We start from the raw sequence: 206763 nt of genomic DNA, 5'->3' as shown, positions 1-206763 counted from the left end.
GGAACTGCCAGGCATCAAATTTAGCGTGCTGATATGGCTCAGTTGGTAGAGCGCACCCTTGGTAAGGGTGAGGTCCCCAGTTCGACTCTGGGTATCAGCACCACTTTTTAGGTTAAAGTTCGGCAGATTAGAAACAGAATTTGCCTGGCGGCCGTAGCGCGGTGGTCCCACCTGACCCCATGCCGAACTCAGAAGTGAAACGCCGTAGCGCCGATGGTAGTGTGGGGTCTCCCCATGCGAGAGTAGGGAACTGCCAGGCATCAAATAAAACAAAAGGCTCAGTCGAAAGACTGGGCCTTTTGTTTTATCTGTTGCTTGTCGGTGAACGCTCTCCTGAGTAGGACAAATCCGCCGGGAGCGGATTTGAACGTTGCGAAGCAACGGCCCGGAGGGGGGCGGGCAGGAAGCCCGCCATAAACTGCCAGACATCAAATCAAGCGAAAGGCCATCCGAAAGGATGGCCTTTTTGCGTTTCGAATCCATGTACAACTTAATGGATAACCTGCGATAAAAATGCCCTCGTACGCTCCGATTTAGGATGCGCAAAAAATTCATCCGGTGCAGCTTGCTCCACGATTTCTCCGCGATCCATAAAAATCACTCGATCAGCGACAGTTCGCGCAAATCCCATTTCATGTGTTACGCACAGCATCGTCATGCCTGACTGCGCTAGCCCAATCATCGTATCCAGCACTTCTTTTACCATCTCCGGATCGAGCGCCGACGTAGGTTCATCAAACAGCATGATCTTTGGTTTCATACAAAGTGAACGTGCTATGGCAACGCGTTGCTGCTGACCACCAGAAATCTGCCCGGGAAACTTCTGTGCATGTTCGGCAATTCTCACCCGCTCAAGGTAATGCATCGCCAGAGCTTCAGCTTCTTTCTTCGGCATCTTACGCACCCAAATCGGCGCCAGGGTACAGTTCTGTAAAACGGTCAAATGTGGGAATAGATTGAAATGCTGAAAGACCATTCCCACTTCCTGCCTGACGCGCTCAATATTGCGAATATCTTCGTTAAGCTCGATGCCATCCACCACGATCCGTCCCTGTTGGTGTTCTTCCAGATGATTAATACAGCGAATGGTTGTCGATTTCCCGGAACCGGAAGGACCACACAAAACAATGCGTTCACCGGTTTGCACAGTCAGATTTATATCTTTTAAGACATGGAATTGCCCATACCATTTATTGACGTTTTCCAGTGTAATCATCGCGTTAGCAGGTTGCAGTAAAATTTGGCTCATAGTGTCCTCAATGCGGTGTACGCCCGGTGTTAAAACGTTTTTCCAGATGTTGGCTATAACGTGACATGCTGAAGCAGAAGATCCAGTAGATCAGTGCGGCGAAAACATACCCTTCCGTCGACATACCCAGCCAGGCGGGGTCAACGGTTGCCTGCTGAACGCTACTGAAAAGATCGAACAACCCGATGATGATCACCAGACTTGTGTCTTTGAATAGCGCGATGATGGTATTTACCAGCCCTGGAATCACCAGCTTCAGTGCCTGGGGCAGAATAACCAGCCCTTGAGTTTTCCAGTAACCCAACGCCAGCGACTCTGCCGCTTCGTATTGCCCTTTGGGCAGCGCCTGTAATCCGCCTCGCACGACTTCCGCAACGTATGCTGACTGAAACAGGATCACGCCGACCAACGCACGAATCAGTTTGTCGATACTGGTGCCTTCCGCCATAAAGAGCGGCAGCATGACCGAAGACATAAACAGTACGGTAATCAGCGGTACGCCACGCCTGAACTCGATAAAAATGACCGATAAGATACGCACAATCGGCATATGGGAGCGGCGGCCTAATGCCAGTAATATCCCCCACGGCAGCGCCCCAGCAATCCCAACAGATGCGATAATCAACGTCAGTGTCAGCCCGCCCCATTGCCGGGTTTCAACCCGCTCTAGACCAAGAAAACCGCCATACATCAGCCACCAGACAATCAGTGGGTAGATAACCGCCCATACCGCAATATAGCGACCGCGATGCGGGAGTATTTTCCAGAACATTGGTGCGATAGAAACAAGGCCAATCAGTAATGCCAGGTTAATTCGCCAGCGCTGGTCGTGCGGGTAAAGCCCATACATAAACTGGCCGAATCGTTCGTGGATGAAGACCCAACAGGCACCGGCTTTTGTGCAGTCGGTACGCGTTGAACCAACCCAGTTTGCCTGTAAAAAAGCCCAGTTCAGCAGCGGTGGAATCAGTTCCCACATCAACCATAAGCAGCCAATAGTCAGCAGGCTATTGCTCCAGCTAGAGAACAGGTTTTTGCGCACCCACACCATAGCGCGGCTTGAGTTATGGCTCGCCGGGCGCGGGGGATGAGACAGCAATACTTTTGTCATCATGACTCCTTAGCGTTCAACGATCTCGATGCGGCGGTTATAGATATTCATCAGCAGCGAGATAGTCAGGCTGATAATCAGATAGACCGACATCGTCATGGCAATCGTCTCGATGGCTTGCCCCGTCTGGTTCAGCACGGTGCCAGCAAACAGCGAAACCATATCGGGATAGCCGATAGCGGCGGCAAGAGAGGAGTTTTTGACGATGTTGAGATACTGGCTGGTTAACGGCGGAATAATCACTCGCAGCGCCTGGGGAATAATGACCTGGCGTAGCGTAACTGGGTTGGGCAATCCCAGCGAGCGGGCAGCTTCATGTTGACCATAAGGCACTGCCTGGATCCCGGCGCGAATAATCTCGGCGATAAATGCAGATGTATAAACTGAAAGCGCCAATGTTAAGGCTGCCAGCTCAGGGATAAGCACCATCCCGCCGCGGAAGTTAAACCCTCGTAGCGCCGGAACATCCCAGTGCAGTGCCGCACCAAAAAGCCATTGCGCCAGTAAAGGTAAACCAGTGAGCAACACAACGGCGCAAGGCCAGGTTCGTCGCAGTTGTCCGGTCTTTATCTGGTGCGTTTTATTAAAACGGAATAGTCCAACAGAAATGGCTATAGCAATAACAACAGTCAGGATAAACGCAATAAATCCATCTCCCAGCTGCGGCGACGGAATATAGAGCCCACGATTGCTCAAAAAGGCGAGATCAAACGCACTCACAGCCTGTCGCGGTCCGGGCAAATTGCGCAACACGGCAAAGTACCAGAAGAAGATTTGCAGTAGCGGGGGAATATTACGGAAGATCTCAATATAAATTGTGGAAAGCTTTCGTAGCAGCCAGTTATCCGAAAGTCGCGCCAGACCGATAAAGAAGCCCAGGACAGATGCGAATACGATACACAATGCTGAAACCAGTAGCGTATTGAGTAAGCCGACAATAAAAACGCGTCCGTAGGTATCGCCCTGCTGGTAATCGATCAAATGCTGGACGATCCCGAAGCCTGCGCCGCGATCCAGAAAGGCAAATCCTGATGTAATGCCGCGATTGTTTAGATTCGTCACGGTGTTGTGAAATAACCAACCAACAATGCCGACGACGGCAACAACGGCGAGGATCTGGAATAACCAGGCGCGAACCGTAGGGTTGGTAAAGGAGAGTGAGCCTTTAACGGTTGAGCGGCGATGGGGCATATAAACCTCGGAAACCATAACGCTGAAGAGAGCGCCGCCGTAGCGACGCCCGTTACCTCACACCGACTTAACGCACGGGCGGCGCGTACTGAATACCGCCGTTATTCCAGAGATTATTTTGCCCACGTTTAATTTTCAGCGGGCTTTCTGAACCTACATTACGCTCAAAAATTTCCGAGTAGTTACCCACCTGTTTGATGATGTTGTAAGCCCATTTATTATCCAGCTTCAGATCCTTGCCGTAATCGCCCTCTTTACCCAGCAGATGCGCCATATCAGGCGTAGCTGGATTAGCCGCTTTTTCATCAACGTTTTGCGAGTTAACGCCCATCTCTTCAGCATTCAGCATGGCGAAAAGCGTCCAGCGCACAATAGAGAACCATTCATCATCGCCACGACGGACTACCGGACCAAGCGGTTCTTTAGAGATAACTTCTGGCAGGACAATCCATTCGGCAGGATTACTTAATTTGATCCGCAGGGCATACAGTTGCGACTGATCCGAGGCCAGCGTATCGCAGCGGCCAGATTCCAGAGCCTTCGCTGATTCGTCTGAGCGATCGAAGGTTACTGGCGTGTACTTCATATTGTTTGCCTTGAAGTAATCGGCGACGTTGAGTTCGGTATCAGTCCCCGCCTGAATACAGACGGTTGCGCCATCCAGTTCTTTCGCGCTTTTTAATCCCGCTTTATCGTGCGTCAGGAAGCCAATGCCGTCGTAATAAGTGACGCCAGTAAATACCATTCCCATTCCTGCGTCGCGGGATGAAGTCCAGGTCGTATTACGGGAGAGCAAATCCACTTCTCCTGACTGTAAAGCGGTGAAGCGTTCTTTTGCTGTGAGTGGGGTATATTTCACTTTCGTGTCGTCGCCAAATACAGCAGCGGCAACACCACGACAAACATCTACATCAATACCTGAAAACTTACCGTCTGCATCGGCATAAGAGAACCCAGGTAATCCGTCACTGATCCCACATTGAACAAACCCTTTATTCTTTACGGCATCAAGTGTCGCGCCAGCATGCGCCTGATTTGCAACGGCAAGCAGCACGCTGGCGGCAGCCAGTGTGGCTATCATCATCTTTTTCATAATGCTTCCTGTGAGGCGAAAATTATCGTTATAGGACGTTTGGGAAACGTCTTTTACCTGTCTGTGGCCATCCTTTTATAAGCAAAAGTAGTGCCAGTTTTTGCGCACGATTCCGTGTCGCAATAAGCTGAGTGTAGACAGGAAATAATAAAAACATCGCCCCGCAATGGTGCGAAAATGAAACATACGCCACATTTTAGCGCAAAATATTTATTCGCATTTTACTAAGCAGGATAATGATTGTTAGCGTGAGCATGTGTTTTAAATGAGGGTAAAAACTAATGGATGTGTTATTTCGACGGTTCGAAATAAAATGCTAAATTAAAAGGGAATAAGCTAGCCGAATATAGTTGTATTTTATCTTACGGTGAGATTCTGTACCGTTAAAGAGAGCGCGGAACTCCGCGCCCTGTTCAGTTATTTCGACAGAGCGATGATCCCCATCGTCAGGCCAGCAACAGCCGCTGCCCCGCCAGCAATAGCCCCGGCAGTTTCCCAGTTATCCTGAGTCGTACCTTTCATACAGGTATTGGTGTGAACCAGACGGCCCTGATCGTCATAAACCGGAACGCAGGGTGAATCGTGAGCGCAGCCCGCCAGCAATGCGGTGAGCAATGCGACAGGAATTAATCTTTTCATGGTGTTACCTCAGTAATAACGCTACCGCTTAATAAGCTAACTTTCTTATTTAACGTGCTGAATTCCATTTTATCACCGGGAGTTATAATTCTTGCAAGATGAATAATGACAAATTATGTTAATTGTAAAAATAATGAAGGGAGAAAGAATGAATGCACTCAATTCAAAAGTTAGTGAATCATTAACTCATTAATTTTTATAGTTTTAACTGCAAATTAAAAAGGCGTCCGAAGACGCCTTTGTGTTTTAAATTTACCCTTTAAAGCAACGGCGGATCACCACAAAGAACACAGGGACGAAGAAGATTGCCAGTAATGTTGCGGAAATCATGCCGCCCATGACTCCAATCCCTACCGCGTTCTGCGCGCCGCTTCCCGCACCATTACTGATAGCCAGCGGCAATACGCCGAGAATAAAGGCGAGTGATGTCATCAGAATAGGACGAAGACGCATACGTACGGCCATCAGCGTTGCTTCAATAACACCTTTCCCCTCTTTCTCCATCAGGTCTTTGGCGAACTCAACAATCAAAATAGCGTTTTTAGCTGATAAGCCAATTGTCGTTAACAAGCCCACCATAAAATAAACGTCATTTTTTTGATTAAAGAGTGTCGCCGCCAGCAGCACGCCGACAATCCCTAACGGCACGACCAGCATAACCGAGACAGGAATTGACCAGCTTTCATAGAGCGCTGCAAGGCACAGGAAAACGACCACGAATGAAATGGCTACCAGAGCAGGGGCCTGGTTGCCTGACAAGCGTTCCTGATACGACATACCCGTCCAGTCATAACCGATTCCGTTAGGTAGTTGTGAGGCGAGGCTTTCCATTAGCGACATCGCATCGCCGGAACTGGTGCCTGGCGCGGCCTCCCCCTGAATCTCCATAGAAGGTAGACCGTTGTAGCGTTCCAGACGCGGAGAACCATATACCCAATGTGAAGTGGTAAAGGTGGAGAATGGCACCATTTCGCCGTTGGCACTGCGGACATAAAGTTTATCGACATCTTCTGGCAGCATACGGAATTTGGCATCCGCCTGAACATATACTTTTTTCACGCGGCCACGGTCGATGAAGTCGTTGACATACGTCCCGCCTAACGCCGTAGAAATGGTCTGATTAATGTCAGAAAGCGAAACGCCTAATGCCTGTGCTTTTTCCTGGTCAACTTCAAGTTTGAACTGCGCAGTATCTTCCAGGCCATTGGGGCGCACACTGACTAAGCTTTCAGGATGTTGCGCCGCCATGCCAAGCAATTGGTTGCGGGCATGGGTTAAGGCATCGTGACCAAGACCCGCCTGATCGATTAACTCAAAGTCGAAACCTGTTGCCGTACCCAGTTCAACAATGGCTGGCATATTGAATGGAATGACAAAACCGTCGCGGATTTTACTCAGTTCCATTTTGGCACGTTGGATTACCGCTTCCGCGCTATTTTCTTCGCCACTGCGCTCTTCCCACGGTTTAAGGCTGACAAAGGCCATCCCGGCGTTTTGCGCCTGACCGCTGAAGCTAAATCCATTGACTGTAAAGACACTTTCAACGTTCGCCTTCTCGTTCTTCAGATAGTAATCCGTCACTTCATCCAGTACTTTTTGTGTCCGCTCTTGCGTCGCGCCAGCGGGCAGTTGGATCATGGTCAGGAAGACACCCTGATCTTCTTCCGGCAAGAAAGAAGAAGGGAGGCGTAAAAACAGCACTACCATTCCGGCGACAATCAGCGCATAGATCAGTAAATATCGCCCTGTGGAACCGAGGATTTTGCCAACGCTATTGGTGTAGTGATTAACGCTATGATCGAAAGTGGTGTTAAACCAGCCGAAGAAACCACCCTTATTTTCGTGATGCTCGGCAGAGACTGGTTTCAGCAATGTTGCACATAACGCGGGGGTGAGAATCAGCGCAACCAGTACTGAAAGCGCCATTGCTGAAACAATAGTGATAGAGAACTGTCGATAAATTGCCCCTGTTGAGCCACCGAAGAATGCCATCGGAATAAATACCGCCGACAGTACCATCGCGATACCTACCAGCGCACCCTGGATTTGCGACATCGATTTTTCCGTCGCTTCTCTGGGGGGGAGTTTATCCTCCATCATTACGCGCTCGACGTTCTCCACAACGACTATCGCATCATCAACTAGAAGCCCGATGGCAAGTACCATCCCGAACATCGTTAGCGTATTGATGGAGTAACCAAAAGCGGCGAGTATGGCAAATGTCCCTAACAACACGACAGGTACAGCAATGGTGGGTATCAATGTCGCCCGCATGTTCTGCAAGAACAGATACATCACCAGGAATACCAGGATAATGGCTTCGAACAGCGTTTTCACCACTTCCTGGATAGAAAGCTGGACGAAAGGCGTGGTGTCATAAGGGTAAAGAACCTTCATTCCCTGTGGGAAGAACGGCTGCAATTCTGCCAGTTTGGCCTTGATGGCTTTTGCGGTATCAAGTGCGTTAGCTCCCGTTGCCAGTTTAATACCGAGGCCAGCCGCGGGTTTGCCGTTGATACGGGCGATAACGTTATAGTTTTCACCACCGAGTTCAATCCGTGCGACATCTTTCAGCCGCACTACCGAACCGTCGCTGTTCACGCGCAGGGTGACTTTGCCGAACTCTTCCGGATCTTTTAACCGTGTCTGGGCAATAATCGACGCGTTTAGCTGCTGTCCTGGTAATGCCGGCGTGCCGCCTAACTGACCGGCCGCAATCTGGTCGTTCTGTACTTTCAACTGGTTAATAACATCAACCGATGTGAGTTTATATTTGTTCAGCAGATCGGCATCGAGCCAGATACGCATAGCGTACTGAGCACCGAACAGTTGTACGTCGCCAACGCCGTTCAGACGGCTAATGGTATCTTTGACGTTAGAGGCGATGTAGTCGGAAATATCGTCTTGCGTGGTACTTGGGTTATCAGAAACAAAACCAGCCACCATCAAAAAGCTGCTACTTGATTTCTCGACACTTATCCCCTGTTGCTGGACTTCCTGCGGCAGTAGCGGTGTGGCGAGTTGAAGTTTGTTTTGTACCTGCACTTGCGCGATGTCTGGATCGGTCCCGGACTGGAAGGTGAGAGTAATTGTCACGCTACCGGCTGAATCGCTGGTGGAGGACATATACATCAGATTATCGATGCCGTTCATATTCTGTTCGATAACCTGTGTCACCGTATCCTGCACGGTTTGCGCATCAGCGCCCGGATAGTTTGCCGACACAGAAACAGCGGGCGGGGCAATGGTTGGATACTGGGCGACGGGCAATTGTAGGATCGCCAGTACGCCCGCCATCATCAGAATAATGGCCAGCACCCATGCAAATATTGGTCGTCGAATAAAAAAGTTTGCCATATCAGATTGCCTTACTTCGACGCAGTATCTGCGGGGGTATCGGTAGTGGCTTTAACCTGCTCTCCCGGGCGTGCTTTTTGCAGGCCGCTGACAATGACCTGATCACCCGCTTTTAGTCCTTCGCTAATCAGCCATTTATCGCCAATGGCCTGGCTGGCGACAACAGGACGCGCCTCAACCTGGCTTTTATCATTAACAATCATGACGGTAGCGTCACCACGCGGCGTGCGGCTAACTCCCTGTTGCGGGATAAGAATGGCGTCAGGTTGTACACCTTCATCAATCCGTGCGCGCACAAACATACCTGGCAGAAGCGTGTGTTGCGGGTTAGGGAAAACCGCGCGCAGGGTAATGGAGCCGGTGCTTTCATCAACGGTTACATCAGAGAATTGCAGCGTGCCTTTCAGGGGATAGGTTTGACCGTTTTCCATGACCAGCTCTACGTTGCTGGTGGCGTTTTCCTTATGCAAACTACCTTGCTCTACGGACTGCTTGAGTCTCATGAAGTCGTTGCTGGATTGGGTCACATCGACATAGATAGGATCGAGTTGCTGGACAGTCGCCAGTTCGGTCGTTTGCCCGTTAGTGACGAGAGCACCTTCGGTCACCGAAGATTTGCCGATACGCCCGCTAATTGGCGCAGTCACTTTGGTATAAGCGAGATTGATGCGGGCGCTTTCGACCGTGGCTTTTGCGGCTATGACGGTAGCATCGGCCTGACGAGCATCAGCAATCGCCTGATCGTACTCCTGCTGGCTGATGTATTTCGTACCCACAAGCGGAACATAACGTTTTACCGTCAAATGCGCGATGGATGCGGCAGCTTCGCTTTTCGCCAGGTCGCCTTTCGCGCTGTCATAACTTGCCTGATAAGTGGCTGGATCGATCTGGTACAGGGACTGGCCAGCTTGCACATCGCTGCCTTCAGTGAAATTACGATTCAGCACTATCCCGCTAACCTGTGGGCGAACCTCGGCAATACGGAAAGCATTAGTACGGCCTGGTAATTCAGTTTTAACTTCTAACGGGGCAGTATTCACAACATGAACGGTAACCTGCGGTTCACCGACGTGAGCTTTCTCTTCTCCCTTATCGTTACAACCCGCAATTAACGCTGCGGAGATCATGATAAAGGAGGGCAGGAGGAAAAACTTGGCATGTTTCGTCATTACTATTCCTCAAAAAACCAAAAGCGCGTTATTAGCCAGAAAAAGGCAACGCGTTAACTCGCAGAAATAAAAATACAGTTCGCTATCCTACAAATTATCGTCCGGCGATGTAAGGAATAGTTATGAATAGTCGCTATTCAAGGCACGTAAACACAAAAATAGATTAATATTCTAATGTTCTCATTTGATGTGAGTTGAAAAGAATGGAAGCATTTTAACGCAAAGTGAAATATACATTTATTAAGTAAATATATTATCGTCAAACAATAGACTTTGATTATTTGACGATTGATAGCAGACGGGAATTGGTTTCTCGTATAAATAAAAATTAGGTGATACATTACTTCTCGTTGTTTCCCTTATGTCGAATATATTTATTCCCTGAATGATTAATCATGGCAAAAAGAACCAAAGCTGAAGCCCTGAAGACCCGGCAAGAACTGATTGAAATCGCCATCGCCCAGTTTGCGCAGTATGGCGTAAGCAAGACGACGCTCAATGACATCGCCGACGCCGCCAACGTCACGCGTGGCGCAATCTACTGGCACTTCGAAAACAAGGCTCAACTGTTTAACGAGATGTGGCTGCAACAGCCTTCATTGCGTGAGTTAATCCAGGAACGTTTAACGGAAGGGTTAGAACATGATCCTTTCCTGCAATTGCGTGAAAAACTGATTGTTGGCTTGCAATATATTGCCGAAATTCCCCGCCAGCAGGCGTTACTGCAAATCTTATATCACAAGTGTGAATTTAGTGATGAAATGCTGGCCGAGGCAGTAATACGGGAAAAGATGGGCTTTAATCCACAGATTTTGCGTGAAGTATTACAAGCATGTCAGCAACAGGGGGATATAGCTAAAAGCCTCGACTTAGACGTCGTAATGATTATTATTGATGGCGCCTTCAGCGGTATTGTTCAAAACTGGTTAATGAATATAGCGGGTTACGATCTTTATAAACAAGCACCCGCATTAGTCGATAATGTATTAAGAATGTTTATGCCAGATGAAAACATAACGAAATTAATTCATAAAACAAATGAATTAGGTATCGTATAAAGTTACATTCTATTGTGAAAATCCAGTTCGTCACAGTTAACCAGTTTTAGCGGATTAACCGAGTTCATATTGCGACATTTGTCTGTGTCTGTTGCCAGTAGTTCAATCTACTGCATCAGTAAGGTATCAAACAGAAAAACGGAGACAGCGAAAACGACGAGCCACCAATACTTGCGAATCATTACCTGAGCCTGTGCATGTTTAACCAAGTCTGGCAGGAAATATACACGAAATGAATAATCTGAAAACCAGGCTTACACTTCCTTTACTTTGCAATGAGATCGGGGTCAACTTCGCTGATCCGGCTTCGTTTTGACAGGTTGCCGGTCTTTCTTTTTTTCACTTTCGCCAGCTCTTCCATGGAGTAATGTGACGCGACTTCCAGTCGGCGTAGCCCCATCTTGATGTACTCGCTGTTAATCTCAATACCAATGAATTTTCGCCCGGTCGCGATGGCGACGGCACCGGTGGTGAAGCTACCAGCAAACGGATCGAGAACGACATCGCCAGGGTTAGAAGAGGCGAGAATAATGCGCTTCAGTAAAGCTTCAGGCTTTTGCGTCGGATGGTTTTCATATTCATCCATCAAATAACGTACGCGTGGAAAATCCCAGACGTTACCTGGCACTTTTTGATGATTGTAAGGTTGCGGGGGATTTTTGCGATAGTCGATTAATGCACGCTGTGCTCCGGTTTTGGCTTCTACCAGAATAGCATCGCTGTTAAATGTGTAGTTCTTTGCGTCTTTCACCATCATCAGGATGGGTTCATACATGGAGCCGTAATATTTTTTTGCCTGAACGCCGGAGCTGTCATACGACCAGACGATGCGACTTTTGATGGTAAAAAGCTGGCGGCACTGGAGGTCAATAAAGGGCATGTTTTCCGTGCTGTTCATGATGTACATGCTGCCCTGTTTTTTCAGAACGCGGTGGCACTCTGTAATCACTTCAAATAGCCAGTTAATAAACAGATCTTCTTTCCACGCTTCGATCAGGCCATCGAAATTTTTACCGATGTTATAAGGCGGGTCAGCAAAGATTAGATCGACACTTTCTGCGGGTATCTTTTTAAGTTCAGCTAATGCATCACCGTGGATAATGGTCTTTGTATTGTCGCCAAACCTGGTGGGTTCACATCCTGTTCTCATGGTCACTCCCTTTGCGACACCTATAAAAAAGGCGCTTCCCCATGCCGAGTAGCGCCTTTTAATCAAGCAATTAGCTAACCTGAATTAGTTCATGCCGTACTTTTTCAATTTTTTACGCAGCGTACCACGGTTGATGCCCATCATCAGCGCAGCACGGGTCTGGTTACCACGGGTGTATTGCATCACCATGTCCAACAGGGGCTGTTCTACTTCAGCCAGTACCAGCTCATAGAGGTCATTAACATCCTGACCGTTCAGTTGAGCAAAATAGTTCTTCAGTGCCTGTTTAACCGAGTCACGCAGGGGTTTTTGGGTTACCTGATCCTGAGAGTTAACGGTAGAAACGGTCAGTACGTCAGAATTTACGCGTTGTTCGAACATAGTTCTGTCAGCTCTTTATTTCTGTTTACGCAAAATTTTCGAAGTATGCCTCCAACGCCTCCAGCTGTTCGCTGGCATCCTCAATGGCGTTGAATGTGCGCCGAAACTGGTCATTTGGAGCGTGTTCCTGGAGATACCAGGAAACGTGTTTACGTGCAATTCGGTACCCTTTTGCCGGACCATAAAAGTCATGCAGTTCCCGAACGTGCGCGCAAAGCAAGCGCTTAACCTCTGCCAAAGGCAGCGGGGGCAGCAACTCCCCAGTGTCCAGATAATGCTGGATTTCCCGAAAGATCCAGGGTCTTCCCTGAGCTGCGCGGCCTATCATCAGAGCATCCGCCCCTGTATAGTCGAGCACAGCTCTGGCTTTAAGCGGGTCAGTAATGTCGCCATTCGCGATAACCGGAATGGAAACTTTCTGCTTAACTGCCCGAATACTGTCGTATTCAGCTTCTCCATTGAACAAACAGGCGCGTGTACGGCCATGAATGGTCAGAGCCTGAATGCCACAGTCTTCAGCCAGTTGGGCAATCTCTTCGCAGTTACGGTGTTCCGGCGCCCAGCCTGTGCGAATCTTCAGGGTAACAGGAACGTCCACTGCATTAACGACCTCGGTAAGGATCGATTTAACGACATCCGGGTACTGCAAGAGGGCTGAACCTGCAAGCTTGCGATTCACTTTTTTAGCCGGGCAACCCATATTGATATCAATAATCTGGGCACCGCTTTCCACGTTAATACGTGCTGCATCTGCCATTTCTTTCGGATCGCTACCGGCAATTTGCACGGTGCGAATACCGGGTTCATCAATGTGCACCATCCGTAAACGAGATTTGTCGCTTTCCCAAACCTGAGGGTTAGAAGACATCATCTCGGATACTGTCAATCCGGCTCCCATCTCGTAGCACAACGTCCGAAAAGGTCTGTCTGTAATGCCAGCCATGGGCGCTGCGATCAGGCGATTTCTGAGCTGATATTGTCCGATGCGCATGAGTTAAGAAATGACCATACTGTGACTGCAAGGCGGCGTATATTACGCATTTTTTGCACGAGATGAAAGGCCAAACTTTGACCAATCCTCTGAGATGGATCAAAGAATTGCATTTAAAATGAACTCGGCGGAATAATTAATCATAAAAATCATCACATTAGAAATAAGTGATTAAAATTCGCACTCAAAGAAATTTGAGTAAGTTCTCAATTTTTCTTTATGAATGAAAATTTTGGCACGCAAATTTGCCTAAATAATCAGCAAAATTACGTGCCTTTTGTGACGTTGCTCGCACTTCTCTCTACATCACTATGCCACATTCTGGCGGTTAATTCTTACGACCAGTAATGCGACACCACTCTTCTTTTTCCACGACCGGGTCCAGAACGAAGCTGTCGGCATAAGCTTCACAAACGCTCTCCGCCTGGCTTGCCAGAATACCGGAAAGGCCCAGCAAGCCGCCTGAAACCGGCAGGACGCTGATTAACGGTGCCAGTTCACGTAACGGGCCTGCGAGGATGTTAGCGACCACCACGTCGGCTTTCATCGCTTCAGGCTGATCTTTGGGTAAGTAGAGTTCCAGACGCTCAGAAACGCCATTACGTTCGGCGTTGTCGCGGCTGGCCTGAATGGCCTGCGGATCGATATCAATACCAATGGCTTTTGCTGCGCCCAGTTTCAGCGCCGCGATTGCCAGAATGCCGGATCCACAGCCAAAATCGATGACCGTTTTACCGGTTAAATCGAGGCTGTCGAGCCATTGCAGGCACAGAGAGGTGGTTGGATGAGTCCCCGTACCAAACGCCAGGCCCGGGTCTAACATCACGTTGACGGCGTTTTCGTCTGGCACATCACGCCAGCTTGGGCAGATCCACAGACGTTCGCCAAAGCGCATTGGGTGGAAATTATCCATCCATTCGCGCTCCCAGTCTTTATCTTCCAGTTGTTCGATTTTGTGCGCGAAGCCTGCGCCGAGCAGCGGATGATCCTCCAGAATCGCCACGACTTCATTCATGTCGGTTTCAGCATCGAACAGACCAATCACATCGGTGTCGCCCCACAGGCGCGTTTCGCCCGGCAGCGGCTCAAACACCGGCGTATCGTGGGTATCCTGAAAAGTAATGGACACGGCACCCGCTTCCATCAGCGCATCGCTAAGATCTTCAGCGTTCGCGCCGGTGGTGTTCAGTTTCAGTTGGATCCAAGGCATGGCAAAACTCTTTATTTATCAGTAGTCAAAACGGTAGCTTGCGAGACGGAAGTACCGAAACGGTTTCCGACCAGGAAAGCCAGCAAACTTAGCAGTAACGAGGGCACGATAGGGTGGAAGCCCAGGTACTGAATATTCAGGGTCGCGAGCACGGCATACAGCACACCGCCAACGATCATCGCACTTAGCGCACCTTTGGCGTTGGCGCGTTCCCAGTAAAGACCCAGCACCAGCGGCCACAGGAAAACGGCTTCCAGCCCACCGAAGGCCAGCAAATTCAGCCAGATGATCATTTCTGGCGGCTTCCAGGCGGCAAGCAGCAGCAACGCGCCGAGAATCAACGTAATCACCGCCGACATCCGCTTCAGACGCGTCTCGTTTTGCATTTGATCCGGACGGATATTCAGATAGAGATCTTTAATGATCGTAGCGGAACTTTGCAGCAACTGGGCGTTGATCGTCGACATGATCGCGGCCATCGGTGCAGCCAGGAAGATCCCGGCAGCAAACGGTGGCAGCACTTTTACCATTAACGTCGGGATCACCAGATCCGGTACGGTGAGATCGGGGAGCACCGCCCGACCTAACGCTCCGGCCAGGTGCATACCGAACATCAGGATTGCGACTACAATCGTCCCGATGATGATCCCCCGATGCACTGCTTTGCTGTCTTTATAAGAGATACAGCGCACCGCAGTATGCGGCAGGCCAATAACGCCAAAGCACACCAGTACCCAGAACGATGTCATAAAGGCAGGTGACAGAATATCGTCAGCACCTTGTGGCGTAACCAGCTGTGGATCGATGGTTTGTAGCGTCTCTACCGCGTTGCTTAAGCCGCCAGCGGCATGTACCACGCCGACCAGCAGCACAATGGTGCCAACCAGCATCACCAGACCTTGCATGGTGTCGTTCAGCACACTGGCGCGAAAGCCGCCAAAGGCGGTATATAACGCAATACTGATACCGAAAATCAGCAGCCCGGTTTCATAAGGAATACCCGCCGCGGTTTCCAGCAGACGCGCACCGCCGATAAACTGCACGGTCATCGCACCAACGAACGCAACCAGCAAACTCAAACTCGCCAGCCACACCAGAAGACGACTCTGGTAGCGGGCAAACAGCATATCGTTCAGCGTCACCGCATTGTAGCGGCGCGCAAGAATCGCGAACTTCTTGCCGAGTATACCGAGCGAAAGCCAGACTGCAGGAAGCTGAATCATCGCCAGCAATACCCAACCCAGGCCGTATTTATAAGCAGCGCCTGGCCCGCCGATAAACGAACTGGCACTGATATAGGTCGCGGTGAGCGTCATCGCCAGCACAATACCGCCCATGGAACGGCTGCCGAGGAAATACTCATTAAGGAAGGTGCCGGTGCTCCGTTTACGCATCGCATAAACAGAGATACCGAACACCACCACCAGATAGGCGACCAGCGGTAGAATCACTTCAAGCTGCATCGTCATCCTCCAACGGGATATCGCGATAGATAAATTTCACCATCGCCCAGCACAGTCCAATAAACAGCAGCGGCGTCAGGATGCAGGCCATCTCAAACCAGCGCGGAAAGCCGGTAAAACCGGGGGCAACGCCAGGTAAGTAAGCGGCTACTAACCATACCGCCAGATACAAAAGGGTCAGCCCCAGCGCCCAGCGCGCCTCTTTATGGGCCTGAACAAAACGAGTGTCCATTTTTTGTCCCTGATGGGTGAAGAAAGCGGGGATTGTACCTTATGGGGGTTGTCGATCCCCAGTAATAAAAAAGGCCGGAAAATCCGGCCTTTTGACGCTTTTGCAGTCTTATTTTTCCTGAAGACCGAGTTTTTTCTCCAGATAGTGGATGTTAGTGCCACCATGCTGGAAGTTCTCGTCGTTCATGATGCGGATCTGCAGATCAACGTTGGTTTTGATACCGTCGATGATCAGCTCCTGCAGCGCATTCTTCATGCGAGCAATCGCCACGTCACGGTTTTCACCGTAGCAAATCAGCTTACCGATCATTGAGTCATAGTACGGCGGCACGGTGTAGCCCGCGTAGATATGAGACTCCCAACGCACGCCAAAACCGCCTGGCGCGTGGAAACGGGTAATTTTGCCCGGGCTTGGCAGGAAGGTGTTCGGATCTTCGGCGTTGATACGGCACTCTACCGCATGGCCGCGAACGTGAACTTCTTCTTGCTTGATAGACAGCGGCTGACCGGCAGCGATACGCAGCTGTTCTTTGATCAGGTCAACGCCAGTGATCATTTCAGTAACCGGGTGTTCTACCTGAATACGGGTGTTCATTTCGATGAAATAGAACTCGCCGTTTTCGAACAGGAACTCGAATGTACCTGCACCGCGATAGCCGATATCAACACACGCTTTAGCACAACGTTCGCCGATGTAGCGACGCAGTTCCGGGGTAATGCCCGGTGCTGGCGCTTCTTCGACCACTTTCTGGTGGCGGCGCTGCATGGAGCAGTCACGTTCCGCCAGATAGATAGCGTTGCCCTGACCGTCAGCCAGCACCTGAATCTCGACGTGGCGAGGATTTTCCAGGTATTTCTCCATGTAAACCATATCGTTGCTGAAAGCAGCTTTCGCTTCCGCACGAGTCATGGAGATAGATTGCGCTAGTTCAGCATCGCCGCGCACTACGCGCATACCACGACCGCCGCCGCCGCCGGAGGCTTTGATAATTACCGGATAACCAATGCGTTTAGCAATGGCGCGGTTTTTATCCATATCGTCGCCCAGCGGGCCGTCAGAACCTGGTACGCAAGGGACGCCTGCTTTTTTCATCGCGGCGATTGCGGATACTTTGTCGCCCATCAGGCGAATGGTTTCTGCTTTCGGGCCGATGAAGATAAAGCCGGAGCGTTCAACCTGCTCGGCAAAGTTGGCGTTCTCGGAAAGGAAGCCGTAACCCGGATGGATTGCTACTGCGCCGGTGATTTCAGCGGCGCTGATGATTGCCGGGATGTTCAGATAACTTTTTACTGACGGAGCAGGGCCGATACAGACCGTTTCATCTGCCAGTAATACGTGTTTTAGATCGCGATCCGCGCTGGAGTGCACAGCGACAGTCTTGATGCCCAGTTCTTTACAGGCACGAAGAATACGCAATGCAATCTCGCCGCGGTTGGCAATAACAATTTTATCCAGCATGTTCGCCTCGTTACTCGATGACGACCAGCGGCTCGTCAAATTCTACCGGTTGTCCACTTTCGACCAGAATTGCTTTCACAGTACCGGATTTGTCTGCTTCGATCTGGTTCATCATTTTCATGGCTTCAACGATGCACAGGGTATCGCCCACGTTCACTTTCTGACCCACTTCGATGAACGCTTTCGCGTCCGGGCTTGGGGTGCGGTAGAAAGTACCAACCATTGGGGAACGTACGATGTGACCACTGATTTCCGCTGCTGCTGGCGCTTCCATGGAAGGAACGGTCGCCGGAGCGGCTGCGTTAGATTGAGCTGGCTGCTGCATCATTGGTGCAGCGTAAGCTTGTTGCATCATCGGGAAACTTGCGGCAGGTGCTGCACGGCTGATGCGTACTGACTCTTCGCCTTCAGAAATTTCCAGTTCAGAGATGCCTGATTCTTCAACCAGCTCGATCAGTTTTTTAATCTTACGAATATCCATGAGTGGGTTCCGTACTCTTTGTTTAGTGTGATTGTGACAGGCGTTTCACCGCCGTCTGTAAAGCGTATGCCCCGACAGCTGTATGCATAGCGGTAAATTCCAGCAGGCCGGGACGCCGGTCTATTTTGCCCCAGAGTGTCAATGTGAGACTTGACGGACATTGTGCAGCGATTTGCTGCTATCCTCCGGCAAAAAACAAAATATACCTTCGTTGCGCCATTGTCACCTTTTCAGCAGTTTAAAAGCTGCCTCAGGGAGAACGAGGTCGCACATTATAACGATTTCGTAGCAAATGGCAGCTAAATACTGGTCTTATCAGGGAAGATAATCAACAGCTAACATGTAAATAACTTTCAACGTCGCGTAATTTGCAATAAGCCGCACAGTTCACGAAATTAACGCCACCATTGACGGAACTTCTTATAACGTAAGGCTAAAAGCAATAATGCCAGCCCGGCGTAGATGAGCGGCTGCGGTGAGATAACCTTCACTGACCACAGATAATGTATGGGGGCCAGGATCGCGACAAGATAGACGAAGTTATGCAACTGTTGCCAGTGTTTGCCTAGTTTTCGCTGCATCGCTTGTGTAGACGTGAATGCTAAAGCAAGCAAAATCAACCAACTGATAATACCCAGGGTTAAATAAGGTCGGGTGATTAATTCCTGACCGAATAACGCCAGGTTGTTCACGCCAAGTTCCAGCAATGCATAACTGGTTAAGTGCAGCGTCGCCCAAGCGAAACACCATAAACCTAACAGGCGGCGGGTGCGTATCAATAATGGCTGCTTAGCGTAGCGCGCCAGCGGGGTAATTAACAACGTCGCCAATAAAAATTTCAGCGCAGTCCGACCGGTAAAATGCTGAATATCTTTCACCGGGTCGGCACTTAGCCCGCCATGATTGATTGCCCAAACCAGCCAGACAAACGGCAAAAATCCGGCAAGATGCAGGCAAAATTTCAGCCAGGTAACCTGTTTTGCAGTCAAACGCACTTAGAAGTTCTCCCGTAGATCCAGTCCGCGATAAAGTGACGCGACTTCATCGGCGTAGCCGTTAAATAGCAGTGTCGGCTGGCGTTGCACATCCAGGATGCCACCTGAACCGATAAATCGCTCAGTGGCCTGCGACCAGCGAGGGTGATCAACATGCGGATTAACGTTGGCGTAAAAGCCGTATTCGTTGGGGGCCGAAAGATTCCAGGTGGTTGGTGGGCGTTCTCGGGTCAGCTTAATGCTCACTATCGACTTGATGCCTTTAAAGCCATATTTCCATGGCACAATCAGGCGTATCGGCGCGCCATTTTGCGGCGGTAGCGCCTTGCCGTAGACGCCGACGGTCATCAGTGTGAGCGGATGCATTGCTTCGTCGAGACGTAATCCTTCTACATAGGGATATTTCAGACCGCCGCCGATAAACCTGTCCTGCTGGCCGGGCATTTGTTCCGGTGCATAAATTGTTTCGAAAGCGACGTACTTCGCGTTGCTGGTCGGCTCTGCCAGCGCCAGCAGTTTATGCAGCGGAAAACCAATCCACGGCACCACCATCGACCACGCTTCCACGCAGCGCATCCGGTAAATCCGCTCTTCTAACGGGAATCGACGGGTTAGCGCATCGTGGTCGAGGGTTAACGGTTTACTGACTTCACCACTGATTTTCAACGTCCACGGATCGGTTTTCAGGCTGCCAGCATTCGCGGCGGGATCTGCTTTATCCAACCCAAATTCATAGAAATTGTTGTAGCCGGAAACTTTATCTTCCGGTGTCAGTGGCAAGTTATTTTGCCAGGCAGCAGGCTTGCTGAACTCCAGGGGTTTTCCGGCAGGCGCGGGCGGGCGATCGTTCCCTTTGAACCAGCCAAGTAAATCCGCGTGGGCGGCATTTGGTATAGAGAGGGCGGCGGCGCTGATGCCTAATGCTTTCAAAACTTGCCGACGTTGCATAAAAAAAGCCGATTCAGCAGTGACATCGGCTTCTGTAAGTTGACGAATTTTTTTCATAACAGACTCCCGGTATGCTCATGATTACTATGGCAGGGAGAATGTCAAAGTGCTGCTAAAATTCGTTAACGATATGTAAATTATTTTATGCTAACGCTTAGTTAATTTTTACCAGCGTACGGCCCTGGATCTGATTGTTAATAATGGCCTCGGCAAATTTTGGTGCATCAGCCAGTGAAATCTCTTTTGCCGCCTGGGTATAGAATGATTCCGGTAAATCGGCAACCAGACGCTGCCAGGCTTGTGCGCGGCGTGCTGGTGGCGTCATCACCGAATCCACGCCCTGCAGGCGAACGTTACGCAGAATAAATGGCATGACGGTGGTTGGCAGAGTAAAACCACCCGCCAGACCACAGGCCGCCACGCAGCCGCCGTAGTTCATTTGCGCCAGCACTTTAGCCAGCACTTTGTCGCCCACAGTGTCAATCGCCCCGGCCCAAAGCTGTTTTTCCAGTGGACGGGATTCAGCAAATTCATCACGCGGCAGAATTCGGCTGGCACCTAAACTTTTCAGATATCCATGGGTACTTTCGCGACCGGAAACAGCAACCACCTGATAACCTAACTTATGCAACAGCGCCACGGCAGTGCTACCAACGCCGCCGCTGGCGCCCGTTACCACAATCTCGCCATCTTGTGGACGAATACCGGCATCTTCCAGGGCCAGCACGCACAGCATGGCGGTAAACCCAGCAGTACCAATAATCATCGCTTTACGCGCGTCCAGACCTTGCGGCATGGCAACCAACCAGTCGCCTTTTACGCGCGCTTGTTCTGCCAGCCCGCCCCAATGATTTTCACCAACACCCCAGCCCGTGAGTAACACTTCTTGACCAGCATGAAAACGAGGATCTTCACTGTCGCGTACGGTTCCGGCGAAGTCGATGCCAGGAATCATCGGAAAATTGCGGATTATTTTTCCTTTACCGGTTATTGCCAGCGCATCTTTATAATTCAGGCTCGACCAGTGGACATCGACCGTCACATCGCCTTCCGGCAGGCGACTTGCGTCCAGAGTCTGTACAGATGCGAGGGTTTTGCCGTCCTGCTGTTCTAAAAGTAACGCCTGCATAAGAAGTCCTCATGTGCATGATGGATTGGAAAATAATTTCTGAAGACTATACTCGCTAATTGAAAAGCAAAGTCGATGAAGCGCAATAAATTGCGAGATAAATCTGATTTGCTAGTATGCCCGCTTCCTCACTATCGGAGTTAACACAAGGATGAGATTAACGACGAAATTTTCGGCCTTTGTCACGCTGCTCACCGGGTTAACGATCTTTGTGACTTTGATGGGCTGCTCGTTAAGTTTCTATAACGCGATTCAGTATAAGTTTAGCCATCGCGTTCAGGCGGTGGCGACGGCGATCGATACGCATCTGGTGTCGTCTGATTTCAGCTCGCTGAGGCCACAAATCAGTGAACTGATGATGTCAGCAGATATCGTTCGCGTGGACCTGTTACACAATAACAAACAGGTTTATACCCTTTCCCGCCAGGGGAGTTACCGCCCTGTTGGCACCAGCGATCTGTTTCGCGAACTGACCGTTCCGTTAGTTAAACATCCAGGAATGTCGCTACATCTGGTTTATCAGGACCCGATGGGAAACTATTTTCACTCGCTGATGACCACCGCGCCGCTCACTGGGGCAATTGGTTTTATTATTATTATGCTCTTCCTTGCAGTACGCTGGTTGCAGCGGCAACTTGCCGGGCAAGAACTACTGGAAACTCGCTCGGCGCGTATCTTAAACGGGGAGCGTGGGCCGAATGTGCTTGGCTCCATCTATGAATGGCCGCCAGGAACCAGCAGTGCGCTGGATATGCTGCTTTCAGAAATTCAGAATGCGCGTGAACAGCACAGCCGTCTTGATACGCTGATTCGCTCTTACGCCGCGCAGGACATCAAAACCGGCCTCAATAACCGTCTCTTTTTCGACAACCAGTTGGCTACATTGCTGGAAGATCAAGAGAAGGTAGGGACTCACGGGATCGTGATGATGATCCGTCTACCTGATTTCAATATGTTGAGCGACACGTGGGGACACAGCCAGGCCGAAGAACAGTTCTTCACTCTGACGAATTTGCTGTCGACATTTATGATGCGCTATCCAGGTGCACTGCTGGCGCGCTATCACCGTAGCGATTTTGCCGCGCTGTTGCCGCATCGGACTTTAAAAGAGGCGGAGAGCATTGCCGGGCAGTTGATCAAAGCGGTTGATACATTACCGAGCAATAAAATGCTCGATCGTGAAGATATGATTCATATCGGCATCTGTGCCTGGCGTAGCGGCCAGGAAACAGAACAAGTGATGGACCATGCCGAATCCGCCACGCGTAATGCGGGATTACAGGGTGGTAATAGCTGGGCGATTTACGATGACTCATTACCAGAAAAAGGGCGCGGCAACGTTCGCTGGCGTACGCTAATCGAACAAATGTTGAGTCGTGGCGGTCCCAGGCTTTATCAAAAACCTGCGGTCACCCGGGAAGGGCAGGTTCATCATCGCGAAATTATGTGTCGCATCTTTGATGGTAATGAAGAGGTAAGCTCGGCGGAATATATGCCGATGGTGTTGCAGTTTGGTTTATCGGAAGAGTATGACCGCCTGCAAATCAGTCGTCTCATCCCGCTGTTACGCTATTGGCCGCAAGAAAATCTGGCGATTCAGGTGACCGTTGAGTCGTTGATCCGCCCGCGTTTCCAGCGTTGGCTGCGCGATACGTTGATGCAGTGTGAAAAATCACAACGAAAACGCATAATTATTGAACTTGCAGAGGCTGATGTTGGTCAACATATCGGTCGCTTGCAATCTGTCATTCGTTTGGTGAATGCTTTAGGGGTTCGAGTTGCCGTTAACCAGGCTGGATTGACGCTGGTAAGTACCAGTTGGATTAAAGAACTGAATGTCGAATTACTCAAGCTTCATCCGGGGCTGGTAAGAAATATTGAGAAGCGAACGGAAAACCAATTGTTGGTTCAGAGCATGGTAGAAGCCTGTTCCGGGACCAACACCCAGGTTTACGCGACTGGCGTACGTTCGCGAAGCGAGTGGCAGACCCTGATTCAGCGCGGGGTTTTGGGTGGCCAGGGGGATTTTTTCGCGTCCTCACAGCCACTTGATACTAACGTGAAAAAATATTCACAAAGATACTCGGTTTAACCTGCCGTTTGATCCGTTTTCACGTAGAATAACGCGCGCTGCGTTTCGTGGGAGTGTGCTTATCTGCTCGCCAGATTGTTGCAGCACATATGCAGATGAATGACCTTACGCAGTTGCAAACAGGCGAGGAATGCTGTTGACGCATTTAGCCTTATCTGGACTCAGGCAGAGATTTGTAACAAAGGAAACGAACTGCACTAATTTTCACCGTAGCAGATGATTTTTGCGCCTTGTCGCTGCTGCGTGTGGTTGGTAAAGTAAGCGGATTTTCTTTTCCGCCCCAGCTTTCAGGATTATCCCTTAGTATGTTGAAAAAATTTCGTGGCATGTTTTCCAATGACTTGTCCATTGACTTGGGTACTGCGAATACCCTCATTTATGTAAAAGGACAAGGCATCGTATTGAATGAGCCTTCCGTTGTGGCCATTCGTCAGGATCGTGCCGGTTCACCAAAAAGCGTGGCTGCAGTAGGTCATGACGCGAAGCAGATGCTGGGCCGTACGCCGGGCAATATTGCTGCTATTCGCCCAATGAAAGATGGCGTAATCGCTGACTTCTTCGTGACTGAAAAAATGCTCCAGCACTTCATTAAGCAAGTGCACAGCAACAGCTTTATGCGTCCAAGCCCGCGCGTTCTGGTCTGTGTGCCGGTTGGCGCAACCCAGGTTGAACGCCGCGCAATTCGTGAATCCGCGCAGGGCGCTGGCGCCCGTGAAGTGTTCCTGATTGAAGAGCCGATGGCCGCGGCAATTGGCGCCGGTCTGCCGGTTTCTGAAGCGACCGGTTCCATGGTGGTTGATATCGGCGGTGGTACTACTGAAGTTGCCGTAATCTCGCTGAATGGCGTGGTTTACTCCTCTTCTGTACGCATCGGCGGTGACCGCTTCGACGAAGCCATTATCAACTATGTTCGTCGTAACTACGGTTCCTTGATCGGTGAAGCGACAGCAGAGCGTATTAAACACGAAATCGGTTCGGCTTATCCGGGCGATGAAGTGCGTGAAATTGAAGTTCGTGGTCGTAACCTGGCTGAAGGTGTTCCACGCGGCTTTACGCTGAACTCCAACGAAATCCTCGAAGCGCTACAAGAGCCGCTGACCGGCATCGTTAGCGCAGTGATGGTTGCGCTGGAACAGTGTCCGCCGGAACTGGCTTCCGACATCTCTGAGCGCGGAATGGTGCTCACTGGCGGTGGCGCATTGCTGCGTAACCTTGACCGTTTATTAATGGAAGAAACCGGCATTCCAGTCGTTGTTGCTGAAGATCCGCTGACCTGTGTGGCGCGCGGTGGCGGCAAGGCGCTGGAAATGATCGACATGCACGGCGGCGACCTGTTCAGCGAAGAGTAATCGGATGCAGGCAGGGGAAGCGTTTGTTTATCCTGCCTGGTCTGATACGAGAATACGCATAACTTATGAAGCCAATTTTTAGCCGTGGCCCGTCGCTACAGATTCGCCTTATTCTGGCGGTGCTGGTGGCGCTCGGCATTATTATTGCCGACAGCCGCCTGGGGACTTTCAGTCAAATCCGTACCTATATGGATACCGCTGTCAGTCCTTTCTACTTTATTTCCAATGCTCCTCGTGAATTGCTGGATGGCGTATCGCAGACGCTGGCCTCGCGTGATCAACTAGAACTTGAAAACCGGGCGTTACGTCAGGAGTTGCTGCTGAAAAACAGCGATCTGCTGATGTTGGGACAATATAAACAGGAGAACGCGCGCTTGCGTGAGCTTCTGGGTTCTCCGCTGCGTCAGGACGAGCAGAAGATGGTGACCCAGGTTATCTCTACTGTTAACGATCCGTACAGCGATCAGGTTGTTATTGACAAAGGCAGTGTCAACGGTGTTTACGAAGGCCAGCCAGTCATTAGCGATAAAGGTGTGGTCGGCCAGGTGGTGGCGGTCGCAAAACTGACCAGCCGCGTACTGCTGATCTGCGACGCGACCCATGCGCTGCCGATTCAGGTGCTGCGTAATGATATCCGCGTTATCGCGGCGGGTAATGGCTGTACTGATGATTTACAGCTTGAGCACCTGCCAGCGAATACTGATATTCGTGTTGGTGATGTATTGGTGACTTCAGGTCTGGGCGGTCGTTTCCCGGAAGGTTATCCGGTGGCGGTTGTCTCTTCCGTGAAACTCGATACCCAGCGCGCATATACCGTGATTCAGGCGCGACCGACTGCGGGACTGCAACGTTTACGTTATCTGCTTCTGTTGTGGGGGGCGGATCGTAACGGGGCCAACCCGATGACGCCGGAAGAGGTGCATCGCGTTGCTAATGAACGCCTGATGCAAATGATGCCGCAGGTGTTGCCTTCGCCAGATGCAATGGGGCCAAAACTGCCTGAACCGGCAACGGGAATTACCCAGCCAAGCCCGCAGCAACCTGCAACAGGTACTGCCGCTGACCGCTCTCCACAAAGGGCTACGCCGCCGCAGAGTGGTACTCAACCACCTGCGCGTACGCCAGGAGGGCAATAGTGGCGAGCTATCGTAGCCAGGGGCGCTGGGTTATCTGGCTCTCTTTCCTCATTGCGTTATTACTGCAAATTATGCCCTGGCCGGATAATCTTATCGTTTTCCGGCCTAACTGGGTTTTGCTCATCTTATTGTATTGGAGCCTCGCCTTGCCCCATCGCGTAAATGTGGGCTCAGGTTTTGTGATGGGTGCCATACTGGATCTGATCAGTGGCTCCACGCTCGGTGTACGGGCGTTATCGATGAGTATCATTGCTTATCTGGTCGCGCTGAAATTCCAGCTTTTCCGTAATCTGGCATTGTGGCAGCAGGCGCTGGTCGTCATGTTGCTTTCGTTGGTTGTGGATATTATTGTTTTCTGGGCAGAGTTTTTAGTGATCAACGTCTCTTTCAGACCGGAAGTGTTCTGGAGTAGTGTAGTCAATGGTGTGCTCTGGCCGTGGATTTTCATGCTGATGCGCAAAATTCGTCAGCAGTTTGCAGTGCAATAAAGGTTTCTATGACTTCTCTGTATTTAGCTTCCGGTTCTCCGCGTCGGCAGGAGTTACTTGCGCAACTTGGCGTTTCCTTCGAACGTATCGTTACGGGCATTGAGGAGCAACGCTTTCCGCAGGAGAGCGCTCAGCAATACGTTGTGCGTCTGGCGCGCGAGAAAGCTCAGGCGGGCGTCGCGCAAACGGCGCAGGATCTCCCGGTGTTGGGTGCGGATACCATTGTGATTCTGAACGGCGAAGTACTGGAGAAACCGCGCGATGCCGATCATGCGGTGCAGATGTTGCGCAAATTATCGGGGCAGACCCATCAGGTAATGACGGCAGTGGCGATGGCCGACAGCCAGTACATTCTCGATTGCCTGGTGGTGACCGATGTGACTTTCAGAACGTTAACAGATGAAGATATCGCGGGCTATGTCGCCAGCGGTGAACCGTTAGATAAAGCAGGTGCATACGGTATTCAGGGGCTTGGTGGTTGTTTTGTCAGGAAGATAAATGGCAGCTATCACGCCGTAGTCGGCTTACCGCTGGTTGAAACGTGTGAATTATTGAGTAATTTTAACGCACTGCGTGAGAAAAGGGATAAACATGACGGCTGAATTGTTGGTAAACGTAACGCCTTCGGAAACACGAGTGGCGTATATTGATGGCGGTATTCTGCAGGAAATTCATATTGAACGTGAGGCGCGACGCGGAATAGTAGGCAATATCTACAAGGGTCGTGTAAGTCGCGTACTTCCGGGTATGCAGGCGGCTTTTGTAGATATTGGGCTGGATAAAGCTGCGTTTCTACACGCTTCTGACATCATGCCGCACACCGAATGTGTGGCAGGTGAGGAACAAAAACAATTTACGGTGCGTGACATCTCGGAACTGGTCCGTCAGGGGCAAGATCTGATGGTACAGGTGGTGAAAGATCCGCTTGGTACCAAAGGCGCGCGCCTGACCACGGATATCACGCTGCCATCTCGCTATCTGGTGTTTATGCCAGGAGCGTCTCATGTTGGGGTTTCCCAACGTATCGAAAGTGAATCCGAACGTGAACGCCTGAAAAAAGTGGTCGCCGAGTATTGCGACGAGCAGGGCGGATTTATCATCCGTACCGCGGCAGAAGGTGTAGGCGAAGCTGAACTAGCTTCCGATGCCGCTTATCTGAAGCGTGTCTGGACCAAAGTCATGGAGCGTAAAAAGCGCCCACAGACGCGTTATCAACTGTACGGTGAACTGGCGCTGGCGCAGCGTGTGCTGCGTGATTTTGCCGATGCCGAGTTGGACCGCATTCGCGTTGATTCACGGCTGACTTACGAAGCATTACTTGAGTTCACCTCGGAATACATCCCCGAGATGACCAGCAAGCTGGAGCATTACACGGGGCGCCAGCCGATTTTCGATCTCTTTGACGTCGAAAACGAGATTCAGCGAGCGTTGGAACGCAAAGTTGAGTTGAAGTCTGGCGGTTATCTGATTATCGACCAGACCGAAGCGATGACCACCGTGGACATCAATACCGGGGCGTTTGTCGGTCATCGCAATCTGGACGACACCATCTTCAATACTAATATTGAAGCGACGCAGGCCATTGCTCGCCAGTTACGGTTGCGTAACCTGGGCGGAATTATCATCATTGATTTCATCGACATGAATAATGAGGATCACCGTCGCCGCGTACTGCATTCGCTGGAACAGGCGCTGAGCAAAGACCGGGTGAAAACCAGCGTTAACGGCTTCTCGGCGCTGGGGCTGGTGGAAATGACGCGTAAACGCACCCGCGAAAGCATTGAGCACGTACTGTGTAACGAATGCCCAACTTGCCACGGTCGCGGAACGGTGAAAACCGTGGAAACGGTATGCTATGAAATCATGCGCGAGATTGTTCGCGTGCACCATGCTTATGACTCTGACCGTTTTCTGGTCTATGCTTCTCCGGCAGTTGCCGAGGCCTTGAAAGGCGAAGAGTCGCACTCGCTGGCGGAAGTGGAAATTTTTGTGGGTAAGCAGGTTAAAGTACAAATCGAACCGCTCTACAACCAGGAGCAGTTTGACGTCGTCATGATGTAAACAAATGCTGGGCCGCCATCCGGCAAAGTTTTTTGAGTCACATTTTTAGCAGACAAGGAGTGACGGGTGAGGCGATTGCCGGGGATTTTACTGCTTACTGGAGCCGCGCTCGTTGTGATCGCTGCGCTGCTGGTCAGCGGCCTGCGTATTGCTTTGCCGCATCTTGATGCCTGGCGTCCAGAAATCCTCAATAAAATTGAATCCGCTACCGGCATGCCGGTAGAAGCCAGCCAGCTTTCCGCCAGCTGGCAGAATTTTGGCCCCACGCTTGAAGCGCGCGACATTCGCGCGGAACTGAAAGATGGCGGTGAGTTTTCTGTCAAACGCGTCACTCTGGCGCTGGATGTCTGGCAGAGCCTGCTGCATATGCGCTGGCAGTTTCGCGATCTGACTTTCTGGCAACTGCGTTTCCGCACCAATACGCCCATCACCAGCGGTGGTGGTAATGATGGTCTGGAAGCCAGCCACATCAGCGACCTGTTTCTTCGTCAGTTTGATCACTTCGATCTCCGCGACAGCGAAGTCAGTTTCCTCACGCCATCCGGTCAGCGCGCCGAACTGGCGATCCCGCAACTCACCTGGCTTAACAATCCGCGTCGACACCGTGCGGAAGGCCAGGTAAGCCTCTCCAGCCTCACCGGGCAGCACGGCGTGATGCAAGTTCGCATGGATTTGCGTGATGACGAAGGGCTGTTAAGCAACGGTCGCGTCTGGCTACAGGCTGATGATATTGACCTGAAGCCGTGGCTGGGTAAATGGATGCAGGACAACATTGCGCTGGAAACGGCGCAGTTCTCCCTCGAAGGCTGGATGACGATCGACAAAGGCGATGTAACCGGCGGTGACGTCTGGCTGAAACAGGGCGGTGCCAGCTGGTTGGGCGAGAAGCAAACGCATTCACTGGCGGTAGATAATCTCACCGCACACATTACGCGTGAACATCCCGGCTGGCAGTTTTCTATTCCTGATACCCGCATCACGATGGATGGCAAACGCTGGCCGAGTGGGGCATTGACGCTGGCCTGGATACCGGAACAGGATGTTGGTGGAAAGAATAATAAACGCAGTGACGAACTGCGGATTCGCGCCAGCAATCTGGAACTGGCGGGGCTGGAAGGTATTCGTCCGCTGGCAGCAAAACTTTCACCTGCGCTGGGCGACATCTGGCGGTCTACGCAACCGAGCGGCAAGATCAACACCCTGGCGCTGGATATCCCGCTTCAGGCAGCAGACAAGACTCGCTTTCAGGCATCGTGGAGCGATCTGGCCTGGAAGCAATGGAAATTACTGCCGGGCGCGGAACATTTCTCCGGGACGCTTTCCGGTAGTGTAGAAAATGGTTTACTGACCGCGTCCATGAAACAGGCGAAAATGCCTTACGAAACAGTTTTCCGCGCACCGCTGGAAATTGCTGACGGTAAGGCGACCCTAAGCTGGCTGAATAACGACAAAGGTTTCCAGCTTGATGGCCGCAACATTGATGTTAAAGCCAAAGCCGTCCATGCACGCGGCGGTTTCCGCTACCTGCAACCGACTAATGATGAACCCTGGCTGGGCATTCTGGCGGGTATCAGTACCGATGATGGTTCACAAGCGTGGCGCTATTTCCCAGAAAATCTGATGGGGAAAGAGTTAGTCGATTACTTAAGTGGCGCAATTCAGGGCGGTGAAGCGGATAACGCGACGCTGGTTTATGGCGGCAATCCGCAACTCTTCCCCTATAAACACAACGAAGGTCAGTTTGAGGTGCTGGTGCCGCTGCGTAATGCGAAGTTTGCCTTCCAGCCGGACTGGCCTGCGTTAACTAATCTCGATATTGAACTGGACTTCATAAACGACGGTTTATGGATGAAAACCGATGGCGTCAATCTGGGCGGCGTGCGCGCGAGTAATCTCACCGCAGTGATCCCTGACTACTCGAAAGAAAAATTGCTGATTGATGCTGACATTAAAGGTTCGGGCAAAGCGGTTGGTCCTTACTTTGATGAGACGCCGCTGAAAGACTCTCTGGGAGCAACCCTGCAAGAACTCCAGCTCGACGGCGATGTGAATGCTCGCTTACATCTCGATATCCCATTGAACGGCGAACTGGTTACAGCGAAAGGCGAAGTGACGCTGCGTAATAACAGTCTGTTTATCAAACCACTTGATAGCACACTGAAAAATTTGAGCGGTAAATTCAGCTTTATCAATGGCGATCTGCAAAGCGAACCACTGACAGCAAGTTGGTTTAATCAGCCACTGAACGTGGATTTTTCCACCAAAGAAGGGGCGAAAGCCTACCAGGTCGCGGTGAATCTCAACGGTAACTGGCAGCCAGCGAAAACTGACGTTCTGCCTGAAGCGGTGAATGAAGCGTTAAGCGGCAGCGTGGCCTGGGATGGTAAAGTGGGCATTGAGCTGCCTTATCATGCTGGCGCAACGTATAACGTAGAACTGAACGGTGATCTGAAGAATGTGAGTAGTCACTTACCTTCGCCGTTAGCCAAACCCGCTGGCGAATCGCTGCCGGTTAACATTAAGGTCGATGGCAACCTCAATAGCTTTGAATTAACCGGACAGGCTGGCGCGGATAACCATTTCAACAGCCGCTGGTTGCTCGGTCAAAAGCTGACGCTCGATCGCGCTATCTGGGCGGCAGACAGTAAAACGCTTCCGCCGTTACCGGAACAAAGCGGTGTTGAGTTAAATATGCCATCGATGAATGGTGCCGAGTGGCTGGCGCTTTTCCAGAAAGGCGCGACGGATAAAGTCGGTAGTGCGGTGAGTTTTCCCCAGCACATTACGTTGCGTACGCCAGCGTTGTCGTTGGGAAATCAGCAATGGAATAACCTGAGTATTGTTTCGCAACCGATGGCAAATGGCACTCAGGTCGAGGCGCAAGGACGTGAAATCAACGCTACGCTGGCAATGCGCAATAACGCGCCGTGGCTGGCGACGATTAAATATCTCTATTACAACCCCAGCGTGGCGAAAACCAGTGGTGACACCACGCCGTCGTCACCTTTCCCAACTACGGAGCGCATTAGCTTCCGTGGTTGGCCGGATGCGCAAATACGTTGCGCAGAGTGCTGGTTCTGGGGGCAAAAATTCGGTCGCATCGACAGCGATATCACCATTTCTGGCGATACGTTAACGCTGGCTAATGGACTGATTGATACCGGTTTCTCGCGGCTTACTGCCGAGGGTGAATGGGTTAACAATCCGGGGAATGAACGTACCTCGCTGAAAGGAAAATTACGCGGGCAGAAAATTGATGCCGCTGCTGAATTTTTTGGTGTCACGACGCCAATACGCCAGTCGTCATTTAATGTGGATTACGATTTACACTGGCGGAAAACGCCGTGGCAGCCGGATGAGGCAACGTTGAATGGCATCATCCATACTCAACTGGGCAAAGGTGAAATTACCGACATCAGCACCGGACATGCCGGGCAATTGCTGCGCTTATTGAGCGTCGATGCTCTGATGCGAAAGCTGCGCTTTGATTTCAGGGATACCTTTGGCGAAGGTTTCTATTTTGACTCCATTCGCAGCACGGCGTGGATTAAAGACGGTGTTATGCACACTGATGACACGCTGGTGGATGGACTGGAAGCGGATATCGCCATGAAAGGGTCGGTAAATCTGGTACGCCGCGATCTGAATATGGAGGCGGTTGTCGCACCAGAAATTTCCGCGACGGTGGGTGTGGCTGCGGCCTTTGCGGTTAACCCCATTGTCGGTGCGGCGGTGTTTGCTGCCAGTAAAGTGCTGGGGCCGCTGTGGAGCAAAGTCTCCATTTTGCGCTACCACATTTCTGGTCCGCTGGACGCTCCGCAAATCAACGAAGTATTGCGCCAACCGCGTAAAGAAAAAGCGCAATGATTTGACGATGGCGCGTAATTGCCCCAATCTCATTAGATAATCGTTGCCAAAGGCCAACGAGTCGGAACATAACCGTAGGCCGGATAAGGCGTTTACGCCGCATCCGGCAGCCGTTGCCTGATGCGACGCTGTGCGTCTTATCAGGCCTACAAACCGGAACATAACCGCAGGTCGGATAAAGCGTTTACGCCGCATCCGGCAGCCGTTGCCTGATGCGACGCTGTGCGTCTTATCAGGTCTACAAACCGGAACATAACCGTAGGTCGGATAAGGCGTTCACGCCGCATCCGGCAGCCGTTGCCTGATGCGACGCTGTGCGTCTTATCAGGTCTACAAACCGGAACATAACCGTAGGTCGGATAAGGCGTTCACGCCGCATCCGACAGCCGTAAAAAATCCTCTACCGAAGTAACTAACGAGTAACAAAAACGATGAGTCTGAACCTGGTAAGTGAACAATTGCTAGCGGCGAACGGCCTGAAACATCAGGATTTGTTCGCGATTCTCGGTCAACTGGCCGAACGTCGCCTCGATTACGGCGATCTCTATTTTCAGTCGAGCTATCACGAATCCTGGGTTTTAGAAGACCGCATTATCAAAGATGGTTCTTACAACATCGATCAGGGCGTTGGCGTGCGTGCAGTCAGCGGTGAAAAAACCGGTTTTGCTTACGCCGACCAAATCAGCCTGCTGGCCCTGGAACAGAGCGCACAAGCGGCGCGTACCATTGTCCGTGACAGTGGTGATGGCAAAGTACAGACGTTGGGCGCGGTAGAGCATAGCCCGCTGTATACCTCGCTTGATCCGCTGCAAAGCATGAGCCGCGAGGAGAAACTGGATATTTTACGTCGCGTCGATAAAGTTGCCCGTGAAGCCGACAAACGCGTACAGGAAGTGACTGCCAGCCTCAGTGGCGTCTATGAATTAATTCTGGTTGCGGCCACCGACGGCACCCTGGCGGCAGATGTCCGTCCACTGGTGCGCCTCTCAGTAAGCGTTCTGGTCGAAGAAGACGGTAAACGCGAACGCGGCGCCAGCGGCGGCGGCGGTCGTTTTGGTTATGAATTTTTCCTTGCCGATCTCGACGGTGAAGTCCGTGCAGATGCATGGGCGAAAGAAGCAGTGCGTATGGCGCTGGTCAATCTTTCTGCCGTTGCCGCGCCTGCGGGCACCATGCCGGTAGTACTTGGCGCAGGCTGGCCGGGCGTGCTGTTACATGAAGCGGTAGGTCACGGTCTGGAAGGCGACTTTAACCGCCGTGGCACTTCGGTCTTTAGTGGCCAGGTCGGCGAACTGGTAGCATCTGAACTGTGTACGGTAGTGGATGATGGCACGATGGTTGATCGCCGTGGTTCGGTGGCGATTGATGACGAAGGTACGCCGGGTCAGTACAACGTGCTGATTGAAAATGGGATCCTGAAAGGTTACATGCAGGATAAACTCAACGCTCGCTTAATGGGTATGGCGCCGACCGGTAATGGTCGTCGTGAATCCTATGCACACCTGCCCATGCCGCGTATGACCAACACCTACATGCTGCCGGGTAAATCGACGCCGCAGGAAATCATTGAATCCGTCGAGTATGGCATCTATGCGCCGAACTTCGGCGGCGGTCAGGTGGATATCACCTCCGGCAAATTTGTCTTCTCCACCTCAGAAGCGTATCTGATTGAAAACGGTAAAGTGACGAAACCGGTGAAAGGCGCAACGCTGATTGGTTCCGGTATCGAAACCATGCAGCAAATTTCGATGGTGGGCAACGACCTGAAACTGGATAACGGCGTGGGTGTCTGTGGTAAAGAAGGGCAGAGTTTGCCAGTTGGCGTGGGCCAGCCGACGCTCAAAGTCGACAACCTGACCGTTGGCGGTACCGCGTAATCTATCCTGGCCGGTAAGCGTCGCATCAGGCATTGGTTGCCGGATGCGGCGTAAACGCCTTATCCGGCACGCAGATGAATTACTTCTCTTTCCCGCGCCCGTGCATCTCCTGAAACAACTTACCGACCTCGACAAAATAATCCGTCAGTGAGTTGATCACGACCTGCACCTTCAGTGGCAGCTTATCTTTTTCGGTATACAGTGCATAAACCGGGCGTGGATCCGACTGATAACGCGGCAGCAGGATCTCCAGCTCCCCACGATTGATCTCATTGATCACCCACATCAGCGGTACATACGCGATCCCAGCGCCTGCCGTTAACCAGCGCACCAGCGTCATTGGATCATTAGTGACAAACCGTCCTTGTGGGATGAGGCGAGTCGAAATCCCTTCTGGCGCGATCAGTTCAAATTCATTGTCCGGACGCACGCTGTATTCAAGCCATGAATGGCTACTTAAATCGGCGGGTTTTTCCGGTACGCCATACTGTGTGAGATAACTTTTAGCGGCGCACACCACCATCGGCATCGCCCCCAGACGGCGGGAAAATAGGCTGGAATCCTGCAACGCGCCGACGCGGATCACGACATCCAGACCGTCGGCAATCAGGTCGGGTGCAGGAATTCCGGTAACCAGATTGACGCTTAAACCAGGGTACTCTTTCAACATTTTTGCCGTCAGCCCAGCGAGAACATTTTGAGCCATAGTTGAAGAACAGCCAATGCGCAGCGTCCCGATAGGCGTGTTATTGAAGGCATACAGTTGCTCATGGACATCCTGCACTTCATGGAGCATCCGACGGCAGCCCTGGTAGTAAATTCTACCTGCTTCGGTCAGGCCAATGCTGCGTGTGCTGCGGTTTAACAACTTTACCTGCAACTCATCTTCCAGTTTAGACACCGTCTGACTGATAGATGAAACGCTCATTTGAAGCTGTCTGGCGGCGGCGGTAAACGAACCAAATTCAACCACTTTGGCGAAAACCGACATGCGTTTTAGTCGTTCCATTATTCACTCTGACTTAAAAGTGATTTAGATCACATAATATAGATAACAGCATAACAGTTACGCTAATATATTAAATATCAATCTACAGCAATGTTGCTCTCGCCCGGCTTTCTATGCCCTTCTCTGCGGCGACAGATGCTGAAAATAATAACACCTGCTCTCTCTATACAACCAAGGTCAACATGAGTCTGTTTCCCGTTATCGTGGTGTTTGGGCTGTCCTTCCCACCGATATTTTTCGAATTGCTTTTATCACTGGCGATTTTCTGGCTGGTGCGCCGGGTCCTTGTGCCAACAGGTATCTACGACTTCGTCTGGCATCCGGCGCTGTTCAACACCGCGCTCTATTGCTGTTTGTTTTATTTGATATCGCGACTGTTCGTTTGAGGTTGAAGTGAAAACGCTAATAAGAAAATTCTCCCGTACGGCCATCACGGTCGTATTAGTCATTCTGGCCTTCATCGCAATTTTTAATGCCTGGGTCTATTACACCGAATCTCCGTGGACGCGTGACGCACGCTTTAGCGCCGATGTGGTCGCGATTGCGCCGGATGTCTCCGGACTCATCACCCAAGTGAATGTTCATGATAACCAGCTGGTGAAAAAAGGACAGGTACTGTTCACCATCGACCAACCACGCTACCAAAAGGCCCTCGAAGAAGCAGAAGCTGATGTTGCCTATTATCAGGTACTGGCGCAGGAAAAACGCCAGGAAGCTGGACGTCGCAACCGTCTCGGCATACAGGCGATGTCTCGCGAAGAGATAGACCAGGCCAATAACGTGCTGCAAACGGTCCTGCATCAGTTAGCGAAAGCTCAGGCAACCCGCGATCTGGCAAAACTGGATCTTGAACGTACCGTGATCCGCGCACCAGCAGATGGCTGGGTGACCAACCTCAACGTCTATACCGGTGAATTTATTACGCGTGGTTCAACGGCTGTAGCGCTGGTGAAACAGAACTCCTTCTATGTGCTGGCCTATATGGAAGAAACCAAGCTGGAAGGGGTACGTTCTGGGTATCGCGCAGAAATTACGCCGCTTGGTAGCAATAAAGTGCTGAAAGGGACTGTCGATAGTGTTGCCGCTGGGGTCACTAACGCCAGCAGTACGCGTGACGACAAAGGGATGGCGACCATCGATTCCAACCTTGAATGGGTGCGTCTGGCGCAACGTGTCCCGGTACGTATTCGTCTCGACAACCAGCAAGATAACATCTGGCCTGCGGGGACTACCGCTACTGTGGTGGTTACGGGTAAACAAGATCGCGATGAAAGCCAGGATTCGTTCTTCCGTAAAATGGCCCATCGCCTGCGTGAGTTTGGTTAATCACGATGGGTATTTTCTCCATTGCTAACCAACATATTCGCTTCGCGGTAAAACTGGCGACCGCCATTGTGCTGGCGCTGTTTGTTGGCTTTCATTTTCAGCTTGAAACACCACGCTGGGCTGTTCTGACTGCGGCGATTGTTGCCGCCGGTCCTGCCTTTGCCGCCGGTGGCGAACCGTACTCTGGCGCCATCCGCTATCGCGGCTTTTTGCGCATCATCGGTACATTTATCGGTTGTATTGCCGGGCTGGTGATCATCATTGCGATGATCCGTGCGCCATTGTTGATGATTCTGGTGTGCTGTATCTGGGCCGGTTTTTGTACCTGGCTCTCCTCGCTGGTACGAGTAGAGAACTCCTATGCGTGGGGGCTTGCCGGTTATACAGCGCTGATCATTGTGATCACCATTCAGCCAGAACCGCTGCTGACGCCGCAGTTTGCCGTTGAACGTTGTAGTGAAATCGTCATTGGTATTGTGTGTGCTATTGTGGCGGATCTGCTCTTTTCTCCACGATCGATCAAACAAGAAGTGGATCGAGAGCTGGAAAGTTTGCTGGTGGCGCAATATCAACTAATGCAATTATGCATCAAACATGGTGATGGCGAGATTGTTGATAAGGCCTGGGGCGACCTGGTTCGCCGCACCACGGCGCTGCAAGGGATGCGTAGCAATCTGAACATGGAATCTTCCCGCTGGGCGCGTGCCAATCGGCGTTTAAAAGCGATCAACACGTTGTCGCTGACGCTGGTAACCCAGTCCTGCGAAACTTATCTCATTCAGAACTCGCGCCCGGAGTTGATCACTGATACCTTCCGCGAATTTTTTGACACGCCGGTAGAAACTGCGCAGGACGTCCATAAGCAGCTAAAACGCCTGCGGCGAGTGATTGCCTGGACCGGGGAACGTGAAACACCCATCACTATTTATAGCTGGGTTGCGGCGGCAACGCGTTATCAATTGCTCAAGCGAGGCGTTATCAGTAACACCAAAATTAACGCCACTGAAGAAGAGATCCTGCAAGGTGAGCCGGAAGTAAAAGTAGAATCCGCCGAGCGCCATCATGCAATGGTCAACTTCTGGCGTACCACGCTGTCCTGCATGCTGGGGACTTTGTTCTGGCTGTGGACCGGATGGACCTCCGGCAGTGGCGCAATGGTGATGATTGCCGTCGTAACGTCGCTGGCAATGCGTTTACCTAATCCACGCATGGTGGCGATCGACTTTATCTACGGCACGGTAGCTGCGCTACCGTTAGGACTGCTCTATTTTTTGGTGATTATCCCCAATACCCAACAGAGTATGTTGCTGCTGTGCCTTAGCCTGGCGGTGCTGGGATTTTTCCTTGGTATTGAAGTGCAGAAACGGCGGTTGGGATCGATGGGCGCGCTGGCCAGTACGATTAATATTATCGTGTTGGATAACCCGATGACCTTTCAGTTCAGTCAGTTTCTCGATAGCGCGCTGGGGCAAATCGTGGGCTGTGTGCTGGCGTTCATCGTCATTCTACTGGTGCGGGATAAATCGCGCGACAGGACAGGACGCGTGCTGCTTAATCAGTTTGTTTCTGCCGCTGTTTCCGCGATGACCACCAATGTCGCCCGGCGTAAAGAGAACCATCTGCCAGCGCTTTATCAGCAGTTGTTTTTGCTGATGAATAAATTTCCCGGCGATTTGCCGAAGTTTCGCCTGGCGTTAACGATGATTATCGCTCACCAGCGATTGCGTGATGCGCCGATACCCGTGAATGATGATTTATCGGCATTTCACCGACAAATGCGCCGCACAGCGGACCACGTGATTTCTGCCCGCAGCGATGACAAACGCCGTCGTTACTTCGGTCAGTTGCTGGAAGAACTGGATATCTACCAGGAAAAACTACGCATCTGGCAAGCGCCGCCGCAGGTCACGGAACCGGTGCATCGGCTTACCGGTATGCTGCATAAATACCAGCACGCGCTAACCGATAATTAAGTCAAAGCCGACGCCAAAAGGTGTCGGTTGAGATTGCTGACATACTCCAAATTGTCTGATGCGCTACGCTTATCAGGCCTATATTGAATTTGCACCCCCTGGTAGGCCGAATAAGGCGTTCACGCCGCATCCGGCATGAACAAAGTGCACTTTGTCAGTAATCAGAAACCGATGCCAAAAGCGTCGGTTTTTTCATGTCTATACTTAGCGATGAACGGCAGAACTCGCCGCGAAACGTGACGGTGGCAACAGATGAATATCTATAGCTTTGATTTTGATGAGATTGAGAGTCAGGAGGACTTTTATCGCGACTTTCGCCAAACCTTTGGTCTGGCGAAAGATAAGGTGCGCGATCTCGACTCACTGTGGGATGTATTAATGAACGATGTTCTGCCGCTACCGCTGGAGATCGAATTTGTTCATCTGGGAGAAAAAACGCGTCGGCGTTTTGGCGCGTTAATATTGCTGTTTGATGAGGCGGAGGAAGAGCTGGAAGGGCATTTGCGTTTTAATGTTCGTCACTAGCGCAAAAAAGCCCCCAAACCGGGGGCAATGTCGTCGGACAAGACGATGAGGGTTTATTTGTACAGTTCAGCTGTGGCGTGCCAGGTATCGCCGCTACGCGCTTCGGTAATCTGGTAAGCAGTCGCGCCTTTCTCTTCCGCTTTTTTGTTCAGCATTTCACGCATATCCATTGGAGAAGATGCTACACCGCTGACGGACACGGTGCCGATGGCTTCACGATTTTGAGCTTGTGCAGCATCAATGGAATCGGCAGCGAAAGCACCGAAAGAGAGGACAGAGAGCACACTTAATGCAGCAACAGTGGTTTTGATTTTCATGATTTTTACCTCGACATAATCTTTTAGCTGGGCCTTTGTTTCGTGACCCATATCACAAAATTAAGTGTACACTAATTATTGAGCTAATTAATACCACGCTAACTGTTTCTATTGAGGGAGAATTGTTAAAAAGATTAATTTTTATAACAAAAGTGAATTAAAAATACGGGTGTTTAGTGGAAATAACATTCATTTCAATAAGATATGTGTTTTTGCAAAATGTGCGTTTTTTGCTCTGTGTATTTGTTGTGTGAATGTTTTGTCGCTATAAAACGCACTATTCGTTAAATGAATGGCAGGGGAAAGCAGGGCGATGAATGGAGAATGCAATATTTTCCCCGCCGCCAGAAGCGACGGGGCAGAGATTAAAGCTCCTGGTCGAACAGCTCTAAAATCGCTTCGTACAGGTCTTTGACGGTGAAACCTTTAGCAGGGGTGGTAAAGATGGTGTCATCACCTGCGATGGTGCCAAGAATACCTTCTGCTTTGCCCAGAGAGTCCAGCAGACGCGCAATCAACTGCGCCGCGCCAGGACTGGTATGTATTACAACAACAGCGTCGTTGTAGTCGATATCCAGCACCAGATTCTTCAACGGACTGGAGGTGGTTGGTACGCCCAGTTCAGCTGGCAGGCAGTAAACCATTTCCATCTTTGCATTGCGGGTACGTACAGCACCAAATTTGGTCAACATCCGCGAGACTTTAGACTGATTAATATTGTCAAAGCCTTGCTCCTGCAATGCGGCGACGATTTCGCCCTGGGAGCTAAATTTCTCTTCTTTAAGTAACGCTTTAAACGCTTTAACTAATTCTTCTTGCTTAGACGAGCTTCGCATAAGTCACCCGATATGGTGGTTGATACAACATTATTGTGCATACAGATGAATTTTTATGCAAACAGTCTGCCCTGGAGAAGGCTGAAATAATGTTATGAAAGAGCGGGATTTTATCAAATTTCGTGATTGAGAAACATGCCTGCGTCACGGCGCGCAAATTCCGCTTAAAAGTAAATTAATTGTTATCAAATTGATGTTGTTTTGGCTGAACGGTAGGGTATATTGTCACCACCTGTTGGAATGTTGCTCTGATGCATAAGCGGCTGTTAATTACGTAAGTTAGGTTCCTGATTACGTCAATTAAATGCATAAACGCCAAATTTGCGTGACTACACATTCTTGAGAAGTGGTCATTGTAAACTGTTAATTTGTGGATTAAGGTCGCGGCAGCGGAGCAACATATCTTAGTTTATCAATATAATAAGGAGTTTAGGATGAAAGTCGCAGTCCTCGGCGCTGCTGGCGGTATTGGCCAGGCGCTTGCATTACTGTTAAAAACCCAACTGCCTTCAGGTTCAGAACTCTCCCTGTATGATATCGCTCCAGTCACTCCCGGTGTGGCCGTCGACCTGAGCCATATCCCTACTGCTGTGAAAATCAAAGGTTTTTCTGGTGAAGATGCGACCCCTGCGTTGGAAGGCGCTGATGTGGTTCTAATCTCCGCAGGTGTAGCGCGTAAACCAGGGATGGATCGTTCCGACCTGTTTAACGTTAACGCCGGTATCGTGAAGAATCTGGTACAGCAAATTGCGACAACCTGCCCGAAAGCGTGCATCGGTATCATTACAAACCCGGTAAACACCACGGTAGCAATCGCTGCGGAAGTGCTGAAGAAAGCGGGTGTGTATGACAAGAACAAACTGTTTGGCGTCACCACGCTGGATATCATCCGTTCTAATACGTTTGTCGCTGAACTGAAAGGCAAACAGCCGGGTGAAGTTGAAGTTCCGGTTATTGGCGGTCACTCTGGCGTTACCATTCTGCCGCTGCTGTCTCAAGTTCCTGGCGTAAGCTTTACCGAGCAGGAAGTTGCTGATCTGACCAAACGTATCCAGAACGCGGGTACGGAAGTGGTTGAAGCGAAAGCCGGTGGCGGGTCTGCAACCCTGTCCATGGGCCAGGCAGCTGCACGCTTCGGCCTGTCTCTGGTTCGTGCGTTGCAAGGCGAAAAAGGTGTCGTTGAATGTGCCTACGTTGAAGGTGACGGCCAGTATGCTCGTTTCTTCTCTCAACCGCTTCTGCTGGGTAAAAATGGCGTAGAAGAGCGTAAATCCATCGGTACTCTGAGCGCATTTGAACAGAACGCGCTGGAAGGAATGCTGGATACGCTGAAGAAAGATATCGCCCTGGGCGAAGAGTTCGTTAATAAGTAATTGATTAACGAATAATAAAAAACCGGAGCAACGTCTCCGGTTTTTTGTTTTGAGCGCACGACTTAATTGGTCGCTGGATATTCCTGAATAGTGACCTGCAATGTCAGTTTTTTATCGTCACGCATCACCACCACCGGAATCACCGAACCTGGTCGAATTTCTGCCACTTGATCCATTGTCTCCAGAGCGGAGATTGCAGGTTTGTTGTCCACCGAGATAATCAGATCGTTGACCTGGATACCGGCATTAGCCGCCGGGCCATCAGGTGACACTTCATTAACCACAATCCCTTGCAGTTGATCGATACCACCACCTTGCGCGTGTAATGGTGCGATTTCGCGGCCGCCAATACCGATATAGCCACGAATAACACGTCCATCGCGGATTAGCTTATCCATAATTTTGGTTGCCAACTGGAAGGGAATGGCAAAACCGATGCCTTCTGGAGTTTCGCCATCGTTACTCTTATCAAACGACAGTGTGTTGATGCCCATCAGTTCGCCCAGCGAGTTCACCAGTGCACCGCCGGAGTTGCCGTGGTTAATGGATGCATCGGTTTGCAGAAAGTTTTGCCGCCCGGTCGGGTTCAGGCCGATGCGACCCGTGGCGCTGATAATCCCCTGGGTAATGGTTTGCCCGAGGTTGTACGGGTTACCGATCGCCAGCACTACATCGCCAATGTGCGGTATGCGACGAGAATTGATTGGAATGGTGGGTAAACCGCCAGTGGCATTAATTTTGAGCACCGCCAGATCGGTCAGTGAATCAGAGCCAACCAGCAGCGCTTCAAATACACGACCATCCTGTAAGGCGACGATGATCTGATCGGCGTCGTTGATTACATGTTTATTGGTAATGATATAACCACGTTGATCCATGATCACACCTGACCCTAGCGTACGGATCTCAAGCTGGTTGTGTGAGGATGTGTTCAAACCACGGTTATAGACATTTACCACCGCTGGCGCGGCGCGGCGGACCGCCAGATTATAACTGGCAGGCGTCTCGTCGGCACTGTCGAATTGCGGTGTGGAAAGCGGGTTAATGCTGCGCAGCGAAGGCATGGCAACCAGCAAAATAGCGCCGACAATTAATCCAATCGCAACGGATCGTAAGAGCTTCACAAACATGATGGAGGCGTCATTAAAAAAGGGAACGGCAGCAGCATATCACGAGTTAACCGGACATCACACGTCAGCCTGATGCCCGGTTTATGACATTAACGCATTAGCAGGTAAATGCTCTCATTACCGCGCATGATTTGCAGGGCAATAATTGCCGGTTTGGTTGCCAGTACTTTGCGCATCTCAGCAATCGAGTTCACCCGATTGCGGTTCACGCCAATAATTACATCATCTTTCTGTAAACCTGCCTGAGCGGCGGGGCTGTCTTTGACAACTTCGTCGATCTTAATGCCTTTTCCGCCATCTTTTAGCTGACTGTCACTCAACGTTGCGCCTTCCAGCGCCGGTGTAATCATCTCTGCACTGGCTGAAGACGATGTGCTGGTATCAAGCGTCACTTCCACTTCCAGCGGCTTGCCGTTACGTAACAGGCCAAGCTTCACTTTAGTACCAGGTTCAGTGGTGGCGATGCGGGAACGCAATTCGGCGAAGCTATTGAGCGGTTTACCGTTGAGGCTGGTAATAATATCGCCTGCTTTTACGCCCGCTTTCGCCGAGCCAGAACCAGGCAGTACTTCACTGACAAACGCGCCACGTTGCACATCTAAATTAAACGCTTTGGCGATATCGGCACTCATTTCGGTACCTTTAATGCCTAACAGACCGCGTTTAATTTCACCAAAGTCGATAAGTTGCTGCGCCAGGGTACGCGCCATATTGCTGGGGATAGCAAAGCCAATCCCGACGCTACCGCCGCCAGGGGCAAGAATTGCGGTGTTAATACCAATCAACTCGCCGTTAAGGTTTAACAGCGCACCGCCGGAGTTACCCCGGTTAATGGAAGCATCGGTCTGGATAAAGTTTTCCAGACCTTCGAGATTTAACCCGCTGCGACCTAATGCGGAAACAATGCCTGAAGTCGCGGTTTGCCCAAGGCCAAACGGGTTACCGACCGCGACGGCAAAATCACCGACGCGTAGTTTGTCGGAGTCGGCAATGGCGATTTGCGTTAATTTGCTCGGATTCTGAATTTGTAGCAGGGCGATATCGCTCTGGTCGTCGCTGCCAATCAACTTCGCATCAAACTCGCGTCCGTCATTGAGCTGAATACTGATTTTCTGTGCCTGATTGATGACGTGATTGTTGGTCAGCACATAACCTTTATTGGCATTGATGATGACACCGGAGCCTAAACCTTCAAAGGGTTGCGCAGGTTGATCCGGTAAATCATCGCCAAAAAATTTTTTGAATTCTTCCGGGATTTTCTGTTCCTGGCTGGCAGTCCCTTCAACTCGCACGCTTACCACCGCGGGAAGCACTTTTTCCAGCATCGGGGCCAGGCTGGGCAATGGCGCCTGACCGGCAACCTGGCCGGGAATCGACGCGACAGCCTGAAACGGCGCCGAGAGAGTTAACCCGACACTTAACGCTAATGCACTCAACAGCTGGGTTTGTTTTTTCATTATTCCTGCTCTCGTACCTGAATGATAAGAAAAAGAGATTCAAAACAGTTTGATGTTATTGAATTTTCAGACGGCTAACAATGAGACACCAGATTAAATGATAGTCGGGGAGGGAGAGAAGAGGAGGGCGCAATGGCTGCGCCCGCAAAATAAATTAGTCGCGCTTTGCGCCAGTGCGCAGCAGGCCAGATGCGCCTTCAGAATAGTCGCGTGGCATCTGCACCGGTGCCTGATCGTTGCTGGCTTCAGACTCAGCCAGACGATTACGGAACGGGTTTGCTTCTGCGGACAGTTCCGGCAGCAGGCTGCTGGAGCTTTTCGCCATGTGTTGATACAACTGGCGATAGTCATGCGCCATGGTATCCAGTAATTCCGCGCTGCGGGCAAAGTGGTTAACCAACTCTTCGCGATACTCGTCCAGTTCAGCTTTATTTTTTTCCAGTTCGTACTGCAACGCCTGTTGCTGGCGTAGTTTACGATTACCAAAACGCATGGCCACAGCACCAATAATGATGCCGACGACTAACCCAATTAGCGCATATTCCCAGGTCATGAACATCTCCCGTTGTCTTTTGTTTCCGTAGGGTGTTGGCTTCAGGCTCCATGCCTGCGGCTGATTATGCCACTATAACCGTTAATTCCACAGAAGTGGAATCCCGACTGCATATCGCGTAGTGTAGAACGGCCTTTTTTTCGTCAACCGTGAACAACGGCACACCGATTATTCAAGGAATAACAAGAACATCATGCAAAGCGTTACCCCGACATCGCAATACCTGAAGGCGCTCAATGAGGGCAGCCATCAACCTGACGACGTACAAAAAGAGGCCGTCAGTCGGCTGGAAATTATCTACCAGGAATTAATCAACAGCACGCCGCCCACAGCGAGGGCGAGTGGGTTAATGGCGCGAGTCGGTAAACTGTGGGGTAAGCGCGAAGAGGCAAGCAGTGCGTCGGTGCGTGGCTTATATATGTGGGGCGGTGTAGGACGCGGGAAAACCTGGCTGATGGACCTTTTCTATCAAAGTTTGCCGGGTGAGCGGAAACAGCGCCTGCACTTTCACCGTTTTATGCTGCGCGTGCATGAAGAACTGACTGTATTACAGGGGCAGCCTGACCCGCTGGAAATTATTGCCGATCGCTTCAAAGCAGAAACCGATGTCCTCTGTTTTGATGAATTTTTTGTTTCGGATATTACCGATGCCATGTTGCTCGGCGGTTTAATGAAAGCCCTGTTCGCTCGCGGAATAACGCTGGTCGCAACGTCAAATATTCCGCCTGATGAGCTTTATCGTAATGGCCTGCAACGAGCGCGTTTTCTACCGGCTATCGACGCCATTAAACAGTATTGCGATGTAATGAATGTCGATGCAGGCGTCGATTATCGACTACGAACGCTTACCCAGGCGCATTTATGGCTGTCGCCGCTCAATGATGAAACCCGTGCGCAAATGGATAAACTTTGGTTGGTGCTGGCGGGGGCGAAACGAGAAAATTCACCGACGTTAGAAATCAACCATCGACCGCTGGCGACAATGGGCGTTGAGAATCAGACGCTTGCCGTCTCTTTTGCCACCTTGTGTGTCGATGCCCGCAGCCAGCATGACTATATAGCGCTCTCACGCCTCTTTCACACAGTGATGTTGTTTGATGTGCCAGTCATGACGCGGTTGATGGAGAGCGAAGCGCGACGTTTTATTGCGCTGGTGGATGAGTTTTACGAGCGCCATGTCAAATTAGTGGTGAGCGCAGAAGTGCCTTTGTATGAAATTTATCAGGGCGAGCGACTGAAGTTTGAGTTCCAGCGTTGCCTGTCACGTCTACAAGAGATGCAGAGCGAAGAGTATTTGAAGCGCGAGCATTTGGCGGGGTAAAACCTGCCATAAATCACAAAAAGGGGTCGATCTTTGACCCCGACTTCTCTATAATCCTGCGACCCCACGTTACAAGAAAGTTTTTTTTCCCGAAACTTTTTGTGTGCTGGCATAGGCTATTCGAAGGGGTAGGTTTGCCGGACTTTGTCGTGTGAACCTCAACAATTGAAGACGTTTGGGTGTTCACCAACGTGTAACTATTTATTGGGTAAGCTTTTAATGAAAACTTTTACAGCTAAACCAGAAACCGTAAAACGCGACTGGTATGTTGTTGACGCGACCGGTAAAACTCTGGGCCGTCTGGCTACTGAACTGGCTCGTCGCCTGCGCGGTAAGCACAAAGCGGAATACACTCCGCACGTAGATACCGGTGATTACATCATCGTTCTGAACGCTGACAAAGTTGCTGTAACCGGCAACAAGCGTACTGACAAAGTGTACTATCACCACACCGGTCACATCGGTGGTATCAAACAAGCGACCTTTGAAGAGATGATTGCTCGCCGTCCTGAGCGTGTGATTGAAATCGCGGTTAAAGGCATGTTGCCAAAAGGCCCGCTGGGTCGTGCTATGTTCCGTAAACTGAAAGTTTACGCGGGTAACGAGCACAACCACGCGGCACAGCAACCGCAAGTTCTTGACATCTAATCGGGATTATAGGCAATGGCTGAAAATCAATACTACGGCACTGGTCGCCGCAAAAGTTCCGCAGCTCGCGTTTTCATCAAACCGGGCAACGGTAAAATCGTTATCAACCAACGTTCTCTGGAACAGTACTTCGGTCGTGAAACTGCCCGCATGGTAGTTCGTCAGCCGCTGGAACTGGTCGACATGGTTGAGAAACTGGATCTGTACATCACTGTTAAAGGTGGTGGTATCTCTGGTCAGGCTGGTGCGATCCGTCACGGTATCACCCGCGCTCTGATGGAGTACGACGAATCCCTGCGTTCTGAACTGCGTAAAGCTGGCTTCGTTACTCGTGATGCTCGTCAGGTTGAACGTAAGAAAGTCGGTCTGCGTAAAGCACGTCGTCGTCCGCAGTTCTCCAAACGTTAATTGCTTTCTGCTTCGGCAGAATACAATTTGCGAAAAAAACCCGCTTCGGCGGGTTTTTTTATGGCTAAAGTCCGATTCCAGCCTCTTTTCCCTCTCTCTTCAGCATTATTCTCTTTTTAATAGTATTTTCCACGTACTGTAGAAAAGGATATCGCGATGGGATTATTTAATGCATTGTTTAACAAGAAAGAATCTTTAACGTTGTCGAATAAATGGGAGTTCTTTATTACAACAGTGGATGACCATGTCACGGGCATACGTGTTGATATCGGCGCCGTTCAGGATGAAAGATTTGATCGACTTAACCACACATGGTTCTTTCGTGTGCGTTATACCCATTGTTATGAAAACGGTTTACCGCAGCCTGATGAAACACAACGTTTAAATCGTATAGAGGACTGGCTTGAGGAGAGGGGCAAGGCATTACCGATTTGGTTGGTGGGGGTGGTAACACAAGAGGGCTGGCGCGATTTTGTTTTCCAGTCGGAAAAAGATCTGGACTGGGAAAGAACGCTGGATAAATTGCTCGCGGGTGGCCCGGAAGTCTCTTGCAGCTATAGTATGAGTAAAAACGATAACGGAAATTACTATCGCCAGTTCCTGTACCCGTCGAAATATGACTGGAACTGGATACACGATGCCCGCGTATGCCGTGGGCTGCTGGAACATGGTGACGATTTGACTCTTCCACGCACCATTGATTACTACGCGACATTGCCGACAGAAGCTGCTGCACGCGCTTTTGCGGAGGACGTGACGGAATTGCCATATGGCATTACGCTGGTGAGCATTCGGATGAACGACCAACAACCAGGGTATATGGCGTCATTTACGAACACTGATGCTCCTGAACAATGGCATATGACCGATATTACATGCCAGCTTACCGATTTGGCTGAAAAACATGGCGGTAGTTTTGATGGCTGGGGCGCACCGATAGCAACGGCGTAAAAGAGATAGACAACATTTCTGGTGGGGATTAAGTCAAGCATTTCAGACTAAGGAACATCTCTTTTTCCCCATTTCCGGCATCGACTCACCACAAAGGTCGCAAAATCTGGTAAACTATCATCCAATTTTCTGCCCAAATGTCGGGTATTGCTCGTTTTTTGTTTGTTTTTCGAACAAAGAGAGTCGTTCCTTACTGGGTAACACAACTTCTGACTGGCCACCTGGTGGCTGGTAGCAGTAAAAATTCTGACTATACCTGGAGGTTTTCATGGCTGTCGCTGCCAACAAACGTTCGGTAATGACGCTGTTTTCCGGTCCTACTGACATCTATAGCCATCAGGTCCGCATCGTGCTGGCTGAAAAAGGTGTAAGTTTCGAGATCGAACACGTGGAAAAGGACAATCCGCCTCAGGATCTGATTGACCTCAACCCGAATCAGAGCGTTCCGACCCTGGTGGATCGTGAGCTGACCCTGTGGGAATCTCGCATCATTATGGAATACCTGGATGAGCGTTTCCCGCATCCGCCACTGATGCCTGTTTACCCGGTAGCTCGCGGTGAAAGCCGCCTGTACATGCACCGCATCGAAAAAGACTGGTACACGCTGATGAACACCATCATCAACGGTTCAGCCTCTGAAGCGGATGCCGCTCGTAAGCAACTGCGCGAAGAACTGCTGGCTATTGCGCCGGTCTTCGGTCAGAAGCCGTACTTCCTGAGCGATGAGTTCAGCCTGGTCGATTGCTACCTTGCTCCGCTGCTGTGGCGTCTGCCGCAACTGGGCATCGAGTTCAGCGGCCCGGGGGCGAAAGAGCTGAAAGGCTATATGACCCGCGTCTTTGAGCGTGACTCTTTCCTTGCTTCCTTAACCGAGGCTGAACGTGAAATGCGTCTGGGCCGGAGTTAATCTGTATGGATTTGTCACAGCTAACACCACGTCGTCCCTATCTGCTGCGTGCATTCTATGAGTGGTTGCTGGATAACCAGCTCACGCCGCACCTGGTGGTGGATGTGACGCTCCCTGGCGTGCAGGTTCCTATGGAATATGCACGTGACGGGCAAATCGTACTCAACATTGCTCCGCGTGCGGTCGGCAACCTGGAACTGGCGAATGATGAAGTGCGCTTTAACGCGCGCTTTGGCGGTATCCCGCGGCAAGTTTCAGTACCGCTGGCTGCTGTGCTGGCTATCTACGCCCGTGAAAATGGCGCAGGCACGATGTTCGAGCCTGAAGCTGCCTACGACGAAGATGCCAGCATCATGAATGATGAAGATGTATCGGCAGATAATGAAACCGTTATGTCGGTCATTGATGGCGATAAGCCAGATCGCGATGATGATAATCATCCTGATGATGAACCGCCGCAACCGCCACGTGGTGGTCGCCCGGCATTACGCGTTGTGAAGTAAAACAAAAACAGGCCCAGGTGGCCTGTTTTGTCGTTTTAAGGGCTTAATAAAATAGCGTAATTGTGGCAATCATATTCACCACGAATCCGACTGCCATTGGGATCGCAGTCCGCTTCACCACTTCAAAGGGCGAAACGCCTGCTATTCCTGAAGTTACTACCACTACCGCAGTAATCGGCGAAACCGCACGCGCCAGCGTTGTGGCAAAGTGCATCGGCATAATCATCACTACCGCAGGTACGTGCAGTCCAGCAGCGATATTCGGAATAAGGCTGGCAAATGACATAAATGGCGCATTGCCGGAGCCCATCACAATGGCACAAATGGCAATTACCAGCGCCATAATAATCATCACGCCAATGCCACCAAGGCCAGAATGCTCTGCGCCTTTGATAACCGCATCAACGGTGCCAATCGTCGTTAAGCCTTTCGCAAATATTTCACCAGCGACCACCAGCGTTACCACGTTGGCAAACTGCGTACCCATGCCGTCAAAAAACGCCTGCACATCGTCCATTGTTTCGCGCAAGTTATGCTTGCGGAAGAACTCAACAAACATCGTCACCGTCAAACTCAGTAACATCACCACCACCAGATGCAGTTCTGACTGCATCAGCCCAACGTGGGCGAGGAACAGCGAGCCGAGCATCAGGATTAACGGCATCACCGGTAAAATGGCGTAATAGAGCGGTGGAACATTGTTGAGATCCTTTTGCTCCGCCTGTTCGTGATTGATATTTTTATCTTTTTTGTCAAAAGCGCGTTGCACGAAAAAGTGGGAGATTGCCACTGAGAGAATGACACAAGAGGCGACCGGTAGCTGATAGTGGAAGAAGTAAGTGGCGATTTTCATTCCCGCTACCTGGGCGGCAAAAATGGAGTTCGTTTCCAGAATTCCCCATTCAATAGACATGGTGGTCGCGATAACCGCCACCGCAGAGAGGCGACTTACTCCCAGACTCACCAGCGTCGGAAATAACGTGACCATCAGCAACATACCCAGACCGGAGGCGCTGGTAATAAACTGCGCCATGATTTGACCGATGACGTAAGTTGCCGACAGTATGAGATACGGTGAGCGAATGAGCTTTAACGGGCGGCTTAACAAGCTCACCATCGCCCGACTGGCTCCTATGCGCTCCATGTAACGGGCATAACCGCCCACCGCCATAATCGACAGCCCCAACCCGGCAATGCGGTTGGACAGCATGCGCAGGATTTCATTATAAATATCAACAATCAAATAGCCGCTGCTTTTGGCGGGGTCGAGTACACCCCCAAACCCTAACCAGGCACCACACATCATCAGGAAGATACCCGCTGTGGCCAGCACCACCTGTGGTTTGTAATTTTTAAGGATCAAATAGCCCATCGTTATTAACACGATGACAGAAATAATTATGCCGAACATTGTTCAACTCCGTGTCAAAAGAATATGGTCAATCCCAGTAACGGCAGATTGAAAACAATGATGTTATATTTTTTACAAGGCTATTTATGGTGTCGGTGTCGAATTTTTTAATCGTAATAAAGAGGATTTTTCATTATAAAATATACATTTATGATTATTTCGCAAGAACACGTTCATAATATTCATAATGTCTATGAATATTCTTGTAAATAATTTGGCTGGGATGTTTTTATCTGCGTTATATTTATTTTTCGCAAAAATTAATTATTAAATTAATTACGATAATGATGGTGTACGAAGAGTAAAACCCTTCGTTTCACCCTGCTTTCATTCCTGTGATAGGATGTCATTGATGATGTTAATCACACTGACCTTAAAGAATGGGCCTTATGAACGCATTTGATTCGCAAAACGAAGATTCTTCACCTGCAATTGGTCGCAACTTGCGTAGCCGTCCGCTGGCGCGTAAAAAACTCTCCGAAATGGTGGAAGAAGAGCTGGAGCAGATGATCCGCCGCCGCGAGTTTGGCGAAGGGGAGCAGTTGCCGTCTGAGCGCGAACTCATGGCGTTCTTTAACGTCGGGCGTCCTTCGGTGCGTGAAGCGCTGGCGGCGTTAAAGCGTAAAGGTCTGGTGCAAATAAATAACGGTGAGCGCGCTCGCGTCTCGCGTCCTTCTGCGGACACCATCATCGGCGAGTTGTCCGGTATGGCGAAAGATTTCCTTTCTCATCCAGGAGGGATAGCCCATTTCGAACAGTTACGTCTGTTCTTTGAGTCCAGCCTGGTGCGCTATGCGGCTGAACATGCCACCGATGAACAAATTGATTTGCTGGCAAAAGCCCTGGAAATCAACAGTCAGTCGCTGGATAACAATGCCGCGTTCATTCGTTCAGACGTTGATTTCCACCGCGTACTGGCGGAGATCCCGGGTAATCCGATCTTTAAGGCAATCCACGTTGCCTTGCTCGACTGGTTGATCGCCGCGCGCCCAACGGTCGCCGATCAGGCATTGCATGAGCATAATAACGTCAGCTATCAACAACATATTGCGATCGTTGACGCGATCCGTCGCCACGATCCCGACGAAGCCGATCGCGCGTTGCAATCGCATCTCAACAGCGTTTCTGCCACCTGGCACGCCTTCGGCCAAACCATCCACAAAAAGAAATAATGCCACTTTAGTGAAGCAGATCGCATTATAAGCGTTCTGTATGATGTGTTGCTTATTTGATCTGGTATAACAGGTATAAAGGTATATCGTTTCAACAGACAAGCATCACTTCAGAGGTATTTATGGCAACGAATTTACGTGGCGTGATGGCCGCACTCCTGACTCCTTTTGATCAACAACAAGCACTGGATAAAGCGAGTCTGCGCCGCCTGGTTCAGTTCAATATTCAGCAGGGCATCGACGGTTTGTACGTGGGGGGGTCGACAGGCGAAGCCTTTGTGCAGAGCATTTCCGAGCGTGAACAGGTACTGGAAATCGTCGCCGAAGAGGCGAAAGGCAAGATTAAATTAATCGCTCACGTAGGTTGCGTCAGTACTGCTGAAAGCCAACAGCTTGCGGCTTCAGCCAAACGTTATGGCTTCGATGCCGTCTCCGCCGTTACGCCGTTCTACTATCCTTTCAGCTTTGAAGAACACTGCGATCACTATCGGGCAATCATTGACTCGGCGGATGGTTTGCCGATGGTGGTGTACAACATTCCGGCATTGAGCGGGGTAAAACTGACTCTGGATCAGATCAATACACTGGTTACGTTACCTGGCGTAGGTGCACTGAAACAGACCTCTGGCGATCTCTATCAGATGGAGCAGATCCGTCGCGAACATCCGGATCTGGTGCTCTATAACGGTTACGACGAAATCTTCGCTTCCGGCCTGCTGGCGGGCGCAGACGGCGGTATCGGCAGCACTTACAACATTATGGGCTGGCGCTATCAGGGTATCGTGAAGGCGCTGAAAGAAGGTGATATCCAGACCGCGCAGAAACTGCAAACTGAGTGCAACAAAGTCATTGATTTGCTGATTAAAACTGGCGTATTCCGTGGCCTGAAAACCGTCCTGCACTATATGGATGTGGTGTCTGTTCCGCTGTGCCGTAAACCGTTTGGTCCGGTTGATGAAAAATATCTGCCAGAACTGAAGGCGCTTGCCCAGCAGTTGATGCAAGAGCGCGGGTGAGTTCTTTCCCCTCGCTCGCCCCTACCGGGTGAGGGGAAATAAGCGCATCTGTACCCTACAATTTTCAAACCAAAGCGTGTGGGCATCGCCCACCGCGGGAGACTCACAATGAGTACTACAACCCAGAATATCCCGTGGTATCGCCATCTCAATCGTGCACAATGGCGGGCATTTTCCGCTGCCTGGTTGGGATATCTACTTGATGGTTTTGATTTCGTTTTAATTGCCCTGGTACTCACTGAAGTACAAGGTGAATTCGGGCTGACAACGGTACAGGCGGCAAGTCTGATTTCCGCAGCCTTCATCTCTCGTTGGTTCGGCGGCCTGATGCTTGGCGCTATGGGCGACCGCTACGGGCGTCGTCTGGCAATGGTCACCAGTATCGTTCTCTTCTCGGTCGGGACGCTGGCCTGCGGCTTCGCGCCTGGTTACATCACTATGTTTATCGCTCGTCTGGTGATAGGCATGGGAATGGCGGGTGAGTACGGTTCCAGCGCCACCTATGTGATTGAAAGCTGGCCAAAACACCTGCGTAATAAAGCCAGTGGTTTTCTGATTTCCGGCTTCTCTGTGGGGGCTGTCGTTGCCGCCCAGGTCTATAGTCTGGTAGTCCCGGTCTGGGGCTGGCGTGCACTGTTCTTTATCGGCATCTTACCGATCATCTTTGCTCTCTGGTTGCGGAAAAACATCCCGGAAGCGGAAGACTGGAAAGAGAAACACGGGGGCAAAGCACCGGTGCGCACGATGGTGGATATTCTCTACCGTGGTGAACATCGCATCGCCAATATCGTGATGACGCTGGCGGCGGCTACTGCGCTGTGGTTCTGCTTCGCCGGTAACCTGCAAAATGCCGCAATCGTCGCTGTTCTCGGGCTGTTATGCGCCGCAATCTTTATCAGCTTTATGGTACAGAGTACGGGCAAACGCTGGCCAACAGGCGTAATGCTGATGGTGGTTGTGTTATTTGCTTTCCTCTACTCGTGGCCGATTCAGGCACTGCTGCCAACATATCTGAAAACCGATCTTGCTTATGACCCGCATACTGTCGCCAATGTGCTGTTCTTTAGCGGTTTTGGGGCGGCGGTGGGTTGCTGTGTCGGCGGCTTCCTCGGTGACTGGCTGGGAACGCGCAAAGCCTACGTTTGTAGCCTGTTAGCCTCGCAATTGCTGATTATTCCGGTATTTGCGATTGGCGGTGCAAACGTCTGGGTACTTGGTCTGTTGCTGTTCTTCCAGCAAATGCTCGGTCAGGGGATCTCCGGGATCTTACCGAAACTGATTGGTGGTTATTTCGATACCGACCAGCGTGCAGCGGGCCTGGGCTTTACCTATAACGTTGGCGCACTTGGCGGCGCACTGGCGCCGATCATTGGTGCGCTGATTGCTCAACGTCTGGATCTGGGGACGGCACTGGGATCGCTTTCGTTCAGTCTGACGTTCGTGGTGATCCTGCTGATTGGGCTGGATATGCCTTCTCGCGTTCAGCGTTGGTTGCGCCCGGAAGCGTTACGTACTCATGACGCTATCGACGGCAAACCATTCAGCGGTGCCGTGCCGTTTGGCGGTGCCAAAAACGATTTAGTCAAAACCAAAAGTTAATCCTGTTGCCCGGCCATGTGCCGGGCCTTTTGCTAAGGGAAGAAGTATGTCGTTACTTGCACAACTGGATCAAAAAATCGCTGCCAACGGTGGCCTGATTGTCTCCTGCCAGCCGGTGCCTGACAGCCCACTCGATAAACCGGAAATCGTCGCTGCCATGGCATTAGCGGCAGAGCAGGCGGGTGCGGTTGCCATTCGCATCGAAGGTGTGGCAAATCTGCAAGCCACGCGTGCGGTGGTGAGTGTGCCGATTATCGGGATTGTGAAACGCGATCTGGAGGATTTTCCGGTACGCATCACGGCCTATATTGAAGATGTTGATGCGCTGGCGCAGGCGGGCGCAGACATTATCGCGATTGACGGCACCGACCGACCGCGTCCGGTGCCTGTTGAAACGCTGCTGGCACGTATTCACCATCACGGTTTACTGGCGATGACCGACTGCTCAACGCCGGAAGACGCCCTGGCATGCCAAAAGCTGGGCGCCGAAATTATTGGCACCACGCTTTCGGGTTACACCACGCCAGAAACGCCGGAAGAGCCAGACCTGGCACTGGTGAAGACATTAAGCGACGCCGGATGTCGGGTGATTGCCGAAGGGCGTTACAACACGCCATCCCAGGCGGCAGACGCAATGCGCCACGGCGCGTGGGCGGTGACGGTCGGTTCTGCTATCACACGTCTTGAACACATTTGTCAGTGGTACAACACAGCGATGAAAAAGGCGGTGCTATGACCACTCTGGCGATTGATATCGGCGGTACTAAACTTGCCGCTGCGCTGATTGGCGCTGATGGGCAGATCCGCGATCGCCGAGAACTTCTTACGCCTGCCAGCCAGACGCCGCAGGCGCTGCGTGATGCCTTATCCGCATTAGTCTCCCCGTTACACGCTCATGCGCAGCGGGTTGCTATCGCTTCAACCGGAATTATTCGCGACGGCAGCTTATTGGCGCTGAATCCGCATAATCTCGGTGGATTGCTACACTTTCCGTTAGTCAAAACGCTGGAGCAACTTACTGATTTGCCGACCATTGCCATTAATGATGCGCAGGCCGCAGCATGGGCGGAGTATCAGGCGCTGGAAGGCGATGTAACCGAGATGGTGTTTATCACCGTTTCCACTGGCGTCGGCGGCGGTGTAGTGAGCGGCGGTAAACTGCTTACCGGCCCTGGCGGTCTGGCGGGGCATATCGGGCATACGCTTGCCGATCCACATGGTCCAGTCTGCGGCTGTGGACGCACAGGTTGCGTGGAAGCGATTGCTTCTGGTCGCGGCATTGCAGCGGCAGCGCAGGGGGAATTGGCTGGCGCGGATGCGAAAACCATTTTCACGCGCGCCGGGCAGGGCGACGAACAGGCGCAGCAACTGATTCACCGCTCCGCACGTACGCTTGCAAGGCTGATCGCTGATATTAAAGCCACAACTGATTGCCAGTGCGTAGTGGTCGGTGGCAGCGTTGGTCTGGCAGAAGGGTATCTGGCGTTAGTGGAAACGTATCTGGCGCAGGAGCCAGCGGCATTTCATGTTGATTTACTGGCGGCGCACTACCGCCATGATGCAGGTTTACTTGGGGCCGCGCTGTTGGCCCAGGGAGAAATATTATGATGATGGGTGAAGTACAGTCATTACCGTCTGCCGGATTACATCCTGCATTACAGGACGCGTTAACGCTGGCATTAGCTGCCAGACCGCAAGAAAAAACACCGGGTCGTTACGAATTACAGGGCGATAATATCTTTATGAATGTCATGACGTTTAACACTCAATCGCCCGTTGAGAAAAAAGCGGAATTGCACCAACAGTACATTGATATCCAGCTGTTATTAAACGGTGAGGAACGGATTCTGTTTGGCATGGCAGGCACTGCGCGCCAGTGTGAAGAGTTCCACCATGATGATGATTACCAGCTTTGCAGCGCCATTGAGAACGAGCAAGCCATCATCCTGAAACCGGGAATGTTCGCCGTGTTTATGCCAGGAGAACCGCATAAACCGGGATGCGTTGTTGGCGAACCTGGTGAGATTAAAAAGGTTGTGGTGAAGGTTAAGGCTGATTTAATGGCTTAAAACTTAGTTCGTTTTAAAGATTCTGCAGACACCGTCTGCAGAATTCGAAACCGCTGAAATTAACGGCGTCTATAGCCTTCCTCTAGCACCGCCTGTGTTCGAACGAGTTCATCCGCGAGTTGTTTCTCATCAGGTAGCTGCATCTTATATTCACTTGCCAGAACGGTGTTAGGCAAACCTGCCAGAGCATAATGTGCTTCTCCGGCTCCTTTCTCTGCACAGAGAACCAGACCGATGGGCGGATTTTCATCCGGTAGCGTCCAGTGCTCTTTGGCATAGTTGAGATACATATTCATTTGTCCGGCATCGCTATAGCTAAATTTGCCCACTTTTAGATCGACGATTAGCAGGCAGCGTAAACGGCGGTGGAAAAACAACAGATCGACCCGAAACCAGTTGTCATCAATGCGTAACCTTCGTTGTCGACCGACAAAGGCAAAATCATCCCCAAGTTCCAGCATGAAATCCATCAGGTGGTTGATCAGCGCCTCCTCAAAATCGGATTCTGAGTATTCATCTTTTAATTCCAGAAATTCGAGCACAAAGGGATCGCGTATCGCCTGCTGCGGAAGAATATGCGTCTCGGCAGGAGCGTGTTGTTGCAGCATGGCTGATTTGTCATATGACAGTAATGTCCGCTCATAAAACTGGGTCGCAATTTGCCGCTCTAGCTGGCGAACAGACCAGCCACAGCGGAGCGTCTCTTTTTCATAAAAGCTGCGGGCGTCAGCGTTTTTAACGGAAAGCAAGCGGACATAAGTGGACCAGGGCAGAGGCAAAGATTTGGCAGACAGTGTCTGCCGAATTTCAATATGTTGATAAAAAAGGTAAAAAAGCCTCATTTGGCGTAAGTTTTTTGCAGAGAACCCACGCTTATACCTTAGACTTAAATCCTTTGATAGCCGCTTGATTAGCTGCGTACCATACGCGGCCCGAGCCTCACCACCTTGTTCAAATTCGACAATCCGTCGGCCAATTTCCCAATACGTCGCGGTCATTAACGCGTTAACACTACGTACCGTTTCCGTCCGGGCACTATCGACCAGGTGAATAATGCCGTCGTGGATTTGCTGGTAGCCTGCGGTGGTTTGAAATGAGAGCGATTCCATTATCTTTCCCTTTATATGGAGCTGTGTTGAATAATGGAATCAGCTATACGCCGGGCATCTGCCGGTAACAATCCAGGTGTGCGTATTACATTGGTTTTCTTCAGATTATGCGAGGCGCTTTCCAGAACGAAAGGAGAATTTCAGCGCCGACTCTTTTCTGAGGAGGCGGCGCTGGAGCAGGGATTAAACTTCCAGCCAGTTCATAATGCCGTCTGCCGCTTTGCGACCTTCGGCAATGGCGGTAACGACCAGATCGGAACCACGGACGATATCGCCGCCAGCAAAGATTTTCGGGTTGCTGGTCTGGAAAGCGTTGTCGTTGCCTTCCGGGGCGATAATGCGCCCCTGCGAATCCAGCTCGACGCTGTGTTTTGCCAGCCATTCCATGTTGTGTGGACGGAAACCAAACGCCATGATCACCGCATCTGCCGGAACGATATGTTCGGAACCTGCCACAATCTCCGCGCGGCGACGGCCTTTGGCATCCGGTTCGCCCATTTCTGTGCGCACCATTTTTACGCCGCTGACTTTGCCGTTGCCGTTCACTTCAATACCCAGCGGCTGGACGTTGAATTTGAACTCTACGCCTTCTTCCCGCGCGTTTTTCACTTCGCGGCGGGAACCCGGCATGTTCTCTTCATCACGACGATAGGCACAGGTAACGTGCTTTGCCCCCTGGCGTACAGACGTGCGCACGCAGTCCATCGCAGTGTCGCCACCGCCAAGGACCACCACGCGTTTGCCTTCCATGCTGACGAACGGTTCGTCGCGGGTTTCACCAAAACCCATTAACTGTTTGGTGTTGGCGATAAGGAACGGCAGCGCTGCGTACACGCCATCGGCGTCTTCGTTTTCCAGCCCGCCGCGCATTGACTGATAAGTCCCGACGCCAAGGAACACGGCATCGTAATCACTCAGCAGATCGTCCAGCTGCACGTCGCGGCCCACTTCGGTATTGAGTTTGAATTCAATACCCATGCCGGTGAAGATTTCACGGCGGCGCGTCATTACCTCTTTTTCCAGCTTGAAAGCCGGAATACCGAAGGTCAGCAGGCCGCCGATTTCCGGGTGACGGTCGAAGACGACCGCTTTTACGCCGTTACGCGTCAGGACATCCGCACACGCCAGACCCGCCGGACCTGCGCCGATAATCGCCACTTTTTTACCGGTCTGTTTCACGCCGGACATATCCGGACGCCAGCCCATCTCGAACGCTTTATCATTGATATAACGCTCAATGTTGCCGATGGTCACCGCGCCAAACTCATCGTTCAGGGTGCAGGAACCTTCGCACAGACGGTCTTGCGGGCAGACACGTCCGCATACTTCCGGCAGCGTGTTGGTCTGATGCGACAGTTCCGCCGCTTCAAAAATACGCCCCTCGTTGGCGAGCTTCAGCCAGTTCGGGATGTAGTTGTGTACCGGGCATTTCCACTCGCAGTATGGGTTGCCGCACGACAGGCAGCGATCAGCCTGCGCTTTGGCCTGGCCTTCGGAAAACGGCTCGTAAATTTCAACAAACTCAATTTTGCGGATCTTCAGCGGTTTCTTTGGCGGATCAACACGCTGCAGGTCGATAAATTGATAAACATTCTGACTCATTGTTGCTACCCCTTACTGCGCCTGCACGCGCAACTCTGCTGCGCTACGACTACGGTGACCCAGCAGTGCTTTTACATCACTGGACTTCGGTTTAACCAGCGCGAATTTAGTGGCGAAGGTTGACCAGTTTGCCAGAATCTCTTCACCACGCTGAGAACCGGTATGCTGCACATGCTCGGTGATAAGACCACGCAGATGCTCTTCATGGATAGCTAAATCGTCAACGCTTAAGACCTCGACCAGTTCCGGGTTAACGCGTTTGCGGAAATCGCCACTTTCATCGAGAACGTAAGCGAAGCCGCCGGTCATGCCTGCGCCGAAGTTAACGCCGGTTTTACCCAGAATACAGACAATACCACCCGTCATATATTCACAGCCGTTGTCGCCAATGCCTTCAACCACGGTAATCGCACCCGAGTTACGCACACCGAAACGTTCACCCGCGCGGCCTGCGGCATACAGACGACCACCAGTGGCGCCGTACAGGCAGGTGTTGCCGATAATGCTTGCTTCATGGCTGCGGAAGGCTGAGCCAACCGGAGGACGAATGGCGATTAAGCCGCCCGCCATGCCTTTACCAACATAGTCGTTGGCATCACCGGTCAGGTACAGTTCCACGCCGCCCGCGTTCCACACACCGAAGCTCTGGCCTGCGGTGCCGTTGAAGTACGCTTTGATAGGATCGGCTGCCAGCCCCTGATCGCCGTGCGTTTGGGCGATATAGCCTGAAAGCGACGCGCCGACAGAACGGTCGGTGTTGCGAATATCGAACCAGAAGGTTTTGCTCTGGCGTTCATCGACAAACGGTTTCGCCTGTTGCAGCAACTGCGCATTCAGCAGGCCGTTATCAAACGGCGGGTTGTTTTCGGTGCAGTAGAGCGCCTTACCAGCCTTAGGCTCGGCAGTCTCCAGCAGCTTCGACAGCGCCAGTTTCTGCTGTTTGGCGGTGAAACCGTCCAGCTCTTTCAGCAGGTCGGTGCGACCAATCAGATCCACCAGACGCGTTACGCCCAACTGTGCCATCAGCTCGCGGGTTTCACGGGCGATAAACTCAAAGTAATTCGTCACCTTGAACGGCAGGCCGTGATAGTGATTCTTACGCAGTTTGTCGTCCTGAGTTGCCACACCCGTTGCGCAGTTGTTCAGGTGGCAGATTCGCAGATATTTACAGCCGAGCGCCACCATCGGACCAGTGCCGAAGCCAAAGCTTTCTGCGCCGAGAATCGCCGCTTTGATGATATCAACGCCCGTTTTCAGGCCGCCATCAACCTGCAACCGAATTTTATGACGTAGACCGTTAGCAACCAGCGCCTGCTGGGTTTCCACCAGACCGAGTTCCCACGGGCAGCCTGCATATTTCACCGACGACAGCGGGCTTGCCCCCGTACCGCCGTCATAGCCTGCGATGGTGATTAAATCGGCATAAGCTTTCGCCACGCCAGTCGCGATGGTACCGACGCCCGGTTCGGACACCAGTTTTACGGAGATCATCGCTTTCGGGTTGACCTGCTTGAGGTCGAAAATCAGCTGCGCCAGGTCCTCGATAGAGTAGATATCGTGGTGCGGCGGCGGGGAGATCAGTGTCACGCCCGGCACCGAATAGCGCAGTTTGGCGATGTAAGGCGTGACTTTATCGCCCGGTAACTGACCGCCTTCACCCGGCTTCGCGCCCTGGGCGACTTTAATCTGAATGACGTCGGCATTGACCAGGTACGCCGGAGTAACACCGAATCGACCGGAAGCCACCTGCTTGATGCGCGACACTTTGTTGGTGCCGTAGCGGGCAGGGTCTTCACCACCTTCACCGGAGTTCGAGTTACCGCCGATGCTGTTCATCGCTTCTGCCAGCGCTTCGTGCGCTTCCGGGCTTAATGCGCCAATAGACATTGCAGCGGTATCGAAGCGTTTAAACAGTTCGCTTGCCGGTTCAACATCAGCAATGTTGACCGCTTCATCACCCGGCGTAATTGCCAGCAGATCGCGCAGCGTTGTTGCCGGACGCTCATTAACCAGCTTCGCGTATTCCTGATAGTCGCTGTACTCGCCACTCTGGACCGCCTGTTGCAGCGTGCGCACCACGTCCGGATTGTAGGCGTGGTATTCGCCGCCGTGCACATATTTCAGTAGGCCGCCCTGGCTGATGGGCTTGCGCGCCAGCCAGGCTCGTTTCGACAGATTCAGCAGATCCTGCTGGAAGTCTTCAAAGCTCGCCCCGCCAATGCGGCTAACCGCACCCTGGAAGCACAGGCACACTACATCATCGTGCAGGCCGACCGCTTCAAACAGTTTCGAGCAGCGATAAGAGGCGATGGTGGAGATGCCCATTTTGGACATGATTTTGTACAAGCCTTTGTTGATGCCGTTGCGGTAGTTCAGCATCACGGTACGATAATTTTTGGCAATCGCCTGAGTGTCTACCAGGCGGCCCAGCGTTTCATAGGCAAGGTATGGATAAATAGCCGTCGCGCCGAAGCCCAGCAACACGGCGAAATGGTGCGGATCGCGGGCGCTGGCGGTTTCGACGATGATGTTGGCATCGCAACGCAGACTTTGATCGACCAGACGGGTCTGGATCGCGCCAACCGCCATCGGGGCCGGAACCGGCAGGCGATCTTTGCCGATATTCCGGTCGGAAAGCACCAGCAATACGGTGCCGCTACGTACCATTTTTTCGGCTTTGTCGCACAGCTCTTTGACCGTCGTTTCGAGCGTGGTTTTGGTGACGTCAAAGGTGATATCCAGCGTATCTGCGCGGTAGTGCTCCTCTTTCATCGTCGTGAGCTGTTTGAAATCGGAGTAGAGCAGAATCGGCGATTTAAAGCTTAAACGGTGCGCCTGGCCTTCTGCTTCACAGAAGACGTTCATTTCACGACCGATGCTGGTAGCGAGCGACATAACGTGCGCTTCACGCAGCGGGTCGATTGGCGGGTTGGTTACCTGCGCAAACTGCTGACGGAAATAGTCGTAAATAATGCGCGGCTGACTGGAGAGCACGGCGAATGGAGTGTCGTCGCCCATCGAACCGACCGCCTCCTGGCCGTTTTCGCCCAGCACACGGATTACAGAGTCCAGCTCTTCCGCGCTGTAGTTAAACTGTTTCTGGTAGCTGGCAAGCGTGTCGTCGTCCAGTTCGCGGCTACCCACTTCTTCATCGGGCAGATCTTCAAACGGTACCAGACGGCGGACGTTTTTCTCCATCCACTCTTTATATGGATGGCGGCTTTTCAGATCGTCATCGGTTTCTGCCGAGTGCAGAATGCGCCCACTGCGAGTGTCGATTACCATCAGTTCGCCTGGCCCGACGCGGCCTTTTTCGACCACTTCGTCAGGCTGATAATCCCAGATACCGACTTCAGAGGCGCAGGTGATGAGCTTATCTTTGGTGATGACATAGCGCGCCGGACGTAGACCGTTACGGTCAAGGTTACAGGCGGCAAAACGACCGTCAGACATCACGATGCCCGCCGGGCCATCCCACGGCTCCATATGCATGGAGTTAAAGTCAAAGAAGGCACGCAGTTCAGGGTCCATATCCGGGTTGTTCTGCCAGGCGGGTGGTACTAACAGACGCATAGCGCGGATGATATCCATCCCGCCAGCCAGCAACAGTTCCAGCATGTTATCCATCGAGCTGGAGTCGGAACCGGTTTCGTTGACGAACGGCGCGGCGTCGTGCAGGTCAGGGATCAGTGGCGTCTGGAATTTATAGGTACGGGCGCGCGCCCATTGGCGGTTACCGGTAATGGTGTTGATCTCGCCGTTATGCGCCAGATAGCGGAACGGCTGCGCCAGCGGCCAGCGCGGTACGGTGTTAGTGGAGAAGCGCTGGTGGAACAGGCAAATGGCCGATTCCAGACGCAGGTCCGCAAGATCCAGGTAGAAGCGCGGCAGATCCGCCGGCATACACAGACCTTTATAGATGTTCACCAGATTCGACAGGCTACAGACGTAGAAGTCTTTGTCGGCTTCGAGACGCTTTTCAATGCGGCGGCGGGCGATAAACAGACGGCGCTCCATATCACGCGGACGCCAGCCAGCCGGAGCGTTAACGAAAATTTGCTCAATGCGTGGCAGAGAAGAGAGGGCGATTTCACCCAGCACGCCTTCGTTAGTGGGGACATCACGCCAGCCCACAATCGACAAGGTTTCACGTTGCAGCTCTTCTTCAACGATGCGGCGTGCGGCAGCGGTGAGTTCAGGATCTTTATTCAGGAAGAGCATCCCGACGGCGTAGTTTTTTGCTAAACGCCAGCCGCGCTCCTGCGCAACGATGCGAAAAAAGCGATCCGGTTTTTGTAATAGCAGGCCGCAACCGTCACCGGTTTTACCATCGGCGAGAATCGCACCACGGTGCTGCATTCGGGCCAGTGCGTGTATTGCAGTACGCACTACCTTGTGGCTAGGTTCGCCTTCTATGTGGGCGATCAGGCCGAAACCACAGTTATCCTTCTCAAGGGATTTATCGTACAACATATCAGTGAACCTCCCCAGGCTCTGCGGGAACCCCACTTCCGAACCGCTACGCACGGGCACAGAAAGAGCGTGGCGACGGGGTTTGCGTGTCATACGCGCGCCTCGCATTCGCCCCCTTGTTGTCCTTTTCGCATCGGTTAATACGGTGAAGAGGGGATCTCAATTACTGCATAAATATGATGAGCAGGCTGCTCATCCAGAAAGCTTCCAGCGGATTTCCAACTTATCGGGAAAGCTGATACAGGTCAAATGGCAAGCTTATTGGTACAAAAATGTGCTTTAGCGCAAAATTCTTTATTAATTAGCTGAAATTAAAATAGATTTTCTATTTAAGGCTAAAAGGGACGTCGTTAGAGAAACAGCCAATTCCTGACTGTCATTAAGGCGTGTTAACCCTTATCCTGCCTTGAACTGACGAGAAAACCAGCATTTTATACTGCCTTAATTGGTAATGACGTTTCATGCTACTGTTTTTGCCTAAAATCCATAAGGAGATAAAAAAATCTGACACAAGATAAGCAAAAGTGATTTATGTGATTATGCATGAAATTTCGGTAATTTTGATTTATTATGCAGTTGATAAAAGCAGGCCGGGACGATTGATCCAGGTCATCGCCGAATTGAGCTAAAAATGGCAGGCTTTTGCCTCTTTTCAAGGCGCGGTCTATCAGATTATGCAGTTACAGAAATTAGTCAATATGTTTGGTGGTGATCTCACCCGTCGCTATGGGCAAAAGGTGCATAAGCTGACGCTGCACGGCGGTTTTAGCTGCCCTAACCGTGACGGTACCATCGGGCGTGGCGGCTGCACATTCTGTAATGTTGCCTCGTTTGCCGATGAAGCGCAGCAGCATCGTTCCATTGCCGAGCAACTGGCGCACCAGGCGAATTTAGTTAACCGCGCGAAACGCTATCTGGCTTACTTTCAGGCGTATACCAGCACCTTTGCGGAAGTTCAGGTGCTGCGTTCTATGTATCAACAGGCGGTAAGCCAGGCCAATATCGTTGGTTTGTGTGTTGGTACGCGCCCGGACTGCGTGCCAGATGCGGTGCTTGATCTGCTTTGTGAATATAAAGACCAGGGCTATGAAGTGTGGCTGGAACTGGGGCTGCAAACCGCACACGACAAAACGCTGCATCGCATCAATCGCGGCCATGATTTTGCCTGTTATCAGCGTACAACCCAGCAGGCACGTCAGCGCGGTCTGAAGGTGTGTTCTCACTTAATTGTCGGACTGCCTGGCGAAGGGCAGGCTGAATGTTTGCAAACGCTGGAGCGAGTGGTTGAAACCGGCGTGGACGGTATAAAGCTGCATCCGCTGCATATTGTAAAAGGCAGCATTATGGCGAAAGCCTGGGAAGCGGGGCGTTTGAACGGTATCGAACTGGAAGATTACACGCTCACTGCCGGAGAAATGATTCGCCATACGCCGCCGGAAGTGATCTACCACCGCATTTCCGCCAGCGCCCGTCGCCCGACGCTACTTGCACCGCTATGGTGTGAAAATCGCTGGACGGGTATGGTTGAGTTGGATCGCTATCTTACTGAACATGGCGTACAGGGATCGGCGCTGGGACGTCCGTGGCTACCTCCAACGGCGTAGGCCATTGAGGGGAATTCCGCATTTCTCACACAATTTATAACGTAACTGTCAGAATTGGGTATTATTGGGGCAGGTTGTCGTGAAGGAATCCCCTAATGAAGCAAATTCGTCTGCTGGCGCAGTACTATGTTGACCTGATGATGAAGTTAGGTCTGGTGCGCTTCTCAATGTTGCTGGCGCTGGCCCTCGTCGTTCTTGCCATTGTGGTACAAATGGCGGTAACCATGGTGCTGCATGGTCAGGTCGAAAGCATTGATGTTATCCGCTCTATTTTCTTTGGTTTGTTGATTACGCCATGGGCGGTCTACTTTCTTTCGGTAGTCGTTGAGCAACTCGAGGAGTCACGGCAACGCCTGTCACGTCTGGTACAAAAGCTGGAGGAGATGCGCGAGCGCGATCTAAGCCTCAACGTTCAGTTAAAAGATAATATTGCCCAGCTAAATCAGGAAATCGCCGTTCGTGAAAAAGCAGAAGCAGAACTGCAGGAAACCTTCGGTCAGCTGAAAATTGAAATCAAAGAGCGCGAAGAGACGCAAATTCAACTCGAGCAACAATCTTCGTTCTTACGTTCCTTCCTTGATGCTTCACCCGATCTGGTTTTTTACCGTAACGAAGATAAAGAGTTTTCCGGCTGTAACCGTGCGATGGAACTGCTGACCGGGAAAAGCGAAAAACAGTTGGTGCATTTGAAACCTGCGGACGTTTACTCGCCGGAAGCCGCAGCGAAAGTCATTGAAACCGACGAGAAGGTGTTCCGTCATAATGTGTCACTGACCTATGAACAGTGGCTGGATTATCCGGATGGACGCAAAGCCTGCTTTGAAATCCGTAAAGTGCCGTACTACGACCGCGTGGGTAAACGCCACGGCTTGATGGGGTTCGGCCGCGACATTACCGAGCGTAAGCGTTATCAGGATGCGCTCGAACGCGCCAGCCGCGACAAAACAACCTTTATCTCCACCATCAGTCATGAGTTGCGTACGCCGCTGAACGGTATCGTCGGCTTAAGCCGAATTCTGCTGGATACAGAGCTCACCGCCGAGCAGGAAAAATATCTCAAAACTATCCATGTTTCCGCCATCACTTTGGGGAATATCTTCAACGATATTATTGATATGGATAAGATGGAGCGACGTAAAGTTCAGCTCGATAACCAGCCGGTTGATTTCACCAGCTTCCTGGCCGATCTGGAAAACCTCTCCGCACTGCAGGCGCAACAAAAAGGCTTGCGCTTTGTTCTTGAACCAACACTGCCGCTGCCGCATCAGGTGATTACCGACGGGACTCGCTTACGCCAGATCCTGTGGAACTTAATCAGTAACGCTGTGAAATTTACCCAGAAGGGCCAGGTGACTGTTCGCGTACGTTATGACGAAGGCGACATGCTGCATTTTGAAGTGGAAGACTCCGGCATCGGTATTCCACAGAATGAACTGGATAAAATTTTCGCCATGTATTATCAGGTGAAAGACAGCCACGGTGGCAAACCTGCAACCGGTACGGGTATTGGCCTGGCGGTTTCTCGTCGACTGGCGAAAAATATGGGCGGTGATATCACTGTCACCAGCGAACAAGGTAAAGGCTCTACCTTTACCCTGACGATCCACGCGCCGTCGGTGGCGGAAGAAGTGGATGATGCGTTTGACGAAGATGATATGCCTTTACCGGCGCTGAATGTGCTGTTGGTAGAGGACATTGAGCTGAACGTCATCGTTGCCCGTTCGGTGCTGGAAAAACTGGGCAACAGCGTTGATGTGGCGATGTCTGGTAAGGCAGCACTGGAGATGTTTAAGCCGGGCGAATACGACCTTGTATTGCTGGATATTCAGTTACCAGATATGACCGGGCTGGATATATCACGCGAACTGACGAAGCGTTATCCGCGTGAAGATTTACCACCGCTGGTGGCCTTAACCGCCAACGTGCTGAAAGATAAACAAGAGTACCTCAATGCTGGAATGGATGATGTGCTGAGTAAGCCGCTTTCTGTTCCGGCGCTAACCGCGATGATCAAGAAATTCTGGGATACCCAGGATGATGAGGAGAGCACGGTGACGACAGAAGAGAGTGGTAAATCAGAAGCATTGCTCGATATTCCCATGCTGGAGCAGTATCTCGAACTTGTAGGACCGAAGTTGATTACCGACGGGTTGGCCGTGTTTGAGAAGATGATGCCGGGCTATGTCAGCGTACTGGAGTCGAACCTGACGGCACAGGACAAAAAAGGCATCGTTGAGGAAGGACATAAAATTAAAGGCGCAGCGGGTTCTGTGGGGTTACGCCATTTACAACAGCTGGGGCAGCAAATTCAGTCTCCCGATCTTCCTGCGTGGGAAGATAATGTTGGTGAATGGATTGAAGAGATGAAAGAAGAGTGGCGTCACGACGTAGAAGTGTTGAAAGCGTGGGTGGCAAAAGCTGCTAAAAAATGACCCCGGCTAAACCGGGGTGCGCGAATACTGCGCCAACACCAGGGAAATCTTGGCTGCGCCGTAATTTTTTATGATAAGTAACAAAGGCACAGCACTGTTTTTCAGGCCGCATGCAGTTAAGATAGCAAATCTTAAATGATTTGTTACATGAATCAGTTAAATGTGTGATGCGTAGCGTTTTTATTAAAAAAATTAATGTGTTTCAGTCAATTGGGAAAGGATGATCACAATGAAGAAAATTGGCGTAGTTCTGAGCGGATGCGGCGTCTATGACGGTTCTGAAATTCATGAAGCGGTATTGACGTTATTAGCGATATCTCGCAGCGGCGCGCAGGCAGTTTGTTTTGCTCCAGATAAGCAGCAGGTTGATGTCATTAACCATTTAACCGGTGAAGCAATGGCGGAAACGCGCAATGTGTTGATTGAAGCGGCGCGTATTACGCGTGGTGAGATCCGCCCTCTGGCACAGGCTGATGCCGCCGAACTGGATGCGTTAATTGTGCCGGGTGGATTTGGCGCGGCAAAGAATTTGAGTGATTTTGCCAGTCTTGGCAGTGAATGCAGCGTGGACCGTGAGTTAAAGGCGCTGGCGCTGGCAATGCATCAGGCCGGAAAACCGCTTGGCTTTATGTGCATTGCCCCGGCAATGTTGCCGAAAATCTTCAATTTCCCGCTGCGTTTGACTATCGGTACTGATATCGATACCGCAGAAGTGCTGGAAGATATGGGCGCGGAGCATGTGCCATGTCCGGTAGATGATATTGTCGTTGATGAAGACAATAAGATTGTTACCACACCTGCGTATATGTTGGCACAGAACATTGCGGAAGCAGCAAGTGGTATTGATAAGCTGGTTTCCCGCGTACTGGTTCTGGCGGAATGAGCAAACGCCGCGTAACGGCGTTCGGTTTCGTTCGCCGTTTCATTCTGCGGTTATCGATTGTCCTCTTTGTGCTCTGGGGCGGGGGTATAGCGCTGTTTAGTATAGCGCCAGTCCCGTTCTCTGCGGTGATGGCCGAGCGTCAGCTAAGTGCCTGGCTGCACGGTAACTTTCGTTACGTGGCGCATTCTGACTGGGTCAGTATGGATCAAATCTCGCCGTGGATGGGGCTGGCGGTGATTGCCGCAGAAGATCAGAAATTTCCCGAGCACTGGGGTTTTGATGTCGCTTCCATTGAGAAAGCCCTGGCGCACAACGAGCGCAATGAAAACCGCATTCGCGGCGCATCAACAATTTCGCAGCAGACAGCCAAAAATCTCTTTTTGTGGGATGGGCGAAGCTGGGTACGAAAAGGGCTGGAAGCCGGATTAACACTGGGGATAGAAACGGTCTGGAGCAAAAAACGCATCCTGACGGTTTACCTGAATGTCGTCGAATTTGGCGACGGTGTGTTTGGCGTCGAGGCAGCGGCACAGCGTTATTTCCATAAATCCGCCAGCAAACTTACCCGTTCGGAAGCAGCGTTATTGGCGGCTGTATTACCCAATCCACTTCGTTTCAAAGTTACTGCACCTTCGGGCTACGTGCGTAGCCGTCAGGCGTGGATTTTGCAGCAAATACATCAGTTAGGCGGTGAGTCGTTTATGCAACAACACCAGCTGTATTAGGCTTCGCGCGAGGTGAGGGAGAGCTTTTTGCTTTCACTCGGTTGCGCCTCTTTTTGCAGAGCAACAGCTAACGCTGGTTGAGTGATAAAACGTCGCCACAACCGCTCTTGCTTACGCAGACAACACCACTTCGACCAGGTCGCCAATGGAATCAACGTGCTTTCACCAATGTTGTCACAGACGACGGGGATAATTTCTGACTCACTGATGCGGTGGCAGAGAATATTCTGCGGCTTCAGCGACATCGTCACGATGTGGTTATTCTGCAAATAACGCTTTAACTGTTTCAATAACTGACGCAGTTGCGCGATATCTTCTTCGTAATGGCATTGTTTAGCAAATTCGCTCAGTGTAATAGACGGTTTGCCATCAAAATCGGCAATCACATCGTAGACATAACCGGTTCCGCAATCAGTCTCAACCGTACCGTGATAGCGCGGAATACCGCTCCAGTCTTTCAAACGACGACCAAGATGCGCATAGTACTTTAACTCACGGCGGATCTCTTTATCACCACCGTCGCCACGGTGGTAGACAATTTTAATACAGCGTTGGGCATCTTCCGGATGCGCATAACATTTTCGATGTCTTCCGGTGCCCAGGGGACTTTGTTCAGATAAGCGAATCATGCCATCTCCTGGAGGTATTTTCTGACCGTCTCCAGTATGAGGGCTTAACTTAAACAAAACCTAAACAAGCTTTTTTAAGGTTTTCTTAAGGTTTTATACTTACAGAAAAGCGCACGAAATGTACAATTTGCGAGAAATTGGGATATTTGGGGGTTGTACTTTTTTCGTACGTTAGGGCGGAAGGGGCGTGTCTGGGGGAATTAAGTGTCGGAATGACGAAGATTAATCTTCGTCAAAACCTGAGTTAAAGAGGGCAATGACGGCGGCCAGCGCCTCAACTTCCTGCGGACCGGTCGCTTCGACTTCAATCTGTCGTCCTTTGGCAGAATCCAGCATCAACAGCGCAATAACGCTGTTGGCTTCAGCCTCGGTGCCTTCGTCATTACGTAAAAGCACTTCGGCGTCAAAACCCTGCATTAATTCAAACAGTTTCATAGCAGGCCGGGCATGCATGCCCAGCTTGTTAGTGATTTCGACAGTTTGTTTGACGGTCATGGTTTACGTTTTTCCAGCGTGCGATGGCGTGACTGGACGTTTTTACCGCGTGAGCGGAAGTAGTCAGCCAACTGTTCTGCAATATACACCGAACGGTGTTTCCCGCCAGTACAACCAATGGCGACCGTCAGGTAGCTACGGTTGTTGGTTTCCAGCATAGGTAACCATAGCTCAAGATAGCTACGCGTCTGGTAGATAAAATTGTGTACTTCTGTGTGCCTATCGAGGAATGCGGCGACAGGTTTATCAAGGCCCGTCATCGGACGCAGTTTCGGATCCCAGTGTGGGTTCGGCAGGAAACGTACGTCAAAGACGTAATCCGCGTCGATAGGAATACCGTGTTTGAAGCCGAAAGATTCAAAGACCATTGTCAGTTCACGCTCGCGTTTACCCAGCAGGCGGGTACGCAGCATTTCTGCCAGTTCATGAACGGACATTTCAGACGTATCGACAATCAGATCCGCCCGTGAACGCAGCGGTTCCAGCAGATCGCTTTCTTTGTCGATAGCACTTTCCAGCGACAGGTTTTTGCTGGAAAGCGGATGCAGGCGGCGCGTATCGCTGTAACGACGAATCAGCGTGTTACGATCGGCATCGAGAAACAGGAGTTGCGGTGAGAAAGCATCAGGCAGATTGCTCATCGCCTGTTCGAATATTTCTGGCGACTCTGGCATATTGCGGACATCAATGCTGACGGCGGCAGAAATCTCGCGATCGGCCAGAGTCCGAGCCAGATCGGGTAACAGCACTACGGGAAGGTTATCCACGCAGTAAAAACCCATATCTTCCAGCGCCCGCAGGGCGACAGATTTGCCTGACCCTGAACGTCCGCTGACGATCATCAGTACCATGTACTGTTTCTCCTCACAACGTCTAAAAGAGACATTACAGAATAACTACGTTTCATCCGGAGTACCTTCGGTATCCGTAATGATTTGATACAGCTCTTCATCGCTCTGGGCTGCACGTAAACGGCGGCAGATAGTTTTGTCCGCCAGACGTTTCGCGACCAGCGAAAGAGTGTGCAGGTGCGTTTTGGTTTGGTCTGCGGGTACCAACAGGGCAAAAAGTAAGTCTACCGGCTGGTTATCGATGGCATCAAAAGCAATGGGTGTTTCTAGCTGAACGAAAACGCCAACCGCGCGTAGGGTATCTTCTTCCAGTTTGCCGTGCGGAATGGCAATGCCATTACCAATACCGGTACTGCCCATTTTTTCCCGCGTCAGAATAGCTTCAAAAACCACCTGCGGTGGCAGGCTAAGTTGTTTTGCCGCCAGTTCGCTGATGATTTCCAGGGCGCGTTTTTTGCTCTGACAGTGGACGCGGCTTCGCGTACATTCCCTGTTAAGAACACTGCTAAGCTGTAGAGTTGTATCATTATTTGTCATAATTTCACCTAAGAATCTGCCCACTCAAACAGTGGGGCAGATTCGGAGCATTAACCGTACAAATGGCCTGTTGTGCCATACAACAGGCCGCCATGCACTTGCTAATTGCCCGGACAATTAGTGTTGTTTCAATTTATCTTTATGCTTGGTTAGCTGACGTGCCAACTTATCAATTAAGCCATCAATGGCGGCGTACATGTCCTGACCTTCCGCGCTGGCATGAATTTCGCCACCGTTAACATGCAGTGTTGCATCTGAGGTGTGGGTGACTTTCTCCACTTTCAGAACAACATAAACCTGGTTGATTCGGTCAAAATATTGCTCAAGTTTGGCAAACTTTGAGGTGACAAATTCGCGCAGGGCCTCGGTGATCTCGACGTTATTTCCGGTAATGTTGAGCTGCATAGTGTCTTCCTTATCGGTTGGGTCAAACGAGCTGTTTACGCTGGTTTGACGGCGGAATGGATAAAGACTCTCGGTACTTCGCAACAGTACGGCGTGCCACCATGATACCTTGTTCTGACAACAAAGAAGTTAACTTGCTGTCGCTCAACGGTTTCGCTGGGTTTTCCGCCGCGATTAATTTCTTCACCAGTGCACGAATCGCCGTGGAAGAGGCTTCGCCACCCCCTTCGGTATTGACGTGACTGGAAAAGAAATACTTCAGTTCAAAAATGCCTCGTGGACTATGCAGGTACTTTTGCGTGGTCACGCGAGATATCGTCGATTCATGCATCTCGACGGCCTGGGCGATATCAGCCAGCACCATCGGTTTCATATATTCTTCGCCTTGCTCAAAGAAGGCTTGCTGTTGTTCAACAATACAGCGACTGACGCGCAGCAGCGTATCGTTACGGCTTTCCAGGCTCTTAATCAACCATTTAGCATCCTGCAGATTGCTGCGGATAAACTGACTGTCGCCATCGTTACGTGCGTTATTGCACATTGAGGCGTAATGCTGGTTGATTTGCAGACGTGGAATACTGTCGCTGTTCAGTTCAACCGTCCACTGGCCGTTATGCTTACGCACCAGCACATCAGGGATGACATATTCCGGTTCACCGGTCTGGATCGACTGGCCGGGGCGTGGATCGAGTGACTGGATCAGATTGACGGCTTCTTTCAGCACATCTTCTTTCAGACGCGTGACGCGCATTAATGAGCGAAAGTCGTGATTGGCCAGCAGATCGAGATGATCGCTAATGATCAGTCGAGCTTCTTCCAGCCACGGCGTGGTTTTATCGAATTGGGAAAGTTGGATCAGCAGACAGTCACGCAGATCTTTCGCCGCCACACCGACCGGATCAAAACGCTGGATGCGTTTCAGGACTGCTTCAACTTCATCGATGTCGATCTCTTCATCGCCCATACTTTCGAGAATATCTTCCAGCGGGACGGTCAGATAACCGGTGTCATCAACGGCATCGACTATGGAGGTGGCGATAGCGCGGTCAGTGTCGGAAAACGGTGTCAGCTCGACCTGCCACATCAGATAATCCTGCAAGGTCTGCGTCGTTTCGCCCTGATAGACCGGCAGCTCATCGTCGATGTAGTCACCGCTGGTGCCTGATGGCGTACCGGCGGTGTAGATGGTATCCCAACTGGCATCGAGCGGCAGCTCTTCCGGCATCTCTTTTTGTTCGAGTGCGTCAGCGGTATCCAGCGTTTCGCTGTCTGGCGTTTCGTGAGTGTCGATTTCATCATGAGTGTCGATTTGCTCAAGCAATGGATTACTTTCCAGCGCCTGCTGTAGCTCCTGCTGAAGCTCCAGCGTGGACAACTGCAACAGACGAATCGCCTGTTGTAGCTGAGGCGTCATCGCCAGTTGTTGGCTAAGCCTGAGTTGCAAACCTTGCTTCATGTTCAGAATCGTACTCTCCTGCTAAAACGTCGCAAACTTCTACCCTATCAGAGTCTGAAGTCTTCCCCAAGGTATACACGCTTAACATGTTCATCTTGTAAGATTTCTGTCGGCGTGCCATGAGCGATTAAATGCCCCTGGCTGACGATATAAGCGCGTTCACAAACAGCCAGCGTTTCACGCACGTTATGGTCGGTGATAAGCACGCCCAGGCCGCTGTCGCGCAGGTGTTCAATGATACGTTTGATGTCGATAACCGAGATCGGGTCAACCCCGGCAAATGGTTCATCGAGGAGGATAAATTTCGGATTCGCAGCCAGTGCGCGCGCAATTTCTACACGACGGCGTTCACCACCGGAGAGCGATTGCCCCATGCTGTCGCGTAAATGCTCAATGTGGAACTCTTCCATCAGCTCGTTCGCGCGATCTTCACGCTGTTCAGCGGATAAGTCGTCACGAATTTGCAGTACCGCCATCAGGTTATCGTAAACGCTGAGGCGACGGAAAATAGAGGCTTCCTGCGGCAAATAGCCGATACCGCGACGCGCACGCGCATGCAGCGGCAGAAGGCTGATATCGTCGTCATCAATAATAATGTTGCCCGCATCGCGCGGCACAATGCCAACGACCATGTAGAAAGTGGTCGTCTTACCGGCACCGTTTGGCCCCAGCAGACCGACAATCTCCCCGGAGTTGACGGTCAGGCTGACGTCTTCCACCACGCGGCGGCCTTTATAGGCTTTTGCAAGGTTCTTTGCAGTTAAAGTTGCCATAACGAATTAATTACCCTTCTTCTGCGCCGGGGTCTGGCCTTTGTTGTTTTTGTCCTGCAACTGTGACGGCACCAGAACGGTGGTCACACGCTTACCTTTGTCACTGAAAGCCTGCATTTTCTGCTCTTTCACCAGGTAAGTGATCTTATCGCCCTTAATATTGCTATCGACCTGCTGCAGATAAGCATTACCCGTCAGAACGACAAAATCTTTTGCCAGTTCGTAATGCATCTGGGAAGCATGGCCTTCGACTGGCTTACCGTTATCCTGCATTTGATAGAAGGTGGCCGGGTTACCGTAACCGTCGATCACTTCCTTGCCTTGTTCACCACCCGGACGGGTGACGACTACTTTATCGGCATTAATTTTAATGGTGCCTTGAGTCACAACGACATTACCGGTAAAGGTAACCACGTTGCCTTGCATATCAAGAGATTGCTGGTCCGACTCAATGTGGATCGGTTGGTCAGTATCTCCGGTAACGGCAAATGCCGGAATGCTGGCGGCCAGAAGTGAGCTGGCAAGCACAAGATTAAGGCTGAGTTTGTTTGTTTTGAATTTCATAGGATGTTCTAACCTTTTCAATCAGCTCGGCATTCTTGCTGCGTAAGTTGCCGCGCATTTTCAGACCGCTGGAGTTAAATGTTGTTCCGTATAACGTGACGAGGTCTTCAGAGGTAACATCCTGCGTCACCAGATTGATCTGCGCGTTATCCGTCGTGATTCTGCGAAGTTGAGAGTCCGGCACGAGTGCGTTGACTTCAACGTGTCCATATAAATAGAGCATCCGGTCATTGGTTAGCTTGGCTTTATCTGCTTTAACCGACCATGTCGGGATTTTATCCTTATCAAACGTGGTAAGTACGGGTTGCGTAAACCACGAAACGGCCTGATCGGAATAATATTCAACGTGTTGAGCAATCAATCGATAGCTTAGGGCTCCTTCTGGGTTATAGACGAGCGTGTCCGTATGCTCGCTTTTATAGGTGGGATCATTGTTGTTGACGACCACCTGGGCGGTATCGTCTTTCTCGGTCATGTTAACGCCGATCATCACCAGAACCGCCAGTGATAGCACAATGATAACCCAACGTCTGGCTTTACTCATATCGATTGCCCTTTGGCTTCATCCAGTTTGCCCTGCGCCAGAAGTAATAAGTCGCAAACTTCACGAACCGCGCCACGACCGCCAGCAATGCGCGTCACGTAATCAGCGCGCGGAATCAATAGCGGATGCGCATCGGCTACGGCCACGCTTAAGCCCACTTTTTCCATCACTGGCCAGTCGATAAGATCATCACCAACGTAAGCCACGTTTTCTGGCGCAATCGCCAGTTTTTCAAGCAGATCGCCAAAGGCGATAAGCTTGTTTGATTGCCCCTGATACAGATGGGTGATCCCTAACGTTGCACACCGATCTTCTACCAGTTTAGCCTTTCGTCCAGTAATGATGGCGACTTCAATATCAGAGGTGAGCGCACAGCGGATACCGTAACCGTCACGAACATTGAACGCTTTCAGCTCTTCGCCATTGTTACCCATATAAATCAGACCATCTGACAATACGCCATCAACGTCGAGGATCAGCAGACGAATGTTCTCTGCTTTTGCCATCACATTGGCGCTAACAGGGCCGTAACAGGTCGCAAGCGACGCACCTGCTTTACTCATTGTTGTTTATCCTTGAATCTTTACACTACGCCAGCACGCAATAAATCGTGCATATGTAACACACCGAGTAAGTGGTCGCCATCGGCAACCATTACGGAAGTGATATGGCGGGACTGCATTAAGTTCAGCGCCTCAACGGCCAGAATGCCAGGACGTACACGAATTCCCCCTGGCGTCATCACATCGGCAATACCTAACTGACGGACATCCACGCCCATATCGAAGACACGGCGTAAATCACCGTCGGTAAAGATGCCTTCAATCATCATATTGTCATCGCAAATGACGGTCATACCAAGATTTTTGCGGGTGACTTCCAGCAGCGCATCGCGCAGGCTGGCCGTTTTCTTGACATGCGGGATCTCGTCGCCCGTATGCATAATATCGCTGACGCGAAGCAGAAGTTTACGACCAAGTGCGCCGCCTGGATGCGAAAGTGCAAAATCTTCGGCGGTAAAGCCGCGCGCTTTCAACAAGGCGACGGCGAGCGCATCTCCCATGACCAGCGTCGCGGTAGTACTGCTGGTTGGTGCCAGCCCTAACGGACAGGCTTCTTTCGCTACTTTAACACACAGATGCACGTCTGCTGCGCGTGCCATGCTGCTCTCCGGACGACCGGTGATGCAAATTAACGGTACATGCAGGCGTTTGAGTACCGGGATTAAGGCCGTGATTTCGCTGGATTCACCTGAGTTAGAAATCGCAATGACCACGTCCTGCGGGGTGACCATGCCTAAATCGCCATGTGCGGCCTCACCGGGATGGACGAAAAATGACGGAGTACCGGTGCTTGCAAAGGTTGCTGCCATTTTGCGCCCAATGTGTCCCGATTTACCCATTCCCATGACCACGACTTTACCTTTACACCAGAACATTTTTTCACAGGCGAGCGTGAAATTCTGATTGATGTATTGATCAAGCTCTGCCAGGCATTCACGTTCAATCGCCAGGACTTCTTTACCTGCTTGCTGAAAGTCAAAACCCGGTTGCAACTCTACGTGCGACATAATGCGTTTCCAGTTATTCAACGAGTATTGGCGATAACCAGTACAACATCGCCAGCCATACGACAAATCCGCCTGTTAATAATACCCCAACACCACGGCCAGATTGCCGGGAGCGTCGCCAACATAGCAACGCAAAAATAATACTGACCAACAGCATCACGCTGCAGTCACGGCTGTACGCCAGTGGGTTAACCTCCCCGGGCGTTATCAGCGCGGGTAAACCCAGCACGATGACAATATTAAAAATGTTTGCGCCAATGATATTACCGACAGCAATGTCGTTTTCACCTTTGCGAAAACCTGCTATCGCGGTTGCCAGTTCCGGCAGACTAGTGCCGATAGCGATTGCCGTCAGACCAATAGTCAACTCGCTGATGGCAAAGTAATTCGCCAGTACGGTGGCGTTGTCAATCACCATCCGCGTTGCTACCGGCATGATAATCAATGCAATGCCGAGCCATAAAAACGCGACAGGTAAACCGCCTTCGCGCGGTAGCTCTGCAAGCTGTTCTCTGGCCAGGCTGTCAGTCCCCTGACGTTCTGCCTGACGTGCAAGTTTAACAATGAACAGCAGCCATAGCACAGCCAGAAAGAGGAGAAAGATACCATCGCTGCGACCAAGTTGTCCGTCATAGAGTACGGAACCGGCCACCACACTGACTAATAACATTAATGGTAATTCACGGCGCAGAACATCGGAATGGACGGTAAAAGGGCGCACCAGCGCAGCCAGACCGAGGATCAGTAAAATATTGATTATGTTTGAGCCGAGTGCTGTGCCGACGGCTAAATCTCGTTGTTCATGCAGCGACGCGGCAAGCGAAACGATTATTTCTGGAAGTGACGTACCAATACTGACCACCGTCATGCCGATGATCAGCGGTGGGATGCCAAAAGTGCGGCAAAGAATAGAGGCGGCAAATACCAGACGGTCGGCACTGTAAACGACCAAAAGTAAACCAACAATTAACAGTGCCGTAGCTAAAAGCATCTAACGTCCTTTCTTCAGGTATACTCGCCGGTCCGCTGAAGATTTTCAGAAAGCCGTAATGAATTCTTAATTTTGACTTTATGCGGCTAAAAAGTAAAACAAATGCCAGCTTTCGCTAACCGCGGCGGGTAATATTCTGTAAATATGTTGGGTTCAAGGTTAAATTGAGCGCCATGCTTAGAAAATCAACGCAAGACAAAGGGTGAATTATGGAGCAGTCTGTGGCGAATTTAGTCGATATGCGCGATGTCAGTTTTACGCGTGGCAATCGCTGCATCTTCGATAATATTTCCCTGACCGTGCCGCGAGGGAAGATCACGGCGATTATGGGGCCATCAGGCATCGGTAAAACGACGCTACTCCGTCTGATTGGTGGGCAAATCGCGCCAGATCACGGTGAGATCCTTTTTGATGGTGAGAATATTCCGGCGATGTCTCGTTCGCGCCTGTATACCGTGCGTAAACGGATGAGCATGTTGTTTCAGTCTGGAGCGCTGTTCACCGATATGAACGTTTTTGACAACGTCGCCTATCCACTGCGCGAGCATACCCACCTTCCCGTACCGTTGCTGCATAGCACGGTGATGATGAAGCTGGAAGCCGTGGGGCTGCGCGGAGCGGCCAAACTTATGCCATCGGAGCTTTCAGGCGGGATGGCGCGTCGTGCGGCGCTGGCGCGTGCAATTGCGCTGGAGCCGGATCTCATCATGTTTGATGAGCCGTTTGTTGGGCAAGATCCCATCACTATGGGCGTCCTGGTGAAGCTGATTTCCGAGCTGAACAGCGCGCTGGGCGTAACCTGTGTGGTGGTTTCTCACGATGTGCCGGAAGTTTTAAGTATCGCTGATCACGCCTGGATCCTGGCAGACAAAAAGATTGTCGCTCACGGTAGCGCCCAGGCGTTGCAGGCGAATCCTGATCCTCGCGTACGTCAGTTTCTGGACGGGATTGCTGACGGACCAGTTCCGTTCCGCTATCCTGCCGGCGATTATCACGCTGATCTTTTACCAGGGAGTTAAGCCACTCATGCTGTTAAATGCGCTGGCGTCGCTCGGACATAAAGGGATTAAAACCCTGAGAACGTTCGGGCGGGCCGGGTTAATGTTATTCAATGCGCTGGTCGGCAAACCGGAATTTCGCAAACATGCGCCGCTGTTGGTGCGTCAGCTCTATAATGTCGGCGTCCTGTCGATGCTGATTATTGTGGTTTCTGGCGTGTTCATCGGAATGGTGCTGGGTCTGCAAGGTTATCTGGTGCTGACCACTTATAGTGCGGAAACCAGTCTGGGGATGCTGGTGGCCTTGTCGCTGCTGCGCGAACTGGGGCCGGTGGTCGCAGCACTGCTGTTTGCCGGACGTGCCGGTTCGGCGTTAACTGCGGAAATCGGTTTGATGCGCGCCACAGAGCAGCTCTCCAGCATGGAGATGATGGCCGTGGATCCACTGCGCCGCGTCATTTCCCCACGTTTCTGGGCTGGGGTAATTTCACTACCGCTGCTGACGATAATTTTCGTCGCCGTGGGGATCTGGGGCGGATCGCTGGTTGGCGTCAGTTGGAAAGGCATTGATAGTGGGTTCTTCTGGTCGGCAATGCAAAACGCCGTCGACTGGCGTATGGATCTGGTCAACTGTCTGATTAAGAGCGTGGTGTTCGCTATTACGGTGACGTGGATTTCGCTGTTTAACGGTTATGACGCCATCCCGACCTCTGCCGGGATTAGCCGGGCAACCACTCGTACCGTTGTCCACTCGTCTCTGGCCGTACTGGGGCTGGATTTTGTGCTGACCGCATTGATGTTTGGGAATTGAGTTCATGCAAACGAAAAAAAATGAAATTTGGGTGGGTATCTTTTTATTAGCAGCACTGCTGGCGGCGCTGTTTGTTTGCCTGAAAGCGGCAAACGTGACGTCAATGCGAACTGAACCGACCTACACGCTTTATGCGACGTTCGATAATATCGGCGGGCTGAAAGCGCGCTCTCCGGTCAGTATTGGTGGTGTTGTCGTCGGCCGGGTTGCAGATATTACGCTGGACCCGAAAACCTATCTACCGCGCGTGACGCTGGAAATTGAACAACGTTATAACCACATTCCTGATACCAGTTCGTTGAGCATTCGTACTTCCGGTTTGCTTGGGGAACAATATCTGGCATTAAACGTCGGTTTTGAAGACCCGGAACTGGGGACTGCTATTCTGAAAGAGGGGGATACGATTCAGGACACCAAATCTGCGATGGTTCTGGAAGATCTCATTGGTCAGTTCCTTTACGGCAGTAAAGGTGATGACAATAAGAATAGTGGCGATGCGCCAGCCGCTGTGCCAGGTAATAATGAAACCACTGAACCTGTGGGTACAACGAAATAATTTCAGGAGAACCGACGCATGTTTAAACGTTTAATGATGGTCGCTTTGCTAATGATTGCACCGCTGAGTGCGGCAACCGCGGCAGATCAGACCAATCCGTATAAGCTGATGGACGAGGCGGCACAGAAAACGTTCGATCGCCTGAAGAATGAACAATCGCAAATTCGGGCTAATCCTGATTACCTGCGTACCATCGTCGATCAGGAACTGCTACCGTACGTACAGATAAAATACGCCGGTGCGCTGGTACTGGGTCAGTACTACAAAAGCGCGACCCCAGCCCAGCGTGAAGCCTACTTTGCCGCTTTCCATGAGTATCTGAAGCAGGCTTACGGTCAGGCGCTGGCGATGTATCACGGTCAGACCTATCAGATTGCGCCAGAACAGCCGTTGGGTGATAAAACCATTGTGCCTATCCGAGTCACCATTATTGACCCGAATGGCCGTCCACCGGTACGTCTCGATTTCCAGTGGCGTAAAAACTCTCAGACTGGCAAGTGGCAGGCTTATGACATGATTGCCGAAGGCGTCAGCATGATCACCACGAAACAAAATGAGTGGGGGACTTTACTGCGCACGAAAGGCATCGATGGTCTGACCGCACAACTGAAGTCTATTTCTCAACAGAAAATCACCCTGGAAGAGAAAAAATAATGAGCGAGTCACTGAGCTGGATGCAGACGGGTGACACCCTGGTATTGACCGGAGAGCTGGATCAGGACGTTCTGCTGCCGCTGTGGGAAATGCGTGACGAAGCGGTGAGGGGGATTACCCGCATCGATCTTAGTCGAGTGTCCCGCGTTGATACGGGTGGACTGGCGTTGCTGCTCCATCTGATCGATCTGGCGAAAAAGCAAGGCAACAGCGTGACGCTTCAGGGGGTAAACGACAAGGTGTATACCCTGGCAAAATTGTATAATTTGCCGTCTGATGTTCTGCCTCGTTAATTTTTTTCAGGCTGGATAAGGCGTTACCAGCCAGTCCGGCAAACCTACCAGTAAGTCGAGCCTTGTCTGATTAATCAGCAAGGCTTTTTGCTTATTTATGACAGCGCAACTTTGCTCTAAGATGTTTCGCTGGTTTATTAACTGATGAATGAAGATCCCATGGAAAATAATGAAATTCAGAGCGTGCTGATGAACGCTCTTTCCCTCCAGGAAGTCCACGTTTCCGGCGATGGCAGCCACTTTCAGGTTATTGCCGTGGGTGAGATGTTTGATGGCATGAGCCGGGTTAAAAAACAGCAGACGGTTTACGGTCCGCTGATGGAATATATTGCGGATAACCGCATTCATGCTGTGTCGATCAAAGCGTATACCCCTGCGGAGTGGGCGCGTGATCGCAAACTGAACGGCTTTTGAGCTATGGGCGATACGCCGGTAGCGGATATGAATTGTTAACTGAGAACATACTAAATGGATAAATTTCGTGTTCAGGGGCCAACGAAGCTCCAGGGCGAAGTCACAATTTCCGGCGCTAAAAATGCTGCTCTGCCTATCCTTTTCGCTGCACTGCTGGCGGAAGAACCGGTGGAGATCCAGAACGTCCCGAAACTGAAAGACGTCGATACATCAATGAAGCTGCTTAGCCAGCTTGGCGCCAAAGTAGAACGTAATGGTTCTGTGCGTATCGATGCCCGTGACGTTAATGTCTTCTGCGCGCCTTACGATCTGGTTAAAACCATGCGTGCCTCTATCTGGGCGCTTGGGCCGCTGGTGGCTCGTTTTGGTCAGGGGCAGGTTTCTTTGCCTGGTGGTTGTACGATTGGCGCTCGTCCGGTTGATTTACATATTTCCGGCCTTGAGCAATTAGGCGCGACCATCAAACTGGAAGAAGGTTACGTTAAAGCTTCCGTCGATGGCCGTCTGAAAGGCGCGCACATCGTGATGGATAAAGTCAGTGTTGGTGCAACCGTGACCATTATGTGTGCTGCAACCTTGGCGGAAGGCACCACGATTATTGAAAACGCGGCACGTGAACCGGAAATCGTCGATACCGCGAACTTCCTGGTTACGCTGGGCGCGAAAATTAGCGGCCAGGGTACCGATCGTATTGTCATCGAAGGTGTGGAGCGCTTGGGGGGCGGTGTCTATCGTGTGCTTCCTGACCGCATCGAAACCGGCACCTTCCTGGTGGCGGCGGCGATCTCTCGCGGCAAAATCATCTGCCGTAACGCCCAGCCAGATACCCTTGACGCTGTGCTGGCGAAACTGCGTGACGCTGGGGCGGACATCGAAGTAGGCGAAGACTGGATTAGCCTGGATATGCACGGCAAACGTCCGAAGGCCGTTAACGTACGTACTGCGCCGCATCCGGCGTTCCCGACCGATATGCAGGCCCAGTTCACGCTGCTGAACCTGGTGGCAGAAGGAACGGGATTCATCACCGAAACGGTCTTTGAAAACCGCTTTATGCACGTACCTGAGCTGAGCCGTATGGGCGCGCATGCCGAAATTGAAAGCAATACCGTTATTTGTCACGGTGTTGAAAAACTTTCCGGCGCACAGGTAATGGCAACCGATCTGCGTGCTTCAGCAAGTCTGGTGCTGGCTGGCTGCATTGCAGAAGGTACTACGGTTGTTGATCGTATTTATCACATCGATCGTGGCTACGAACGCATTGAAGACAAACTTCGCGCGCTTGGTGCTAACATTGAGCGTGTGAAAGGCGAGTAATCGTCTGATAGCTGGCAGCCCCGTTCGCGGGGCTACCGCCAGGCTACTCATTTTTGCGGTTTGGTGTAGCTGCGCATCAACTGCGATCTGTCGATAAACTCATGGGTCAGCGGGTCATGATAGCGTGATGGCCAGATAACCCAGGGATCAGTTCCTAATGCTTTTGCAATAATCATCTCTCCTTTCGGCCAGGGACGCGATAATGCATTCGCCAGTGTCGAGGAACTCAAACCATTTCTGCGAGATTCCGCCGCCATTGACGTTCCTCTTTTCCGCAAACCCGCAATGATATCGGCGGGATGCCAGTCAATAAAATTATTTTCCATCTTTCCTCACTCCTTAAGTTAGTCGCTTACTTTCAGAACATGCACTCCGGGTAACGCCACTATACTCCTGATGGCGCATTGTTCTAAAAAGTTCCTGTAAGGAGTGTGAATATTCAGAATATATTAAGATAAGTTATCTGTATTTTAGACAATTTTGCGATTGATTGAGGGTTTTTTGGAGTTTATTAGAACTATCCCGCGCAGTACGCGGGATAACAGGAAGGGATTAACGATCGCGTTGAACAGCGATGTGTGCGAGGCCGATTAACGCCTCTCGCCATGGGGTATCCGGCAACACTTGCAATGCAGCAATGGCTTTGTCTGCTTCTTCTTCCGCACGCTGACGTGTCCATTCCAGAGAGCCGCAAGCGTTCATTGCTTCCAGAACCGGTTCCAGAAGATGTCGACCGTTCCCTTGTTCGATGGCGGAACGGATCATCTGTGCCTGTTCTGGTGTGCCATGATGCATCGCATGCAGCAGCGGCAGCGTCGGTTTACCTTCGTTCAGATCATCACCGACATTTTTGCCCAACTGTTCGCCATCGGCATTGTAATCGAGCAAATCGTCGATCAGCTGGAAAGCCGTGCCGAGGTAACGACCATAATCTTGCAGGCCTTTTTCCTCTTCCGGCGTACAGCCTGCCAGAATACCGGAACACTGAGCTGCAGCCTCGAACAGACGTGCGGTTTTGCTGTAAATAACACGCATGTAGTTCTCTTCGGTGATGTCCGGGTCGTTAACGTTCATCAGTTGCAGAACTTCACCTTCCGCGATGACGTTTACAGCCTCTGACATCACTTCCAGCACTTTGAGCGAGCCGAGGCTGGTCATCATCTGGAACGCACGGGTATAAATAAAATCGCCTACCAGCACGCTGGCAGCGTTACCAAAAGCGGCGTTGGCGGTAGCTTTACCTCGGCGCATATCTGATTCATCCACAACGTCGTCGTGTAGCAGGGTCGCCGTGTGGATAAACTCAATTAGGGCAGCAATGGTGACATGTGCATTCCCCTCATAGCCAACAGCTCGTGCAGCCAGTACAGCAATCATCGGACGAATACGTTTACCGCCGCCGCTGACGATGTAATAGCCTAACTGATTGATCAGTTGGACGTCGGAATTAAGCTGCTCGAGAATTGCTGCATTAACACCCGCCATATCTTGCGCGGTTAACTCATTGATTTTTTCTAAATTCATCGCAAAAGCCGGGCTTTTCGCCCCGATTACCTTACTGTGAACAGAGGCAACTTAGGGTTTATGGTTAGGAATATAGAGTGATTGTACTGAAAAAATGGCACAGATAAACGTTACCGTACAAGTTGTGTTTTTTTTCTTCGTGTATTGACTGTAGCACTTGTCAAAGGCGTGCGTTTTGCGTAATATTCGCGCCCTATTGTGAATATTTATAGCGCACTCTGAATCATTGAAAAGGTGTGCGCGGAAGCGGAGTTTTATATGTACGCGGTTTTCCAAAGTGGTGGTAAACAACACCGAGTAAGCGAAGGTCAGACCGTTCGCCTGGAAAAGCTGGACATCGCAACTGGCGAAACTGTTGAGTTCGCTGAAGTGCTGATGATCGCAAACGGTGAAGAAGTCAAAATCGGCGTTCCTTTCGTTGATGGCGGCGTAATCAAAGCTGAAGTTGTTGCTCACGGTCGTGGCGAGAAAGTTAAAATCGTTAAGTTTCGCCGTCGTAAACACTATCGTAAGCAGCAGGGCCATCGTCAGTGGTTCACTGATGTGAAAATTACTGGCATCAGCGCCTAAGACCTGAGGAGAGATTTCAAATGGCACATAAAAAGGCTGGCGGCTCCACACGTAACGGTCGCGATTCAGAAGCTAAACGCCTGGGCGTTAAGCGTTTCGGTGGCGAATCCGTTCTGGCGGGTAGCATCATCGTTCGTCAACGTGGTACCAAATTCCACGCTGGCGCTAACGTAGGTTGCGGTCGTGACCACACTCTGTTTGCTAAAGCAGACGGTAAAGTGAAATTCGAAGTTAAAGGCCCGAAAAACCGTAAATTTATCAGCATCGAAGCTGAATAAGTTTTTCGCGTCCCGGTAACGGATGAAAGCCCCGCAACACGTTGCGGGGCTTTTTACATTCGATAACCGGTAAAATGCGCATGGTGCGGCGTTAATCCGCAAATGCGCTTTGCAGGGAATACGGTATGAAGCAGCAGGCAGGCATTGGTATTCTTTTGGCGCTCACTACCGCAATTTGCTGGGGTGCGTTGCCAATCGCAATGAAGCAGGTGCTGGAGGTGATGGAACCTCCGACAATCGTGTTTTACCGTTTCTTGATGGCGAGTATTGGCCTTGGTGCCATTCTTGCTGTGAAGAAGAGGTTGCCGCCATTACGCGTGTTTCGTAAGCCACGCTGGTTGATTTTGTTGGCAGTGGCGACCGCCGGGCTGTTTGGGAACTTCATCCTGTTCAGCTCATCTTTGCAATACCTGAGCCCGACCGCTTCGCAGGTGATTGGGCAACTCTCGCCGGTTGGCATGATGGTTGCCAGCGTATTTATCCTGAAAGAGAAAATGCGCAGCACTCAGGTTGTAGGGGCATTGATGCTCCTGAGCGGCCTGGTGATGTTTTTTAATACCAGTCTGGTCGAGATATTTACAAAGCTCACCGATTATACCTGGGGAGTTATCTTTGGGGTCGGTGCGGCGACGGTCTGGGTGAGTTATGGCGTGGCGCAAAAGGTTTTATTGCGTCGGCTGGCCTCACCGCAGATTCTGTTTTTGCTGTACACTTTATGTACAATTGCGCTCTTCCCTCTGGCAAAGCCAGGGGTGATAGCGCAGCTTAGCCACTGGCAGCTCGCATGTTTAATTTTTTGCGGACTGAATACCTTGGTAGGATATGGCGCCCTGGCGGAAGCGATGGCTCGCTGGCAGGCAGCGCAGGTGAGTGCGATCATCACGCTCACCCCACTGTTTACGCTGTTTTTTTCAGATCTTTTATCACTGGCCTGGCCCGATTTCTTCGCCAGACCGATGTTAAACCTTTTAGGTTATCTCGGTGCGTTTGTCGTGGTTGCGGGCGCGATGTATTCCGCCATTGGTCATCGTATTTGGGGCGGATTACGTAAGCATACAACGGTGGTATCGCAACCCCGCGCAGGCGAATGATTTACGGAGAATAAAATGAAGTTTGTTGATGAAGCATCGATTCTGGTCGTTGCAGGTGATGGCGGTAATGGTTGCGTGAGCTTCCGCCGCGAAAAATATATTCCGAAAGGCGGCCCGGATGGCGGCGACGGCGGTGACGGTGGTGACGTATGGATGGAAGCCGACGAGAACCTGAACACGCTTATCGATTATCGTTTTGAAAAATCTTTCCGTGCAGAGCGCGGTCAGAACGGCGCAAGCCGCGATTGTACCGGTAAGCGCGGTAAAGACGTGACGATTAAAGTGCCGGTAGGTACGCGTGTAATCGACCAGGGTACCGGTGAAACCATGGGCGATATGACCAAACACGGTCAGCGTCTACTGGTTGCCAAGGGCGGCTGGCACGGTCTGGGCAATACCCGTTTCAAATCGTCCGTTAACCGTACACCACGGCAGAAAACCAACGGTACGCCGGGCGATAAGCGCGAGCTGCTGCTGGAGCTGATGCTGCTGGCTGATGTCGGTATGCTGGGGATGCCAAATGCCGGTAAATCGACATTTATCCGCGCTGTCTCGGCGGCTAAACCGAAAGTAGCGGACTATCCGTTTACTACGCTCGTACCAAGCCTGGGCGTGGTACGTATGGACAACGAGAAGAGCTTCGTTGTTGCTGATATCCCGGGGTTGATTGAAGGCGCTGCGGAAGGCGCAGGTCTGGGTATTCGCTTCCTGAAGCACCTGGAACGTTGCCGCGTCCTGTTGCACCTCATCGATATCGATCCGATTGACGGCACCGATCCAGTTGAAAACGCGCGTATTATTATCAGCGAGCTGGAAAAATACAGCCAGGATCTGGCGGCGAAACCACGCTGGTTAGTCTTCAACAAGATCGACCTGCTGGATAAAGCAGAAGCTGAAGAGAAAGCGAAAGCGATCGCTGAGGCGCTGGGCTGGGAAGATAAATATTATCTGATCTCTGCGGCGAGCGGACTGGGCGTGAAAGATCTCTGCTGGGATGTGATGACCTTTATCATTGAAAACCCGGTCGTGCAGGCAGAAGAAGCGAAACAGCCTGAGAAAGTCGAATTCATGTGGGATGATTATCACCGTCAGCAGCTTGAAGAGATTGCTGAAGAGGATGATGAAGACTGGGATGACGACTGGGACGAAGACGACGAAGAAGGCGTTGAGTTCATTTACAAGCGTTAATCACTGATGACCAATGCCAAATAAGCCTGATGCGCTACGCTTATCAGGCCTACAAGATGATTGCAATATATTGAATTTGCACGATTTTGTAGGGCGAGCAAGGCGTTTACGGCGCATCCGGCATAAACAAAACGCACTTTGTCAATAATCTGAAACCCCGGCCATGTGCCGGGGTTTCTTTTTGACTAATTGTTCTGGTAAATATCTTTATACAAGCGGCTTTCAAAACGTACCAACGGAATACGGCGATTACGCTGATCCGCGGGTTCTACTGCATAACCAGAAAGATATTGTACGAACGCCATTCGTTGCCCACTTGCTGTGGTGATGAATCCTGCCAGGTTATACACGCCCTGCAACGAACCTGTTTTCGCTGAAACTTTACCATCTACGCCCGCTTGATGCAGACCTGCACGGTACTGCAACGAACCATCGTAGCCTGCTAAAGGTAGCATTGAGATAAAGTTAAGCTCATTGTCGTGTTGGGCAATGTATTGCAGCACCTGCATCATGGTGGCTGGTGCAATCAGGTTATGCCGTGAAAGCCCCGAACCATCTGCAATAATCGTGTTGCCAATATCCACACCCGCCTGCTTACGCAGGATCTGACGCACGGCATCCGACCCGGCACGCCATGTCCCCGGGACATTAAAGCGCGCATGACCAATCATGCGAAAGACGGTATCGGCGATCATGTTGTCGGACTTTTTCAGCATAATCTTAAGCAGATCGTGCAAAGGGGCCGACTGTTTACTGGCAACCACCGTTCCTGGGTCGTTAACCTGCGTTTGTCGCAGTAGCGTGCCGGAATAGGTAATGCCTGCCTGTTTTAACTCATCTTTCAGAATCGCTCCGGCGTAGCTGGCGCCATCCTGTACGGCAAAAGCCAACGGTAGCGGCTCTGAACGTTGTGGTAGGCATCCGGTTAACGTAAAGCGGTTAAGGTCGCCTGGCACCACATCCAGCTCGCAATATTGCGCTTCGGCTGAACCTCGGGGGAGAGTGCGTACCTGGCTGAACATAGTTACAGGGTAATAAGAGGCCACGCGAACAAAGGCCATATCACCGGGTTTTTGGGCACTGTAGAGCGAGACGGAAAAGCAATTGCGGTCAACAATGGCGGCGGCAGGCGGGGCGCTAAAGCATTGTGTCATATCGTTCCAGGGCCAGCCGGGGGCTTTATCGTGACTGGCAAAAATGGACGTGTCTATGAACACATTGCCATCGATTTGGGAGACGCCTGATTTTTTCAGGGTCGCCACCATATTACGAATATCCTGACGTTTTAGCGTCGGATCGGCACCAAATCGCGCCACTAAGTCACCCTTGAGTACGCCGTTCTCCACATTGCCTTTGGTTTCAAGTGTAGTGGTGAAACGAAAATCGGGGCCAAGTTGAATCAACGCCGCCAGCGCAGTGATCACCTTCTGCGTACTGGCGGGCAGCGCCATTTGCTGACTATGGTAATCAATAGCGGGGGCAGACGCGCCGACTTTTTGCACCATCAGGGCAAGGTTGGCGCCAGCGGGGAGTTGAGTAATGTACTCATCAACATTCGCGGCCTGAACACTGAACGCTATACAGCTGGTCAATCCGATGATAAATCTGGAAAATCGCATAATCTCGCGCTAACAACCTGGAATCGAGCCGTCATACTACGGCGCAACGCCCTATAAAGTAAACGATGACCCTTCGGGAACTTCAGGGTAAAATGACTATCAAAATGTGAATTATTGCTGGCCTGGGACCTGTTCCCGGGTCGGTATTTTTTTGCTTCTGGCCCCGACGAGGAGTTGTGCCGGGCATGCCGAACAGCCGGGGCGAGTGGAGACTCTCCCCATCAGGAATATTCAAGAGGTATAACAAATGCAAGCTATTCCGATGACCTTACGCGGCGCTGAAAAATTACGCGAAGAGCTGGATTTTCTGAAATCTGTGCGCCGTCCTGAAATCATTGCTGCTATCGCGGAAGCGCGTGAGCATGGCGACCTGAAAGAGAACGCCGAATACCACGCTGCGCGTGAGCAGCAGGGTTTTTGCGAAGGCCGTATCAAAGATATCGAAGCCAAGCTGTCGAACGCGCAGGTAATTGATGTCACCAAAATGCCAAACAATGGTCGCGTGATTTTTGGCGCTACCGTGACGGTTTTGAATCTGGATTCTGATGAAGAACAGACCTATCGCATCGTAGGCGATGACGAAGCTGACTTTAAACAGAACCTGATTTCTGTAAACTCGCCTATCGCTCGTGGACTGATTGGCAAAGAAGAAGATGATGTAGTGGTCATCAAAACGCCGGGCGGCGATGTAGAATTTGAAGTAATTAAGGTGGAATACCTGTAAGAATTACCCAATACTCAAAATGTTGATGTATTGTAAAGAAAGGAAAAAGGCCGCTATGCGGCCTTTTATCAACGAACAGAGCGTGGCATTTTGCTCTCCTGCTTGCGGAAAATCCCTCGTTTTACACAGCAAATGTGTGTAACTTTAGGATAATCTTAGCGTGGCAGCGAGATTTTACGTTCTTTAGTTGGACGATAAAGCACCAGCGTTTTACCGATGACCTGTACATTACAGGCGCCGGTTTCGCGCACGATAGCTTCCACGATCAAGGTTTTAGTTTCGCGATCTTCAGTGGCGATTTTCACCTTGATGAGTTCATGGTGCTCTAACGCTTGTTCAATCTCGGCCAGCACCCCTTCGGTCAAACCATTACTGCCAAGCAGAACAACTGGCTTGAGCGGATGTGCCAGACCTTTCAGGTGCTGTTTTTGTTTAGTACTCAGATTCATCGTATTTTTTTGCTTACGTTGGGATTGAAAACGGGTCATTCTACCGCCATCTCCCATATATCGCCAAATAGGCGCGTAAAAATTTACGCAATTGGTTACGATGAGTTATCCCAATGGGAAAGTTAAATGACAGGTAAGAAGCGTTCTGCCAGCTCCAGTCGCTGGCTTCAGGAACACTTTAGCGATAAATATGTTCAACAGGCACAGAAAAAGGGGTTACGTTCCCGTGCCTGGTTTAAACTTGATGAAATACAGCAAAGTGACAAACTCTTTAAACCGGGAATGACGGTTGTCGACCTTGGTGCTGCGCCAGGTGGTTGGTCACAATATGTGGTCACCCAAATTGGCGGCAAAGGCCGTATCATCGCTTGCGATCTTTTACCTATGGATCCTATCGTTGGTGTGGACTTTCTTCAGGGCGATTTTCGTGATGAACTGGTGATGCAAGCACTGCTGGAGCGCGTAGGCGACAGCAAAGTCCAGGTTGTCATGTCCGATATGGCACCAAACATGAGCGGAACACCGGCGGTGGATATCCCCCGTGCCATGTATCTGGTGGAACTGGCGCTAGAAATGTGTCGTGATGTATTAGCGCCAGGTGGCAGTTTTGTAGTGAAGGTGTTCCAGGGCGAAGGTTTCGATGAGTATCTAAGGGAAATTCGCTCCCTGTTTACGAAGGTCAAAGTTCGTAAGCCGGACTCTTCTCGTGCACGTTCGCGGGAAGTGTATATTGTAGCGACCGGGCGTAAACCCTAACCGGGAGATTTCAGACGAAAGTTTGAAAGCTGCTGGATATAGAGTATCCTGACGCTGTTTTTAACACAGTTGTAATAAGAGGTTAATCCCTTGAGTGACATGGCGAAAAACCTAATACTCTGGCTGGTCATTGCCGTTGTGCTGATGTCAGTATTCCAGAGCTTTGGGCCCAGCGAGTCTAATGGACGTAAGGTGGATTACTCTACCTTCCTACAAGAGGTCAATAACGACCAGGTTCGTGAAGCGCGTATCAACGGACGTGAAATCAACGTTACCAAGAAAGATAGTAACCGTTATACCACTTACATTCCGGTTCAGGATCCGAAGTTACTGGATAACCTGCTGACCAAGAACGTCAAGGTTGTCGGTGAACCGCCTGAAGAGCCAAGCCTGCTGGCTTCTATCTTCATCTCCTGGTTCCCGATGCTGTTGCTGATTGGTGTCTGGATCTTCTTCATGCGTCAAATGCAGGGCGGCGGTGGTAAAGGTGCCATGTCGTTCGGTAAGAGCAAAGCGCGCATGCTGACGGAAGATCAGATCAAAACGACCTTTGCTGACGTTGCGGGCTGCGACGAAGCAAAAGAAGAAGTTGCTGAACTGGTTGAGTATCTGCGCGAGCCAAGCCGCTTCCAGAAACTCGGCGGTAAGATCCCGAAAGGCGTCCTGATGGTCGGTCCTCCGGGTACCGGTAAAACGCTGCTGGCGAAAGCGATTGCAGGCGAAGCGAAAGTTCCGTTCTTTACTATCTCCGGTTCTGACTTCGTAGAAATGTTCGTCGGTGTGGGTGCATCCCGTGTTCGTGACATGTTCGAACAGGCGAAGAAAGCGGCACCGTGTATCATCTTTATCGATGAAATCGACGCCGTCGGCCGCCAGCGTGGCGCAGGTCTGGGCGGTGGTCACGATGAACGTGAACAGACTCTGAACCAGATGCTGGTTGAGATGGATGGCTTCGAAGGTAACGAAGGTATCATCGTTATCGCCGCGACTAACCGTCCGGACGTTCTGGACCCGGCGCTGCTGCGTCCTGGTCGTTTCGACCGTCAGGTTGTGGTTGGCTTGCCAGATGTTCGCGGTCGTGAGCAGATCCTGAAAGTTCACATGCGTCGCGTACCATTGGCACCAGATATTGACGCGGCAATCATTGCCCGTGGTACTCCTGGTTTCTCCGGTGCTGACCTGGCGAACCTGGTGAACGAAGCAGCACTGTTCGCCGCTCGTGGCAACAAACGCGTTGTATCGATGGTTGAGTTCGAAAAAGCGAAAGACAAAATCATGATGGGTGCAGAACGTCGCTCCATGGTGATGACGGAAGCGCAGAAAGAATCTACCGCGTATCACGAAGCAGGCCACGCGATTATCGGTCGCCTGGTGCCGGAACACGATCCGGTGCACAAAGTGACGATTATCCCGCGCGGACGTGCGTTGGGTGTGACCTTCTTCCTGCCTGAAGGCGACGCAATCAGCGCCAGCCGTCAGAAATTGGAAAGCCAGATTTCTACGCTGTACGGTGGTCGTCTGGCAGAAGAGATCATCTACGGGCCGGAACATGTTTCTACCGGTGCGTCCAACGATATTAAAGTTGCGACCAACCTGGCACGTAACATGGTGACTCAGTGGGGCTTCTCCGAAAAACTTGGTCCGCTGCTGTACGCGGAAGAAGAGGGTGAAGTGTTCCTCGGTCGTAGCGTGGCGAAAGCGAAACATATGTCCGATGAAACTGCGCGTATCATCGACCAGGAAGTGAAGTTACTGATTGAGCGTAACTACAATCGTGCGCGTCAGTTGTTGAACGACAACCTGGATATTCTGCATGCAATGAAAGATGCGCTCATGAAATATGAAACCATCGATGCACCGCAGATTGACGACCTGATGGCACGTCGCGATGTTCGTCCGCCAGCGGGCTGGGAAGAACCAGGCGCTTCTAACAATTCTGGCAACAATGGTAGCCCAAAGGCTCCGCGTCCGGTTGATGAACCGCGTACGCCGAACCCGGGTAACACCATGTCAGAGCAGTTAGGCGACAAGTAAGTTCCTGCATCAGATGACTGTATTTGTACCGAAAACCCCGGGGCGTGCTCCGGGGTTTTTTCTTATCAATTCATACCAGGGATAACACCATGAAACTCTTTGCCCAGGGCACTTCACTGGACCTTAGCCATCCTCACGTAATGGGGATCCTCAACGTCACGCCTGATTCTTTCTCCGATGGCGGCACGCATAATTCGCTGATTGATGCGGTGAAACATGCGAATCTGATGATCAATGCTGGCGCAACGATCATTGACGTTGGCGGCGAGTCCACACGTCCAGGGGCTGCGGAAGTGAGCGTTGAAGAAGAGTTGCAGCGTGTTATTCCAGTCGTTGAGGCAATTGCGCAACGATTTGAAGTTTGGATCTCGGTAGATACATCCAAACCGGAAGTGATCCGTGAGTCAGCGAAAGCAGGCGCTCACATCATTAATGATATCCGCTCCCTTTCCGAACCTGGCGCCCTCGAAGCTGCTGCTGCAACTGGTTTGCCAGTATGCCTGATGCATATGCAGGGAAATCCAAAGACTATGCAGGAAGCGCCAAAGTATGACGATGTCTTTGCCGAGGTAAATCGCTACTTTGTTGAGCAAATAGCACGCTGCGAACAGGCTGGTATCGCAAAAGAGAAATTGTTGCTCGACCCCGGATTCGGTTTCGGTAAAAATCTCCATCACAACTATGCATTACTGGCGCGTCTGGCTGAATTTCATCATTTCAACCTGCCGCTGTTGGTGGGTATGTCACGAAAATCGATGATTGGACAGCTGTTGAACGTGGGGCCGTCCGAGCGCCTGAGCGGTAGTCTGGCCTGTGCGGTCATTGCCGCAATGCAAGGCGCGCACATTATTCGTGTTCATGACGTCAAAGAAACCGTAGAAGCGATGCGAGTGGTGGAAGCCACTCTGTCTGCAAAGGAAAACAAACGCTATGAGTAATCGTAAATATTTCGGTACCGATGGGATTCGTGGTCGTGTTGGGGATGCGCCGATCACGCCTGATTTTGTGCTAAAGCTGGGATGGGCTGCGGGTAAAGTGCTGGCACGTCATGGTTCCCGCAAGATTATTATCGGTAAAGACACCCGTATTTCTGGCTATATGCTGGAGTCGGCGCTGGAGGCGGGTCTGGCGGCTGCCGGTCTTTCCGCACTCTTCACTGGCCCGATGCCAACACCGGCCGTGGCTTATCTGACGCGTACCTTCCGCGCCGAAGCTGGGATTGTAATTTCTGCATCACATAACCCATTCTATGATAACGGGATCAAATTCTTTTCTATTGACGGCACCAAGCTGCCGGATGCAGTTGAAGAAGCCATTGAAGCTGAAATGGAAAAAGAGATCAGCTGCGTTGATTCGGCAGAACTGGGTAAAGCCAGCCGTATCGTTGATGCTGCGGGCCGCTATATCGAGTTTTGCAAAGCCACGTTCCCGAACGAACTTAGCCTCAGTGAACTGAAGATTGTGGTGGATTGCGCAAACGGTGCGACTTATCACATCGCGCCGAACGTGCTGCGTGAACTGGGGGCGAACGTTATCGCTATCGGTTGTGAGCCGAACGGCGTAAACATCAATGCCGAAGTGGGCGCAACTGATGTTCGTGCGTTACAGGCGCGCGTACTGGCTGAAAAAGCAGATCTCGGTATCGCCTTTGACGGTGACGGCGACCGCGTGATTATGGTTGACCATCAAGGCAATAAAGTCGATGGCGATCAGATCATGTATATCATCGCGCGCGAAGGTCTGCGTCAGGGCCAGCTGCGTGGTGGTGCTGTGGGTACATTGATGAGCAACATGGGGCTTGAACTGGCGCTGAAACAGTTAGGTATTCCATTTGCTCGTGCGAAAGTGGGCGACCGCTACGTACTGGAAAAAATGCAGGAGAAAGGCTGGCGCATCGGTGCCGAGAACTCCGGTCATGTGATCCTGCTGGATAAAACCACCACCGGTGATGGCATTGTTGCAGGTTTGCAGGTGCTGGCGGCGATGGCGCGTAACCATATGAGTCTGCACGACCTTTGCAGTGGTATGAAAATGTTCCCGCAGATTCTGGTTAACGTGCGTTACACCGCAGGTAGCGGCGATCCGCTGGAGCATGAATCAGTCAAAGCTGTGACCGCAGAAGTTGAAGCGGCGCTGGGTAGCCGTGGACGTGTGCTGTTGCGTAAATCTGGCACCGAGCCGTTAATTCGCGTGATGGTAGAAGGTGAAGACGAAGCGCAGGTAACCGAATTTGCGCACCGCATTGCTGACGCGGTAAAAGCGGTTTGATTCGATAGCAAACTGGCTAAAAAGGCGGCGATTGTCGCCTTTTTTCTTCTTAAGTACATCGGTTTTGCTGTTTTTTTCTGCAGTTGATACAATGCGATAAAATTGCCCTTGCGAAGGTCATTCGCTTTGGTTAGTATTCACACCCGCTTCAGTGGGAAAGATTAAAAACTCCCGCTTTATTGGTTGAAGCATTGGTACGCGGCAACTCCGCAAGGAACAGGTTGATTATGTACGAAGCTCTTTTGGTAGTTTTCCTTATTGTAGCAATTGGCCTTGTAGGTCTGATCATGCTGCAGCAAGGTAAAGGCGCTGATATGGGAGCCTCCTTCGGAGCAGGCGCTTCCGCTACGCTGTTTGGTTCAAGTGGTTCTGGTAACTTCATGACCCGCATGACGGCGCTGCTGGCAACGTTATTCTTCATCATCAGTCTGGTGCTGGGTAACATCAATAGCAACAAAACCAATAAAGGTAGCGAATGGGAAAACCTGAGTGCACCGGCGAAAACCGAACAAACTCAGCCAGCTGCTCCGGCTAAGCCGACCAGCGATATCCCGAACTAAAAAGTAGTATCCGTGCCGAGGTGGTGGAATTGGTAGACACGCTACCTTGAGGTGGTAGTGCCCAATAGGGCTTACGGGTTCAAGTCCCGTCCTCGGTACCAAATTCCAGAAAAGAGACGCTGAAAAGCGTCTTTTTTCGTTTTAATGACCCGTCCTGAATGTCATCAACTTGATCAATTTCCGTAGTCTTTCGAACGTCAAACGAATCGGCGCAATAGTTCGTTCAGCTTCAGTTTTGCATGCGACAAGCGATATTAATCAACTCATGACATTGGCCAGCTTTGCTGGAACAGACATCTAAATCGTTATGCGCGATCACATTATATTGGTCGTAAAAAAGGCCGCATCGGCGGCCTTTAGCATGAAAGCTCTGAGATTACTTAACTTTATTTTCCAGATTCTCCACCTGCGGCAGGCCCGAAGAGGCGGAGGAGGAGAGCAGTCCAGTTTTGGCATAACCGAACAGCTTCTCGCGGGTATCGGTAATATCCAGGTTACGCATGGTCAGTTGACCAATACGATCTTCAGCCGTAAACATAGAGTCGCCTTTCTCCATGGTCAAACGCTCTGCTTTATAGGTCAGGTTGTCAGAGACGGTATTGAGGATCGAGTAGTCGTTCCCGCGACGCAGTTCCAGCGTCACTTCACCTGTTATCTGGCTGGCAACCCAGCGTTGCAGAGAGTCACGCAGCATCAGCGCCTGGGAGTCAAACCAACGCCCCTGGTACAGCAGACGGCCCAATTGACGACCATGTGTATGATACTGCTCAATGGTGTCTTCGTTGTGAATACCGGTCAACAGACGTTCATAAGCGATATGTAGCAGTGCCATCCCCGGAGCCTCGTAAATACCACGGCTTTTCGCTTCGATGATACGGTTTTCAATCTGGTCGCTCATGCCCAGGCCGTGACGACCGCCGATACGGTTAGCTTCCAGCATCATTTCTACGTCGTCGCTAAAGGTTTTACCGTTCAGCGCCACTGGATGACCTTGCTCAAAGCGTACTGTGACTTCTTCTGCCGGGATCTTCACGCTCTCATCCCAGAACTTCACGCCCATAATCGGGTTGACGATTTTGACGCTGGAGTTGAGGTATTCCAGATCCTTCGCTTCATGCGTTGCACCAAGCATGTTGGAGTCCGTGGAGTAGGCTTTTTCGACAGACATTTTGTAGTCGAAACCGCAGGCAATCATAAATTCAGACATTTCATGACGGCCGCCCAGTTCATCAATAAAGTCAGTATCAAGCCACGGTTTGTAAATCTGCAGTTCAGCATTGGTCAGCAGACCGTAACGATAGAAACGTTCGATATCGTTTCCTTTATAGGTGCTGCCGTCACCCCAGATATTCACGCCATCTTCTTTCATGGCAGCAACCAGCATGGTACCGGTCACGGCGCGGCCCAGCGGCGTCGTGTTGAAATAGGTCAGGCCGCCAGTAGTGTTATGAAATGCGCCACATTGAATAGCGGCAATACCTTCGGCCACCAGTTGTTTGCGGCAGTCGATCAGACGTGCGTTCTCCGCGCCGTATTCCATGGCACGACGAGGGATCGCATCGTAATCCTCTTCGTCTGGCTGGCCCAGGTTTGCAGTATATGCATAAGGAACCGCTCCCTTTTTTCGCATCCACAGCAGTGCGGCACTGGTGTCCAGACCGCCAGAAAAAGCGATACCAATACGTTGACCTACCGGGAGATGCTTGAGAATCGTCGTCATAAAATAACACCCTGCTTAATTAACTGATGATGAGCCTGTATTTCCGCTCTAACTGAATTTTTATGCAAAATAAATGAGTTTTCATTTAATCATCTTTTATCGGAGACAGGAAGAGTTTAGTGTGTTTTTTGTAAAATAATGCGCTTAAGGGAGAGCAGGAGAAGACAAAAGTATTCAACAAATGAAAGTGAACTGGATATCCATTCACGTGAATAGCAATAAATGTTGACAAAATGTGGCGCGGATCACTATAATGCCCGCAGATTTTACGTCCCGTCTCGGTACACCAAATCCCAGCAGTATTTGCATTTTTTACTCAAAACGAGTAGAATTTGCCACGTTTCAGGCGCGGGGTGGAGCAGCTTGGTAGCTCGTCGGGCTCATAACCCGAAGGTCGTCGGTTCAAATCCGGCCCCCGCAACCACTTTCCCTTAGAGTTCTTTTTCAAATATACTGTGAAGACTTCGGCCTTCGTAGTGGGATTTGAAAAAATCCTTCTGGAAAGTGCTCCAGACCGCAGTTGCGGTTATAGGGTTCAGTTATATAAAGCCCCGATTTATCGGGGTTTTTTGTTATCTGACTACAGAATAACTGGGCTTTAGGCCCTTTTTTTATGTCTTGGGGGTGGGCTTGTCCACATTAGAGCAAAAATTAACAGAGATGATTACTGCGCCAGTTGAGGCCCTGGGTTTTGAGCTGGTTGGCATCGAGTTTATTCGCGGTCGCACATCCACACTGCGCATCTATATTGATAGTGAAGATGGCATCAATGTTGATGATTGTGCTGATGTGAGCCACCAGGTAAGTGCTGTGCTGGATGTTGAAGATCCCATCACCGTTGCTTATAACCTGGAAGTCTCCTCACCGGGTCTCGATCGCCCACTGTTCACGGCTGAACACTACGCCCGTTTTGTCGGAGAAGAGGTGACTCTGGTTCTCCGTATGGCGGTACAAAACCGTCGTAAATGGCAGGGCGTTATCAAAGCGGTAGACGGTGAAATGATCACAGTTACCGTCGAAGGTAAAGATGAAGTGTTCGCGCTGAGTAATATCCAGAAGGCGAACCTGGTTCCCCACTTTTAATAGTCTGGATGAGGTGAAAAGCCCGCGATGAACAAAGAAATTTTGGCTGTAGTTGAAGCCGTATCCAATGAAAAGGCGCTACCTCGCGAGAAGATTTTCGAAGCATTGGAAAGCGCGCTGGCGACAGCAACAAAGAAAAAATATGAACAAGAGATCGACGTCCGTGTACAGATCGATCGCAAAAGCGGTGATTTTGACACCTTCCGTCGCTGGTTAGTTGTTGATGAAGTCACCCAGCCGACCAAGGAAATCACCCTTGAAGCCGCACGTTATGAAGATGAAAGCCTGAACCTGGGCGATTACGTTGAAGATCAGATTGAGTCTGTTACCTTTGACCGTATCACCACCCAGACGGCAAAACAGGTTATCGTGCAGAAAGTGCGTGAAGCCGAACGTGCGATGGTGGTTGATCAGTTCCGTGAACACGAAGGTGAAATCATCACCGGCGTGGTGAAAAAAGTAAACCGCGACAACATCTCTCTGGATCTGGGCAACAACGCGGAAGCCGTGATCCTGCGCGAAGATATGCTGCCGCGTGAAAACTTCCGCCCTGGCGACCGCGTTCGTGGCGTGCTTTATTCCGTTCGCCCGGAAGCGCGTGGCGCGCAACTGTTCGTTACCCGTTCCAAGCCGGAAATGCTGATCGAACTGTTCCGCATTGAAGTGCCAGAAATCGGCGAAGAAGTGATTGAAATTAAAGCAGCGGCTCGCGACCCGGGTTCTCGTGCGAAAATCGCGGTGAAAACCAACGATAAACGTATCGATCCGGTAGGTGCTTGCGTAGGTATGCGTGGCGCGCGTGTTCAGGCGGTTTCTACTGAACTGGGCGGCGAGCGTATCGATATCGTCCTGTGGGATGATAACCCGGCGCAGTTCGTGATTAATGCGATGGCACCGGCAGACGTTGCTTCTATCGTGGTGGATGAAGATAAACACACCATGGATATCGCCGTTGAAGCCGGTAACCTGGCGCAGGCGATTGGCCGTAACGGTCAGAACGTGCGTCTGGCTTCGCAGCTCAGCGGTTGGGAACTCAACGTGATGACCGTTGACGACCTGCAGGCTAAGCATCAGGCGGAAGCGCATGCAGCGATTGACACCTTCACCCGTTATCTCGACATTGACGAAGACTTCGCGACTGTCCTGGTAGAAGAAGGTTTCTCAACGTTGGAAGAACTGGCCTATGTGCCGATGAAAGAGCTGTTGGAAATCGAAGGCCTTGATGAGCCGACCGTTGAAGCACTGCGTGAGCGTGCTAAAAATGCACTGGCCACCATTGCACAGGCCCAGGAAGAAAGCCTCGGTGATAACAAGCCGGCTGACGATCTGCTGAACCTTGAAGGGATAGATCGTGATTTGGCATTCAAACTGGCCGCCCGTGGCGTTTGTACGCTGGAAGATCTCGCCGAACAGGGCATTGATGATCTGGCTGATATCGAAGGGTTGACCGACGAAAAAGCCGGAGCACTGATTATGGCTGCCCGTAATATTTGCTGGTTCGGTGACGAAGCGTAATAAACTGTAGCAGGAAGGAACAGCATGACAGATGTAACGATTAAAACGCTGGCCGCAGAGCGACAGACCTCCGTGGAACGCCTGGTACAGCAATTTGCTGATGCAGGTATCCGGAAGTCTGCTGACGACTCTGTGTCCGCACAAGAGAAACAGGCTTTAATTGACCACCTGAACCAGAAAAATTCAGGTCCGGACAAATTAACGCTGCAGCGTAAAACACGCAGCACCCTTAACATTCCTGGTACCGGTGGAAAAAGCAAATCGGTACAAATCGAAGTCCGCAAGAAACGCACCTTTGTGAAACGTGACCCGCAAGAGGCCGAGCGCCTTGCGGCGGAAGAGCAAGCGCAGCGTGAAGCGGAAGAGCAAGCCCGTCGTGAGGCAGAAGAATCGGCCAAACGCGAGGCGCAACAAAAAGCTGAACGTGAGGCCGCAGAACAAGCTAAACGTGAAGCCGCTGAACAAGCGAAACGTGAAGCTGCGGAAAAAGACAAAGTGAGCAATCAACAAGACGATATGACTAAAACCGCCCAGGCTGAAAAAGCCCGCCGTGAGCAGGAAGCTGCAGAGCTCAAGCGTAAAGCTGAAGAAGAAGCGCGTCGTAAACTCGAAGAAGAAGCACGTCGCGTTGCTGAAGAAGCACGTCGTATGGCGGAAGAAAATAAATGGACTGATAACGCGGAACCAACTGAAGATTCCAGCGATTATCACGTTACTACCTCTCAACATGCCCGTCAGGCAGAAGACGAAAGCGATCGTGAAGTCGAAGGCGGCCGTGGCCGTGGTCGTAACGCGAAAGCAGCGCGTCCGAAGAAAGGCAACAAACACGCTGAATCAAAAGCTGATCGCGAAGAAGCGCGTGCAGCGGTACGTGGCGGTAAAGGCGGAAAACGTAAAGGTTCTTCGCTGCAGCAGGGCTTCCAGAAGCCTGCTCAGGCCGTTAACCGTGACGTTGTGATCGGCGAAACCATCACCGTTGGCGAACTGGCTAACAAGATGGCGGTTAAAGGCTCTCAGGTCATCAAAGCGATGATGAAACTGGGCGCAATGGCAACCATCAACCAGGTTATCGATCAGGAAACCGCACAGCTGGTTGCTGAAGAGATGGGCCACAAAGTTATCCTGCGTCGTGAAAACGAGCTGGAAGAGGCGGTAATGAGCGACCGTGACACGGGTGCTGCGGCTGAACCGCGCGCGCCGGTTGTGACCATCATGGGTCACGTTGACCACGGTAAAACCTCTCTGCTGGACTACATTCGTTCAACGAAAGTGGCCTCTGGCGAAGCGGGCGGCATTACCCAGCACATTGGTGCATACCACGTTGAAACTGAAAACGGCATGATCACCTTCCTGGACACCCCGGGGCACGCCGCGTTTACTTCAATGCGTGCACGTGGTGCGCAGGCAACGGACATCGTAGTCCTGGTTGTTGCTGCAGACGACGGTGTAATGCCGCAGACCATCGAAGCTATCCAGCACGCGAAAGCGGCGGGTGTTCCGGTAGTGGTTGCTGTGAACAAAATCGATAAACCAGAAGCCGATCCGGATCGCGTTAAGAACGAACTCTCTCAGTACGGCATCCTGCCAGAAGAGTGGGGCGGCGAAAGCCAGTTCGTACACGTATCTGCAAAAGCGGGTACCGGTATTGATGAACTGCTGGATGCTATCCTGCTGCAGGCTGAAGTCCTGGAACTGAAAGCCGTACGTAACGGGATGGCGAGCGGTGCGGTTATCGAATCCTTCCTCGATAAAGGTCGTGGTCCGGTTGCTACTGTACTGGTACGCGAAGGTACTCTGCACAAGGGCGATATCGTTCTGTGTGGCTTCGAATACGGTCGTGTTCGTGCGATGCGTAACGAACTGGGACAGGAAGTGCTGGAAGCGGGTCCGTCTATCCCGGTGGAAATCCTCGGCTTGTCCGGTGTTCCGGCTGCGGGTGATGAAGTTACCGTTGTACGTGACGAGAAGAAAGCACGTGAAGTTGCACTGTACCGTCAGGGCAAATTCCGCGAAGTTAAACTGGCTCGTCAGCAGAAATCTAAACTCGAGAACATGTTCGCCAACATGACCGAAGGCGAAGTTCACGAAGTGAATATCGTCCTGAAGGCAGACGTACAGGGTTCTGTGGAAGCGATCTCCGACTCCTTGCTGAAACTGTCTACTGACGAAGTTAAAGTGAAGATCATCGGTTCTGGTGTAGGTGGTATCACCGAAACCGACGCCACCCTGGCTGCGGCGTCCAACGCCATCCTGGTTGGCTTTAACGTTCGTGCTGATGCCTCTGCACGTAAAGTGATTGAAGCGGAAAGCCTGGATCTGCGTTACTACTCCGTCATCTATAACCTGATCGACGAAGTGAAAGCGGCGATGAGCGGTATGCTGTCTCCTGAACTGAAACAGCAGATTATCGGTCTGGCGGAAGTTCGTGACGTGTTCAAATCGCCGAAATTTGGTGCCATCGCAGGCTGTATGGTTACCGAAGGTGTGGTTAAACGTCACAACCCGATCCGCGTTCTGCGCGACAACGTGGTTATCTACGAAGGCGAGCTGGAGTCCCTGCGCCGCTTCAAAGATGATGTTAACGAAGTCCGTAACGGTATGGAATGTGGTATCGGCGTTAAGAACTACAACGACGTCCGCACTGGCGATGTGATCGAAGTATTCGAAATCATCGAGATCCAACGTACCATCGCTTAAGGTTTTTAGGGTTCCATGCGGGATAAGGCGTTTACGCCGCATCCGGCATGGATTGCCTGATGCGACGCTGGCGCGTCTTATCAGGCCTACGTGAACAGCCCTTCCACCTGAAATTAATTTTAAAAAGGGGCTAACAGCCCCTTTTTTGTCAGGAGAATTTATTATGGCGAAAGAATTTGGTCGCCCGCAGCGCGTAGCGCAGGAAATGCAAAAAGAGATCGCTCTCATCCTGCAGCGTGAAATTAAAGATCCTCGTCTGGGCATGATGACCACCGTTTCCGGTGTCGAAATGTCTCGTGACCTGGCGTATGCCAAAGTATATGTGACGTTCCTCAACGACAAAGATGAAGACGCGGTTAAAGCGGGCATCAAAGCGTTGCAGGAAGCTTCTGGTTTCATCCGCAGTCTGCTGGGTAAAGCGATGCGTCTGCGTATCGTGCCGGAACTGACCTTCTTCTACGACAACTCACTGGTTGAAGGGATGCGTATGTCAAACCTGGTGACCAGCGTGGTCAAACATGACGAAGAGCGTCGTGTTAACCCGGACGACAGCAAGGAGGACTAATGAGTCGTCCTCGTCGTCGCGGTCGCGACATTAACGGCGTTTTGTTGCTGGATAAACCGCAGGGTATGTCCAGCAACGATGCGCTGCAAAAAGTGAAACGTATATATAACGCCAACCGTGCCGGACACACCGGCGCGCTGGACCCGCTGGCAACTGGCATGTTGCCGATTTGCCTCGGGGAAGCGACGAAGTTTTCCCAGTATCTGCTGGACTCCGACAAACGCTATCGGGTGATTGCGCGTCTTGGACAGCGTACCGATACTTCCGACGCCGATGGACAAATCGTTGAAGAACGTCCGGTAACCTTTAGTGCAGAGCAACTGGCGGCGGCGCTGGATACTTTCCGCGGCGATATCGAACAGATCCCTTCGATGTATTCAGCACTGAAATATCAGGGCAAAAAACTGTACGAATACGCGCGTCAGAGCATTGAAGTTCCACGTGAAGCGCGCCCGATTACCGTTTATGAATTGCTGTTTATTCGCCATGAAGACAATGAGCTGGAGCTGGAAATTCACTGCTCAAAAGGCACTTATATCCGCACTATCGTTGACGACCTGGGTGAAAAACTCGGCTGTGGCGCGCATGTTATTTACCTGCGCCGTCTGGCGGTAAGTAAATATCCGGTTGAACGGATGGTGACCCTGGAGCACCTGCGTGAACTTGTTGAGCAAGCTGAACAGCAGGATATTCCGGCTGCGGAGTTACTTGATCCATTACTGATGCCAATGGACAGTCCAGCTTCGGACTATCCGGTGGTGAATCTTCCGTTAACGTCTTCTGTTTACTTCAAAAATGGTAACCCGGTTCGTACATCTGGTGCGCCGCTGGAAGGACTGGTTCGTGTTACAGAAGGTGAGAATGGCAAGTTTATCGGTATGGGGGAAATTGACGATGAAGGCCGCGTAGCGCCTCGTCGCCTGGTGGTTGAATATCCGGCGTAATGTTAACCGTCTTGCGATAACAGGTCGCTACGAGTAGAATACTGCCGCTTAACGTCGCGTAAAATGTTTAACACTTTGCGTAACGTACACTGGGATCGCTGAATTAGAGATCGGCGTCCTTTCATTCTATATACTTTGGAGTTTTAAAATGTCTCTAAGTACTGAAGCAACAGCTAAAATCGTTTCTGAGTTTGGTCGTGGTGAAAACGACACCGGTTCTACTGAAGTTCAGGTAGCACTGCTGACTGCACAGATCAACCACCTGCAGGGCCACTTTGCAGAGCACAAAAAAGATCACCACAGCCGTCGTGGTCTGCTGCGCATGGTTTCTCAGCGTCGTAAACTGCTCGACTACCTGAAACGTAAAGACGTAGCACGTTACACCCAGCTCATCGAGCGCCTGGGTCTGCGTCGCTAATTCTTGCGAGTTTCAGAAAAGGGGCCTGAGTGGCCCCTTTTTTCAAACTGACGGCAGCAATTCACTGGAAACTAATGTATTGTTGCTATGAATGATCTTCCGTTGCAGAGGTTCGCGCGGCTAATGAGAGGCTTTACCCACATTTGGCTGGGTTAGGGTTGTCATTAGTCGCGAGGATGCGCAGAAGATCGGGTATTAACACCAGTACCGTAAGGTGCTGTCTAAGAAAGAAAAGGGTATTACATTGCTTAATCCGATCGTTCGTAAATTCCAGTACGGCCAACACACCGTGACTCTGGAAACCGGCATGATGGCGCGTCAAGCCACTGCCGCTGTTATGGTTAGCATGGATGACACCGCGGTATTTGTTACCGTTGTCGGCCAGAAAAAAGCCAAACCAGGTCAGGACTTCTTCCCACTGACCGTTAACTATCAGGAGCGTACCTACGCTGCTGGTCGTATCCCGGGTAGCTTCTTCCGTCGTGAAGGCCGCCCAAGCGAAGGCGAAACCCTGATCGCGCGTCTGATTGACCGCCCGATTCGCCCGCTGTTCCCGGAAGGCTTCGTCAACGAAGTTCAGGTTATCGCCACCGTGGTTTCTGTTAACCCGCAGGTTAACCCGGATATCGTCGCGATGATTGGTGCTTCCGCAGCACTGTCTCTGTCTGGTATTCCGTTCAATGGTCCGATTGGTGCTGCCCGCGTAGGTTACATCAATGACCAGTACGTACTGAACCCGACTCAGGACGAGCTGAAAGAGAGCAAACTGGACCTGGTTGTTGCCGGTACGGAAGCTGCTGTGCTGATGGTTGAATCTGAAGCTGAACTGCTGAGCGAAGACCAGATGCTGGGCGCAGTAGTGTTCGGTCATGAACAACAGCAGGTTGTTATTCAGAACATCAATGAACTGGTGAAAGAAGCCGGTAAACCGCGTTGGGACTGGCAGCCGGAGCCGGTAAACGAAGCGCTGAACGCGCGCGTTGCTGCACTGGCTGAAGCTCGTCTGAGCGATGCTTACCGCATCACCGACAAACAAGAGCGTTATGCGCAGGTTGATGTCATCAAATCTGAAACCATCGCTACGCTGCTTGCTGAAGATGAAACCCTGGACGAAAACGAACTGGGTGAAATTCTGCACGCTATCGAGAAAAATGTTGTTCGTAGCCGCGTACTGGCAGGCGAACCGCGTATCGACGGTCGTGAAAAAGATATGATCCGTGGTCTGGATGTGCGTACTGGCGTGCTGCCGCGTACTCACGGTTCTGCGCTGTTCACCCGTGGTGAAACGCAGGCGCTGGTTACCGCAACGCTGGGTACTGCACGTGACGCGCAAGTTCTTGATGAACTGATGGGCGAACGTACTGACACCTTCCTGTTCCACTACAACTTCCCTCCGTACTCCGTAGGTGAAACCGGCATGGTCGGTTCTCCGAAGCGTCGTGAAATTGGCCACGGTCGTCTGGCGAAGCGCGGCGTGCTGGCAGTAATGCCGGATATGGACAAATTCCCGTACACCGTACGTGTTGTGTCTGAAATCACCGAATCCAACGGTTCCTCTTCTATGGCTTCCGTGTGCGGCGCGTCTCTGGCGCTGATGGACGCAGGTGTGCCGATCAAAGCCGCTGTTGCGGGTATCGCAATGGGGCTGGTGAAAGAAGGCGACAACTACGTTGTACTGTCTGACATTTTGGGTGACGAAGATCACCTGGGCGATATGGACTTCAAAGTTGCGGGTTCCCGCGACGGTATCTCTGCACTGCAGATGGATATCAAAATTGAAGGTATCACCAAAGAGATCATGCAGGTTGCGCTGAACCAGGCTAAAGGTGCGCGTCTGCACATCCTGGGTGTAATGGAACAGGCGATCAACGCGCCGCGTGGCGATATCTCTGAGTTCGCACCGCGTATCCATACCATCAAGATCAACCCGGACAAGATCAAAGATGTTATCGGTAAAGGCGGTTCTGTAATCCGTGCTCTGACCGAAGAAACAGGCACCACCATCGAAATCGAAGATGACGGTACTGTGAAGATCGCAGCGACCGATGGCGAGAAAGCGAAACACGCAATTCGTCGTATCGAAGAGATCACTGCAGAAATCGAAGTGGGCCGCGTCTACAATGGTAAAGTGACCCGTATCGTTGACTTTGGCGCATTTGTTGCCATTGGTGGCGGTAAAGAAGGTCTGGTCCACATCTCTCAAATCGCTGACAAACGCGTTGAGAAAGTGACCGATTACCTGCAGATGGGTCAGGAAGTACCGGTGAAAGTTCTGGAAGTTGATCGCCAGGGCCGTATCCGTCTGAGCATTAAAGAAGCGACTGAGCAGTCTCAACCTGCTGCAGCACCGGAAGCTCCGGCTGCTGAACAGGGCGAGTAAGGTTGCCATTTGCCCTCCGCTGCGGCGGGGGGCTTTTAACCGGGCAGGACGCCTTGTTAGCAACCGGGAACAGGACGTTCATTCAACCGTGGTCTTCGGGAGTGGGAAATGAAGCCTTTTTTGCGCTGGTGTTTCGTTGCGACAGCACTTACGCTTGCAGGATGCAGTAATACTTCCTGGCGTAAAAGTGAAGTCCTCGCGGTACCATTGCAACCGACTTTACAGCAGGAAGTGATTCTGGCACGTATGGAACAAATCCTTGCCAGTCGGGCTTTAACCGATGACGAACGCGCACAGCTTTTATATGAGCGCGGAGTGTTGTATGATAGTCTCGGTCTGAGGGCATTAGCGCGTAACGATTTTTCGCAAGCGCTGGCAATCCGACCGGATATGCCTGAAGTATTCAATTACTTAGGCATATATTTAACGCAGGCAGGCAATTTTGATGCTGCCTATGAAGCGTTTGATTCTGTACTTGAGCTTGATCCAACTTACAACTACGCGCACTTGAATCGCGGGATCGCATTATATTACGGCGGTCGTGACAAGTTAGCGCAAGATGATCTGCTGGCGTTTTATCAAGACGATCCCAATGATCCTTTCCGTAGTCTGTGGCTTTATCTCGCCGAGCAGAAGCTCGATGAGAAGCAGGCTAAAGAAGTGTTGAAACAGCACTTCGAAAAATCGGACAAGGAACAGTGGGGATGGAACATTGTCGAGTTCTACCTGGGCAACATTAGCGAACAAACGTTAATGGAAAGGCTCAAGGCGGACGCAACGGATAACACCTCGCTCGCTGAGCATCTCAGTGAAACCAACTTCTATTTAGGTAAGTACTACCTAAGTCTGGGGGATTTGGACAGCGCCACGGCACTGTTCAAACTGGCGGTTGCCAACAACGTTCATAACTTTGTTGAGCACCGATACGCATTGTTGGAATTATCGCTCCTGGGCCAGGACCAAGATGACCTGGCAGAATCGGACCAGCAATAGCTGACGTACACATCAGCCCGTAATCTTATTTGATTGCCATCACCTTAACGGGTGAGGGCGTTGTTGTTCGTTAATACACCTACTTTGAGCCGGTTCACACTTTTCAATGAAAATTGCTGATCAATTTCATGATGAGTTATGTAGACTGGCCGCCATTAATTTTGAGGCACACGTACTACATGGCTGAATTCGAAACCACTTTTGCAGATCTGGGCCTGAAGGCTCCTATCCTTGAAGCCCTTAACGATCTGGGTTACGAAAAACCATCTCCAATTCAGGCAGAGTGTATTCCACATCTGCTGAATGGCCGCGACGTTCTGGGTATGGCCCAGACGGGGAGCGGAAAAACTGCAGCATTCTCTTTACCTCTGCTGCAGAATCTTGATCCTGAGCTGAAAGCACCACAGATTCTGGTGCTGGCACCGACCCGCGAACTGGCGGTACAGGTTGCTGAAGCAATGACGGATTTCTCTAAACACATGCGCGGCGTAAACGTGGTTGCCCTGTACGGCGGCCAGCGTTATGACGTGCAATTACGCGCCCTGCGTCAGGGGCCGCAGATCGTTGTCGGTACTCCGGGCCGTCTGCTGGACCACCTGAAACGTGGCACTCTGGACCTCTCTAAACTGAGCGGTCTGGTTCTGGATGAAGCTGACGAAATGCTGCGCATGGGCTTCATCGAAGACGTTGAAACCATTATGGCGCAGATCCCGGAAGGTCATCAGACCGCTCTGTTCTCTGCAACCATGCCGGAAGCGATTCGTCGCATTACCCGCCGCTTTATGAAAGAGCCGCAGGAAGTGCGCATTCAGTCCAGCGTAACGACCCGTCCTGACATCAGCCAGAGCTACTGGACTGTCTGGGGCATGCGTAAAAACGAAGCACTGGTACGTTTCCTGGAAGCGGAAGATTTTGATGCGGCGATTATCTTCGTTCGTACCAAAAACGCGACTCTGGAAGTGGCTGAAGCTCTTGAGCGTAACGGCTACAACAGCGCCGCGCTGAACGGTGACATGAACCAGGCGCTGCGTGAGCAGACACTGGAACGCCTGAAAGATGGTCGTCTGGACATCCTGATTGCGACCGACGTTGCGGCCCGTGGCCTGGACGTTGAGCGTATCAGCCTGGTGGTTAACTACGATATCCCGATGGATTCTGAGTCTTACGTTCACCGTATCGGTCGTACCGGTCGTGCGGGTCGTGCTGGCCGCGCGCTGCTGTTCGTTGAGAACCGTGAGCGTCGTCTGCTGCGCAACATTGAACGTACTATGAAGCTGACTATTCCGGAAGTAGAACTGCCGAACGCAGAACTGCTGGGCAAACGCCGTCTGGAAAAATTCGCCGCTAAAGTACAGCAGCAGCTGGAAAGCAGCGATCTGGATCAATACCGCGCACTGCTGAGCAAAATTCAGCCGACTGCAGAAGGTGAAGAGCTGGATCTCGAAACTCTGGCAGCCGCACTGCTGAAAATGGCACAGGGTGAACGTACTCTGATTGTTCCGCCAGATGCGCCGATGCGTCCGAAACGTGAATTCCGTGACCGTGATGATCGTGGTCCGCGCGATCGTAACGACCGTGGCCCGCGCGGCGACCGTGAAGATCGTCCGCGTCGTGAACGTCGTGACGTTGGCGATATGCAGCTGTACCGCATTGAAGTGGGCCGTGATGATGGTGTTGAAGTTCGTCATATCGTTGGCGCGATTGCTAACGAAGGCGACATCAGCAGCCGTTACATCGGTAACATCAAGCTGTTTGCTTCTCACTCCACCATCGAACTGCCGAAAGGTATGCCGGGTGAAGTGCTGCAACACTTTACGCGCACTCGCATTCTCAACAAGCCGATGAACATGCAGTTACTGGGCGATGCACAGCCGCATACTGGCGGTGAGCGTCGTGGCGGTGGTCGTGGTTTCAGTGGTGAGCGTCGTGAAGGTGGTCGTGAAGGCGGTCGTAACTTCAGCGGTGAACGCCGTGAAGGTGGTCGTGGTGATGGTCGCCGTTTTAGCGGTGAACGTCGTGAAGGCCGCGCACCGCGTCGTGATGACTCTACCGGTCGTCGTCGTTTCGGTGGCGATGCGTAATCATCGCTGAACAGCGAACACAGTCTGTAAAATAATATATACAGCCCCGATTTTAACAATCGGGGCTTTTTTTCTGTCTTTTGTACTCATGTACTGGTACAGTGCAATACATAACAACGCAGTCGCACTATTTTTCACTGGAGAGAAGCCCTCATGGCAACACTAACCACCACCCAAACGTCACCGTCGCTGCTTGGCGGCGTGGTGATTATCGGCGGCACCATTATTGGCGCAGGGATGTTTTCTCTGCCAGTGGTCATGTCCGGTGCGTGGTTCTTCTGGTCAATGGCGGCGCTGATCTTCACCTGGTTCTGTATGCTGCATTCCGGCTTGATGATTCTGGAAGCTAACCTGAATTACCGAATCGGTTCGAGTTTTGACACCATCACCAAAGATTTGCTGGGCAAAGGCTGGAACGTGGTCAACGGCATTTCCATTGCCTTTGTGCTCTATATCCTGACCTATGCCTATATTTCTGCCAGTGGTTCGATTCTGCATCACACCTTCGCGGAGATGTCGCTGAACGTCCCGGCACGCGCGGCGGGTTTTGGTTTTGCACTGTTGGTGGCGTTTGTGGTGTGGTTGAGCACCAAAGCGGTCAGCCGGATGACGGCGATTGTGCTGGGGGCGAAAGTCATTACCTTCTTCCTCACCTTCGGTAGCCTGCTGGGGCATGTACAGCCTGCGACATTGTTCAACGTCGCCGAAAGCAATGCGTCTTATGCGCCGTATTTGCTGATGACCCTGCCGTTCTGCCTGGCGTCGTTTGGTTATCACGGTAACGTGCCGAGCCTGATGAAGTATTACGGCAAAGATCCGAAAACCATCGTGAAATGCCTGGTGTACGGTACGCTGATGGCGCTGGCGCTGTATACCATCTGGTTGCTGGCGACGATGGGTAACATCCCTCGTCCGGAGTTTATCGGCATCGCCGAGAAGGGCGGTAATATTGATGTGCTGGTACAGGCATTAAGCGGCGTGCTGAACAGCCGTAGCCTGGACCTTCTGCTGGTCGTGTTCTCAAACTTTGCGGTAGCGAGTTCGTTCCTTGGCGTAACGCTGGGTTTGTTTGACTATCTGGCAGATCTGTTTGGTTTCGACGACTCGGCTATGGGCCGTTTGAAAACAGCATTGCTGACCTTTGCCCCGCCTGTCGTGGGTGGTCTGCTGTTCCCGAACGGATTCCTGTACGCCATTGGTTATGCCGGTTTAGCGGCTACCATCTGGGCGGCAATAGTTCCGGCGTTGCTGGCCCGCGCATCACGTAAACGCTTTGGTAGCCCGAAATTCCGCGTCTGGGGCGGCAAACCGATGATTGTGCTGATTCTGGTGTTTGGCGTTGGTAACGCATTGATCCATATTTTATCGAGCTTTAATTTGCTGCCGGTGTATCAGTAATCAGCGGTGCCTTATCCGACATGTCTGCTGCCTACACAATGCCTGATGTGCTTCGCTTATCAGGCCTACGTAGGACTGCGTTGCCAGCTCGGATAAGGCTTCCCGCGTTAAAACACACTATCCCAACAACTCTTCATTCACATCCATCGCCAGCTCAAACGAATGCAGCCGCGCCTGGTGGTCGAAAATCTGCCCGTTAACCATAATCTCATCAGCGTCGGTTTCGCGCAGGATCGACTGCAAGCCATGACGCACTTTCGCTTTATCGCCCACCAGCGACATACTCAGTGCCTGCTGCACGCCATACTGCTCGGACGGCGACCAGAACTGATCCATATTTTGAATCGGCGGCGGCAGTTGCCCGGTTTCGCCGCGGCGCAGCTTCACAAAGGCTTGCTGCATCGAGGTAAACAGGAATTCGGCATCGCGGTTGCTGTCGGCGGCGATAATATTGATGCACACCATCGCGTACGGTTTTTCCAGCCGTGCTGACGGTTTGAAGTTGCTGCGATAAAGATGCAGCGCCTGGAACAGCATATCCGGCGCGAAGTGTGAGGCAAACGCGAACGGCAGACCAAGCTGCGCTGCCAGTTGCGCACTGTAAAGGCTGGAGCCTAGCAACCACACCGGGATTTTCTCACCATAGCCCGGTACCGGGCGCACATGCGGATTGGGATCGCGGGCGTCAAACCAGTCCACCAGCTCCGCGACATCGCGGGGGAAATTATCAATATCGCCGCTCATATGACGACGTAGCGCCATCATTGTCCGCTGATCGCTACCTGGAGCACGTCCCAGCCCTAAATCGATTCGCCCCGGATAGAGTGTATTAAGCGTGCCGAACTGTTCGGCAATGACCAACGGTGAGTGGTTAGGCAACATCACGCCGCCGGAACCCAGATGCAGCGTGGTGGTATTCGCCGCCAGATAGCCAATCAATACCGACGTTGCAGCACTGGCAATGCCGGTCATATTGTGGTGTTCAGCCAGCCAGTAGCGATGATAGCCGCGCTTTTCAGCCAGACGGGCGAGGTCGAGAGAGTGGGAGAACGCTTCTCGCGCTGAAGAACCTTCGGGAATGGGGGCCAGATCGAGTAGCGAAAACGCAATGGTTTTATCAGTCATAACAGCTCACTTTGTTACCGATTAATCTTTAATACTGCATTAAAGAGTAGTTAAAGTTGTTAACAAAGTGAGCTATATACTTACGCTTGCAGCTCCAGCCCGGCCAGCCGCCGCCAGTAGCCGTTACAGTCGCTGTTTGCCGTCAGCGGTAGTGGCGCAGCGCCATTTTCATTAGCGCGGAAGGCGTCGAGCATCGCGAAAGTGTCAGTACCCTGCGGTGACAGGCGGACCACATCAACCAATCCCTGCATGGATGCCAGCTCGTTACCGAGGTTGTAAACGTAGCCGCTCATGGTCTGAATGCCGTTGAGTACAAACACTTGTTGGTTTTCCTGCGACAGCACGTTGCGCCCGTTCGGATACTTAATGCAGCAGGTTTCACACTCATCTTTCGGGCGGTCTTCCGAACGCGCGGTAAAGCAGCGGGCGGAGTAGGCCAGTGGCAGATGACCGTAGCTCAGGACTTCCACTTCAAACTGGTTGCGAATGCCCAGTTCATCGCACTGATTAAGCAGATTCACTAGCCAGTCGCGGGAAAGCTCCACCGGCATACACCAGCGCATCATGCCCTGTTTAAGCAATATGTTCAGTGTCACCGCGTTGTAGCAGTTCAGTGCATGCCCGGCGACGAACGGCAGTTTGCGCTCAGCGCACATATTCACCACGCCGAGATCGCTGGCTTCAATCAGAAACTCACCGTTCTCAACATAGCGTTTCAGTTCGCCCAGTTCGGAGGATGCCTGCACAAGCGCCAGCGTGGAGAGCACAATCTGCTTGCCACTTCCGGCGAGCGATTTTGCCATCTCCAGCCAGTCGCCAACTTTGGTTGCCCGGCGCTTGCTGCATACCGCTTCACCAAGATAAATCACGTCGGCGCTGCTGGCTGCGGCCTGCTGATAAAATTCTTCCAGCGTCTCTTTTGGCCAGTACCACAGCACCGGCCCTAAGGAATATTTCATTGCTTTTCTCACTGCCATTTACGGTGATACGCGCCAAGGGTGGTCTGCGTGCCTTCGGACATCGACCCGAGCGTCTCCATCCACGCGCTTTGCGGTATGAAGTTTTGCGGATCGGCCTTACAACGGTCGATAGCCTGACGCCAGACTTTCGCCACCTGGCTGACATACGCCGGGCTACGCTGGCGGCCTTCAATTTTCACCGAAGCAATATTTGCCGCCATTAACTCCGGCAGCAGTTCCAAGGTATTGAGACTGGTTGGTTCTTCAAGCGCGTGATAACGCTCGCCGTCCACCAGATAACGCCCTTTACACAGCGTCGGATAACCTGCGTTTTCGCCGTCCTGATAACGGTCGATCAGCACTTCGTTCAGGCGGGATTCCAGCCCCTGCGGCGTTTGTTGCCAGCGCACGAAGCGGGCCGGAGAACACGCGCCCACGGTGTTGGGCGATTCCCCCGTCAGATACGACGACAGGTAGCAACGCCCTTCCGACATAATGCACAGGCTGCCGAAAGCGAACACTTCCAGCGGTACAGGGGTAACCCGCGCCAGTTGTTTCACCTGATGAATCGACAACACGCGCGGTAGCACCACGCGGGCAACGTCAAAATGGCGATGATAGAAGTTAATCGCCTCTTCATTGGTTGCCGAAGCCTGCACTGACACATGACGCTCAATATGCGGGTATCGCTCGGCGGCGTACTCCAGCATGGCGAGGTCGGCGAGGATCAGCGCGTCGGCACCCAGCTGCGCCGCCATATCCACGGCGCGCTGCCAACGGGCGTAACCGTCCGGATGCGCAAAAGTGTTAATTGCGATGTGAAGTTTGCGGTGATGTTGATGAACAAAACTCACCGCTTCCTGCAATTTTTTCTCGGTAAAGTTAAGGCCGGCGAAGTGACGGGCATTAGTATCATCTTTTAGCCCGATATAAACAGCATCTGCGCCGTTTTCGATGGCCGCCTTAAGCGCCGGGAGATTTCCGGCAGGGCAGAGCAGCTCCATAATTTTTCCTGAAGGTTGCGCAGTCAAAGCGCAAAAATGTTAACGAACTGGGATTTTAGTTAACCCTGCTGCGACAATTTTTGATTTAAGGCAGTTAAAGTTGTATTGGTGGTAGCAGCAATTTCATATGGAATTGTTGATTTATACCGCCATGTTATTTTTCCAATATGGCAAAATAGGATGATTGTTGAAGCAGGGAGTAAAACTCGTGTTGGATAAACTGCGTTCCCGCATTGTGCATTTGGGGCCATCTCTGTTGAGTGTACCGGTAAAACTGACGCCATTTGCGCTTAAACGCCAGGTTCTTGAGCAGGTCTTAAGCTGGCAATTCCGTCAGGCGCTGGACGACGGCGAGCTGGAGTTTCTTGAAGGCCGCTGGTTAAGTATTCATGTGCGTGATATTGACCTGCAATGGTTTACCTCGGTGGTGAATGGCAAACTGGTTGTCAGCCAGAACGCGCAAGCTGATGTGAGTTTTAGTGCCGACGCCAGCGATCTGCTGATGATTGCGGCGCGTAAACAAGATCCAGACACGCTCTTCTTCCAGCGTCGGCTGATGATTGAAGGCGATACGGAGCTGGGGCTGTATGTGAAAAACCTGATGGACGCCATTGAACTGGAGCAGATGCCGAAAGCCTTACGTATGATGCTGCTGCAACTGGCGGATTTTGTTGAGGCGGGAATGAAAACCGCGCCTGAAACCAAACAGACATCGGTAGGTGAACCATGCTAATTCGAGTAGAAATTCCCATTGATGCGCCGGGTATTGATGCCCTGCTGCGTCGTTCATTCGAAAGCGATGCGGAAGCGAAGCTGGTTCACGATCTGCGTGAAGATGGCTTTCTGACGCTGGGCCTGGTGGCGACAGATGACGAAGGTCAGGTCATTGGCTATGTGGCATTCAGTCCGGTTGATGTGCAGGGCGAAGACCTGCAATGGGTCGGCATGGCTCCGTTGGCGGTTGATGAAAAATACCGTGGACAGGGGCTGGCACGCCAACTGGTCTATGAAGGACTCGATTCGCTTAATGAGTTCGGCTATGCCGCAGTGGTGACGCTGGGCGATCCTGCGCTGTACAGTCGTTTCGGCTTTGAGCTGGCTGCGCATCACGATTTGCGTTGTCGCTGGCCGGGCACTGAAAGCGCCTTCCAGGTACATCGTTTAGCGGATGACGCGCTGAACGGCGTAACCGGACTGGTTGAGTATCACGATCACTTCAATCGCTTTTAATCTCCGGGGTTTGCAGACTCCTTAATAACTCTGCAAACCCTGCGCCTTCCGCTACCAGACGCTCTTTTTGCCGTTTGGTCAGTTGCTTAACGCGATATTCCGCCCGTAGTGCCAGCGAACGGTCACCCACTGGCGCGGAAAACGCCAGCGTTAGTTCACCTTTCCCACGCAGTGCTTTTGCCCCTTTGCCGCTCTGATGTTGCTGATAGCGGCGTTCGACATCCGTGGTGATCCCGGTATAAAGCTTATTGTCGGCGGTACGGATCAAGTAAAGAAACCAGGGTGTCATCGTCTGCGTCACATGTTAAGGTCTGGCCCACAGTATAAAAGAGAACAGCAATGGAAACACTCACCGCCATCAGCCGTTGGCTGGCAAAACAACATGTTGTCACCTGGTGTGTGCAGCAGGAAGGGGAACTCTGGTGCGCTAATGCCTTTTATCTTTTTGATGCGCAGAAAGTTGCCTTCTACATTTTGACGGAAGAAAAAACGCGCCACGCGCAGATGAGCGGGCCGCAGGCGGCGGTTGCCGGAACGGTAAACGGGCAGCCAAAAACGGTAGCGTTAATCCGTGGCGTGCAGTTTAAAGGCGAGATCCGCAGGCTGGAAGGTGAGGAAAGCGACCACGCGCGCAAGGCGTACAATCGTCGCTTTCCGGTTGCCCGAATGCTGTCGGCGCCGGTGTGGGAAATCCGGCTCGATGAAATCAAATTCACCGACAATACGCTGGGCTTTGGTAAAAAAATGATTTGGCTACGTAATTCAGGCACCGAGCAGGCGTAACGCCTCGCGGTTAAACGCTGGCAAATCGTCCGGTGTTCGGCTGGTAACCAGCTGATCTTTATCGACCACCACTTCCTGATCGTAAAATTCCGCGCCCGCGTTTTTAACATCAATAATGATCGGTTTAACGGCGGTCAGTTTGCGCCCCCGAATCACATCGGCGCTGATCAGCAGCTGCGGGCCGTGACAGATGGCGAAAACAGGTTTGCCGCTATTCACAAAATCTCGGGTAAAGGTGACAAAACGGTTGTCGCCACGCAGATAATCCGGTGAATGACCGCCTGGTAGCAGCAGGGCATCAAACTCTGCTGGCGTCACTTCATCGATGGATTTATCGATGGTCACGCTGGCTTCTCCTTTTTTGCCTTTCACCGTTTTACCCGCTTGTTTTTCAATGGTAATCACTTCGTGTCCGGCTTTACGGAACTCGTCTGCGGGTGAAGTGAATTCTGAATCCTCAAATTCATCAGTGATTAAAACGGCAATCTTCTTACTCATGTTTCCTCCGCGTTGTTGCATTGGATGAGGCGAATTTCTCACGATCGGGGATAATTACCTCGTAGACTATTAAGCCTGGTGCATGTACCAGGGAGCGCAAGGCGGACAATTCTGTAAAGGAGCGAAGATGAGTCAGGTACTGATTACAGGCGCAACGGGGCTGGTGGGCGGTCACCTGCTGCGGATGTTGATTAATGAACCGAAAGTTAACGCCATAGCCGCGCCGACGCGACGCCCGTTGGGCGATATGCCTGGCGTGTTTAATCCCCATGATCCGCAACTGACCGACGCGCTGGCGCAGGTCACCGATCCCATCGACATTGTGTTTTGTTGTCTCGGCACCACGCGGCGAGAAGCGGGGAGCAAAGAGGCGTTTATTCATGCCGATTACACGCTGGTTGTGGACACCGCATTAACCGGGCGGCGACTGGGCGCTCAGCATATGCTGGTGGTTAGTGCTATGGGTGCCAATGCCCACTCGCCGTTTTTCTATAACCGCGTCAAAGGGGAGATGGAAGAAGCATTAATCGCCCAGAACTGGCCGAAACTAACCATCGCTCGCCCGTCGATGTTGCTGGGCGATCGTAGCAAACAGCGGATGAACGAAACGCTTTTTGCGCCGCTGTTCCGTTTGTTACCCGGTAACTGGAAATCCATTGATGCGAGAGACGTGGCGCGGGTCATGCTGGCAGAGGCGATGCGGCCAGAGCATGAAGGCGTGACCATTTTAAGCTCTTCAGAATTACGCAAAAGAGCTGAATAATTATTCCCAAGAATTGATAGTGAGCGTAATATTCACGCGCTCAATTATCATAACTTATTCCTGGGGAATGCTATGACTGGTCAGTCTTCATCTCAGGCGGCAACGCCCATTCAGTGGTGGAAACCCGCGCTTTTCTTTCTCGTTGTCATTGCCGGTCTCTGGTATGTGAAATGGCAACCTTACTACGGCAAAGCGTTTACTGCCGCTGAAACCCACAGTATCGGTAAATCTATCCTTGCGCAGGCGGATGCTAATCCGTGGCAAGCGGCGTTGGATTACGCGATGATCTATTTCCTCGCGGTATGGAAAGCGGCGGTGCTGGGTGTGCTTCTCGGCTCGTTGATTCAGGTGCTGATCCCGCGTGACTGGCTGCTGCGCACGCTTGGGCAATCGCGCTTTCGCGGCACGCTGCTGGGAACGCTGTTTTCGCTGCCGGGTATGATGTGTACCTGCTGTGCGGCTCCGGTCGCGGCGGGGATGCGTCGCCAACAAGTGTCGATGGGCGGTGCGCTGGCATTCTGGATGGGGAATCCGTTGTTAAACCCGGCGACGCTGGTGTTTATGGGATTTGTCCTCGGCTGGGGCTTTGCCGCGATTCGTCTGGTGGCGGGGCTGGTGATGGTGTTGCTGATTGCGACGCTGGTGCAAAAATGGGTGCGTGAGACACCGCAAACGCAGGCACCGGTCGAAATTGACATGCCGGAAGTGCAGGGCGGATTTTTTAGCCGCTGGGGCAGGGCGCTATGGACGCTTTTCTGGAGCACGATCCCGGTTTATATCCTTGCCGTACTGGTGTTGGGGACCGCTCGTGTCTGGTTATTCCCCCATGCCGATGGTGCGGTCGATAACAGCCTGATGTGGGTGGTGGCGATGGCGGTAGCAGGATGCTTGTTTGTCATTCCGACGGCGGCAGAAATTCCAATTGTGCAAACGATGATGCTGGCAGGTATGGGAACTGCTCCGGCGCTGGCATTGTTGATGACGCTCCCGGCAGTGAGTTTGCCGTCGCTGATTATGCTGCGTAAAGCGTTCCCGGCAAAAGCCTTATGGCTGACGGGGGCGATGGTGGCAGTGTCTGGTGTGATTGTCGGCGGGCTGGCGCTGTTGTTGTAAATATGCCGGATGCGGCGCGAGCGCCTTATCCGGACTACGTTTTGTATCGTTGTAGGCCTGATAAGACGCGGCAAGCGTCGCATCAGGCATTACAAGGGGCTGCTATTTAATAAACGTAAACGCTGTGGTTACACGCTTCACGCCGCTCACCCGGCTGGCAATATCTGCCGCTGCTTTCGCTTCACGTTCAGTCACCAGCCCCATCAGGAACACTTCACCATTTTCGGTGGTCACTTTCACGTTGGACGATTTCACCAGATCGCTGGTTAAGAGCTGCGAACGCACTTTGGTGGTGATCCACGTATCGTTAGATGCTTCGCCCAGACCAATCGGCTGGCCCTGACGAATCTCGTTATACACTTCATTCGCGCCATCTACGCCCATAGCAATCTGTTTGGCGCGAGCCGAAAGTTCAGAGTTTGGTGACTGCCCAACCAGCAGCACTTTGCCCTGATAGGCCGTTACATTAATGCGCGCTTCTTTCTTAATCTGCTCGTCTTTCGACAATGCGCTGTTCACGCGCACTTCCAGAGTACCATCGTCCACCTGGGTACCGACACTGCGTGGGTCAGTTGCGGCTTTGGTACCCACAGCAGCGGTACCCACTACGGCAGCGGCAACACAACCTTGCAACAGCAGCGCGGAAATAAGGACCGCGATTGGCGATAATGCCTTCATGTATTCTCCTTAATCATCCTGGTGAGGGAAAAGCGTGTTATCGATCAGATCGCACAGGCAATTTACCGTCAGCATATGCATTTCCTGAATGCGAGCACTACGATGCGAAGGAATGCGGATCTCCACATCCTGTGGCCCTAACAAACCTGCAAGTTCACCGCCGTCATAGCCGGTCAATGCCACAATGGTCATATCACGCGTAACGGCGGCTTCAACAGCTTTAACGATATCGCGACTGTTACCGCGAGTAGAAATGGCTAACAATACATCTCCCGCATGACCCAGCGCTCGTACCTGTTTTGCATACACTTCATCATGTAAGCGATCGTTGGCAATCGCCGTTAAGACAACATTATCAGTATTTAGTGCAATGGCAGGTAGGCTGGGCCGCTCCGTTTCGAAACGGTTGATCATGCTGGCAGCAAAATGCTGTGCGTTGGCAGCGGAGGTTCCATTACCACAACAGAGGATTTTGTTGCCATTGAGCAGAGACTGAACCAGCGTCATGGCTGCACGGGAGATGGCATCCGGAAGCGCCTCTGCCGCCGCAATTTGAGTTTGAATGCTTTCAGTGAAGCAAGCTTTAATTCTTTCTTGCACGCTAATCCTTAAACCTTAATTATGAGTGGTCATTAAAGGCATCCTTAATCCACTCAACCTCATTCCCGGTGAAGGCTACCACATCGAACCGGCAATCCACAGTATCAAAACTCCCATTATGACGCGCGAGCCACAAGCGGGCAGTCTGTAATAATTTGTGTTGTTTGCTGCGGGTCACACTGGCTACCGCGCCGCCGTATAGGGCAGAGCGGCGGTAGCGCACTTCGACAAAAACGGTGGTCTGGCCTTCACGCATTATCAGATCGATCTCGCCGCCACGCTCGTTCACGTTAGCGGCGATAAACCGCAGTCCTTTGCCTTCCAGCCAGCGACGCGCTTGTACTTCCCACGCATCGCCGGTCTGTTTAGTGGTTAACTGGCGGGGACTACCTGACCTTGTTGGTACTGTAGCCATGATAACTTCCTGTTAATCACGCAATCCGGGTTAGCCGTCAGACCTCCGGTATTACCGTTGATTTCAAAACCCTGAACCTGGCGCATTTGTGAGAAATGATTTGCCAGCGACCATGCATCAACACCCATTGCATACATGCGAGCCAGCGAATAATCGTTATTCACCGCGCTGAGCGCCTGCTGCATTAACGGCAGATTACCGCCTGCCAGCATCGGGATCTCGCTGTACTGTAATCCTTCCATCTCAAGTCGGAAATCAGGGCCAGCGGAGCCTTGTGCGCTGCGGGAACTGGCGTACAGCGTTGCGCCGCTATGGCTGCCGTTACGCATGGCGATCATCGGTTTGACGAAAGCGATTTCGCCCGGCGTTGCCACAATATAGACCGCGTCGACACGACCACCGTTATTAGTGAACTGGTCATCGGTTGGTGTGGTTTGCAGCGTCGGATTGTTTGTGGTCATGCCGGAATCAGTTGTCGCTCTGGGGGTAATCGGGCTACCCGTTAAAGCGATGCCGGAGCCGCCATTCACGCCCGCGCGTAATTCGCTGATGGAACCAAATTTTTGTTGCAGAACGGTACCGCCACCCAATTTCTGCCACTCTTGCGCGAAGGCGTTTGCTACGCGGTCGCCAAGCGAACTGCGCGGGATCAGCACCAGCGGCGCCTGTTTCCCCTGGTCACGAATATGACGTGCCGCATCGCGTGCTTCATCTTCCGGCGATAGCGCGAAGTAACAGATATTAGCGCGGTTTTCGATATTTTCCGGCTGATTCAGCGCCAGAACGTTCAGTGGAGTGTTGCTCTTCAGCAACTCCTCAACATTATTTTTCAGCAGCGGACCGACCACAATGCTCGCGCCGTCTTGCTGAACCTGGCTTAAGATCTGGCTAAGCGGTTGTGAAGAGGTATCGTAGATTTTCAGTTCTGCGGCTGGATTCGCTGGCGTGCTTACCGCCGCAGTACTTGCCGCAGGGGCGCTTACAGGCACCGGCTGCGCTGCGGTTTCTTCACCCGTTAGATCGCTAACCGAGGCTTGTGCCGGGCTGGCAACGCCATCCACGGTTTGTGGCTGGGGTTGTTCTGCCACGTCAGCGGCAGGCGCGGTAGCTACCTGGGCGGCCACTGGCTGAGTGCCAATGTTTTTCGCCGCTTCAAAGCCTTGCTGAATTGTGCGACCAAATACCGCAGCCTGACCATTCAACGGCAGCAGCAGGGCGATTTTATTGGTTGACGCTGGTTTGAAAGCTTTTACGTTTACCAACTGTGTTGGCAGCATTTTCGCGCCCGGGTTGTTCGGATAACGTTTTTGCCAGTCAGCGATCCCGGCTTTCATCATGTTGGGATCGTTACGGTTATCAAACCAGACGCGTTGCAGATCCAGCCAGCCTTGCAGGATATTTTCGTCGGCGTTAATCACCAGCGTATTCGCCTGCTGTTGGGTCATGGACGATAGCGCTTGCCAGGTAGCGTCAATATTCTGTTGCTTTTCCTTCGCGCCGAGCAGAGGTTCCTGGGCGACTAACGCACGCAGTAATTCAATGGAAGGACGTCCCTGGCTGGCATCGATTTTCGCCTGCCAGTAGCGCGCTTGCTGGTTTTGTTCTAAATCGGTCGGCGTGATTTTTGCTAACAAGGTCTGTGCGCCAGTAAAATCTTTTTGCGCCAGCTTGATTTCTACCGCCAGCAGCGTTTTCTCGCGACGCTGGGTATCGTTTAGTTCTTGCGGTAGTTGGTTAAACAACTCCACCGCTTGCCCGGTTTTGCCTTCTTTCACCAGTGCACGAATGGCGAGTAATTGCCAGTTGATCCTGGTATCATCAGAGCTTTGCTGCATCTGCTGTAGATAAAAGGCAGAATCGGCCTGCGCCGTCCCCTGCATGTAGGCAGTGGACTGATCGGGGGTATGGGTGCCACAACCGGCGAAAATTAGGGCTGCCAGAACAACAGGCAGACAACGCGCGGCTTTCAAACGAGAAAATGTTGAGGGTACCATAATGTATCCAGTGATATTTTTTTTACGCAATGCTCAATATTAAATCGGCAATACGGACGACACAATGAAACAACACCAATCGGCGGATAATTCTCAAGGCCAGCTCTATATTGTACCTACGCCAATCGGTAATCTGGCGGACATTACCCAGCGTGCGCTTGAGGTATTGCAGGCCGTTGATCTGATTGCTGCCGAGGATACCCGTCATACCGGTTTACTGCTGCAACATTTTGGGATAAACGCCCGGTTGTTCGCGCTTCATGACCATAATGAACAACAAAAAGCCGAAACGCTGCTGGCGAAGCTGCAAGAGGGGCAAAACATTGCGCTGGTTTCCGATGCTGGAACGCCGCTAATTAACGATCCTGGCTACCATCTGGTGCGTACCTGCCGTGAAGCGGGGATTCGCATAGTGCCACTACCGGGGCCATGTGCTGCCATCACTGCGTTAAGCGCTGCGGGTTTACCATCCGATCGTTTTTGTTATGAAGGCTTCCTGCCTGCCAAATCAAAAGGTCGTCGCGATGCGTTGAAAGCCATTGAAGCGGAACCACGTACGCTGATTTTTTATGAATCGACCCACCGTCTGTTAGATAGCCTGGAAGATATCGTTGCGGTATTGGGCGAATCGCGCTACGTGGTGCTGGCTCGTGAGCTCACCAAAACCTGGGAAACCATTCACGGCGCGCCCGTTGGCGAGCTGCTGGCGTGGGTAAAGGAAGATGAAAACCGCCGCAAAGGCGAAATGGTGCTGATTGTCGAAGGCCATAAGGCGCAGGAAGACGACTTACCCGCCGATGCACTGCGCACGCTGGCGCTGTTACAGGCCGAGCTTCCGCTGAAAAAAGCGACGGCGCTGGCAGCAGAAATTCACGGCGTGAAGAAAAACGCGCTGTATAAGTACGCGCTGGAGCAGCAAGGGGAGTGATTTGATTACAGGCGTCGCAGCAGGAATAGAGCTACAACGCCTGTACCAGGCGAGTTAACGACGACACATCTCATCAATCACGCATGTGAAATGGTTATGCAGCCATAAAAACGAAGCCGGGATAGCGGTGGAGACTTTAGCCGTGAGAAAACGCGCTGTTGCATCCTGCTTTCCTTCGCCAGTCACCAGTAGCAAAACTTCGCGGGCATTGAGAATATCCTTCAGTCCTAAGGTGATCCCCCGGGTTACGGGGCGACCCGCGGTTATTAACATTTCATGTTGCTGCGTTCTGGCATCAAGTTGGCTGATATGGCAGGCCGGTTGCAGGCTTTCTCCCGGCTCGTTCAGCCCCAGATGACCGTTTTTCCCCAGTCCAAGTACGCACAAATCGATACCACCTTTGAGCGCAATCAGGTTCGTTACCCGCTCACACTCCGTCTCGTTAATATCTTCAGAGCGAAAGCTGATGAACTGGTCTTCACGTAGCCCCAGCGGCTGTACGATATGTTGCTGAAGGAAGGTTTCGCAGGTGCCGGGCAGGGTTAATGGCAGATCCACCCATTCGTCGAGCTTGACGAAGGTCAGCTGGCTGACATCAACATGCTGCTGGTGGATTTTCTCCACCAGATAATAATACGTCAGTAATGGCGTGGCTCCGGTCGCCAGGCAGATCACGGCGTTCGGTTTACTACGAATCACACCCAATAAATATTCGCTGGCGCGTTCACTTAACGCCGTATAGTTTTCAACTTGCTGAAGGATTTGCACAGGATGAAATTCCTTAAGTAAAGAGGCTCCGTCAGGTGCGATGCTCAGACCGATGGCAAACGCAAAATTGCCTGATGCGCTACGCTTATCAGGCCTACATCGTTTCTGCAATATATTGAATTTGCATGATTTTGTAGGCCGGATAAGGCGGTAACGCCGCATCCGGCATGAACAAAGCGATCTTTGTTAACAATCTGAGGCAGCGCCAGACGCAGTGCCTCGTTTTATTTATAAAATGCCGAAGGCGGAACAAACGATGGAAAGCACAAAAGTCACGCCGATTAACAGCACCGGATGCGCTTTTTTCACCCGCAGGAAGTAATACATCAGCAGGGTATAAGCCATCGGCAAAATATTCGGGAAGACTTTATCGAAGAAATCCTGTTGCAGGGCGACGCTGTGGGTACTGTCGATAGCAAACGACGTCACCACGTTAATATGCACATATGAAGCGATCAGCCCGCCGATTACCGTGATCCCGAGGATGGTTGCCGAACGGGCGATCATCTGCGAGTTTTCTCTAACTTTATCGATAGCCTTTACGCCGACCGAATAACCAACGTGGGTCCAGCCGACGCGGAGGAAAAAGATAATTAGGTACACGGCGAAGAACAGAATCGGCCCCAGCAGGTTTCCCTGGCTGGCAAATGATGAGCAAATTCCCGCCATAATCGGCAACAAAGTGAACCAGAAAATCGCATCGCCAATCCCGGCGATTGGGCCAAACAGCGCCACTTTCAGACCTTTAATGGTGTCGCGGTTTTCCCCTTTCTCTTCCATCGAAATTAACAATCCCATCAGGAATCCGACCAGATTCGGATGGGTATTAATAAATTCGAGGTTATCTTTCATCGCCGCGCTTAAGCCCGGTTTGTCGTCCTTATAAATCTTTTTCAGGATCGGCAACATCGCCCAGGTAAAACCGCCCGCCTGCATCCTTTCGTAGTTAAAGCTCGCTTGCAGCAGCGACGAACGAAAGCCCAGACGGGTGATATCTTTTTTACTGATTTCAGATCCCATTGCTGTAGTCCTCTTCTTCATTTTTACTGGCAACGGGCTGCGGTTGCGCTTGCTGCCGGGATTTCGCATTGAAAAACTCATACACCGCAAAGCCTGCGCCCAGCACGGCAACCGGCAACAGGTTGCTGACCTGGATGTAGCAAACAAACAGGAAACCAGCGATCAGGTAAGGGATATATTGCGCTTTGAACATCACGCGCAGCAGCAGACCAAAACCAACGGCAGGTAGAATGCCGCCAGCCACTTCAAAGCCGTGGGTCAGCCAGGCGGGCATCGCCTTCACCAGCGCCTGCATCGCGCCCTGCGCCAGGTAAGTACAGAGGAAAGCAATCACCGCATACGCTAAAGCGACAATCAGCATTGTTGTCCAGTTAAGTCGGGAAAACGCTGCTGTATCCGCCTCTTTCGCGCATTTATCGGCTTTGGTCATAAATAATGAGAATGCCGAATAGAAGAACAGAATGACGTACTGCATTAACAAACTAAACGGCAGGCCAAGACCAATTGCCGTTTTGGCATCGACGCCCGTAGACCACGCAATGACGGTGGTCATCAGACCCGCCATAATCGGGTTGGGCGGCTGAACACCCCCGGCAGGGGTTAATCCGGCGAAAGCCAGCTCTGTCAGACCACCGGTAATTAAGCCAGTCTGAATATCACCGAGAATAGCGCCAGTGAGGGTACAAACGATTATCGGGCGGAATAAAAATAAGGCTTCCAGCCAAAAATCAATCCCCAGAACGAAAACTAACGCCGCCAGGGATAGCCCCTGAATTAGGGTTATTTCATGCATTTTTATTACCTCAAACCAATATTAAGGCGATTTTAAATTTAGTCAGGAATTTGTTCTTTTTGATCGCCGGGGACGTCCTGGATAAAAACATTTACGCCGCGTTGTTTAATAAAATGTAAGTCCGTGAGATCTTGAGAATCGACATACACTTTACTGCTGATTTGCTTTTTCCCTTCCGAGAAATGCATATTACCGACGTTGACATCTTTCAGGTCAATACCACCTTCTACCAATTTACGTACCGTTTGTGGCGTACGGCAAATCAGGAAGATTTTCTGATGCGGCGCAGCTTTTCCGATAACATTAATGGTTTTTTCGATAGTAAAGAAACGAATGCCAAAGCCGTAGGTTTCTGCGGTAATACCCATTAATTTCTGTTGAATATCATCGTTAGCGACGACATCATCCACGACTACCAGCAGATTCGCACCGATAGTGGATGTCCAGGTCACGCCAACCTGGCCATGAACCAGACGGTTATCAATACGGGTTAAGAGAATATTTGGACTGCTCATTGTGTAATCCTCACCATAAAGTTGAATAATATAATCTTTTTAAATATATTATTGTTGCGATATTGTACTGATGTATTTATTAAGGTTTAGTTATCTCCTTTGCCATTAAGGCACTCCCCGATATTAATCGGGCAGTGCATTCTGAAAAATCGTATAAAATTAATGATTACGCGGAAATTCGATTCGCTGAACCACAGACATTAATTTTATTTCTGACGACTTCTTTCATCGCATCCATACCGACGCGCATATAATAACGAGGATCATTACCCTGCGGATTTTCCGCAAACCAGGCTTTTACCGCACCTGCGAAGGCAATTTTCAATTCCGTGGCAACGTTCACTTTTGTTACACCAAGCTCAATAGTGCGGCGGACAAATTCATCCGGGACATCGCTGGCACCATGCAGCACCAGAGGAACATCCACCACTTCACGAATTTCCGCCAGCCGCTGGAAATCAATCTTCGGCGTTTTGCTGTATAAGCCGTGCGCCGTACCAATCGCTACCGCCAGGCTGTCGACGCCAGTCAGTTCGACAAAGCGTTTAGCTTCTTGTGGATCGGTCAGGAATGCACTTTCGGCGTCGACGCTCATGTCATCTTCAACACCGCCCAGACGGCCCAGTTCTGCTTCCACGCTGCAATCCTGCGAGTGGCAGAAGTCGACAACCGATTTCACCAGCTTCACGTTCTCGGCAAATGGGAAGTGACTGCCGTCGATCATCGCACTGCGTACGCCTGCGTGGACTTTTCGGCGAATATCATCGAGTGATTCGTGGTGGTCGAGATGTAGCGCCAGCGGCATGTTGTAGGTTGTGGAATAGGCGCTACACAGAGCGTAAATCTCTTCTAGCGCAATATGTTTAAAGGTCCCCGGCGTCCCGGCGAGGATGACTGGCGATCGCATTTCGCTACATACTTCGAGGATCGCCTGGATCGTCTCGGCGTTATGAATGTTAAAGGCTGGCACCGCGTAGCCATTGGCCTGGGCGTCCTGTAACAGATATTTGGTGGAGATAATGCTCATAATGCGATCCTCTTATGCCTGCCACGGATGAATGATTACGCCTTGCACCACGCGGTTTACGGTGCCACTGGCGGACGGGGTATCCGGCGTATTGCCCATGTGCAACGACTGCATCAGTGCAAACGTCTGGGCGTACATCAGGAAGCAAAATGCCTGTTCAACGTCGATAAAGTGACGGGATGGCGGCAGGATGATATGCGGGCCAGCGGCGATAACATCGTTACTTTCCGCGGCGATGGCGATTACGCGCATTGCCTGGTTGTCATGGCGGAGTTCTGCCAGCAGATCAAGATCATACTGACGGGTGTAAGGGTGGCTGGAGATAAATACCACCACCAACGTTTCGTTATCGACCAGCGATTTCGGGCCATGACGGAATCCGGTCGGGGAATCATAAAAGGCCGCCAGTTTACCCGCCGTTAGTTCCAGCACTTTCAGCGCCGACTCGCGTGCTGCGCCCTGTAAGCCACCGCTACCGAGATAAACGATCCGTTTCCACGGTGCGTAACCAAACACACCTTCGCTGAAATCGCCCAGTGAGGTCAGGATCGCCTGGCAACGATCCGCCACATCGCGGAAGCTCTGGCTGTTGATCGTCTCAGGTGCGAAAACCGCGAGGCAGCTGGCCATCATGGTGGTAATGCTGCTGGTCATCGCAAAGCCGCGATCGTGTGTTTCTGCGGGCATCAGCAGGGCAAACGCGTTGTCGCTGTTGATCGCGTTTTGGTAAAGATCGCCCGCTTCGTTGCAGGTGATCGGCAGGTGATAGCACTCGGGTACAAACTGATTCGCCAGTTCCACGGCGGCAACGCTTTCCGGGCTGTTGCCGGAACGCCCGAAGGAGATCAACAGCAGCGGATGAGCTGGGTTCAGGTAGTCCATCGGATTAGTGACCAGATCGGTGGTCGGTACAGCGCTGAAGTTTCTGCCGGTATGGTTGGCAAGCCACGGCGCGATGATGTCACCGATAAATGCCGAGGTTCCGGCTCCGGTCAGGATGATCCGCAGATTCTCTTTGCGCAGTAACGGTTCAAGGAAGTTATTGAGCGCGGAACGTAACGCGTCGATGTTGGTGAGGGAACGGATCCATGCGCGAGGCTGATGACGGATCTCTTCTTCGGTCCATGTACCGGTGGTCGCGGCAGCAGGGGTGTAATTTTCTGACATAACTCAATCCTTAGTCTGATGAACTTGACTTCCGGCGTGGTAGCTTTCGCTTGCCTTTCGTTTCATTTCACTTGGTGATTTCTTTCGTTGATTAAAATCTATAGAAAAGAAACTGAAAGTTCAATGGAGAAAAAGGAAATAAAACGAAATCTGTGATCGTTGAAAGAAAAGATAAGGGAAGCAAAAGGGATTTCCGCATGCGGCGTTAACGCCTTATTCGGCCTGGCAATCACTGCCGTAGGTCGGATAAGACGCGTTAGCGTCGCATCCGACACTGCTACACAGATTAAAACGAAAGAAAAAGAAAGGCCTTACGGGGGAAGTGAAGGCTCAATAACGGAGCAAACAATTAAAACGAAGCTAATTGATCCTGAATCCAGATTTGTTGCACATGCAGCCCGCTATCCAGCGCAACGACGCTGGCGCGTTTGCCCGGTTTAAGCGATCCCAGAACACCATCAACACCCAGCATTCGCGCCGGATGCAGCGACGCCATATGGATGGCTTCCGCAGGCGTTACGCCCGTCAACTCGACCATATTGCGCACTGCCGCATCGACAGACAGCGTACTGCCCGCCAGCCCACCGGACGCGGTACGGACAACGCCACCGTGCATCTGCACTTCTTCACCACATAACGTATAGCGACCATCCGGCATCCCGGCTGCCTGCATCGCGTCGGTGATCAGCACGATTCTCTCTTTCGCACAGCAACAACACAGCGACATCGCCGCCGGATGTACATGATGCCCATCGGCTATCAGTTCCAGCCAGGCGCGCTTGTCTGTTAATCCCGCGCCAACCATTCCCGGTTCGCGGTGATGTAAACCCGTCATCCCGTTATAGCAATGTACCAGGCCGTCTGCGCCAGCATCAAACGCAGCGCAGGTTTGTTGCCAGGTTGCTGCGCTATGCCCCAGCATTACCCGTACGTTTTGCTGTTTAAGATGACGAATGGCTTGTAACGCGCCCGCTTTTTCCGGTGCCAGCGCCACCACGCGCAAAGTGTGCTGAGAAACGGCAATCAATTGATCCAGCTCGGTAATTTCCAGCTCGCGGAACAGCTCCGGCGGATGTGCGCCTTTATTCTGCGGCGTGAAGTACGGTCCTTCGAGATAACTTCCCAGCACTTGCGCACCAGGTCCGCCGCGTTGGCAACGTTGAGCAATACGCGCCAGCGTCGCATGAATGGCATTAAGCGGCGCGGTTACGGTAGTCGGCAACCAACTGCCGACACCTTCGCGCGCTTTGTGCATTGCCAGCTTGTCGAGCGCATCCGGTGCGTCATCCATCACATCAACGCCCGCGCCGCCGTGCACATGGGTGTCGATGTAAGCGGGGCAGAGCAGTTCCGCATTGCGTTCAGTCACGCCTGGTGGAATCGGTTCGATTGCCGCGATCACACCGTCAGCAATACGCAGCTGATGATCATCAAGCCAGCCCTCTTCTGTCAGCAGCCTTCTGGCGCGCAGAACTTGTGTCATATTCCTTCCTCGACCGGACATTCTTCATGGCAGCGACCAAGTTCGTCCACCAGACTGGTCAGCCCACGGTGTCCGCACTCCAGCGCCTGCACACGGAACTCTTCACTACTTAACCCTTCGCGCTCCAGCACCATCTCCAGTAGCAGTTGTAAATTGGTGCCGGTGATCACTTCACAGCCCGGTTTTTGCATCGCCAGCGTTGAAGCTACGCGAAACGGCGTGCCGCCCAGCAAATCCGTCAGGAAAACAATACCGTCTTCACAATCCAGTTGGGCGATGGCTTCTTCAAGCTGCGATGTAAGCAGCGCGGTGTTTGAGGTTTCGGGAAAATCGATGGCGATAAACTGCGATTGCTCACCGAGGATTTGCTTCATTGCTTTTTCCATGCCGCTGGCAAACCCGCCATGCCCTGTCAAAATAATACTTAACATCTAATACCTCATTGTATTTAAAGGAAATGGCAGAATTTACCGACGATGCCGAGAACCACGGTAACTGCAATCAGGCGCAGCGGACTCCAGCCGCGGCGTACCAGCCAGAACATGGTCAGGGTGTAGACCAGCGGTAAGAAGGCAGGCATCAGTTTGTCGATAACATCAGCCTGTAACTTAACCACTGCGTCGCCCGCCGTGATTTCCAGCGTGGTGCTTAAGCGAACATAGGTTGCCACCAGCGCGCCGATTACCGTCATCCCAACGATAGACGCAGCATGGCCGACTTTTTTGGTATTCGCTTTAATGAGTGGAATCGCCGCCACGCCCATACGGTAAGCATAATGCGCCAGACCAAAACGCAGTCCCAGATGTACCACGTTGAACAGCACAATAAATACCACAGCGCCGAGGATGGAACCTTGCAACGCCAGACTGGCACCAATCCCGCCACAAATTGGCAGTAGCGTTAGCCAGAACATCGCATCGCCAATCCCGCCAAGTGGCGCACCGACGGCAATTTTGGTGCTCTGAATACTGTTAACGTCCTGCTTAGAACGCTCCATCGCAAGGATAATGCCGATAACAAACGTCACCAGAAACGGATGGGTATTGAAGAAACCCATATGCCCCTTCATGGCGCGCGCCAGGTCGCGTTTATTAGTGTGGATCTTTTTCAGTGCTGGCAGCAGACCGTACAGCCAACCGGAAGCCTGCATACGTTCGTAGTTAAAAGAAGCCTGTAACAGCATGGAACGCCAGGCGACGCGGTTGATATCTTTTTTCGTCAGCTCCGCGCCAATGCTCTGGTCTTCATACACGTTTTCATTGACGCCAGTCAGCAATGTTTCTTCATTTTCGCTGACGTTCGGCAGGGTAGTTTGATTAGATGCCATCTTCAAATTCCTCTTTCTGTGCCGCAGGTTGAGTCGGTTCAGGAGATTTACGCAGCAGGTCGATCAGCGCCATCGCCAGCGCAGCGGCAGCAATAGCCAGCACCGGTAACTTGAGCCAGGCAGCGGCAACAAAGCCCAGGATGAAGTAGGGGATGTAGACGTTTTTCATCATGATTTTCAGCAGCACGGCAAAACCGATTGCTGGCATGATGCCGCCCGCGACGCCGAGGCCGTCGATTAATCGTTGCGGCAGGACATCAATGATGGTTTTTGCATGTTCCGCGCCGAAGTAGATAGGCAGGAAAGCGCAGAGAAAATAGAAAGTGCCGAGTGCCAGCAGCGCCAGATAGTTCACACGCTCAATGCCGCGTGTATCGGCGTTCTCCGCCATTCGGTCGCAGCGGGACATCACGCCAGACATCACCGAGAACAGGAAGGTAATCCCCATCTGTACCGCAACCGCGAAAGGTACGGCTACGCCGACCGCGACATCGGGTTTCACGCCGGTGGTTATGGCAAACGCCGTGCCGACGATAGTACCGATAATCACGTTAGGCGGCTGTGCGCCCGCCAGAGGGGCCAGCCCCATCCACACCAGTTCCAGCGTACCGCCGGTTAAAATACCGGTATGCAGATCGCCAAGTACCAGCCCGACCAACGGGCCGAGGACCACCGGGCGGTGCATATGGGTTAAGCCGTTAAACATATCCAGGCCAGCGATAAAGGCGATAATGCCCAACGCGAATGCCTGCAACAGACTGATTTCCATGATGAATCCCTCAAAGTAATTTAAAGAGGTCCACAGCAGGCTCTGTCGGGACGCCCTGAACGAAGCATTCCACCCCAGCGGCTTTCAGGTCGTTAAATGCTGCGATATCGCCCGCATCCACAGAAACCGTTTTGGCGATTTGTTGCTTGCCATTGGCGTAGTGCATATTGCCAACGTTAATGCGATTCACCGGAACGCCTCCTTTCACCAGCGTCAGGAAATCGGCGGGTGTTTTACAAACCAGCAGGATTTTCTGTCGATCGGCGGCGCGATGAATGTTGTCGATAACTTTTTGCAGCGTCCAGAAACGTACGGCTATCCCTTCTGCCAGTACCATTTCCATCAGGTTTTGTTGTACCGGATCTTCGGCAACCTCATCGTTGGCTACCAGCACCAGATTTGCCCCCGCAAATCCGACCCACTGAACGCCGACCTGACCGTGAATCAAGCGTTCATCAATCCGGCTTAAAACAATATTTGGCATAGCGTGTTCCTCTTTGTTTTGCTTATTGGCCTTCACAGGCTGTGTGGTACTGCGCCAGGATGTCCTGAATATGGTTGATAATGAGTTCCCGTGGCGTTGGCTGCAGCTCGCCGGAGCGAACTTTCACGTACTGCAGCGGCAGATACTGGCTGATCAGCGGCAGCGGAATTGGTGAATCCGCCAGATTACGAACCAGATGAGCGAAAGCGTCATCAATCTGGCTGTCCGGCCAGTAATAGCGCACGCGATCCGAGTAGCTATAACCACGCGCCAGACGACGCGCGTTGCCGTCACCGTGGTAGTGGCTTTGCCAGTATTCCGGGCGGTCGAGCATCACGTTTTCCAGTACCTGACGCAGACCGGAACAGGCTTTCGCTGGCACCAGTTCTTCTTCAAGCGCCGCCAGAGAGAACAGAGCTTCACGCAGGGCGAAGGTCAGCGCCGGGCCAACTTTCAGAATGGCAAAATGGTCAATAACCAACTGACGTAACGATTGCGGCGTTTGATAATCCGTAGAGTGAGCTTCGAAAATCAGCGTTTCGTAGTTTTCGATCATCTGGCTTAAGGCAGCCGCTTTGGCGGGCTGATAATCAATAACGTTGGTGTGATCGAATTCGACGCCAGGCTGAACTACCAGCGCGATGATGCGCGGCCAGATGGCATTCAGACCTTGCTTTTCAAAAGCGTGACGATGGGCTTCCAGCGTGGCGCGGGCGGCATCCGGTGTGGTGACAGCCAGTTCGCTTAAGGTTTCATGTGCGCCGCCAGGCACCGGAACTTCGGTGCCAATGACATACACCAGATCGGCCTCGCCAAAATGTTCACGGCAGGTTTCTTCCGCCACTTTCGCCAGACGAGCGGCGCGTTCGGCAACGATGCCATCGGTTAAGGGAACCGGATCGTCCTGACAGGACATGCTGCAATCAAGGTGAATTTTTTTGAATCCTGCCGCGACGTAGCTTTTAATCAAATCATCGGCATTGGCCATCGCCTTAGCGGCAGGCAGGTTTTGCCAGCGGTTTGGCCCCAGATGGTCGCCACCCAGAATCAACGCGTCCTGTGGGAAATTCAGCGAGTCAGCAAGCTGGCAAACAAAGCCGCGAAAATCGGCGGGCGTCATTCCGGTATAACCGCCGAACTGGTCCACCTGATTGGACGTCGCTTCAATCAGTAGCGGCGTTTGGTTTGCACAGGCGTAGCGGATTGCAGCTTCCAGCACCAGCGGATGTGCGGAACAAACGGCATAAATCCCATTTGTTTTGCCCTCTTTATGCTGTCTCACCATTTCTGTCAGATGTTTCACTTTCCTCTCCAGTTCAGATTACTGCAACTTTAATCTTTCGTTTTGTTTCAATTGATACTGCGACATGGTGAGATAAAAATAAAACGAAAGATAATAGTTTTCTGATCTGATTCACAAAAGAAACATAATGAAAGCCACTGAAACAAGCGTAGCTTGCGTCAATGGGCAAGGTGGGCTTGCAATTGCTTAATAGAAAGGCGTTAATAGGCAAAACGAAATGAAACGAAAGTTTTACGAAAGGACTTACTATGAGTAATACCGACGCTTCAGGCGAGAAGCGAGTGACTGGCACCAGTGAGCGACGAGAGCAGATCATTCAACGCCTGCGCCAGCAAGGAAGTGTGCAAGTTAATGATCTATCGGCATTGTATGGTGTATCTACTGTGACGATCCGTAACGATCTGGCGTTTCTGGAAAAGCAGGGGATCGCTGTGCGGGCCTATGGGGGCGCGTTGATCTGCGATAGCACGACGCCGTCAGTCGAGCCATCAGTGGAAGATAAAAGTGCGCTCAACACGGCGATGAAACGCAGCGTTGCGAAAGCTGCCGTTGAGTTGATTCAGCCAGGTCATCGGGTGATCCTCGATTCCGGGACCACCACTTTTGAGATTGCTCGTCTGATGCGCAAGCACACTGACGTAATTGCGATGACCAACGGTATGAACGTGGCTAATGCTTTGCTGGAAGCGGAAGGCGTTGAGCTGCTGATGACCGGCGGGCATTTGCGCCGTCAGTCGCAATCTTTTTACGGCGATCAGGCTGAACAATCGCTGCAAAATTACCACTTCGATATGCTGTTTCTTGGCGTAGATGCTATTGATCTGGAGCGTGGCGTCAGCACGCATAATGAAGATGAAGCTCGTTTAAACCGTCGGATGTGCGAAGTTGCGGAACGGATCATCGTAGTCACCGATTCCAGTAAGTTCAACCGCTCCAGCCTACATAAGATCATCGATACCCAGCGGATCGACATGATCATTGTCGATAAAGGCATTCCTGCAGATAGCCTGGAAGGGCTGCGAAAGGCAGGGGTTGAAGTGATTCTGGTCGGGGAGTACGCGTCTTCGCTGTGACTCACTATGCCCGATAAACAAGCGATATCGGGCATAATACAACTTGAAGTATGATGAGTATATCAGGTCACCGGTGCCGGGTTAAACACCGCCAGCTGGTTATGCAGTCCCCATTGATCCGAGAAGGTTTTCTTCTTCCCGCTGGCGACGTCGAGAATAAAGTGGAACAGCTTCCAGCCCACTTCTTCTATGGTTTCTTCGCCGGTAGCGATGGTGCCTGCGTTGATATCCATTAAGTCAAACCAACGGTTTGCCAGCTCGGTGCGGGTCGCCATTTTAATGACGGGTACCGCCATCAGGCCATACGGCGTGCCGCGACCGGTCGTAAACACTTGCACGGTAATACCCGAAGCCACCTGTTGCGTGCCACAAACAAAATCGCTGGCTGGCGTCGCGGCGTAAATTAATCCGCGTTTAGTCGGGCGTTGACCGGGCGACAGCACTTCAACAATTGCGCTTTTACCCGATTTAGCAATGGAGCCGAGTGCCTTCTCTACCACGTTTGCCAGACCGCCTTTCTTGTTGCCCGGCGAAGGGTTGGCGCTGCGGTCGGTTTTTCCCATATTGAGATAGTTATCGTACCACTCCATCTCTTCCAGCAGCCGTTTGCCGACCTCTTCGTTAATGGCGCGCGGTGTCAGTAGATGAATCGCGTCACGCACTTCCGTTACTTCTGAAAACATCACCGTTGCACCGCAGCGCACCAGTAAATCAGACGCATATCCAACCGCCGGGTTTGCCGTTACGCCAGAAAATGCATCGCTGCCGCCGCATTGCATGCCGACAACCAGTTCCGAAGCAGGACAGGTTTCTCGCTGACGTTGATTCAGTTTTTGTAGATGGCGTTCAGCGACCTGCAAAATATCCTCGACCATTGATTGAAAGCCGACATGCTTTTCATCCTGCAAGCTGACAATGCTGGCGCTTTCTACTGGAATAGCCTGCACATCATCCGTGCCGACCAGCAGGCGCTCTGGTTGCAATTTCTCGCATCCCAAGCCAATCACCATCACCTCGCCGCCAAAATTTGGATTGAGCGAAATATTGTGAATGGTACGTATTGGCACTACAGCCGCCGGAGCATTAATCGCCACGCCACAACCGTACAGGTGATTCAGTCCCACTACGCCATCGACGTTCGGATATTTTGGCAGCAGATCGCGCTCAATGATTTTTACTACGTAATCCACCACGCCTGCCACACAGTGGACGCTGGTGGTAATGCCGAGCAGGTTTTTGGTTCCCACGCTACCATCAGCATTGCGATAGCCTTCAAAGGTATAACCTTCCAGCGGCGGTAAGGGTTCCGGGACTTTGGTTGCCAGTGGTAGCGTATGTAACGGTGGCGCTTCCGGTAGTACTACCATTGATTCGTCGATCCAGCTTCCGCGTGGGATTGCGCGCACGGCGTAACCAATCACTTCGCCATAACGAATAATTTCTCCATTAGCTGGAATGTCCAGCAATGCGACTTTATGCCCCTGAGGAATATGTTCAATTAATTCCAGTCCGTCCGGAAAACGCGTTCCTGCTTTCAGGCCATTATCATTAACAATAATTGCCACATTATCTGTGTCGTGAACTTTTATATAAAACGCAGTTGGCGTTTCTTGTCTGATTTCGATGTTGGCCATTGTGCAATATTCTCCAGCCAGGGACTATTAAAATGAGGACCTGGTCTCATTTAAAAATAAATGACTTCATTGGGTGAAATAAGAATGTCAGGAGTTTAAACGCAGAAATGTGATCAATGTCAATCATTTCAGGGATTGCAGTACCGCCCGGTAAGGCAATGCATAAATCTGTGCTTTAGCGCGCAACCTTATGTGCATATGCTCAAAATAATATTTAAATCGTATTAATTAAATTAGCATTTGCACAATGATTATTATTCTCGCGCTGCTTATACTGATTCCCGAGTTCATTGTCATTACGGCATAAATGAAACTCATAAATAACATCTTCCCCATAATAATAAAAATCAGCATAAGTACCCGAGGTAAATAAAATGATTCTGGACACCGTTGACGAAAAAAAGAAAGGCGTGCATACCCGCTATTTAATATTACTGATTATTTTTATTGTTACCGCCGTTAACTACGCCGATCGTGCAACGCTGTCTATTGCTGGTACCGAAGTAGCAAAAGAGTTGCAGTTAAGTGCGGTTTCGATGGGTTACATCTTCTCCGCTTTTGGCTGGGCCTACTTGCTGATGCAAATCCCCGGCGGCTGGCTGCTTGATAAGTTTGGCTCGAAGAAAGTTTACACTTACAGCCTCTTTTTCTGGTCGCTGTTCACCTTCCTGCAAGGCTTTGTCGATATGTTTCCGCTGGCCTGGGCTGGGATCTCCATGTTCTTTATGCGCTTTATGCTGGGGTTTTCGGAAGCGCCGTCATTCCCGGCGAACGCCCGTATTGTCGCGGCCTGGTTCCCGACGAAAGAACGTGGTACTGCTTCCGCCATCTTTAACTCGGCGCAATATTTCTCGCTGGCGCTCTTCTCACCGCTGCTTGGCTGGCTGACTTTTGCCTGGGGCTGGGAGCACGTCTTTACCGTTATGGGAGTGATTGGTTTTGTGCTGACGGCGCTGTGGATCAAGTTGATTCATAACCCGACAGATCACCCACGCATGTCCGCGGAAGAGTTGAAGTTTATCTCTGAAAATGGCGCGGTGGTTGATATGGACCACAAAAAGCCGGGCAGTGCGGTGGCAAGCGGTCCCAAACTGCATTACATCAAGCAATTGCTCTCCAGCCGCATGATGCTGGGTGTATTTTTCGGACAATATTTTATCAACACCATCACCTGGTTCTTCCTTACCTGGTTCCCGATTTATCTGGTGCAGGAAAAAGGCATGTCGATTCTGAAGGTAGGCCTGGTCGCCTCGATTCCGGCACTGTGTGGTTTTGCTGGCGGTGTGCTCGGTGGTGTCTTCTCGGATTATCTGATCAAACGCGGTTTGTCACTGACCCTGGCTCGTAAGCTACCGATTGTACTGGGAATGTTGCTGGCTTCCACCATCATCTTATGTAACTACACCAACAACACCACGCTGGTGGTCATGCTGATGGCGCTGGCCTTCTTTGGCAAAGGATTTGGTGCGCTGGGCTGGCCGGTGATTTCTGACACCGCGCCGAAAGAGATTGTTGGCCTCTGTGGCGGCGTATTTAACGTCTTTGGCAATGTTGCCTCCATTGTCACTCCACTGGTGATTGGTTACCTGGTAAGTGAACTGCACTCCTTCAATGCGGCACTGGTCTTCGTGGGATGTTCGGCGCTGATGGCGATGGTCTGCTACCTCTTCGTGGTTGGCGACATTAAACGTATGGAATTGCAGAAATAAGCAAAGGTATAAGCGATGAATAACGATATTTTTCCCAATAAATTCAAAGCCGCATTGGCCGCGAAACAGATACAAATTGGTTGCTGGTCAGCTCTCTCTAACCCGATAAGCACTGAAGTTCTTGGTTTGGCTGGCTTTGACTGGCTGGTGCTGGATGGCGAACATGCGCCAAACGATATCTCCACATTTATTCCCCAGCTGATGGCCCTGAAAGGTAGCCCCAGCGCGCCAGTGGTGCGGGTGCCGACCAACGAACCGGTAATTATTAAGCGTCTTCTGGATATCGGTTTCTATAACTTCCTGATTCCATTTGTCGAAACAGTAGAGGAAGCGGTACAAGCAGTGGCATCTACTCGTTATCCACCAGAAGGTATTCGCGGCGTCTCCGTTTCTCACCGTGCCAATATGTTTGGCACCGTGGCGGATTATTTCGCTCAGTCGAACAAGAACATCACCATTCTGGTCCAGATTGAAAGTCAGCAAGGCGTAGATAACGTCGATGCCATCGCCGCTACCGAAGGTGTAGACGGCATCTTCGTCGGTCCCAGCGATCTGGCTGCGGCATTAGGCCATCTCGGCAATGCATCACACCCGGATGTACAAAAAGCGATTCAACATATTTTTAACCGTGCCAGAGCGCACGGCAAACCCAGCGGTATCCTCGCACCGGTCGAAGCCGATGCGCGTCGTTATCTGGAATGGGGCGCGACGTTTGTGGCTGTTGGTAGCGATCTCGGCGTGTTCCGCTCTGCCACCCAGAAACTGGCTGATACCTTTAAAAAATAACCACCACTGCAACAAGAGAGATGATTGATATGACTATGAAAGTTGGTTTTATTGGCCTGGGTATTATGGGTAAACCAATGAGTAAAAACCTTCTGAAAGCAGGTTACTCGCTGGTGGTTTCTGACCGTAACCCTGAAGTTATCGCAGAAGTGATAGCTGCAGGTGCAGAAACAGCTTCTACGGCTAAAGCGATCGCTGAACAGTGCGACGTCATCATTACCATGCTGCCAAACTCTCCTCATGTGAAAGAAGTGGCGCTGGGTGAAAATGGCATTATTGAAGGCGCGAAACCCGGCACGGTATTGATCGACATGAGTTCTATCGCACCGTTGGCAAGCCGTGAAATCAGCGAAGCGCTGAAAGCGAAAGGCATTGATATGCTGGATGCTCCGGTTAGCGGTGGTGAGCCGAAAGCGATTGATGGCACTCTGTCAGTGATGGTGGGTGGCGATAAGGCTATTTTCGACAAATACTATGACTTAATGAAAGCGATGGCGGGGTCTGTGGTACATACCGGGGAAATCGGTGCAGGCAACGTCACCAAACTGGCCAACCAGGTCATTGTGGCGCTGAATATTGCCGCGATGTCAGAAGCGTTGACGCTGGCAACCAAAGCAGGCGTTAACCCGGATCTGGTTTATCAGGCAATTCGTGGTGGACTGGCGGGCAGTACCGTGCTGGATGCGAAAGCGCCAATGGTGATGGACCGTAACTTCAAGCCAGGTTTCCGTATTGATCTGCATATTAAGGATCTGGCGAATGCGCTGGATACCTCCCACGGCGTTGGCGCGCAACTGCCGCTGACGGCTGCGGTTATGGAGATGATGCAAGCGCTGCGTGCCGATGGTCTGGGAACAGCAGACCATAGCGCCCTTGCGTGCTACTACGAAAAACTGGCGAAAGTCGAAGTTACTCGCTAATGACGTCGTGCCCGGATGGCTTATTGCTATCCGGGCCTGGAATCCAGGCCGAATAAGAGAAACGCCCCCCGGCGTCATGTGGTAACAGGCAAAGGTATGAAAATCGTAATCGCCCCAGACTCTTATAAAGAAAGTTTATCAGCCAGCGAGGTTGCGCAGGCGATAGAAAAAGGATTTCGGGAAATTTTTCCTGATGCACAGTACGTTTCTGTTCCTGTTGCCGACGGTGGCGAAGGAACGGTGGAAGCGATGATTGCTGCCACCCAGGGGGCTGAACGTCACGCCTGGGTTACAGGGCCGCTGGGCGAGAAAGTGAATGCCAGTTGGGGGATCTCCGGCGACGGCAAAACCGCGTTTATCGAAATGGCTGCGGCCAGTGGGCTGGCGCTGGTGCCATCGGAAAAGCGTGATCCGCTGGTAACCACTTCACGCGGCACAGGGGAGTTAATCCTGCAGGCGCTGGAGAGCGGTGCAACAAGCATCATTATCGGTATTGGCGGTAGCGCCACCAACGATGGCGGTGCAGGGATGATGCAGGCGCTGGGAGCGAAGTTAAGCGATGCCAATGGCAATGAAATCGGCTTTGGCGGCGGCAGTCTTAATACTCTGAATACCATTGATATCAGTGGCCTCGATCCACGTTTAAAGAATTGTACGATTCGCGTCGCCTGTGATGTCACCAATCCGCTGGTGGGCGACAGTGGCGCTTCGCGGATCTTTGGCCCGCAAAAAGGGGCGAATGAAGCCACGATTGTCGAGCTGGACAAGAATCTCTCTCACTATGCTGATGTCATCAAAAAATCGCTGCATGTTGATGTGAAAGACGTCCCCGGTGCAGGTGCGGCGGGCGGAATGGGCGCGGCGTTGATGGCTTTTCTTGGCGCAGAGCTAAAGAGCGGCATTGAGATTGTGACGACGGCGCTCAATCTGGAAGAACATATTCATGATTGCACGCTGGTTATCACCGGAGAAGGGCGCATTGATAGCCAGAGCATCCATGGCAAAGTACCGATTGGGGTGGCTAATGTGGCGAAGAAATACAATAAACCGGTAATTGGTATTGCGGGTAGTCTTACGAAGGATGTTGGCGTTGTGCACCAGCATGGTATCGATGCTGTATTCAGCGTGTTAAACAGTATTGTTACGCTGGATGAAGCTTTCAGCGGGGCTTATGACAATATTTACCGAGCTTCGCGCAATATTGCTGCAACACTGGCGATTGGAATGCGCAACGCGGGGTGACAAGGGCGTGTAAACCCTCTATACTGCGCGCCGAAGCTGACCAGACAGTCGCCGCTTCGTCGTCGTCCTCTTCGGGGGAGACGGGCGGAGGGGAGGAAAGTCCGGGCTCCATAGGGCAGGGTGCCAGGTAACGCCTGGGGGGGAAACCCACGACCAGTGCAACAGAGAGCAAACCGCCGATGGCCCACGCGAGTGGGATCAGGTAAGGGTGAAAGGGTGCGGTAAGAGCGCACCGCGCGGCTGGTAACAGTCCGTGGCACGGTAAACTCCACCCGGAGCAAGGCCAAATAGGGGTTCATAAGGTACGGCCCGTACTGAACCCGGGTAGGCTGCTTGAGCCAGTGAGCGATTGCTGGCCTAGATGAATGACTGTCCACGACAGAACCCGGCTTATCGGTCAGTTTCACCTATTTTAACGAAAACCCGCCAGTGCAAACTGGCGGGTTTTTGCTTTTGCGCGGCAGTAAGATGAATGACTGTCCACGACGCTATACCCAAAAGAAAGCGGCTTATCGGTCAGTTTCTTTTTTTCAGTATAAATACTCTTTTTTCGTCACCCTTTTTGTCTCCCGAGATTACTTACCTGCAAATATGAATTATTAGTTTTGTGATCATCAACACAAAATGCTATCCGTGCATTATGATTACAGCAGAAACCATGGAAAACGATTGCATTCACAAAATGACATCCTGCTATGATGGTAAAAATTGACGTTAATCAATTGTTCGAGATGATCAATATCTGTATTCGACTTTTTAAAATATTGATAAAATAAATGTTTTGTGACCAACAAATTCCGCGAAAAAATGTGACGCGGCGCATTATTTACCTGTAAATATGATTTGTTTATAATAAAATTTGATAACTTGCTCATTAAATTTAACTTAAAATTCGACTGAGAAATACACGATATTTGCTTGAAATATCGTCGCAGGGCATTTTTAATAAGTTATATAAAGCGTGTTGTTATCGCCATAAAATATGGTTATCCCCCCCTTTGTTTTTTGATAAAAGTCAGGCTTTACGCGGGTTTTATTATGTTAACTTATTGATATTAAAGATTTATATTGATTTAAGTAGATGCCTGGAAAGCAATTGAAAGTTAATTTGTGAGTGGTCGCACATATCCTATTCATTCCATTTTGATACACTTCATGTCGTCAATGAGGTAATTAATGCAGGCCGATATGAGCACTATTCTTCTTCCTAAAACGCAGCACCTGGTAGTCTTTCAGGAAGTCATCAGAAGTGGCTCTATTGGCTCGGCTGCAAAAGAATTAGGTTTAACTCAACCTGCTGTAAGTAAAATCATTAACGATATTGAAGATTATTTTGGCGTGGAATTAGTGGTACGGAAAAATACCGGTGTAACGCTGACGCCAGCCGGTCAATTGTTGCTCTCACGTTCCGAATCCATTACCCGCGAAATGAAAAATATGGTTAATGAGATAAGCGGTATGTCCTCTGAAGCCGTGGTGGAAGTCTCATTTGGTTTTCCTTCGCTAATTGGCTTTACCTTTATGTCCGGGATGATCAACAAATTCAAAGAGGTGTTCCCGAGAGCGCAAGTCTCAATGTATGAAGCACAGTTGTCCTCGTTCTTACCTGCTATCCGCGACGGACGCCTCGATTTTGCGATTGGTACGTTAAGTGCAGAGATGAAGCTTCAGGATTTGCATGTTGAGCCGCTGTTCGAGTCCGAGTTTGTGCTGGTGGCCAGCAAGTCCCGAACATGCACCGGCACTACCACGCTGGAGTCGTTGAAAAACGAACAGTGGGTGTTGCCGCAAACTAATATGGGATACTACAGCGAACTTCTCACCACGTTACAAAGAAATGGCATCAGTATTGAAAACATCGTTAAAACCGACTCAGTCGTGACAATTTATAATCTTGTTCTCAATGCTGATTTCTTAACCGTTATTCCTTGTGATATGACTTCACCTTTTGGTTCTAATCAATTTATTACTATTCCGGTTGAAGAAACGTTGCCCGTGGCGCGATATGCCGCGGTATGGTCAAAAAATTATCGTATTAAAAAAGCAGCATCGGTTTTGGTTGAACTAGCCAAAGAGTATTCATCTTATAATGGGTGTAGACGAAGACAATTAATAGAAGCTGATTAGTTATTTGTTTTTCTCAAACATAAATAATCCACCTGTCTTTTCTCGGGTGTCGGTTACGGTTACCTACATATTTAATTCAGGTTAAGAGGTTTATCATGCATATTACATACGATCTCCCGGTTGCTATTAATGACATTATCGAAGCAAAACAACGATTGGCTGGGCGAATTTATAAAACAGGCATGCCTCGATCCAATTATTTTAGTGAACGTTGCAAAGGTGAAATATTCCTTAAGTTTGAAAATATGCAGCGTACTGGTTCATTTAAAATTCGTGGCGCATTTAATAAATTAAGCTCTTTAACTGATGCTGAAAAACGCAAAGGTGTGGTGGCCTGTTCTGCGGGTAACCATGCGCAAGGGGTTTCGCTCTCCTGCGCAATGCTGGGCATCGACGGGAAAGTGGTAATGCCGAAAGGCGCGCCAAAATCCAAGGTCGCGGCGACATGTGACTACTCCGCTGAAGTTGTTCTGCACGGCGACAACTTTAACGACACCATCGCCAAAGTTAGCGAAATTGTCGAAACGGAAGGCCGTATTTTTATCCCACCTTATGATGATCCGAAAGTGATTGCCGGTCAGGGAACGATTGGCCTGGAAATTATGGAAGATCTCTATGATGTCGATAATGTGATTGTGCCAATTGGCGGTGGCGGTTTAATTGCTGGTATTGCGGTAGCGATTAAATCTATTAACCCGACAATTCGTGTTATCGGTGTGCAATCAGAAAACGTTCACGGCATGGCGGCTTCTTTCCACTCGGGAGAAATAACCACGCACCGAACTACCGGCACCCTGGCGGATGGTTGTGATGTCGCCCGCCCGGGTAATTTAACTTACCAAATCGTTCGTGAATTAGTCGATGACATCGTGCTGGTCAGCGAAGACGAAATCAGAAACAGTATGATTGCCTTAATTCAGCGCAATAAAGTCGTCACCGAAGGCGCAGGCGCTCTGGCATGTGCTGCTTTGTTAAGCGGTAAATTAGACCAATATATTCAAAACAGAAAAACCGTCAGCATTATTTCCGGCGGCAATATCGATCTTTCTCGCGTCTCTCAAATTACCGGTTTCGTTGACGCTTAATCATCTCGTTGAGGATAGGATATGAGTACTTCAGATAGCATTGTATCCAGCCAGACAAAACAATCGTCCTGGCGTAAATCAGATACCACATGGACGTTGGGTTTGTTCGGCACAGCTATTGGTGCCGGCGTGCTGTTCTTCCCTATCCGCGCAGGTTTTGGCGGACTGATCCCGATTCTTCTGATGTTGGTATTGGCACACCCCATCGCGTTTTATTGCCACCGGGCGCTGGCGCGTCTGTGTCTTTCAGGCTCTAACCCTTCCGGCAACATTACGGAAACGGTGGAAGAGCACTTTGGTAAAACGGGTGGCGTGGTCATCACGTTCCTGTACTTCTTCGCGATTTGCCCACTGTTGTGGATTTATGGCGTAACCATTACCAACACCTTTATGACGTTCTGGGAAAACCAGCTTGGCTTTGCGGCGTTGAACCGCGGCTTCGTGGCGCTGTTCCTGCTGCTGCTGATGGCGTTCGTCATTTGGTTTGGTAAGGATCTGATGGTTAAAGTGATGAGTTACCTGGTATGGCCATTTATCGCCAGCCTGGTACTGATTTCTCTGTCACTGATCCCTTACTGGAACTCTGCTGTTATTGATCAAGTTGACCTCAGTGCGCTGACGTTAACCGGTCATGACGGTATCTTGATTACCGTCTGGCTGGGGATTTCCATCATGGTCTTCTCCTTTAACTTCTCGCCAATCGTCTCTTCCTTCGTGGTTTCTAAGCGTGAAGAGTATGAGAAAGACTTCGGTCGCGACTTCACCGAGCAGAAATGCTCACAGATCATCTCCCGTGCCAGCATGCTGATGGTTGCCGTGGTCATGTTCTTTGCCTTCAGCTGCCTGTTTACGCTGTCTCCGGCAAACATGGCGGAAGCAAAAGCACAGAACATTCCGGTGCTTTCTTATCTGGCTAACCACTTTGCTTCCATGTCCGGTGAGAAATCGACGTTCGCCACCGTACTGGAATATGCCGCTTCTATTATCGCACTGGTTGCTATCTTCAAATCTTTCTTCGGTCACTATCTGGGAACGCTGGAAGGTCTGAACGGTCTGGTACTGAAGTTCGGCTACAAAGGCGATAAGACGAAAGTGTCTTCCGGCAAACTGAACACCATCAGCATGATCTTCATCATGGGTTCCACCTGGGTAGTTGCTTACGCCAACCCGAACATTCTGGACCTGATTGAAGCCATGGGCGCGCCGATTATCGCTTCACTGCTGTGCCTGTTGCCGATGTATGCCATCCGTAAAGCGCCGTCGCTGGCGAAATACCGTGGTCGTCTGGATAACGTGTTTGTTACCGTGATTGGTCTGCTGACCATCCTGAACATCGTATACAAACTGTTTTAATCCGTAACTCAGGATGAGAAAAGAGATGAATGAATTTCCGGTTGTTTTGGTTATTAACTGTGGTTCGTCTTCAATTAAGTTTTCCGTGTTGGATGCCTCGAACTGTGATGTATTAATGTCAGGTATTGCCGACGGTATTAATTCGGAAAATGCATTCTTATCCGTAAATGGAGGAGAGCCAGCACCGCTGGCTCACCACAGCTACGAAGGTGCATTGAAGGCAATTGCGTTTGAACTGAAAAAACGGAATTTAAATGACAGCGTGGCCTTAATTGGCCACCGCATCGCCCACGGCGGCAGTATTTTTACCGAGTCCGCCATTATTACCGATGAAGTCATTGATAATATCCGTCGCGTTTCTCCACTGGCGCCGCTGCATAATTACGCCAATTTAAGTGGCATTGAATCGGCCCAGCAATTATTTCCTGGCGTAACTCAGGTAGCGGTATTTGATACCAGCTTCCACCAGACAATGGCCCCGGAAGCGTTTTTATACGGCCTGCCGTGGAAATATTACGAAGAGCTGGGTGTGCGCCGCTATGGCTTCCACGGCACGTCTCACCGCTATGTGTCCCAGCGTGCGCATTCTCTGCTGGATCTGGCGGAAGAAGACTCCGGCCTGGTGGTGGCGCATCTTGGCAATGGCGCGTCTATTTGCGCGGTTCGTAACGGGCAGAGTGTGGATACCTCAATGGGTATGACGCCGCTGGAAGGGCTGATGATGGGGACGCGCAGTGGCGATGTCGACTTCGGCGCGATGTCCTGGGTGGCCAGTCAAACCAACCAGAGTCTTAGCGATCTGGAACGCGTGGTGAATAAAGAATCGGGATTATTGGGGATTTCCGGTCTTTCTTCCGACCTGCGTGTACTGGAAAAAGCCTGGCATGAAGGTCATGAACGTGCACAACTGGCAATTAAAACGTTTGTTCACCGAATTGCCCGTCATATTGCCGGACACGCTGCCTCATTACATCGCCTGGATGGAATTATATTCACCGGCGGAATAGGTGAGAATTCAAGTTTAATTCGTCGTCTGGTCATGGAACATTTAACTGTATTAGGCGTAGAGATTGATGCAGAAATGAATAATCGCTCTAACGCTTACGGTGAAAGAATTGTGTCCAGTGAAAATGCGCGCGTAATTTGCGCCGTTATTCCGACTAATGAAGAAAAAATGATTGCGCTAGATGCAATTCATTTAGGCAAAGTTAAAGCACCCGCAGAATTTGCATAATTTAGTTGAAGTATTGTAGAGAGATTATTTTTCATGAAGGTAGATATTGATACCAGCGATAAGCTGTACGCCGACGCATGGCTTGGCTTTAAAGGTACGGACTGGAAAAACGAAATTAATGTCCGCGATTTTATTCAACATAACTATACACCGTATGAAGGGGATGAATCCTTCCTCGCTGAAGCGACGCCAGCCACCACGGCATTGTGGGAAAAGGTGATGGAAGGTATTCGTATCGAAAACGCGACCCATGCGCCGGTTGATTTCGATACCAATATTGCCACCACCATTACTGCCCATGATGCCGGTTATATCAACCAGCCGCTGGAAAAAATTGTTGGCCTGCAAACAGATGCGCCACTGAAACGTGCGCTGCATCCGTTTGGCGGCATCAACATGATTAAAAGTTCATTCCATGCCTATGGCCGTGAAATGGACAGCGAATTTGAATACGTGTTTACCGATCTGCGTAAAACCCATAACCAGGGCGTATTTGATGCTTACTCACCGGATATGCTGCGCTGCCGTAAATCTGGCGTATTGACTGGTCTGCCGGACGGTTATGGCCGTGGACGTATTATCGGTGACTATCGCCGCGTGGCGTTGTACGGGATCAGTTATCTGGTCCGTGAACGCGAACTGCAATTTGCCGATCTCCAGTCTCGTCTGGAAAAAGGGCAAGATCTGGAAGCCACCATCCGTCTGCGTGAAGAGCTGGCAGAACATCGTCATGCGCTGCTGCAGATTCAGGAAATGGCGGCGAAATATGGCTTCGACATCTCTCGTCCAGCGCAAAATGCGCAGGAAGCGGTGCAGTGGCTCTACTTCGCTTACCTGGCGGCGGTGAAATCGCAAAACGGCGGCGCGATGTCGCTGGGCCGTACTGCATCGTTCCTCGATATCTACATTGAACGTGACTTCAAAGCCGGTGTGCTCAACGAGCAGCAGGCGCAGGAATTGATCGACCACTTCATCATGAAGATCCGCATGGTGCGCTTCCTGCGTACGCCGGAATTTGATTCGCTGTTCTCCGGCGACCCTATCTGGGCAACGGAAGTCATCGGTGGGATGGGGCTGGACGGTCGCACACTGGTGACCAAAAACTCCTTCCGTTACCTGCATACACTGCACACTATGGGGCCAGCACCGGAACCTAACCTGACCATTCTGTGGTCGGAAGCATTGCCGATTGCCTTCAAAAAATATGCGGCACAAGTCTCCATCGTCACTTCTTCTTTGCAGTATGAAAACGACGATCTGATGCGTACTGACTTCAACAGCGACGATTACGCGATTGCCTGCTGCGTCAGCCCGATGGTGATTGGTAAGCAGATGCAGTTCTTCGGCGCACGCGCTAACCTGGCGAAAACGCTGCTGTACGCAATTAACGGCGGGGTGGATGAGAAGCTGAAGATTCAGGTCGGCCCGAAAACAGCACCACTGATGGACGACGTTCTGGACTACGACAAAGTCATGAACAGCCTTGACCATTTCATGGACTGGCTGGCAGTGCAGTACATCAGCGCGCTGAACATCATCCACTACATGCATGACAAGTACAGCTACGAAGCCTCACTGATGGCGCTGCACGATCGTGATGTTTATCGCACGATGGCATGTGGTATTGCGGGCCTGTCGGTGGCGACGGATTCACTTTCCGCAATTAAATATGCTCGCGTGAAACCGATTCGTGACGAAAACGGCCTGGCGGTGGACTTTGAAATCGACGGCGAATATCCGCAGTACGGCAACAACGACGAGCGCGTAGACAGCATTGCTTGCGACCTGGTTGAACGCTTTATGAAGAAAATTAAAGCCCTGCCAACCTATCGTAACGCCGTACCAACTCAGTCGATTCTGACCATCACCTCTAACGTGGTGTACGGCCAGAAAACCGGTAACACACCGGATGGTCGTCGCGCCGGTACACCGTTCGCACCAGGTGCTAACCCGATGCACGGTCGTGACCGCAAAGGGGCCGTGGCTTCGCTGACCTCCGTTGCCAAGCTGCCGTTCACCTACGCCAAAGACGGTATTTCGTACACCTTCTCAATTGTCCCTGCGGCGCTGGGTAAAGAAGATCCGGTACGCAAAACCAACCTTGTCGGCCTGCTGGATGGTTATTTCCACCACGAAGCGGATGTGGAAGGTGGTCAGCACCTCAACGTCAACGTTATGAATCGGGAAATGTTGCTGGATGCCATTGAGCACCCGGAAAAATACCCGAACCTGACAATCCGTGTCTCTGGCTACGCCGTGCGCTTCAACGCACTGACCCGTGAACAGCAGCAGGATGTGATTTCACGTACCTTTACCCAGGCGCTTTGATGCCGGAGGATGTATGAAAAAGATTATCGAAACGCAACGTGCGCCAGGCGCAATCGGCCCGTATGTTCAGGGCGTTGATTTAGGCAGTATGGTATTCACCTCCGGGCAAATTCCGGTTTGCCCACAGACCGGGGAGATCCCTGCGGACGTGAAAGATCAGGCGCGTTTAAGTCTGGAAAACGTCAAAGCGATCGTGGTTGCTGCCGGGCTGACCGTTGGCGATATCGTGAAGATGACGGTGTTCATTACCGACCTTAATGACTTTGGCACCATCAATGAAGTCTACAAGCAGTTTTTTGACGAGCATCAGGCGACCTACCCGACACGCAGCTGCGTGCAGGTAGCGCGTTTGCCGAAAGATGTGAAGCTGGAAATTGAAGCTATCGCGGTACGCAACGCATAAAGCTCCTGAGCGGGGCGATCGCAGGGTCGCTCCGCTCCTCTTCACGAACGGCAATCCGAGGGTGTGGATATGATTAGTGCATTCGATATTTTCAAAATTGGGATTGGTCCCTCCAGTTCTCATACCGTGGGGCCAATGAATGCCGGAAAAAGTTTTATTGATCGACTGGAGAAGAGCGGCTTATTAACCGCGACGAGCCACATTGTGGTCGATCTTTATGGATCGTTGTCACTGACGGGCAAAGGTCACGCCACGGATATCGCTATCATCATGGGACTGGCAGGAAATAGTCCGCAGGACGTTGTTATTGATGAGATACCTGCATTTATGGAATTAGTGACGCGCAACGGAAGGTTGCCGGTGGCAGCGGGCGCACATGTCGTTGATTTCCCAGTGGCAAAGAACATTATTTTCCATGCGGAAACGCTGCCCCGTCATGAGAATGGGATGCGTATTACCGCGTGGAAAAAGCAGGAAGAACTGTTAAGCAAAACCTATTATTCAGTCGGTGGCGGATTTATTGTCGAAGAAGAACAATTCGGCTTGTCACTGGATGTTGAAACGCTCGTCCCTTACGATTTCCATTCAGCAGGTGAGCTGCTGAAAATGTGTGATTACAACGGGTTATCTATTTCTGGTTTGATGCTGCAAAACGAGTTGGCGCTACGTAGCAAAGCCGAAATTGATGCTGGTTTTTCGCGTATCTGGCAGGTGATGCATGACGGTATTGAACGCGGTATGAATACCGAAGGTGTGCTGCCAGGCCCGCTCAATGTGCCACGTCGGGCGGTGGCGCTGCGGCGTTTGCTGGTTTCCAGCGACAATATCTCTAACGATCCGATGAACGTGATCGACTGGATCAATATGTTTGCTCTGGCAGTCAGCGAAGAAAATGCCGCTGGCGGGCGTGTTGTGACAGCGCCAACTAACGGCGCTTGCGGCATTATTCCTGCGGTGCTGGCCTATTACGATAAATTCCGCCGCCCGCTCAATGAGCGCTCTATTGCCCGTTTTCTGCTGGCGGCAGGCGCTATCGGTGCGCTGTATAAAATGAATGCCTCCATTTCCGGGGCGGAAGTGGGCTGTCAGGGCGAAATTGGCGTGGCCTGTTCAATGGCGGCGGCAGGGTTAACCGAACTGCTGGGCGGCAGCCCGGCGCAGGTGTGCAATGCGGCGGAAATCGCTATGGAACACAACCTGGGACTGACCTGCGATCCGGTTGCCGGGCAGGTGCAAATTCCGTGTATTGAACGCAATGCTATTAATGCTGTTAAAGCCGTGAACGCCGCGCGGATGGCGATGGGACGCACTTCCGCACCGCGTGTTTCTCTCGATAAAGTTATCGAGACGATGTACGAAACCGGCAAAGATATGAACGATAAATACCGCGAAACTTCACGCGGAGGACTGGCCATTAAAGTGGTCTGCGGCTGATATCTCATCTGCGTTTATACTGGGGGTGCACAAAATGTGCACCCTTTTTTATTGTGATCTGCCGCAAATAGAGAATAACTATTTCTCTAAGATTGATTTGATAGAAAATTATTATCCATAATTGCTATTTCAAAGTCTTGATTGTGAAGATTTTCTCTGACCTCACGCGTATCATTTCTTCATTCTAATAACTCGCCTGCAAAAAAAACGTAGACCGCGTATCGCCTTGATGCGGCTCGAAAAAAATAATAAGCCCTACAAAATATTGAGCGAGAATTTATGGAAATTGCAACGAATAAAGGCGTCATTGCAGACGCTTCGACCCCGGCGGGTCGTGCTGGAATGAGTGAAAGTGAATGGCGTGAAGCTATCAAATTCGACAGTACCGACACCGGTTGGGTGATTATGAGTATTGGGATGGCGATTGGCGCGGGGATAGTTTTTCTCCCGGTGCAGGTCGGATTGATGGGATTGTGGGTATTTTTGCTCTCATCAGTGATTGGCTACCCGGCAATGTATCTGTTTCAGCGATTGTTTATTAATACGCTGGCGGAATCTCCAGAGTGTAAAGATTACCCGAGTGTCATTAGTGGTTATTTGGGTAAAAACTGGGGCATTTTGTTAGGTGCACTTTACTTTGTGATGCTGGTTATTTGGATGTTTGTTTACTCCACCGCCATCACTAACGATAGCGCCTCCTATCTGCATACTTTCGGCGTGACGGAAGGATTGCTGTCTGACAGTCCGTTTTATGGCCTGGTACTGATTTGTATTCTGGTAGCGATCTCTTCACGCGGCGAGAAACTGTTATTCAAAATTTCGACCGGCATGGTGCTGACCAAACTGCTGGTGGTGGCGGCGCTGGGTGTATCGATGGTCGGGATGTGGCATCTGTATAACGTAGGTTCGCTGCCGCCGCTGGGGCTGCTGGTGAAAAACGCCATTATCACACTGCCGTTTACCTTAACCTCGATTCTGTTTATTCAGACGTTAAGCCCGATGGTGATTTCCTATCGCTCGCGAGAAAAATCGATCGAAGTAGCACGACACAAAGCGTTGCGGGCGATGAACATTGCGTTTGGGATCCTGTTTGTCACCGTCTTTTTCTACGCAGTGTCGTTCACTCTGGCGATGGGACATGACGAAGCAGTAAAAGCCTATGAGCAGAATATTTCCGCGCTGGCGATTGCCGCACAGTTTATTAGCGGCGACGGTGCAGCATGGGTGAAAGTGGTCAGCGTCATCCTCAATATCTTTGCCGTAATGACAGCGTTCTTTGGCGTCTATTTAGGCTTTCGCGAAGCAACGCAAGGGATCGTAATGAACATCCTGCGCCGCAAGATGCCAGCTGAGAAGATTAACGAAAATCTCGTTCAGCGCGGCATCATGATTTTCGCCATTTTACTGGCCTGGAGCGCCATCGTACTGAATGCGCCAGTGTTGAGCTTTACCTCTATCTGTAGCCCGATTTTCGGCATGGTAGGGTGCCTGATCCCGGCGTGGTTGGTTTACAAAGTACCGGCATTGCACAAATACAAAGGTGCCTCTCTGTACCTGATTATCGTCACCGGTTTGTTGCTTTGCGTTTCTCCGTTCCTGGCATTTTCATGATTTACCTGAAATTTTAAGGTTTTTATTATGTTTGATTCGACTTTAAATCCGTTATGGCAGCGTTACATCCTTGCAGTTCAGGAGGAAGTAAAACCGGCGCTGGGATGTACTGAACCGATCTCACTGGCGCTGGCGGCGGCGGTTGCTGCGGCAGAACTGGAAGGTCCGGTTGAACGTGTAGAAGCCTGGGTTTCGCCAAATCTGATGAAGAACGGTCTGGGCGTCACCGTTCCCGGTACGGGAATGGTGGGGCTGCCGATTGCCGCGGCGCTGGGGGCGTTAGGTGGAAATGCCAACGCCGGGCTGGAAGTGCTGAAAGACGCAACGGCGCAGGCAATTGCTGATGCCAAAGCGTTGCTGGCGGCGGGGAAAGTCTCGGTCAAGATCCAGGAACCTTGCGATGAAATCCTCTTCTCACGCGCCAAAGTCTGGAACGGCGAGCAGTGGGCTTGTGTCACCATCGTCGGCGGACATACCAACATTGTGCATATCGAGACGCACAATGGCGTGGTTTTTACCCAGCAGGCGTGTGTGGCAGAGGGCGAGCAAGAGTCGCCGCTGGCGGTGCTCTCCAGAACGACGCTGGCCGAGATCCTGAAGTTCGTCAATGAAGTGCCGTTTGAGGCTATCCGCTTTATTCTCGATTCTGCGAAATTAAACTGCGCGTTATCGCAGGAAGGTTTGAGTGGGAACTGGGGGCTGCATATTGGCGCGACGCTGGAAAAACAGTGTGCACGCGGTTTGCTGGCGAAAGATCTCTCCTCGTCAATTGTGATTCGTACCAGCGCGGCATCCGATGCGCGTATGGGTGGCGCAACGCTTCCGGCAATGAGTAACTCCGGTTCTGGCAACCAGGGGATCACCGCGACAATGCCCGTGGTGGTGGTCGCGGAACACTTCGGGGCAGATGATGAACGGCTGGCGCGCGCGCTGATGCTTTCGCATTTGAGCGCGATTTATATCCATAACCAGTTACCGCGTTTGTCTGCGCTGTGTGCCGCAACGACCGCCGCAATGGGCGCCGCCGCTGGGATGGCATGGCTGGTGGATGGGCGTTATGAAACCATCTCGATGGCAATCAGCAGCATGATCGGTGATGTTAGCGGTATGATTTGCGATGGCGCGTCGAACAGTTGCGCGATGAAGGTTTCGACCAGTGCGTCGGCGGCGTGGAAAGCGGTGTTAATGGCGCTGGATGATACCGCCGTGACTGGCAATGAAGGGATTGTGGCGCATGATGTTGAGCAGTCAATCGCCAACCTGTGTGCGCTGGCAAGCCATTCAATGCAGCAAACGGATCGGCAGATTATCGAGATTATGGCCAGTAAGGCCAGGTAAGCACCGGATTTCGGAGGTCATACCTGATGCCGGATGCGATGCTGACGCATCTTATCCGGCCTACGGATTGTGCGATTTGTTGATGTTGTTGGGTTTTGTACCTGGTGCCGGATGCGATGCTGGCGCATCTTATCCGGCTTACGGGGTGTGCAATTTGTTGGTTTTGTAGGCCGGATAAGGCGTTTACGCCGCATCCGGCAACCTGTTTTTACGCGGTAGCTTCATCCTCGGCTAACCGTATTTCGGCGTCGGCTACTATCGCCTCCAACTCACTCAACATCTCTTCATAGCCAAAACTTTTGGTAGCGCGGGTGGTTTCTTTCGCTGCAACGGACTTTACTGGCTGACGTTTCTTCGCCGATTTTTTACTCATCATCTTCTCCCTGTAAAAAAACTAGACAGGTAAATCTATCAGCAAAGCGCGCAGCGGGGAATCAGCAACGAGTGTAATGTTAGCCTCGTCACGAATAAATGCGCCATCACCGCAGGTCAGCGCAGCTTTCTCTTCGTGATGCGTAATCGCATGAAATTGACCGTGGATCGATTGCAAATAAGCACGCGGACCGTGCAGTTGAAAGTTCGCGCTTTCTCCCTCGGCGAGCACAATATGATGCAGCCACACCTGCTGGCGCAGTTGCAGGCTACCTTTCGCGCCATCTGGCGAGGCGATTAATTGCTGCTTGTCCATATTCAGCGCCAGTTTTTGAATCAGCGGATTCTCCCGTTGCGGGCAGGCATCCAGCCAGAGCTGCATTCGCGTTAACGGTTTGTCCTTGCTGATATTATGTTCGCTATAACTCACGCCCGGCTGAGTAGAAAGCAATAAGGCTTCACCGGCGTGGGCCTGAACATGATTACCTTCGCTGTCCCGATACTCTGCTTCTCCGTCGAGAATCACATTCAAAATATCAACTTTTGGGTAGGTACGTGGCTGGAAGGCGGCTCCTGGGGCCAACACTTCCTGGTTAAGCACGCGCAGGGAGGCATAGCCTAACAATTTAGGGTCGAAGTAGTGTCCAAAGGAAAAAGTATACCGGGCCTGCAACCATCCGTAGTCTGCTTGTCCACACTGCCTGGCAGTTCGGGTAGTAATCATAATTCTTGACCTCTCTTTACTTCCTTTTATGGTAAGGGGCTGGACGCTACATTGTTAGCCAGATATTCTGCCCGGTATGTTCAAATTTCCTGAATGAGAACGAAATGGCCAAAGAAAGGGCATTAACGCTGGAAGCACTAAGGGTTATGGATGCGATCGATCGCCGTGGTAGTTTTGCGGCGGCGGCCGATGAGCTGGGACGCGTGCCTTCCGCGCTTAGCTACACCATGCAAAAACTGGAAGAAGAGCTCGATGTGGTGCTGTTTGACCGCTCGGGCCATCGCACCAAATTCACCAATGTCGGGCGGATGTTGTTGGAGCGAGGACGTGTTCTGCTGGAAGCCGCAGATAAACTGACCACCGATGCCGAAGCCCTCGCGCGTGGTTGGGAAACGCATCTCACCATTGTGACCGAGGCGCTGGTGCCCACGCCTGCCTTTTTCCCGTTGATCGACAAACTGGCGGCTAAAGCCAATACCCAACTGGCAATCATCACCGAAGTGCTGGCGGGGGCGTGGGAGCGGCTGGAACAGGGGCGAGCAGATATTGTTATCGCGCCGGATATGCATTTTCGTTCCTCGTCGGAGATCAACTCTCGTAAGCTTTACACCTTGATGAACGTCTACGTGGCAGCGCCTGATCACCCGATTCATCAGGAGCCGGAACCGCTTTCTGAAGTTACGCGCGTGAAATATCGCGGAATTGCAGTGGCAGATACTGCTCGTGAACGCCCGGTATTGACCGTACAGTTACTGGATAAACAACCGCGCCTGACGGTCAGCACCATTGAAGATAAACGTCAGGCATTGCTGGCAGGGCTTGGCGTCGCAACGATGCCGTACCCGATGGTAGAAAAAGATATCGCTGAAGGACGGTTGCGTGTAGTTAGTCCGGAATCGACCAGCGAAATCGATATTATTATGGCCTGGCGTCGCGACAGTATGGGAGAAGCAAAATCCTGGTGTCTGCGGGAAATTCCAAAGTTGTTCGCTGGAAAATAATCTATAAAGCACCTTTCACAAGGTGCTTAATTATTATTCCTGTTCCAGTTTTGGATCAGGTCCAAACCGGTTTTCGCCTGGTGTTCCCGGCTGGCAGTTAAAGATGATGATAATCAGCCAACCGATAAACGGAATTAAGAACAGTAGCACCCACCATGCTGAACGGTCGGTGTCATGCAGGCGACGGAACTGTACAGCCCACCACGGCAAAAATACCAGAATGCCGTAGATAGTCGTCAGGATGCCTTCGCCACCGGCACGTTGCCAGCCCAGCATTTTATCCAGCAGCCCCAGCACGAGCGTAAAGATGATGTTGACCAGAATAAACATCCAGTACTCTTTGCGCCGTGCACGTCCCCGGAAACCGACATAATTTTTTAGTACTTTCAGATACCAGTCCATTTTTGCCTCAATTTTGCTCAATCACTTGTTTTTAAAGCAGCAAATTAAGAATAGACATGAATGAATTTGCAGTAAATATTATCTCGATGAATTAATAAGGCGCTGTGAAGGATAAGGGCAAGCGTAAAATCGCCAGATGCGCTACGCTTATCTGGCCTGGGCGGGTTCTACAATATATTGAATGTACAATGTTTTGTAGGTCAGATAAGGCGTTCCCGCCACATCCGACATGAACAACACGCACTTAGCCAACAACCAGAGGCACCACGAAGGGTGCCTTTGTTTAACCGAAGCGAACATCCCGCCCGTGCGGTTCATCGAGATCCTGCCACGGGCCAATCGAAATAATTCCTGTTGGGTTGATGGTCTTATGGCTGCGGAAGTAGTGATTACGGATATGGTCGAAATTGACGGTTTCAGCTATTCCCGGCATCTGATAGATATCGCGCAGGAAGCCATACAAATTCAGGTAATCGCTGATACGGTGCTTATCGCACTTGAAGTGGGTGACATACACCGGATCAAAACGGACCAGCGTGGTCCACAGGCGAATATCGGCTTCGGTTAGCTGGTTACCTGTCAGGAAGCGATGCTGCCCTAATATCTGTTCCAGACGCGCCAGTGATTCAAACACTTTCACCACCGCCTCGTCGTAGGCTTCCTGGCTGGTGGCAAAACCAGCTTTATAGACACCATTATTTACGGTGTCGTATATCCAGCCGTTAAGTTCGTCAATTTTAGTTTGCAGAGCCGGGGGGTAATAATCGCCCGCTTTTGCGCCCAGCGCATCAAATGCGGTATTGAACATGCGGATAATTTCTGCTGATTCGTTGCTGACAATGGTGTGATTTTTTTTGTCCCACAGCACGGGGACAGTAACACGTCCGCTGTAGTGTGGATCAGCGTGGAGATAAAGCTGGTACAGGAATTCATGTTGATAGAGCGTATCGCCGGTTGCCCCCGGGAAACTGTCATCAAAGGTCCAGCCGTTTTCCAGCATCAGCGGGTTCACCACGGATACGGAAATAAACGGTTCCAGTCCTTTGAGTTTACGCATGATCAGCGTGCGGTGCGCCCACGGGCAGGCGAGTGAGACATAGAGATGATAACGATCTTTCTCTGCGGCAAATCCACCTTTGCCAGTGGGGCCTGGTGCGCCATCGGCAGTGAGCCAGTTACGAAATGCGGAAGCTGAACGTTGAAATTTACCGCCAGTGGATTTGGTGTCGTACCAGGTGTCATGCCAGACGCCGTCAATCAGTTGACCCATTTTTCTCTCCTCCAATAGCAAAAACGAGGAGCGTTTCTCCTCGTTTGAGACTGATGGCAAACGCAAAACTGCCTGATGCGCTATGCTTATCAGGCCTACGAGGTTCTTGCAATATATTGAATTTGCATGTTTTTGTAAGCCGGATAAAGCGTTCACGCCGCATCCGGCATGAACAACGCGTACTTTGTCAACAATCTGAAACGAGGAGTTTCCCCCTCGTTTTTTATCGTTAAGTATAGCGCGTGCTTACCACTTTTTATTCAGCAGACGGTCGATGCTATACGCGCCCGGTCCGGTAATCGCCAGCAGCAGGAATCCGCCAGAAATTGTCAGGTTTTTCATGAACATCAGCGAGTTGACGCCTTCAGCAAAGTTGCTGTGAAATAAAAACGCCGTCAACAGTGTAAAGCCAGCGGTAAACAGCGCGGTGGTGCGAGTCAGGAAACCGAACAGGATTGCCAAACCGCCACCGAACTCAAGCAGGATCACCAGCGGCAGCATAAAGCCCGGGACGCCCATTGCTTCCATGTATTGTTGAGTACCTGCATAACCGGTAATTTTCCCCCAACCTGCGGTAACGAACAGAATCGGCATTAAAATACGCGCTACCAGTACACCAACATCTTCTAATTTTTTCATCATACTCTCCACTGCGCCACTCAGGCTGCTGATTGTTTTTTTGTGCAAGGGCGCGGTATTAGCGTCATTGCTGTCGATGGAGAGAAGCATAAACGTAGTGAATGGTGATTGTTAGCAAGGAAAACTGTCAAAAATTTTCAAAAAATTTGAGGGATAAGGCCGGAATAGTTCCGGCCAGAGAGGAATTTAACCGCGAAGCTGTTGCTGATTGAGGGTGGTTTTAACCAGACGCCACGCACTCCAGACGCCAAAACCGCGCCTGGCCCAGCGGACCAGCATATTCGGATGGCGAATCGTCCAGATAGCCATCACGCTGCTGCCGACCAGCGCCCAGGAACGCAGGCTCAACAGCATATTCCAACGACGATCGTAGGCGCCTGTCGCCCCCAGCCAGTCACGCCGACTGGCGGAAAGATCCAACCGTTGCTGCTGGATCTGACGAAGCAGCTGTGCCTTACGTTGTTCACGTTCGACTTTACCGCTCACGGGACTCCTCCTCGAGAAGTTGTCGATCGTTTGCCAGTTCGTGACGCGTATGGCGCAGCAAGGTGGATTTGCGCGACTTGCGTAATGTCCAGATACCGCCGATGAGTGCCAGAAGCAGCAATACCACAGTGGTGGCAATCATTGCATTCAGGCGATATTGCGGATCAACTGCCCAGATAATCAGCACCATCAGGCTCATAAGACCAAATGCAGCGAAAAGCATCGTCAGGCCGAGCATCAGTAAAAGCTGAAAGATATTGGCTTTTTCTTCTTCCAGCTCAACCACCGCCAGCCGCAGACGCGTCTCCACCATTTCGACCATGATGGTGACAATTCGCTGCCCGATTCCCAGAACGCTTTTACCGGGCCCTTGCGCGTGATGAGTGTCCGCCATAATTAACGACGCGACAGCAGAACGCCCAGCACCACGCCGATGGCTGCGCCAATACCAACTCCCGCCCACGGATTTTCACGCACATACTCATCGGCACGCGCCGCCGCTTCGCGGGTTTGTTTAGCAATCGCATCACCGGTTTCACCCAGACGATAGCGACTCTGCTTCAGTGCCTGTTCCGCTTTGCTACGAATCTTACTCAGCTCTTCTTTTGACTTTTCGCCAGAGGAGCTAAGAACCTCTTCCAGCGTATCGGACAGGGATTTCAACTCAGCACGCAGGTGTTCCGTAGTGTGTTCTTTCGACATAGTTTTCTCCAGGTGAGTAAGTATTAACTATTGGGGATTAGTAGTCGCGCGCTTCCAGCTTTTTCAGCTCTTCCTGCGCTTCTGCCAGTTTCCGTTCGCGTTTAGCAATCTTATCGGCATCGCCTTTTTGTTTCGCCTCGGCTAAATCATGCTTGCGTTCTGCCACTTCATCTTTCTGCTTCGCGATTTTCTTTTGATGAGCGGCACGCAACTGGTTATCTGAACAATTCGCCCGCACTTCACTAAGGGCTTTGTTCAGGCCATTGATACGATTCTGGTTTTGGTGTTTTTCGGCATAGCTGATCTCCTTAAGGATATTTTGCTCCTTTTCCTGACAAAGGGTAGTGGCATAACTACTGACACTAAGAGCAAAAAGAGAAACAGCTAAAGCGATGCGGTATTTCATTCTTGAACCTTCCATTGTGACTCGGACCCATTACAGAGGAACGATTGTCCAGACAACGAGGCGGTGGTATTAACCACCGCCTTATTAATCATAGACAGTAACGGTGAAATCACCAAAGTGAGTGATATGTTTCGGATAACAGGAAGTTATCCGAAGCGATGAGAATTGTCCCGCAGCCGGGTCAGCCATTGCATGGCCTGATTATTATCGTCCTGCTGCGCAATGATGTAGCCATGAGGCAATGTTCTATCGAGGACCGCTTTGGCGGCGGCGCTTTGATCGCTGGAATCAAACGTAATCAACAGAGTGTCATTCTTAGGGGTGATGCTTTTGAAAGGAATTCCATGAGCGTCAAGGTGATGCCAGATGGAAAAACCGTCCGGCATCGTCGTCCCTTGATGAATGGCGCGGATCGCCAGCGTGGATTCTTGTTGACGAACCGCAGACCAGGCCAGCAGCAGCGTGCCAGCCAGCAATATAGCAGCGCCGAACCAGGCTAGCTGGCGAAGCGACATGCGAGGTATTTGCATCCTTTACCCCCGATTTCCATATTTCTTTTTCCATAACACAACCAGAGAACCTGCCAGGCCGAACACCAGCAGTACCACCGGGAGCAGCATCAGGCATGACATCAGCTGGTCCTCATACTTCAAAAATACCGGCGTCTTGCCGAGCATGTAACCTAAGGTTGTCAGAATCAACACCCACAGCAGGCCACTCATCCAGTTGAAGAACTGAAAGCGGGCGTTATTCAGCCCTGACAATCCGGCAATGGTCGGCAGTAATGTTCTGACAAATGCGATAAAGCGACCAATTAACAGCGCAGATAAACCGTGTTTATGAAAAAGATGGTGTGCGCGTTGGTGGTAGTGCGCAGGTAAATGGGATAGCCAGTTTTGTACGGTGCGGGTGTTTCCCAGCCATCGCCCCTGTATGTAGCTGACCCAGCAACCGAGGCTGGCCGCAACAGTGAGCAGCATAATAGTCTGCGGGTAACCCATTGCGCCTTTGGCAATCAATACACCGACCAACACCAGCAAGCTGTCGCCTGGTAAAAAGGCCGCTGGAAGCAAGCCGTTTTCGAGGAACAAAATCACAAACAAGACAAAATACAACATGCCAATCATCGACGGATTGGCCAGGGTTTCAAAATCCTGCGCCCACAGGGCTTGCAGCAATTGGGTCAAAAGTTCCATTCATTATTCCTGGTGAATCGGTTAACGCCACGCCGGTTTTAAATGATGCACACCCGTCAGGTTATTGCTGTTGTTGTATATATTGCGGGTCGAGACACCAATACGGCCTGAACTATTCCCTGTTAAAACGTGAGATAAGAAAACATTTAATAGCATAAATTCAAATTGAATCTAATTGTAACAAAGGTCAACGTTGTTCGTTATCAAAATTACATGTCCGTGGAGTCTGATTTTGCTGATTGCAGAGGAGGGTGGCGAGAGGATTTACACAGGCTGACACTTTATACTTTTCGCTTACTGATAAAGCGAACAGGCGCGTTGCTGCGCCTGTCAGAAATGGGAGTTTATTTGCTGCTGTTGGCCACAGTATCCAGATGAACGACTGGATTCTCGGCGAACAAATAGCGGTCGGCATTGAACTCGAAATCGTCACTGGTTTCGTTAAACAACATAATTTTGGTATTTTCCAGATGCTGCCACATTGCAAGTTTGGCGGCATGAGGATCTTTGCGTATCAACGCTTTGAGGATCTGATCGTGGTCATCACACCAGTTATCGACGGTACGGGAATCAATGTGCTCGTGCAGCTTTTTCCAGTACGGGTTATGGCTACGCTGGGTCCACATTTTCTCTACGATGGCAGCCAGTGCAGAGTTCTGCGTCGCTAATGCGACCTGAATATGAAACTGCAAATCCCACTCGGAATCACGGAAGCATTGTTCGCCGCGCGCCTGCTCCTGGATGGCCATCAGTTTCATGATGTCCTGTTTCGTTACCTGGGTTGCAGCAAACTCGGCAATATTGCTTTCGATAAGTTGACGTGCCTGGAGCAGTTCAAACGGACCGTAATTGGCAAATTCCATATTCGCGTCCGCCGCCTGCTGATGGCGAGGCTGGTTGGAAACCACATGAATTCCCGAGCCTTTGCGTACTTCTACATAGCCCTCGACTTCAAGCATGATGATGGCTTCACGAACCACGGTGCGGCTGACGTTTTTTTCATCAGAAATAAAACGTTCGGCGGGCAGTTTATCACCCACCAGATAGACGCCCTGCTCGATGCGTTCTTTCAGGTCAGCGGCGAGCTGTTGGTACAAACGGCGTGGTTCAGTGATTTCCATATGCGCTCCAGGCATGATACGGCAGACTATATTTGTTATACCACTTTTGCGAGCTTAGCTCTACTCGCAGTGGTGAAAAAGCCGCCTGAGAAGGCGGCTTTGAAGGGAAACTAAAACTTACATTTAGCGTTAATGTTGCGGTGCGGGGTCGTTATGTGATTCCTGCGCTACCTCAATTGCCGGTTTGTTCTGCAACACGGTCCAGATAACCAGCGCGCCTAACAGGTCGAACACCGCCAGTACTGCGAACAGCGGGCTGAAGCCGATGGTGTCAGCCAGTGCACCTACAACCAGCGCAAACAGCGTACTTGCCAGCCATGCAGACATCCCAGTCAGACCGTTTGCCGTTGCCACTTCGTTACGACCAAACACGTCAGAAGAGAGGGTAATCAGCGCGCCAGACAGTGCCTGGTGAGCAAAACCACCGATACACAGCAGCATAATCGCGACATACGGGTTGGTGAACAGACCGATCATACCTGGGCCAATCATCAGTACCGCACCCAGTGTTACCACCATCTTACGGGAAACAATCAGGTTCACACCAAACCAACGCTGGAACAGTGGCGGCAGGTAACCACCGAGGATACAACCAAGGTCAGCAAACAGCATTGGCATCCAGGCGAACATCGCGATCTCTTTCAAGTTAAAGCCGTAAACTTTAAACATGAACAGCGGGATCCACGCGTTGAAAGTACCCCAGGCCGGTTCAGCCAGGAAGCGCGGTAATGCGATACCCCAGAACTGACGGTTACGCAGGATCTGAGCAACGGACATTTTCTTCGCCGCGCCAACCTGGTGCTGGGCTTCCTGACCATTAATAATGTAGTCACGTTCTTCATCGGTCAGATGTTTCTGGTCGCGTGGATGTTTATAGAAAATCAACCATGCCATCGCCCAGATAAAGCTCAACGCACCGGAGATGATAAATGCCATCTGCCAGCTGTGCATGACGATTGCCCATACCACCAGCGGCGGCGCAATCATCGCACCAATTGAGGAACCAACGTTAAAGTAACCTACTGCGATGGAGCGTTCTTTCGCCGGGAACCATTCAGAACTGGCTTTCAGACCTGCAGGGATCATCGCTGCTTCTGCCGCACCTACCGCACCACGGGCAATCGCCAGACCGCCCCAGCTACCAGCCAGTGCGGTTGCGCCACAGAATACCGCCCACAGCACGGCAAACATTGCGTAACCGATTTTCGTCCCCAGAACATCCAGTACATAACCCGCTACAGGTTGCATGACCGTATATGCAGCAGAATAGGCTGCGATGATGTAGGAATACTGTTGGGTGGAGATGTTTAACTCTTCCATCAGAGTTGGTGCAGCTGCCGCCACAGTGTTACGCGTCAGGTAACCGAGCACGGTGCCGAGCGTCACCAATGCGATCATGTACCAACGTAACCCTTTAATTTTACGCATGTAAAACCTCATCGTTTTGTTATATCCGCAATAAGCGCGGTCATCATCCTGCCTGGGGCAGAGGATGTTAGTTACGACCGGATGACCGAAAAAAAAACCGGTACACCCCGAACGCTGCCATGAAAGTTTCGTGCTAATTCGGCTTCCGTACCGGTCAACCCAATTCATCTAACAAATGAATGAATCGGCAATTTGCATTCCGTCGACTTATGATTCGCGACGGCAGAAAGATAACTTGTCATACAACTTTAAAAGGTGAGAGCCATCACAAATGTGGGAATATTTGTAGGGGCATTACTGGATGAGAGCGAAGCCAGAACTGGCGCGGCTTGCAGAGGGATTTACCACTTTGAGAGTAATTTTTTTAACTACGTTTATTGATCTAACTCACGAAAATATCTTCGGGCTCTGGAAATTGGTGTGATAACTTTGTCAGCATCGCACCCTAAGCAAGCTAGCTCACTCGTTGAGAGGAAGACGATAATGACTCCGTTTATGACTGAAGATTTCCTGTTAGATACTGAATTTGCCCGCCGTCTGTATCACGACTACGCAAAAGACCAGCCGATTTTCGACTACCACTGCCATTTACCGCCGCAGCAAATCGCAGAAGACTATCGCTTTAAGAATCTGTATGACATCTGGCTGAAAGGCGACCACTACAAATGGCGTGCAATGCGTACCAATGGTGTTGCTGAGCGCCTGTGTACTGGTGATGCATCTGACCGTGAGAAGTTTGATGCCTGGGCGGCGACCGTTCCGCACACGATCGGTAACCCGTTATACCACTGGACGCACCTCGAACTGCGTCGTCCGTTTGGCATCACTGGCAAACTGCTGTCTCCGTCTACTGCAGATGAAATCTGGAACGAATGTAACGAACTGCTGGCGCAGGACAAATTCTCCGCGCGCGGCATCATGCAGCAGATGAACGTGAAAATGGTCGGCACCACCGACGACCCGATCGACTCTCTGGAACATCACGCAGAGATCGCCAAAGACGGCTCTTTCAACATCAAAGTGCTGCCGAGCTGGCGTCCGGATAAAGCCTTTAACATTGAACAGGCGACCTTTAACGACTACATGGCGAAGCTGGGCGAAGTTTCCGATACCGATATTCGCCGCTTTGCTGATCTGCAAACTGCTCTGACCAAACGTCTGGATCACTTTGCCGCTCACGGCTGTAAAGTGTCTGACCACGCGCTGGATGTGGTGATGTTTGCCGAAGCGAACGAAGCGGAACTGGACAGCATCCTGGCACGTCGTCTGGCCGGCGAAACCCTGAGTGAGCACGAAGTGGCACAGTTCAAAACTGCGGTGCTGGTATTCCTGGGCGCCGAATATGCACGTCGCGGCTGGGTACAGCAGTACCACATTGGCGCGCTGCGTAATAACAACCTGCGTCAGTTCAAACTGCTGGGGCCGGATGTCGGCTTTGACTCCATCAACGACCGTCCGATGGCGGAAGAACTGTCTAAGCTGCTGAGCAAACAGAACGAAGAAAACCTGCTGCCGAAAACCATTCTCTACTGCCTGAATCCGCGCGATAACGAAGTGCTGGGTACTATGATCGGTAACTTCCAGGGCGAAGGTATGCCAGGCAAAATGCAGTTCGGTTCCGGCTGGTGGTTTAACGATCAGAAAGACGGTATGGAACGTCAGATGACTCAACTGGCACAGCTCGGTCTGCTGAGCCGTTTTGTTGGGATGCTGACTGACAGCCGTAGCTTCCTGTCGTACACCCGTCACGAATACTTCCGCCGCATTCTGTGCCAGATGATTGGCCGCTGGGTGGAAGCGGGCGAAGCACCGGCGGACATCAACCTGCTGGGCGAGATGGTGAGAAATATTTGCTTTAACAATGCGCGTGACTACTTCGCCATTGAACTGAACTAAGGTCTGGGGTTGATATGCAATACATCAAGATCCATGCGCTGGATAACGTCGCGGTCGCGTTAGTGGATTTGGCGGAAGGCACTGAAATCAGTGTCGATAACCAGACCGTAACGCTGCGCCAGGATGTTGCTCGTGGACATAAATTTGCGTTAACAGATATCGAAAAAGGGGCCAACGTCATTAAATATGGCCTACCGATTGGTTATGCATTGGCGGATATTGCGGCGGGGGAACACGTTCACGCCCACAATACGCGCACGAATCTGAGCGATCTGGATCAGTATCGCTATCAACCTGATTTTCAGGATCTGCCTGCGCAAGCGGCAGATCGTGAAGTGCAGATCTATCGTCGCGCTAACGGTGATGTCGGGGTGCGTAACGAGTTGTGGATCCTGCCGACCGTGGGCTGCGTTAACGGCATCGCGCGACAGATCCAGAACCGTTTTTTGAAAGAGACGAACAACGCTGAAGGTACTGACGGTGTGTTCCTCTTCAGCCACACCTATGGCTGCTCGCAGCTGGGCGACGATCACATTAATACCCGCACCATGCTGCAAAACATGGTGCGTCATCCGAACGCAGGCGCAGTGTTGGTCATTGGTCTGGGCTGTGAAAACAACCAGGTTGATGCTTTCCGTGAAACGCTGGGCGATATCGATCCTGAACGCGTGCATTTCATGATCTGCCAACAGCAGGATGATGAGATTGAAGCCGGGATCGAGCATTTGCATCAGCTGTATAACGTCATGCGCAATGACAAGCGCGAGCCGGGTAAACTCAGCGAACTGAAGTTTGGTCTGGAGTGCGGCGGTTCCGACGGCCTTTCCGGTATTACTGCTAACCCAATGCTGGGGCGTTTCTCTGATTACGTCATCGCTAACGGCGGTACTACCGTGCTGACCGAAGTACCGGAGATGTTCGGTGCAGAGCAGTTACTGATGGACCATTGCCGTGACGAAGCGACGTTTGAAAAATTGGTCACTATGGTCAACGACTTCAAACAGTACTTTATTGCCCATGACCAGCCGATCTACGAAAACCCATCGCCGGGGAACAAAGCGGGTGGTATCACCACGCTGGAAGATAAATCACTCGGCTGTACGCAGAAAGCGGGCTCCAGCCAGGTGGTAGACGTGCTGCGCTACGGCGAACGTTTGAAAACACCAGGGCTGAACCTGTTAAGTGCACCGGGTAACGATGCCGTAGCGACCAGCGCCCTGGCGGGTGCGGGCTGCCACATGGTGCTGTTTAGTACCGGTCGCGGCACGCCGTACGGCGGATTTGTACCGACGGTGAAAATCGCTACCAACAGCGAACTGGCAGCGAAGAAAAAACACTGGATCGACTTTGACGCGGGTCAGCTGATCCACGGTAAAGCGATGCCGCAGTTGCTGGAAGAATTTATCGATACCATCGTTGAGTTTGCCAACGGTAAGCAAACCTGCAACGAGCGTAACGACTTTCGCGAACTGGCGATCTTTAAAAGCGGCGTAACGCTGTAAAGTCGAAATAAGTTGTGAATAAAAAACGGCGTTTCATAATATGAAGCGTCGTTTAAGATTGTTGATAAACGCATAATTGCCTGATGCGCTTCGCAATATAGTAAAGTTGCACGATCTTGTAGGCCGGATAAGGCGTTTACGCCGCATCCGGCAAGAAATGAGATGCACTTTGTCAGCAATCTGAAGCGGCGTTTCTAACTCGAAGCGCCGTTTGCTTTTCCATACCTGCTAAGGATTTATCATGACCGCGTATTGGCTGGCCCAGGGCGTCGGTGTCATCGCCTTTCTGATTGGTATTACAACATTCTTCAACCGCGATGAACGTCGCTTCAAAATTCAGCTTTCCATCTATAGCGTATTTATTGGCATACATTTTTTCCTGATGGGTGTCTTCCCGGCGGGGGCCAGCTCAATCCTCAATGCTATCCGTACGTTAATTACTCTGCGTACCCGTAGTTTATGGATAATGGCGATCTTCATCGTGCTGACGGGAGGAGTTGGTCTGGCGAAGTTCCATCATCCGATGGAGCTGCTGCCAGTCATTGGCACGATTGTCAGTACCTGGGCGCTATTTCGCTTTAAAGGACTGACCATGCGCTGCGTGATGTGGTTTTCTACTTGTTGCTGGTTAACTCACAACATTTGGGCCGGGTCGATTGGTGGCACGATGATTGAGGGTAGTTTTCTGCTAATGAATGGCCTGAACATCATTCGTTTCTGGCGTATGCAGAGAAGGGGAATTGATCCGTTTAAAGTGGAGAAAACCCCTTCCGCCGTAGACGAAAGGGGCTAAGCATTAGTTTCGCAGGGCGCTATTTGCCAGACGTGCATCTTCCGCCTGGCAAGCCGCTGCGGTGAACAGCACGTCAGTTGAAGAGTTCAGCGCGGTTTCGCAGGAGTCCTGCAACACGCCGATGATAAAGCCGACGGCAACCACCTGCATGGCGATATCGTTCGGAATACCGAACATATTACAGGCCAGCGGGATCAGCAGCAGAGAACCACCTGCCACGCCTGATGCACCACAGGCACAAAGTGATGCAACTACGCTCAACAGCAGCGCCGTGGGCAGATCCACCGGAATACCCAGCGTATGGACCGCAGCCAGCGTCAACACGGTAATGGTAATGGCTGCGCCTGCCATATTGATCGTCGCCCCTAGCGGAATAGAAACGGAATAGGTATCGCGGTCCAGATTTAGCTTTTCACACAACGCCATGTTTACCGGAATATTCGCCGCCGAGCTACGGGTGAAGAAGGCGTATACACCGCTTTCGCGCAGGCACAGCAGCACCAGCGGGAATGGGTTACGACGAATTTTCCACCATACCAGCAGCGGGTTAACCACCAGCGCCACCAGCAACATACAGCCAACCAGCACCACCAGCAGTTGCGCATAGCCCCACAGGGTGGAGAAACCGGTGGTTGCCAGCGTTGAAGCTACCAGACCAAAAATACCGATTGGTGCGAAACGAATCACCAGTTTCACCATAAAGGTAACGGCATTCGACATATCGTTGACCAGGTTTTTGGTGGTTTCGTTACCGTGACGCAGAGCGAAACCAAGGCCAATGGCCCACACCAGAATCCCGATGTAGTTACCTTTCAGCAGGGCGTCGATGGGGTTGGAAACCATGCTCAACACCAGCCCTCGCATCACTTCCACAATGCCTGACGGCGGGGAAATATCGCTCGCGCTACTGGACAAATGCAGGGTCGAAGGGAAGGCGAAGCTGAAGACAACTGCAGCCAGCGCGGCAGAGAAAGTACCCAGCAGATAGAGGAACAGAATAGGGCGGATATTGGTTTTCTGCCCGTGCTGGTGGTTAGCGATGGAAGCCATTACCAGCATCAGCACCAGAATTGGCGCTACAGCTTTCAATGCACCGACGAACAAAGTGCCTAACAGACCGACAGCTTCAGCGGCCGGTTTTGAGATCCATGCCAGGAGAATCCCCAGAACAAGGCCGACCAGGATTTGTTTTACCAGGCTGCCCTGAGCCAGACGCCGGAATAGCCCCGGTGAACGTTGCGTAGTCATTTTTCGATCCTTTCGTTGTGTTGTCGCACATCCCTGGTGCGTTCTGTCGACGCATCTTTCAGGATGTAACAAAGTGTTTGCCAAGTCGAGTATAAGGAAAGTTACAGCTTCGGGAAGCGAAAAATGCTGGATTTTAAAGAGAGGTCATGTTTTGCAACTTAATGGTTACATTTATTTGACATAAGCAGAGGGAAGGACTGGCTACTAAGGCTGATTAGATGACATATGGGCAAAACAATTTGGAATATGAGAACGGTTGCGCTCCTTTAATGTGCAATGCCATATAAAGTCACTGGCGCGGGGAGCGCGCAGGGGGCGGCCAATCGCTGCCGCCCCCTGCACCCGTGCGGTCTTTTTGTAAAGAGCTATAAGCCGATTACATAATTAGTAGCTCATCTTTGTCTGGAATGAGTTATCTCCAGTAATGGCTTAATATACAGCGAATCATTCTCCCCGCTGCTTATCATGCCGATAATTCACCCACGCGTTGATAATAAACGTCATCACCAGAATGCCAAACACCACGCCCAGCGAAACGGCGATCGGAATATGGTAGAAGTCGACAATCAGCATCTTGATACCGATAAACACCAGAATCACTGCCAGACCATATTTGAGCATCGAGAAACGCTCTGCTACGCCCGCCAGCAGGAAATACATCGCACGCAGGCCGAGGATCGCAAACAAGTTTGAGGTCAGCACAATAAACGGGTCGGTGGTAACGGCGAAGATAGCCGGAATGCTATCCACGGCGAAAATCACGTCGCTCAACTCCACCAGAATCAGCACCAGCATCAGCGGCGTGGCATACAACAAGCCATTCTTACGCACAAAGAAATGCTCGTTGTCGATGGTGTCAGTCATACGCAAATGACCACGCAGCCAGCGCACCAACGGCTTGTCGCCAATCCCTGATTCATCTTCATGGGCGAGCGCCATCTTCACGCCAGTAAACAGCAGGAAGGCGCCGAAGATATACAGGATCCAGTCGAACTGAGAAATCAGCCAACTACCGGTGAAGATCATGATGGTACGCAGAACAATCGCCCCGAGCACGCCATATACCAGCACGCGGCGTTGTAATGCCGCCGGAACAGAGAAATAGCTGAACAACATCAGCCAGACAAAGACGTTATCGACCGCCAGCGATTTCTCAATCAGATAACCGGTGAGGAAGGCCAGTGCCTGCGGGTCCGCGACTTCGCGCCCCTGCGTCTGGACTAAATACCACCAGAAAGCGGCGTTAAACAGTAACGAAAGGGTCACCCACACCAGCGACCAGGCCGCAGCCTGTTTCATGGTCATGGCATGCGCGCCACGACGCCCCTGCAACAACAGGTCGATAGCCAACATAATGGCGACAACAACAGCGAATCCGCCCCATAGCAATGGCGTGCCGACAGTATTCATAGAAGTTCCTTACACATAAAAAAACGGCCAACGTCGGAAGACGTCAGCCGCTGCTTTTTATGCATAGACCTCGCCTTCCGGCAAGGTCTCACTTACAACAAAAAAGGAATACGTCTGCGTATTCCTTTCGGGTTGCCCGGTGACCGGATGTGTTTTTTCACACATCGTAATGACGATCGACCGGCAATGAAGTTACTCCCCTTTGCAGGTAACAAAGTATGACAGACCATTCATCCAGTCAATGGTCTGTTACATGCCTTTTACACTGCTTTACGGTAACCATTATTGTTTTACGCTATCTGCCGGAAAAATCACCCCAGTCTGGCGGCGGATCTCGGTCAGCAGTTTGGCGGTGATGCGACTAACCGCCAGCCCCGGATGATTAATCAGATGCTCATCCACCAGTTCAGCAAACAGCTCTGCTTCGTAGAGCATGGTATTAATATGCTGTGGCTGAGTGAGATCCTGCATCTGGCTGCCGCGCGGCACAAAGCAGACTTTCTGGCATTCAGAGAGTTTTTCAATCACCAGCGATCCCGCTTCGCCCTGAATCTCGCTCGCCAGGACAGAATCACTGACTTTTGAGTGCTGCAACGTAACGCTGAAATCACCGTAATCCATCACCACCACGCCGTGGGCATCCACGCCACTTGCCAGCAAACTGGCGGTTGCCTGCACGCTTTTCGGTTCACCAAATAACGCCACCGCCGACGCCAGGCAGTAAAAGCCGATATCCATAATTGAACCGTTAGAGAATGCCGGATTAAAGGTGTTGGGATTCTCACCATCCAGATAACGTTGATAACGCGAGGAATACTGGCAGTAGTTGAAAAAGACTTTCCGCAGTTTGCCGACTTTTGGCAGCGCCTGGCGTAACAGATGAAAGTTAGGCAGGCAGGCCGTTTTAAATGCCTCAAACAGCACCACCTGATTTTCCCGCGCACAGGCAATGGCCGCATCCACTTCCGCCAAATTCGACGCCAGTGGTTTCTCGCAAATCACATGAATTTTGTGGCTAAGGAAAAGCTGCGTCTGGGCAAAATGCAGGGCATTCGGGCTGGCAATATACACCGCGTCAATGGCATCGCTTTCCGCCATCGCTTCCAGCGACGTAAACAGATGCTCGACAGAAAACTCATTGGCGAAGTGCTGGGCCTGTTCAAGGCTGCGGGAATAGACGGCGGTTAACTTATATTTACCGCTCTCATGTGCGGCCTCCACGAACTGGTGAGTGATCCAGTTCGTACCAATCACAGCGAAACGTATCATAACGCGTGGATACTCCATAAAGGGATTCTGCCGTCAATGTAGCACGCCTTTTTCATCTTCGACGTGCGCGGATACGCATTATTTCTGCGCCGGACAACCATGCTCACTAAACGGACCAATCATGACCGACGGCCCGAGATATTTTGGCTGACGATGGAGGATTTTTGCGTCTATCACCGCTCTAACCCTGGCGAGTTTCTCCCGCAGCTGAGTATACAAACCGTGCTTCATATTCAGGTCTGGCGCGTTAAACCCGATAGCATCGATGCCGTACTGTTTTGCCAGCCAGATGGCGCGTTGGTTATGAAATTCCTGCGAGATAATGGTGATATGGTTTTCCCCAAACACTTTATTGGCACGTACCACTGAATCAAGCGTTGAGAATCCGGCGTAGTCACAGAAGATCACTTTTGCCGGTACGCCCTTAGTGATCAAAGCCTGCTGCATGCCTGACGCTTCATCGTAATTTTTACGTCCGTTGTCGCCGCTGACCAGCAACCATTTCACTTTTCCTGCGTGGTACAACTCTGCGGCGGTATCAATACGTCGGGTAAAGTAGCGATTACCTGGCCTTGCTCCCAACAATAAACCCACGTTACGTGCCGGAATAGCGTTGACGTCACTCCAGGTGAGTTGTTGGCTGGCGTTGACCATTGCCCGATCGGCGATAAAAATCGTCGCGCCTGCCACAAGCAACAGAAAACAGGCAATTTTGAGAGTCCGGCGAGAAAAACAAATGCGGCGAAGAAGGCGGGCGAATGCGCGCAGCATGGTCGTTATCCTTAACGATAGAGGGGAGGTCGATTTTAGGCGCTAAAGGAGGAAAAGATAGCGCCTGAGATCATTTTCAGATTTTGTCTTGTCCCAGTGACAGTTGCGTCAGCCACAGGCGAGTGTCGAACTCAAGCTGGTGGTACTGCGGTTCCATATGGCAGCACAACTGGTAAAACGCTTTGTTGTGCTCTTTCTCCTTCAGATGTGCCAGCTCGTGCACCACAATCATGCGCAAAAACGGTTCTGGCGCGTTGCGAAACACGGTGGCGACGCGGATCTCCGCCTTCGCTTTCAGCTTGCCGCCCTGCACACGTGAAACAGCGGTATGTAACCCGAGCGCGTTTTTCAGCACGTGGATCTTATTGTCATACATCACTTTATTGATCGGCGGGGCATTGCGCAGAAACTGATTTTTTAGATCCTGGGTATATTGCCAGAGGGCTTTATCGGTGGCGTAGTCGTGCGTTCCCGGATAGCGTTTTGCCAGCACATCGCCCAGACGCTGTTCATTAATCAGCGTGCGCACCTGGGAAAGCAGCTGCTCGGGATAACCCTGAAGATAAGTAAGATTGCTCATAACCGCCCACGAAAAAGAGAAAAAGGGTATACTCACGCACCCTTTTCAGGGGCAACGTCGAAATTTTATCATTCAGGAGGGCCGATGAGCCACTTAGACAACGGTTTCCGTTCACTGACACTACAACGTTTTCCGGCGACGGATGACGTTAACCCGCTACAGGCGTGGGAAGCGGCGGATGAATATTTGCTGCAACAGTTGGACGATACAGAAATCCGCGGCCCGGTGTTAATCCTGAATGATGCTTTTGGCGCGTTAAGCTGTGCGATGGCGGAACATAAGCCGTACAGCATCGGCGACTCATACATCAGCGAACTGGCGACACGCGAGAATTTACGCCTCAACGGGATTGATGAGTCGAGCGTGAAGTTTCTTGACAGCACCGCTGACTACCCGCAACAGCCGGGCGTGGTGCTGATCAAAATACCGAAAACACTGGCATTGCTTGAGCAGCAACTGCGTGCGCTGCGCAAAGTGGTCACGCCGGAAACACGCATTATTGCCGGTGCCAAAGCCCGTGACATTCACACTTCCACGCTGGAACTGTTCGAAAAAGTGCTCGGCCCGACCACCACCACGCTGGCATGGAAAAAAGCGCGCCTGATTAATTGCACTTTCAATGAACCGCCGCTGGCCGATGCGCCGCAGACCGTTAGCTGGAAGCTGGAAGGTACTGACTGGACTATCCACAACCATGCGAATGTCTTCTCCCGCACCGGGCTGGATATTGGCGCGCGCTTCTTTATGCAACATCTGCCGGAAAATCTCGAAGGGGAGATTGTCGATCTCGGCTGTGGTAACGGCGTTATTGGCCTGACGCTGCTTGATAAAAACCCGCAGGCGAAAGTGGTGTTTGTCGATGAATCACCGATGGCTGTTGCTTCCAGCCGTTTGAACGTCGAAACCAACATGCCAGAGGCGTTGGATCGCTGCGAGTTTATGATCAACAACGCGCTCTCCGGCGTGGAGCCTTTCCGCTTTAATGCTGTGCTCTGCAACCCGCCGTTTCATCAGCAACATGCGCTAACCGATAACGTCGCCTGGGAAATGTTCCACCACGCCCGCCGCTGCCTGAAAATCAACGGCGAGCTGTATATCGTTGCCAACCGTCACCTGGATTACTTCCATAAACTGAAGAAAATTTTCGGCAACTGCACCACTATTGCGACGAATAATAAATTTGTGGTGCTGAAAGCAGTGAAGCTGGGGCGTCGTCGATAAGATTGGGAGTTACCTGCCGGATGCGGCGTAAACGCCTTATCCGGCCACGTTCAGCACATTACCCGTAGGCCGGATAAGACGCGGCAAGCGTCGCATCCGGCAATGTCTGCCCAGTTCTGGAATCGCGCTTCCATAAAACAAAAAATCCCAGTCACCATCCTCTGCATTCTCTTGTTTAGCGTTGTTCAACGTTTATTCTTCCGTCACGCAGATAAAATCATCCGTTGCCAATCTGTCAACGGGTGTTATCATATTGCCAATTTGTCAACGGACGTGATGAAGAATGCACCTGATAACTCAAAAAGCATTGAAAGATGCTGCGGAAAAATACCCGCAACATAAAACGGAGTTGGTGGCTCTGGGGAACACGATTGCTAAGGGATATTTCAAAAAACCTGAGTCATTAAAAGCAGTATTCCCATCTCTGGATAACTTCAAATATCTGGATAAGCATTATGTTTTCAATGTCGGGGGCAATGAATTACGTGTTGTAGCAATGGTCTTTTTTGAATCGCAAAAGTGCTACATACGTGAAGTTATGACGCATAAAGAATACGATTTCTTTACCGCCGTTCATCGTACTAAGGGGAAAAAATGATTGCGATTGCCGACATCTTGCAAGCAGGAGAAAAGCTAACCGCTGTGGCACCTTTTCTGGCGGGTATCCAGAACGAAGAACAATACGCCCAGGCGCTGGAACTGGTCGATCATCTGCTGCTCAACGATCCTGAAAACCCCTTGCTGGATCTGGTGTGTGCCAAAATCACAGCGTGGGAAGAATCAGCGCCTGAATTTGCTGAATTTAATGCCATGGCTCAAGCCATGCCTGGCGGTGTTGCTGTGATTCGTACACTGATGGATCAATACGGTTTAACCCTTTCTGATCTGCCGGAAATTGGCAGTAAATCGATGGTGTCACGCGTTTTGAACGGAAAGAGAAAATTAACGCTGGAACACGCTAAAAAACTGGCAACGCGATTCGGCATTTCCCCTGCATTGTTTATTGATTAACGCGGCCTGCCGGATGTGGCGTAAACGCCTTATCCGGCCTACGTTCAGCACATTACCCCCAGGCCGGATAAGACGCGGCAAGCGTCGCATCCGGCACTTCAATGCACGATTTAAATCTCCAGCGCCAGCCGTGTCCCCTGCGCGATCGCCCGTCGCGCGTCCAGCTCCATAGCCACATCGCAGCCGCCGATTAAATGCACAGTTTTCCCGCTATCAATCAGCGGTTGCGCCAGCGCGCGGTTTGGCTCTTGCCCTGCGCAGATCACCACATGATCCACTGCTAACACCTGCGTTTCGCCATTTATCACCACATGCAGCCCGTCATCGTCGATCTTCTGATAACTTACGCCAGGGATCATTTTCACGCCGCGCGAGAGCAGGGTGGTGCGATGGATCCAGCCCGTAGTTTTGCCCAACCCTTGTCCTGGTTTGCTGGCTTTGCGCTGGAGCATCACAATTTGCCGTGGGCTACGAGGGATCTGCATGCCTTGCTGACTCAAACCTCCGGCCTGTTGCAGGCTACTGTCGATCCCCCACTCATTACAGAACTCGGCGATATTCTGGCTGGTGGATTCGCCCGGCTGACTTAAATACATCGCCGTATCAAAACCAATCCCACCACAACCGATGATGGCAACTTTGTTGCCCACCGGCGCTTTGTCGCGCAGTACATCGAGATAACTCAACACCTTCGGGTGATTGATCCCGTCAATGGGCGGAATTCGCGGTACGATCCCGCTAGCGAGGATCGTTTCATCGAACGGCTGTAACTGATGCGCCGTCACGGTGTGATTGAGTTTTAGCGTCACGCCCGTCACTTCGATCATGCGGCGGTAATAGCGCAGCGTTTCGTAAAACTCCTCTTTGCCGGGGATCTGTTTGGCGATATTAAATTGCCCGCCGATCTCGCTGTGAGCGTCAAACAACGTTACCTGATGACCACGCGCCGCCGCGTTAATGGCAAACGCCAGCCCTGCCGGACCTGCACCGACTACCGCCAGATTTTTTTTCTGCATGGCGGGAAGGATTGGCATTTTGGTTTCGTGGCAGGCGCGAGGATTCACCAGGCACGAGGTGACTTTGCCAACGAAGATCTGATCGAGACAGGCTTGATTGCAGCCAATACAGGTGTTGATCTCATCGGCTCGTCCCGATTGCGCTTTTGATAGCAGCTCCGCATCAGCGAGAAACGGTCGCGCCATCGACACCATATCGGCATCACCGCGCGAGAGAATGTCGTCGGCAACCTGCGGATCGTTAATCCGGTTGGTGGTCACCAGCGGCAGCGAAACGTGGCCTTTCAGTTTGCGCGTGACCCAGCTAAAGGCACCGCGCGGCACGGGCGTGGCGATGGTCGGAATACGCGCTTCATGCCAGCCAATGCCGGTGTTGATAATGGTCGCGCCCGCCGCTTCAATGGCCTGCGCCAGCTCTACCGTTTCGGCAAAAGTACCGCCGCCTTCGACCAGGTCGAGCATCGACAGTCGGTAGATAATAATGAAGTCGTTGCCAACAAGTTCGCGCACCGCACGCACTACTTCTACGGCAAATCGCATCCGATTGCGGTAATCGCCGCCCCACTGGTCACTACGCTGATTGGTGCGCAGCGTCAGAAATTCGTTGATCAAATACCCTTCGGAACCCATTACCTCTACACCGTCGTATCCGGCCTCCCGCGCCAGTTGTGCGCAGCTGGCGAAATCGTCGATCAGTTGCAGGATCTCTTCATGGGTGAGTTCGTGAGGAACGAAACGGTTGATGGGGGCCTGCAATGCGGAGGGAGCGACCAGATGCGGTTGGTAGCTGTAGCGCCCGGTATGCAAAATTTGCAGGGCGATTTTGCCACCTTCCTGATGTACCGCTTCGGTAATGGTGCGATGGTGTGGGATCTGGCTGGCGTCGTTGAGCATTGCGCCGCCTTCCATGCCAACGCCTGTTAAATCTGGTGCAATGCCGCCGCTGACGATCAGCGCCACGCCGTGACGGGCGCGTTCGGCATAAAACGCTGCCAGCCGCTCGGCACCGTCCGGGTATTCCTCCAGCCCGGTGTGCATTGAGCCCATCAGCACGCGGTTTTTTAACGTGGTAAAACCTAAATCAAGCGGGGCGAACAGCGACGGGTAGCTCATAAAATTGTCCAGTATGTAAAATAATTGTTATGTGGTCGGATGAGTTCTAATTTAGCCGTCGCCGGAGAAAAGGGAAAAGGGGAGTGCGGGGTTTGTGATGGGATTCAAAAAGAATGCGCCCGGTGGTAACGCCGGATGCGACGCTTGACGCGTCTTATCCGGCCTACGGGAGCGTACATGTAGGGCGGATAAGGCGTTTACGCCGCATCCGCCAGCCGTTGCAAATTACTGCTTACGGAAAAAATCGTTATACAACATATACAAATGCGCGGCACTCCAGGAGAAATTTGGTGCGCCTTGCTGTGCGCCGGTCAGCGGGTTGTAATTTTCCTGAATCGGGCCATCGGCGGTTAACCCTTTGGCGTGCCGGAAGAACGTATCCGCCAGCTTCAGGGCATCATCGCGATAACCGTAACGCTCCATCCCTTTCAGACCAAACCAGAACTGATCCACCCATACGCGCCCGCGCCAGTAGATATCCGCGCCAAAGGCCGGGTTGGTTAACGCCGCCGTTCCCAGCGGGACAAAGGTGTTGAACTCTTTAGGATCGAGCATCACCTTCACCACCGCGTCGGCGTTGGCCTGCGTTGCCGCACCGTTAAACAGCGGCGACCAGCCTTCCGGCCCTTTACCGCGCTCAACAATCGGTTTGCCCGCGCAGCCGTTCGCCAGCGGTTTATCTTCAATGCGCACGTCATAGTAGAACTGTGTAGTCGGGTCGAACATACAGGTGTTGATGTAGTCCGCGAGCTGCTGTGCCAACTGGCGATAGTGCTTAGCCTCTTCCGACTTACCGAGGATGGTTGCCATCTCCGCCAGATAATGATTATCGCTGTACATATAGCTGGCCTGATCCACCGACTCCTGCAATAGCGAGTAGCCCAGCAACGTTCCGTCCTGACTGCGGTTTTCGGCGAATTTCACCGTCCAGTCGCTACGTTTGCCGCCATTAGCGACATATTTATCCAGCTGTTCTTTGTCGATAAACCCAAAGACGGCGGCATCATCACGGCCCGATTCCCACGACGCAGCGACCTGTGCCGGAATTTCCAGACTGTCGTACTGGCCTTTCTCCACCACGTGGGCGTAGTTGTTCAGCCCAGACTGCGTCTCTTCTTTGTCACCTTTTTTCACCGTAAACAGCATCTCGCCATTCTCAGTGTTGTGGGCTTTGTCGCGGGTCGCGCCATATTCCGGCACGCCGTTGCCGTTATGATCGCGGTTACGTAACCACCAGTCGTGATAGGCCACCAGTTTCGGGTACATCTCTGCCAGCCAGGTTTTATCCTGGGTGACGTTATACACTTCCATCACCGACCAGGCGGCAAGGCTGGGTTTGGTGTTACGTTCGTTCCAGTTGCCACCATCGCCGCCACGCTCGGGGCTAAGGTTCCACGCTATCAGGTCGGGGACAAAGCCCACATCCTGTGGACGCACGGTGTCGCCGGGCTGGATCTGCCAGGAGAAGACCGCGCGGATATTCTCTTTGGCGATGTCCGGATTGAAATGCGCCATCGCAAACGCCTGCTTCCAGGTATCCCACGGCCAGGTCTGATTGCCGGAGAACCAGCGTCCGGTCACCGACGGCGTGACGGTGTTATATTTCACCGCGCCGCCCGGTGAGCGCCAGTTACCGTTGAGCGTTTCGATTGCTTTTACCGCGACGCGCGTCTGTTCCGGCGTCGCATCCGGATTGGCTAACCCTTTCTTCAGGTACTCTTCCCAGCGTTGCTGCGAGGCGGTGAGATAAAACGCCGGACGCGCCAGAATATCGCGGATCTGCATTTGCTCTTTGCTAACTTCCTGAGCGGTCAGCAGGTGGGAATAGGTGGTATAGAGCGTCGTTGAACCGTTGATATGCGCCTTACTGGTAAAGCGATTGCCGTTGATTTCAGTCTGCACCGGCAGGGATTTATGCACCTGATATTCCGATTCGCCGGAGGTCAGCAGATCCCAGGTGGCGCGCACTTTGCCAAAGGTGACTTTCAGGCCATCACGGGTGGCGCTGATTTTGCGCTGATAGTCAGGGTACTCGCCAGCAATGGTTTTATCGGAAAGCGGGTTCCCTTCTTTCGCTTCCAGTTTTTCCAGCAGTTCGCCGTCCCACACCAGATCCAGCGGTTTATTGCTGATGATTTTAGTTTCCAGTAGTGACGTGCGCGGCGTGGCGAAGCGCAGAGTCATTTCGACCTGCACATCTTTTGCTGTCAGTTTTTGCACCAGCGCGCCGGGAATACTGTATGCCTCCAGCGTGAAGTCGACTTTCTTGCCGTCCTGCCAGACGGTCAGGCGGTCGAAATTGCTGGCCATAAAGTTGATGTATTCTTCCGTCAGCAGCGCTACGCCCGGAAAACCGCCCATGGTGTTCGGGCCGTCTGGCAACAAGTGACCATGCCAGGCTCCGAGATCGAAAAACGGATTAAAACGCTGGTGGTCGTCGTAATCGTAATCCTTCATGTACTGCGGCGCGCCGGTACGGTTAATCACGTTTTTATAATTGTCGGCGTTGGCGGCATGGGCGGAAAAACTCATCAGCAGGGCACAGGCTACTGGTGTTAAAATAGTTTTGATTTTCATGAGATTACTGTCCTTATTACCAGTAGAAATATTGCATCAGGAAGATTTGGTCGCTGGGATCGTGAGAGGCATTTTTCATGTAGAAGCGGCTATCAAAAGCCGTTGCGAAACGTCCGCCGCCGTATTCGTACCAGATACCAAACTGCATGAAAGAGGTGGTTTCATCATCAGCGTGGTCAGGGCGATGTTTGGCGTAGGTGTAAGCGGTGGAGAGATAAACGCCCTTTAACGCTTCATACATGGCGCTCACCATCATCCCGCTCTCACTTCCCGGTACGTCCAGCCCGTCGGCGCGTCCGGTATGGTGCCAGGCGCGAGCGGCAAAGTTAGGGGTAAGCAGGCCCGTCAGATAGAGTTGTCCGGTGCCGTCGGTGATTTCCAGACCGTTCATCCAGGTGATGCCTTCGGCAAGGTCATACTGGATGTAACCGTTCATCATTGCCGGATAGGTGTATTTGTCGTCGTAGCGATCGTATTTGCCAAAATGTAGCCAGGCTTTGCTTTCGTCATGATGTCCGGCAGGTGTGGCGGTGACGCTATAACGAAAGTTGCCGCTTAAGTTCTGTACCTTCAGCGCGGTCATAATGTCGCGGGTATTGGGAATGACGTAGCCCAGATCGGGCGTGAAATCGCCCCACCATTGCAGGTCATCCAGCGAGGAATCCTGACGCAGACTGAGCATGATTTCGGTGCCATCATTGGTACGATAACCGCCATAGAAACGGTTAATCCCACCTTCGAAACCGCCCCAGCTATGGTCAGGCACCCAGGCATTACCGTCGTGGTCGGCCTGCACGGTCCAGCCTTCGCCGTAAATCAGGCCGAACCAGGAGCCGTACTTCATCTCCAGACCACCTTCAATATAGGTACCGTCGCTGTATTTATGTTTATTCTCACCCTCTAAATCCATATATCCACCAACCCCTAATTCGCCGTAAAAACGAAATGAAGGAGAAGATGTTGAGGTAATTGCGGGTGTTTTTGTGTCGTCATGTTCTGCCGGACGTACTTCTTCGCCCATCGCAGAAAAGGCATAGCAAAACGGCAGAGCAAGTAATGCTCTGCATGGTGCAGTGATTAATTTCATTGTGTTAATCCATGAGCTAAAGAAAAAGTACAGCCTTTTATCGTTGTAATTATAAAAATAGAAAGGCAGAAACTATTTTCCCTCTCCCAATCCAGGAAGAGGGAAAATGCCTGCTCATTTTTTATTAGTCTGCTTAATCAACATTGCTGGCTGGCGTCGCTTCAATATGGCGCTCTTCAGCCGTTAATCCCTTTATATATTTACTGTATTTCCACCACGCAAATCCGAGGAAGATAACAATACCGCCGACGTTATAAAAAATGATGGTCAGAATATTCGCGCCAGTCGGGAATGTCGAAGCGACAAACCCTACGGCAAATATCGCAATCAGCATTGAAACAATGATAATACCGGTGCGGCGGGAGCCCATACGGAAATCGCGTGGCAGGTGATCTAATTTGGCGCGTAAATTCAGGTAAGCCAGCATGATGAATAACGGCGGAAGCATGGACGCTGCGGCAGTCATATTAATAATGGTATTCATCAGATCCTGCACGGTATTGGAACCGAGCATCGGGATAATCATCAGCGGGATGACGATCAGGAACTGGATCCACGCCGCGCGCGCCGGAACGCCGTTTTCGTTAAGTTCGACAGTTTTCTTACCAAAGATGCCTTCCGGGATTTCGGAGAAGAAAATTTTCACCGGTGTTGCGGTCCACATCAGCAGGGAGCCGAACATCGCGGTAAAGGACACCAGACCGACAAAGCGATTCATCAGCGCTTCCGGCAGACCAAAATACGCCGCCATGCCGTGGAATACCTGCACCGATCCACCGGTAAATTTCAACTCTTTGCTGCTGACGAAGACGTTAATCAGCACTGAGGAGACGGAATACAGTACGCCGATAAAAATCCCGGCGAGGATGATCACTTTAACGAACGATTTCGAACCGCCTTTGACGTCGTTAACGTACACCGCGACGGACTCCGCGCCACCTGCGGCCATAAAGATCCAGGTGGTAACGCCGAGGAACGCCCAGTTGAAGTTCGGGATCATCGCGTCAACGGTGATCGGATCGGCAGGCTGTACGCCGCCAACCAGTGCCGTACCTGCCAGTAAAATGTAGGAGAGCGTTAACAGCAGCATCAGCGTTGAAGTGACGGAGGTAATTGGCCCCAGCATTTTCGCCCCGTTGGTGGAAACCCAGGTGGAGAAGGCGAATAGCACCATACTAATAATAGTGGTGGCAATCGGCGTCATAATATATTCGTAGCCGAGGAAGGCATACGAAGCATAAGCAATAACGCGCGGCAACAGCGAGGTGAAAAAGAACAGATTTACGAACCAGTAGGTATAGGCAGTAATAAATGCCCAACGTCCGCCCAGCGAACTTTTTACCCATGCGTAGACACCAGCTTCTGAGTTTTTATTTAACGAAACAAATTCTGCGATGATCAGACAGAAGGGAATAAAATAAAAAATCGTCGCGAGGAAAAACATCGGTGCCGAGGCCAGTCCAAGCTCAATATTATTATTGATAACGTTATTAAAGCTGTAAACGGCGGCAAAAGTCAGCGAGAGCAAGCCGAATTTGCCGATTGTATTACGTTTGGTATCAGACATAACACATCTCCGAAAATGAGTAGGGTAGAGGTGGTGGCAAACTCCTTTTGCCGCCATAATTGTTATTTGTTATGGAAATAACCATCTTCGATGGTGACTTTGAGAACCACTTTTTTGACCGCGTTATTGCAGATAAACCGATATGCTTCATGGATATCGCAAATAACGATTTGCCCTTCGTGGACCTCTACGGTTTCTCCGCAGCCTTTTAAATATTCACGGTCAGTTTCATCGCGATAATATTCCACTACCTGTAACGTCTCTTTCGGCGCATATTCAATTTTTTGCTGCCCTTGCAGGTAGTAATGCACTTCAAAATAGCGACGATGCCCGGTAAATAGCGCATCGGTCGCGGAGTCTGTCTCCACGCGGTAAGTCAATGAGTCACCGATGGAGTGGGCGACGCCAGGCTGAATGTTGTCGATATTTTCAATCGCTTCAACGCAGCGTTGCCACTTCTTGCCAGAGGCGTAAATCTGGCGGAACTGTTCTAAGTTATCGATGATCCTCATTGCTTATTCTCGCTGTGCAAATTCGTGGAAAAGAACCCTGCGCCGAACTCATACGACGCCAGGCTTTGCGCGGTAGCTTCTCCGCCAGAAACCGGCAGCAACGTAAAGCCGTAGCTGAAGTCACGGAACCAGACGCGCCAGGAGTCCAGCACCTCGCTGCCCCAGGAGTTGGAGCCGAGGCCAAGCAACTGGTGGTCAAGATTCAGGGTGATGTCATCACTGCGCTGCAGCTCATTACAGTGCTGGGCAGCGTGGATGTTTTCCTGGGTGTAGTGCCAGGCGCTGAAGTTAATTGGGCGCTGCGGAACCACCAGCAGACCGTTGCCGTGGCGGTTAGTCAGTGCTGTCCAGCGGACATGCTGACGGTTGCCGTTGTTCTGCGGGAAGGGATAGTTCTCGAACATGGCATCGACGTTGCTGCGCCAGATATCGATGATGTTAGCCTGCTGGCTGTCGGCGTAGTTTTCGCCCGGTCCACGACCGTAATACGTCACCTGGTCGTATTCGCCGTTAATTCCCATGGTGAAACCGATGCACGGAATGATGTGCGGATAGTCGCCGTAACGCTCGCCGGAAAGCGCCACGTTAACCTGGCCATCGGCAGCGATGCGCCAGATGTAGGTGCAGCGCATTCCGAAGTCAAACACCGGCGGGGCTATAACCGTGCGGCTGATGATCAACACCTCGCTATCGCTCTGTTCTACGGCAAAGTCGCGCAGATGTTCCTGCATGATCTGCAAATGATTCGGCTGCCACAGCCCTTCGTATTCCTGCTTGTGGTTGTCGATCATTGGCTTGAAGAAGCTGATCTTTGGCTCGCGGGTCAGCAGCGATTCGCCATTCACCTGCCAGGATGTCAGTTTGCCACTCATTTTTGAGAAGGTGATCGCGAAGTTGTAGCCGCGAACGGTGCAGCTCAAACGATCGTCTTCCAGCGTCAGCGGACGCGCATTATTCGGCGCGAAAGGCACTGGCTGCGCGGTGTTTTCCTTCAGCGGGAACTGATACGTGGCGATAGGGTGTCCGGCTTCGCTGTAGCGGGTGCGGGAATCTTTGGTCACCGTAATGTTGAGGAACGCTTCGCGGGCGTCCAGCTGCGGCAGCGTGATCTGTAAGGGGGCTTCGCTGTTCGGCGCAACGTCGCGCAGTTTAATCTGCTGCGTCGCGAGCGTTTCACCTTCGGCGCGCACCTCTGCGTGCAGGGTGTAGTCATCAAGCGTGGTAAACCACAGTTTATTTTCGACTTTCAGCTCGCCGCGAGTCAGATCCAGCGCGTGGATTTTTACCGGCGCAATAACCTGTTTGTACTCTTTCAGGCCCGGTCCCGGCGTCTGATCGGAATAGATCAAACCATCAAGACAGAAGTTATAGTTGTTGGGATAGTCGCCGTAGTCGCCGCCGAATTTATACCAGACATTGCCGTTGTCATCCTGCGCCTGGATCCCGTGGTCGCACCATTCCCAGACATAATGGCCCTGAATGCAATCGTGCTTATAGAAAACGTTCTGGTATTCCGTCAGCCCACCAGGTCCGTTCCCCATCGCATGAGCGTATTCGCAGATGATGCGCGGCTTCGGATGCGGGTATTCACCAAACTCATTCATCAGCGGCACGCGGGTGTACATGGTGGAAATAATATCGACCACTTCAGCGTCGCGATCTTCTTCGTAGTGCACCAGTCTCGTGTCATCCAGCGCCTTCGCTGCGTGGTACATCGCGCGGATGTTACAGCCGTAGCCGGATTCATTGCCCAGCGACCAGATGATGATCGACGGATGGTTTTTCTGCGCGTGAATATGGCGAACAATGCGCTCGACGTAGACTTTTTCCCACTGCGGATCGTCGGTAATGCGGCTGATATCGCCGACATTAGCAAAGCCGTGCGATTCGACATCGGTTTCCGCCATCACAAACAGGCCGTAGATATCACACAGTTCGTAAAAACGCGGATCGTTGGGGTAGTGAGCGGTACGCACGGAGTTGATGTTGTGCTGCTTCATCAACTGGAGATCTTTTTCTACGCGATCCATTCCAACGGCGCGGCCTTTGCGATGATCGTTGTCGTGGCGGTTGACGCCGTGCAGCATCACATAACGGTTATTGATCCAGAACAGACCGTCGCGCACTTTGATATCACGGAAGCCAACGCGTTGTGGCACCACTTCCAGAACGTTGCCGTTGGCGTCTTTCAGCGTCATGACCAGATGGTAAAGATAAGGGGATTCTGCTGACCATTGTTGCGGCTGTTCGACAGTAAAAGCAAAGCTGGCGCTGGTCAGTTTTTCAATTGCCAGATGATCAATGGCGCTGCTGTGCACCACGCGTTCGCCATCAAACAGGGTATATTCCAGCGTCGTGACGACAGGGGAGGCAGCGAGATTTTCCAGTACCACTTCGCAGGACAGCGTGGCATCGCAATAGGCTTCGTCAAAGTCGGTGCGCACGGTGAAATCGTTAATATGCGTGAGTTGTTTTCCGACCAGATAAACATCGCGGAAAATCCCCGCTGACCACCACATATCCTGGTCCTCCACGTAGGTGGAGTCCGCCCATTGCATCACGCGCACACATAACAGGTTGTCGCCGGTTTTAACCATCGCGCTGATGTCAAACTCTGCGGTCAGGCGACTGCCCTTGCTGAAACCGACATACTGACCGTTAACGTAGACTTCAAAATAGGTTTCGACGCCGTCAAATTTAATCAGTGTCTGTTTACCCTGCCAGCCATCGCTGAGGGTGAAAATACGTTGATAGGCACCGGTTGGGTTATCGCTGGGGACAAACGGCACATCGATGGGGAACGGAAAACCTTCGTCGGTATATTGCAGTTTGCCGTGACCTTCCATTTGCCACATGGCGGGGACGGTAATATGCCCCCAGTCAGCCATTAACTCAGAGGTGAAGGCTTCTGGTACTTGCAGCGGATGGTCAAAAAAGTGGAAATTCCACTGACCGCTTAAGGGCAGAAACAGGCTGCTGGTTTCACGGGCAAAAGTACGCGCCTGCGCAACAGAGTCATATGAAAAAAAGTACGCACGCGGAGCAAGTCGGTTTTCGTGGGTGAGCTGAATGTTTTCCCAGCGATTCATAGGGCCTCCCGGTAGAGAGAAATCGGAACCATTCATGGTGATGGTAGTTTGTGTAATTGCTGGGGAGTTTAGTAAAATTTTTACTAAAATGTAGCGAGTAAATGCATTTACTTTAACTGGATCACGAAAATAAACGGCAGCACTGTCCGGCAAAAACGATTGCCGGACAGTGTGTAAGGGGATTTAACGGGTCGTGCCGCGCAGTTTTAATTTGCTGGGAACGAAGACTAATAGCGGCAGCGCGCGACCATCGCGGGCTTTTTCATACACCAGGTTAACGCCCTGGCTTCCCATCATTTCGGAATGGATGCGCACGGTGGAGAGCGGCGGAAAGGTAAATCGCGCGGTGGGGATGTCGTTCACGCTGATAAGCGAAATATCCTGTGGGATGTTCAGACCACGTTCATGAATTGCCCGCAGTACGCCGATAGCAATGGAATCGGAAGCAACAAACAGTGCCTTCGGATAGTCTTCCCGCGCCAGCATCTGTTTTGCCAGTTCATAGCCCGACGAACTGGAAAAACCGCCGCGCCAGATATCCTCTTCGCGTACCACTTGTTTCAGTCGGCCATATTCCGCAAAGGCGACCTCACGAATATCCGCCTTGCCAGGCAAGTCCTCGCCGCCAATAAAACCAATGCGATTAACGCCCTGATCGATATAGAAGTCGATGATTTCTTTACTGATGCGTGCCAGATCGATATCTACAGCATCGTAATTACTGCCGGGTTCGTGAAAGTCGATAAAACAGATATTGTCGGTCAACGCGCTGGCAGCGGCGCGCAGGGCGGGCGTGGGTTTGCCGACAATTAAAATACCGGTGACGTTTTTAATGTCTGGTAAGCCGCTGTGTTCATAACAATTGGTCAGTTCGATCGCCAGCTTTTCGCACTGGGTTTCAATGCCGTGGCGGATCGCCAGATAGTAAGGATCGTTGATCTCCAGCTCCTGCTGGTAGCTGTAGATAGCCAGAATATGGTGTTGGTTGACTGCACCTGTCTGGAGTTTACGGGCACTACTGGTCTTGTACTCCAGCTTTTCGGCGATCTCGAGAATGCGATGTTTCGTCTCTTCTTTCACATTCAATGTCGGATCGTCATTTAAGACCCTGGATACTGTCGCCAGGGATACGCCAGCTTCGATTGCGATGTCTTTTAGTGTTGCCATGTTTACCTTTTTTACTTTCCCTGATGTGCGCCCCCATTGTAGAGGAAGTGCTTATCGGGTCACCTGTTTTCAGTAAATAAAGCGCGTTTCTTTGACGCTGTAACGGTAACACAGCGGCTTACGAATGTGATCACGCCTGCATTCTCCATTTTTAGCCTACAGGATTGAGAAAAACTTTTGCTATAGTTTAGTAAAATTTTACTCGAAGGGAGGAAGCAATGGAAACCGTGGCTTACGCTGATTTTGCACGTCTGGAAATGCGCGTCGGAAAGATTGTGGAAGTGAAACGCCATGAAAACGCCGACAAGCTGTACATCGTACAGGTTGATGTGGGTGAAAAAACACTGCAAACCGTGACCAGCCTGGTGCCGTACTACAGCGAAGAAGAGCTGATGGGGAAAACGGTGGTGGTCTTATGCAATCTGCAAAAAGCGAAAATGCGCGGTGAAACGTCGGAATGCATGCTGTTGTGTGCGGAAACCGATGACGGCAGTGAAAGCGTGCTGTTAACGCCGGAGCGGATGATGCCTGCGGGAGTACGTATCGTATAAATAGATCGGATGGCGACGTCGTATCGCCATCCGATTTGATATTACACTTCTTCGACACTTACTCGCATGGCCGCCAGCGCCTTACGCGCCGCTTTGATCACCAGTTCACACTGTTCAATGGTCAGTGTCAGTGGCGGTTCAATGCGGATCGTTTTGGCGTTATTGAGCGTTCCGGCCACCAGTACGCGCTGGCGGAACATCTCGCTGGCAAAGTTATAGCCGATTTCGTTATCAACAAACTCAATCGCCATCAACATCCCTTTACCACGCGCTTCCTGCACCAGATCGGGATATTCCCGCGCCAGTTGACGGAAACCGTCCAGCAACATATCGCCTTTTTGTTCTGACTGAGCCGGTAAATTCTGCTCCAGCAACACATTGATGGTCGCCAGCGCCGCCGCACAGGCCAGCGGGTTGCCGCCAAAGGTGGTGGTATGCAGGAACGGGTTGTCGAACAGGACAGAGAACACCTCTTCAGTGGCGATGGTTGCGCCAATCGGCATCACGCCGCCGCCGAGGGCTTTTGCCAGACACAGGATGTCCGGCTGTACGTTCTCATGTTCGCAGGCAAACATCTTGCCCGTACGCCCCATGCCCGTTTGTACTTCATCGAGGATCATCAGTGCGCCGAACTCATCGCACAGCTTACGCACGGCGGTGAGATAGCCTGGCGGCGGCAGAATTACGCCGCCTTCGCCCTGAATCGGTTCGAGGATCACCGCAGCCACATCATCACCGGTTTTTTTGCACTCGTTAAGAGCCGTGCGCATGGCTTCGATATTGCCAAACGGCACATGACGGAACCCTGGCAGCAGTGGCATAAACGGTTTGCGGAAGGTCGATTTCGCCGTGGCCGACAGCGCGCCAAGTGATTTACCGTGGAACGCGCCGCTGGTGGCAATAAAAGTAAACTTGCCGCGCGGTGACTGGTAAGCCTTCGCCAGTTTCAGCGCCGCTTCAACGGACTCGGTGCCGCTATTACAGAAGAAGCTGTATTTCAGTTTACCGGGCGTTAGCGCAGCGAGAGTTTTCGCCAGCATCGCCCGTAACGGATCGAGCAGCTCCTGGCTGTGCAGCGGTTGTTTCGCAAGTTGATTCTGTACGGCGGAAACCACAACTGGATTACGGTGCCCCACGTTGAAAATTCCAAAACCTCCCAGGCAGTCGATAAACTCCTGTCCCTGGGTGTCGACAAGCGTATTTAAACCTCCCGCTTGCCACTCTACGGCTCCGTAATCCCCGCCGGCGGTAACAGATTTGCGATACTCTAAAAACCCCGGATTGACATGCTCTTTGAAGTATTCAATCACTTCTCGGTTAAGTGCTTTCATCTCCTCATGATCCAGCGTTCGCTTCTCAATGAGATTCAGGGCGTGGGCGCTGCACGCTAAAGCCGATGCGCTCGAAGGTAACCTGTTCAAAATATGCTCCGGAGGCTCGCGTATCACATGATACCGATTTAAGTATTGCAGGGATTGCGCCACTCCGGCTGCGATCGCGAAAATCGGGATAAACACAAATCTCATTATCATTTATGTAACATTTAATGCTAAATGTTAACTATTGTCGTTATTTTGCACGATTTTATCGGGGGTGAATTTTGCTATCGCTGCGCAAATGCACTCTTTCAGGGCAATAAATGCCTGATTTTTGGGCAAGATAATTAACGGCTTCGGATAATAACAGAGTGAAAGTATTTTAAATCAATGGATTAGAGCTTGTGCTTAGATCGCAAATTGCGATCTAAATCAAATTAAAGTGCTAAAGATAACCGCGCCGGGGCCGACATAACCTCCGACAAGAAGTTAACAACCATATAACCTGCACAGGACGCGATTATGTCTTCTCATCCGTATGTCACCCAGCAAAATACCCCGCTGGCTGACGATACTACCCTGATGTCCACTACCGATCTGCAAAGCTATATCACCCACGCCAATGATTCTTTTGTACAAGTAAGCGGCTATACCTTGCAGGAGTTACAGGGCCAGCCGCACAAGATGGTGCGTCACCCTGATATGCCAAAAGCGGCGTTTGCTGATATGTGGTACACCCTGAAAAAAGGGGAACCCTGGAGCGGTATCGTGAAAAATCGCCGCAAAAATGGCGACCATTATTGGGTACGTGCCAATGCGGTGCCGATGGTGCGCGAGGGCAAAATTAGTGGCTATATGTCGATTCGCTCCCGGGCGACGGATGAAGAGATCGCGGCGGTAGAGCCGCTGTATAAGGCGCTGAACGCTGGACGTACCAATAAACGTATGCATAAAGGGCTGGTGGTACGTAACGGTTGGTTGGGAAAACTGCCGTCATTACCGCTTCGCTGGCGAGTGCGTGGGGTGATGACACTGATGTTTATCGTGCTGGCGGCCATGCTCTGGTTTGCCGCTGCCCCGGTGGTGACGTATTTCCTCTGTGCGTTAGTGATGTTGTTGGGAAATGCCTGTTTTGAATGGCAAATTGTACGCCCGATAGAAAATGTCGCCAGCCAGGCACTGAAGGTGGCTACCGGAGAACGTAATAGTGTTGAGCATTTGAATCGCAGCGATGAGCTGGGGCTGACATTACGCGCGGTAGGGCAGCTTGGCCTGATGTGTCGCTGGTTGATTAATGATGTCTCAAGCCAGGTTTCCAGCGTCAGAAACGGTAGTGAGGCGCTGGCAAAAGGCACTGATGAACTGAACGAGCATACTCAGCAGACGGTAGATAATGTCCAGCAAACTGTAGCGACCATGAACCAGATGGCGGCGTCGGTGAAACAGAACTCAGCCACAGCATCGGCTGCCGATAAACTTTCTATCACCGCCAGTAATGCGGCTGTGCAGGGCGGGGAGGCGATGACCACGGTGATCAAGACGATGGACGATATCGCCGACAGTACCCAGCGCATTGGCACCATTACTTCGCTGATTAACGATATTGCGTTTCAGACCAATATTCTCGCCCTGAATGCGGCGGTGGAAGCGGCGCGTGCCGGAGAACAGGGCAAAGGTTTTGCAGTGGTGGCAGGGGAAGTGCGTCATTTAGCCAGCCGCAGCGCCAATGCTGCCAACGATATCCGCAAGCTGATTGATGCCAGTGCTGATAAGGTGCAATCCGGTTCGCAGCAGGTACACGCCGCCGGACGGACGATGGATGATATTGTGGCGCAGGTAAAAAACGTCACGCAGTTGATCGCCCAGATTAGCCATTCAACGCTGGAACAGGCCGATGGGCTTTCCAGCCTGACCCGTGCGGTGGATGAACTTAACCTGATCACGCAGAAAAACGCCGAGTTGGTGGAAGAGAGTGCGCAGGTGTCGGCGATGGTGAAACACCGCGCCAGCCGACTGGAAGACGCGGTGACGGTGCTGCATTAATCGGTATGCCGCATCCGGCGGTTGGAGCACGATGCCTGATGCGATGCTGGCACATCTTATCAGGCCAACGTGGCGCGTAGGCTGGATAAGGCGTTTATGCCGCATCCGGCAGTTGGCGATTAATCCAGTTGCGTAATATCAAAAGCGGCGCGGTCGATCACCGCAATGATCTTTTTTATCTGCGCGTCGCTGATGTCGCTCTGATTGACGCGTAAATCCAGCACCGCTTTAAAATTATCCAGCGCTCGCTTCATTTGCGGGTTCTGGCGCAGCGCCGCACCAACGCAACGTGCTTTGATGCGTTCTTCAATCATCTCCACCTGTTCGCGGTTTTCTTCCAGCCACTGTGCGCCCTGTTCGGTCAGCGCAATCTGCTTCTTACCACCTTCCTCTTCGCGGATGGTAATCAGTGACTGCTCCTGCAGAAAATCCAGCGTCGGGTAGATGACGCCTGGGCTTGGGGTGTAATTCCCCTGGGTCAGATTCTCAATCGCTTTAATCAACTCGTAACCGTGGCTGTCATCGCGCGAGAGAATATCCAGAATCACCAGACGCAATTCACCGTGACCAAAGAAACGTTGCCGACGACCGCCGCCGCGACGCCCCCCGCAGCATTGACCGTGTTCATGCTGGTGACCGTGTCCGCAGTGCTCGTGTTCTGACTTCTCACCTTTGCAGCAGCCTTCATGGCGTGGCTGGCCTTCATGTTTACAACACCCTTCGTGATGATGGCTCATATCAGCCTCCTTTTGCTTAATTAGATATATCTAATTTATATCTAGTGTGAGAGTTCTTGCAAGTGTAAAAATGATTTTTGAACGCAGATGTACTCAACATGTCGGCCGGATAAGGCGTTCACACCGCATCCGGCAGCCTTGCTATGGCGCTGAATGCCTTCACATACTTCAGATATATCAGTTCTACAAATCGCTTGCATTTATCATGATTAACAATCATTATCATTTGCGAAATTTATTTAGATATATCTGATTACCATCACGAAGGCGATAACAATGAATAACTCTCCCCGCTACCCGCAGCGCGTTCGCAATGATCTGCGCTTCCGTGAACTGACTGTGTTACGCGTTGAGCGCATCAGCGCCGGTTTTCAGCGCATTGTCCTCGGCGGTGAGGCGCTGGACGGCTTTACGTCGCGCGGCTTTGACGATCACAGCAAACTCTTCTTTCCTCAATCTGACGCTCACTTTGTGCCGCCAACAGTAACGGAAGAGGGGATCGTCTGGCCGGAAGGACCACGCCCACCGTCGCGTGACTATACGCCGCTGTATGACGAACAACGCCATGAACTGGCGATCGATTTCTTTATTCACGACGGTGGGGTCGCCAGCTGCTGGGCGATGCAGGCGCAACCGGGTGATAAACTCACGGTGGCAGGACCGCGCGGTTCGCTGGTGGTGCCGGAAGATTACGCGTATCAGCTGTATGTTTGCGATGAGTCCGGGATGCCCGCACTACGCCGCCGCCTGGAAACGTTGAGCAAACTTGCTGCTAAACCGCACGTTACCGCGCTGGTCAGCGTGCGGGATAACGCCTGTCAGGATTATCTCGTGCACCTTGATGGTTTTAATATCGAATGGTTGGCGCATGATGAGCAGGCGGTAGATGCGCGTCTGGCGCAGATGCAAATCCCTGCCGATGATTACTTCATCTGGATAACCGGTGAAGGGAAGGTGGTGAAGAATTTAAGCCGTCGCTTTGAAGCGGAACAGTATGACCCTCAACGGGTACGCGCAGCGGCTTACTGGCACGCGAAGTAACTGATATATGAAAAGAAAAAGGCTGACGATTTCTCGTCAGCCTTTACTGTATTTGGTGGCCCCTGCTGGACTTGAACCAGCGACCAAGCGATTATGAGTCGCCTGCTCTAACCACTGAGCTAAGGGGCCATGGTAGCGGATTATAAAGTAACTCCGTGCCGCAATCCAGCCATTACCGCGCGCCTGCTGTTTTTATAAACAATGTGTTTTCAATTCGTTATACTTTCCCCAGGTTGTGTTGTTCAGGGGTTAATATGGTTGAAGATATTATTGCACCAGGGTTGCGCGTGGTGTTTTGCGGCATCAATCCGGGGCTTTCATCTGCGGATACTGGCTTTCCTTTTGCTCATCCGGCGAACCGTTTCTGGAAGGTGATTTATCAGGCCGGGTTTACTGACAGACAGTTGAAGCCGCAGGAGGCACAGCATCTGCTGGATTATCGTTGTGGCGTCACCAAACTGGTAGACCGTCCAACAGTGCAAGCCAATGAAGTTTCAAAGCAGGAGCTGCACGCAGGCGGGCGTAAGTTGATTGAAAAAATTGAAGATTATCAGCCTCAGGCATTGGCGATTTTGGGCAAACAGGCCTATGAGCAGGGATTCAGCCAGCGCGGCGCACAGTGGGGTAAACAAACGCTCACTATTGGTTCGACGCAGATCTGGGTACTGCCAAATCCCAGCGGTTTAAGTCGAGTTTCTCTGGAAGAGCTGGTGGAGGCGTATCGGGAACTGGATCAGGCACTGGTGGTGCGTGGGCGATAAAAAACGCCACCGAAAAGGTGGCGTTTGTGCAAAGGGACAAGTGCCGGATGTGGCGTAAACGCTTTATCCGGCTACCGATTAATCGTCCAGGAAGCTACGCAGTACTTCAGAACGGCTCGGGTGACGCAGTTTACGCAGCGCCTTCGCTTCGATCTGACGGATACGTTCGCGGGTAACGTCGAACTGTTTACCCACTTCTTCCAGCGTATGGTCGGTGTTCATGTCGATACCGAAACGCATACGCAGAACTTTCGCTTCACGCGCGGTCAGGCCAGCCAGCACGTCGTGTGTTGCCGCACGCAGGCTTTCGGTGGTCGCAGAATCCAGCGGCAGCTCGAGGGTGGTATCCTCGATGAAATCCCCCAGATGCGAATCTTCATCATCACCGATCGGCGTTTCCATGGAGATAGGCTCTTTGGCGATCTTCAGCACTTTGCGGATCTTATCTTCCGGCATCAGCATACGTTCAGCCAGTTCTTCCGGCGTCGGCTCGCGGCCCATCTCTTGCAGCATCTGGCGAGAAATACGGTTGAGCTTGTTGATAGTCTCAATCATATGCACCGGAATACGAATGGTGCGCGCCTGATCCGCGATAGAACGGGTGATCGCCTGACGGATCCACCAGGTTGCGTAGGTGGAGAACTTGTAACCACGGCGGTATTCGAACTTATCAACCGCTTTCATCAGGCCGATGTTACCTTCCTGAATCAGGTCAAGGAACTGCAAACCACGGTTGGTGTATTTCTTGGCGATAGAAATAACCAGACGTAAGTTCGCTTCAACCATCTCTTTCTTCGCACGGCGGGCTTTCGCTTCACCGATGGACATGCGACGGTTGATATCTTTAACCTGCTCAATGGTCAGGCCGGTTTCTTCTTCAATCTGTTGCAGTTTCTGCAGGGCGCGATGTACTTCTTCAGAGACATCGTGCAGTTTTTCCGACCACGGCTTGTTCATCGCAATTGCCGCATTGAACCAGGTATCGCTGGTTTCATTGCCGGTAAACAGGGTTATGAAGTTTTTCTTCGGCATTTTGCACTGCTCAACGCAGAGCTTCATGATCAGACGTTCTTGCGTACGAACGCGGTCCATCATGACGCGCATGCTGTTGACCAGGTAGTCAAACTGCTTCGGCACTAGGCGGAACTGTTTGAACACTTCAGACAGTTTCAGGATCTCTTCCTGAGCGGCTGAATGGCTACGGCCTTTCGCTTTGATGGTGTCACGCGTTACAACGTACTGAGCGCGCAGTTCCGCAAATTTTTCACGAGCCAGTTCCGGGTCGATGCTGTTGTCATCGTCGGCGGTATCGTCGTCACCATCTTCTTCGTCTTCATCTTCGTCATCGTCCAGATCTTCCTGGGAAAGCTCAGAGCCGACGTGAGTGGCGGTTGGTGCCAGATCTTCTTCTGCGTTCGGGTCAACAAAGCCGGTGATCAGATCGGACAGACGCGCTTCTTCTGCTTCCACACGATCGTACTGTTCCAGCAGATAGGTGATCGCTTCCGGGTATTCAGCAACGGAGCATTGAACCTGGTTGATCCCGTCTTCAATACGTTTAGCGATGTCAATTTCGCCTTCGCGGGTCAACAGTTCAACGGTGCCCATTTCACGCATGTACATGCGTACCGGGTCAGTCGTGCGCCCGATTTCAGATTCCACGCTGGAAAGCACCTGCGCGGCGGCTTCGGCAGCATCTTCGTCCGCGGTGTTTTCAGCCAGCATCAGATCATCGGCATCCGGTGCTTCTTCCATCACCTGAATGCCCATGTCGTTGATCATTTGGATGATGTCTTCGATCTGATCTGAATCGACGATATCTTCCGGCAGATGGTCATTGACCTCGGCATAGGTCAGATAGCCTTGCTCCTTACCACGGGTGACAAGAAGTTTCAGCTGTGACTGCGGGTTTTGCTCCATAAGACGGTATCCACACTTATTTCATGAGGTTGGTGTTGGGCGATTGACCCGATGTCCTTCAGGTGTTAACGCTGAAATCCAACGGCTGTTTACCGCCAACGATAATTACGAGGGCGTACTTATATATTTGCCGCTGCCTCTCAGTGCGGCTGTCGGGGGCTTCCCGATCGCTATTCGGCACTTAAGCCGTTAAATCACTTTTTCGCCAGTTCCTGGTTCAATGTCCAGAGTTCCAGGCGTTCTTCGTTGCTTAAACCATGCGTGCGCTCACGAGCGATTAACTCTTCTTGACGCAGTTCAAGCAGCGAATCAAACATATGGTTGAGTGAGTCGGTGAAGGTTTGCTCAGCAATATTCTTATCTGCTATATCGTCCCACATCGACAGTTTTTCAAGGGTGGCAGCATTATTTGTACCACGATAGTGCTCTAAAAGTTGCCCGGTGGTCAGACCTGGCTGAGAGAGACAAGTGTTGACCAGTTCTCTGAATAAGCCAAGTCCAGGGAGCTTATTTTCATCCAGATTCTCAAGCGGCGGGACCAACGTCGCTAATTCTGGATTTTGCACCAGCAACCCTATAAGTATACGCATGGTCGTGCGTTTTAGCTGCGGAACAGGACGAGAAACGCCGCTCTCTGCCGCTTTTGGCATTAATCGTTCAAGCTGGCTGTCATCAAGTATGCCTAACTTATTGCCTAATTCCTGACGAAGATATATTCGCAGCGTTTCGCCCGGCACCTGCGATATCAATGGCAGTGCCAGCGTACTCAAACGCGCGCGCCCGTCTGGGGTGCTCAGATCAACTTGCGGCATCAGGCTGTTAAACAGAAATGCGGAGAGCGGCATCGCCTGCTCCATCCGCGCTTCAAACGCCTCTTTACCTTCTTTGCGCACCAGCGTGTCAGGGTCCTCGCCATCAGGCAAAAACATAAAACGTAGCTGACGACCGTCTGTCATGTAAGGCAGCGCCGTTTCCAGCGCTCGCCAGGCGGCATCGCGACCTGCGCGGTCGCCGTCATAACAGCAAATGACATTGTTGGTTGCGCGGAACAACAGCTGTATGTGATCGGCAGTGGTTGACGTACCCAGCGACGCAACGGCGTAATTAATGCCGTATTGCGCCAGCGCCACTACGTCCATATAGCCTTCGACCACAAGCAGACGATTGGGTTCAGCGTTATCCTGTTGCGCTTCATAAAGGCCGTAAAGCTGGCGGCCTTTATGGAAAATATCAGTTTCCGGCGAGTTCAGGTACTTGGGGGTATCGTTGCCCAGCACGCGCCCGCCAAAACCAATCACCCGACCGCGTTTATCGCGAATAGGGAACATCACCCGCTCGCGGAAACGATCGTAACTGCGACCCTGATCGTTAGTGACCAACATACCCGCATCAATCAATGACTGACGATTTTCTGGATTGCCACCAAACCGTTTCAGGACGTTGTCCCAGCCGGGGGGCGCAAAACCAATCGCAAAGCGGGCGATAACCTCGTGGCTTAATCCGCGTTTTTCCAGATACTGGCGCGCAGACGTGGCAACAGGTTGCTGTAAAGATTGTTGGTAAAACGTATTCAGACCGTCCATCAACTGATAAAGCGTTTGCCGTTGATGGCGCTCGATCTGGCTGGGGCCGCTGCCTGCTTCAAATGGCACTTCAAGATTGTGCATTGCCGCCAGCTCTTCGACCGTTTCGACGAATTCGAGCTTGTCGTAGTTCATCAGGAAGTCGATCGCGTTGCCGTGCGCGCCACATCCAAAGCAGTGGTAAAACTGTTTCTCACCGTTAACGGTGAATGACGGGGTTTTCTCGTTGTGGAATGGACAACACGCGTGGAAATTCTTGCCCTGCTTTTTCAGCTTCACACGGGCATCGATCAGATCGACGATGTCGGTGCGTGCCAGCAGATCATTAATGAATACGCGTGGGATTCGTCCAGCCATAGGCCCCGATTTTTAGCAATTCATAAACGAAAATAAGCCGCGCATTCCTTTCGGAAGCACGGCCTTACAACTACAACTCGGTCTGATCGGAGAGCAACGCTCTCGAGGAATTAGTACAGACGAGTGCGGCGTGCGTTTTCGCGAGCCAGTTTCTTCGCGTGACGTTTCACTGCAGAAGCTTTAGCGCGCTTACGTTCGGTAGTCGGTTTTTCATAGAACTCACGACGACGAACTTCCGCCAGAACACCTGCTTTTTCACAGGAACGCTTGAAGCGACGCAGAGCTACGTCGAACGGCTCGTTTTCACGTACTTTAATTACCGGCATGTGCCTCTCACCTTTGATTAATTCGGTTTGCCGCTGGCATCAACGCCAGCTTATTTCAAAATGGTGCGGAATTTTACTGCAATTGCTGCTGCTTTGTAAAGCACCGCGGCCTCTTTTGAAAGGGACTTTTATAAGGGTGGGGAGTATACACGAGGCTTTATCCAGGGGCGAACAAAGTTTTACATCAACCCGCATTGGTCCTACACTGCGCGGTAATAAAGCGAGGTAAAACAAGTCATGCGTGTACTGGGTATTGAAACTTCCTGCGATGAAACTGGCATCGCCATTTACGACGATGAAAAAGGTTTGTTAGCCAACCAATTGTATAGTCAGGTGAAATTGCACGCTGACTACGGCGGTGTCGTGCCTGAACTGGCTTCCCGCGATCACGTGCGTAAAACCGTACCGTTGATCCAGGCTGCGCTGAAGGAGTCTGGTTTAACGGCAAAAGACATTGACGCTGTGGCCTATACCGCAGGTCCTGGATTAGTCGGCGCGCTGCTGGTTGGCGCGACCGTGGGGCGTTCTCTGGCGTTTGCCTGGGACGTTCCGGCGATCCCGGTACACCATATGGAAGGACATCTGTTAGCGCCGATGCTGGAAGATAACCCACCGGAATTTCCGTTTGTGGCGCTACTGGTTTCCGGCGGTCATACGCAGTTAATCAGCGTGACTGGCATTGGTCAGTACGAGCTGCTCGGCGAGTCTATTGATGATGCCGCCGGGGAAGCGTTTGACAAAACCGCAAAGCTGCTGGGGCTGGATTACCCTGGCGGGCCGCTGCTGTCGAAAATGGCGGCTCAGGGTACTGCCGGGCGCTTTGTCTTCCCGCGCCCGATGACCGACCGTCCGGGGCTGGATTTCAGCTTCTCTGGCCTGAAAACCTTCGCCGCGAACACGATTCGTGACAACGGCACCGACGACCAGACGCGTGCTGATATCGCCCGTGCTTTTGAAGATGCGGTGGTCGATACGTTGATGATTAAGTGTAAGCGTGCGTTGGATCAGACGGGCTTTAAGCGACTGGTAATGGCAGGCGGCGTGAGTGCTAACCGCACGCTGCGGGCGAAACTGGCGGAAATGATGAAAAAACGCCGTGGCGAAGTGTTCTACGCGCGTCCAGAATTTTGTACTGATAACGGCGCGATGATCGCCTATGCCGGAATGGTGCGGTTTAAAGCAGGCGCGACGGCGGATCTCGGCGTTAGCGTGCGCCCGCGCTGGCCGCTGGCGGAGTTACCGGCTGCGTAAAACTATCAGGTGCCGGATAGTCTCTTCCGGCACCTTCCTTTCTTAAAGCAACACCACGGGCATCCACAGTAAGCCGGTAATCACCAGCAACACGAGGAATATCAGCCCAAAAATCGCCCCCAGTCGCCAGTAATCCACCGTTGGCAGATAACCACTACCGTAGTAAATCGGGCTGGGTCCGGTGGCGTATGGCGTAAGAATGCTCCCCAGACCAATTGCCGCGCCAACCATCAGGCAGAACACCGGCAGCGGGATTCCCGGCATCGCCAGCGCGGCGGCAATCATCATCGGTGCGAGGGCGGAGGTATACGCCGTGGCGCTGGCAAAAAAGTAGCGCAGCAGATAAAAGACCACAATCAACGCCACCATCACCATCGTCGGCGAATAACCGTTTAAGCTGCCTGCTAACAGTTTGCCAAACCAGCTAATAAAACCGGTGTTGTTGAGTCCGGTAGCGAGGGTGATAAGCGAAGCCAGCCAGAAGAAAACGTTCCACGCCGCTTTATTACTGACAATATCGTCCCAGCAGATAATGCGCAGAAGCAGCATCAGTGCCACTACGCTGTAACCGACCATCGCGGCATCGATATAATCACCGCCAAAAATCCACAGCACCAGCGCGCCCACCATCAGCCCCAGCATCCGTTTTTCACGCGAACATAGCGGGCCCATTGCCTGCAGTTCCGTCTCTGCCCAGCGCGGCACCTGATCGCCAGACTTCAATACCGGCGGGTACAGTACGTAAGCCAGCCAGGGAACCAGCAGAACCAGTAAAATACTGAGCGGCAACATCCCGAGGAACCAGTCGCCCCAACTCAGCGTGGCGTGAGATGCGCTTTTCATCAGTCCAATTAACAGCAAGTTTGGTGCCATCGCCGTCAGGAAAATGGCGCTGGTCACGCAGTCGGCAACAATCCCCATCCACATGATGTACGAGCCAATACTGCGCGAACTGCTGTCGTTCGGCCGTGATTGATAGAGCGGCGGCAGGTTACGGATGATGGGATAGATAATCCCCGCACCGCGCGCCGAGTTGGACGGTGTTACAGGTGCCAGGATCAGCTCGGAGAACATCACCGCATAGCCGAGAAACAGTGTGCGATGCCCCATCTTTTTCACCAGAATCAGCGCGATGCGACGTCCAAGACCGGTTTTTTCATAGCCAGTGCCAAACATAAAGGCGGCGAAAATCAGCCAGATAACCGAATTAGAAAAACCAGAAACCGCCCAGGAAAGAGATTTGGCGGTGAATTTAAAACCTGGCTGGGCGAGCTGCTCCGGGCTGAACAGCAGCCAGGGAGAGAGAATGGCGATGATGGAGATACCCACCATCGCCACCACGGCACCCGGCACGGGTTCGAGGATCAGCCCAACGATCACGCCAGTAAAAACGGCAAAGTAGAGCCAGGTATGACTCTCCAGCCCTGCGGGAACCGGAATTAGAGCAATAATGGCGATGACCGCCAGCGGCGCAAGGTATCGCCACCATTCAGTGGAAGGTTTCATCGTGTTATGCCTGCGAAAAAGGAGAGGGGGCGAGCCTCTCCGTGAGGGTTATTTGATGTAATGGACGTGCTCGCAGATCTCTTCCACGATGGGCTCGCGGCGTTCGGCGAACAGCTTTTTGTTTTCGGCTATCAGGTTGTTTCCGTGGGTATCTATAGAGACAATCAGCGGGCCGAACTCTTTGACCCGGCAGACCCACAACGACTCCGGCATCCCGAGTTCTGTCCAGTGCACCTCTTCAATTTCTTCCACCTGAGTTGCTGCCAGTACCGCGCAGCCAGCCGGGAAAATCACATGCAGCGCCTTGAATTTCTGACAGCCCTCTTCGGTCAGCGGCCCCATTCCGCCTTTGCCAACCACCAGTTTCACGCCGGTCTGCTCGATAAACTCACGTTCAAAACTTTCCATACGCATACTGGTTGTCGGGCCAACGGACACCATCTCCCATTTGTCGCCGTTTTTGCGCACGATGGGGCCAGCGTGGAAAATCGCTTTGCCGTTGAGATCGTAAGGGATCGGACGTTTCAGTTCGATCAAGCGGCGGTGACAAACGTCACGGCAGGTCACCAGTGTACCGGTCAGGTAGATCACATCGCCGACGCGAATATCTTGCAGATCTTCAGCTTTGATCGGGGTTGTCAGGATCTTTTTCATAACGCGCTCCGGGTGTGAGACAGATTTTCAAAGGTGAGATCGGCATGAACCAGCAGTGTGCCGCGACGATGCGCCCAGCAGCCTGTAGAAACAGCAACGCCGATGGTTGACGGATGGCGGGCGGCAGATTCGATATGTACGCCCATCACTGAACTGTTGCCAGTCAGCCCTTGTGGACCAATCCCCAGACGGTTGAGTCCTTCTTCCAGGCGTACCTCCAGCTCTGCCGCTTTTGGATTAGGATGGCGGCTGCCAATCGGGCGCAAAATGGCTTTACGCGAGAGCACGGCGGCGGTTTCCACTGAGGTGGCGATGCCCACGCCTACCAGTACTGGCGGACAGGCGTTTACAGCGAGAGTAGAGATATTTTCAAAGACGAATTTCACTACGCCTTCGTAGCCTTCCGAAGGCATTAATACTTTCGAGCGACCAGGCAGTGTGCAGCCGCCGCCAGCCATGTAAACTTCGATTTCCGCATCGTCACCGTCGGGAATGATGTCCCAGGTAACCCACGGTACGCCGCTGCCGGTATTTTTGCCGGTGTTCACTTCGTCAAAAATTTCCACCGCGTTGTGGCGCAGTGGCGCTTTGACGGTTGCTTCTTCCACAGCTTGCTTAAGAATGCTTCGCAGCTCGCCAAGCAGCGGGAAACGGGAACCGACTTTAACGAAGAACATAATCTCCCCGGTGTCCTGACAGGCAGGACGATTCAGGTCGATCGCTTTTTGCATGTTGTCGAACATCGTGTGGTAGATGATTTTTCCCATCGACGATGTTTCGGCATCCTTTAGCTGTTTTAGTTTATCCACCACGTCATCAGGCATCCGGGTAGATATCATAGCGGTAAAGTTAGCGACAATATCCGTCAGCTTATTCACTGCCTGTTGCTTATTACTTTCGCTCATCATGGCAACTCCAGTTTCTGTATTTGTCTGGAAAAATTCACCGTCACAAACTACCACTAAAAATGTGGTTTTATATTTTTTGCCGCCGTGAATATGTAATTAACAGTTCGTTAATCAACACGAAAATAAGAACGAATATTGCGCCAGAGCAGGGAATGGCAATGTTTTGCGAAATACACTGCGTTTATCAAAACTGCGGATATTTAACAATGCTAAATAGCTGGCCTTTAGCCAAAGACTTGCAGGTACTGGTGGAAATCGTCCATAGCGGGAGTTTTAGCGCCGCTGCGGCAACGCTTGGGCAAACGCCTGCATTTGTCACCAAGCGGATCCAAATCCTTGAAAATACGCTGGCAACCACACTGCTGAACCGCTCTGCCCGAGGCGTGGCACTGACTGAAAGTGGCCAACGTTGTTACGAACATGCGCTGGAAATCCTCACCCAATATCAGCGACTGGTCGATGACGTCACGCAAATCAAAACGCGCCCGGAGGGGATGATTCGTATTGGTTGCAGCTTTGGCTTTGGGCGCAGTTATATTGCGCCAGCCATTACCGAACTGATGCGCAATTACCCTGAATTACAGGTGCATTTTGAATTGTTCGATCGGCAAATTGATTTAGTGCAGGATAATATTGATCTTGATATTCGTATTAATGATGACATTCCTGATTATTATATCGCGCATCTGTTAACGAAAAATAAAAGAATATTATGCGCCGCACCTGAGTATCTGAAAAAATATTCCCCGCCACAATCATTACAGGAATTAAGTCGCCATGACTGTCTGGTGACTAAAGAGCGTGACATGACCCACGGAATATGGGAGTTAGGGAACGGTCAGGAGAAAAAGTCGGTGAAGGTTAGTGGGCATCTTTCCTCCAACAGCGGCGAGATTGTGCTGCAATGGGCGCTGGAGGGCAAAGGGATTATGCTGCGTTCCGAGTGGGATGTTTTGCCGTTTCTGGAGAGTGGCAAACTGGTGCGAGTATTGCCGGAGTATGCACAAAGCGCCAATATCTGGGCTGTTTACCGGGAGCCGCTCTATCGCAGCATGAAATTACGTGTCTGCGTGGAATTTTTGGCGGCGTGGTGCCAGCAACGGCTGGGTAAACCTGACGAGGGCTATCAGGTTATGTAGGCTCGTCATAAATCACTCGGGATCTTTTTCACGCTTTCTTTTGAATTTCGTCCAGATTTTTGTCTCCTGGTGACGCCACAGACGCTGGATGTTGTCATGATGACGCAGCAGGATCAGGCAAGAGAGCATCGAAACCGGGAAGGTGAATTGAGGCTTGAACCACCAGACATAAAACGGAGCAATCAGCGCGCTGACAATCGCCCCCAGCGACGAATATCCACTCAATAGCACGGTAAGCAGCCAAGTCCCCGCCATCACGCCCGTTAAATCCCAGCCGATCGGAGCAATAGCGCCAAAAGCGGTGGCAACGCCTTTTCCCCCTTTAAAACCGAAGAAAACGGGCCAGATGTGTCCAAGACAGGCGGCAATCGCAATTAATCCCAGCCAAAATGGGCTGACGCCTAATTCATATGCTCCCCAGACAGGCAACATACCTTTTAGAACGTCAAAGATCAGCACTGCTACGGCTGCTCCTTTGCCACCCATGCGTAAAACGTTGGTCGCGCCAGGATTACCGGAGCCGCTGGTTCGCGGGTCGGGCAAGCCACAAAGGCGGCAAACCAGAATGGCACTGGAAATGGAGCCGCAGAGGTACGCGATGAGGATCATTCCAGGCGCGATTGCACTCATAAGCTGTTCCGTTTTGAAAATTCGTGTTCAACGATGAATCTGTGGATAATACGCACATTTCGCCGGAAGTGGTATCCGGTTAGCCAAAAAGCAGGCAGGACGTGATGGATATTGTATTTATAGAGCAACTTTCGGTAATCACCACTATTGGTGTTTACGACTGGGAACAGACCATCGAACAGAAGCTGGTGTTCGATATCGAAATGGCGTGGGATAACCGTAAAGCGGCGAAAAGTGATGATGTGGCGGATTGCCTCAGTTACGCTGACATTGCAGAAACGGTGGTCAGCCACGTCGAGGGGGCGCGTTTTGCACTGGTGGAACGCGTGGCGGAAGAAGTGGCGGAACTGCTGTTAACTCGCTTTAATTCGCCGTGGGTTCGCATCAAACTTAGCAAGCCAGGCGCAGTGGCGCGGGCGGCGAATGTTGGCGTAATCATTGAGCGTGGCAATAATCTGAAAGAAAATAATTAATTTTACAGCTGTTAAACCAAACGGTTATAACCTGGTCATACTGCAGTAGTTCGGACAAGCGGTACATTTTAATAATTTAGGGGTTTATTGATGAGCGATATGCACTCGCTGCTGATAGCGGCAATATTGGGTGTGGTCGAAGGATTGACAGAATTTCTGCCGGTATCCAGCACGGGCCATATGATTATTGTCGGTCACTTGTTGGGGTTTGAGGGCGACACGGCGAAAACCTTTGAAGTCGTGATCCAGTTAGGATCAATTCTGGCGGTAGTAGTGATGTTCTGGCGGCGTCTGTTTGGCCTGATTGGCATTCACTTTGGTCGCCCGTTGCAGCACGAAGGAGAAAGCAAAGGTCGTTTAACGCTGATCCACATTTTGCTGGGGATGATTCCGGCGGTGGTACTGGGGCTGTTGTTCCACGACACGATTAAATCATTGTTTAACCCGATAAATGTCATGTATGCGCTGGTTGTCGGCGGTTTGTTGCTGATTGCCGCCGAATGCCTGAAGCCGAAAGAGCCGCGTGCGCCGGGTCTGGATGATATGACCTATCGCCAGGCGTTTATGATTGGCTGCTTCCAGTGTCTGGCGCTGTGGCCGGGATTCTCTCGCTCCGGGGCGACCATTTCAGGTGGGATGCTGATGGGGGTGAGCCGTTACGCGGCTTCTGAGTTCTCGTTCCTGCTGGCGGTGCCGATGATGATGGGCGCAACGGCGCTTGATCTCTACAAAAGCTGGGGCTTCCTGACAA

General features: G+C 51.6%; 195 protein-coding genes, 4 tRNA genes, 1 rRNA gene, 1 other RNA gene and 1 pseudogene (1 of these 202 cut by a window edge). 98 read left to right on the top strand and 104 right to left on the bottom strand.

All coding sequences use genetic code 11. The annotated features are described in order from the left end of the window. The first annotated feature begins 27 nt into the window (after positions 1–27). Together FEK46_RS02070 and rrf are read left to right on the top strand one after the other, a co-directional pair. Positions 28–103, top strand: a tRNA-Thr gene (locus FEK46_RS02070). Positions 104–143: 40 nt separating this feature from the next. Next, positions 144–259: ribosomal RNA gene (rrf, locus tag FEK46_RS02065) — 5S ribosomal RNA — on the top strand. Between the two features lie 231 nt (positions 260–490). Here rrf and FEK46_RS02055 read toward each other — a convergent pair. From FEK46_RS02055 to acrE, 7 genes are all read right to left on the bottom strand, one after another. Next, positions 491–1249: an amino acid ABC transporter ATP-binding protein gene (locus tag FEK46_RS02055; protein WP_130219134.1), complete on the bottom strand. Its 759-nt coding sequence runs from the start codon at positions 1247–1249 to the stop codon at positions 491–493. A gap of 7 nt (positions 1250–1256) precedes the next feature. After that, positions 1257–2360: an amino acid ABC transporter permease gene (locus FEK46_RS02050; protein WP_135559899.1), complete on the bottom strand. Its 1104-nt coding sequence runs from the start codon at positions 2358–2360 to the stop codon at positions 1257–1259. A 9-nt stretch (positions 2361–2369) separates the two neighbouring features. Then, positions 2370–3551 carry an amino acid ABC transporter permease gene (locus FEK46_RS02045; protein ID WP_135559892.1) on the bottom strand — a complete coding sequence of 394 codons (1182 nt, stop codon included), beginning with the start codon at positions 3549–3551 and terminating at the stop codon, positions 2370–2372. A 67-nt stretch (positions 3552–3618) separates the two neighbouring features. After that, positions 3619–4644, bottom strand: coding sequence for an amino acid ABC transporter substrate-binding protein (locus tag FEK46_RS02040; protein ID WP_130204494.1), 1026 nt, complete (start codon positions 4642–4644; stop codon positions 3619–3621). A gap of 417 nt (positions 4645–5061) precedes the next feature. After that, on the bottom strand, positions 5062–5283 hold the full coding sequence (locus FEK46_RS02035; protein ID WP_000825639.1) for a membrane protein: 222 nt from the start codon (positions 5281–5283) through the stop codon (positions 5062–5064). A 252-nt stretch (positions 5284–5535) separates the two neighbouring features. Further along, the gene (acrF, locus tag FEK46_RS02030) at positions 5536–8640 is read right to left on the bottom strand and encodes a multidrug efflux RND transporter permease subunit AcrF (protein ID WP_130204496.1); all 3105 of its coding nucleotides are present in this window, start codon (positions 8638–8640) and stop codon (positions 5536–5538) included. A gap of 11 nt (positions 8641–8651) precedes the next feature. After that, entirely contained in the window at positions 8652–9809 is a 1158-nt protein-coding gene (acrE, locus tag FEK46_RS02025; protein WP_135559891.1) for a multidrug efflux RND transporter periplasmic adaptor subunit AcrE, read from the bottom strand. Positions 9810–10204: 395 nt separating this feature from the next. On the opposite strand from acrE, the gene envR reads away from it, so the two are divergent. Beyond that, a complete protein-coding gene (gene envR / locus FEK46_RS02020; protein ID WP_135559890.1) occupies positions 10205–10867 on the top strand; it encodes an acrEF/envCD operon transcriptional regulator in 663 nt (220 codons plus the stop codon). Positions 10868–10869: 2 nt separating this feature from the next. Here envR and FEK46_RS02015 read toward each other — a convergent pair. The 12 genes and pseudogenes from FEK46_RS02015 to FEK46_RS01960 form a co-directional block, all read right to left on the bottom strand. Further along, positions 10870–11049, bottom strand: a pseudogene (locus FEK46_RS02015) (DUF2556 family protein). Positions 11050–11132: 83 nt separating this feature from the next. Further along, complete coding sequence (gene yhdJ, locus FEK46_RS02010; RefSeq protein ID WP_131160894.1) at positions 11133–12017, bottom strand: adenine-specific DNA-methyltransferase; 885 nt, start codon at positions 12015–12017, stop codon at positions 11133–11135. A gap of 84 nt (positions 12018–12101) precedes the next feature. Beyond that, positions 12102–12398, bottom strand: coding sequence for a DNA-binding transcriptional regulator Fis (gene fis, locus FEK46_RS02005; protein ID WP_000462905.1), 297 nt, complete (start codon positions 12396–12398; stop codon positions 12102–12104). A gap of 25 nt (positions 12399–12423) precedes the next feature. Continuing rightward, positions 12424–13389, bottom strand: a complete 966-nt coding sequence (gene dusB, locus FEK46_RS02000) for a tRNA dihydrouridine synthase DusB (protein WP_001219652.1) — start codon at positions 13387–13389, stop codon at positions 12424–12426. Between the two features lie 328 nt (positions 13390–13717). Continuing rightward, positions 13718–14599, bottom strand: a complete 882-nt coding sequence (gene prmA / locus FEK46_RS01995) for a 50S ribosomal protein L11 methyltransferase (protein WP_135410516.1) — start codon at positions 14597–14599, stop codon at positions 13718–13720. 11 nt (positions 14600–14610) lie between these two features. Then, positions 14611–16062: a sodium/pantothenate symporter gene (gene panF / locus FEK46_RS01990; RefSeq protein ID WP_135493029.1), complete on the bottom strand. Its 1452-nt coding sequence runs from the start codon at positions 16060–16062 to the stop codon at positions 14611–14613. Further along, positions 16052–16294 (bottom strand): YhdT family protein, encoded by a 243-nt coding sequence (locus FEK46_RS01985; protein WP_000381170.1) that lies wholly within the window; start codon positions 16292–16294, stop codon positions 16052–16054. Before FEK46_RS01985 ends, panF begins: the two co-directional genes overlap by 11 nt. 108 nt (positions 16295–16402) lie before the next feature. Continuing rightward, positions 16403–17752 (bottom strand): acetyl-CoA carboxylase biotin carboxylase subunit, encoded by a 1350-nt coding sequence (accC, locus tag FEK46_RS01980; protein ID WP_000884639.1) that lies wholly within the window; start codon positions 17750–17752, stop codon positions 16403–16405. Positions 17753–17762: 10 nt separating this feature from the next. Continuing rightward, positions 17763–18233, bottom strand: a complete 471-nt coding sequence (gene accB, locus FEK46_RS01975; protein ID WP_000354618.1) for an acetyl-CoA carboxylase biotin carboxyl carrier protein — start codon at positions 18231–18233, stop codon at positions 17763–17765. Between the two features lie 395 nt (positions 18234–18628). Then, the gene (msrQ, locus tag FEK46_RS01970) at positions 18629–19228 is read right to left on the bottom strand and encodes a protein-methionine-sulfoxide reductase heme-binding subunit MsrQ (protein ID WP_130204508.1); all 600 of its coding nucleotides are present in this window, start codon (positions 19226–19228) and stop codon (positions 18629–18631) included. Next, positions 19229–20233 (bottom strand): protein-methionine-sulfoxide reductase catalytic subunit MsrP, encoded by a 1005-nt coding sequence (gene msrP, locus FEK46_RS01965; RefSeq protein ID WP_130204510.1) that lies wholly within the window; start codon positions 20231–20233, stop codon positions 19229–19231. Positions 20234–20330: 97 nt separating this feature from the next. Next, positions 20331–21305, bottom strand: a complete 975-nt coding sequence (locus FEK46_RS01960) for an MDR family oxidoreductase (RefSeq protein ID WP_135490410.1) — start codon at positions 21303–21305, stop codon at positions 20331–20333. Positions 21306–21456: 151 nt separating this feature from the next. Between FEK46_RS01960 and csrD the strand changes: the two genes are divergently transcribed. The 8 genes from csrD to tldD all read left to right on the top strand — a co-directional run bounded on the left by csrD (position 21457) and on the right by tldD (position 34175). Continuing rightward, positions 21457–23397: an RNase E specificity factor CsrD gene (gene csrD, locus FEK46_RS01955; protein WP_130204514.1), complete on the top strand. Its 1941-nt coding sequence runs from the start codon at positions 21457–21459 to the stop codon at positions 23395–23397. 305 nt (positions 23398–23702) lie between these two features. Beyond that, positions 23703–24746 carry a rod shape-determining protein MreB gene (gene mreB / locus FEK46_RS01950; protein WP_000913396.1) on the top strand — a complete coding sequence of 348 codons (1044 nt, stop codon included), beginning with the start codon at positions 23703–23705 and terminating at the stop codon, positions 24744–24746. Positions 24747–24811: 65 nt separating this feature from the next. Then, complete coding sequence (gene mreC / locus FEK46_RS01945; protein WP_130204516.1) at positions 24812–25882, top strand: rod shape-determining protein MreC; 1071 nt, start codon at positions 24812–24814, stop codon at positions 25880–25882. Then, positions 25882–26370: a rod shape-determining protein MreD gene (gene mreD / locus FEK46_RS01940; RefSeq protein WP_135559889.1), complete on the top strand. Its 489-nt coding sequence runs from the start codon at positions 25882–25884 to the stop codon at positions 26368–26370. Before mreC ends, mreD begins: the two co-directional genes overlap by 1 nt. An 8-nt stretch (positions 26371–26378) precedes the next feature. Continuing rightward, the gene (yhdE, locus tag FEK46_RS01935; protein WP_130260185.1) at positions 26379–26972 is read left to right on the top strand and encodes a nucleoside triphosphate pyrophosphatase YhdE; all 594 of its coding nucleotides are present in this window, start codon (positions 26379–26381) and stop codon (positions 26970–26972) included. Further along, complete coding sequence (gene rng / locus FEK46_RS01930) at positions 26962–28431, top strand: ribonuclease G (RefSeq protein WP_000123197.1); 1470 nt, start codon at positions 26962–26964, stop codon at positions 28429–28431. The genes yhdE and rng overlap by 11 nt, the downstream gene beginning before the upstream one ends. A gap of 66 nt (positions 28432–28497) precedes the next feature. After that, positions 28498–32298, top strand: coding sequence for an AsmA2 domain-containing protein YhdP (gene yhdP, locus FEK46_RS01925; protein WP_135559888.1), 3801 nt, complete (start codon positions 28498–28500; stop codon positions 32296–32298). Positions 32299–32729: 431 nt separating this feature from the next. Further along, positions 32730–34175, top strand: a complete 1446-nt coding sequence (gene tldD / locus FEK46_RS01920) for a metalloprotease TldD (RefSeq protein ID WP_130204524.1) — start codon at positions 32730–32732, stop codon at positions 34173–34175. Between the two features lie 79 nt (positions 34176–34254). On the opposite strand, the gene aaeR is transcribed toward tldD, so the two are convergent. After that, the gene (gene aaeR / locus FEK46_RS01915) at positions 34255–35184 is read right to left on the bottom strand and encodes an HTH-type transcriptional activator AaeR (protein ID WP_130204526.1); all 930 of its coding nucleotides are present in this window, start codon (positions 35182–35184) and stop codon (positions 34255–34257) included. 182 nt (positions 35185–35366) lie between these two features. Between aaeR and aaeX the strand changes: the two genes are divergently transcribed. The 4 genes from aaeX to FEK46_RS01895 all read left to right on the top strand — a co-directional run bounded on the left by aaeX (position 35367) and on the right by FEK46_RS01895 (position 39008). After that, entirely contained in the window at positions 35367–35570 is a 204-nt protein-coding gene (aaeX, locus tag FEK46_RS01910; RefSeq protein WP_000051841.1) for a p-hydroxybenzoic acid efflux pump operon protein AaeX, read from the top strand. Positions 35571–35577: 7 nt separating this feature from the next. After that, positions 35578–36510: a p-hydroxybenzoic acid efflux pump subunit AaeA gene (aaeA, locus tag FEK46_RS01905; RefSeq protein WP_130223742.1), complete on the top strand. Its 933-nt coding sequence runs from the start codon at positions 35578–35580 to the stop codon at positions 36508–36510. Between the two features lie 5 nt (positions 36511–36515). Then, positions 36516–38483, top strand: a complete 1968-nt coding sequence (gene aaeB / locus FEK46_RS01900) for a p-hydroxybenzoic acid efflux pump subunit AaeB (RefSeq protein WP_130259118.1) — start codon at positions 36516–36518, stop codon at positions 38481–38483. A 252-nt stretch (positions 38484–38735) separates the two neighbouring features. After that, the gene (locus tag FEK46_RS01895; RefSeq protein WP_001028998.1) at positions 38736–39008 is read left to right on the top strand and encodes a barstar family protein; all 273 of its coding nucleotides are present in this window, start codon (positions 38736–38738) and stop codon (positions 39006–39008) included. 53 nt (positions 39009–39061) lie between these two features. On the opposite strand, the gene yhcN is transcribed toward FEK46_RS01895, so the two are convergent. Further along, positions 39062–39325: a peroxide/acid stress response protein YhcN gene (gene yhcN / locus FEK46_RS01890; RefSeq protein ID WP_000695690.1), complete on the bottom strand. Its 264-nt coding sequence runs from the start codon at positions 39323–39325 to the stop codon at positions 39062–39064. A gap of 365 nt (positions 39326–39690) precedes the next feature. Next, positions 39691–40161 (bottom strand): transcriptional regulator ArgR, encoded by a 471-nt coding sequence (gene argR, locus FEK46_RS01885; protein WP_064529494.1) that lies wholly within the window; start codon positions 40159–40161, stop codon positions 39691–39693. A 434-nt stretch (positions 40162–40595) separates the two neighbouring features. Here argR and mdh point away from each other — a divergent pair, with 434 nt between their 5' ends. After that, the gene (gene mdh, locus FEK46_RS01880; protein WP_064529495.1) at positions 40596–41534 is read left to right on the top strand and encodes a malate dehydrogenase; all 939 of its coding nucleotides are present in this window, start codon (positions 40596–40598) and stop codon (positions 41532–41534) included. A gap of 62 nt (positions 41535–41596) precedes the next feature. Here the strand turns inward: mdh and degS are convergent, their stop codons facing one another. The 3 genes from degS to zapG form a co-directional block, all read right to left on the bottom strand. Beyond that, entirely contained in the window at positions 41597–42664 is a 1068-nt protein-coding gene (degS, locus tag FEK46_RS01875) for an outer membrane-stress sensor serine endopeptidase DegS (RefSeq protein ID WP_064529496.1), read from the bottom strand. An 89-nt stretch (positions 42665–42753) separates the two neighbouring features. Beyond that, entirely contained in the window at positions 42754–44121 is a 1368-nt protein-coding gene (gene degQ / locus FEK46_RS01870) for a serine endoprotease DegQ (RefSeq protein ID WP_130204532.1), read from the bottom strand. A gap of 154 nt (positions 44122–44275) precedes the next feature. Continuing rightward, positions 44276–44674: a Z-ring associated protein ZapG gene (zapG, locus tag FEK46_RS01865; RefSeq protein ID WP_010345273.1), complete on the bottom strand. Its 399-nt coding sequence runs from the start codon at positions 44672–44674 to the stop codon at positions 44276–44278. Between the two features lie 193 nt (positions 44675–44867). Here zapG and zapE point away from each other — a divergent pair, with 193 nt between their 5' ends. The 6 genes from zapE (at position 44868) to sspB (ending at position 49412) form a co-directional block, all read left to right on the top strand. Continuing rightward, complete coding sequence (zapE, locus tag FEK46_RS01860; protein WP_135559887.1) at positions 44868–45995, top strand: cell division protein ZapE; 1128 nt, start codon at positions 44868–44870, stop codon at positions 45993–45995. A gap of 219 nt (positions 45996–46214) precedes the next feature. After that, complete coding sequence (gene rplM / locus FEK46_RS01855; protein ID WP_000847559.1) at positions 46215–46643, top strand: 50S ribosomal protein L13; 429 nt, start codon at positions 46215–46217, stop codon at positions 46641–46643. A 15-nt stretch (positions 46644–46658) separates the two neighbouring features. After that, positions 46659–47051, top strand: a complete 393-nt coding sequence (rpsI, locus tag FEK46_RS01850; RefSeq protein WP_000829818.1) for a 30S ribosomal protein S9 — start codon at positions 46659–46661, stop codon at positions 47049–47051. Positions 47052–47207: 156 nt separating this feature from the next. Beyond that, positions 47208–48002 (top strand): DUF695 domain-containing protein, encoded by a 795-nt coding sequence (locus tag FEK46_RS01845; RefSeq protein ID WP_135559886.1) that lies wholly within the window; start codon positions 47208–47210, stop codon positions 48000–48002. Between the two features lie 268 nt (positions 48003–48270). Continuing rightward, complete coding sequence (gene sspA / locus FEK46_RS01840; protein ID WP_000257293.1) at positions 48271–48909, top strand: stringent starvation protein SspA; 639 nt, start codon at positions 48271–48273, stop codon at positions 48907–48909. 5 nt (positions 48910–48914) lie between these two features. Then, complete coding sequence (gene sspB, locus FEK46_RS01835; RefSeq protein ID WP_064529500.1) at positions 48915–49412, top strand: ClpXP protease specificity-enhancing factor; 498 nt, start codon at positions 48915–48917, stop codon at positions 49410–49412. Positions 49413–49455: 43 nt separating this feature from the next. Here sspB and dcuC read toward each other — a convergent pair whose 3' ends face one another. Beyond that, on the bottom strand, positions 49456–50823 hold the full coding sequence (gene dcuC / locus FEK46_RS01830; RefSeq protein WP_130204538.1) for an anaerobic C4-dicarboxylate transporter DcuC: 1368 nt from the start codon (positions 50821–50823) through the stop codon (positions 49456–49458). Between the two features lie 380 nt (positions 50824–51203). On the opposite strand from dcuC, the gene nanR reads away from it, so the two are divergent. The 6 genes from nanR to nanQ all read left to right on the top strand — a co-directional run bounded on the left by nanR (position 51204) and on the right by nanQ (position 56679). After that, positions 51204–51995, top strand: a complete 792-nt coding sequence (nanR, locus tag FEK46_RS01825) for a transcriptional regulator NanR (RefSeq protein WP_131160901.1) — start codon at positions 51204–51206, stop codon at positions 51993–51995. 122 nt (positions 51996–52117) lie between these two features. Continuing rightward, positions 52118–53011 (top strand): N-acetylneuraminate lyase, encoded by an 894-nt coding sequence (gene nanA, locus FEK46_RS01820; RefSeq protein WP_130260181.1) that lies wholly within the window; start codon positions 52118–52120, stop codon positions 53009–53011. Positions 53012–53119: 108 nt separating this feature from the next. Beyond that, positions 53120–54610: a sialic acid transporter NanT gene (nanT, locus tag FEK46_RS01815; RefSeq protein ID WP_130204544.1), complete on the top strand. Its 1491-nt coding sequence runs from the start codon at positions 53120–53122 to the stop codon at positions 54608–54610. A 46-nt stretch (positions 54611–54656) separates the two neighbouring features. Further along, positions 54657–55346 (top strand): N-acetylmannosamine-6-phosphate 2-epimerase, encoded by a 690-nt coding sequence (locus FEK46_RS01810; protein WP_135559885.1) that lies wholly within the window; start codon positions 54657–54659, stop codon positions 55344–55346. Beyond that, positions 55343–56218 carry an N-acetylmannosamine kinase gene (gene nanK, locus FEK46_RS01805; protein WP_135559884.1) on the top strand — a complete coding sequence of 292 codons (876 nt, stop codon included), beginning with the start codon at positions 55343–55345 and terminating at the stop codon, positions 56216–56218. Before FEK46_RS01810 ends, nanK begins: the two co-directional genes overlap by 4 nt. Next, on the top strand, positions 56215–56679 hold the full coding sequence (gene nanQ, locus FEK46_RS01800) for an N-acetylneuraminate anomerase (protein ID WP_130204550.1): 465 nt from the start codon (positions 56215–56217) through the stop codon (positions 56677–56679). Before nanK ends, nanQ begins: the two co-directional genes overlap by 4 nt. 59 nt (positions 56680–56738) lie before the next feature. Here the strand turns inward: nanQ and FEK46_RS01795 are convergent, their stop codons facing one another. From FEK46_RS01795 to gltB, 3 genes are all read right to left on the bottom strand, one after another. Beyond that, a complete protein-coding gene (locus tag FEK46_RS01795; RefSeq protein ID WP_135407976.1) occupies positions 56739–57788 on the bottom strand; it encodes a PDDEXK nuclease domain-containing protein in 1050 nt (349 codons plus the stop codon). A gap of 183 nt (positions 57789–57971) precedes the next feature. Next, positions 57972–59390 (bottom strand): glutamate synthase subunit GltD, encoded by a 1419-nt coding sequence (gene gltD / locus FEK46_RS01790; protein ID WP_000081672.1) that lies wholly within the window; start codon positions 59388–59390, stop codon positions 57972–57974. Between the two features lie 12 nt (positions 59391–59402). Then, positions 59403–63863 (bottom strand): glutamate synthase large subunit, encoded by a 4461-nt coding sequence (gene gltB, locus FEK46_RS01785; protein ID WP_135559883.1) that lies wholly within the window; start codon positions 63861–63863, stop codon positions 59403–59405. A 674-nt stretch (positions 63864–64537) separates the two neighbouring features. On the opposite strand from gltB, the gene FEK46_RS01780 reads away from it, so the two are divergent. The 4 genes from FEK46_RS01780 to mtgA all read left to right on the top strand — a co-directional run bounded on the left by FEK46_RS01780 (position 64538) and on the right by mtgA (position 69507). Continuing rightward, positions 64538–65467: a TIGR01212 family radical SAM protein gene (locus FEK46_RS01780; protein ID WP_131160904.1), complete on the top strand. Its 930-nt coding sequence runs from the start codon at positions 64538–64540 to the stop codon at positions 65465–65467. A gap of 95 nt (positions 65468–65562) precedes the next feature. Further along, positions 65563–67899, top strand: coding sequence for an aerobic respiration two-component sensor histidine kinase ArcB (arcB, locus tag FEK46_RS01775; protein ID WP_130219189.1), 2337 nt, complete (start codon positions 65563–65565; stop codon positions 67897–67899). A 229-nt stretch (positions 67900–68128) separates the two neighbouring features. Beyond that, the gene (elbB, locus tag FEK46_RS01770) at positions 68129–68782 is read left to right on the top strand and encodes an isoprenoid biosynthesis glyoxalase ElbB (RefSeq protein ID WP_130204562.1); all 654 of its coding nucleotides are present in this window, start codon (positions 68129–68131) and stop codon (positions 68780–68782) included. Beyond that, positions 68779–69507 carry a monofunctional biosynthetic peptidoglycan transglycosylase gene (mtgA, locus tag FEK46_RS01765; RefSeq protein WP_135559882.1) on the top strand — a complete coding sequence of 243 codons (729 nt, stop codon included), beginning with the start codon at positions 68779–68781 and terminating at the stop codon, positions 69505–69507. Before elbB ends, mtgA begins: the two co-directional genes overlap by 4 nt. Here the strand turns inward: mtgA and yrbL are convergent. From yrbL to FEK46_RS01705, 12 genes are all read right to left on the bottom strand, one after another. Then, positions 69504–70136 (bottom strand): PhoP regulatory network protein YrbL, encoded by a 633-nt coding sequence (yrbL, locus tag FEK46_RS01760; protein WP_131160907.1) that lies wholly within the window; start codon positions 70134–70136, stop codon positions 69504–69506. The genes mtgA and yrbL overlap by 4 nt on opposite strands. A 222-nt stretch (positions 70137–70358) precedes the next feature. Beyond that, on the bottom strand, positions 70359–70631 hold the full coding sequence (gene npr, locus FEK46_RS01755) for a PTS phosphocarrier protein NPr (RefSeq protein ID WP_000216792.1): 273 nt from the start codon (positions 70629–70631) through the stop codon (positions 70359–70361). Continuing rightward, the gene (gene rapZ, locus FEK46_RS01750; protein ID WP_000243741.1) at positions 70628–71482 is read right to left on the bottom strand and encodes an RNase adapter RapZ; all 855 of its coding nucleotides are present in this window, start codon (positions 71480–71482) and stop codon (positions 70628–70630) included. Before rapZ ends, npr begins: the two co-directional genes overlap by 4 nt. Positions 71483–71527: 45 nt before the next feature. Beyond that, a complete protein-coding gene (gene ptsN, locus FEK46_RS01745) occupies positions 71528–72019 on the bottom strand; it encodes a PTS IIA-like nitrogen regulatory protein PtsN (RefSeq protein ID WP_000183677.1) in 492 nt (163 codons plus the stop codon). 117 nt (positions 72020–72136) lie between these two features. Next, entirely contained in the window at positions 72137–72424 is a 288-nt protein-coding gene (hpf, locus tag FEK46_RS01740; RefSeq protein WP_001176602.1) for a ribosome hibernation promoting factor, read from the bottom strand. Between the two features lie 22 nt (positions 72425–72446). Then, positions 72447–73880, bottom strand: a complete 1434-nt coding sequence (gene rpoN, locus FEK46_RS01735) for an RNA polymerase factor sigma-54 (protein WP_105281056.1) — start codon at positions 73878–73880, stop codon at positions 72447–72449. Between the two features lie 47 nt (positions 73881–73927). Further along, positions 73928–74653 (bottom strand): LPS export ABC transporter ATP-binding protein, encoded by a 726-nt coding sequence (gene lptB, locus FEK46_RS01730; protein ID WP_000224099.1) that lies wholly within the window; start codon positions 74651–74653, stop codon positions 73928–73930. Positions 74654–74659: 6 nt separating this feature from the next. Then, entirely contained in the window at positions 74660–75217 is a 558-nt protein-coding gene (gene lptA / locus FEK46_RS01725) for a lipopolysaccharide ABC transporter substrate-binding protein LptA (protein ID WP_064529517.1), read from the bottom strand. After that, the gene (gene lptC, locus FEK46_RS01720; RefSeq protein WP_064529518.1) at positions 75186–75761 is read right to left on the bottom strand and encodes an LPS export ABC transporter periplasmic protein LptC; all 576 of its coding nucleotides are present in this window, start codon (positions 75759–75761) and stop codon (positions 75186–75188) included. The genes lptA and lptC overlap by 32 nt, the downstream gene beginning before the upstream one ends. Then, positions 75758–76324 (bottom strand): 3-deoxy-manno-octulosonate-8-phosphatase KdsC, encoded by a 567-nt coding sequence (gene kdsC / locus FEK46_RS01715; RefSeq protein ID WP_130204570.1) that lies wholly within the window; start codon positions 76322–76324, stop codon positions 75758–75760. The genes lptC and kdsC overlap by 4 nt, the downstream gene beginning before the upstream one ends. Positions 76325–76344: 20 nt before the next feature. Further along, on the bottom strand, positions 76345–77331 hold the full coding sequence (kdsD, locus tag FEK46_RS01710; protein WP_130204572.1) for an arabinose-5-phosphate isomerase KdsD: 987 nt from the start codon (positions 77329–77331) through the stop codon (positions 76345–76347). Positions 77332–77344: 13 nt separating this feature from the next. After that, on the bottom strand, positions 77345–78322 hold the full coding sequence (locus tag FEK46_RS01705; RefSeq protein WP_135559881.1) for a calcium/sodium antiporter: 978 nt from the start codon (positions 78320–78322) through the stop codon (positions 77345–77347). A gap of 209 nt (positions 78323–78531) precedes the next feature. Between FEK46_RS01705 and mlaF the strand changes: the two genes are divergently transcribed. From mlaF to murA, 7 genes are all read left to right on the top strand, one after another. Beyond that, on the top strand, positions 78532–79341 hold the full coding sequence (gene mlaF / locus FEK46_RS01700) for a phospholipid ABC transporter ATP-binding protein MlaF (RefSeq protein WP_130204576.1): 810 nt from the start codon (positions 78532–78534) through the stop codon (positions 79339–79341). A 7-nt stretch (positions 79342–79348) separates the two neighbouring features. Next, on the top strand, positions 79349–80131 hold the full coding sequence (gene mlaE, locus FEK46_RS01695) for a lipid asymmetry maintenance ABC transporter permease subunit MlaE (protein WP_000925792.1): 783 nt from the start codon (positions 79349–79351) through the stop codon (positions 80129–80131). 4 nt (positions 80132–80135) lie between these two features. Then, complete coding sequence (gene mlaD / locus FEK46_RS01690) at positions 80136–80687, top strand: outer membrane lipid asymmetry maintenance protein MlaD (protein ID WP_130204578.1); 552 nt, start codon at positions 80136–80138, stop codon at positions 80685–80687. A gap of 18 nt (positions 80688–80705) precedes the next feature. After that, complete coding sequence (mlaC, locus tag FEK46_RS01685; protein ID WP_130204580.1) at positions 80706–81341, top strand: phospholipid-binding protein MlaC; 636 nt, start codon at positions 80706–80708, stop codon at positions 81339–81341. Beyond that, positions 81341–81634 carry a lipid asymmetry maintenance protein MlaB gene (mlaB, locus tag FEK46_RS01680; protein WP_130204582.1) on the top strand — a complete coding sequence of 98 codons (294 nt, stop codon included), beginning with the start codon at positions 81341–81343 and terminating at the stop codon, positions 81632–81634. Before mlaC ends, mlaB begins: the two co-directional genes overlap by 1 nt. A 159-nt stretch (positions 81635–81793) precedes the next feature. After that, positions 81794–82048, top strand: a complete 255-nt coding sequence (ibaG, locus tag FEK46_RS01675) for a BolA family iron metabolism protein IbaG (protein ID WP_010379217.1) — start codon at positions 81794–81796, stop codon at positions 82046–82048. A gap of 54 nt (positions 82049–82102) precedes the next feature. Next, entirely contained in the window at positions 82103–83362 is a 1260-nt protein-coding gene (gene murA / locus FEK46_RS01670; protein ID WP_130204584.1) for a UDP-N-acetylglucosamine 1-carboxyvinyltransferase, read from the top strand. Between the two features lie 47 nt (positions 83363–83409). Here murA and sfsB read toward each other — a convergent pair whose 3' ends face one another. After that, positions 83410–83688, bottom strand: a complete 279-nt coding sequence (gene sfsB, locus FEK46_RS01665; protein WP_064529526.1) for a DNA-binding transcriptional regulator SfsB — start codon at positions 83686–83688, stop codon at positions 83410–83412. A gap of 226 nt (positions 83689–83914) precedes the next feature. Then, a complete protein-coding gene (gene ispB / locus FEK46_RS01660; protein WP_130204586.1) occupies positions 83915–84886 on the bottom strand; it encodes an octaprenyl diphosphate synthase in 972 nt (323 codons plus the stop codon). Between the two features lie 258 nt (positions 84887–85144). On the opposite strand from ispB, the gene rplU reads away from it, so the two are divergent. The 4 genes from rplU to cgtA all read left to right on the top strand — a co-directional run bounded on the left by rplU (position 85145) and on the right by cgtA (position 88013). Further along, entirely contained in the window at positions 85145–85456 is a 312-nt protein-coding gene (gene rplU, locus FEK46_RS01655; protein ID WP_000271401.1) for a 50S ribosomal protein L21, read from the top strand. Positions 85457–85476: 20 nt separating this feature from the next. After that, entirely contained in the window at positions 85477–85734 is a 258-nt protein-coding gene (gene rpmA, locus FEK46_RS01650) for a 50S ribosomal protein L27 (protein ID WP_000940595.1), read from the top strand. Positions 85735–85859: 125 nt separating this feature from the next. After that, positions 85860–86825, top strand: coding sequence for a DMT family transporter (locus FEK46_RS01645; protein ID WP_000813037.1), 966 nt, complete (start codon positions 85860–85862; stop codon positions 86823–86825). A gap of 15 nt (positions 86826–86840) precedes the next feature. Beyond that, positions 86841–88013, top strand: coding sequence for an Obg family GTPase CgtA (gene cgtA / locus FEK46_RS01640; protein WP_000673561.1), 1173 nt, complete (start codon positions 86841–86843; stop codon positions 88011–88013). A gap of 185 nt (positions 88014–88198) precedes the next feature. Here cgtA and dacB read toward each other — a convergent pair whose 3' ends face one another. After that, positions 88199–89632: a serine-type D-Ala-D-Ala carboxypeptidase gene (gene dacB, locus FEK46_RS01635; RefSeq protein ID WP_130204590.1), complete on the bottom strand. Its 1434-nt coding sequence runs from the start codon at positions 89630–89632 to the stop codon at positions 88199–88201. A gap of 247 nt (positions 89633–89879) precedes the next feature. Here dacB and greA point away from each other — a divergent pair, with 247 nt between their 5' ends. After that, the gene (greA, locus tag FEK46_RS01630) at positions 89880–90356 is read left to right on the top strand and encodes a transcription elongation factor GreA (protein WP_064529530.1); all 477 of its coding nucleotides are present in this window, start codon (positions 89880–89882) and stop codon (positions 90354–90356) included. Between the two features lie 155 nt (positions 90357–90511). Here greA and yhbY read toward each other — a convergent pair whose 3' ends face one another. After that, complete coding sequence (yhbY, locus tag FEK46_RS01625; RefSeq protein ID WP_001054420.1) at positions 90512–90805, bottom strand: ribosome assembly RNA-binding protein YhbY; 294 nt, start codon at positions 90803–90805, stop codon at positions 90512–90514. A gap of 126 nt (positions 90806–90931) precedes the next feature. Here yhbY and rlmE point away from each other — a divergent pair, with 126 nt between their 5' ends. The 6 genes from rlmE to FEK46_RS01595 all read left to right on the top strand — a co-directional run bounded on the left by rlmE (position 90932) and on the right by FEK46_RS01595 (position 96524). Further along, on the top strand, positions 90932–91561 hold the full coding sequence (rlmE, locus tag FEK46_RS01620) for a 23S rRNA (uridine(2552)-2'-O)-methyltransferase RlmE (protein WP_130204592.1): 630 nt from the start codon (positions 90932–90934) through the stop codon (positions 91559–91561). Between the two features lie 99 nt (positions 91562–91660). After that, positions 91661–93595: an ATP-dependent zinc metalloprotease FtsH gene (gene ftsH, locus FEK46_RS01615; protein WP_135559880.1), complete on the top strand. Its 1935-nt coding sequence runs from the start codon at positions 91661–91663 to the stop codon at positions 93593–93595. An 89-nt stretch (positions 93596–93684) separates the two neighbouring features. Then, on the top strand, positions 93685–94533 hold the full coding sequence (gene folP / locus FEK46_RS01610) for a dihydropteroate synthase (RefSeq protein WP_135559879.1): 849 nt from the start codon (positions 93685–93687) through the stop codon (positions 94531–94533). Then, positions 94526–95863, top strand: coding sequence for a phosphoglucosamine mutase (gene glmM, locus FEK46_RS01605; RefSeq protein WP_135559878.1), 1338 nt, complete (start codon positions 94526–94528; stop codon positions 95861–95863). The genes folP and glmM overlap by 8 nt, the downstream gene beginning before the upstream one ends. A gap of 227 nt (positions 95864–96090) precedes the next feature. After that, positions 96091–96423 (top strand): preprotein translocase subunit SecG, encoded by a 333-nt coding sequence (gene secG, locus FEK46_RS01600; protein WP_001295556.1) that lies wholly within the window; start codon positions 96091–96093, stop codon positions 96421–96423. Positions 96424–96437: 14 nt separating this feature from the next. Next, positions 96438–96524, top strand: a tRNA-Leu gene (locus FEK46_RS01595). 275 nt (positions 96525–96799) lie between these two features. On the opposite strand, the gene argG is transcribed toward FEK46_RS01595, so the two are convergent. Further along, positions 96800–98143 (bottom strand): argininosuccinate synthase, encoded by a 1344-nt coding sequence (argG, locus tag FEK46_RS01590; protein ID WP_135495197.1) that lies wholly within the window; start codon positions 98141–98143, stop codon positions 96800–96802. Positions 98144–98490: 347 nt separating this feature from the next. On the opposite strand from argG, the gene FEK46_RS01585 reads away from it, so the two are divergent. From FEK46_RS01585 to mtr, 12 genes are all read left to right on the top strand, one after another. Further along, a tRNA-Met gene (locus FEK46_RS01585) sits at positions 98491–98567 on the top strand. Positions 98568–98773: 206 nt separating this feature from the next. After that, the gene (rimP, locus tag FEK46_RS01580; RefSeq protein WP_001300397.1) at positions 98774–99226 is read left to right on the top strand and encodes a ribosome maturation factor RimP; all 453 of its coding nucleotides are present in this window, start codon (positions 98774–98776) and stop codon (positions 99224–99226) included. 27 nt (positions 99227–99253) lie between these two features. After that, on the top strand, positions 99254–100741 hold the full coding sequence (nusA, locus tag FEK46_RS01575; RefSeq protein ID WP_130204598.1) for a transcription termination factor NusA: 1488 nt from the start codon (positions 99254–99256) through the stop codon (positions 100739–100741). Between the two features lie 24 nt (positions 100742–100765). Then, positions 100766–103438, top strand: a complete 2673-nt coding sequence (gene infB / locus FEK46_RS01570) for a translation initiation factor IF-2 (RefSeq protein WP_130204600.1) — start codon at positions 100766–100768, stop codon at positions 103436–103438. A gap of 163 nt (positions 103439–103601) precedes the next feature. After that, a complete protein-coding gene (gene rbfA / locus FEK46_RS01565) occupies positions 103602–104003 on the top strand; it encodes a 30S ribosome-binding factor RbfA (protein WP_001040205.1) in 402 nt (133 codons plus the stop codon). Then, positions 104003–104947, top strand: coding sequence for a tRNA pseudouridine(55) synthase TruB (truB, locus tag FEK46_RS01560; RefSeq protein WP_135559877.1), 945 nt, complete (start codon positions 104003–104005; stop codon positions 104945–104947). Before rbfA ends, truB begins: the two co-directional genes overlap by 1 nt. Before the next feature lie 148 nt (positions 104948–105095). Further along, the gene (rpsO, locus tag FEK46_RS01555; protein WP_000059470.1) at positions 105096–105365 is read left to right on the top strand and encodes a 30S ribosomal protein S15; all 270 of its coding nucleotides are present in this window, start codon (positions 105096–105098) and stop codon (positions 105363–105365) included. A 244-nt stretch (positions 105366–105609) separates the two neighbouring features. Continuing rightward, positions 105610–107745 carry a polyribonucleotide nucleotidyltransferase gene (gene pnp / locus FEK46_RS01550; protein ID WP_001298330.1) on the top strand — a complete coding sequence of 712 codons (2136 nt, stop codon included), beginning with the start codon at positions 105610–105612 and terminating at the stop codon, positions 107743–107745. Positions 107746–107853: 108 nt separating this feature from the next. Next, the gene (gene nlpI / locus FEK46_RS01545; protein WP_000802080.1) at positions 107854–108738 is read left to right on the top strand and encodes a lipoprotein NlpI; all 885 of its coding nucleotides are present in this window, start codon (positions 107854–107856) and stop codon (positions 108736–108738) included. A gap of 106 nt (positions 108739–108844) precedes the next feature. Beyond that, complete coding sequence (yrbN, locus tag FEK46_RS01540; protein WP_010723222.1) at positions 108845–108925, top strand: protein YrbN; 81 nt, start codon at positions 108845–108847, stop codon at positions 108923–108925. Further along, the gene (gene deaD / locus FEK46_RS01535) at positions 108918–110819 is read left to right on the top strand and encodes an ATP-dependent RNA helicase DeaD (protein ID WP_130204606.1); all 1902 of its coding nucleotides are present in this window, start codon (positions 108918–108920) and stop codon (positions 110817–110819) included. Before yrbN ends, deaD begins: the two co-directional genes overlap by 8 nt. A 153-nt stretch (positions 110820–110972) precedes the next feature. Further along, on the top strand, positions 110973–112217 hold the full coding sequence (gene mtr / locus FEK46_RS01530) for a tryptophan permease (protein WP_130204608.1): 1245 nt from the start codon (positions 110973–110975) through the stop codon (positions 112215–112217). 117 nt (positions 112218–112334) lie between these two features. Here mtr and FEK46_RS01525 read toward each other — a convergent pair whose 3' ends face one another. The 3 genes from FEK46_RS01525 to FEK46_RS01515 all read right to left on the bottom strand — a co-directional run bounded on the left by FEK46_RS01525 (position 112335) and on the right by FEK46_RS01515 (position 115305). After that, positions 112335–113342, bottom strand: a complete 1008-nt coding sequence (locus FEK46_RS01525) for a luciferase-like monooxygenase (protein ID WP_130204610.1) — start codon at positions 113340–113342, stop codon at positions 112335–112337. Between the two features lie 80 nt (positions 113343–113422). Further along, complete coding sequence (locus FEK46_RS01520; protein ID WP_130204612.1) at positions 113423–114301, bottom strand: U32 family peptidase; 879 nt, start codon at positions 114299–114301, stop codon at positions 113423–113425. An 8-nt stretch (positions 114302–114309) separates the two neighbouring features. Further along, entirely contained in the window at positions 114310–115305 is a 996-nt protein-coding gene (locus tag FEK46_RS01515; protein WP_130204614.1) for a peptidase U32 family protein, read from the bottom strand. A 208-nt stretch (positions 115306–115513) separates the two neighbouring features. Here FEK46_RS01515 and FEK46_RS01510 point away from each other — a divergent pair, with 208 nt between their 5' ends. Both FEK46_RS01510 and FEK46_RS01505 read left to right on the top strand, forming a co-directional pair. After that, the gene (locus tag FEK46_RS01510; RefSeq protein ID WP_046081285.1) at positions 115514–116038 is read left to right on the top strand and encodes an SCP2 domain-containing protein; all 525 of its coding nucleotides are present in this window, start codon (positions 115514–115516) and stop codon (positions 116036–116038) included. After that, entirely contained in the window at positions 116032–116535 is a 504-nt protein-coding gene (locus FEK46_RS01505; RefSeq protein ID WP_000908553.1) for an N-acetyltransferase, read from the top strand. The genes FEK46_RS01510 and FEK46_RS01505 overlap by 7 nt, the downstream gene beginning before the upstream one ends. Here the strand turns inward: FEK46_RS01505 and yhbQ are convergent. Next, on the bottom strand, positions 116522–116824 hold the full coding sequence (gene yhbQ / locus FEK46_RS01500) for a DNA damage response exodeoxyribonuclease YhbQ (protein WP_130204616.1): 303 nt from the start codon (positions 116822–116824) through the stop codon (positions 116522–116524). The genes FEK46_RS01505 and yhbQ overlap by 14 nt on opposite strands. Positions 116825–116874: 50 nt before the next feature. On the opposite strand from yhbQ, the gene FEK46_RS01495 reads away from it, so the two are divergent. After that, positions 116875–117318 (top strand): YhbP family protein, encoded by a 444-nt coding sequence (locus FEK46_RS01495; RefSeq protein WP_130204618.1) that lies wholly within the window; start codon positions 116875–116877, stop codon positions 117316–117318. On the opposite strand, the gene yhbO is transcribed toward FEK46_RS01495, so the two are convergent. Then, a complete protein-coding gene (gene yhbO / locus FEK46_RS01490; RefSeq protein ID WP_000037608.1) occupies positions 117298–117816 on the bottom strand; it encodes a protein/nucleic acid deglycase in 519 nt (172 codons plus the stop codon). The two genes, FEK46_RS01495 and yhbO, sit on opposite strands and share 21 nt — an antisense overlap. Positions 117817–117943: 127 nt before the next feature. Between yhbO and FEK46_RS01485 the strand changes: the two genes are divergently transcribed. Together FEK46_RS01485 and FEK46_RS01480 are read left to right on the top strand one after the other, a co-directional pair. Continuing rightward, the gene (locus FEK46_RS01485; RefSeq protein ID WP_000084526.1) at positions 117944–118579 is read left to right on the top strand and encodes an NAD(P)H-binding protein; all 636 of its coding nucleotides are present in this window, start codon (positions 117944–117946) and stop codon (positions 118577–118579) included. A gap of 72 nt (positions 118580–118651) precedes the next feature. After that, positions 118652–119692: a permease gene (locus tag FEK46_RS01480; protein WP_130260165.1), complete on the top strand. Its 1041-nt coding sequence runs from the start codon at positions 118652–118654 to the stop codon at positions 119690–119692. Positions 119693–119794: 102 nt separating this feature from the next. On the opposite strand, the gene dolP is transcribed toward FEK46_RS01480, so the two are convergent. From dolP to lpoA, 4 genes are read right to left on the bottom strand one after another with little or no spacing between them, the layout of a single operon-like run. Continuing rightward, the gene (dolP, locus tag FEK46_RS01475; protein WP_000646037.1) at positions 119795–120370 is read right to left on the bottom strand and encodes a division/outer membrane stress-associated lipid-binding lipoprotein; all 576 of its coding nucleotides are present in this window, start codon (positions 120368–120370) and stop codon (positions 119795–119797) included. Between the two features lie 9 nt (positions 120371–120379). Continuing rightward, on the bottom strand, positions 120380–120970 hold the full coding sequence (diaA, locus tag FEK46_RS01470; protein ID WP_001158034.1) for a DnaA initiator-associating protein DiaA: 591 nt from the start codon (positions 120968–120970) through the stop codon (positions 120380–120382). A 19-nt stretch (positions 120971–120989) separates the two neighbouring features. Continuing rightward, a complete protein-coding gene (locus FEK46_RS01465) occupies positions 120990–121385 on the bottom strand; it encodes a YraN family protein (RefSeq protein WP_130204624.1) in 396 nt (131 codons plus the stop codon). Continuing rightward, positions 121343–123379 carry a penicillin-binding protein activator LpoA gene (gene lpoA, locus FEK46_RS01460; protein WP_135559876.1) on the bottom strand — a complete coding sequence of 679 codons (2037 nt, stop codon included), beginning with the start codon at positions 123377–123379 and terminating at the stop codon, positions 121343–121345. The genes FEK46_RS01465 and lpoA overlap by 43 nt, the downstream gene beginning before the upstream one ends. 64 nt (positions 123380–123443) lie before the next feature. Between lpoA and rsmI the strand changes: the two genes are divergently transcribed. Continuing rightward, positions 123444–124307 (top strand): 16S rRNA (cytidine(1402)-2'-O)-methyltransferase, encoded by an 864-nt coding sequence (gene rsmI, locus FEK46_RS01455; RefSeq protein ID WP_135559875.1) that lies wholly within the window; start codon positions 123444–123446, stop codon positions 124305–124307. Positions 124308–124361: 54 nt separating this feature from the next. On the opposite strand, the gene FEK46_RS01450 is transcribed toward rsmI, so the two are convergent. From FEK46_RS01450 to kbaZ, 12 genes are all read right to left on the bottom strand, one after another. Next, positions 124362–125129, bottom strand: a complete 768-nt coding sequence (locus FEK46_RS01450; protein ID WP_130204654.1) for a galactosamine-6-phosphate isomerase — start codon at positions 125127–125129, stop codon at positions 124362–124364. A gap of 174 nt (positions 125130–125303) precedes the next feature. Next, positions 125304–126095: a PTS galactosamine transporter subunit IID gene (gene agaD / locus FEK46_RS01445; RefSeq protein ID WP_130204630.1), complete on the bottom strand. Its 792-nt coding sequence runs from the start codon at positions 126093–126095 to the stop codon at positions 125304–125306. Next, positions 126085–126888, bottom strand: coding sequence for a PTS galactosamine transporter subunit IIC (gene agaC, locus FEK46_RS01440; protein ID WP_130204632.1), 804 nt, complete (start codon positions 126886–126888; stop codon positions 126085–126087). Before agaC ends, agaD begins: the two co-directional genes overlap by 11 nt. 38 nt (positions 126889–126926) lie before the next feature. Beyond that, positions 126927–127403, bottom strand: a complete 477-nt coding sequence (gene agaB / locus FEK46_RS01435; RefSeq protein ID WP_130219231.1) for a PTS galactosamine transporter subunit IIB — start codon at positions 127401–127403, stop codon at positions 126927–126929. A 166-nt stretch (positions 127404–127569) separates the two neighbouring features. Beyond that, positions 127570–128430: a tagatose-bisphosphate aldolase subunit KbaY gene (kbaY, locus tag FEK46_RS01430; protein WP_000022766.1), complete on the bottom strand. Its 861-nt coding sequence runs from the start codon at positions 128428–128430 to the stop codon at positions 127570–127572. Positions 128431–128442: 12 nt separating this feature from the next. Next, positions 128443–129597, bottom strand: coding sequence for an AgaS family sugar isomerase (locus FEK46_RS01425; RefSeq protein WP_135559874.1), 1155 nt, complete (start codon positions 129595–129597; stop codon positions 128443–128445). Between the two features lie 349 nt (positions 129598–129946). Further along, the gene (nagA, locus tag FEK46_RS01420; protein ID WP_135559873.1) at positions 129947–131080 is read right to left on the bottom strand and encodes an N-acetylglucosamine-6-phosphate deacetylase; all 1134 of its coding nucleotides are present in this window, start codon (positions 131078–131080) and stop codon (positions 129947–129949) included. Further along, a complete protein-coding gene (agaF, locus tag FEK46_RS01415) occupies positions 131077–131511 on the bottom strand; it encodes a PTS galactosamine/N-acetylgalactosamine transporter subunit IIA (RefSeq protein WP_135559872.1) in 435 nt (144 codons plus the stop codon). Before agaF ends, nagA begins: the two co-directional genes overlap by 4 nt. Positions 131512–131528: 17 nt before the next feature. Continuing rightward, the gene (gene agaE, locus FEK46_RS01410) at positions 131529–132407 is read right to left on the bottom strand and encodes a PTS N-acetylgalactosamine transporter subunit IID (RefSeq protein ID WP_001295548.1); all 879 of its coding nucleotides are present in this window, start codon (positions 132405–132407) and stop codon (positions 131529–131531) included. Next, positions 132397–133176 carry a PTS N-acetylgalactosamine transporter subunit IIC gene (agaW, locus tag FEK46_RS01405; RefSeq protein ID WP_000406214.1) on the bottom strand — a complete coding sequence of 260 codons (780 nt, stop codon included), beginning with the start codon at positions 133174–133176 and terminating at the stop codon, positions 132397–132399. Before agaW ends, agaE begins: the two co-directional genes overlap by 11 nt. Positions 133177–133186: 10 nt before the next feature. Continuing rightward, positions 133187–133660, bottom strand: a complete 474-nt coding sequence (gene agaV / locus FEK46_RS01400) for a PTS N-acetylgalactosamine transporter subunit IIB (protein WP_001295547.1) — start codon at positions 133658–133660, stop codon at positions 133187–133189. A 22-nt stretch (positions 133661–133682) separates the two neighbouring features. Next, positions 133683–134963, bottom strand: coding sequence for a tagatose-bisphosphate aldolase subunit KbaZ (kbaZ, locus tag FEK46_RS01395; protein ID WP_135559871.1), 1281 nt, complete (start codon positions 134961–134963; stop codon positions 133683–133685). 248 nt (positions 134964–135211) lie between these two features. Between kbaZ and agaR the strand changes: the two genes are divergently transcribed. Next, complete coding sequence (gene agaR / locus FEK46_RS01390; RefSeq protein ID WP_130260157.1) at positions 135212–136036, top strand: aga operon transcriptional regulator AgaR; 825 nt, start codon at positions 135212–135214, stop codon at positions 136034–136036. A 62-nt stretch (positions 136037–136098) separates the two neighbouring features. On the opposite strand, the gene garD is transcribed toward agaR, so the two are convergent. After that, positions 136099–137670: a galactarate dehydratase gene (garD, locus tag FEK46_RS01385; protein WP_130204644.1), complete on the bottom strand. Its 1572-nt coding sequence runs from the start codon at positions 137668–137670 to the stop codon at positions 136099–136101. Positions 137671–138044: 374 nt separating this feature from the next. Between garD and garP the strand changes: the two genes are divergently transcribed. From garP to rnpB, 5 genes are all read left to right on the top strand, one after another. Next, positions 138045–139379, top strand: a complete 1335-nt coding sequence (gene garP / locus FEK46_RS01380; protein ID WP_064529564.1) for a galactarate/glucarate/glycerate transporter GarP — start codon at positions 138045–138047, stop codon at positions 139377–139379. A gap of 15 nt (positions 139380–139394) precedes the next feature. After that, positions 139395–140165 (top strand): 2-dehydro-3-deoxyglucarate aldolase, encoded by a 771-nt coding sequence (gene garL, locus FEK46_RS01375; RefSeq protein ID WP_135559870.1) that lies wholly within the window; start codon positions 139395–139397, stop codon positions 140163–140165. 29 nt (positions 140166–140194) lie between these two features. Then, positions 140195–141085, top strand: coding sequence for a 2-hydroxy-3-oxopropionate reductase (gene garR / locus FEK46_RS01370; RefSeq protein ID WP_130260155.1), 891 nt, complete (start codon positions 140195–140197; stop codon positions 141083–141085). Between the two features lie 96 nt (positions 141086–141181). Continuing rightward, positions 141182–142327 carry a glycerate 2-kinase gene (gene garK / locus FEK46_RS01365; protein WP_130204650.1) on the top strand — a complete coding sequence of 382 codons (1146 nt, stop codon included), beginning with the start codon at positions 141182–141184 and terminating at the stop codon, positions 142325–142327. 32 nt (positions 142328–142359) lie between these two features. Beyond that, positions 142360–142736: RNase P RNA component class A (gene rnpB / locus FEK46_RS01360), an RNA gene on the top strand. 235 nt (positions 142737–142971) lie between these two features. Here rnpB and tdcR read toward each other — a convergent pair. After that, positions 142972–143202, bottom strand: a complete 231-nt coding sequence (tdcR, locus tag FEK46_RS01355; RefSeq protein WP_214251106.1) for a transcriptional activator TdcR — start codon at positions 143200–143202, stop codon at positions 142972–142974. A gap of 313 nt (positions 143203–143515) precedes the next feature. Here tdcR and tdcA point away from each other — a divergent pair, with 313 nt between their 5' ends. The 9 genes from tdcA (at position 143516) to cyuA (ending at position 155240) form a co-directional block, all read left to right on the top strand. Then, entirely contained in the window at positions 143516–144454 is a 939-nt protein-coding gene (tdcA, locus tag FEK46_RS01350) for a transcriptional regulator TdcA (protein ID WP_130210820.1), read from the top strand. A 95-nt stretch (positions 144455–144549) separates the two neighbouring features. Next, positions 144550–145539, top strand: a complete 990-nt coding sequence (gene tdcB, locus FEK46_RS01345) for a bifunctional threonine ammonia-lyase/L-serine ammonia-lyase TdcB (RefSeq protein WP_130210804.1) — start codon at positions 144550–144552, stop codon at positions 145537–145539. Between the two features lie 21 nt (positions 145540–145560). Then, positions 145561–146892 carry a threonine/serine transporter TdcC gene (tdcC, locus tag FEK46_RS01340; RefSeq protein ID WP_135559869.1) on the top strand — a complete coding sequence of 444 codons (1332 nt, stop codon included), beginning with the start codon at positions 145561–145563 and terminating at the stop codon, positions 146890–146892. A gap of 25 nt (positions 146893–146917) precedes the next feature. Beyond that, positions 146918–148126 (top strand): propionate kinase, encoded by a 1209-nt coding sequence (gene tdcD / locus FEK46_RS01335; RefSeq protein WP_135559868.1) that lies wholly within the window; start codon positions 146918–146920, stop codon positions 148124–148126. Positions 148127–148159: 33 nt separating this feature from the next. Beyond that, on the top strand, positions 148160–150454 hold the full coding sequence (tdcE, locus tag FEK46_RS01330; RefSeq protein WP_130210810.1) for a 2-ketobutyrate formate-lyase/pyruvate formate-lyase: 2295 nt from the start codon (positions 148160–148162) through the stop codon (positions 150452–150454). A gap of 13 nt (positions 150455–150467) precedes the next feature. Continuing rightward, positions 150468–150857 (top strand): enamine/imine deaminase, encoded by a 390-nt coding sequence (locus FEK46_RS01325; protein ID WP_064529572.1) that lies wholly within the window; start codon positions 150468–150470, stop codon positions 150855–150857. Between the two features lie 69 nt (positions 150858–150926). Continuing rightward, the gene (gene tdcG / locus FEK46_RS01320; RefSeq protein ID WP_130210812.1) at positions 150927–152291 is read left to right on the top strand and encodes an L-serine ammonia-lyase; all 1365 of its coding nucleotides are present in this window, start codon (positions 150927–150929) and stop codon (positions 152289–152291) included. Between the two features lie 279 nt (positions 152292–152570). Beyond that, positions 152571–153902, top strand: coding sequence for an amino acid permease (locus FEK46_RS01315; protein WP_130210814.1), 1332 nt, complete (start codon positions 152571–152573; stop codon positions 153900–153902). 27 nt (positions 153903–153929) lie between these two features. After that, positions 153930–155240, top strand: coding sequence for a cysteine desulfidase (gene cyuA / locus FEK46_RS01310; protein ID WP_130210816.1), 1311 nt, complete (start codon positions 153930–153932; stop codon positions 155238–155240). Between the two features lie 208 nt (positions 155241–155448). On the opposite strand, the gene yhaL is transcribed toward cyuA, so the two are convergent. Both yhaL and FEK46_RS01300 read right to left on the bottom strand, forming a co-directional pair. Beyond that, positions 155449–155613, bottom strand: a complete 165-nt coding sequence (gene yhaL, locus FEK46_RS01305; RefSeq protein WP_130210466.1) for a protein YhaL — start codon at positions 155611–155613, stop codon at positions 155449–155451. A 21-nt stretch (positions 155614–155634) separates the two neighbouring features. After that, on the bottom strand, positions 155635–156336 hold the full coding sequence (locus FEK46_RS01300; RefSeq protein ID WP_130210374.1) for a pirin family protein: 702 nt from the start codon (positions 156334–156336) through the stop codon (positions 155635–155637). A 104-nt stretch (positions 156337–156440) separates the two neighbouring features. Here FEK46_RS01300 and yhaJ point away from each other — a divergent pair, with 104 nt between their 5' ends. After that, on the top strand, positions 156441–157337 hold the full coding sequence (gene yhaJ / locus FEK46_RS01295; RefSeq protein WP_001041008.1) for a DNA-binding transcriptional regulator YhaJ: 897 nt from the start codon (positions 156441–156443) through the stop codon (positions 157335–157337). 33 nt (positions 157338–157370) lie between these two features. Here yhaJ and FEK46_RS01290 read toward each other — a convergent pair whose 3' ends face one another. From FEK46_RS01290 to exuT, 11 genes are all read right to left on the bottom strand, one after another. Next, the gene (locus FEK46_RS01290; protein WP_130218283.1) at positions 157371–157739 is read right to left on the bottom strand and encodes a DUF805 domain-containing protein; all 369 of its coding nucleotides are present in this window, start codon (positions 157737–157739) and stop codon (positions 157371–157373) included. 283 nt (positions 157740–158022) lie between these two features. Next, positions 158023–159009, bottom strand: coding sequence for a glutathionyl-hydroquinone reductase YqjG (gene yqjG, locus FEK46_RS01285; RefSeq protein ID WP_130210378.1), 987 nt, complete (start codon positions 159007–159009; stop codon positions 158023–158025). Positions 159010–159255: 246 nt separating this feature from the next. Continuing rightward, the gene (locus FEK46_RS01280) at positions 159256–159648 is read right to left on the bottom strand and encodes a DoxX family protein (RefSeq protein ID WP_135488730.1); all 393 of its coding nucleotides are present in this window, start codon (positions 159646–159648) and stop codon (positions 159256–159258) included. Between the two features lie 186 nt (positions 159649–159834). After that, a complete protein-coding gene (locus FEK46_RS01275) occupies positions 159835–160134 on the bottom strand; it encodes a YqjK-like family protein (protein WP_135559867.1) in 300 nt (99 codons plus the stop codon). Then, entirely contained in the window at positions 160124–160528 is a 405-nt protein-coding gene (locus FEK46_RS01270) for a phage holin family protein (protein WP_130210384.1), read from the bottom strand. Before FEK46_RS01270 ends, FEK46_RS01275 begins: the two co-directional genes overlap by 11 nt. A 2-nt stretch (positions 160529–160530) precedes the next feature. Further along, positions 160531–160836 carry a YqjD family protein gene (locus FEK46_RS01265; protein ID WP_130210386.1) on the bottom strand — a complete coding sequence of 102 codons (306 nt, stop codon included), beginning with the start codon at positions 160834–160836 and terminating at the stop codon, positions 160531–160533. A gap of 37 nt (positions 160837–160873) precedes the next feature. Continuing rightward, positions 160874–161242, bottom strand: coding sequence for a DUF1090 family protein YqjC (gene yqjC, locus FEK46_RS01260; RefSeq protein ID WP_135559866.1), 369 nt, complete (start codon positions 161240–161242; stop codon positions 160874–160876). Between the two features lie 146 nt (positions 161243–161388). Further along, complete coding sequence (mzrA, locus tag FEK46_RS01255; protein ID WP_130210390.1) at positions 161389–161772, bottom strand: EnvZ/OmpR regulon moderator MzrA; 384 nt, start codon at positions 161770–161772, stop codon at positions 161389–161391. Positions 161773–161775: 3 nt separating this feature from the next. Continuing rightward, on the bottom strand, positions 161776–162438 hold the full coding sequence (gene yqjA / locus FEK46_RS01250) for a DedA family general envelope maintenance protein YqjA (RefSeq protein WP_064529586.1): 663 nt from the start codon (positions 162436–162438) through the stop codon (positions 161776–161778). Positions 162439–162782: 344 nt separating this feature from the next. Then, positions 162783–163559: a transcriptional regulator ExuR gene (exuR, locus tag FEK46_RS01245; RefSeq protein WP_064529587.1), complete on the bottom strand. Its 777-nt coding sequence runs from the start codon at positions 163557–163559 to the stop codon at positions 162783–162785. A 129-nt stretch (positions 163560–163688) separates the two neighbouring features. Next, entirely contained in the window at positions 163689–164987 is a 1299-nt protein-coding gene (gene exuT, locus FEK46_RS01240) for a hexuronate transporter ExuT (protein ID WP_130210392.1), read from the bottom strand. A gap of 483 nt (positions 164988–165470) precedes the next feature. Between exuT and uxaC the strand changes: the two genes are divergently transcribed. The 3 genes from uxaC to FEK46_RS01225 all read left to right on the top strand — a co-directional run bounded on the left by uxaC (position 165471) and on the right by FEK46_RS01225 (position 169178). Next, a complete protein-coding gene (gene uxaC / locus FEK46_RS01235) occupies positions 165471–166883 on the top strand; it encodes a glucuronate isomerase (protein ID WP_130210394.1) in 1413 nt (470 codons plus the stop codon). 14 nt (positions 166884–166897) lie between these two features. Then, positions 166898–168385: an altronate dehydratase gene (gene uxaA, locus FEK46_RS01230; protein WP_130210396.1), complete on the top strand. Its 1488-nt coding sequence runs from the start codon at positions 166898–166900 to the stop codon at positions 168383–168385. A gap of 241 nt (positions 168386–168626) precedes the next feature. Next, positions 168627–169178: a YgjV family protein gene (locus tag FEK46_RS01225; RefSeq protein WP_130210398.1), complete on the top strand. Its 552-nt coding sequence runs from the start codon at positions 168627–168629 to the stop codon at positions 169176–169178. Between the two features lie 3 nt (positions 169179–169181). Here FEK46_RS01225 and sstT read toward each other — a convergent pair whose 3' ends face one another. The 5 genes from sstT to FEK46_RS01200 form a co-directional block, all read right to left on the bottom strand. Further along, positions 169182–170426 carry a serine/threonine transporter SstT gene (gene sstT, locus FEK46_RS01220; protein WP_130210400.1) on the bottom strand — a complete coding sequence of 415 codons (1245 nt, stop codon included), beginning with the start codon at positions 170424–170426 and terminating at the stop codon, positions 169182–169184. A gap of 444 nt (positions 170427–170870) precedes the next feature. Then, complete coding sequence (gene alx, locus FEK46_RS01215) at positions 170871–171836, bottom strand: TerC family membrane protein Alx (RefSeq protein ID WP_001098819.1); 966 nt, start codon at positions 171834–171836, stop codon at positions 170871–170873. A gap of 282 nt (positions 171837–172118) precedes the next feature. After that, positions 172119–173105 carry a Gfo/Idh/MocA family oxidoreductase gene (locus tag FEK46_RS01210; protein ID WP_130210402.1) on the bottom strand — a complete coding sequence of 329 codons (987 nt, stop codon included), beginning with the start codon at positions 173103–173105 and terminating at the stop codon, positions 172119–172121. A gap of 78 nt (positions 173106–173183) precedes the next feature. Continuing rightward, the gene (locus FEK46_RS01205; RefSeq protein ID WP_135559865.1) at positions 173184–173876 is read right to left on the bottom strand and encodes a vancomycin high temperature exclusion protein; all 693 of its coding nucleotides are present in this window, start codon (positions 173874–173876) and stop codon (positions 173184–173186) included. A 76-nt stretch (positions 173877–173952) separates the two neighbouring features. Continuing rightward, the gene (locus FEK46_RS01200) at positions 173953–174456 is read right to left on the bottom strand and encodes a M48 family metallopeptidase (protein WP_001295542.1); all 504 of its coding nucleotides are present in this window, start codon (positions 174454–174456) and stop codon (positions 173953–173955) included. Between the two features lie 84 nt (positions 174457–174540). Between FEK46_RS01200 and rlmG the strand changes: the two genes are divergently transcribed. From rlmG to higA, 3 genes are all read left to right on the top strand, one after another. After that, positions 174541–175677 carry a 23S rRNA (guanine(1835)-N(2))-methyltransferase RlmG gene (rlmG, locus tag FEK46_RS01195; protein ID WP_135559864.1) on the top strand — a complete coding sequence of 379 codons (1137 nt, stop codon included), beginning with the start codon at positions 174541–174543 and terminating at the stop codon, positions 175675–175677. A 283-nt stretch (positions 175678–175960) separates the two neighbouring features. After that, positions 175961–176275: a type II toxin-antitoxin system toxin HigB gene (gene higB / locus FEK46_RS01190; protein ID WP_000550189.1), complete on the top strand. Its 315-nt coding sequence runs from the start codon at positions 175961–175963 to the stop codon at positions 176273–176275. Next, positions 176272–176688, top strand: a complete 417-nt coding sequence (gene higA, locus FEK46_RS01185; RefSeq protein ID WP_135559863.1) for a type II toxin-antitoxin system antitoxin HigA — start codon at positions 176272–176274, stop codon at positions 176686–176688. Before higB ends, higA begins: the two co-directional genes overlap by 4 nt. A gap of 110 nt (positions 176689–176798) precedes the next feature. On the opposite strand, the gene fadH is transcribed toward higA, so the two are convergent. The 7 genes from fadH to ebgR form a co-directional block, all read right to left on the bottom strand. Then, positions 176799–178817, bottom strand: coding sequence for an NADPH-dependent 2,4-dienoyl-CoA reductase (gene fadH / locus FEK46_RS01180; protein WP_135559862.1), 2019 nt, complete (start codon positions 178815–178817; stop codon positions 176799–176801). A 225-nt stretch (positions 178818–179042) separates the two neighbouring features. Further along, on the bottom strand, positions 179043–181394 hold the full coding sequence (gene ygjK, locus FEK46_RS01175; protein WP_135559861.1) for an alpha-glucosidase: 2352 nt from the start codon (positions 181392–181394) through the stop codon (positions 179043–179045). A gap of 16 nt (positions 181395–181410) precedes the next feature. Continuing rightward, complete coding sequence (ygjJ, locus tag FEK46_RS01170; RefSeq protein WP_130210416.1) at positions 181411–182481, bottom strand: protein YgjJ; 1071 nt, start codon at positions 182479–182481, stop codon at positions 181411–181413. A gap of 133 nt (positions 182482–182614) precedes the next feature. Continuing rightward, positions 182615–184048 (bottom strand): amino acid permease, encoded by a 1434-nt coding sequence (locus tag FEK46_RS01165; RefSeq protein ID WP_135385465.1) that lies wholly within the window; start codon positions 184046–184048, stop codon positions 182615–182617. 62 nt (positions 184049–184110) lie between these two features. Then, positions 184111–184560: a beta-galactosidase subunit beta gene (locus tag FEK46_RS01160; protein ID WP_001219954.1), complete on the bottom strand. Its 450-nt coding sequence runs from the start codon at positions 184558–184560 to the stop codon at positions 184111–184113. Next, positions 184557–187649, bottom strand: a complete 3093-nt coding sequence (gene ebgA, locus FEK46_RS01155) for a beta-galactosidase subunit alpha (protein WP_135559860.1) — start codon at positions 187647–187649, stop codon at positions 184557–184559. Before ebgA ends, FEK46_RS01160 begins: the two co-directional genes overlap by 4 nt. Before the next feature lie 183 nt (positions 187650–187832). Next, entirely contained in the window at positions 187833–188816 is a 984-nt protein-coding gene (gene ebgR, locus FEK46_RS01150) for a transcriptional regulator EbgR (RefSeq protein WP_130210420.1), read from the bottom strand. A gap of 218 nt (positions 188817–189034) precedes the next feature. On the opposite strand from ebgR, the gene FEK46_RS01145 reads away from it, so the two are divergent. Continuing rightward, the gene (locus tag FEK46_RS01145) at positions 189035–189367 is read left to right on the top strand and encodes a tRNA-binding protein (protein ID WP_000450588.1); all 333 of its coding nucleotides are present in this window, start codon (positions 189035–189037) and stop codon (positions 189365–189367) included. Between the two features lie 41 nt (positions 189368–189408). Here FEK46_RS01145 and ygjG read toward each other — a convergent pair whose 3' ends face one another. After that, positions 189409–190788: a putrescine aminotransferase gene (gene ygjG, locus FEK46_RS01140; protein ID WP_167852921.1), complete on the bottom strand. Its 1380-nt coding sequence runs from the start codon at positions 190786–190788 to the stop codon at positions 189409–189411. A gap of 417 nt (positions 190789–191205) precedes the next feature. Between ygjG and aer the strand changes: the two genes are divergently transcribed. Then, complete coding sequence (aer, locus tag FEK46_RS01135; protein ID WP_130210424.1) at positions 191206–192726, top strand: aerotaxis sensor receptor Aer; 1521 nt, start codon at positions 191206–191208, stop codon at positions 192724–192726. A 119-nt stretch (positions 192727–192845) separates the two neighbouring features. Here aer and nfeR read toward each other — a convergent pair whose 3' ends face one another. Continuing rightward, the gene (nfeR, locus tag FEK46_RS01130) at positions 192846–193463 is read right to left on the bottom strand and encodes a DNA-binding transcriptional regulator NfeR (protein WP_130260140.1); all 618 of its coding nucleotides are present in this window, start codon (positions 193461–193463) and stop codon (positions 192846–192848) included. 276 nt (positions 193464–193739) lie between these two features. Here nfeR and nfeF point away from each other — a divergent pair, with 276 nt between their 5' ends. Then, positions 193740–194504, top strand: coding sequence for an NADPH-dependent ferric chelate reductase NfeF (nfeF, locus tag FEK46_RS01125; protein WP_135559858.1), 765 nt, complete (start codon positions 193740–193742; stop codon positions 194502–194504). A 53-nt stretch (positions 194505–194557) separates the two neighbouring features. Here the strand turns inward: nfeF and FEK46_RS01120 are convergent. After that, a tRNA-Ile gene (locus tag FEK46_RS01120) sits at positions 194558–194633 on the bottom strand. 125 nt (positions 194634–194758) lie between these two features. On the opposite strand from FEK46_RS01120, the gene mug reads away from it, so the two are divergent. Further along, on the top strand, positions 194759–195265 hold the full coding sequence (gene mug, locus FEK46_RS01115; protein ID WP_135492992.1) for a G/U mismatch-specific DNA glycosylase: 507 nt from the start codon (positions 194759–194761) through the stop codon (positions 195263–195265). 78 nt (positions 195266–195343) lie between these two features. Here the strand turns inward: mug and rpoD are convergent, their stop codons facing one another. The 3 genes from rpoD to rpsU all read right to left on the bottom strand — a co-directional run bounded on the left by rpoD (position 195344) and on the right by rpsU (position 199451). Beyond that, entirely contained in the window at positions 195344–197185 is a 1842-nt protein-coding gene (gene rpoD, locus FEK46_RS01110) for an RNA polymerase sigma factor RpoD (RefSeq protein ID WP_135559857.1), read from the bottom strand. Positions 197186–197379: 194 nt separating this feature from the next. Beyond that, on the bottom strand, positions 197380–199125 hold the full coding sequence (gene dnaG, locus FEK46_RS01105) for a DNA primase (RefSeq protein ID WP_000918827.1): 1746 nt from the start codon (positions 199123–199125) through the stop codon (positions 197380–197382). A gap of 110 nt (positions 199126–199235) precedes the next feature. After that, the gene (gene rpsU, locus FEK46_RS01100) at positions 199236–199451 is read right to left on the bottom strand and encodes a 30S ribosomal protein S21 (RefSeq protein ID WP_001144069.1); all 216 of its coding nucleotides are present in this window, start codon (positions 199449–199451) and stop codon (positions 199236–199238) included. 237 nt (positions 199452–199688) lie between these two features. On the opposite strand from rpsU, the gene tsaD reads away from it, so the two are divergent. Beyond that, a complete protein-coding gene (gene tsaD, locus FEK46_RS01095; RefSeq protein ID WP_001264352.1) occupies positions 199689–200702 on the top strand; it encodes a tRNA (adenosine(37)-N6)-threonylcarbamoyltransferase complex transferase subunit TsaD in 1014 nt (337 codons plus the stop codon). A gap of 42 nt (positions 200703–200744) precedes the next feature. Here the strand turns inward: tsaD and ttdT are convergent, their stop codons facing one another. The 3 genes from ttdT to ttdA are packed head-to-tail and all read right to left on the bottom strand — an operon-like array spanning position 200745 to position 203770. Beyond that, complete coding sequence (gene ttdT / locus FEK46_RS01090; RefSeq protein ID WP_135559856.1) at positions 200745–202208, bottom strand: L-tartrate/succinate antiporter; 1464 nt, start codon at positions 202206–202208, stop codon at positions 200745–200747. A gap of 48 nt (positions 202209–202256) precedes the next feature. Continuing rightward, complete coding sequence (gene ttdB, locus FEK46_RS01085; RefSeq protein WP_021559517.1) at positions 202257–202862, bottom strand: L(+)-tartrate dehydratase subunit beta; 606 nt, start codon at positions 202860–202862, stop codon at positions 202257–202259. Next, the gene (gene ttdA, locus FEK46_RS01080) at positions 202859–203770 is read right to left on the bottom strand and encodes a L(+)-tartrate dehydratase subunit alpha (protein ID WP_130210438.1); all 912 of its coding nucleotides are present in this window, start codon (positions 203768–203770) and stop codon (positions 202859–202861) included. The genes ttdB and ttdA overlap by 4 nt, the downstream gene beginning before the upstream one ends. A gap of 206 nt (positions 203771–203976) precedes the next feature. Between ttdA and ttdR the strand changes: the two genes are divergently transcribed. Then, on the top strand, positions 203977–204909 hold the full coding sequence (ttdR, locus tag FEK46_RS01075; RefSeq protein WP_130260137.1) for an L-tartrate utilization transcriptional activator TtdR: 933 nt from the start codon (positions 203977–203979) through the stop codon (positions 204907–204909). Positions 204910–204921: 12 nt separating this feature from the next. Here ttdR and plsY read toward each other — a convergent pair whose 3' ends face one another. Then, positions 204922–205539 carry a glycerol-3-phosphate 1-O-acyltransferase PlsY gene (gene plsY, locus FEK46_RS01070; RefSeq protein WP_130210442.1) on the bottom strand — a complete coding sequence of 206 codons (618 nt, stop codon included), beginning with the start codon at positions 205537–205539 and terminating at the stop codon, positions 204922–204924. Between the two features lie 104 nt (positions 205540–205643). Between plsY and folB the strand changes: the two genes are divergently transcribed. Further along, positions 205644–206012 (top strand): bifunctional dihydroneopterin aldolase/7,8-dihydroneopterin epimerase, encoded by a 369-nt coding sequence (gene folB, locus FEK46_RS01065; RefSeq protein ID WP_010347879.1) that lies wholly within the window; start codon positions 205644–205646, stop codon positions 206010–206012. A 90-nt stretch (positions 206013–206102) separates the two neighbouring features. Next, a protein-coding gene (gene bacA / locus FEK46_RS01060) for an undecaprenyl-diphosphate phosphatase (RefSeq protein WP_001305111.1) crosses the window boundary here: on the top strand, positions 206103–206763 show its 5' portion. It continues 161 nt past the right edge of the window; 661 of the gene's 822 nt are visible here — the first part of the coding sequence; it begins with the start codon at positions 206103–206105; its stop codon lies off the right edge, out of view.

Source organism: Escherichia sp. E4736 (genome assembly GCF_005781225.1).
GTDB lineage: Bacteria > Pseudomonadota > Gammaproteobacteria > Enterobacterales > Enterobacteriaceae > Escherichia.
Note: the sequence above shows the minus strand (reverse complement) of the source record. Positions and strands in the feature narration are given on the sequence as shown.

Excerpts from the sequence above, each read along its gene's own strand:
- FEK46_RS02055 (WP_130219134.1), bottom strand. The coding sequence starts at position 1,249 with ATGAGCCAAATTTTACTGCAACCTGCTAACGCGATGATTACACTGGAA.
- FEK46_RS02050 (WP_135559899.1), bottom strand. The coding sequence starts at position 2,360 with ATGACAAAAGTATTGCTGTCTCATCCCCCGCGCCCGGCGAGCCATAAC.
- FEK46_RS02045 (WP_135559892.1), bottom strand. The coding sequence starts at position 3,551 with ATGCCCCATCGCCGCTCAACCGTTAAAGGCTCACTCTCCTTTACCAAC.
- FEK46_RS02040 (WP_130204494.1), bottom strand. The coding sequence starts at position 4,644 with ATGAAAAAGATGATGATAGCCACACTGGCTGCCGCCAGCGTGCTGCTT.
- FEK46_RS02035 (WP_000825639.1), bottom strand. The coding sequence starts at position 5,283 with ATGAAAAGATTAATTCCTGTCGCATTGCTCACCGCATTGCTGGCGGGC.
- acrF (WP_130204496.1), bottom strand. The coding sequence starts at position 8,640 with ATGGCAAACTTTTTTATTCGACGACCAATATTTGCATGGGTGCTGGCC.
- acrE (WP_135559891.1), bottom strand. The coding sequence starts at position 9,809 with ATGACGAAACATGCCAAGTTTTTCCTCCTGCCCTCCTTTATCATGATC.
- envR (WP_135559890.1), top strand. The coding sequence starts at position 10,205 with ATGGCAAAAAGAACCAAAGCTGAAGCCCTGAAGACCCGGCAAGAACTG.
- yhdJ (WP_131160894.1), bottom strand. The coding sequence starts at position 12,017 with ATGAGAACAGGATGTGAACCCACCAGGTTTGGCGACAATACAAAGACC.
- fis (WP_000462905.1), bottom strand. The coding sequence starts at position 12,398 with ATGTTCGAACAACGCGTAAATTCTGACGTACTGACCGTTTCTACCGTT.
- dusB (WP_001219652.1), bottom strand. The coding sequence starts at position 13,389 with ATGCGCATCGGACAATATCAGCTCAGAAATCGCCTGATCGCAGCGCCC.
- prmA (WP_135410516.1), bottom strand. The coding sequence starts at position 14,599 with ATGCCTTGGATCCAACTGAAACTGAACACCACCGGCGCGAACGCTGAA.
- panF (WP_135493029.1), bottom strand. The coding sequence starts at position 16,062 with ATGCAGCTTGAAGTGATTCTACCGCTGGTCGCCTATCTGGTGGTGGTG.
- FEK46_RS01985 (WP_000381170.1), bottom strand. The coding sequence starts at position 16,294 with ATGGACACTCGTTTTGTTCAGGCCCATAAAGAGGCGCGCTGGGCGCTG.
- accC (WP_000884639.1), bottom strand. The coding sequence starts at position 17,752 with ATGCTGGATAAAATTGTTATTGCCAACCGCGGCGAGATTGCATTGCGT.
- accB (WP_000354618.1), bottom strand. The coding sequence starts at position 18,233 with ATGGATATTCGTAAGATTAAAAAACTGATCGAGCTGGTTGAAGAATCA.
- msrP (WP_130204510.1), bottom strand. The coding sequence starts at position 20,233 with ATGAAAAAAATTCGTCAACTTACAGAAGCCGATGTCACTGCTGAATCG.
- FEK46_RS01960 (WP_135490410.1), bottom strand. The coding sequence starts at position 21,305 with ATGCAGGCGTTACTTTTAGAACAGCAGGACGGCAAAACCCTCGCATCT.
- csrD (WP_130204514.1), top strand. The coding sequence starts at position 21,457 with ATGAGATTAACGACGAAATTTTCGGCCTTTGTCACGCTGCTCACCGGG.
- mreB (WP_000913396.1), top strand. The coding sequence starts at position 23,703 with ATGTTGAAAAAATTTCGTGGCATGTTTTCCAATGACTTGTCCATTGAC.
- mreC (WP_130204516.1), top strand. The coding sequence starts at position 24,812 with ATGAAGCCAATTTTTAGCCGTGGCCCGTCGCTACAGATTCGCCTTATT.
- yhdE (WP_130260185.1), top strand. The coding sequence starts at position 26,379 with ATGACTTCTCTGTATTTAGCTTCCGGTTCTCCGCGTCGGCAGGAGTTA.
- rng (WP_000123197.1), top strand. The coding sequence starts at position 26,962 with ATGACGGCTGAATTGTTGGTAAACGTAACGCCTTCGGAAACACGAGTG.
- tldD (WP_130204524.1), top strand. The coding sequence starts at position 32,730 with ATGAGTCTGAACCTGGTAAGTGAACAATTGCTAGCGGCGAACGGCCTG.
- aaeR (WP_130204526.1), bottom strand. The coding sequence starts at position 35,184 with ATGGAACGACTAAAACGCATGTCGGTTTTCGCCAAAGTGGTTGAATTT.
- aaeX (WP_000051841.1), top strand. The coding sequence starts at position 35,367 with ATGAGTCTGTTTCCCGTTATCGTGGTGTTTGGGCTGTCCTTCCCACCG.
- aaeB (WP_130259118.1), top strand. The coding sequence starts at position 36,516 with ATGGGTATTTTCTCCATTGCTAACCAACATATTCGCTTCGCGGTAAAA.
- FEK46_RS01895 (WP_001028998.1), top strand. The coding sequence starts at position 38,736 with ATGAATATCTATAGCTTTGATTTTGATGAGATTGAGAGTCAGGAGGAC.
- yhcN (WP_000695690.1), bottom strand. The coding sequence starts at position 39,325 with ATGAAAATCAAAACCACTGTTGCTGCATTAAGTGTGCTCTCTGTCCTC.
- argR (WP_064529494.1), bottom strand. The coding sequence starts at position 40,161 with ATGCGAAGCTCGTCTAAGCAAGAAGAATTAGTTAAAGCGTTTAAAGCG.
- mdh (WP_064529495.1), top strand. The coding sequence starts at position 40,596 with ATGAAAGTCGCAGTCCTCGGCGCTGCTGGCGGTATTGGCCAGGCGCTT.
- degS (WP_064529496.1), bottom strand. The coding sequence starts at position 42,664 with ATGTTTGTGAAGCTCTTACGATCCGTTGCGATTGGATTAATTGTCGGC.
- degQ (WP_130204532.1), bottom strand. The coding sequence starts at position 44,121 with ATGAAAAAACAAACCCAGCTGTTGAGTGCATTAGCGTTAAGTGTCGGG.
- zapG (WP_010345273.1), bottom strand. The coding sequence starts at position 44,674 with ATGACCTGGGAATATGCGCTAATTGGGTTAGTCGTCGGCATCATTATT.
- zapE (WP_135559887.1), top strand. The coding sequence starts at position 44,868 with ATGCAAAGCGTTACCCCGACATCGCAATACCTGAAGGCGCTCAATGAG.
- rplM (WP_000847559.1), top strand. The coding sequence starts at position 46,215 with ATGAAAACTTTTACAGCTAAACCAGAAACCGTAAAACGCGACTGGTAT.
- rpsI (WP_000829818.1), top strand. The coding sequence starts at position 46,659 with ATGGCTGAAAATCAATACTACGGCACTGGTCGCCGCAAAAGTTCCGCA.
- FEK46_RS01845 (WP_135559886.1), top strand. The coding sequence starts at position 47,208 with ATGGGATTATTTAATGCATTGTTTAACAAGAAAGAATCTTTAACGTTG.
- sspA (WP_000257293.1), top strand. The coding sequence starts at position 48,271 with ATGGCTGTCGCTGCCAACAAACGTTCGGTAATGACGCTGTTTTCCGGT.
- sspB (WP_064529500.1), top strand. The coding sequence starts at position 48,915 with ATGGATTTGTCACAGCTAACACCACGTCGTCCCTATCTGCTGCGTGCA.
- dcuC (WP_130204538.1), bottom strand. The coding sequence starts at position 50,823 with ATGTTCGGCATAATTATTTCTGTCATCGTGTTAATAACGATGGGCTAT.
- nanR (WP_131160901.1), top strand. The coding sequence starts at position 51,204 with ATGGGCCTTATGAACGCATTTGATTCGCAAAACGAAGATTCTTCACCT.
- nanA (WP_130260181.1), top strand. The coding sequence starts at position 52,118 with ATGGCAACGAATTTACGTGGCGTGATGGCCGCACTCCTGACTCCTTTT.
- nanT (WP_130204544.1), top strand. The coding sequence starts at position 53,120 with ATGAGTACTACAACCCAGAATATCCCGTGGTATCGCCATCTCAATCGT.
- FEK46_RS01810 (WP_135559885.1), top strand. The coding sequence starts at position 54,657 with ATGTCGTTACTTGCACAACTGGATCAAAAAATCGCTGCCAACGGTGGC.
- nanK (WP_135559884.1), top strand. The coding sequence starts at position 55,343 with ATGACCACTCTGGCGATTGATATCGGCGGTACTAAACTTGCCGCTGCG.
- nanQ (WP_130204550.1), top strand. The coding sequence starts at position 56,215 with ATGATGATGGGTGAAGTACAGTCATTACCGTCTGCCGGATTACATCCT.
- FEK46_RS01795 (WP_135407976.1), bottom strand. The coding sequence starts at position 57,788 with ATGGAATCGCTCTCATTTCAAACCACCGCAGGCTACCAGCAAATCCAC.
- gltD (WP_000081672.1), bottom strand. The coding sequence starts at position 59,390 with ATGAGTCAGAATGTTTATCAATTTATCGACCTGCAGCGTGTTGATCCG.
- gltB (WP_135559883.1), bottom strand. The coding sequence starts at position 63,863 with ATGTTGTACGATAAATCCCTTGAGAAGGATAACTGTGGTTTCGGCCTG.
- FEK46_RS01780 (WP_131160904.1), top strand. The coding sequence starts at position 64,538 with ATGCAGTTACAGAAATTAGTCAATATGTTTGGTGGTGATCTCACCCGT.
- arcB (WP_130219189.1), top strand. The coding sequence starts at position 65,563 with ATGAAGCAAATTCGTCTGCTGGCGCAGTACTATGTTGACCTGATGATG.
- elbB (WP_130204562.1), top strand. The coding sequence starts at position 68,129 with ATGAAGAAAATTGGCGTAGTTCTGAGCGGATGCGGCGTCTATGACGGT.
- mtgA (WP_135559882.1), top strand. The coding sequence starts at position 68,779 with ATGAGCAAACGCCGCGTAACGGCGTTCGGTTTCGTTCGCCGTTTCATT.
- yrbL (WP_131160907.1), bottom strand. The coding sequence starts at position 70,136 with ATGATTCGCTTATCTGAACAAAGTCCCCTGGGCACCGGAAGACATCGA.
- npr (WP_000216792.1), bottom strand. The coding sequence starts at position 70,631 with ATGACCGTCAAACAAACTGTCGAAATCACTAACAAGCTGGGCATGCAT.
- rapZ (WP_000243741.1), bottom strand. The coding sequence starts at position 71,482 with ATGGTACTGATGATCGTCAGCGGACGTTCAGGGTCAGGCAAATCTGTC.
- ptsN (WP_000183677.1), bottom strand. The coding sequence starts at position 72,019 with ATGACAAATAATGATACAACTCTACAGCTTAGCAGTGTTCTTAACAGG.
- hpf (WP_001176602.1), bottom strand. The coding sequence starts at position 72,424 with ATGCAGCTCAACATTACCGGAAATAACGTCGAGATCACCGAGGCCCTG.
- rpoN (WP_105281056.1), bottom strand. The coding sequence starts at position 73,880 with ATGAAGCAAGGTTTGCAACTCAGGCTTAGCCAACAACTGGCGATGACG.
- lptB (WP_000224099.1), bottom strand. The coding sequence starts at position 74,653 with ATGGCAACTTTAACTGCAAAGAACCTTGCAAAAGCCTATAAAGGCCGC.
- lptA (WP_064529517.1), bottom strand. The coding sequence starts at position 75,217 with ATGAAATTCAAAACAAACAAACTCAGCCTTAATCTTGTGCTTGCCAGC.
- lptC (WP_064529518.1), bottom strand. The coding sequence starts at position 75,761 with ATGAGTAAAGCCAGACGTTGGGTTATCATTGTGCTATCACTGGCGGTT.
- kdsC (WP_130204570.1), bottom strand. The coding sequence starts at position 76,324 with ATGAGTAAAGCAGGTGCGTCGCTTGCGACCTGTTACGGCCCTGTTAGC.
- kdsD (WP_130204572.1), bottom strand. The coding sequence starts at position 77,331 with ATGTCGCACGTAGAGTTGCAACCGGGTTTTGACTTTCAGCAAGCAGGT.
- FEK46_RS01705 (WP_135559881.1), bottom strand. The coding sequence starts at position 78,322 with ATGCTTTTAGCTACGGCACTGTTAATTGTTGGTTTACTTTTGGTCGTT.
- mlaF (WP_130204576.1), top strand. The coding sequence starts at position 78,532 with ATGGAGCAGTCTGTGGCGAATTTAGTCGATATGCGCGATGTCAGTTTT.
- mlaE (WP_000925792.1), top strand. The coding sequence starts at position 79,349 with ATGCTGTTAAATGCGCTGGCGTCGCTCGGACATAAAGGGATTAAAACC.
- mlaD (WP_130204578.1), top strand. The coding sequence starts at position 80,136 with ATGCAAACGAAAAAAAATGAAATTTGGGTGGGTATCTTTTTATTAGCA.
- mlaC (WP_130204580.1), top strand. The coding sequence starts at position 80,706 with ATGTTTAAACGTTTAATGATGGTCGCTTTGCTAATGATTGCACCGCTG.
- mlaB (WP_130204582.1), top strand. The coding sequence starts at position 81,341 with ATGAGCGAGTCACTGAGCTGGATGCAGACGGGTGACACCCTGGTATTG.
- ibaG (WP_010379217.1), top strand. The coding sequence starts at position 81,794 with ATGGAAAATAATGAAATTCAGAGCGTGCTGATGAACGCTCTTTCCCTC.
- murA (WP_130204584.1), top strand. The coding sequence starts at position 82,103 with ATGGATAAATTTCGTGTTCAGGGGCCAACGAAGCTCCAGGGCGAAGTC.
- sfsB (WP_064529526.1), bottom strand. The coding sequence starts at position 83,688 with ATGGAAAATAATTTTATTGACTGGCATCCCGCCGATATCATTGCGGGT.
- ispB (WP_130204586.1), bottom strand. The coding sequence starts at position 84,886 with ATGAATTTAGAAAAAATCAATGAGTTAACCGCGCAAGATATGGCGGGT.
- rplU (WP_000271401.1), top strand. The coding sequence starts at position 85,145 with ATGTACGCGGTTTTCCAAAGTGGTGGTAAACAACACCGAGTAAGCGAA.
- rpmA (WP_000940595.1), top strand. The coding sequence starts at position 85,477 with ATGGCACATAAAAAGGCTGGCGGCTCCACACGTAACGGTCGCGATTCA.
- FEK46_RS01645 (WP_000813037.1), top strand. The coding sequence starts at position 85,860 with ATGAAGCAGCAGGCAGGCATTGGTATTCTTTTGGCGCTCACTACCGCA.
- cgtA (WP_000673561.1), top strand. The coding sequence starts at position 86,841 with ATGAAGTTTGTTGATGAAGCATCGATTCTGGTCGTTGCAGGTGATGGC.
- dacB (WP_130204590.1), bottom strand. The coding sequence starts at position 89,632 with ATGCGATTTTCCAGATTTATCATCGGATTGACCAGCTGTATAGCGTTC.
- greA (WP_064529530.1), top strand. The coding sequence starts at position 89,880 with ATGCAAGCTATTCCGATGACCTTACGCGGCGCTGAAAAATTACGCGAA.
- yhbY (WP_001054420.1), bottom strand. The coding sequence starts at position 90,805 with ATGAATCTGAGTACTAAACAAAAACAGCACCTGAAAGGTCTGGCACAT.
- rlmE (WP_130204592.1), top strand. The coding sequence starts at position 90,932 with ATGACAGGTAAGAAGCGTTCTGCCAGCTCCAGTCGCTGGCTTCAGGAA.
- ftsH (WP_135559880.1), top strand. The coding sequence starts at position 91,661 with ATGGCGAAAAACCTAATACTCTGGCTGGTCATTGCCGTTGTGCTGATG.
- folP (WP_135559879.1), top strand. The coding sequence starts at position 93,685 with ATGAAACTCTTTGCCCAGGGCACTTCACTGGACCTTAGCCATCCTCAC.
- glmM (WP_135559878.1), top strand. The coding sequence starts at position 94,526 with ATGAGTAATCGTAAATATTTCGGTACCGATGGGATTCGTGGTCGTGTT.
- secG (WP_001295556.1), top strand. The coding sequence starts at position 96,091 with ATGTACGAAGCTCTTTTGGTAGTTTTCCTTATTGTAGCAATTGGCCTT.
- argG (WP_135495197.1), bottom strand. The coding sequence starts at position 98,143 with ATGACGACGATTCTCAAGCATCTCCCGGTAGGTCAACGTATTGGTATC.
- nusA (WP_130204598.1), top strand. The coding sequence starts at position 99,254 with ATGAACAAAGAAATTTTGGCTGTAGTTGAAGCCGTATCCAATGAAAAG.
- infB (WP_130204600.1), top strand. The coding sequence starts at position 100,766 with ATGACAGATGTAACGATTAAAACGCTGGCCGCAGAGCGACAGACCTCC.
- rbfA (WP_001040205.1), top strand. The coding sequence starts at position 103,602 with ATGGCGAAAGAATTTGGTCGCCCGCAGCGCGTAGCGCAGGAAATGCAA.
- truB (WP_135559877.1), top strand. The coding sequence starts at position 104,003 with ATGAGTCGTCCTCGTCGTCGCGGTCGCGACATTAACGGCGTTTTGTTG.
- rpsO (WP_000059470.1), top strand. The coding sequence starts at position 105,096 with ATGTCTCTAAGTACTGAAGCAACAGCTAAAATCGTTTCTGAGTTTGGT.
- nlpI (WP_000802080.1), top strand. The coding sequence starts at position 107,854 with ATGAAGCCTTTTTTGCGCTGGTGTTTCGTTGCGACAGCACTTACGCTT.
- yrbN (WP_010723222.1), top strand. The coding sequence starts at position 108,845 with ATGAAAATTGCTGATCAATTTCATGATGAGTTATGTAGACTGGCCGCC.
- deaD (WP_130204606.1), top strand. The coding sequence starts at position 108,918 with ATGGCTGAATTCGAAACCACTTTTGCAGATCTGGGCCTGAAGGCTCCT.
- mtr (WP_130204608.1), top strand. The coding sequence starts at position 110,973 with ATGGCAACACTAACCACCACCCAAACGTCACCGTCGCTGCTTGGCGGC.
- FEK46_RS01525 (WP_130204610.1), bottom strand. The coding sequence starts at position 113,342 with ATGACTGATAAAACCATTGCGTTTTCGCTACTCGATCTGGCCCCCATT.
- FEK46_RS01520 (WP_130204612.1), bottom strand. The coding sequence starts at position 114,301 with ATGAAATATTCCTTAGGGCCGGTGCTGTGGTACTGGCCAAAAGAGACG.
- FEK46_RS01515 (WP_130204614.1), bottom strand. The coding sequence starts at position 115,305 with ATGGAGCTGCTCTGCCCTGCCGGAAATCTCCCGGCGCTTAAGGCGGCC.
- FEK46_RS01505 (WP_000908553.1), top strand. The coding sequence starts at position 116,032 with ATGCTAATTCGAGTAGAAATTCCCATTGATGCGCCGGGTATTGATGCC.
- yhbQ (WP_130204616.1), bottom strand. The coding sequence starts at position 116,824 with ATGACACCCTGGTTTCTTTACTTGATCCGTACCGCCGACAATAAGCTT.
- FEK46_RS01495 (WP_130204618.1), top strand. The coding sequence starts at position 116,875 with ATGGAAACACTCACCGCCATCAGCCGTTGGCTGGCAAAACAACATGTT.
- yhbO (WP_000037608.1), bottom strand. The coding sequence starts at position 117,816 with ATGAGTAAGAAGATTGCCGTTTTAATCACTGATGAATTTGAGGATTCA.
- FEK46_RS01485 (WP_000084526.1), top strand. The coding sequence starts at position 117,944 with ATGAGTCAGGTACTGATTACAGGCGCAACGGGGCTGGTGGGCGGTCAC.
- FEK46_RS01480 (WP_130260165.1), top strand. The coding sequence starts at position 118,652 with ATGACTGGTCAGTCTTCATCTCAGGCGGCAACGCCCATTCAGTGGTGG.
- dolP (WP_000646037.1), bottom strand. The coding sequence starts at position 120,370 with ATGAAGGCATTATCGCCAATCGCGGTCCTTATTTCCGCGCTGCTGTTG.
- FEK46_RS01465 (WP_130204624.1), bottom strand. The coding sequence starts at position 121,385 with ATGGCTACAGTACCAACAAGGTCAGGTAGTCCCCGCCAGTTAACCACT.
- lpoA (WP_135559876.1), bottom strand. The coding sequence starts at position 123,379 with ATGGTACCCTCAACATTTTCTCGTTTGAAAGCCGCGCGTTGTCTGCCT.
- rsmI (WP_135559875.1), top strand. The coding sequence starts at position 123,444 with ATGAAACAACACCAATCGGCGGATAATTCTCAAGGCCAGCTCTATATT.
- agaD (WP_130204630.1), bottom strand. The coding sequence starts at position 126,095 with ATGGGATCTGAAATCAGTAAAAAAGATATCACCCGTCTGGGCTTTCGT.
- agaC (WP_130204632.1), bottom strand. The coding sequence starts at position 126,888 with ATGCATGAAATAACCCTAATTCAGGGGCTATCCCTGGCGGCGTTAGTT.
- agaB (WP_130219231.1), bottom strand. The coding sequence starts at position 127,403 with ATGAGCAGTCCAAATATTCTCTTAACCCGTATTGATAACCGTCTGGTT.
- kbaY (WP_000022766.1), bottom strand. The coding sequence starts at position 128,430 with ATGAGCATTATCTCCACCAAATATCTGTTACAGGACGCCCAGGCCAAT.
- FEK46_RS01425 (WP_135559874.1), bottom strand. The coding sequence starts at position 129,597 with ATGTCAGAAAATTACACCCCTGCTGCCGCGACCACCGGTACATGGACC.
- nagA (WP_135559873.1), bottom strand. The coding sequence starts at position 131,080 with ATGACACAAGTTCTGCGCGCCAGAAGGCTGCTGACAGAAGAGGGCTGG.
- agaF (WP_135559872.1), bottom strand. The coding sequence starts at position 131,511 with ATGTTAAGTATTATTTTGACAGGGCATGGCGGGTTTGCCAGCGGCATG.
- agaE (WP_001295548.1), bottom strand. The coding sequence starts at position 132,407 with ATGGCATCTAATCAAACTACCCTGCCGAACGTCAGCGAAAATGAAGAA.
- agaW (WP_000406214.1), bottom strand. The coding sequence starts at position 133,176 with ATGGAAATCAGTCTGTTGCAGGCATTCGCGTTGGGCATTATCGCCTTT.
- agaV (WP_001295547.1), bottom strand. The coding sequence starts at position 133,660 with ATGCCAAATATTGTTTTAAGCCGGATTGATGAACGCTTGATTCACGGT.
- agaR (WP_130260157.1), top strand. The coding sequence starts at position 135,212 with ATGAGTAATACCGACGCTTCAGGCGAGAAGCGAGTGACTGGCACCAGT.
- garD (WP_130204644.1), bottom strand. The coding sequence starts at position 137,670 with ATGGCCAACATCGAAATCAGACAAGAAACGCCAACTGCGTTTTATATA.
- garP (WP_064529564.1), top strand. The coding sequence starts at position 138,045 with ATGATTCTGGACACCGTTGACGAAAAAAAGAAAGGCGTGCATACCCGC.
- garL (WP_135559870.1), top strand. The coding sequence starts at position 139,395 with ATGAATAACGATATTTTTCCCAATAAATTCAAAGCCGCATTGGCCGCG.
- garR (WP_130260155.1), top strand. The coding sequence starts at position 140,195 with ATGACTATGAAAGTTGGTTTTATTGGCCTGGGTATTATGGGTAAACCA.
- garK (WP_130204650.1), top strand. The coding sequence starts at position 141,182 with ATGAAAATCGTAATCGCCCCAGACTCTTATAAAGAAAGTTTATCAGCC.
- tdcR (WP_214251106.1), bottom strand. The coding sequence starts at position 143,202 with ATGAGCAAGTTATCAAATTTTATTATAAACAAATCATATTTACAGGTA.
- tdcA (WP_130210820.1), top strand. The coding sequence starts at position 143,516 with ATGAGCACTATTCTTCTTCCTAAAACGCAGCACCTGGTAGTCTTTCAG.
- tdcB (WP_130210804.1), top strand. The coding sequence starts at position 144,550 with ATGCATATTACATACGATCTCCCGGTTGCTATTAATGACATTATCGAA.
- tdcC (WP_135559869.1), top strand. The coding sequence starts at position 145,561 with ATGAGTACTTCAGATAGCATTGTATCCAGCCAGACAAAACAATCGTCC.
- tdcD (WP_135559868.1), top strand. The coding sequence starts at position 146,918 with ATGAATGAATTTCCGGTTGTTTTGGTTATTAACTGTGGTTCGTCTTCA.
- tdcE (WP_130210810.1), top strand. The coding sequence starts at position 148,160 with ATGAAGGTAGATATTGATACCAGCGATAAGCTGTACGCCGACGCATGG.
- FEK46_RS01325 (WP_064529572.1), top strand. The coding sequence starts at position 150,468 with ATGAAAAAGATTATCGAAACGCAACGTGCGCCAGGCGCAATCGGCCCG.
- tdcG (WP_130210812.1), top strand. The coding sequence starts at position 150,927 with ATGATTAGTGCATTCGATATTTTCAAAATTGGGATTGGTCCCTCCAGT.
- FEK46_RS01315 (WP_130210814.1), top strand. The coding sequence starts at position 152,571 with ATGGAAATTGCAACGAATAAAGGCGTCATTGCAGACGCTTCGACCCCG.
- cyuA (WP_130210816.1), top strand. The coding sequence starts at position 153,930 with ATGTTTGATTCGACTTTAAATCCGTTATGGCAGCGTTACATCCTTGCA.
- yhaL (WP_130210466.1), bottom strand. The coding sequence starts at position 155,613 with ATGAGTAAAAAATCGGCGAAGAAACGTCAGCCAGTAAAGTCCGTTGCA.
- FEK46_RS01300 (WP_130210374.1), bottom strand. The coding sequence starts at position 156,336 with ATGATTACTACCCGAACTGCCAGGCAGTGTGGACAAGCAGACTACGGA.
- yhaJ (WP_001041008.1), top strand. The coding sequence starts at position 156,441 with ATGGCCAAAGAAAGGGCATTAACGCTGGAAGCACTAAGGGTTATGGAT.
- FEK46_RS01290 (WP_130218283.1), bottom strand. The coding sequence starts at position 157,739 with ATGGACTGGTATCTGAAAGTACTAAAAAATTATGTCGGTTTCCGGGGA.
- yqjG (WP_130210378.1), bottom strand. The coding sequence starts at position 159,009 with ATGGGTCAACTGATTGACGGCGTCTGGCATGACACCTGGTACGACACC.
- FEK46_RS01280 (WP_135488730.1), bottom strand. The coding sequence starts at position 159,648 with ATGAAAAAATTAGAAGATGTTGGTGTACTGGTAGCGCGTATTTTAATG.
- FEK46_RS01270 (WP_130210384.1), bottom strand. The coding sequence starts at position 160,528 with ATGGCGGACACTCATCACGCGCAAGGGCCCGGTAAAAGCGTTCTGGGA.
- FEK46_RS01265 (WP_130210386.1), bottom strand. The coding sequence starts at position 160,836 with ATGTCGAAAGAACACACTACGGAACACCTGCGTGCTGAGTTGAAATCC.
- yqjC (WP_135559866.1), bottom strand. The coding sequence starts at position 161,242 with ATGAAATACCGCATCGCTTTAGCTGTTTCTCTTTTTGCTCTTAGTGTC.
- mzrA (WP_130210390.1), bottom strand. The coding sequence starts at position 161,772 with ATGCAAATACCTCGCATGTCGCTTCGCCAGCTAGCCTGGTTCGGCGCT.
- yqjA (WP_064529586.1), bottom strand. The coding sequence starts at position 162,438 with ATGGAACTTTTGACCCAATTGCTGCAAGCCCTGTGGGCGCAGGATTTT.
- exuR (WP_064529587.1), bottom strand. The coding sequence starts at position 163,559 with ATGGAAATCACTGAACCACGCCGTTTGTACCAACAGCTCGCCGCTGAC.
- exuT (WP_130210392.1), bottom strand. The coding sequence starts at position 164,987 with ATGCGTAAAATTAAAGGGTTACGTTGGTACATGATCGCATTGGTGACG.
- uxaC (WP_130210394.1), top strand. The coding sequence starts at position 165,471 with ATGACTCCGTTTATGACTGAAGATTTCCTGTTAGATACTGAATTTGCC.
- uxaA (WP_130210396.1), top strand. The coding sequence starts at position 166,898 with ATGCAATACATCAAGATCCATGCGCTGGATAACGTCGCGGTCGCGTTA.
- FEK46_RS01225 (WP_130210398.1), top strand. The coding sequence starts at position 168,627 with ATGACCGCGTATTGGCTGGCCCAGGGCGTCGGTGTCATCGCCTTTCTG.
- sstT (WP_130210400.1), bottom strand. The coding sequence starts at position 170,426 with ATGACTACGCAACGTTCACCGGGGCTATTCCGGCGTCTGGCTCAGGGC.
- alx (WP_001098819.1), bottom strand. The coding sequence starts at position 171,836 with ATGAATACTGTCGGCACGCCATTGCTATGGGGCGGATTCGCTGTTGTT.
- FEK46_RS01210 (WP_130210402.1), bottom strand. The coding sequence starts at position 173,105 with ATGATACGTTTCGCTGTGATTGGTACGAACTGGATCACTCACCAGTTC.
- FEK46_RS01205 (WP_135559865.1), bottom strand. The coding sequence starts at position 173,876 with ATGCTGCGCGCATTCGCCCGCCTTCTTCGCCGCATTTGTTTTTCTCGC.
- FEK46_RS01200 (WP_001295542.1), bottom strand. The coding sequence starts at position 174,456 with ATGAGCAATCTTACTTATCTTCAGGGTTATCCCGAGCAGCTGCTTTCC.
- rlmG (WP_135559864.1), top strand. The coding sequence starts at position 174,541 with ATGAGCCACTTAGACAACGGTTTCCGTTCACTGACACTACAACGTTTT.
- higB (WP_000550189.1), top strand. The coding sequence starts at position 175,961 with ATGCACCTGATAACTCAAAAAGCATTGAAAGATGCTGCGGAAAAATAC.
- higA (WP_135559863.1), top strand. The coding sequence starts at position 176,272 with ATGATTGCGATTGCCGACATCTTGCAAGCAGGAGAAAAGCTAACCGCT.
- fadH (WP_135559862.1), bottom strand. The coding sequence starts at position 178,817 with ATGAGCTACCCGTCGCTGTTCGCCCCGCTTGATTTAGGTTTTACCACG.
- ygjK (WP_135559861.1), bottom strand. The coding sequence starts at position 181,394 with ATGAAAATCAAAACTATTTTAACACCAGTAGCCTGTGCCCTGCTGATG.
- ygjJ (WP_130210416.1), bottom strand. The coding sequence starts at position 182,481 with ATGAAATTAATCACTGCACCATGCAGAGCATTACTTGCTCTGCCGTTT.
- FEK46_RS01165 (WP_135385465.1), bottom strand. The coding sequence starts at position 184,048 with ATGTCTGATACCAAACGTAATACAATCGGCAAATTCGGCTTGCTCTCG.
- FEK46_RS01160 (WP_001219954.1), bottom strand. The coding sequence starts at position 184,560 with ATGAGGATCATCGATAACTTAGAACAGTTCCGCCAGATTTACGCCTCT.
- ebgA (WP_135559860.1), bottom strand. The coding sequence starts at position 187,649 with ATGAATCGCTGGGAAAACATTCAGCTCACCCACGAAAACCGACTTGCT.
- ebgR (WP_130210420.1), bottom strand. The coding sequence starts at position 188,816 with ATGGCAACACTAAAAGACATCGCAATCGAAGCTGGCGTATCCCTGGCG.
- FEK46_RS01145 (WP_000450588.1), top strand. The coding sequence starts at position 189,035 with ATGGAAACCGTGGCTTACGCTGATTTTGCACGTCTGGAAATGCGCGTC.
- aer (WP_130210424.1), top strand. The coding sequence starts at position 191,206 with ATGTCTTCTCATCCGTATGTCACCCAGCAAAATACCCCGCTGGCTGAC.
- nfeR (WP_130260140.1), bottom strand. The coding sequence starts at position 193,463 with ATGAGCCATCATCACGAAGGGTGTTGTAAACATGAAGGCCAGCCACGC.
- nfeF (WP_135559858.1), top strand. The coding sequence starts at position 193,740 with ATGAATAACTCTCCCCGCTACCCGCAGCGCGTTCGCAATGATCTGCGC.
- mug (WP_135492992.1), top strand. The coding sequence starts at position 194,759 with ATGGTTGAAGATATTATTGCACCAGGGTTGCGCGTGGTGTTTTGCGGC.
- rpoD (WP_135559857.1), bottom strand. The coding sequence starts at position 197,185 with ATGGAGCAAAACCCGCAGTCACAGCTGAAACTTCTTGTCACCCGTGGT.
- dnaG (WP_000918827.1), bottom strand. The coding sequence starts at position 199,125 with ATGGCTGGACGAATCCCACGCGTATTCATTAATGATCTGCTGGCACGC.
- rpsU (WP_001144069.1), bottom strand. The coding sequence starts at position 199,451 with ATGCCGGTAATTAAAGTACGTGAAAACGAGCCGTTCGACGTAGCTCTG.
- tsaD (WP_001264352.1), top strand. The coding sequence starts at position 199,689 with ATGCGTGTACTGGGTATTGAAACTTCCTGCGATGAAACTGGCATCGCC.
- ttdT (WP_135559856.1), bottom strand. The coding sequence starts at position 202,208 with ATGAAACCTTCCACTGAATGGTGGCGATACCTTGCGCCGCTGGCGGTC.
- ttdB (WP_021559517.1), bottom strand. The coding sequence starts at position 202,862 with ATGAAAAAGATCCTGACAACCCCGATCAAAGCTGAAGATCTGCAAGAT.
- ttdA (WP_130210438.1), bottom strand. The coding sequence starts at position 203,770 with ATGATGAGCGAAAGTAATAAGCAACAGGCAGTGAATAAGCTGACGGAT.
- ttdR (WP_130260137.1), top strand. The coding sequence starts at position 203,977 with ATGCTAAATAGCTGGCCTTTAGCCAAAGACTTGCAGGTACTGGTGGAA.
- plsY (WP_130210442.1), bottom strand. The coding sequence starts at position 205,539 with ATGAGTGCAATCGCGCCTGGAATGATCCTCATCGCGTACCTCTGCGGC.
- folB (WP_010347879.1), top strand. The coding sequence starts at position 205,644 with ATGGATATTGTATTTATAGAGCAACTTTCGGTAATCACCACTATTGGT.